At 69.4% G+C, this 226,305-nt stretch carries 218 protein-coding genes, 3 rRNA genes and 1 pseudogene (2 of these 222 cut by a window edge); 157 read left to right on the top strand and 65 right to left on the bottom strand.

Annotated elements, in window-relative coordinates; genetic code table 11:
- From infB to AOP72_RS08030, 13 genes are all read left to right on the top strand, one after another.
- A protein-coding gene (gene infB / locus AOP72_RS08090; protein WP_062134800.1) for a translation initiation factor IF-2 crosses the window boundary here: on the top strand, positions 1 to 1,537 show its 3' portion. Its footprint begins 1,175 nt before the window's first position; 1,537 of the gene's 2,712 nt are visible here — the last part of the coding sequence; the start codon falls outside the window, past its left edge; the stop codon is at positions 1,535 to 1,537.
- Positions 1,537 to 1,998, top strand: coding sequence for a 30S ribosome-binding factor RbfA (gene rbfA, locus AOP72_RS08085; RefSeq protein ID WP_062134797.1), 462 nt, complete (start codon positions 1,537 to 1,539; stop codon positions 1,996 to 1,998). The genes infB and rbfA overlap by 1 nt, the downstream gene beginning before the upstream one ends.
- Complete coding sequence (truB, locus tag AOP72_RS08080) at positions 1,982 to 2,956, top strand: tRNA pseudouridine(55) synthase TruB (protein ID WP_062137038.1); 975 nt, start codon at positions 1,982 to 1,984, stop codon at positions 2,954 to 2,956. The genes rbfA and truB overlap by 17 nt, the downstream gene beginning before the upstream one ends.
- A gap of 5 nt (positions 2,957 to 2,961) precedes the next feature.
- On the top strand, positions 2,962 to 3,936 hold the full coding sequence (locus AOP72_RS08075) for a bifunctional riboflavin kinase/FAD synthetase (RefSeq protein WP_062134794.1): 975 nt from the start codon (positions 2,962 to 2,964) through the stop codon (positions 3,934 to 3,936).
- Positions 3,937 to 3,975: 39 nt separating this feature from the next.
- Positions 3,976 to 4,749, top strand: coding sequence for an amino acid ABC transporter ATP-binding protein (locus AOP72_RS08070; RefSeq protein ID WP_062134791.1), 774 nt, complete (start codon positions 3,976 to 3,978; stop codon positions 4,747 to 4,749).
- 62 nt (positions 4,750 to 4,811) lie between these two features.
- A complete protein-coding gene (locus AOP72_RS08065) occupies positions 4,812 to 5,675 on the top strand; it encodes a glutamate ABC transporter substrate-binding protein (RefSeq protein ID WP_062134788.1) in 864 nt (287 codons plus the stop codon).
- 64 nt (positions 5,676 to 5,739) lie between these two features.
- Positions 5,740 to 6,393, top strand: a complete 654-nt coding sequence (locus AOP72_RS08060; protein ID WP_062134785.1) for an amino acid ABC transporter permease — start codon at positions 5,740 to 5,742, stop codon at positions 6,391 to 6,393.
- Positions 6,390 to 7,319, top strand: a complete 930-nt coding sequence (locus tag AOP72_RS08055) for an amino acid ABC transporter permease (protein WP_084631561.1) — start codon at positions 6,390 to 6,392, stop codon at positions 7,317 to 7,319. Before AOP72_RS08060 ends, AOP72_RS08055 begins: the two co-directional genes overlap by 4 nt.
- A 128-nt stretch (positions 7,320 to 7,447) precedes the next feature.
- The gene (gene rpsO, locus AOP72_RS08050) at positions 7,448 to 7,717 is read left to right on the top strand and encodes a 30S ribosomal protein S15 (RefSeq protein ID WP_062134782.1); all 270 of its coding nucleotides are present in this window, start codon (positions 7,448 to 7,450) and stop codon (positions 7,715 to 7,717) included.
- Positions 7,718 to 8,040: 323 nt separating this feature from the next.
- Positions 8,041 to 10,263 carry a polyribonucleotide nucleotidyltransferase gene (locus tag AOP72_RS08045; RefSeq protein WP_062134779.1) on the top strand — a complete coding sequence of 741 codons (2,223 nt, stop codon included), beginning with the start codon at positions 8,041 to 8,043 and terminating at the stop codon, positions 10,261 to 10,263.
- Positions 10,264 to 10,466: 203 nt separating this feature from the next.
- Positions 10,467 to 11,786, top strand: a complete 1,320-nt coding sequence (locus tag AOP72_RS08040; RefSeq protein ID WP_062134776.1) for a M16 family metallopeptidase — start codon at positions 10,467 to 10,469, stop codon at positions 11,784 to 11,786.
- Positions 11,787 to 11,905: 119 nt separating this feature from the next.
- Positions 11,906 to 12,649, top strand: coding sequence for a 4-hydroxy-tetrahydrodipicolinate reductase (dapB, locus tag AOP72_RS08035; protein ID WP_062134773.1), 744 nt, complete (start codon positions 11,906 to 11,908; stop codon positions 12,647 to 12,649).
- Positions 12,650 to 13,135, top strand: a complete 486-nt coding sequence (locus AOP72_RS08030; RefSeq protein ID WP_062134769.1) for a hypothetical protein — start codon at positions 12,650 to 12,652, stop codon at positions 13,133 to 13,135.
- Positions 13,136 to 13,144: 9 nt separating this feature from the next.
- On the opposite strand, the gene AOP72_RS08025 is transcribed toward AOP72_RS08030, so the two are convergent.
- The gene (locus AOP72_RS08025; RefSeq protein ID WP_062134766.1) at positions 13,145 to 13,639 is read right to left on the bottom strand and encodes a GNAT family N-acetyltransferase; all 495 of its coding nucleotides are present in this window, start codon (positions 13,637 to 13,639) and stop codon (positions 13,145 to 13,147) included.
- Positions 13,640 to 13,683: 44 nt separating this feature from the next.
- Between AOP72_RS08025 and AOP72_RS08020 the strand changes: the two genes are divergently transcribed.
- Entirely contained in the window at positions 13,684 to 14,451 is a 768-nt protein-coding gene (locus tag AOP72_RS08020; protein ID WP_062134763.1) for a ZIP family metal transporter, read from the top strand.
- A 4-nt stretch (positions 14,452 to 14,455) separates the two neighbouring features.
- Here AOP72_RS08020 and AOP72_RS08015 read toward each other — a convergent pair whose 3' ends face one another.
- The 6 genes from AOP72_RS08015 to AOP72_RS07990 form a co-directional block, all read right to left on the bottom strand.
- Positions 14,456 to 14,779, bottom strand: a complete 324-nt coding sequence (locus tag AOP72_RS08015) for an AzlD domain-containing protein (RefSeq protein WP_062134760.1) — start codon at positions 14,777 to 14,779, stop codon at positions 14,456 to 14,458.
- Positions 14,776 to 15,474, bottom strand: a complete 699-nt coding sequence (locus AOP72_RS08010) for an AzlC family ABC transporter permease (RefSeq protein ID WP_062134757.1) — start codon at positions 15,472 to 15,474, stop codon at positions 14,776 to 14,778. The genes AOP72_RS08015 and AOP72_RS08010 overlap by 4 nt, the downstream gene beginning before the upstream one ends.
- Positions 15,475 to 15,541: 67 nt before the next feature.
- Entirely contained in the window at positions 15,542 to 16,192 is a 651-nt protein-coding gene (locus AOP72_RS08005) for a GNAT family N-acetyltransferase (protein ID WP_062134755.1), read from the bottom strand.
- Positions 16,180 to 16,806 (bottom strand): GNAT family N-acetyltransferase, encoded by a 627-nt coding sequence (locus AOP72_RS08000; RefSeq protein WP_062134753.1) that lies wholly within the window; start codon positions 16,804 to 16,806, stop codon positions 16,180 to 16,182. Before AOP72_RS08000 ends, AOP72_RS08005 begins: the two co-directional genes overlap by 13 nt.
- Before the next feature lie 42 nt (positions 16,807 to 16,848).
- Positions 16,849 to 17,355, bottom strand: a complete 507-nt coding sequence (locus AOP72_RS07995) for a dihydrofolate reductase (protein WP_062134750.1) — start codon at positions 17,353 to 17,355, stop codon at positions 16,849 to 16,851.
- A 16-nt stretch (positions 17,356 to 17,371) separates the two neighbouring features.
- A complete protein-coding gene (locus tag AOP72_RS07990) occupies positions 17,372 to 18,175 on the bottom strand; it encodes a thymidylate synthase (protein WP_062134747.1) in 804 nt (267 codons plus the stop codon).
- A 174-nt stretch (positions 18,176 to 18,349) separates the two neighbouring features.
- Here AOP72_RS07990 and AOP72_RS07985 point away from each other — a divergent pair, with 174 nt between their 5' ends.
- The 5 genes from AOP72_RS07985 (at position 18,350) to AOP72_RS07965 (ending at position 26,440) form a co-directional block, all read left to right on the top strand.
- Positions 18,350 to 18,688 carry a cupin domain-containing protein gene (locus AOP72_RS07985; RefSeq protein ID WP_062134745.1) on the top strand — a complete coding sequence of 113 codons (339 nt, stop codon included), beginning with the start codon at positions 18,350 to 18,352 and terminating at the stop codon, positions 18,686 to 18,688.
- Positions 18,689 to 18,826: 138 nt separating this feature from the next.
- Entirely contained in the window at positions 18,827 to 19,723 is an 897-nt protein-coding gene (gene dapA / locus AOP72_RS07980; RefSeq protein WP_062134742.1) for a 4-hydroxy-tetrahydrodipicolinate synthase, read from the top strand.
- Positions 19,724 to 19,826: 103 nt separating this feature from the next.
- Positions 19,827 to 21,413: a ribonuclease J gene (locus AOP72_RS07975; protein WP_238581683.1), complete on the top strand. Its 1,587-nt coding sequence runs from the start codon at positions 19,827 to 19,829 to the stop codon at positions 21,411 to 21,413.
- A gap of 141 nt (positions 21,414 to 21,554) precedes the next feature.
- On the top strand, positions 21,555 to 24,182 hold the full coding sequence (locus AOP72_RS07970; RefSeq protein ID WP_084631556.1) for a DNA translocase FtsK 4TM domain-containing protein: 2,628 nt from the start codon (positions 21,555 to 21,557) through the stop codon (positions 24,180 to 24,182).
- Positions 24,167 to 26,440, top strand: coding sequence for a putative bifunctional diguanylate cyclase/phosphodiesterase (locus AOP72_RS07965; RefSeq protein WP_084631552.1), 2,274 nt, complete (start codon positions 24,167 to 24,169; stop codon positions 26,438 to 26,440). The genes AOP72_RS07970 and AOP72_RS07965 overlap by 16 nt, the downstream gene beginning before the upstream one ends.
- Before the next feature lie 19 nt (positions 26,441 to 26,459).
- Here AOP72_RS07965 and AOP72_RS07960 read toward each other — a convergent pair whose 3' ends face one another.
- Complete coding sequence (locus tag AOP72_RS07960) at positions 26,460 to 27,788, bottom strand: CapA family protein (RefSeq protein WP_062134736.1); 1,329 nt, start codon at positions 27,786 to 27,788, stop codon at positions 26,460 to 26,462.
- Positions 27,789 to 27,837: 49 nt separating this feature from the next.
- Here AOP72_RS07960 and pgsA point away from each other — a divergent pair, with 49 nt between their 5' ends.
- The 11 genes from pgsA to AOP72_RS07905 all read left to right on the top strand — a co-directional run bounded on the left by pgsA (position 27,838) and on the right by AOP72_RS07905 (position 36,991).
- Complete coding sequence (pgsA, locus tag AOP72_RS07955) at positions 27,838 to 28,452, top strand: CDP-diacylglycerol--glycerol-3-phosphate 3-phosphatidyltransferase (RefSeq protein ID WP_084631549.1); 615 nt, start codon at positions 27,838 to 27,840, stop codon at positions 28,450 to 28,452.
- Positions 28,439 to 28,927, top strand: coding sequence for a CinA family protein (locus AOP72_RS07950; RefSeq protein WP_062134733.1), 489 nt, complete (start codon positions 28,439 to 28,441; stop codon positions 28,925 to 28,927). The genes pgsA and AOP72_RS07950 overlap by 14 nt, the downstream gene beginning before the upstream one ends.
- 125 nt (positions 28,928 to 29,052) lie before the next feature.
- Entirely contained in the window at positions 29,053 to 29,364 is a 312-nt protein-coding gene (locus AOP72_RS07945; RefSeq protein ID WP_062134730.1) for a helix-turn-helix domain-containing protein, read from the top strand.
- The gene (locus AOP72_RS07940; protein WP_062134727.1) at positions 29,364 to 29,597 is read left to right on the top strand and encodes a DUF3046 domain-containing protein; all 234 of its coding nucleotides are present in this window, start codon (positions 29,364 to 29,366) and stop codon (positions 29,595 to 29,597) included. Before AOP72_RS07945 ends, AOP72_RS07940 begins: the two co-directional genes overlap by 1 nt.
- Positions 29,598 to 29,804: 207 nt before the next feature.
- Entirely contained in the window at positions 29,805 to 30,902 is a 1,098-nt protein-coding gene (gene recA, locus AOP72_RS07935; protein ID WP_062134724.1) for a recombinase RecA, read from the top strand.
- Positions 30,902 to 31,420 (top strand): regulatory protein RecX, encoded by a 519-nt coding sequence (locus AOP72_RS07930; protein WP_062134720.1) that lies wholly within the window; start codon positions 30,902 to 30,904, stop codon positions 31,418 to 31,420. Before recA ends, AOP72_RS07930 begins: the two co-directional genes overlap by 1 nt.
- A 27-nt stretch (positions 31,421 to 31,447) precedes the next feature.
- Positions 31,448 to 32,908, top strand: coding sequence for a ribonuclease Y (gene rny / locus AOP72_RS07925; protein WP_062134716.1), 1,461 nt, complete (start codon positions 31,448 to 31,450; stop codon positions 32,906 to 32,908).
- A 2-nt stretch (positions 32,909 to 32,910) separates the two neighbouring features.
- Positions 32,911 to 34,455, top strand: coding sequence for a tRNA (N6-isopentenyl adenosine(37)-C2)-methylthiotransferase MiaB (gene miaB, locus AOP72_RS07920; protein ID WP_062134713.1), 1,545 nt, complete (start codon positions 32,911 to 32,913; stop codon positions 34,453 to 34,455).
- Between the two features lie 7 nt (positions 34,456 to 34,462).
- Entirely contained in the window at positions 34,463 to 35,437 is a 975-nt protein-coding gene (gene miaA, locus AOP72_RS07915) for a tRNA (adenosine(37)-N6)-dimethylallyltransferase MiaA (RefSeq protein WP_439645539.1), read from the top strand.
- Between the two features lie 47 nt (positions 35,438 to 35,484).
- Positions 35,485 to 36,378 carry a diaminopimelate epimerase gene (gene dapF / locus AOP72_RS07910; RefSeq protein WP_062134710.1) on the top strand — a complete coding sequence of 298 codons (894 nt, stop codon included), beginning with the start codon at positions 35,485 to 35,487 and terminating at the stop codon, positions 36,376 to 36,378.
- 22 nt (positions 36,379 to 36,400) lie between these two features.
- Positions 36,401 to 36,991, top strand: coding sequence for a YdeI/OmpD-associated family protein (locus AOP72_RS07905; RefSeq protein ID WP_062134707.1), 591 nt, complete (start codon positions 36,401 to 36,403; stop codon positions 36,989 to 36,991).
- A 46-nt stretch (positions 36,992 to 37,037) separates the two neighbouring features.
- On the opposite strand, the gene AOP72_RS07900 is transcribed toward AOP72_RS07905, so the two are convergent.
- Positions 37,038 to 37,664 carry a class I SAM-dependent methyltransferase gene (locus tag AOP72_RS07900; protein WP_062137031.1) on the bottom strand — a complete coding sequence of 209 codons (627 nt, stop codon included), beginning with the start codon at positions 37,662 to 37,664 and terminating at the stop codon, positions 37,038 to 37,040.
- Positions 37,665 to 37,725: 61 nt separating this feature from the next.
- On the opposite strand from AOP72_RS07900, the gene hflX reads away from it, so the two are divergent.
- From hflX to AOP72_RS07885, 3 genes are all read left to right on the top strand, one after another.
- Positions 37,726 to 39,219: a GTPase HflX gene (hflX, locus tag AOP72_RS07895; RefSeq protein WP_062134704.1), complete on the top strand. Its 1,494-nt coding sequence runs from the start codon at positions 37,726 to 37,728 to the stop codon at positions 39,217 to 39,219.
- 25 nt (positions 39,220 to 39,244) lie between these two features.
- The gene (locus AOP72_RS07890; protein WP_084631541.1) at positions 39,245 to 41,290 is read left to right on the top strand and encodes an ATP-dependent DNA helicase; all 2,046 of its coding nucleotides are present in this window, start codon (positions 39,245 to 39,247) and stop codon (positions 41,288 to 41,290) included.
- Positions 41,291 to 41,367: 77 nt separating this feature from the next.
- A complete protein-coding gene (locus AOP72_RS07885; RefSeq protein WP_062134701.1) occupies positions 41,368 to 41,595 on the top strand; it encodes a hypothetical protein in 228 nt (75 codons plus the stop codon).
- Positions 41,596 to 41,658: 63 nt separating this feature from the next.
- On the opposite strand, the gene lexA is transcribed toward AOP72_RS07885, so the two are convergent.
- On the bottom strand, positions 41,659 to 42,372 hold the full coding sequence (gene lexA, locus AOP72_RS07880; protein ID WP_084631537.1) for a transcriptional repressor LexA: 714 nt from the start codon (positions 42,370 to 42,372) through the stop codon (positions 41,659 to 41,661).
- Positions 42,373 to 42,666: 294 nt separating this feature from the next.
- Between lexA and AOP72_RS13605 the strand changes: the two genes are divergently transcribed.
- Both AOP72_RS13605 and nrdR read left to right on the top strand, forming a co-directional pair.
- Positions 42,667 to 42,990 carry a LysM peptidoglycan-binding domain-containing protein gene (locus AOP72_RS13605; protein ID WP_062134698.1) on the top strand — a complete coding sequence of 108 codons (324 nt, stop codon included), beginning with the start codon at positions 42,667 to 42,669 and terminating at the stop codon, positions 42,988 to 42,990.
- Between the two features lie 79 nt (positions 42,991 to 43,069).
- The gene (gene nrdR, locus AOP72_RS07870) at positions 43,070 to 43,528 is read left to right on the top strand and encodes a transcriptional regulator NrdR (RefSeq protein ID WP_062134695.1); all 459 of its coding nucleotides are present in this window, start codon (positions 43,070 to 43,072) and stop codon (positions 43,526 to 43,528) included.
- Between the two features lie 115 nt (positions 43,529 to 43,643).
- Here the strand turns inward: nrdR and AOP72_RS07865 are convergent, their stop codons facing one another.
- On the bottom strand, positions 43,644 to 45,893 hold the full coding sequence (locus tag AOP72_RS07865) for a DEAD/DEAH box helicase (RefSeq protein ID WP_062134692.1): 2,250 nt from the start codon (positions 45,891 to 45,893) through the stop codon (positions 43,644 to 43,646).
- 71 nt (positions 45,894 to 45,964) lie between these two features.
- Entirely contained in the window at positions 45,965 to 47,161 is a 1,197-nt protein-coding gene (gene serA, locus AOP72_RS07860; RefSeq protein ID WP_062134689.1) for a phosphoglycerate dehydrogenase, read from the bottom strand.
- Positions 47,162 to 47,261: 100 nt separating this feature from the next.
- Here serA and AOP72_RS07855 point away from each other — a divergent pair, with 100 nt between their 5' ends.
- Complete coding sequence (locus AOP72_RS07855; RefSeq protein WP_152650300.1) at positions 47,262 to 48,059, top strand: matrixin family metalloprotease; 798 nt, start codon at positions 47,262 to 47,264, stop codon at positions 48,057 to 48,059.
- Between the two features lie 61 nt (positions 48,060 to 48,120).
- Here the strand turns inward: AOP72_RS07855 and AOP72_RS07850 are convergent, their stop codons facing one another.
- Entirely contained in the window at positions 48,121 to 50,331 is a 2,211-nt protein-coding gene (locus AOP72_RS07850) for a HelD family protein (RefSeq protein WP_062137023.1), read from the bottom strand.
- Positions 50,332 to 50,539: 208 nt separating this feature from the next.
- On the opposite strand from AOP72_RS07850, the gene AOP72_RS07845 reads away from it, so the two are divergent.
- Both AOP72_RS07845 and AOP72_RS07840 read left to right on the top strand, forming a co-directional pair.
- A complete protein-coding gene (locus AOP72_RS07845) occupies positions 50,540 to 51,463 on the top strand; it encodes a PAC2 family protein (RefSeq protein WP_062134683.1) in 924 nt (307 codons plus the stop codon).
- Between the two features lie 142 nt (positions 51,464 to 51,605).
- Positions 51,606 to 51,809 (top strand): cold-shock protein, encoded by a 204-nt coding sequence (locus tag AOP72_RS07840; RefSeq protein ID WP_062134680.1) that lies wholly within the window; start codon positions 51,606 to 51,608, stop codon positions 51,807 to 51,809.
- Positions 51,810 to 51,913: 104 nt separating this feature from the next.
- Here AOP72_RS07840 and AOP72_RS07835 read toward each other — a convergent pair whose 3' ends face one another.
- The gene (locus AOP72_RS07835; RefSeq protein WP_062134677.1) at positions 51,914 to 52,546 is read right to left on the bottom strand and encodes a spermidine synthase; all 633 of its coding nucleotides are present in this window, start codon (positions 52,544 to 52,546) and stop codon (positions 51,914 to 51,916) included.
- A gap of 233 nt (positions 52,547 to 52,779) precedes the next feature.
- Between AOP72_RS07835 and AOP72_RS07830 the strand changes: the two genes are divergently transcribed.
- Positions 52,780 to 53,169, top strand: a complete 390-nt coding sequence (locus AOP72_RS07830; RefSeq protein ID WP_062134674.1) for an SCO2097 family morphological protein — start codon at positions 52,780 to 52,782, stop codon at positions 53,167 to 53,169.
- 94 nt (positions 53,170 to 53,263) lie between these two features.
- Here the strand turns inward: AOP72_RS07830 and AOP72_RS07825 are convergent, their stop codons facing one another.
- Genes AOP72_RS07825 through AOP72_RS07815 form a run of 3 tightly spaced genes read right to left on the bottom strand, consistent with a single transcriptional unit; the run spans position 53,264 to position 57,797 of the window.
- Positions 53,264 to 55,447, bottom strand: coding sequence for a transglutaminase TgpA family protein (locus tag AOP72_RS07825; RefSeq protein ID WP_062134672.1), 2,184 nt, complete (start codon positions 55,445 to 55,447; stop codon positions 53,264 to 53,266).
- Between the two features lie 2 nt (positions 55,448 to 55,449).
- Complete coding sequence (locus AOP72_RS07820; protein WP_062134669.1) at positions 55,450 to 56,763, bottom strand: DUF58 domain-containing protein; 1,314 nt, start codon at positions 56,761 to 56,763, stop codon at positions 55,450 to 55,452.
- Entirely contained in the window at positions 56,760 to 57,797 is a 1,038-nt protein-coding gene (locus tag AOP72_RS07815) for an AAA family ATPase (RefSeq protein ID WP_062134666.1), read from the bottom strand. The genes AOP72_RS07820 and AOP72_RS07815 overlap by 4 nt, the downstream gene beginning before the upstream one ends.
- A 231-nt stretch (positions 57,798 to 58,028) precedes the next feature.
- Here AOP72_RS07815 and mraZ point away from each other — a divergent pair, with 231 nt between their 5' ends.
- The 21 genes from mraZ to AOP72_RS07710 all read left to right on the top strand — a co-directional run bounded on the left by mraZ (position 58,029) and on the right by AOP72_RS07710 (position 78,994).
- Positions 58,029 to 58,496 (top strand): division/cell wall cluster transcriptional repressor MraZ, encoded by a 468-nt coding sequence (gene mraZ / locus AOP72_RS07810; protein WP_062137020.1) that lies wholly within the window; start codon positions 58,029 to 58,031, stop codon positions 58,494 to 58,496.
- Between the two features lie 109 nt (positions 58,497 to 58,605).
- A complete protein-coding gene (gene rsmH, locus AOP72_RS07805) occupies positions 58,606 to 59,589 on the top strand; it encodes a 16S rRNA (cytosine(1402)-N(4))-methyltransferase RsmH (RefSeq protein ID WP_062134663.1) in 984 nt (327 codons plus the stop codon).
- Positions 59,586 to 60,047 (top strand): cell division protein FtsL, encoded by a 462-nt coding sequence (gene ftsL / locus AOP72_RS07800; protein ID WP_062134660.1) that lies wholly within the window; start codon positions 59,586 to 59,588, stop codon positions 60,045 to 60,047. The genes rsmH and ftsL overlap by 4 nt, the downstream gene beginning before the upstream one ends.
- Entirely contained in the window at positions 60,047 to 61,957 is a 1,911-nt protein-coding gene (locus tag AOP72_RS07795; protein ID WP_062134658.1) for a peptidoglycan D,D-transpeptidase FtsI family protein, read from the top strand. The genes ftsL and AOP72_RS07795 overlap by 1 nt, the downstream gene beginning before the upstream one ends.
- A 56-nt stretch (positions 61,958 to 62,013) precedes the next feature.
- Positions 62,014 to 63,672 (top strand): UDP-N-acetylmuramoyl-L-alanyl-D-glutamate--2,6-diaminopimelate ligase, encoded by a 1,659-nt coding sequence (locus tag AOP72_RS07790; protein ID WP_238581642.1) that lies wholly within the window; start codon positions 62,014 to 62,016, stop codon positions 63,670 to 63,672.
- A complete protein-coding gene (locus AOP72_RS07785; RefSeq protein ID WP_062134655.1) occupies positions 63,669 to 65,069 on the top strand; it encodes a UDP-N-acetylmuramoyl-tripeptide--D-alanyl-D-alanine ligase in 1,401 nt (466 codons plus the stop codon). The genes AOP72_RS07790 and AOP72_RS07785 overlap by 4 nt, the downstream gene beginning before the upstream one ends.
- Positions 65,066 to 66,163, top strand: coding sequence for a phospho-N-acetylmuramoyl-pentapeptide-transferase (mraY, locus tag AOP72_RS07780; RefSeq protein ID WP_062134653.1), 1,098 nt, complete (start codon positions 65,066 to 65,068; stop codon positions 66,161 to 66,163). Before AOP72_RS07785 ends, mraY begins: the two co-directional genes overlap by 4 nt.
- 3 nt (positions 66,164 to 66,166) lie before the next feature.
- A complete protein-coding gene (gene murD, locus AOP72_RS07775) occupies positions 66,167 to 67,615 on the top strand; it encodes a UDP-N-acetylmuramoyl-L-alanine--D-glutamate ligase (RefSeq protein ID WP_238581641.1) in 1,449 nt (482 codons plus the stop codon).
- Between the two features lie 9 nt (positions 67,616 to 67,624).
- Positions 67,625 to 68,839 carry an FtsW/RodA/SpoVE family cell cycle protein gene (locus tag AOP72_RS07770; protein ID WP_062134650.1) on the top strand — a complete coding sequence of 405 codons (1,215 nt, stop codon included), beginning with the start codon at positions 67,625 to 67,627 and terminating at the stop codon, positions 68,837 to 68,839.
- Entirely contained in the window at positions 68,832 to 69,947 is a 1,116-nt protein-coding gene (gene murG, locus AOP72_RS13820; RefSeq protein WP_238581640.1) for an undecaprenyldiphospho-muramoylpentapeptide beta-N-acetylglucosaminyltransferase, read from the top strand. Before AOP72_RS07770 ends, murG begins: the two co-directional genes overlap by 8 nt.
- On the top strand, positions 69,944 to 71,338 hold the full coding sequence (gene murC / locus AOP72_RS13815; RefSeq protein ID WP_062134648.1) for a UDP-N-acetylmuramate--L-alanine ligase: 1,395 nt from the start codon (positions 69,944 to 69,946) through the stop codon (positions 71,336 to 71,338). The genes murG and murC overlap by 4 nt, the downstream gene beginning before the upstream one ends.
- A 373-nt stretch (positions 71,339 to 71,711) precedes the next feature.
- Positions 71,712 to 72,446, top strand: coding sequence for a cell division protein FtsQ/DivIB (locus tag AOP72_RS07755; protein WP_152650299.1), 735 nt, complete (start codon positions 71,712 to 71,714; stop codon positions 72,444 to 72,446).
- A 129-nt stretch (positions 72,447 to 72,575) separates the two neighbouring features.
- On the top strand, positions 72,576 to 73,748 hold the full coding sequence (gene ftsZ, locus AOP72_RS07750) for a cell division protein FtsZ (RefSeq protein WP_062134643.1): 1,173 nt from the start codon (positions 72,576 to 72,578) through the stop codon (positions 73,746 to 73,748).
- 35 nt (positions 73,749 to 73,783) lie between these two features.
- Positions 73,784 to 74,497 carry a peptidoglycan editing factor PgeF gene (gene pgeF / locus AOP72_RS07745; protein ID WP_152650298.1) on the top strand — a complete coding sequence of 238 codons (714 nt, stop codon included), beginning with the start codon at positions 73,784 to 73,786 and terminating at the stop codon, positions 74,495 to 74,497.
- A gap of 85 nt (positions 74,498 to 74,582) precedes the next feature.
- Positions 74,583 to 75,062 (top strand): cell division protein SepF, encoded by a 480-nt coding sequence (locus AOP72_RS07740; protein WP_062134625.1) that lies wholly within the window; start codon positions 74,583 to 74,585, stop codon positions 75,060 to 75,062.
- A gap of 19 nt (positions 75,063 to 75,081) precedes the next feature.
- The gene (locus AOP72_RS07735) at positions 75,082 to 75,366 is read left to right on the top strand and encodes a YggT family protein (RefSeq protein ID WP_084631519.1); all 285 of its coding nucleotides are present in this window, start codon (positions 75,082 to 75,084) and stop codon (positions 75,364 to 75,366) included.
- Between the two features lie 137 nt (positions 75,367 to 75,503).
- Entirely contained in the window at positions 75,504 to 76,475 is a 972-nt protein-coding gene (locus AOP72_RS13940) for a DivIVA domain-containing protein (protein ID WP_084631516.1), read from the top strand.
- Positions 76,476 to 76,595: 120 nt separating this feature from the next.
- The gene (locus tag AOP72_RS07725; RefSeq protein ID WP_062134622.1) at positions 76,596 to 77,048 is read left to right on the top strand and encodes a TraR/DksA family transcriptional regulator; all 453 of its coding nucleotides are present in this window, start codon (positions 76,596 to 76,598) and stop codon (positions 77,046 to 77,048) included.
- Positions 77,045 to 77,584: a signal peptidase II gene (lspA, locus tag AOP72_RS07720; RefSeq protein WP_193746386.1), complete on the top strand. Its 540-nt coding sequence runs from the start codon at positions 77,045 to 77,047 to the stop codon at positions 77,582 to 77,584. The genes AOP72_RS07725 and lspA overlap by 4 nt, the downstream gene beginning before the upstream one ends.
- Positions 77,577 to 78,494, top strand: a complete 918-nt coding sequence (locus tag AOP72_RS07715; protein ID WP_062134619.1) for an RluA family pseudouridine synthase — start codon at positions 77,577 to 77,579, stop codon at positions 78,492 to 78,494. Before lspA ends, AOP72_RS07715 begins: the two co-directional genes overlap by 8 nt.
- Positions 78,491 to 78,994: a GNAT family N-acetyltransferase gene (locus AOP72_RS07710; protein ID WP_062134616.1), complete on the top strand. Its 504-nt coding sequence runs from the start codon at positions 78,491 to 78,493 to the stop codon at positions 78,992 to 78,994. The genes AOP72_RS07715 and AOP72_RS07710 overlap by 4 nt, the downstream gene beginning before the upstream one ends.
- Positions 78,995 to 79,016: 22 nt before the next feature.
- Here AOP72_RS07710 and hrpA read toward each other — a convergent pair whose 3' ends face one another.
- Positions 79,017 to 83,357, bottom strand: a complete 4,341-nt coding sequence (gene hrpA, locus AOP72_RS07705; protein WP_084631511.1) for an ATP-dependent RNA helicase HrpA — start codon at positions 83,355 to 83,357, stop codon at positions 79,017 to 79,019.
- A gap of 183 nt (positions 83,358 to 83,540) precedes the next feature.
- On the opposite strand from hrpA, the gene AOP72_RS07700 reads away from it, so the two are divergent.
- The 3 genes from AOP72_RS07700 to dnaE all read left to right on the top strand — a co-directional run bounded on the left by AOP72_RS07700 (position 83,541) and on the right by dnaE (position 87,762).
- A complete protein-coding gene (locus tag AOP72_RS07700) occupies positions 83,541 to 83,897 on the top strand; it encodes a hypothetical protein (protein WP_062134609.1) in 357 nt (118 codons plus the stop codon).
- Positions 83,857 to 84,135 carry a hypothetical protein gene (locus tag AOP72_RS07695; RefSeq protein WP_152650297.1) on the top strand — a complete coding sequence of 93 codons (279 nt, stop codon included), beginning with the start codon at positions 83,857 to 83,859 and terminating at the stop codon, positions 84,133 to 84,135. Before AOP72_RS07700 ends, AOP72_RS07695 begins: the two co-directional genes overlap by 41 nt.
- A gap of 63 nt (positions 84,136 to 84,198) precedes the next feature.
- A complete protein-coding gene (dnaE, locus tag AOP72_RS07690) occupies positions 84,199 to 87,762 on the top strand; it encodes a DNA polymerase III subunit alpha (protein ID WP_062134604.1) in 3,564 nt (1,187 codons plus the stop codon).
- Here dnaE and AOP72_RS07685 read toward each other — a convergent pair.
- Positions 87,749 to 88,618, bottom strand: coding sequence for an SDR family oxidoreductase (locus tag AOP72_RS07685; RefSeq protein ID WP_062134601.1), 870 nt, complete (start codon positions 88,616 to 88,618; stop codon positions 87,749 to 87,751). The two genes, dnaE and AOP72_RS07685, sit on opposite strands and share 14 nt — an antisense overlap.
- A 138-nt stretch (positions 88,619 to 88,756) precedes the next feature.
- Here AOP72_RS07685 and AOP72_RS07680 point away from each other — a divergent pair, with 138 nt between their 5' ends.
- From AOP72_RS07680 to hisD, 3 genes are read left to right on the top strand one after another with little or no spacing between them, the layout of a single operon-like run.
- Positions 88,757 to 89,143 carry a DUF4260 family protein gene (locus tag AOP72_RS07680; RefSeq protein WP_062134599.1) on the top strand — a complete coding sequence of 129 codons (387 nt, stop codon included), beginning with the start codon at positions 88,757 to 88,759 and terminating at the stop codon, positions 89,141 to 89,143.
- Positions 89,144 to 89,192: 49 nt separating this feature from the next.
- Positions 89,193 to 90,053 carry an SDR family oxidoreductase gene (locus AOP72_RS07675; RefSeq protein WP_062134595.1) on the top strand — a complete coding sequence of 287 codons (861 nt, stop codon included), beginning with the start codon at positions 89,193 to 89,195 and terminating at the stop codon, positions 90,051 to 90,053.
- A gap of 35 nt (positions 90,054 to 90,088) precedes the next feature.
- Positions 90,089 to 91,393: a histidinol dehydrogenase gene (gene hisD, locus AOP72_RS07670; RefSeq protein WP_062137006.1), complete on the top strand. Its 1,305-nt coding sequence runs from the start codon at positions 90,089 to 90,091 to the stop codon at positions 91,391 to 91,393.
- Positions 91,394 to 91,441: 48 nt separating this feature from the next.
- Here hisD and AOP72_RS07665 read toward each other — a convergent pair whose 3' ends face one another.
- A complete protein-coding gene (locus tag AOP72_RS07665) occupies positions 91,442 to 93,688 on the bottom strand; it encodes a RecQ family ATP-dependent DNA helicase (RefSeq protein WP_062134592.1) in 2,247 nt (748 codons plus the stop codon).
- 134 nt (positions 93,689 to 93,822) lie between these two features.
- Between AOP72_RS07665 and AOP72_RS07660 the strand changes: the two genes are divergently transcribed.
- The 7 genes from AOP72_RS07660 (at position 93,823) to AOP72_RS07630 (ending at position 98,967) form a co-directional block, all read left to right on the top strand.
- On the top strand, positions 93,823 to 94,917 hold the full coding sequence (locus AOP72_RS07660) for a histidinol-phosphate transaminase (protein ID WP_062134589.1): 1,095 nt from the start codon (positions 93,823 to 93,825) through the stop codon (positions 94,915 to 94,917).
- Positions 94,914 to 95,513, top strand: coding sequence for an imidazoleglycerol-phosphate dehydratase HisB (gene hisB, locus AOP72_RS07655; protein ID WP_062134585.1), 600 nt, complete (start codon positions 94,914 to 94,916; stop codon positions 95,511 to 95,513). The genes AOP72_RS07660 and hisB overlap by 4 nt, the downstream gene beginning before the upstream one ends.
- Positions 95,510 to 96,094: a hypothetical protein gene (locus tag AOP72_RS07650; RefSeq protein ID WP_062134582.1), complete on the top strand. Its 585-nt coding sequence runs from the start codon at positions 95,510 to 95,512 to the stop codon at positions 96,092 to 96,094. Before hisB ends, AOP72_RS07650 begins: the two co-directional genes overlap by 4 nt.
- Positions 96,095 to 96,134: 40 nt before the next feature.
- The gene (locus AOP72_RS13900; protein ID WP_062134575.1) at positions 96,135 to 96,740 is read left to right on the top strand and encodes a TetR/AcrR family transcriptional regulator; all 606 of its coding nucleotides are present in this window, start codon (positions 96,135 to 96,137) and stop codon (positions 96,738 to 96,740) included.
- 8 nt (positions 96,741 to 96,748) lie between these two features.
- Positions 96,749 to 97,417 carry a DUF1295 domain-containing protein gene (locus AOP72_RS07640; protein WP_062134573.1) on the top strand — a complete coding sequence of 223 codons (669 nt, stop codon included), beginning with the start codon at positions 96,749 to 96,751 and terminating at the stop codon, positions 97,415 to 97,417.
- Positions 97,418 to 97,482: 65 nt separating this feature from the next.
- Positions 97,483 to 98,142 (top strand): imidazole glycerol phosphate synthase subunit HisH, encoded by a 660-nt coding sequence (hisH, locus tag AOP72_RS07635; RefSeq protein WP_062134570.1) that lies wholly within the window; start codon positions 97,483 to 97,485, stop codon positions 98,140 to 98,142.
- Between the two features lie 36 nt (positions 98,143 to 98,178).
- On the top strand, positions 98,179 to 98,967 hold the full coding sequence (locus AOP72_RS07630) for a formylglycine-generating enzyme family protein (RefSeq protein WP_062134567.1): 789 nt from the start codon (positions 98,179 to 98,181) through the stop codon (positions 98,965 to 98,967).
- Here the strand turns inward: AOP72_RS07630 and AOP72_RS07625 are convergent.
- Positions 98,931 to 99,605, bottom strand: coding sequence for a cation efflux transmembrane domain-containing protein (locus AOP72_RS07625; RefSeq protein ID WP_062137003.1), 675 nt, complete (start codon positions 99,603 to 99,605; stop codon positions 98,931 to 98,933). The genes AOP72_RS07630 and AOP72_RS07625 overlap by 37 nt on opposite strands.
- Entirely contained in the window at positions 99,605 to 99,994 is a 390-nt protein-coding gene (locus AOP72_RS07620; RefSeq protein WP_084631508.1) for an ArsR/SmtB family transcription factor, read from the bottom strand. The genes AOP72_RS07625 and AOP72_RS07620 overlap by 1 nt, the downstream gene beginning before the upstream one ends.
- A gap of 140 nt (positions 99,995 to 100,134) precedes the next feature.
- On the opposite strand from AOP72_RS07620, the gene priA reads away from it, so the two are divergent.
- A complete protein-coding gene (gene priA, locus AOP72_RS07615) occupies positions 100,135 to 100,872 on the top strand; it encodes a bifunctional 1-(5-phosphoribosyl)-5-((5-phosphoribosylamino)methylideneamino)imidazole-4-carboxamide isomerase/phosphoribosylanthranilate isomerase PriA (RefSeq protein ID WP_062134565.1) in 738 nt (245 codons plus the stop codon).
- 43 nt (positions 100,873 to 100,915) lie between these two features.
- On the top strand, positions 100,916 to 101,650 hold the full coding sequence (locus AOP72_RS07610; protein ID WP_062134562.1) for an SseB family protein: 735 nt from the start codon (positions 100,916 to 100,918) through the stop codon (positions 101,648 to 101,650).
- 59 nt (positions 101,651 to 101,709) lie between these two features.
- Here AOP72_RS07610 and AOP72_RS07605 read toward each other — a convergent pair whose 3' ends face one another.
- From AOP72_RS07605 to AOP72_RS07585, 5 genes are read right to left on the bottom strand one after another with little or no spacing between them, the layout of a single operon-like run.
- The gene (locus tag AOP72_RS07605; protein WP_062134559.1) at positions 101,710 to 102,438 is read right to left on the bottom strand and encodes a S1 family peptidase; all 729 of its coding nucleotides are present in this window, start codon (positions 102,436 to 102,438) and stop codon (positions 101,710 to 101,712) included.
- Positions 102,435 to 102,992, bottom strand: a complete 558-nt coding sequence (locus AOP72_RS07600) for a hypothetical protein (protein WP_062134556.1) — start codon at positions 102,990 to 102,992, stop codon at positions 102,435 to 102,437. The genes AOP72_RS07605 and AOP72_RS07600 overlap by 4 nt, the downstream gene beginning before the upstream one ends.
- 56 nt (positions 102,993 to 103,048) lie before the next feature.
- The gene (locus AOP72_RS07595; RefSeq protein WP_062134553.1) at positions 103,049 to 103,804 is read right to left on the bottom strand and encodes a S1 family peptidase; all 756 of its coding nucleotides are present in this window, start codon (positions 103,802 to 103,804) and stop codon (positions 103,049 to 103,051) included.
- Complete coding sequence (locus AOP72_RS07590) at positions 103,801 to 104,754, bottom strand: hypothetical protein (RefSeq protein WP_062134550.1); 954 nt, start codon at positions 104,752 to 104,754, stop codon at positions 103,801 to 103,803. The genes AOP72_RS07595 and AOP72_RS07590 overlap by 4 nt, the downstream gene beginning before the upstream one ends.
- 3 nt (positions 104,755 to 104,757) lie before the next feature.
- Positions 104,758 to 105,129, bottom strand: coding sequence for a DUF1844 domain-containing protein (locus AOP72_RS07585; protein ID WP_062134548.1), 372 nt, complete (start codon positions 105,127 to 105,129; stop codon positions 104,758 to 104,760).
- Positions 105,130 to 105,384: 255 nt separating this feature from the next.
- On the opposite strand from AOP72_RS07585, the gene infC reads away from it, so the two are divergent.
- The 7 genes from infC (at position 105,385) to AOP72_RS07550 (ending at position 111,667) form a co-directional block, all read left to right on the top strand.
- Positions 105,385 to 106,179 (top strand): translation initiation factor IF-3, encoded by a 795-nt coding sequence (gene infC / locus AOP72_RS07580; protein WP_238581639.1) that lies wholly within the window; start codon positions 105,385 to 105,387, stop codon positions 106,177 to 106,179.
- Between the two features lie 57 nt (positions 106,180 to 106,236).
- Complete coding sequence (gene rpmI / locus AOP72_RS07575) at positions 106,237 to 106,431, top strand: 50S ribosomal protein L35 (protein ID WP_062134541.1); 195 nt, start codon at positions 106,237 to 106,239, stop codon at positions 106,429 to 106,431.
- A gap of 25 nt (positions 106,432 to 106,456) precedes the next feature.
- Positions 106,457 to 106,837 (top strand): 50S ribosomal protein L20, encoded by a 381-nt coding sequence (rplT, locus tag AOP72_RS07570; RefSeq protein WP_062134538.1) that lies wholly within the window; start codon positions 106,457 to 106,459, stop codon positions 106,835 to 106,837.
- Between the two features lie 11 nt (positions 106,838 to 106,848).
- Positions 106,849 to 107,691, top strand: a complete 843-nt coding sequence (locus AOP72_RS07565) for a TrmH family RNA methyltransferase (protein ID WP_062134535.1) — start codon at positions 106,849 to 106,851, stop codon at positions 107,689 to 107,691.
- A 56-nt stretch (positions 107,692 to 107,747) separates the two neighbouring features.
- Positions 107,748 to 109,406 carry a sensor domain-containing diguanylate cyclase gene (locus AOP72_RS07560; protein WP_062134533.1) on the top strand — a complete coding sequence of 553 codons (1,659 nt, stop codon included), beginning with the start codon at positions 107,748 to 107,750 and terminating at the stop codon, positions 109,404 to 109,406.
- Between the two features lie 111 nt (positions 109,407 to 109,517).
- Complete coding sequence (locus AOP72_RS07555) at positions 109,518 to 111,086, top strand: sensor domain-containing diguanylate cyclase (RefSeq protein ID WP_152650296.1); 1,569 nt, start codon at positions 109,518 to 109,520, stop codon at positions 111,084 to 111,086.
- 110 nt (positions 111,087 to 111,196) lie between these two features.
- Positions 111,197 to 111,667, top strand: coding sequence for a hypothetical protein (locus AOP72_RS07550; RefSeq protein WP_062134526.1), 471 nt, complete (start codon positions 111,197 to 111,199; stop codon positions 111,665 to 111,667).
- Here the strand turns inward: AOP72_RS07550 and AOP72_RS07545 are convergent.
- Entirely contained in the window at positions 111,664 to 112,161 is a 498-nt protein-coding gene (locus tag AOP72_RS07545; RefSeq protein ID WP_062134525.1) for an SRPBCC family protein, read from the bottom strand. The genes AOP72_RS07550 and AOP72_RS07545 overlap by 4 nt on opposite strands.
- A gap of 379 nt (positions 112,162 to 112,540) precedes the next feature.
- On the opposite strand from AOP72_RS07545, the gene pheS reads away from it, so the two are divergent.
- The 6 genes from pheS to AOP72_RS07515 all read left to right on the top strand — a co-directional run bounded on the left by pheS (position 112,541) and on the right by AOP72_RS07515 (position 121,347).
- Complete coding sequence (gene pheS, locus AOP72_RS07540) at positions 112,541 to 113,629, top strand: phenylalanine--tRNA ligase subunit alpha (protein WP_084631896.1); 1,089 nt, start codon at positions 112,541 to 112,543, stop codon at positions 113,627 to 113,629.
- Entirely contained in the window at positions 113,629 to 116,244 is a 2,616-nt protein-coding gene (pheT, locus tag AOP72_RS07535) for a phenylalanine--tRNA ligase subunit beta (protein ID WP_062134519.1), read from the top strand. The genes pheS and pheT overlap by 1 nt, the downstream gene beginning before the upstream one ends.
- Positions 116,245 to 116,422: 178 nt before the next feature.
- Complete coding sequence (locus AOP72_RS07530) at positions 116,423 to 117,607, top strand: DNA methyltransferase family protein (protein ID WP_152650295.1); 1,185 nt, start codon at positions 116,423 to 116,425, stop codon at positions 117,605 to 117,607.
- Positions 117,595 to 119,682 carry a sensor histidine kinase gene (locus tag AOP72_RS07525; protein ID WP_084631502.1) on the top strand — a complete coding sequence of 696 codons (2,088 nt, stop codon included), beginning with the start codon at positions 117,595 to 117,597 and terminating at the stop codon, positions 119,680 to 119,682. Before AOP72_RS07530 ends, AOP72_RS07525 begins: the two co-directional genes overlap by 13 nt.
- Positions 119,675 to 120,340, top strand: coding sequence for a hypothetical protein (locus tag AOP72_RS07520; RefSeq protein ID WP_152650294.1), 666 nt, complete (start codon positions 119,675 to 119,677; stop codon positions 120,338 to 120,340). Before AOP72_RS07525 ends, AOP72_RS07520 begins: the two co-directional genes overlap by 8 nt.
- Positions 120,337 to 121,347 (top strand): ComEC/Rec2 family competence protein, encoded by a 1,011-nt coding sequence (locus AOP72_RS07515; RefSeq protein ID WP_062134506.1) that lies wholly within the window; start codon positions 120,337 to 120,339, stop codon positions 121,345 to 121,347. Before AOP72_RS07520 ends, AOP72_RS07515 begins: the two co-directional genes overlap by 4 nt.
- Before the next feature lie 744 nt (positions 121,348 to 122,091).
- On the opposite strand, the gene AOP72_RS07510 is transcribed toward AOP72_RS07515, so the two are convergent.
- Together AOP72_RS07510 and AOP72_RS07505 are read right to left on the bottom strand one after the other, a co-directional pair.
- Entirely contained in the window at positions 122,092 to 122,697 is a 606-nt protein-coding gene (locus tag AOP72_RS07510; RefSeq protein WP_062134503.1) for a response regulator transcription factor, read from the bottom strand.
- Complete coding sequence (locus AOP72_RS07505) at positions 122,694 to 123,785, bottom strand: sensor histidine kinase (protein WP_062134500.1); 1,092 nt, start codon at positions 123,783 to 123,785, stop codon at positions 122,694 to 122,696. Before AOP72_RS07505 ends, AOP72_RS07510 begins: the two co-directional genes overlap by 4 nt.
- A gap of 219 nt (positions 123,786 to 124,004) precedes the next feature.
- Between AOP72_RS07505 and AOP72_RS07500 the strand changes: the two genes are divergently transcribed.
- On the top strand, positions 124,005 to 124,511 hold the full coding sequence (locus AOP72_RS07500) for a hypothetical protein (protein ID WP_062134497.1): 507 nt from the start codon (positions 124,005 to 124,007) through the stop codon (positions 124,509 to 124,511).
- Between the two features lie 69 nt (positions 124,512 to 124,580).
- On the opposite strand, the gene AOP72_RS07495 is transcribed toward AOP72_RS07500, so the two are convergent.
- The 5 genes from AOP72_RS07495 to AOP72_RS07480 form a co-directional block, all read right to left on the bottom strand.
- Positions 124,581 to 125,042, bottom strand: coding sequence for a hypothetical protein (locus AOP72_RS07495; RefSeq protein ID WP_193746385.1), 462 nt, complete (start codon positions 125,040 to 125,042; stop codon positions 124,581 to 124,583).
- 220 nt (positions 125,043 to 125,262) lie between these two features.
- Entirely contained in the window at positions 125,263 to 126,753 is a 1,491-nt protein-coding gene (locus AOP72_RS07490) for a purple acid phosphatase family protein (protein WP_193746384.1), read from the bottom strand.
- A 102-nt stretch (positions 126,754 to 126,855) separates the two neighbouring features.
- Positions 126,856 to 126,978, bottom strand: a complete 123-nt coding sequence (locus AOP72_RS13895) for a hypothetical protein (RefSeq protein WP_274519729.1) — start codon at positions 126,976 to 126,978, stop codon at positions 126,856 to 126,858.
- 185 nt (positions 126,979 to 127,163) lie between these two features.
- On the bottom strand, positions 127,164 to 129,050 hold the full coding sequence (locus tag AOP72_RS07485) for an FtsX-like permease family protein (protein WP_152650293.1): 1,887 nt from the start codon (positions 129,048 to 129,050) through the stop codon (positions 127,164 to 127,166).
- A 5-nt stretch (positions 129,051 to 129,055) separates the two neighbouring features.
- Complete coding sequence (locus AOP72_RS07480; RefSeq protein WP_062134486.1) at positions 129,056 to 129,811, bottom strand: ABC transporter ATP-binding protein; 756 nt, start codon at positions 129,809 to 129,811, stop codon at positions 129,056 to 129,058.
- Positions 129,812 to 130,060: 249 nt separating this feature from the next.
- Between AOP72_RS07480 and AOP72_RS13590 the strand changes: the two genes are divergently transcribed.
- Positions 130,061 to 130,216 carry a DUF6131 family protein gene (locus tag AOP72_RS13590; protein ID WP_193746383.1) on the top strand — a complete coding sequence of 52 codons (156 nt, stop codon included), beginning with the start codon at positions 130,061 to 130,063 and terminating at the stop codon, positions 130,214 to 130,216.
- Between the two features lie 425 nt (positions 130,217 to 130,641).
- Positions 130,642 to 132,204 carry an HNH endonuclease gene (locus tag AOP72_RS07475; protein WP_062134484.1) on the top strand — a complete coding sequence of 521 codons (1,563 nt, stop codon included), beginning with the start codon at positions 130,642 to 130,644 and terminating at the stop codon, positions 132,202 to 132,204.
- Between the two features lie 38 nt (positions 132,205 to 132,242).
- On the opposite strand, the gene AOP72_RS07470 is transcribed toward AOP72_RS07475, so the two are convergent.
- Complete coding sequence (locus AOP72_RS07470) at positions 132,243 to 132,911, bottom strand: hypothetical protein (RefSeq protein ID WP_062134481.1); 669 nt, start codon at positions 132,909 to 132,911, stop codon at positions 132,243 to 132,245.
- 149 nt (positions 132,912 to 133,060) lie between these two features.
- On the opposite strand from AOP72_RS07470, the gene AOP72_RS13585 reads away from it, so the two are divergent.
- From AOP72_RS13585 to AOP72_RS07450, 4 genes are read left to right on the top strand one after another with little or no spacing between them, the layout of a single operon-like run.
- Positions 133,061 to 133,372, top strand: coding sequence for a Dabb family protein (locus tag AOP72_RS13585; RefSeq protein ID WP_062134478.1), 312 nt, complete (start codon positions 133,061 to 133,063; stop codon positions 133,370 to 133,372).
- An 8-nt stretch (positions 133,373 to 133,380) separates the two neighbouring features.
- On the top strand, positions 133,381 to 133,827 hold the full coding sequence (locus AOP72_RS07460; protein WP_062134475.1) for a hypothetical protein: 447 nt from the start codon (positions 133,381 to 133,383) through the stop codon (positions 133,825 to 133,827).
- 47 nt (positions 133,828 to 133,874) lie between these two features.
- On the top strand, positions 133,875 to 134,162 hold the full coding sequence (locus AOP72_RS07455) for a hypothetical protein (protein WP_062134472.1): 288 nt from the start codon (positions 133,875 to 133,877) through the stop codon (positions 134,160 to 134,162).
- A gap of 22 nt (positions 134,163 to 134,184) precedes the next feature.
- A complete protein-coding gene (locus AOP72_RS07450; protein WP_062134470.1) occupies positions 134,185 to 134,472 on the top strand; it encodes a hypothetical protein in 288 nt (95 codons plus the stop codon).
- Between the two features lie 99 nt (positions 134,473 to 134,571).
- Here the strand turns inward: AOP72_RS07450 and AOP72_RS13890 are convergent, their stop codons facing one another.
- Positions 134,572 to 134,700, bottom strand: coding sequence for a hypothetical protein (locus AOP72_RS13890; RefSeq protein ID WP_274519728.1), 129 nt, complete (start codon positions 134,698 to 134,700; stop codon positions 134,572 to 134,574).
- A gap of 335 nt (positions 134,701 to 135,035) precedes the next feature.
- Here AOP72_RS13890 and AOP72_RS07440 point away from each other — a divergent pair, with 335 nt between their 5' ends.
- Positions 135,036 to 135,473, top strand: a complete 438-nt coding sequence (locus tag AOP72_RS07440) for an ArsR/SmtB family transcription factor (RefSeq protein WP_238581638.1) — start codon at positions 135,036 to 135,038, stop codon at positions 135,471 to 135,473.
- Positions 135,470 to 137,197, top strand: a complete 1,728-nt coding sequence (locus tag AOP72_RS07435) for a SulP family inorganic anion transporter (RefSeq protein WP_238581637.1) — start codon at positions 135,470 to 135,472, stop codon at positions 137,195 to 137,197. The genes AOP72_RS07440 and AOP72_RS07435 overlap by 4 nt, the downstream gene beginning before the upstream one ends.
- An 82-nt stretch (positions 137,198 to 137,279) precedes the next feature.
- On the opposite strand, the gene AOP72_RS07430 is transcribed toward AOP72_RS07435, so the two are convergent.
- The 4 genes from AOP72_RS07430 to AOP72_RS07415 form a co-directional block, all read right to left on the bottom strand.
- On the bottom strand, positions 137,280 to 138,596 hold the full coding sequence (locus AOP72_RS07430; protein ID WP_062134460.1) for a maltokinase N-terminal cap-like domain-containing protein: 1,317 nt from the start codon (positions 138,594 to 138,596) through the stop codon (positions 137,280 to 137,282).
- Complete coding sequence (gene treS, locus AOP72_RS07425) at positions 138,593 to 140,287, bottom strand: maltose alpha-D-glucosyltransferase (RefSeq protein WP_062134457.1); 1,695 nt, start codon at positions 140,285 to 140,287, stop codon at positions 138,593 to 138,595. Before treS ends, AOP72_RS07430 begins: the two co-directional genes overlap by 4 nt.
- Before the next feature lie 64 nt (positions 140,288 to 140,351).
- Positions 140,352 to 141,017, bottom strand: coding sequence for a response regulator (locus AOP72_RS07420; RefSeq protein ID WP_062134454.1), 666 nt, complete (start codon positions 141,015 to 141,017; stop codon positions 140,352 to 140,354).
- Positions 141,014 to 142,402 carry a sensor histidine kinase gene (locus tag AOP72_RS07415; RefSeq protein ID WP_062134451.1) on the bottom strand — a complete coding sequence of 463 codons (1,389 nt, stop codon included), beginning with the start codon at positions 142,400 to 142,402 and terminating at the stop codon, positions 141,014 to 141,016. The genes AOP72_RS07420 and AOP72_RS07415 overlap by 4 nt, the downstream gene beginning before the upstream one ends.
- 239 nt (positions 142,403 to 142,641) lie before the next feature.
- Between AOP72_RS07415 and AOP72_RS07410 the strand changes: the two genes are divergently transcribed.
- The 3 genes from AOP72_RS07410 to AOP72_RS07405 are packed head-to-tail and all read left to right on the top strand — an operon-like array spanning position 142,642 to position 144,676.
- Positions 142,642 to 144,300 carry a sodium-dependent transporter gene (locus AOP72_RS07410; protein WP_084631492.1) on the top strand — a complete coding sequence of 553 codons (1,659 nt, stop codon included), beginning with the start codon at positions 142,642 to 142,644 and terminating at the stop codon, positions 144,298 to 144,300.
- Complete coding sequence (locus tag AOP72_RS13400; RefSeq protein ID WP_152650291.1) at positions 144,297 to 144,428, top strand: MetS family NSS transporter small subunit; 132 nt, start codon at positions 144,297 to 144,299, stop codon at positions 144,426 to 144,428. The genes AOP72_RS07410 and AOP72_RS13400 overlap by 4 nt, the downstream gene beginning before the upstream one ends.
- Complete coding sequence (locus AOP72_RS07405; RefSeq protein ID WP_062134447.1) at positions 144,425 to 144,676, top strand: DUF8108 domain-containing protein; 252 nt, start codon at positions 144,425 to 144,427, stop codon at positions 144,674 to 144,676. The genes AOP72_RS13400 and AOP72_RS07405 overlap by 4 nt, the downstream gene beginning before the upstream one ends.
- 32 nt (positions 144,677 to 144,708) lie before the next feature.
- On the opposite strand, the gene AOP72_RS13580 is transcribed toward AOP72_RS07405, so the two are convergent.
- The 3 genes from AOP72_RS13580 to AOP72_RS07395 form a co-directional block, all read right to left on the bottom strand.
- On the bottom strand, positions 144,709 to 144,867 hold the full coding sequence (locus tag AOP72_RS13580; RefSeq protein WP_193746382.1) for a hypothetical protein: 159 nt from the start codon (positions 144,865 to 144,867) through the stop codon (positions 144,709 to 144,711).
- Between the two features lie 144 nt (positions 144,868 to 145,011).
- Positions 145,012 to 146,064, bottom strand: a complete 1,053-nt coding sequence (locus AOP72_RS07400; RefSeq protein WP_062134444.1) for a hemolysin family protein — start codon at positions 146,062 to 146,064, stop codon at positions 145,012 to 145,014.
- On the bottom strand, positions 146,057 to 147,571 hold the full coding sequence (locus AOP72_RS07395; RefSeq protein ID WP_084631489.1) for a hemolysin family protein: 1,515 nt from the start codon (positions 147,569 to 147,571) through the stop codon (positions 146,057 to 146,059). The genes AOP72_RS07400 and AOP72_RS07395 overlap by 8 nt, the downstream gene beginning before the upstream one ends.
- 386 nt (positions 147,572 to 147,957) lie before the next feature.
- Between AOP72_RS07395 and AOP72_RS07390 the strand changes: the two genes are divergently transcribed.
- Positions 147,958 to 148,986, top strand: coding sequence for a hypothetical protein (locus tag AOP72_RS07390; protein WP_152650290.1), 1,029 nt, complete (start codon positions 147,958 to 147,960; stop codon positions 148,984 to 148,986).
- Between the two features lie 18 nt (positions 148,987 to 149,004).
- Here the strand turns inward: AOP72_RS07390 and AOP72_RS07385 are convergent, their stop codons facing one another.
- Positions 149,005 to 149,619, bottom strand: coding sequence for a DapH/DapD/GlmU-related protein (locus tag AOP72_RS07385; RefSeq protein ID WP_238581636.1), 615 nt, complete (start codon positions 149,617 to 149,619; stop codon positions 149,005 to 149,007).
- Between the two features lie 131 nt (positions 149,620 to 149,750).
- Here AOP72_RS07385 and AOP72_RS07380 point away from each other — a divergent pair, with 131 nt between their 5' ends.
- The 4 genes from AOP72_RS07380 (at position 149,751) to AOP72_RS07365 (ending at position 154,210) form a co-directional block, all read left to right on the top strand.
- Complete coding sequence (locus AOP72_RS07380; RefSeq protein ID WP_062134438.1) at positions 149,751 to 150,179, top strand: ACT domain-containing protein; 429 nt, start codon at positions 149,751 to 149,753, stop codon at positions 150,177 to 150,179.
- A 200-nt stretch (positions 150,180 to 150,379) separates the two neighbouring features.
- Positions 150,380 to 150,808: a MerR family transcriptional regulator gene (locus AOP72_RS07375; RefSeq protein ID WP_062134435.1), complete on the top strand. Its 429-nt coding sequence runs from the start codon at positions 150,380 to 150,382 to the stop codon at positions 150,806 to 150,808.
- Positions 150,805 to 152,397, top strand: a complete 1,593-nt coding sequence (locus AOP72_RS07370) for a peptide chain release factor 3 (protein ID WP_062134432.1) — start codon at positions 150,805 to 150,807, stop codon at positions 152,395 to 152,397. The genes AOP72_RS07375 and AOP72_RS07370 overlap by 4 nt, the downstream gene beginning before the upstream one ends.
- A gap of 352 nt (positions 152,398 to 152,749) precedes the next feature.
- Positions 152,750 to 154,210: a SulP family inorganic anion transporter gene (locus tag AOP72_RS07365; protein WP_152650400.1), complete on the top strand. Its 1,461-nt coding sequence runs from the start codon at positions 152,750 to 152,752 to the stop codon at positions 154,208 to 154,210.
- Between the two features lie 51 nt (positions 154,211 to 154,261).
- Here AOP72_RS07365 and AOP72_RS07360 read toward each other — a convergent pair whose 3' ends face one another.
- Positions 154,262 to 154,756 carry a GNAT family N-acetyltransferase gene (locus AOP72_RS07360; RefSeq protein WP_062134428.1) on the bottom strand — a complete coding sequence of 165 codons (495 nt, stop codon included), beginning with the start codon at positions 154,754 to 154,756 and terminating at the stop codon, positions 154,262 to 154,264.
- 50 nt (positions 154,757 to 154,806) lie between these two features.
- Positions 154,807 to 156,720, bottom strand: a complete 1,914-nt coding sequence (locus tag AOP72_RS07355) for a DUF4914 family protein (protein ID WP_062134426.1) — start codon at positions 156,718 to 156,720, stop codon at positions 154,807 to 154,809.
- A 336-nt stretch (positions 156,721 to 157,056) separates the two neighbouring features.
- Here AOP72_RS07355 and AOP72_RS07350 point away from each other — a divergent pair, with 336 nt between their 5' ends.
- From AOP72_RS07350 to AOP72_RS07305, 11 genes are all read left to right on the top strand, one after another.
- On the top strand, positions 157,057 to 157,839 hold the full coding sequence (locus AOP72_RS07350; protein ID WP_152650289.1) for a hypothetical protein: 783 nt from the start codon (positions 157,057 to 157,059) through the stop codon (positions 157,837 to 157,839).
- A gap of 190 nt (positions 157,840 to 158,029) precedes the next feature.
- Positions 158,030 to 159,160 (top strand): Rv2578c family radical SAM protein, encoded by a 1,131-nt coding sequence (locus AOP72_RS07345; RefSeq protein WP_084631485.1) that lies wholly within the window; start codon positions 158,030 to 158,032, stop codon positions 159,158 to 159,160.
- A gap of 112 nt (positions 159,161 to 159,272) precedes the next feature.
- A complete protein-coding gene (locus AOP72_RS07340) occupies positions 159,273 to 161,012 on the top strand; it encodes a cation:proton antiporter (protein ID WP_062136984.1) in 1,740 nt (579 codons plus the stop codon).
- On the top strand, positions 161,009 to 161,902 hold the full coding sequence (locus AOP72_RS07335) for a phosphodiester glycosidase family protein (RefSeq protein WP_152650288.1): 894 nt from the start codon (positions 161,009 to 161,011) through the stop codon (positions 161,900 to 161,902). Before AOP72_RS07340 ends, AOP72_RS07335 begins: the two co-directional genes overlap by 4 nt.
- 51 nt (positions 161,903 to 161,953) lie before the next feature.
- Positions 161,954 to 162,460: an O-acetyl-ADP-ribose deacetylase gene (locus tag AOP72_RS07330; RefSeq protein WP_062134417.1), complete on the top strand. Its 507-nt coding sequence runs from the start codon at positions 161,954 to 161,956 to the stop codon at positions 162,458 to 162,460.
- A gap of 21 nt (positions 162,461 to 162,481) precedes the next feature.
- Positions 162,482 to 162,811: a YnfA family protein gene (locus tag AOP72_RS07325; protein WP_062134414.1), complete on the top strand. Its 330-nt coding sequence runs from the start codon at positions 162,482 to 162,484 to the stop codon at positions 162,809 to 162,811.
- 172 nt (positions 162,812 to 162,983) lie between these two features.
- The gene (locus AOP72_RS07320; protein ID WP_202965674.1) at positions 162,984 to 164,345 is read left to right on the top strand and encodes an Nramp family divalent metal transporter; all 1,362 of its coding nucleotides are present in this window, start codon (positions 162,984 to 162,986) and stop codon (positions 164,343 to 164,345) included.
- 40 nt (positions 164,346 to 164,385) lie between these two features.
- Complete coding sequence (locus tag AOP72_RS07315) at positions 164,386 to 164,997, top strand: ArsR/SmtB family transcription factor (protein WP_062134407.1); 612 nt, start codon at positions 164,386 to 164,388, stop codon at positions 164,995 to 164,997.
- Entirely contained in the window at positions 164,994 to 166,301 is a 1,308-nt protein-coding gene (locus AOP72_RS07310; RefSeq protein ID WP_062134404.1) for an MFS transporter, read from the top strand. Before AOP72_RS07315 ends, AOP72_RS07310 begins: the two co-directional genes overlap by 4 nt.
- Positions 166,302 to 166,368: 67 nt before the next feature.
- On the top strand, positions 166,369 to 166,506 hold the full coding sequence (locus tag AOP72_RS13575) for a hypothetical protein (protein WP_193746381.1): 138 nt from the start codon (positions 166,369 to 166,371) through the stop codon (positions 166,504 to 166,506).
- Between the two features lie 226 nt (positions 166,507 to 166,732).
- Positions 166,733 to 166,927 carry a hypothetical protein gene (locus AOP72_RS07305; protein WP_062134400.1) on the top strand — a complete coding sequence of 65 codons (195 nt, stop codon included), beginning with the start codon at positions 166,733 to 166,735 and terminating at the stop codon, positions 166,925 to 166,927.
- A gap of 31 nt (positions 166,928 to 166,958) precedes the next feature.
- Here AOP72_RS07305 and AOP72_RS07300 read toward each other — a convergent pair whose 3' ends face one another.
- On the bottom strand, positions 166,959 to 167,855 hold the full coding sequence (locus AOP72_RS07300) for a glucose 1-dehydrogenase (protein ID WP_062134397.1): 897 nt from the start codon (positions 167,853 to 167,855) through the stop codon (positions 166,959 to 166,961).
- Positions 167,856 to 167,991: 136 nt separating this feature from the next.
- On the opposite strand from AOP72_RS07300, the gene AOP72_RS07295 reads away from it, so the two are divergent.
- The gene (locus AOP72_RS07295; RefSeq protein ID WP_062134394.1) at positions 167,992 to 168,483 is read left to right on the top strand and encodes a hypothetical protein; all 492 of its coding nucleotides are present in this window, start codon (positions 167,992 to 167,994) and stop codon (positions 168,481 to 168,483) included.
- Positions 168,484 to 168,516: 33 nt separating this feature from the next.
- Here AOP72_RS07295 and gnd read toward each other — a convergent pair whose 3' ends face one another.
- Both gnd and zwf read right to left on the bottom strand, forming a co-directional pair.
- Positions 168,517 to 169,557, bottom strand: a complete 1,041-nt coding sequence (gene gnd / locus AOP72_RS07290; RefSeq protein WP_238581635.1) for a phosphogluconate dehydrogenase (NAD(+)-dependent, decarboxylating) — start codon at positions 169,555 to 169,557, stop codon at positions 168,517 to 168,519.
- Between the two features lie 49 nt (positions 169,558 to 169,606).
- A complete protein-coding gene (zwf, locus tag AOP72_RS07285; RefSeq protein ID WP_062134390.1) occupies positions 169,607 to 171,022 on the bottom strand; it encodes a glucose-6-phosphate dehydrogenase in 1,416 nt (471 codons plus the stop codon).
- Between the two features lie 150 nt (positions 171,023 to 171,172).
- On the opposite strand from zwf, the gene tal reads away from it, so the two are divergent.
- Positions 171,173 to 172,309: a transaldolase gene (gene tal / locus AOP72_RS07280; RefSeq protein WP_062134387.1), complete on the top strand. Its 1,137-nt coding sequence runs from the start codon at positions 171,173 to 171,175 to the stop codon at positions 172,307 to 172,309.
- A 24-nt stretch (positions 172,310 to 172,333) separates the two neighbouring features.
- Here the strand turns inward: tal and AOP72_RS07275 are convergent, their stop codons facing one another.
- The 7 genes from AOP72_RS07275 to AOP72_RS07245 all read right to left on the bottom strand — a co-directional run bounded on the left by AOP72_RS07275 (position 172,334) and on the right by AOP72_RS07245 (position 178,326).
- The gene (locus tag AOP72_RS07275; RefSeq protein WP_062134383.1) at positions 172,334 to 172,990 is read right to left on the bottom strand and encodes a hypothetical protein; all 657 of its coding nucleotides are present in this window, start codon (positions 172,988 to 172,990) and stop codon (positions 172,334 to 172,336) included.
- 49 nt (positions 172,991 to 173,039) lie between these two features.
- Entirely contained in the window at positions 173,040 to 174,029 is a 990-nt protein-coding gene (locus AOP72_RS07270; RefSeq protein ID WP_062134381.1) for a zinc-binding alcohol dehydrogenase family protein, read from the bottom strand.
- 58 nt (positions 174,030 to 174,087) lie between these two features.
- A complete protein-coding gene (locus AOP72_RS07265) occupies positions 174,088 to 174,714 on the bottom strand; it encodes a TetR/AcrR family transcriptional regulator (RefSeq protein WP_152650286.1) in 627 nt (208 codons plus the stop codon).
- A 92-nt stretch (positions 174,715 to 174,806) separates the two neighbouring features.
- On the bottom strand, positions 174,807 to 175,562 hold the full coding sequence (locus tag AOP72_RS07260; protein ID WP_062134375.1) for a hypothetical protein: 756 nt from the start codon (positions 175,560 to 175,562) through the stop codon (positions 174,807 to 174,809).
- 77 nt (positions 175,563 to 175,639) lie between these two features.
- Complete coding sequence (locus AOP72_RS07255) at positions 175,640 to 176,677, bottom strand: NAD-dependent epimerase/dehydratase family protein (RefSeq protein WP_062134371.1); 1,038 nt, start codon at positions 176,675 to 176,677, stop codon at positions 175,640 to 175,642.
- A 97-nt stretch (positions 176,678 to 176,774) separates the two neighbouring features.
- Positions 176,775 to 177,275, bottom strand: coding sequence for a GNAT family N-acetyltransferase (locus tag AOP72_RS07250; RefSeq protein WP_193746380.1), 501 nt, complete (start codon positions 177,273 to 177,275; stop codon positions 176,775 to 176,777).
- Between the two features lie 67 nt (positions 177,276 to 177,342).
- A complete protein-coding gene (locus AOP72_RS07245; RefSeq protein WP_062134368.1) occupies positions 177,343 to 178,326 on the bottom strand; it encodes a quinone oxidoreductase family protein in 984 nt (327 codons plus the stop codon).
- 69 nt (positions 178,327 to 178,395) lie between these two features.
- Here AOP72_RS07245 and argC point away from each other — a divergent pair, with 69 nt between their 5' ends.
- The 11 genes from argC (at position 178,396) to menC (ending at position 190,235) form a co-directional block, all read left to right on the top strand.
- A complete protein-coding gene (gene argC / locus AOP72_RS07240; RefSeq protein WP_202965644.1) occupies positions 178,396 to 179,439 on the top strand; it encodes an N-acetyl-gamma-glutamyl-phosphate reductase in 1,044 nt (347 codons plus the stop codon).
- Entirely contained in the window at positions 179,436 to 180,611 is a 1,176-nt protein-coding gene (gene argJ, locus AOP72_RS07235; RefSeq protein ID WP_062134362.1) for a bifunctional glutamate N-acetyltransferase/amino-acid acetyltransferase ArgJ, read from the top strand. Before argC ends, argJ begins: the two co-directional genes overlap by 4 nt.
- The gene (gene argB / locus AOP72_RS07230; RefSeq protein ID WP_062134359.1) at positions 180,608 to 181,525 is read left to right on the top strand and encodes an acetylglutamate kinase; all 918 of its coding nucleotides are present in this window, start codon (positions 180,608 to 180,610) and stop codon (positions 181,523 to 181,525) included. The genes argJ and argB overlap by 4 nt, the downstream gene beginning before the upstream one ends.
- Before the next feature lie 16 nt (positions 181,526 to 181,541).
- A complete protein-coding gene (locus AOP72_RS07225; RefSeq protein WP_193746423.1) occupies positions 181,542 to 182,783 on the top strand; it encodes an acetylornithine transaminase in 1,242 nt (413 codons plus the stop codon).
- The gene (argF, locus tag AOP72_RS07220) at positions 182,783 to 183,712 is read left to right on the top strand and encodes an ornithine carbamoyltransferase (protein WP_062134354.1); all 930 of its coding nucleotides are present in this window, start codon (positions 182,783 to 182,785) and stop codon (positions 183,710 to 183,712) included. The genes AOP72_RS07225 and argF overlap by 1 nt, the downstream gene beginning before the upstream one ends.
- On the top strand, positions 183,709 to 184,200 hold the full coding sequence (gene argR, locus AOP72_RS07215) for an arginine repressor (protein ID WP_062134352.1): 492 nt from the start codon (positions 183,709 to 183,711) through the stop codon (positions 184,198 to 184,200). The genes argF and argR overlap by 4 nt, the downstream gene beginning before the upstream one ends.
- Positions 184,201 to 184,291: 91 nt before the next feature.
- A complete protein-coding gene (locus AOP72_RS07210; protein ID WP_062134349.1) occupies positions 184,292 to 185,494 on the top strand; it encodes an argininosuccinate synthase in 1,203 nt (400 codons plus the stop codon).
- 2 nt (positions 185,495 to 185,496) lie between these two features.
- On the top strand, positions 185,497 to 186,957 hold the full coding sequence (gene argH, locus AOP72_RS07205) for an argininosuccinate lyase (RefSeq protein ID WP_062134345.1): 1,461 nt from the start codon (positions 185,497 to 185,499) through the stop codon (positions 186,955 to 186,957).
- 103 nt (positions 186,958 to 187,060) lie between these two features.
- Positions 187,061 to 188,230, top strand: a complete 1,170-nt coding sequence (locus AOP72_RS07200) for a M20/M25/M40 family metallo-hydrolase (RefSeq protein ID WP_084631895.1) — start codon at positions 187,061 to 187,063, stop codon at positions 188,228 to 188,230.
- On the top strand, positions 188,227 to 189,108 hold the full coding sequence (locus tag AOP72_RS07195; RefSeq protein WP_062134342.1) for a hypothetical protein: 882 nt from the start codon (positions 188,227 to 188,229) through the stop codon (positions 189,106 to 189,108). Before AOP72_RS07200 ends, AOP72_RS07195 begins: the two co-directional genes overlap by 4 nt.
- Positions 189,108 to 190,235, top strand: coding sequence for an o-succinylbenzoate synthase (gene menC, locus AOP72_RS07190; RefSeq protein ID WP_062134339.1), 1,128 nt, complete (start codon positions 189,108 to 189,110; stop codon positions 190,233 to 190,235). The genes AOP72_RS07195 and menC overlap by 1 nt, the downstream gene beginning before the upstream one ends.
- A 49-nt stretch (positions 190,236 to 190,284) precedes the next feature.
- Here menC and AOP72_RS07185 read toward each other — a convergent pair whose 3' ends face one another.
- The gene (locus AOP72_RS07185) at positions 190,285 to 190,749 is read right to left on the bottom strand and encodes a YbaK/EbsC family protein (protein WP_062134336.1); all 465 of its coding nucleotides are present in this window, start codon (positions 190,747 to 190,749) and stop codon (positions 190,285 to 190,287) included.
- 22 nt (positions 190,750 to 190,771) lie between these two features.
- Here AOP72_RS07185 and AOP72_RS07180 point away from each other — a divergent pair, with 22 nt between their 5' ends.
- The 15 genes from AOP72_RS07180 to AOP72_RS07110 all read left to right on the top strand — a co-directional run bounded on the left by AOP72_RS07180 (position 190,772) and on the right by AOP72_RS07110 (position 209,873).
- Positions 190,772 to 191,431 (top strand): uridine kinase family protein, encoded by a 660-nt coding sequence (locus AOP72_RS07180; RefSeq protein WP_202965643.1) that lies wholly within the window; start codon positions 190,772 to 190,774, stop codon positions 191,429 to 191,431.
- Between the two features lie 234 nt (positions 191,432 to 191,665).
- The gene (gene tyrS / locus AOP72_RS07175; protein ID WP_062134313.1) at positions 191,666 to 192,931 is read left to right on the top strand and encodes a tyrosine--tRNA ligase; all 1,266 of its coding nucleotides are present in this window, start codon (positions 191,666 to 191,668) and stop codon (positions 192,929 to 192,931) included.
- 811 nt (positions 192,932 to 193,742) lie between these two features.
- Positions 193,743 to 195,265, top strand: a 16S ribosomal RNA gene (locus AOP72_RS07170).
- Positions 195,266 to 195,611: 346 nt separating this feature from the next.
- Positions 195,612 to 198,709 (top strand): 23S ribosomal RNA (locus AOP72_RS07165).
- A 68-nt stretch (positions 198,710 to 198,777) separates the two neighbouring features.
- Positions 198,778 to 198,894 (top strand): 5S ribosomal RNA (rrf, locus tag AOP72_RS07160).
- Together the 16S, 23S and 5S rRNA genes form the textbook arrangement of a ribosomal RNA operon.
- A gap of 785 nt (positions 198,895 to 199,679) precedes the next feature.
- Positions 199,680 to 200,573 (top strand): tetratricopeptide repeat protein, encoded by an 894-nt coding sequence (locus AOP72_RS07150; RefSeq protein ID WP_152650285.1) that lies wholly within the window; start codon positions 199,680 to 199,682, stop codon positions 200,571 to 200,573.
- Positions 200,570 to 201,604 (top strand): HAD-IIA family hydrolase, encoded by a 1,035-nt coding sequence (locus tag AOP72_RS07145; RefSeq protein ID WP_062134306.1) that lies wholly within the window; start codon positions 200,570 to 200,572, stop codon positions 201,602 to 201,604. Before AOP72_RS07150 ends, AOP72_RS07145 begins: the two co-directional genes overlap by 4 nt.
- On the top strand, positions 201,597 to 201,767 hold the full coding sequence (locus tag AOP72_RS13570) for a hypothetical protein (RefSeq protein ID WP_193746379.1): 171 nt from the start codon (positions 201,597 to 201,599) through the stop codon (positions 201,765 to 201,767). The genes AOP72_RS07145 and AOP72_RS13570 overlap by 8 nt, the downstream gene beginning before the upstream one ends.
- A gap of 101 nt (positions 201,768 to 201,868) precedes the next feature.
- Positions 201,869 to 202,696 carry a TlyA family RNA methyltransferase gene (locus tag AOP72_RS07140; RefSeq protein ID WP_084631473.1) on the top strand — a complete coding sequence of 276 codons (828 nt, stop codon included), beginning with the start codon at positions 201,869 to 201,871 and terminating at the stop codon, positions 202,694 to 202,696.
- Positions 202,693 to 203,643, top strand: a complete 951-nt coding sequence (locus tag AOP72_RS07135; RefSeq protein ID WP_062134304.1) for an NAD kinase — start codon at positions 202,693 to 202,695, stop codon at positions 203,641 to 203,643. Before AOP72_RS07140 ends, AOP72_RS07135 begins: the two co-directional genes overlap by 4 nt.
- 3 nt (positions 203,644 to 203,646) lie before the next feature.
- A complete protein-coding gene (gene recN, locus AOP72_RS07130) occupies positions 203,647 to 205,347 on the top strand; it encodes a DNA repair protein RecN (protein ID WP_062134301.1) in 1,701 nt (566 codons plus the stop codon).
- 4 nt (positions 205,348 to 205,351) lie between these two features.
- The gene (gene steA, locus AOP72_RS07125) at positions 205,352 to 206,506 is read left to right on the top strand and encodes a putative cytokinetic ring protein SteA (protein ID WP_062134299.1); all 1,155 of its coding nucleotides are present in this window, start codon (positions 205,352 to 205,354) and stop codon (positions 206,504 to 206,506) included.
- A complete protein-coding gene (locus AOP72_RS07120) occupies positions 206,503 to 207,471 on the top strand; it encodes a copper transporter (protein ID WP_152650283.1) in 969 nt (322 codons plus the stop codon). Before steA ends, AOP72_RS07120 begins: the two co-directional genes overlap by 4 nt.
- 66 nt (positions 207,472 to 207,537) lie before the next feature.
- Positions 207,538 to 209,229: a CTP synthase gene (gene pyrG / locus AOP72_RS07115; protein WP_062134291.1), complete on the top strand. Its 1,692-nt coding sequence runs from the start codon at positions 207,538 to 207,540 to the stop codon at positions 209,227 to 209,229.
- Entirely contained in the window at positions 209,229 to 209,873 is a 645-nt protein-coding gene (locus AOP72_RS07110; RefSeq protein WP_062134288.1) for an NUDIX domain-containing protein, read from the top strand. The genes pyrG and AOP72_RS07110 overlap by 1 nt, the downstream gene beginning before the upstream one ends.
- 19 nt (positions 209,874 to 209,892) lie before the next feature.
- Here AOP72_RS07110 and AOP72_RS07105 read toward each other — a convergent pair whose 3' ends face one another.
- A complete protein-coding gene (locus AOP72_RS07105) occupies positions 209,893 to 210,828 on the bottom strand; it encodes a COX15/CtaA family protein (protein ID WP_062134285.1) in 936 nt (311 codons plus the stop codon).
- 151 nt (positions 210,829 to 210,979) lie between these two features.
- Between AOP72_RS07105 and AOP72_RS13885 the strand changes: the two are divergent.
- From AOP72_RS13885 to AOP72_RS07065, 9 genes and pseudogenes are all read left to right on the top strand, one after another.
- Positions 210,980 to 211,147: pseudogene (locus tag AOP72_RS13885) on the top strand (helix-turn-helix domain-containing protein); the annotation flags it as partial.
- Positions 211,148 to 211,249: 102 nt separating this feature from the next.
- On the top strand, positions 211,250 to 211,630 hold the full coding sequence (locus tag AOP72_RS13790; RefSeq protein ID WP_238581634.1) for a helix-turn-helix transcriptional regulator: 381 nt from the start codon (positions 211,250 to 211,252) through the stop codon (positions 211,628 to 211,630).
- A complete protein-coding gene (gene sufB, locus AOP72_RS07095) occupies positions 211,627 to 213,069 on the top strand; it encodes a Fe-S cluster assembly protein SufB (RefSeq protein ID WP_193746378.1) in 1,443 nt (480 codons plus the stop codon). The genes AOP72_RS13790 and sufB overlap by 4 nt, the downstream gene beginning before the upstream one ends.
- Positions 213,066 to 214,271: a Fe-S cluster assembly protein SufD gene (gene sufD, locus AOP72_RS07090; RefSeq protein WP_238581633.1), complete on the top strand. Its 1,206-nt coding sequence runs from the start codon at positions 213,066 to 213,068 to the stop codon at positions 214,269 to 214,271. Before sufB ends, sufD begins: the two co-directional genes overlap by 4 nt.
- Positions 214,264 to 214,605, top strand: coding sequence for a Rieske (2Fe-2S) protein (locus AOP72_RS07085; protein WP_062134274.1), 342 nt, complete (start codon positions 214,264 to 214,266; stop codon positions 214,603 to 214,605). The genes sufD and AOP72_RS07085 overlap by 8 nt, the downstream gene beginning before the upstream one ends.
- Before the next feature lie 16 nt (positions 214,606 to 214,621).
- A complete protein-coding gene (gene sufC, locus AOP72_RS07080; RefSeq protein WP_062134271.1) occupies positions 214,622 to 215,377 on the top strand; it encodes a Fe-S cluster assembly ATPase SufC in 756 nt (251 codons plus the stop codon).
- A gap of 8 nt (positions 215,378 to 215,385) precedes the next feature.
- Positions 215,386 to 216,660: a SufS family cysteine desulfurase gene (locus AOP72_RS07075; RefSeq protein ID WP_062134268.1), complete on the top strand. Its 1,275-nt coding sequence runs from the start codon at positions 215,386 to 215,388 to the stop codon at positions 216,658 to 216,660.
- On the top strand, positions 216,657 to 217,136 hold the full coding sequence (sufU, locus tag AOP72_RS07070) for a Fe-S cluster assembly sulfur transfer protein SufU (RefSeq protein WP_193746377.1): 480 nt from the start codon (positions 216,657 to 216,659) through the stop codon (positions 217,134 to 217,136). Before AOP72_RS07075 ends, sufU begins: the two co-directional genes overlap by 4 nt.
- Positions 217,133 to 217,459, top strand: coding sequence for a metal-sulfur cluster assembly factor (locus AOP72_RS07065; protein WP_062134265.1), 327 nt, complete (start codon positions 217,133 to 217,135; stop codon positions 217,457 to 217,459). Before sufU ends, AOP72_RS07065 begins: the two co-directional genes overlap by 4 nt.
- 29 nt (positions 217,460 to 217,488) lie before the next feature.
- On the opposite strand, the gene AOP72_RS07060 is transcribed toward AOP72_RS07065, so the two are convergent.
- Genes AOP72_RS07060 through AOP72_RS07045 form a run of 4 tightly spaced genes read right to left on the bottom strand, consistent with a single transcriptional unit; the run spans position 217,489 to position 220,356 of the window.
- Positions 217,489 to 218,112, bottom strand: a complete 624-nt coding sequence (locus AOP72_RS07060) for a DUF1349 domain-containing protein (protein ID WP_062134262.1) — start codon at positions 218,110 to 218,112, stop codon at positions 217,489 to 217,491.
- A gap of 34 nt (positions 218,113 to 218,146) precedes the next feature.
- Positions 218,147 to 218,956, bottom strand: coding sequence for an energy-coupling factor transporter transmembrane component T family protein (locus AOP72_RS07055; protein ID WP_062134259.1), 810 nt, complete (start codon positions 218,954 to 218,956; stop codon positions 218,147 to 218,149).
- The gene (locus tag AOP72_RS07050; protein ID WP_062134256.1) at positions 218,953 to 219,657 is read right to left on the bottom strand and encodes an energy-coupling factor ABC transporter ATP-binding protein; all 705 of its coding nucleotides are present in this window, start codon (positions 219,655 to 219,657) and stop codon (positions 218,953 to 218,955) included. The genes AOP72_RS07055 and AOP72_RS07050 overlap by 4 nt, the downstream gene beginning before the upstream one ends.
- Positions 219,658 to 219,666: 9 nt before the next feature.
- Positions 219,667 to 220,356, bottom strand: coding sequence for a biotin transporter BioY (locus AOP72_RS07045; RefSeq protein WP_152650282.1), 690 nt, complete (start codon positions 220,354 to 220,356; stop codon positions 219,667 to 219,669).
- 122 nt (positions 220,357 to 220,478) lie between these two features.
- Between AOP72_RS07045 and AOP72_RS07040 the strand changes: the two genes are divergently transcribed.
- The gene (locus tag AOP72_RS07040) at positions 220,479 to 222,053 is read left to right on the top strand and encodes an ABC-F family ATP-binding cassette domain-containing protein (protein WP_202965673.1); all 1,575 of its coding nucleotides are present in this window, start codon (positions 220,479 to 220,481) and stop codon (positions 222,051 to 222,053) included.
- 10 nt (positions 222,054 to 222,063) lie between these two features.
- Here AOP72_RS07040 and AOP72_RS07035 read toward each other — a convergent pair whose 3' ends face one another.
- Positions 222,064 to 222,957 (bottom strand): SURF1 family protein, encoded by an 894-nt coding sequence (locus AOP72_RS07035; protein WP_152650281.1) that lies wholly within the window; start codon positions 222,955 to 222,957, stop codon positions 222,064 to 222,066.
- A gap of 74 nt (positions 222,958 to 223,031) precedes the next feature.
- Here AOP72_RS07035 and fabG point away from each other — a divergent pair, with 74 nt between their 5' ends.
- On the top strand, positions 223,032 to 223,736 hold the full coding sequence (fabG, locus tag AOP72_RS07030; RefSeq protein WP_062134246.1) for a 3-oxoacyl-ACP reductase FabG: 705 nt from the start codon (positions 223,032 to 223,034) through the stop codon (positions 223,734 to 223,736).
- A 17-nt stretch (positions 223,737 to 223,753) separates the two neighbouring features.
- Here fabG and AOP72_RS07025 read toward each other — a convergent pair whose 3' ends face one another.
- Positions 223,754 to 225,088, bottom strand: coding sequence for a uracil-xanthine permease family protein (locus AOP72_RS07025; protein WP_062134245.1), 1,335 nt, complete (start codon positions 225,086 to 225,088; stop codon positions 223,754 to 223,756).
- A gap of 144 nt (positions 225,089 to 225,232) precedes the next feature.
- On the opposite strand from AOP72_RS07025, the gene fabI reads away from it, so the two are divergent.
- A complete protein-coding gene (gene fabI / locus AOP72_RS07020; protein WP_062134244.1) occupies positions 225,233 to 226,000 on the top strand; it encodes an enoyl-ACP reductase FabI in 768 nt (255 codons plus the stop codon).
- Positions 226,001 to 226,004: 4 nt separating this feature from the next.
- On the top strand, positions 226,005 to 226,305 hold the 5' portion of the coding sequence (locus AOP72_RS07015) for a SixA phosphatase family protein (protein WP_062134243.1). The gene runs 206 nt beyond the window's last position; the window shows 301 of its 507 coding nt (coding positions 1–301); its start codon is at positions 226,005 to 226,007; the stop codon falls past the right edge of the window.

The following is a 226,305-nucleotide window of genomic DNA, read 5'->3' as shown; positions in this document are numbered from 1 at the left end:
CGAGGACCTCGAGCAGCGTCCCCCGGTCGTCACCGTCATGGGTCACGTCGATCACGGTAAGACCCGTCTGCTGGACTCGATCCGCAAGGCCGACGTCATCTCTGGCGAGGCCGGCGGCATCACCCAGCACATTGGCGCCTACCAGGTGCACCACGAGCACGAAGGCATCACCCGTGCCATCACGTTCATCGACACCCCGGGTCACGAGGCGTTCACCGCCATGCGTGCCCGTGGTGCGAAGGTCACCGACATCGCGATCCTCGTGGTCGCGGCGGACGACGGCGTGATGCCTCAGACCATCGAGGCGCTCAACCACGCACAGGCGGCCAACGTGCCCATCGTGGTGGCGATCAACAAGATCGACTCCGAAGGGGCGAACCCGGAGAAGATCCGTCAGCAGCTCACCGAGTACAACCTGGTGGCTGAGGAGTGGGGCGGCGACACGATGTTCGTCGAGGTCTCTGCTCTCCAGAACAAGAACATCGATGCGCTTCTCGAGGCGGTGCTGCTCACGGCAGACGCCGGCCTCGACCTGCGCGCGAACCCCGACAAGGACGCTCGCGGTGTGGCCGTCGAGGCTCACCTCGACAAGGGCCGCGGCGCCGTGGCGACCGTCCTCGTCAACTCGGGAACGCTGCGTGTCGGCGACTCGATCGTGGCCGGAACGGCTCACGGCCGCGTCCGTGCGATGTTCGACGAGCACGACAACCCGGTGCAGGAGGCTCTTCCTGCCCGTCCCGTGCTGGTCATCGGTCTGACCTCGGTGCCAGGAGCGGGAGACACGTTCCTGGTGGCGGACGACGACCGCACTGCGCGTCAGATCGCCGAGAAGCGCGAGGCCGCCGAGCGGGCCGCGCAGCTCGCGAAGCGCCGCAAGCGCATCAGCCTCGAGGACTTCACGAAGGCCATCGAGGAGGGCAAGGTCGACACCCTCAACCTCATCATCAAGGGAGACGTGTCGGGTGCCGTCGAGGCGCTCGAGGACGCTCTGCTGCAGATCGATGTGGGCGAGCAGGTCGACCTGCGCATCATCCACCGCGGCGTGGGCGCCGTGACGCAGAACGACGTGAACCTGGCGACGGTCGACAACGCGATCATCCTGGGGTTCAATGTCCGTCCTGCCGAGCGCGTCCAGGACCTCGCGGACCGCGAGGGCGTGGACATGCGCTTCTACTCGGTGATCTACCGCGTGCTCGAGGACGTCGAGGCGTCGCTCACCGGCATGCTCAAGCCCGAGTACGAGGAGCGTCAGACCGGTGGTGCAGAGGTCATGGAGATCTTCCGCAGCTCCAAGTTCGGCAACATCGCCGGATGCCTGGTGCGCAACGGCGTGATCCGTCGCAACGCCAAGGCGAAGGTCGTGCGCGAGGGAGTGGTGATCGGCGAGCCGACCATCGATACCCTGCGTCGCTTCAAGGACGACGCCACCGAGGTCAAGGACGGCTTCGAGTGCGGTATCGGTCTGGGCAAGTTCAACGACATCCGTGTCGGGGACATGATCGAGACCTTCGAGATGGTCGAGATTCCGAGGTCCTGATGGCAGACAGTGCACGCGCTCTCCGGCTCGCGGGAACCATCAAGAAATTGATGGCCCGTGCGCTCGAGAAGGAGATCAAGGACCCTCGCCTGGGTTTCGTCACGGTGACCGATGTTCGCGTCACCGGCGACCTGCAGCAGGCGTCCGTCTTCTACACCGTGTACGGCGGGGACGAGGAGCGCGCGGCCACGGCCGCCGCCCTCGCCTCCGCCAAGGGGCGGCTGCGCTCCTTGATGGGCAAGGAGCTCGGCATCAGGCTGACGCCGTCGCTCGAATTCCACCTCGACGCGGTGCCGGAGACGGCGGCGACGCTGGACAAGGCTCTGCACGAGGCCGCACAGCGTGACGCCGAACTCGCCAAGCTGCGTGAGAACGCGGCGTATGCGGGTGACGAGGACCCTTATCGTCGTCCAGAAGACCGGGATGCTGACGGTCGCGACGCGGATGGCGAAGGCTCCTAAGCCCGAGCCCACTCCTGGGCTCGTGATCGTCGACAAGCCCGCCGGCTGGACGTCTCATGACGTCGTGGGCCGGATGCGCAGGCTCGCTGGCACGCGCAAGGTGGGCCACGCGGGCACGCTCGATCCCATGGCCACCGGCGTGCTGGTGGTGGGGATCGGGCGCGCTACACGCCTCCTCACCTACATCGTGGGGCACGACAAGGCGTACGACGCGACCATTCGGCTCGGCCAGTCCACCGTCACAGACGACGCCGAGGGCGAGGTCACGGCGTCGTGCGATGCCTCCGCGGTGACGGACTCCGCGATCGCCGATGCGGTCGCGGCGCTGACGGGCGACATCTCCCAGGTGCCCAGCACGGTCAGCGCGATCAAGATCGACGGACAGCGCGCCTACAAGCGCGCTCGTGACGGCGAGGCCGTCGAGATCCCCGCACGTCCGGTGACGGTGAGTGCGTTCGACGTCCTCGACATCCGACGGAACGGTGACGTCCTCGACCTCGACGTTCACGTCGAGGTGTCCTCCGGCACGTACGTGAGGGCGCTCGCCCGCGACCTCGGCACGGCCCTGACCGTGGATGGCAGGGGAGTCGGCGGCCACCTCACGGCGCTGAGGCGCACCCGCGTGGGCGGCCTGACGCTGTCCGACGCTCACACCCTTGACGACCTCTCCGCCCTCGTCGACACCGGCGCCGAGGTGCCGCGCGTGCCGCTTGGCGATGCCGCATCGGCCGTTCTTCCCACGCTTCGCCTGAGCGAGCCCGAGGCACGGGCGCTGGGCTATGGTCAGGCGATCCCGGCATCGGCGCTGGGCGACGTCGATGCTGGGGAGGGGCCCTTCGCGGGGCTTGCGCCGGACGGCGACCTCGTGGCGGTGCTCGAGCCGCGGGGTGATGTGCTCCGTCCTGCGGTGGTGTTCCGGCCGTCGGTGACCGAGCCGGCATCAGGCAAGGCACAATGAGCGCCATGCAGATCTGGCGCTCGCTCGACGACGTACCTGCTGACCTCGGGCCCACGGCTGTCACGCTGGGCAACTTCGACGGTGTGCACCGCGGTCACCAGGCCGTGCTCGCCCAGATGGTGGCCGATGCGCGCGAGCGCGGTCATCGCGCCGTCGCGATGACCTTCGAACCGCATCCCAAGGCCGTTCACGATCCCGAGCACCCTCCCGTGCTGATCACCGGTCTCGACGACAAGCTCGACCGGCTGGCGGAGACCGGCCTGGACGGCGTCCTCGTGGTGCCGTACACGCTGGAGTTCGCCAGCCAGACGCCGCAGGAGTTCGTGCGTCGCTGGCTCGTCGACGGTCTGGGCGCGGCGACCGTCGTCGTCGGCGCCGACACCAAGTTCGGTCGCGGCAATGCGGGCGATGTCGAGACCATGCGGGCGATCGGCGCGACCATGGGCTTCGAGACTGACGTCGTGGATGACGCGTGCGCGGTGTCGGATACCGGGCGCCGATGGTCGTCGACGTGGGTGCGGGAGCTGCTCGACGACGGTCGCATGCGGGAGGCAGCGGTGGTGCTCGGCAGGCCGCACCGCCTGCGGGGAGTCGTCGTCGACGGCGACAAGCTGGGCCGCGAGATCGGCTTCCCCACCGCGAACCTCGACGTCACCGGCGGTATGGTGCCGCGCCACGGCGTCTACGCGGGCTGGATGACGGTGCTCGACGGCCGGGACAACGAGCGCGCAGCGGCGCTGGTGGGGGAGCCGCTCGCGACCGCGATCAGCATCGGCATCAACTACACCGTCGGGGCCAAGGGGCTGCGCGTCGAGGGGTTCGCCTTCGACCGATCGGGGCTGGATCTCTACGGCGCGGACGTCGCCTTCGACCTCGTCGAGTGGCGACGGCCCATGCTCGACTTCGGTTCGCTCGAGGGGCTCAAGGACGCCCTTGCCGCCGACGTCGCGTGGAGCCGTCAAATGTTACAAGTCGATTAAACCAGGCCAAACACGGACATCTGGGGCTATGGTCGGTAGATGGACGAAGCCCCAGGGTCGGTCGAGGTCGGTAGCGGCGAGCCGCTGGTCGTGCTCGATCACGTCAACAAGCACTTCGGAGACCTGCACGTCCTGGAGGACATCAACCTGACGGTGCGGCGCGGCGAGGTCGTGGTCGTCATCGGCCCCTCCGGCGCAGGAAAGTCCACCCTGTGCCGGGCGATCAACCGCCTCGAGACCATCGACAGCGGCACCATCTCGGTCGACGGCGTGAAGCTGCCCGACGAGGGCAAGGCGCTCGCTCAGCTTCGCGCCGACGTGGGCATGGTCTTCCAGTCCTTCAACCTGTTCGCCCACAAGACAATTCTTGAGAACGTCACCCTCGGTCCCACTCAGGTGCGGCACACCCCTAAGCGACAAGCGCGCGAGCAGGCGATGGCGCTGCTCGAGCGAGTCGGGGTGGCCAACCAGTCGGACAAGCTGCCGGCGCAGCTCTCCGGCGGGCAGCAGCAGCGCGTGGCGATCGCGCGGTCGCTCGCGATGCAGCCCAAGGTGATGCTCTTCGACGAGCCCACCTCGGCACTGGACCCCGAGATGATCAATGAGGTTCTGGACGTCATGACCGACCTCGCCAAGGACGGCATGACGATGATCGTCGTGACTCACGAGATGGGTTTCGCACGGAAGGCAGCGAACCGGGTCGTGTTCATGGCCGACGGAAGAGTCATGGAGGAGGCTACTCCGGAGGAGTTCTTCACGAACCCCCAGACCAGTCGTGCGCAGGACTTCCTGTCGAAGATTCTCACGCATTGAACTTGACGCACGCGGTGCGTAAGGGCCCCGGGCCATCCTCGGGGCGGGAGAGAGGAGACACCATGTTCACACGAACCAAGATGGCCGCGCTCGGTGCGGTTGCAGTGCTCGCCCTCGCGGCGTGCGGGTCCGATGACGGAGAGGTCGCCGACGTTGAGCCAGGGGAGTTCCCCGAGGGGTCGACGATGGCGGCGCTGGCGGACGCCGGCGAGATCACCATCGGCACCAAGTTCGACCAGCCGCTGTTCGGCCTCGTTGCTCCGGACGGCACGCCAGAGGGCTTCGACGTCGAGATCGGCAGGATCATCGCCGCGGAACTAGGAATCCCCGAGGACGGCATTGAATGGACCGAGACGGTGTCCGCGAACCGAGAGCAGTTCGTGGAAGACGGCACCGTTGACATCGTGGTGGCGACGTACACCATCAACGACGAGCGCAAGGAACGCATCAGCTTCGCCGGCCCGTACTACAACGCTGGCCAGGCGCTGATGACGCTGGCGGACAACGACGAGATCCAGGGCCCCGACGACCTCGCGGGCAAGAGGGTCTGCTCCGTCGAAGGATCCACTCCTGCGGCGAACATCGAGGAGAACTACCCGGACGCTCAACTCGAGCTGTTCGCGTCCTACACGGACTGCCTCGAGCCGCTGCGCAACGGCCAGGTCGACGTGGTGACCACCGACAACGTGATCCTCGCGGGCTACGTCGCGGAGGATGACGCCTTCCAGGTGGTCGGCGAGCCGTTCACCGAGGAGCCCTATGGCATCGGCCTCGCGCGCGACGACACGGAGTTCCGCATGTGGATCAACGACCTGCTGGAGGAGGCATTCGACGACGGCCGCTGGCTCGACGCGTGGAACGAGACCGCGGGCACGGTGCTGCCCGAGCCTGAGGTGCCGATGGTCGACCGCTACGAAGTCGAGTAGTTGAACCGCAGCGTGGCCCCTCCTGCGGGGAGGGGCCACGCTCGCACACCTGAAGGGAGCGTCGGTGATCACCTTCATCGAGGAGTTTGGCCTCGTGTGGGGCGGCTTTCTCGCCACGCTGTCGCTGACGGCCGTCTCTGGCGCGATTGCACTGGTGTGGGGCACGGTCCTCGCTGCCTTCCGCGTGTCGCCCATCGGCCCGCTGCGCACCTTCGGTGCGCTGTACGTGGAGATCGTGCGCAACACGCCTCTGACGCTGATGTTCTTCTTCTGGGTGTTCGTGGCTCCATCTGTCGGGTTCGTGTTTCCCGATCTCGGGTTCTGGCCCGCAGTCGTCTCTCTCAGCCTGTACACCAGTTCTTTCGTGTGCGAGGCGCTGAGATCGGGGGTCAACTCGGTCGGCATCGGCCAGGCCGAGGCCTCCCGCTCGGTGGGAATGACGTTCTCGCAGACCCTGATGAGGGTCGTGCTGCCGCAGGCGTGGCGGTCGGCCATCCCTCCGCTCATCTCCGTGCTGATCGCCCTGACGAAGAACACGTCCGTCGCGGCCGGGTTCGCCTTCACCGAACTGGTCGCGGTCTCACAGAGGCTGGCGAATCGCTACCCCGGTGACGTGATCGAGGTGATCGTCGGAATCGGTCTGATGTACCTGCTGATCACGATCCCGCTCGGACTACTGGCCTCGCAGGTCGAGAAGAGGGTGGCGTTCGCGCGATGAGCTCACAAGCCTCCGTTCTCTATGACATCCCCGGGCCCAAGGCCAAGCGCCGGGACGTGGTCTACAACATCGTCTTCACGGCGTTCTTCGTGTCGCTGCTCGCCTACATCATCTACGCGTTCAACCAGCGGGGAATCTTCGACGACCGCTGGTCCGTGCTGTGGGACCCGCCCAAGGGGCAGACGGCGGCCGATGTATGGCACGCACTGCTCGTGCGCGGGCTGGGCGCGACGATGCTCGCGACGGTGATCGCGGCACCGCTCGCCCTCGCTCTCGGTGGCGCGCTGAGCGTGCTCCGTCGGGGACTGCGCAACCGGCTGGGCAGCGCATCCGCCACGGTCGTCACCGAGATCTTCCGCGGCCTGCCTGTGCTGCTGATGATGGTGCTCGCGAGGTTCGGCTTCGGGTGGTCGGGGCTGTGGTCGGTGGTGTTCGGGCTTGTGGTGTACAACATGGCGGTCGTGGCGGAGATCTTGCGCGCAGGCCTTGCGGCGCTCCCGGCGGGGCAGCGGGAGGCGGGCTTGTCCGTCGGCCTCTCGACCATGCGCACCACGGTGCTCATCGAGATGCCGCAGGCCGTCCGCATCATGCTTCCGGCGCTGGTGAGCCAGTTGGTGGTGCTGCTCAAGGACTCCTCGCTCGGCTACATCATCGCCTACTCTGAGCTCCTGCGGCAGATTCGAACGATGCGCGAGTACTTCGGAGACCGCTACACCATCCCGGTCTTCCTCGTCGGCGCCACGGTCTACATTCTCATCAACATCCTGGTCTCGCGCCTCGCGATCTGGCTCGAGGGACGCATGCGTAGTTCCGGCAACGTGGCGAAGGCCGACGAGGGGGAACCGCCGATGCCAGAGGGCGGCGCGGAGGCGGCCCGCTTGACGGCCACCCACGGGAGAGGCCCCGGCGACCTCCCGCGCACCTGAGGAGTGGCCGTCGCGGATCGGCCACGCGTCCGGTATGCTTGATCTTCGCCGTAGAACGGCCGCGGATTCCAGTGCCCCGGAGAACCAGCCCGGGTGCGCCGCGCAACGAGACCACAAGGAGCTAGTCGATGCCTCTCGATACCGCTGTGAAGAAGAAGATCATGACCGAGTACGCCACGACCGAGGGCGACACCGGCTCCCCCGAGGTCCAGGTCGCGCTGCTGACGCAGCGCATCACGGACCTGACCGAGCACCTCAAGATGCACAAGCACGACCACCACTCGCGTCGTGGCCTGCTTCTGCTCGTCGGTCAGCGCCGCAACCTGCTGAACTACCTCTCGCGCATCGACATCGAGCGTTACCGCTCGCTGATTGAGCGCCTGGGCCTGCGCCGCTAAGGCGCGCCCGGTGCGCTCGGCCCGGCTGCTCCTCTCTTCCGAGAGTCGAGCGGCCGGGCCTTTCATTTGTCCCGGTTACGACACGCCTCAACCCCAGGTGCGCATCGGCTGATAGCATGGACTCGGCCCGCCAGCAGTGGCGGCGCCCAATTTCATACACCTGGCAGGCCGGCTGAACGCTGATCCTCGGTGGAGATGGGCAGAATCCCCGCGTGTGACACCGCGGCTACGAGTCTGGGCATGTCGACTGACGATCAGTGAGGCACTTACCAAGCCCCTTTGAGTTCGCCTGGCCTGCTCCCACAGAATGGAGCGACTTCCCTATGGAAGGTCCCGAGATCCAATTCGCCGAGGCGACCATTGACAATGGTTCGTTCGGCACCCGCACCGTCCGCTTCGAGACTGGCCGTCTGGCCAAGCAGGCTGCGGGTTCCACCGCCGCCTACCTCGACGGCGACACGATGCTGCTCGCCGCCACCACGGCAGGCAAGCACCCCCGCGAGGGCTTCGATTTCTTCCCCCTGACGGTGGACGTCGAGGAGCGCTCGTATGCAGCCGGCAAGATCCCCGGCTCGTTCTTCCGTCGCGAGGGCCGTCCCTCGACCGACGCGATCCTCACCTGCCGCCTGATCGACAGGCCGCTGCGCCCCACCTTCGTGTCGGGACTGCGCAACGAGGTCCAGGTCGTCATCGACGTCCTCGCGATCAACCCTGACGACGCTTACGACACGCTCGCGATCAACGCCGCGTCCATGTCGACGCAGCTGTCCGGACTGCCGTTCTCCGGCCCCATCGGCGGCGTGCGCATCGCACTCATCGACGGCCAGTGGGTCGCCTTCCCGCGTCACTCCGAGAAGGAGCGCGCGGTGTTCGACATGGTCGTGGCCGGGCGCATCGTCGGTGACGACGTCGCGATCATGATGGTCGAGGCCGAGGCGACTCCGGACTCGTTCAACCTCATCTCCGAGGGTGCTCAGGCCCCGACGGAAGAGGTCGTGGCGCAGGGCCTCGAGGCTGCCAAGCCGTTCCTCAAGCTGCTGTGCGAGGCGCAGATCGACCTCGCCTCCAAGGCTGCCAAGGAGGTGCAGGAGTTCCCGCGCTTCCTGGACTACCAGGACGACGTGTTCTCGGCTGTCGAGGGCCACGTGTCCGGCGACCTCACCTCCGCGCTGCAGATCTCTGACAAGCAGGAGCGCGAGAACCGTCTCGACGAGATCAAGGCGAACACCCTTGAGCACTTCGCCGGTCAGTTCGAAGGCCGCGAGAAGGAGGTCTCCGCTGCGATTCGCTCGGTGACCAAGCAGACCATCCGTCAGCGCATCCTCAAGGACGGCGTCCGCATCGACGGCCGTGGACTTGCGGACATTCGCCCGCTGTCGGCCGAGGTCGGCCCCATCCCGCGCGTGCACGGCTCGGCTATCTTCGAGCGTGGCGAGACCCAGATCATGGGCATCACCACGCTGAACATGCTCAAGATGGAGCAGCAGATCGACTCGTTCAATCCCGAGACGAAGAAGCGCTACATGCACCACTACAACTTCCCGCCCTTCTCCACGGGCGAGACCGGTCGTGTGGGCAGCCCCAAGCGTCGCGAGATCGGCCACGGTGCGCTCGCTGAGCGTGCCCTCGTCCCGGTGCTGCCGAACCGCGAGGAGTTCCCGTACGCCATCCGCCAGGTCTCTGAGGCGCTGGGCTCGAACGGCTCCACGTCGATGGGTTCGGTGTGCGCCTCGACGCTCGCCATGCTCAACGCCGGCGTGCCGCTGAAGGCCCCCGTCGCGGGCATCGCGATGGGCCTCGTCTCCGACACCGTTGACGGCGAGACCCGCTACGCGGCGCTCACCGACATCCTCGGTGCCGAGGACGCGTTCGGCGACATGGACTTCAAGGTTGCCGGTACGTCCGAGTTCATCACCGCGATCCAGCTCGACACCAAGCTCGACGGCATCCCGTCCTCGGTGCTCGTAGGAGCGCTCAGCCAGGCCAAGGATGCGCGTCTGCACATCCTCGGCGTCATGAACTCCGCGATCTCCGAGCCCGACGAGATGAGCGAGTTCGCTCCCCGCATCATCACGGTGCGCGTGCCCGTCGACAAGATCGGCGAGGTCATCGGCCCGAAGGGCAAGATGATCAACCAGATCCAGGACGACACTGGTGCGGACATCTCGATCGAGGATGACGGCACCGTGTTCATCGGCGCTGTGGATGGTCCTTCGGCCGAGGCGGCGCGGTCCGCGATCAACGCGATCGCGAACCCGCACGTGCCAGAGGTCGGCGAGCGGTTCGTCGGCACCGTCGTGAAGACGGTCGCGTTCGGCGCGTTCATCTCGCTGTCCCCGGGCAAGGACGGACTGCTGCACATCTCGCAGATCCGCAAGCTCGTGGGTGGCAAGCGCGTCGAGAACGTCGAGGACGTGCTGTCCATCGGCCAGAAGATTCAGGTCCAGATCGCCGAGGTCGACCCGCGCGGCAAGCTGTCGCTGGGCGTCGTCGAAGACGGCTCCGAGGGTGACTCCAACGGTGACGACGAGGGCGACGACAACTAAGTCGCACTCGATCGAGACCACACGAGGGCGGTCCTGGCGAAAGCCGGGGCCGCCCTCGTGGCGTCTCCGGGGTTCCCGGCGCAGCGGCCCTGCATATGGCCTCCACGGCGGGAATGGGCAGGGTCTTCGAGCGCGCCGCCCCGCGGATCCCTACGGCCGATGCGGGGGAGAGCAGGTGCTCCCGCCGCGTTAGGCTCGCTCTCATGCCTCACGCACTTCCCCTGGTTCCCGCATCGTCCATCGGCGCCCATCTCACGGTCGAGCAGGACGCCGGCGCCATCATTCAGCGCAGCGTGCTGCCCGGCGGCGTGCGCGTGCTGACCGAACACATCCCGGGCATGCGCTCGGCGACCATGGGGGCGTGGGTCGGGGTGGGCTCCCGTGACGAGACCCCCGAGCACGCCGGTTCGACTCACTTCCTCGAGCACCTGCTGTTCAAGGGCACCGCGCGTCGCAGCGCCCTCGACATCGCCGAGGCCTTCGACCGGGTGGGCGGAGAGTCGAACGCCATGACGGGCAAGGAGTACACCTGCTACTACGCCCGCACCATCGACACGGACCTGCCGCTCGCGATCGACCTGATCCTCGACATGGTGACCTCGGCGCGGCTCGACGAGGCCGACTTCGAGATGGAGCGCGGCGTCATCCTCGAGGAGCTCGCGATGGCAGAGGACGACCCGGGCGATGTCGCGCACGAGCGCTTCACCGAGGCCGTGCTCTCGGGTCACCCGCTGGGTCGGCCCATCGGCGGCACGCCGGACATCATCAGGTCCGTGACCCGCGACGCGGTGTGGGAGCACTACCAGCAGCACTACGTGCCCTCGGGGCTCATCGTCACCGTGGCAGGCAACGTGCACCACGAGACGGTGTGCGCCCTCGTCGCCGATGCGCTGGCGGCGGGCGGCTGGGACCTCACCGGCGAGATCGCGCCGGGCGCGCGGCGCGACCCCCTCGCACCGCTCGACGCCGTGCTGGTGCCCGAGGTCTCCGTCACTCGCGACCTCGAGCAGTCGCACGTGCTGCTCGGCTCGCGCGGGTACCGCGCCACTGATGAGCGGCGCAGCACCCTGAGCGTGTTCAACGCGATCCTGGGGGGCGGGATGTCGTCGCGGCTGTTCCAGGAGATCCGCGAGAAGCGCGGCCTCACCTACGCGGTGTACTCGTTCGGCGCCCCTAACGCGGAGACCGGCATCTGGGGCATGTACGCCGCGTGCAACCCCAAGGCGGCGGACGAGGTCGAGCGATTGCTGGGCGGAGAGCTCGACCGCATGGCTGAGGGCGTCACTGCAGAGGAGCTAGAGAAGGCCAAGGGGCAGATCGCGGGCACCACGGTGCTCCGCCTCGAGGACTCGTACTCCCGGATGTCCCGCCTGGGCAAGTCCGAGCTCGTGTTCGGAGAGCTGTGGAGCATCGGCGAGGCGCTCGACGAGGTGCGCGCCATCACGGCGGATCAGGTCGTGGGGCTCGCAGCGGACCTCGCGTCCCGTCCCCGTACCCGCGTACGCGTGGGCCCCGCCGCCTGAGCCCTCTCCCGCATCGGGCGCGCGCTGGCAGTGCACGAGCGCACGGAACACGGTGCGATCGTGCCGCCATGCACTGCCAGGGCGCAGGGCAGCGCGAAGGCGGCCCGTAGAGTAGACGCATGATCAACGTCGCAGTGCTGGGCGCCGCAGGGCGCATGGGTTCTCACGTCGTGCAGGCGGTGGAAGGCGCGGAGGATCTGGAGTTGGTCGCGGCCCTCGACACCGACGATGACATCGCCGCAGTCGCCCGCGCGAAGGCCCACGTCGCCATCGACTTCACGGTGCCGGACGCGACCGAGGCCAACGTCCACGCGCTCATCGACGCCGGGATCCACGCGGTGGTGGGCACGACGGGGTGGACGAGCGACTCGTTGGCGCGCGTCGACGAGCACCTCAAGGAACGCCCCGACCTGGGCGTCCTGATCGCCCCCAACTTCGCGATCGGCGCGGTGCTCGCGATGCGCTTCGCCGCCGCCGCCGCGCCCTACTTCGAGTCCGCCGAGGTCGTGGAACTGCACCACCCCGACAAGGTCGATGCGCCCTCCGGGACCGCGATCCACACCGCCAGGGGAATCGCCGCGGCGCGGGCGGCGGCAGGCCTGGGAGCGAGCCCCGACGCCACCACGCACGACCCTGACGGCGCCCGAGGCGCGAGCGTCGACGGCGTTCACGTGCATGCGGTGCGGCTGCGCGGCATGGTCGCGCACGAGGAGGTGCTGTTCGGCAACGCGGGGGAGGCGTTCACGATTCGCACCGACAGCTTCGATCGCGTGTCCTTCATGCCGGGCGTGCTGCTGGGCGTCCGCGAGGTGGCGGCGCATCCAGGACTCACCGTCGGACTCGACGGGTACATGAGGCTCTAGATGGGGGTGTTCCGCAACCCCGCGTTCCTCGCGGCCGTGGCCATCACGGTCATCGTCGCGTTGTACTTCGCGTTCGTCGCCGACTTCGCGTTCGCGTTCGTGCGCGCCGATGAGCTCGCGGCACGTGGTCTGGGCGCCGCACTGCTCGTCCTGCCCCTCATCGGGGCGTGGTGGCTCTTCCACGAGTGGCGGCTCGGCATCACGGTGCAGCGCATGGCGAGCCAACTGGAGCGCGAGGGGCGGCTGCCGGTCCACGCGGGCGAGCGCGGATCCTCAGGCCGGCTCACGGAGCAGGCGGCGGAGGCGATCTACGAGACCGCCCGCCGGGACGCCGAGGAGCGACCGGAGGACTGGGCGGCGTGGTTCCACGTGGGGTACGCGTATGACGCGAACCGGGACCGGTCGATGGCCAGGAAGTCGTTGCTCCACGCCGCGGACCTGTACCGCGCGGAGCGCAAGGCCGCTCGACGCGGCGACGCCTCGTAGCTGCGGTCGCTACTCACCCAGTTCTGCTCGGAACATCCTCTCGGCCATCTCGCCGTCGGGTCCCTCCATGCCGCGCCGCACGCCGCCCTCGCCCAGCCCCGCACCCGTGAGGAACGCCTCCCGTGCGGTGTCGCCCTCCAACGCCCACGCCCGGACGCTGGTGCCCCCGGTGATGCGCAGGGTGTCGACGCACGCGGCCAGCAGGCGCGACGCGTGACCCAGGCGCCGGTGCTCGGGAGCCACCTCGAGGGCGATGATCTCGCCGGCGGAGGCGAGCGCCGCGAACCCCACCACGTGCGGGCCGTCCGTCGCGACGAAGACGCGGTGCTCGCGGGAGGGCGGGGATTCGATCGCGGCACCCCACGCGGCCAGCACCTCATCGCCGGGCAGGGCGTCGACCGCATCGGCGCCGATGCGCTCGCGCCACGTGGCGAGCTGGATGGCGGTGATGGCCTCCTCGTCTCCGGGGACGGCGGGGCGGGCGGAGACATCGGCGGTGGGCATGGACACCAGCCTACGCGGGGCTGCCGGACCGCTAGCCTGGCGACATGATCGTGGGGACAGCGGCACTCGGCTCGCTGATGGGCGTCGGCACTCTGCTGGCGGGTGCGGTGATCGCATGGCGCTGGAACGTGTCGCAGAGGGCGACCGCTGCGGTGATGGCGTTCGGCGCGGGAGTGCTGATCGCGACGCTCGCGCTCGAGCTCGTGACCGAGGCGCATGAGTCCGGTGGCGTGTGGCCCGTGGTGGCGGGCTTCGCGGGCGGCGCGCTGCTGTACGTGGGCGGTGACGCGCTCGTGACTCGGCTCGCGACGCGGCACCGCGACGCCTCGCATGCGGTGTCCGGGTCTCGCAACGCCACCGCGCAGCGTGGCGGGGACAGCCCGGGAGGCGGTACGGCCATCGCCGTGGGGGCGCTGCTGGACGGCATCCCGGAGGCGATCGTGATCGGCCTCGCTGCGGCGAGCGGCAGCTTCCCGGTGGCCATCGTCGCCGCGATCGGCCTCAGCAACGTTCCCGAAGGACTGGCGGGCACCGTGCCCCTCAAGCGCTCGGGGCGTGGCGCGGGCTTCGTCTTCGGGCTGTGGGGAGGCATCACGGCTCTGGCGGTGGTCGCGACCGTCATCGCGGTGCTCTTCCTCGAGGGTGCGTCCGGCGCGACCATCGCCGTCATCCAGTCCGTCGCTGCGGGTGCATTGCTGGCGATGGTCTGCAACGCGATGATCCCGGAGGCCTTCGACGAGGACCACTGGGCGACCGGGCTGATCGCCACAGCAGGCTTCCTGGTGGCGTTCGCACTCGGGGAACTCTTGTAGCGCGTCAGCCCCAGCCCAGCAGGCGAAGTCCCGCAGCGACCGCGGCGGCGGCGAACACCACCACGATGAACGGGGCGCGGCGCCAGAGCAACACGGCTGCCACGGCGACCGCCGCCACCCGTGCGTCGAGGACGATGGCCGAGCCGGACGTGAACGCCTGAACCCCGAACAGAGCGGCGAGCAGCGAAACCGTCACGAAGGCCGCGATGCGGTGCACGCGCGGGTTCTCGAGCCACTCCTCGGGGACCACGTGGCCCGCGTACTTGGTGGCCCACGCGAGCAGCCCGGCCGCGACGATGGCGACCCACATCAGGGTGTACTCGGTCATTCGGGAACCTCCTCCCGCGGTGCGCGCCAGCCCGCCGCGACGGCGACGAGGGCTGCCGCCAGGATGGGCAGCCCCGACGGCAGGAGCGGAGTGAGCAGGAGGGCGAGGACGGCCGATGCGGCGGCGACGGCCTGGGCGAAGCGCGTCGCCAGTCGCGGCCACAGCAGGCCGAGGAAGGCGGCCGCGGCCGCGGCGTCCAGCCCCCACTGGGCCGGGTCGCCGATGCGTGCTCCCAGGACGGCGCCTACGACCGTGATGGCGTTCCACGCGACGAAGACGCCGACGCCGGTCCACCAGAAGCCCGTGCGCCGTGCGCACACGTCGTGCGCGGGCTGCGCGAGCGCGACCGCAGTGGACTCATCGATGGTCACCTGGGCGGCCCCCGCGCGACGCCACCCTCGCATCGGCCGGAGCACCGGCGCCAGTCCCACGCCATAGAAGCCGTTGCGAAGCCCCAGGAACGTGCTGGTGGCGACCGCGGCCGCGGCGGTGCCGCCCGCGCCGATCACGCCCACGAAGGCGAACTGGGAGCCACCGGAGAACACCAGGAGGCTGAGCGCCATCGTCTGCCAGAGGTCGAGGCCGGCGGCCACGGAGAGCGCGCCGAAGCTGACCGCATACATGCCGGTCGCCACCGACACCGAGATCGCCTGCTGGCGTGCCGGGTCCAGCCGGGTCGGGGTGGCGCGGGGCATGGGGCAATCCTGACAGAGCGCGACGGGGCCACTGGCCGTGCGCGTGGCCCCGCTCCCGGTGGGTGCGCTACTGCGGGCCGACCAACTCCGTGCCGTCAGCGTCGAACATCCACAGCTGCGTGGGCAGCAGGATCTCCTCGTCGAGCAGATCGGGCTCGGCGACCCATACCCGCATCGGCGGAGATCCTTCTTGCGCGTACGACGGTTCCACGCTCACGAACGTGAAGCCCAGGCGCCGTGCGACAGCATTCGAGGCCTCGTTGTCGGCATTGGCCCACAACTCGACGCGAGGAAGCGCCATCGGACCCAGGGCCGCCTGGGTGAGCGCACCCGCCGCCTCGCTGGCGTAGCCGCGTCGCACGTGCGACGCCCCCACCCAGTAGCCGATCTCGACGCGCTCCGGCGTCTTGCCGGTGACCAGCGCCACGCTGCCGAGCAGCCGCCCGTCGTCACGCCTCACCATCGCGTAGTGTGCGGCCGCTCCGGTGGCGAACTGGGCGACGAGCGTGTCGATCGCTTCTCGACGCCGCTCGATCGACACTGGCTCGTCAGCAGCCCACGGCTGCCAGGGCGTGAGGTGATCGATGCTGGCGGTCACCAACGTCGTGAGCGCGTCGGCATCGGCCGCGTGGAAGGGGCGCAGCCGAAGGCGTGGCGTCTCGATCCGTGCCGGGGCGTTCCGCAGGGGAGCGCTCGGCGTGGGCGTCACGCCGTCCACGGCGCGCCCTCGCGCGGAGCGCCGACCATCGGTCGCGGCATCGAGGCGACGGCCGATGCGCTCAGGGCGTCTCGCGAGAGCTGCCAGATCTCCACGAACTCCCGGTGCTGGTCGGCGCCACACGCGTCGACCCGCGTATCCGCCAGAGTGAAGCCGAGCGAGTCCGGCACTCGCCGTGACCGCGCGTTGGCCGGATCGCAGCGAATCTCGACCCATGCCGCTCCGAGTGTCTCGAGGGCGACCCAGGTCTGAGCGGCGACCGCCTCGCGGATCAGCCCCGTGCCCTCCCGGTCGGCACGAATCCAATAGCCGATCTCGAAGGCGTCGGGGCCGAGCCTCGTGTGCATGCCGGTGCTGCCCACGTACTCGCCGCTCTGGCGGTCGAACATGCCGAACGTGAAGTTCTCGCGCTCGTCGAACTCGCGGATGAAGGTGGCCACGACCTCCGCGCGCTCACGAGGACTGATCGGCTCGGAGCGGGCCCACGGCATGAACACCGCGAGGCGATCGCGCTCGGCGGTGATGACGGCGCTCATGGAGTCGAGGTCCGCGGGCTCGTAGCAGCGCAGCGTCAGTCGCTCGGTGTCGATGCGGCGCGGCACGGGGTGGCCCATGAGGACATCCTGCCAGCGCCGCGACCAGGCCGCGGGGTGGCGTCAGCGGCGCACGTAGGTGAGGAAGCGGTATCGAAGGCCGGTCCGCGACGTGAGCCAGGGGTCCTCTGCCGCGATCTCCCACACCGCCGCATCGATCGCGGGGGCGAAGGTGTCGCCGTCGACCTCGAGATCGATCTCGGTGACCTCGAGCTGATCGACCATCGGCAGCGCCTCGCCGTAGACCCTGCCTCCTCCGATGACCCACGCGTCGGCCCCGTCTCCGCGCCGCGCCGCGACCTCGATCGCGGCGGCGAGCGAGCCGACCGTCGCATCGGCACCCTGCACGGTGCCACCGGAGGTGATCACGATGTTCACGCGGCCGGGAAGCGGTCGGAACTGCTCGGGGAAGGACTCCCACGTGCGCCTGCCCATGAGGACTGCTGCGCCCGAGGTGAGCTCCTTGAAGCGCCGCAGATCCTCGGGAAGGTGCCAGGGCATGTCGCCCTGCGAGCCGATCACCGGCGTGCCCGCAGCGTCGCGAGCCTGCGCCCAGATGGCCTTCAGCATCGGATGGCGCCCGGGGTCAGACGGCCACCGGGGCCTTGATGCCCGGGTGGTGCTGGTAGTCCTCGAACACGATGTCCTCGATGTCGTAGTCCGTCAACGAGTCCTTGGCGTCCAGGCGAAGGGTCGGATACGGATACGGGTCCCGCGCGAGCTGCGTCTGCACCTGGTCCAGGTGATTGGAGTAGATGTGGCAGTCGCCACCAGTCCAGACGAAGTCGCCGACGCCCAAGTCCGTCTGCGCCGCGATCATGTGAGTGAGCAGCGCGTACGAGGCGATGTTGAACGGCACGCCGAGGAACAGGTCGGCGCTGCGCTGGTACAGCTGGCAGCTCAACTTGCCGTCGGCGACGTAGAACTGGAACAGGGCGTGGCACGGAGGCAGCGCCATGTCGTCGATCAGCGCCGGGTTCCACGCGCTCACGATGTGGCGCCGTGAGTCGGGGTGGGTGCGGATGGACTCGACGACCCGCGCGATCTGGTCCACGTGCGAGCCGTCGGGCGCAGGCCATGACCGCCACTGGTAGCCGTAGACCGGTCCCAACTCGCCGCTCTCGTCCGCCCACTCGTCCCAGATGGAGATGCCGCGCTCCTGCAGCCACCGGACGTTCGTGTCGCCTCTCAGGAACCACAGCAGTTCTCCTACCACCGAGCGCACGTGGACGCGCTTGGTGGTGATGAGCGGAAAGCCGTGGGCGAGGTCGTAGCGCAGCTGACGGCCGAAGACGGACAGCGTGCCGGTTCCCGTGCGGTCGTCCTTGCGCGTCCCCGTCGCGAGCACGTCTCGCAGCAGGTCCTCGTACGGGGTCGGGATCGATTCCACGGCATCACCCTACGCCGGGTGTGGCGGGATGAGGAGGTGCCAGCCCCCGGCGTGCCGAGCCTGACCGTCGAGGCGCCGGACGACAGGGCTCGGGCACGCCTGCCCCCGCCACCGTCGAGCCATCACGGGCTACGGTGAACAGACCCGGGAATCAACGACGAGGGAGAGGCCGCCATGGAGATCGTCGATCTGGAGGCATTGGTGAGCGAGCAGCTGGCGCTCGCCTACGAGGAATCATCCGGTCGCCATGCCGTGACTCTCGTCGGGGATCACGATCACGACCTGCGGCAGACCCTGATCGCGATCGCGGGCGGCAATCGGCTCAACGAACACGACAGCCCGGGCGAGGCGACGCTGCACGTGTTGCGCGGCGAGGCCACGCTCACGGTGGGCGAGCACGAGCTGGCGATGAGCGCCGGCGATCATCTGGTGCTGCCACCGGCGCGCCACGGTCTCACCGCCGTCACGGACTGCGCCGTGCTGCTCACGGTGGCGACGCGGGGGGAGCGTTAGCGACATCCGTCGCGACCATGCGAACCAGGCGAGGCACGGAACGCTGCCGGATTCGCGCACGGAGGTCTGATGCATCGGCGTGCCTCGCGTCGCGTCGGTTCAGACTGTCGGCGCGCCGTGTCGCGGTAGGTTAGGCGCATGAACGATCCGCGTCCGCTGGGGACGGTGCTCACGGCGATGGTGACGCCGATGCACGCCGATGGCAGCATCGATATCGACAGCACCATCGTCCTCGCGAATCACCTTCTCGACCACGGCTCCGACGGCCTGGTCATCTCCGGCACGACCGGGGAGGCTCCGACGACCCACGCCCCGGAGAAGCTCGAGCTCACTCGGGCCCTGGTGGAGGCAGTGGGGCATCGCGCGACCCTCATCGCAGGGGCGGGCTCCAACGACACTGCCCACGCGGTCATGATGGCGGAGCAGGCCACCGAGGCGGGCGTCGACGGCGTGCTGGCGCTGGTGCCGTACTACTCGAAGCCCTCCCAGAAGGGCATCGTCGCGCACCTTCGCGCCATCGCGGGCGCCACTGACCTTCCGGTGATGCTCTACGACATCCCCGGCCGCACCGGCATCGCTCTGAGCGACGGCTCTCTCGATGAGCTCGCCGAGGTGGCGAACGTCGTGGCGAACAAGGACGCGACCGCGAACGTGCCCGCCGCGAAGGACCGCATCGCCCGTACCGGACTCGCCTGGTACTCGGGCGACGACCCGCTCACGCTGGAGTTCCTGCGCGCCGGTGCCGCCGGCGTCGTCTCCGTGAGCGCCCACGTCGCGGGCGAGCGCATCGCCGCCATGATCGCGGCGCACGACGCAGGCGATACCGCTCTCGCGGACACGCTCCACGACGAGCTGCTGCCCGTGCACGACGCCATCTTCAACGGCCCCGGCGCTTCGAACGCCAAGGCCGCCATGCAGTTGCTCGGGGTCATCCCGAGCCGCCATATGCGCTTGCCGCTGCTGCCGCTGGACGACGAGGAGCTCGCTGCTCTCGCCGCCGCGTTGCGTGCCGCCGGTGTGCCACTGACCACCTAGGAGAACCGTGAACTTCCATCCCGAACTGACCCCCCCGAAGCCTCTTCAGAACGGCACCCTGCGCATCGTCCCGCTGGGCGGCCTCGGGGAGGTGGGCCGAAACATGGCGGTGTTCGAGATCGATGGCCGGCTGCTCATCGTCGACTGCGGCGTGCTGTTCCCTGAAGACCACCAGCCCGGCGTGGACTTGATCCTGCCCGACTTCGGGTACATCGCGGATCGCGTGGACGACATCGAGGCGATCGTGCTCACCCACGGTCACGAGGATCACATCGGCGCGGTGCCCTACCTGTTGCGCCTGCGCCAGGACATCCCGGTCATCGGGTCGCAGCTCACCCTCGCGTTCATCGAGGCCAAGCTCAAGGAGCACCGCATCACCCCCATCACGCTCGCCGTGAAGGAGGGACAGTCGGAGCAGCTCGGCAAGTTCGGCCTCGAGTTCGTGGCCGTCAACCACTCGATCCCCGACGCGCTCGCGGTGTTCATCACCACCGAGGGCGGCACCGTGCTGCACACGGGCGACTTCAAGATGGACCAGCTCCCGCTCGACGGCCGCATCACCGACCTGCGCGGCTTCGCCAAGTTCGGCGAGCGCGGCGTTGACCTGTTCATGACCGACTCGACCAACGCTGAGGCTCCCGGCTTCACCACGTCCGAGGTCGAGATCACTCCGGTGCTCGACCAGATGTTCTCGAACGCCGAGGGCCGCGTTGTCGTCGCGAGCTTCTCGAGCCACGTGCACCGCGTCCAGCAGGTCATCAACGCCGCCCAGGCTCACGGCCGCCGGGTCGCCTTCGTGGGTCGGTCGATGGTGCGCAACATGACCATCGCCGCCGAGCTCGGCTACCTGAACGTGCCGCCGAACATCCTGGTGGACGCCAAGAAGGCCGACGACATGCCGTCGCACAAGGTCGTCTACATGTGCACGGGGTCCCAGGGCGAGCCGATGGCCGCGCTGAGCCGTATCGCGTCGCTCGACCACAAGCTCCGCGTGGGACCCGGCGACCTCGTGATCCTCGCCTCGTCGCTGATCCCCGGCAACGAGAACGCCGTCTACCGCGTCATCAACGGCCTCATGCGCCTGGGCGCGACCGTGGTGCACCAGGGCAGCGCGCGTGTACACGTGTCCGGCCACGCCAGCTCCGGAGAGCTGCTCTACTGCTACAACATCGTCAAGCCCAAGAACGTCATGCCCGTCCACGGCGAGGTGCGACACCTGCTCGCGAACGGCAAGCTCGCGATGAAGACCGGCGTGCCCGAGAAGAACGTCGTGTTCGCCGAGAACGGCGTGGTGGTGGACCTCAAGGATGGCCGCGCGAGGGTGGTCGGCGCCGTCGAGACGCACAACGTCTATGTGGACGGCTCGTCGGTGGGCGAGATCACCGACGCCGAACTGAAGGACCGTCGAATCCTGTCGGAGGAGGGCTTCGTGTCCGTGTTCGCGGTCATCGACTCGTCGAACGGCAAGGTCGTCTCGGGTCCCGAGGTTCACGCGCGCGGCATCGCGGAGGACGACAACGTGTTCGACGCCGTGCTGCCGAACATCAAGCAGGCGCTCGAGGAGGCCGCACGCAACGGCTCCACCGATCAGCGCCAGCTCGAGCAGGTCATGCGCCGCGTGTTGGGCCGCTATGTGGGCAACAAGCTCCGCCGTCGCCCCATGATCATCCCGATCGTCATCGAGTCCTGAGCGCCGACGCCTCCCGCAGCGTGCGCGGCGCACGGGGGAGCGGGCCAGGTCGATACGAACGGAGGAGCGTGAGCGTGGATAGGCCGCCCATGCGGGGTGGCAGCGCCCCCTGAGGCCGATGCGCGGGTAGCGTCTGGAGGCATGGCTCAGTCACGCTCCACGAGCACGCGCCCCAAGTCCCCGGCGTCGCGCGCCAAGGCGCCTCAGAAGAAGCGCCCACCCGCAGTCCTGCGCGGCGCGGCCGCGATCGGCCGCGGCACCTCGCACGCCGTCGGCGGTGGCGTGCGCCGCATCGGCCACGGCGCCCGTGAGGTGAGCCCCGAGGTGCGCCGCGACGGGCTCGCCATCGTGCTCATCATCGTCGCGATCCTGGTCGCCGCCCGTGAGTGGTGGGGGCTGTCCTCGTGGGCCGGCACCGCGATCCACTGGATCGTCGCAGGCACCTTCGGCATTCTCGCCGTTGCGATCCCCATCGTCCTCGTCGCGCTCGCAGTGCGTCTCATGCGCGCCCCCCAGGAGGAGTCGGCCAACCACCGCATCGGCCTCGGTGCGCTGATGCTGGTCCTGATGATCGATGGCCTCGTGCACATCGCCGAGGGGAGTCCCAGCCCGAGCGACGGGCTCGAGCCGGTGCAGGCCGCGGGCGGCGTCCTCGGCTTCCTCATCGGCACCCCGCTCGCCGCCGCGCTCACCCCGCCCTTGGCGGTGACGGTCCTGGTGCTGCTCGGACTGCTGGCGATCCTGATCATTCTGGGCATTCCGCTGCGCGAGGTCATCGCGCTCGTCGGCTCCGGCGTGCGCCGGCTGCTGGGCCGCGACCGCGCGGAGGACGACGAGCTGGACCTGCCCGAGCACGGCACTCTGGAACGTTCCGGGGGCCAGAAGAAGAACGGCGGCAGCCGTGCGACCCCGGGCCGCAAGAAGCTCGGCTTCGGCGCGCGCAAGGACAAGGCCCTCACGGATCAGGAACGGATCGACGCCTACGAGGCGGACGAGGCCTTCGCCGCCGCGGCCAGCGTGGACCGCACCGATTTCGACGACCTCCTCGACCCGCGCGCTGCCGGCGCGGACGCCACCGAGGTGCTCGACACGGTCTCGGCGACGCGCGTCCACGCGGGGCCGGTGTCGCCATACGCCCCGGAGGATGCGCCCGAGGAGCCGGCGCCCAGCGGCGAGCGCGAGGCGCCCCGCACCACCCGCATCGTCCCTCCGGGCGAGCAGGGGGAGCTCGAGAACTCCTCTCCCTATGTGCTGCCCGACCTCGACGTGCTCGTCAAGGGTGCACCTCACAAGACCCGCTCGGCGGCCAACGACCGCGTGGTCGAGGCGCTGACCGCGGTGCTCACCGACTTCGCCGTGAACGCGGAGGTCACCGGCTTCACGCGCGGCCCCACCGTGACCCGCTACGAGGTGGAGCTGGGCCAGGGCGTCAAGGTCGAGAAGATCACGCAGCTGTCCAAGAACATCGCGTACGCCGTCGCGAGCCCCGACATCCGCATCCTGTCGCCCATCCCGGGAAAGTCCGCGATCGGCATCGAGATCCCGAACGTGGACCGCGAGACGGTGTCGCTCGGAGACGTGCTGCGCTCACAGGCGGCCATCAAGAACGATCACCCCATGGCGATCGGCATCGGCAAGGACGTCGAGGGCGGGTTCGTGCTCGCGAACCTCGCGAAGATGCCGCACCTGCTCGTGGCGGGTGCCACGGGAGCCGGAAAGTCGTCGTTCGTCAACGCGATGATCACCTCGATCCTCATGCGTGCCACGCCGCAGGAGGTGCGCATGGTGCTCGTGGACCCCAAGCGGGTCGAGCTCACCATGTACGAGGGCATCCCGCACCTCATCACGCCCATCATCACCGACCCCAAGAAGGCCGCGCAGGCCCTCGAGTGGGTGGTGAAGGAGATGGACATGAGGTACGACGACCTCGCGCTGTTCGGCTACAAGCACATCGACGACTTCAACAAGGCCGTGCGTGCGGGCAAGGTCAAGCCGCTGCCAGGCTCCGAGCGGAAGATCCACACCTACCCGTACCTGTTGGTGATCGTCGACGAGCTCGCGGACCTGATGATGGTCGCGCCGCGCGATGTCGACGATTCGATCCAGCGCATCACTCAGCTCGCGCGTGCGGCGGGCATCCACCTCGTGCTCGCCACGCAGCGCCCGTCCGTCGACATCATCACGGGCACGATCAAGGCGAACGTGCCGAGCCGGCTCGCCTTCGCCACCTCGTCGCTCGCCGACTCGCGTGTGGTGCTGGACATGCCAGGCGCCGAGAAGCTGATCGGCCAGGGTGACGCGTTGTTCGTGCCCATGGGCGAGTCCAAGCCCATGCGCGTGCAGGGCGCGTGGGTGAGCGAGTCCGAGATCCATGCCGCCGTGGACCACGTCAAGAACCAGGCGAACCCCGAGTACCGCGAGGACGTCACCAAGCCGCAGGGTGGGGGAGCCACCGTGGCCGAGGACATCGGCGACGATCTCGATGATCTGCTGGCGGCCGCGGAACTGGTCATCACCACCCAGCTGGGGTCGACGTCGATGCTCCAGCGCAAGCTCAAGATGGGCTTCGCGAAGGCGGGCCGCCTGATGGACCTGCTCGAGACTCGCGAGGTCGTGGGCCCATCTCAGGGTTCGAAGGCTCGTGAGGTATTGGTCACTCCTGACGAGTTGGCGTCGACGCTCGCTATTCTCCGAGGGCACTCACCGGCTAGCGTGGAGGCTGCGGCGTTCGACGACGATGCTGAGGGAGATGAATGGGCGGGGCCATAGAGCTCTTCGAGCAGCCCGCCGTGGGCATCACGGTGACGGCGCTCTTACTCGCGCTCGCTGGCCTCGCGTTCTACTTCTTCTGGCGTTCGCACCGCGCACGCACCTCGCGAGACATCGCGCTCGCGCGGGAGCGGCACCTGCGGGGCCAGTTCGAGGCGGTGCTGTCCTCCGCCCGCGACGGCGTGCTGATCGTCACGCAGGCCGATGAGATCGCACTCATCTCCGATGTCGCCGCCACCATCCTCAATGTGACCCGTGCGGACGCCGTGGGTCTGCCGATCGCACGCCTCAATCTGCGCGCGTTCGACGAGCAGATGCACCCGATTCTCATGCGGGAGGCGTTCGGGATCGGGCGCACGGACACCAAGCCCCGCATCGTCGGCGTCCCCGGCAGGCGTGGCGCGGAGGACGTGCGCTGGATCCAGGTCCGCGCCAGGGTCGTCCCCGACGGTCTCGACGACGGTCCCGTGACCGTGGTCACCATGATGGACACCTCGGGCCTGCGCGAGGCCGCTGAGGCGCTCAACCGCTCCGACGCCCAGTTCCGCAAGGCGATGGAGAACGCGCCGGTGGGCATGGCGCTCGTGGATCTCGAGTGGCGCCTCATGGAGGTCAACCGGGCCTTCGCCGAGATGATGGGCTCCACTGTCGCGGCGCTGCGGGGGACGCCGTTCTCCGCCCTCAGCCACCCCCACGACCTCACCGCGGAGCGCGATCAGCTGCAGCGCCTCTACGACGGGCATCAGAGCCAGTTCACGTGCGAGAAGCGCTACGTGCGCGCCGACGGCAATGTGGTGTGGGCGGTGCTCGACGTCGGTCTGGTGCGGTACGCCGGCGGAGCGCCCGACCACTACGTGGTGCAGGTGCGCGACAGCACCGACGACCGCATGCACTCCGAGCTGATGGCCCACCGGGCGATGCACGACCCGTTGACGGGCCTCGCCAACCGGACGCTGCTTCAGGACGTCCTGCAGCAGGTGCTGGAGCAGCCCGATGCGCACACTCGGGTGGGTGTGATCGCGGTCGACCTCGATGGTTTCAAGGCACTCAACGACCGGTTCGGCCACGCGATCGGCGACAACGCCCTCGTGCACGTCGCGGGAGTGCTGCGCACGGCCACTGCCGGCCGTGGCACCGTGGCCCGCATCGGTGGCGACGAGTTCGTCATCGTGGTGCAGGACGCGGACTGCTCGAAGGCGCTGTTCGAGATCGCGGGCGCCATCCACCTGGGCCTGAAGCGTCCCGTCCAGGTCAAGCGCCACCAGATCACGTTGCAGGCTTCGCTCGGCATCGCGATGGCAGACGACGAGACCACCGCTGGCGGCGCGCCGAGCCTCATGAGCGCCGCCGATGCGGCCATGTACCGCGCGAAGTCGACGGGCAAGTCGCGCACCGAGGTGTTCGATCCGTCGATGCGCACCACGTCGGACGCGCACTCCGCGCTCGCCTCCGAGCTCTCCGCGGCGATCGAGAACGGCCAGCTGGTGCTCCATTACCAGCCGATCCTGGAGCTGTCGACGCGCACCGTGGTGGGCTACGAGGCGCTCGTGCGCTGGCAGCATCCGGTCCGCGGCCTGCTGCCCCCCGCTGCCTTCCTGCCGCTCATCGAGGACAAGAACCTGTCGGTGGCGCTCGGCACCGCGCTGGTGGACCAGGCCGCGCAGTTCCTCGCACAGAGCCCGTCGCCGTCCACCTGGGTCTCGCTCAACGTCTCCGCAGACCAATTGGGAGACTCCGAGTTCGCGGACCGGGTGCTGAGCGCGATCGGCCGCTATCACCTCAGCCCTCAGCGGCTGGTGGTGGAGCTCACCGAAGCCTCTCTCGTCGCCCCGAACACGCGGATTCGCCACGAGCTCACGGAGCTGCGCAACGCGGGCGTGCCGATCCTGCTCGACGACTTCGGCACCGGCGTCTCGCCCCTGTCGTATCTGCGTGACCTGCCGGTGTCGGGGGTGAAGCTCGACATGTCCTTCGTCGCGGGCATCCCCGAGGACCCGGCCGGCGCTCGTGTCTCCCGTGCGCTCGGTGCGCTCGCGCGCGAACTGGGCCTGGCGACCATCGCGGAGGGTATCGAGACGGAGGCGCAGGCTGAGTTCCTGTCGCGGTGCGGATGGCGCTACGGACAGGGATGGCTGTTCGGGGTGGCGCAGCCAGTGGGAGCGCTGCACGAGACCTCGTCGCAGTTCACCACCAGCCTCATCGACCCGCGTCCGCAGGAGCACGACAGCCCGCTGGAGATCGACGACCGCGCGTTCTGAGCGCTGACGACGCCACTGCTCAGGCGCTCGGCTCCCACCAACGGGTGACGCGGAATGCCGAGTCCGCCAACTGCTCGGGCGGCGTGGTGCGCTCTGCCGCCGCTGTCCCTGCCGCATCGGCCACGCGCTGGTGGCGTGCCTGGGCTTCGGACGCCGACAGGTCGCCGGCTCCCGTGTCGATGATGTCGTTCAACACATGCATCGTGTGGCGATCGGTGCGGTCCACGGTGGTCGCCACCCACTCGGCCGTGACCTCGACCGCTCCCTCTGGCGAGATGCTGAAGGTCGTCACGCCGAGGTACCCGGAGTTGGTGTCGGCGCGGCAGCACTGGGTGTCCTGGTTCGACAGGTAGTTGCCGTGGCCGAAGTACGTCCACATGCCAGCGCCGTCCACCCCGCCGTCCAACAGCTCCACCGGCTGCGGCACGTGCGCGTGGTGTCCCACATAGAGGTCGACGAGCCCGGAGTCAGCGATCTGCTGCGCGATGCCCCGCTGCGCCGCGTTGGGCTCGGTCTGATACTCGACGCAGCAGTGCGTCGAGGCGATCACGATGTCGGCGCCCTGGTCTCTTGCCTCCTGCGCCGCGGTCAGGACGGGGGTGACGTCCTGAGCATCCGCGTCGAATGTATCGACGGCCCACGGCATGCCCTCGGGCTTGGGGAGACCGTTGAGTCCGTACGTGAAGGAGATGCTGGCCACGCTGACCCGCCGATCCTCGACGCGCACGGAGTACATCTGGGTACTCGCGGACTCCTCCTCGGTGCGCGCCGTCCCGGAGTGGCCGAGGCCGGCGTCGTCAAGGGCGTCGAGAGTGGTCTCCAGCCCGGAGTAGCGGCGGTCCATCGAGTGGTTGGACGCGGTCGAGCAGCCGTCCCAGCCCTCAGCCGCCAGGGCCGGGACCAGTTCAGCGGGCGCCCCGAACGTGGGGTATCCCGACGGCTCTGTGCCCGCCGGCGCGATCGGCACCTCGAGGTGACACAGCGCAAGGTCGGCGCCCGCGACGTACGGACGCATGTTCTCCATGAGTGGGGCGAAATCGTACGCCCCGTCACCCGCAGCCCGTGCTGACGAGAGCACCGGACCGTGGGTGAGCACGTCCCCGCCCGTGACGAGGGTGAACTCGACGGTGGGGGCCGGTTCCGGCGGCATCGGCGACGGAGCGGCCGATGCGCTCGGTGCCGGGGTCGGCTCCGTTCCAGCTGGAGTGGGCGACGGCTCGGGGGCTGTGGAGGTCGCGCCGTCGAGGGGCCACGCGACGACGGCGCCGATGGCGAGGATCACCGCGGTCGCCGTCGCCACCGCGAGCGCAGGTAGGGGGGAGGTCGTGCGTCGCGAATGGGAGGGCATGCGGTCCATTATCGCGAAGCGCGGCCGGTGCCGGCGCTAGGGTGAGGGCGTGAACGCCACCGTCCCGAATCTGCTCACCGGAGCGCGCCTCGTCGCCGTTCCGGTGGTGCTGTGGCTGCTCGTGGCCGATGCGGGAGAGAACGGGTCGTTGCGCGTCTGGGCGCTTCTTGTCTTCCTCCTGGCCGCGGCCACGGACTACTGGGACGGCTACCTGGCGCGCCGCTGGGAGGTCGTGAGCCCTTTCGGCAAGCTGGCCGACCCGATCGCCGACAAGGCGCTGGTGCTGTTCACGCTCGCCGGCATCGTCGCCGTCGACGGCATCCCGTGGTGGCCCCTCGCCGTGCTGGCGGTGCGCGAGATCGGGGTGACGGTGGGGCGACTCGCGGTGGCCCGCGACGCGGTGATCCCCGCATCGAGAGGCGGCAAGCTCAAGACCGTCTTGCAGCTGCTGGCGCTCACCGCCTATCTGATCCCTCACCCCGCCGCCTGGATCGACGCGGTGGCGTGGTGGAGCCTGCTCGCCGCGGTTGCGGTCGCGGTGGCCACGGGGATCCACTACTCGATCACGATCGCGCGCGTGGCCCGCGCCCACGGCGCGAACCCGCCCCCGGCGACCCCTGCATCGGCCGCTGACGACCTGCCGCCGCACGATGGCCCTCGCTGACGCCGATGCGGTGCTGGCCCTCGCACGGTCGGCGCGCCTGACGCTCGCGACGGCGGAGTCGTTGACGGGCGGGGCGCTGTGCGCGGAGCTGGTCGCCGTTCCGGGCGCCTCGGAGTCCGTGCGCGGGGGAGTGATCGCCTACGACGTCGCCATGAAGCACCGTCTGCTGGACGTGGATGCCTCGATGCTGGAGGACCCCGGCCCCGTGTCGCAGGAGGTCGCGCAGGCAATGGCGACGGGCGCGCGGCGAGCGTTGGACGCCGACGTTGCTGTGGCGACCACGGGGGTGGCGGGACCGGATCCCCATGGCGGTCACGCCGCCGGAACGGTGTGGGTCGCGGTGGACTGCGGGGGCGTGCGGACCGCGCGACTGCTCCACCTCAGTGGGGACCGCGCGGACGTCGTGAGCGGTACGGTCAGAAGCGCCCTGGACCTCGCCCGCAACGCGCTGGAGGCGCGAGCGGCCGGGTCCTGAGACCCTCGAGCCACACCCGGCTCGACCGCACTGCCGCGCGGCTCGGCGACCAGGGGAACATCCGTGCGGTAATGTGCGTTGGGAGTGGCATGGAGACCGGAAACGCCACCGTGGGGAGACAACGCATGCCTGTGCTGCGCAACGAGATCGGCGACGTCCTTCGCAACGCCCGCCTCACGCAGGGGAAGACTCTGCGCGACATCTCGTCTGGAGCGCGCGTGTCGCTCGGCTATCTGTCCGAGGTCGAGCGCGGCCAGAAGGAGGCATCGTCTGAGCTCCTCGCCTCGATCAGCGAGGCTCTCGACGTGCCGATGTCCGCGATCCTGCGCGAGGTCTCGGACCGCTTCGAGACCGCAGAGGAGTTCGGCCGGGTGCACGTCATGCCCTCGATCCCCGACACCGTGCCGGAACTGCTGGGCGAGCTCCGCGCGCGGTAGTGCGACACAGCCAGTTCTGGGTTCTCCTCGACGACGTCTTCGGCGTCGACTACTCCCGCTCCCTTGCGCGCGATCTCGCGCTCGACGAACTGCAGTCCCGTACCTCCGTCGAGGCGCTTGAGGCAGGCGTCGCTCCCCGCGACGTGTGGCATGCGCTGTGCGACCAGATGGATGTGCCCCTCGACCGGCGCGACGGCGGTGCGCGCGAGCGGATGATTCCGCCGCGCCGCTGAGAGAGCGAGCAGTCTTTCCGCGACACGCCCACGGCGATCCGCTTCCTTTCGAACATGCGTTCGATTACGCTGGTCCACAGGACAGAGCGGGACCACATCCCTCCACAACGGAGGGAACGTGCGTTGCGCCAATGTCAGAGGCGCGTCATAGCGTCGTTCGTGGAATGGCAGACACGGCAGTAATGCCACTGACGATGGGATAGCGACATGGCACAGGCGGCAGACCGCTCGAAGGCACTCGAGGCGGCACTCGGACAGATCGACCGGCAGTACGGCAAGGGCTCGGCGATGCGCATGGGCGACCGCCAGGTGGTCGCCGTCCCGGCGATCCCCACGGGCTCCGTGGCGCTGGACATCGCCCTCGGCATCGGTGGTCTCCCGCGTGGACGCGTCGTGGAGATCTATGGACCCGAGTCCTCCGGAAAGACCACGGTCGCACTGCACGCGGTCGCGAACATGCAGAAGCAGGGCGGCACGGCCGCGTTCATCGACGCGGAGCACGCTCTCGATCCCGCCTACGCCAAGAAGCTCGGCGTCGACGTCGACAACCTCATCATCTCGCAGCCGGACACGGGCGAGCAGGCGCTGGAGATCGCGGACATCCTGATCCGCTCCGGCAGCGTCGACGTGCTGGTCATCGACTCCGTCGCGGCGCTCGTGCCAAAGGCCGAGATCGAGGGCGAGATGGGCGACAGCCACGTGGGTCTGCAGGCGCGCCTGATGTCGCAGGCGCTGCGCAAGATCACCGGCGCCATCGCGCAGACGGGCACCACGGCGATCTTCATCAACCAGCTGCGCGAGAAGATCGGCGTGTTCTTCGGTTCGCCCGAGACCACCACCGGTGGCAAGGCGCTGAAGTTCTATGCATCCGTGCGTCTCGACGTCCGCCGGATCGAGACCCTCAAGGAGGGCACCGAGCCCGTGGGCAACCGCACCCGCGTCAAGGTCGTCAAGAACAAGATGGCGCCCCCGTTCAAGCAGGCGGAGTTCGACATCCTGTACGGCCACGGCATCTCCAAGGAGGGCGGCATCATCGACCTCGGCGTCGAGCACGGCTTCGTGAAGAAGTCCGGCGCCTGGTACACGTACGAGGGCGACCAGCTCGGTCAGGGCAAGGAGAACTCCCGCAACTTCCTCAAGGACAACCCCGAGCTGGCGACGGAGATCGAGAAGAAGATCCTCACCAAGCTCGGAGTGGGAGCCGTGCCGGCCGCGGAGGGGGACCAGACCCCCGCGGTGGCCGCTGAGGACGAGCCGCAGGTGCCTGCAGCCAAGGCCGCGAAGAAAGAGCGCGCCACCTTCTGATGTCGGCGCGCGCTCGGCAAGACGGGGAACCCGCGACCTCGGAGGACCCCGCCGAGCGTGCGCGGGAGATTGCTTTGCGCCTGCTCACGCATTCGCCGCGCTCGGCGGCGCAACTGCGCGACGGGCTGACGTCACGTGACGTGGAGGCCCACGTCGCCGATGAGGTGATCTCGCGCTACCGCGAGGTCGGGCTGCTGGACGATGCATCCCTGTCGGCAGCGATCGTGCGCACTCGTCACCACGAGCGAGGCAAGTCACGCCGCGCGATCCTGGCGGAGCTCCGGCGCAAGGGCTTCGAGCAGGAGGACATCGACTCCGCTCTCGCTCAGGTCAGCGACGAGGATGAGCAGGACGCGGCACGCGCCCTCGCTCTCAAACGTTGGCATCAGTTGGAAGGCGTCGAGCGCGACAAGAAGGTGCGCCGCGTCGTCGGCATGCTGGGACGCAAGGGATACTCGCCCTCCGATGCTTTCGCCCTTGTGCGAGAGTTCGAAGATGCCGATAACTCGGGCACGTAGCATGTCGACAGTCAGGAAGGAGGGCGCGTGGCCCAGATCATCGCCACTGTGGCGACCCTCCTCCTGCTCCTGGCATCCGTGCTCGTCGTGCACTTCGCGCGACGCGAGGCAGCAGAGATCAGGCGCTCGACCAGCGACGAGACGCACGCGACGCGCGAAGAGGCACGCGACCTCCTGAGCGAGGCCCAGCGGCGCGAAGAGCGGGTGGCGCAACGCGAGAGAGACTTCGCCTCCGATCACCGCGCCGCGCAGATGTATGCGCGCGCCCTCGACGAACGCGCCGCAGTCATCGCCCGTGACGAGAAGCGACTTCACGTCGAACGGGGCGAGATCGATCGTGTTCGCGAGCGGCGCCTGGCCGAGATCGGCGGGCTGACTCCTGCCGAGGCGCGCGAAGAGCTCATGGCCCAGCAGGTCAAGCAGGCACGTGACGCCGCCAGCGGCGAACTGCGGCGCATTGAACGCGCGACCAAGGAGTCTGCGGAGCAGCGAGCGCGCGAGATCCTGGTCTCCGCGATGCAGCGCCAGGCGGCGCGCGTCGCGTCGGAGACCTCGACCACCTGGATCGACCTGCCGAGCGAAGAGATGAAGGGCCGGATCATCGGCCGCGAGGGCCGCAACATCCGAGCGTTCGAGTCGCTCACGGGCGTCAACGTCATGGTGGAGGACGGCGTGAATGCTGTTCAGCTCTCCTCGTTCGATGTCGAGCGGCGAGAGATTGCGGAGGTCACCCTGCGTGACCTCGTCGAGGACGGCCGCATTCAGCCGCAGCGCGTGGAGGCCGCCTATGCGCGGGCGGTGGCGGATACCGAGCAGCGTCACCTCGACGCTGGGCTCGACGCGATCGACGCGGCAGGCGTGCGCGGCATCCCCCACGAGATGGTGGCGGTGCTCGGGCGCCTGCGGCTCCGGAGCTCGTATGGACAGAACGTGCTGGCGCACCTGGTGGAGTCAGCGCAGATCGCCGCCGACATCGCGACCGCTCTGGGCGCCGATGTCGAGCTCGCGCGTCACGCGGCGTTCCTCCATGACATCGGCAAGGCCTTCACCCATGAACGCGAGGGAACCCATGCCGCGATCGGAGCGGCTCTTGCCGCCGAGCACGGGGAGCCGCCCAGCGTCGTGAACGCCATCGCTGCTCATCACGACGAGGTCCCGCAGACCACTCTCGAAGGCGTGATCGTGCAGGTGGCCGATGCGGTGTCCGCCTCCCGACCCGGTGCGAGGCGCGAGGATGTCGACGGGTACCTCGAGCGCATGGAGGGACTCGAGCGCTTGGTCGCCGAGCACGAGGGCGTCGTCAAGGTGCTCGCGATGGCGGCGGGTCGCGAGGTACGAGTCGTCGTCGAGCCCGACGCTGTCGACGACGACGGCACTCGAGAGCTGGCGCGTACAATTGCTCAGCACATCAGCCGCGACTTCAGCTTTGCTGGAGAGATCAAGGTGACCGTGATCCGCGAGCTTCGTGCGGACGCCGTCGCAGGGTAGGAATGTCAGACACCACGCTCGCCCCCACGTACGTCGTCCGGACCCTCGGGTGCCAGATGAACATTCACGACTCCGAGCACATGGCCGGACTCCTCGAGAACGCCGGATACACCGCCGCGCCGCAGGGAGACGACATCGCCGACGTCGTCGTGATCAACACGTGCGCCGTGCGCGAGAACGCCGCCAACAAGCTCTACGGCAATCTCGGTCAGCTCGCGTCCGTCAAGGCGGAGCGTCCCGGCATGCAGATCGCCGTCGGCGGCTGCCTGGCGCAGAAGGACCGCGGCACCATCGTGGAGAAGGCGCCGTGGGTCGACGTCGTCTTCGGGACGCACAACCTCGACGTGCTTCCGGCGCTGCTCGACCGTGCCCGTCACAACGCCGAGGCGCAGGTCGAGATCGAAGAGTCGCTGCAGGTGTTCCCGTCCACGCTGCCGAGCCGTCGCGACTCCGTCGCCTCCGCGTGGGTGTCGATCTCCGTGGGGTGCAACAACACCTGCACGTTCTGCATCGTCCCGAGCCTGCGCGGAAAGGAGCGCGACCGCCGTCCTGGCGAGGTGCTCGCAGAGATCCAGGCGTTGGTATCGCAGGGCGTGGTGGAGATCACCCTGCTCGGCCAGAACGTCAACTCCTATGGCATCGAGTTCGGCGACCGCGGCGCCTTCGCGAAGCTGCTGCGTGCATGCGGCGACATCGACGGTCTCGAGCGCGTGCGGTTCACGTCGCCCCACCCGGCGGCCTTCACGGATGACGTGATCGAGGCCATGGCGGAGACGCCGAACGTCATGCCGAGCCTCCACATGCCCCTGCAGTCGGGATCCGATTCGGTGCTGCGTGCGATGCGTCGGTCGTACCGCTCCGCCAAGTTCCTGGGGATCCTTGACAAGGTTCGCGACGCCATGCCCGATGCGGCCATCACGACCGACATCATCGTGGGCTTCCCCGGCGAGACCGACGAGGATTTCGAGGACACCCTGCGGGTGGTCGAGCAGTCACGGTTCTCGAGCGCCTTCACCTTCCAGTACTCACCGCGCCCCGGCACACCGGCCTTCGAACTCCCGGAACTCCCCAAGCCGGTGATCACGGAGCGGTTCGGCCGGCTCAAGGCGCTGCAGGAACGCGTCTCGCTCGCCGAGAACGAGGCCATGGTCGGCCGCACCGTGGAGCTCATGGTCCTCGACGGCGCGGGGCGCAAGGACGATGCCTCAGCGCGGCTCAGCGGCCGGGCGCCCGACAGTCGCCTGGTGCATTTCGCGGTGCCTGCGGTGGGGATGTCCAGAGCGGGCGTCGACACACCACGCCCCGGCGACATGGTGACCGTCGATGTGACGCACGCGGCGCCCCATCACCTGATCGCTGACAGCGCGCTGGAAGGCGGCACGTACGAGGTGCGTCGCACGCGCGCGGGCGATGCGTGGGACGTGGCCCACGCCGACGGCCACGACCACGGCGCCGGTGGATGCGGGTCCTCATGCGGCACGGGGGCAGGCGCACCTGCGGGGCCGGTCGTGCTCGGCATCCCCTCGCTGCGCCCGTCCCGGACCTGAGGCGCCGGTGACAGGTCGCCCCACCCCCGCATCGGCCACGTGGACGGACGATGCGGTGCTGTCGGACGCGCCAGCGGCCATCGCCGTGGTCGGATCCACGGCGACCGGGAAGTCGGCCGTGTCGCTCGCGCTTGCCGAACGCCTCGACGGAGAGATCGTCAATGCCGATGCGATGCAGTTCTACCGAGGCATGGACATCGGCACGGCGAAGCTGTCGGTGGCCGAGCGCCGAGGCGTGCCCCATCACCAGCTCGACACCCTCGACGTCCAGGAGGACGCCTCGGTCGCGGGCTTCCAGAGCGCCGCGCGGGCCGACATCGACGCGATCCATGCGCGGGGGCGCCGTGCCATCGTGACGGGCGGCTCGGGCCTGTATGTCCGCGCGCTTCTGGACACGTTCGAGTTCCCGCCCACGGACCCCTCGGTGAGGGCGCGTCTCGAGGCACGCGCTGATGCCGAGGGGCCAGGCATGCTGCATCGCGAGCTCGCGGTGGCCGATCCCGTGGCGGCCGCGCGCATCCCCGCCCAGAACGTCAAGCGCATCGTGCGCGCGCTCGAGGTGATCGAGCTCACCGGCCAGCCGTTCTCCGCGACGCTGCCGACCCATCAGTACCAGATTCCAGCGGTGCAGATCGGGCTCGACCTCGGCTACGACGTCCTTGACCCGCGCATCGATGAGCGCGTGGACCACATGTGGGACGCGGGCCTGGTCGATGAGGTGCGCGCGCTGGCCGCGCGAGGCCTGCGCGACGGAGTGACGGCGCGGCGTGCGGTGGGATACGCAGAGACCCTGCAGCACCTCGACGGCGAGATCGACGCAGATCAGGCGCGCGACCTCATCAAGGTGCACACGCGGCGACTGGCCCGCCGTCAGCGCAAGTGGTTCCGCCCCGACCCGCGAGTGCGGTGGGTGGCGGCGCCGGTCACTACGGCGGACGTGAGCCGCGCCGCAGACGACGTGCTGGCACTCCTGAACGACTGACCGTCAACCGCCGCTCGGCGTCGGACGGCGCGGGTAGCCTTGGGGGCATGGCCACGCTGCAGTTCACCAAAGGACACGGGACGGAGAACGACTTCGTGCTGCTGTTCGACGAGCACGGCGAGATCGACCTGACGCCAGCGCTGGTGCGCTACCTCTGCGACCGGCGCGCGGGCATCGGCGCGGACGGCGTGATTCGCGCGGTGCGCTCCGGGGCGGTGCCTGCGGGCGCGGGCCTCGACGCTCGCACCTGGTTCATGGACTATTGGAATGCGGACGGCTCGACGTCAGAGATGTGCGGCAACGGAGCGCGCGTATTCGCCGCGTTCCTGGAACGGGATGCCGGTGTCGACCTTGCGGGCGGCCTCACGATCGCCACCAGGGGCGGCACCCGCACTCTGAGTTCTCTGGGCGGCGGCCACTATGCCGTGGGCATGGGGGAGTTTCGGCTCGGTGACGCCAGCGGCGGCTTCGATGCCGAGGTGCAGGCGCACGGACTTGTCCCGGGGCGCCCAGCGCTGTCGGTGGACGTCGGCAACCCGCACCACGTGGTGGCGCTCGCCTCGACGTCAGAGCTCGCAGCGCTCGACCTCACGGAGGCTCCTCGTGTCACGCCCACGCCGACTGCCGGCTCCAATGTCGAGTTCGTGGTGACCCGCGGGGGCGAGGTTCGCGACGGCGTCGAACGCGGGCGCGTGCGCATGCGCGTGCACGAGCGCGGCTCCGGTGAGACTCGCTCGTGCGGCACCGGTGCGTGCGCCGTGGCCGTGGCGGTGCGCTCCTGGGCCGGGGACGGTGCTCCTGACATCTGGGACGTCGAGGTGCCGGGTGGCATGGTCACCGTGCGGATCGTGGGGTCGCGCACGGTGCTCGAGGGTCCCGCGCTGCTCGTCGCGGACGGAGTGGTCGACGTCTCCGCAGTGCCCGCGACCGCGACCGTCTGACTCTGCCCCGCCACGTCCGACCATGCATCCCGTTGAGCCCGATCCGGCCGGCAAGCTTCGCATCCACCCCGAGGACGCGGCCGAGTGGCGTGAGTGGCTCGCCGCTCACCACGCGACTGCGGACGGCGTCTGGGTGGTGCTGTGGCGACAAGCCTCCGGCCGTACGGGCCTCACGTATGACGAGCTGGTCCGGGAGGCGCTCTGCTTCGGCTGGATCGACGCGACGGCCCGCAGACTCGACGCGGATCGCACGCTGCAATACTGCTCCCCGCGCAAACGTGGCTCGGGCTGGGCGCGCACCAACAAGGCGCGCATCGCGGAACTCGAGGCGGAGGGCCGGATCACGGCGGCCGGCGCCGCAGTGATCGCCGCCGCGCAGGCGGACGGCTCCTGGACGCTGTGGGACGACGTCGAGGCGCTGGTCGTGCCCGAGGACCTGCGCGTCGCCCTGGAGGCCCGCGACGGAGCGGCGGAGCATTGGAACGGCTTTCCACCCTCGGCGCGCAAGCTCATGCTCGCGCAGCTGGTGCTGGCCAAGCGGGCACCGACGCGCGCGGATCGCGTGACGCGCATCGCCGATGCGGCGAGCAGGGGAGAGCGCGGGTACCCGTAGCCGCGCCTGAGCGCGTCGGCGCGCCCGCAGTGGTGTGCGGCGGTGCTCAGTCGACGGGGCGAGCGAGACGCAGCACCCGGAAGCCCTTGGCGCTGGCGACCTTCTCGATCCGGCCCCACGGCACGCCCGCATCGTCGCTCTGTTCCGCGATCCACCGCGCGAGAGAGTCGGCACCGAGGTTGCGCTGCACCACGAGCCACGCCTCCCCACCGGGCGCAAGTCGCGGCAGCCACGTGGTGAGCAGGTCGTGAAGCGCGGCCTTGCCGATGCGGATCGGCGGGTTCGACCAGATCGCCGCGTACGTCGCGCTCTCGTCGACGTCGCTCGGCTCGACGGCGCGCACGCGGTCCGCGACTCCCAGGCGAGCGGCGTTGCGCGTCACGAGGTCGAGCGCTCGCCGGTTCACGTCGACGGCGGTGACTCGCGCCTCGGGTGTGCCCAGTGCGGCGGCGAGAGCGAGGGGGCCCCACCCGCAGCCCAGGTCGAGCACCTCGCCCGCCGGAGCGGGGGGCAGGTGGCGCAGCAGCACCTGCGTTCCGGCGTCGACGTGGCCGGGGGAGAAGATGCCCGATGCGGTCTCGACGGTGACGTCCCGGCCCGCCAGGTGCACGGTGCGCTCGCGGCGTTCGTCGGCAGAGGCGGGCTCCGCGGTGAAGTAGTGGTCCTCGGTCACGCATGCGAGCGTACCGCCGCTGGTGGTGCCTGTCGGCGGCCGGTGCGACAATGGACCCAGCATGAGCGACCTTGATGAGAACCAGCCCACCGACCCCACTCCCTCCCGCGCCGATGCGGTGATCGAGCGGGTCCTGGCGCGCGCCAGCACGGTCCTCGGCAAGGGTGGCACGGCTCGCACTGATTACGACGGTGACCAGTTCGACCGTGAGGATCGTGCGGCGCTCCGGCGCGTGGGAAGCCTGTCGACCGAGCTCGAGGACGTCTCCGAGGTCGAGTACCGGCAGCTGCGCCTCGAGAAGGTCGTGCTCGTGGGGCAGTGGTCCCACGGCACCGCGGCCGATGCCGAGGTCAGCCTGCGTGAGCTCGCGGCGCTCGCCGAGACGGCAGGCTCCGAGGTGCTCGACGGCGTGCTGCAGCGCCGCCCGAACCCGGACCCCGCCACGTACATCGGCAAGGGCAAGGCGGTCGAGGTCAAGGAGATCGTCGCGTCGCTCGGCGCCGACACCGTGATCGTCAATGACGACCTCGCGCCCAGCCAGCGCCGCGCGCTCGAGGACGTGGTGAAGGTGAAGGTCATTGACCGCACCGCGCTCATCCTCGACATCTTCGCTCAGCACGCCAAGTCCAAGGAGGGCAAGGCGCAGGTCGAGTTGGCGCAGCTCGAGTACCTGCTGCCGCGTCTGCGTGGCTGGGGTGACTCGATGTCCCGGCAGGCCGGTGGACAGGTGGGCGGCGCCGCCGCGGGCATGGGCTCGCGCGGACCCGGTGAGACCAAGATCGAGCTGGATCGTCGCCGCATCCACACTCGCATGGCGCAGCTGCGACGCGAGATCAAGGCGATGGAGCCCGCACGCAACGTCCGGAGAGACCGCCGGCTCGCGCTGCCGAACGTGGCGATCGTCGGCTACACCAACGCGGGCAAGTCCTCTCTCCTCAACCGCATCACGGGCGCGGGCGCGCTCGTCGAGAACGCGCTGTTCGCGACACTCGACCCGACGGTGCGCCGGTCGCAGACCCCCGACGGCCGCGAGTACACCGTCTCGGACACCGTCGGGTTCGTCCGTGACCTCCCGCACCAGCTCGTCGCGGCGTTCTCGTCGACGCTCGAGGAGGTGGCGCATGCCGATCTGATGCTGCACGTGGTCGACGCCTCGCACCCCGACCCCGAGGGCCAGGTGAGCGCGGTGCGGACGGTGCTGTCCGACGTGCCCGGCGCAGACACCGTCAAGGAGGTGCTCGTGCTCAACAAGGCGGACATCGCCGAGCCCGAGACGCTGATGCGCCTGCGCGCCCGACCGGAGATCACCATCGAGGTCTCGGCGCTGACCGGAGCGGGGATGGCGGAGCTGCTGGACCTGATCTCTCGCGAGCTGCCGCGCCCCGAGGTGCGGATCGACATCGTGGTGCCGTACACCCGCGGCGACCTGATCCACGAGGCGCACCTGCACGGCGAGGTCATCGAGGAGTCGCACCAGCCGGAAGGCACGCGACTGATCGCGATGGTCGACGATTCTCTCGCGGCTCGGCTCCAGGCAGCCGCACAGGCCGCATGAGCCCGCGTCGTATGTGTGACGTCGCGTGACTGCGGCGACATCGCCCACGTCAGCGCCGGACGTCTCCACCGCCGCTGATCGCGAGTCCATCGAGGCTGGCGCCGCCGCACCCTCGGAGGCCACGCGGCTGCTCGGCACCGCCGTCGCCGCGCTGGGTGGCGTCGAGCGCGAGGGCCAGACAGCGATGGCCGCCGCGGTCGAGCGTGCGCTCGGACACGGCGAGCACGCGCTGATCCAGGCGGGCACCGGTACGGGAAAGTCGCTCGCCTACTTGGTGCCGGCGGTCGCTGAGGCGGTGAGGTCCAAGAAGCGCATCGTGGTCTCGACGGCGACTCTCGCCCTACAGAGGCAGGTCTTCACGAAGGACCTCCCGCTGGTGCTCGACGCCTTGGAGTCCGAGCTGGGGTCGCGACCGGAGGCCGCGCTGTTCAAGGGGCGCAGCAATTACCTGTGCGTGCACAAGATGGCCGGCGGCTACGGCGAGCCGGACGATGACATGCTGCCCGTCACCGCTGGGCCCACGAGCGACCTCGGCAAGGAGGTGGCTCGCCTCCACGCTTGGGCCGACGAGACGGAGACCGGCGATCGCGACGACCTCGTGCCGGGCGTGTCGCATCGGGCGTGGGCGCAGGTGAGCGTGAGCGGCCGCGAGTGCCTGGAGTCCAAGTGCCCGATGCTGAGCGAATGCTTCTCGCAAGCGGTGCGCGATCACGTCGCGCGGGCACCCATCGTGGTGACCAATCACGCGGTGCTCGGCGTGCAGGCCGCGAGCCACGACATGTTGGGCGACCACCACGCACTCATCGTGGATGAGGCACACGAGCTCGTGGGCCGCATCACGTCGGCGGCGACCCACGAGCTCACTCTCCAGCGCGTGGACCGCGCGGGACGGGCCGCGCGCCGATGCGGGGTGGCCTCGGAGGATCTCGACCGCGCCGCGCGGGCTCTCGACGGCGCCCTGGGGGACTGCGAGCCGGGCCGGCTGCGTCTGGGCCTGCCCGAGGAGCTCGCAGAGGCGGTGGATCTGCTGCGTGGAGCCGCTCGAGCGGCTCTCACGCAGGTGCAGAAGACCACCAAGGACTCCGCCGACGGGTCACGCTCCGGGGGCAGCGCCTCCGCGACCGCGAAGATGGCCACGGCCGCGCTCACCGAGGTGTTCGACGTGTGCGAGGAGCTGCTCGGCGAGCACGGCCGCTACGTGGTCTGGCTGGCGCCGCCCGACGGCGACTACGAGTCTCGCCAGGCGGTGCGCATCGTGGCGGCGCCTCTGGACGTGGCCGGGCTGATTCGCGACAAGCTGATCGCGGACAAGGCCTCCGTGTTCACCTCCGCCACCCTCGCGCTGGGCGGCAACTTCGAGGCCATGGCGCGCCATCTCGGCGTCGACGACCCGATCTCGATGGACGCCGGCAGCCCGTTCGACTACGGCCGCCAGGGGATTCTCTATGTGGCCTCGCACCTTCCGCGGCCGGGCCCGGGAGGGATCTCGGAAGAGGCGCTCGACGAACTCGCCGCGCTCATCGAGGCCGCGGGCGGACGCACCCTCGGGCTGTTCTCCTCGCATCGTGCCGGTCAGGCCGCCGCCGAGGCGATGCGAGCCCGTCTGGACGTGCCGATCATGTACCAGCTCGACGATCAGCTGCCCACCCTCGTGGAACGGTTCCGCGAGGATCCACGCGCGTGCCTGTTCGGGTCGACATCGCTGTGGCAGGGCATCGACGCGCCGGGGGAGACGGCATCGCTGGTCGTGATCGACCGCATCCCCTTCCCGCGGCCTGACGAACCGATCTCGCAGGCGCGCACCGAGGCCGTCGCACAGCGCGGCGGCAACGGCTTCATGGCGGTGTCCGCGACCCACGCGGCGCTGCTGTTGGCGCAGGGGGCGGGGCGACTCATTCGCTCGTCGGAGGACCGCGGCGTGGTAGCGGTGCTCGACTCCAGGCTCGCCACCGCGCGCTACGGCGGCTATCTCGCCCGGTCGATGCCGCCGCTGTGGGGCACCACGGATCGCGACACGGTGCTCGAGGCGCTCCGGCGCCTCGACGCGGCGGCGCGCGAGCGCGGCGTCTAGCGCCAGCGGCGCCGCCGGGGACCTCGCGGGGCCGTACGCTGGGTGCGCAGACTGCACGCACCGGAGGTGGACCCACGATGACCGATACGACGCCGTCCGAGGAGTTCGTTCGCGGCCAGGAGGCTGAGCGCGAACGCTTCGCGGAGTATCTCGCGCACTTCGAGGCAGGCTCTCGCCGCATGGCTGACGAGGCCGAGTCGGAGCAGTCCAGGGTCTACCAGACGACCATCGCCAACTCCATGAGCGCGATGCGTCGCGCCATCAAGGGTGGCTTCCACTGGCAGGAGGGCTGGCGCAGCCAGTAGCGAACGGCGCGTTGCGCAGCGATGCAGGTCCGACGCGTCGGGGGAGTGCGCGGACGAGCAGCGCTAGATGCGGCGCATCACCGACACGACCTTGCCCATGATGCGGGCGTGCGTGCCGTCGATCGGCGTGTAGCTCGGGTTGTGCGGCATGAGCCAGACTTGGCCGTCCCGGCGCCGGAACGTCTTGACGGTGGCCTCGTCGTCGAGCAGCGCCGCCACGATGTCGCCGTTGTCGGCGGTCTGCTGGCGGCGCACCACCACCCAGTCTCCGTCGCAGATGGCGGCGTCGATCATCGAGTCGCCCACGACATTGAGCATGAACAGCTCGCCGTCGCCCGTGAGCTGCCTGGGCAGCGCGAACACGTCCTCCACCGACTGATCGGCCAGCACGGGACCACCGGCGGCGATGCGTCCCACCAGCGGGACCATCGAGATGGTGTCGTCCTGCGGGGCCTCAGCGGGGACGCCGGTCGGCAGGGTGACGGACGAGTCTGCGGGGCCGGAGTCAGGAAGAACGACTTCGATGGCGCGCGGGCGATGGGGATCCCGCCGCAGGAAGCCCTTGGTCTCCAGCGCTGACAACTGATGCTTCACGGACGACGTCGACGTCAGGCCCACGGACTCGCCGATCTCACGCATCGACGGCGGGTAGCCGCGCGATTCGACCGACTCCTTGATGGTCTCGAGGATCCGGCGCTGCCGGTCAGTCAGGCCGCCGGACGCGGTGCCCGGGAACTGGTGGATGGTGGCGCCGCCCTCGCTGGTGCGCTCGTCCATGACTCCTCCTCGCGGGCCGGGCCCGTGTCGATGTCAGACCTCGGTGATGAGGTGACACCCATGACGCTAGGGCACGGAAGCACCGAAATCAAACATATGTTCGAGCGTGTCTTGCGTGACCTGCGCGCGAGTGCTACTAATAGAACAGGTGTTCGACGAACACATGTTCGAATGGAGGGTGACATGACTGCATATGCGATTTCCGCACCGGGATCTGTCCGAGTGCAAGGCCGTATCGGAGTGCAGGGCCGTACCCGTGTCCAGGAGCCTGTCCGACGCCGCGGAGGCGCCGACGTGACCGTGCGCCGGGTCGTCAGTGTCCGGCCGCTGCACAGCGCGGTCGGCCGTGCGCGTCGTGTCACGTTCGTTCTCGTGGTGCTCGCCCTGATCGCCCTCCTGGCGCCCCGCGCATTCGCGGGCTCGGAGGCCACCGACGTGATGGCCTTTGACACGTACACCGTGGCGCAGGGCGAGAGCCTGTGGTCGATCGCCGCCGCTCTCACGGGCCCGGGCGAGGATGTCCACGACACGATCTCCCAGCTGCAGACCCTCAACGCCATGGGGGACTCGTCACTGCGTGCCGGCGAGCAGATCTACATCCCCGCACTGGAGCGGTGACCAGCAGCTCGTGCCGTGCCTGAGGCGCATGCACGCGTGAGGCAAACCGCGGGTGGGGTGTTCGTGGGAGAGTAGTGCCATGCACTGCCCGTTCTGCCGCCACCCCGACTCGCGAGTGGTCGACTCCCGCACCTCAGATGATGGTTCGTCCATTCGGCGACGGCGCGAGTGCCCGAACTGTGGCAAGCGCTTCTCGACGCTCGAGATTGCGAGCCTCACGGTGCTGAAGCGCAGTGGCGTCGCGGAACCGTTCAGCCGGGAGAAGGTCGTCAACGGCGTGCGCAAGGCGTGCCAGGGCAGGCCCGTGAGCGACGACGACCTCGCACATCTCGCGCACAAGGTGGAAGAGGCCATCCGGGCCTCTGGCCAGGCCGAGATCGACGCGACTGACATCGGGCTCGCGATTCTCCCGCCGTTGCGCGAGCTCGACGAGATCGCGTACCTGCGCTTCGCCAGCGTGTACCAAGGCTTCGACAGCCTCGACGACTTCGAGAGTGCGATCGCCCGCCTGCGGGCCGAGGACGCCGCCGAGTCCTAGGGGCGTCGCTCACCCGTCGCAGAGACCACGCCCGTGGCCAGGGACGAGGCCCGCGTGCCGCTGAGCCGCTGAGCCGCTGAGCCACTGGCGCGCTCAGGGACCCTGAACGCGCCGGCTAGCCCTTCGTCTTGGGCCGGGGCTTGCCGCGCCGTCCCGCAGCAGGGGCTCCCTTGCCCTTCTTCTTCTTGTCGCCCTTGCCAGCCTTCTTGCCGCCAGTGGAGGCGCGCTCCGGCCTGTCACTGCGCTCGGGTCGCGTGGAGCGCGAGTCCGATGCCGCGGCGCCGCGCCCCGGTCGGTCGTCGCGGTTCGGGCGTGCGTCGCGCTCGGTCCGCTCACCCCGTGGGGCACCATCCGGACTGCGGCGTGCAGCGCGAGCGTCCGACGAGGAGTCGTCGCGACGCTGCGGGCCACGGCCCCGGGCCTCAGGAGCGCGTGAGGGCCGGTCACGGCTGTCACGCGCGAAGGGGGGACGTGCCCCGCGATCGCTGCCACTGCTGCGCGGCCCGCTGCTGCGGTCGCCGTCCCACTCGCGGCTCCCGCCACGCTCGCTACGATCCTGACGCGCGTCGCGCTCTCGCCCACGGGAGCGCGCGTCACGGCTGTCGCCGCCCGCGCGGTCGGTGCGGCGGTCGGCGGAGGGACGCTCGTCACGCCACCCGGTGGTGGGCCGCTCACTGCGCCCACGCGGGGAACGCGCGTCACGCGGACCACTGGCGGGACGCTCGTCACGCCCGCGTCCAGGGCGCTCGCCGCGTCCACGGCTGGGGCGCTCATCGCTCCAGCCGGTGGAGGGCCGCTCGCCGCGTCGGCCGGTGGCGTTGCGCTCGTCGCGCGCACGGCCCGGGCGTTCGTCGTCCCTGCGGTCGCGCTTGCCACCCGGCTTGCGCTTCCACGCGTCGCGCCCACTGGGCGACTTGGTCGCCCAACCCTCACGGCTGCGGGGTGTGCGGTCGTCGCGTGCGTTCGTCGTGCGTGCCTCAGAGGCAGGGGCCCCCTGATTGCCGAGGCGCTGCTCGCGCAACGCAATCTCGCGCTCCCGCGCCTGCAGTTCACGTTCGCGGCGTTCGAGCTCGCTGCGGGCCTTGGCGTGCTCGTGCTGCGGGGTCGGAGCGACCTCGGCGGCTCGGCCGTGCGCCGGCCGTCGGCCGCGGTCGCCCCGTGAGGGACGTGCGGACCGAGCCCCGCGATCTTGGCGACCGGATTCGCGGGTTCGGCGTCCAGCGCCGCCCATGTACGGTTCCGCGACCGGTTCGCCAGAAGGTTCCTCGGCACCCGTCAGCCCAGACAGCGTCATGAACGCAGCCTCGTCGGCTTGGCGGAGCACCGTGACCGTCGCGTCGATGCCGGCGCGGTCCATCAGACCTTCGACCGTGCGCCGCTGATGGGGGAGAGCGAGGGTGACGACCAGACCGTCCTCACCGGCCCGCGCGGTGCGTCCGGCGCGGTGGGTGTAGTCCTTGTGGTCGGCCGGCGGGTCCATCTGCATCACCAGGTCCACGTGGTCGACGTGGATGCCGCGGGCCGCGACGTCGGTCGCGACCAGTACGGGGATGGTGCCGGCGCGGAAGCCGGTGATCGCCGCATTGCGTTCGTTCTGCGACTTGTCGCCGTGCAGCGCGACGGCGAGCACGCCCGCATCGCGCATCTGCGCCGCGATCCGGTCGCACCCGAGCTTGGAGCGCACGAACACGATCGTGCGGCCCTTGCGCGCGGCGATCCGTGTGGCGAACTGGTACTTCGCGTGCGGCGGCACGTGCAGCACGACGTGGTTCATGGTCGAGGGGCCGTCGTCCCCACCGGTGACGTCGTGTCGCGCGGGGTCCGTCATGGACGTCGCCACCAGCTTGTCGACGTCGCCGTCGAGCGTCGCGGAGAACAGCAGGCGCTGGGCGCCGCCCGGCACACGCTCGAGGATCTCCTCGATCTCGTCCATGAAGCCCATCTGCGCCATGTGGTCCGCCTCGTCGAGTACGACGATGCGCGTCTCAGACAGGTCGGCCTCACCGCGACGCACCAGGTCGGCGAGCCGCCCAGGGGTCGCGATCACCAGGTGCACGCCACGCTCGAGCGAGCGGATCTGCTTGGACATCGACAGCCCGCCGGCGATCAGGCGAAGCGACACGTGCATGGAGTGCGCGAACGGCTCCAGAGCGTCGTTGACCTGCATGGCGAGCTCACGCGTCGGCACCAGCACGACCGCGCGCGGCCGATGCGGCGTGGGTCGACCGGTCTGCGCCAGCAGAGCGATGGCGGGGAGGCCGAAGCCGAGCGTCTTGCCGGAGCCCGTGCGGGCACGGCCCAGCACGTCGCGTCCAGCGAGCGCATCGGCGATCGTCGCCGACTGAATGGGGAAGGCCGTCTCCATGCCAGCGCTCTCGAGCGCGGCGACCAGGGCCTCGGGAAGCCCGAGGTCGCGGAAGGGGACGGCGCCGGCGGCTATGAGAGCACCCGCAGGCGCACCGTGCCGGGCATCGCGCCAAGCGCGGCGACCGCATCGTCCGTCAGTCCGGAGGCGACGTCGGTGACCACGTAGCCGAGGTCACCGCGCGTCGCGAGCAGCTGGCCCTCGATGTTGACGTCGTGCTCGGCGAGTTCACGGTTGACCGCGGCGAGCACACCAGGGATGTTGTCGTGGAGGTGCGCGATGCGGTGCGCGCCCTGCGGCAGCGCGAGCTGCAGGTTGGGGAGGTTGACGCTCAGCGACGTCGATCCCGTCTCGACGTAGTCGCGCAGGCGGGTCGACACGAAGATGCCGATGTCGCGCTGCGCCTCTTCCGTGGAGCCGCCGATGTGCGGCGTGAGGATGACGTTGGGGACGTTCTGGAGGGGCGACACGAACGGATCGCCCTTCTTCTTGGGCTCCTCGGGGAACACGTCGATCGCGGCGCCGCCGATGGCGCCCGATTCGAGTCCCTCGCGGAGCGCCTCGACGTCGACGATGAACCCGCGCGACAGGTTGAGGAACAGTGCGCCTGGCTTCATGGCCTCGAACTGGGCCCGTCCGAAGAAGCCCTGGTTCCCGGCACGGCCGTCCACGTGGAGCGTGACGATGTCCGCGGCCTGCAGCAGCGACTCGAGGGTGGGCATGCGGGTCGCGTTGCCCAGCGCCAGCTTCTCGGCGCTGTCGAAGAAGATCACGTTCATGCCGAGCGCCTCGGCGACGACGGACAGCTGCGAGCCGATGTTGCCGTAGCCGACGATGCCGAGTGTGCGGGTGCGGATCTCGTGAGCGCCGTCGGCACTCTTGTTCCACACGCCCTCGTGCATCAGGCGGTTGTGGACCGGCAGGCGCCGGGTGAGCGAGACCATCTCCGCGATGGCCATCTCGACCACGGACCGCGTGTTGGAGAACGGCGCGTTGAAGGCCGCGATGCCCCGGCGCGCGGCGGCGGCGAGGTCGATCTGGTTGGTGCCGATCGAGAACGCACCGACGGCGCACAGCGATGGGGACGCCGCGATCACCCGCTCGGTGAGCTGGGTCTTCGAGCGGATGCCGAGAAGCTCGACGCCGTCGAGGGCTTCGATGAGTTCGTCCTCGTCCATCGCGCCGCCGTGGTTCTCCACGGCGACGTCGGAGGCTTCGAGGATGGCAGTGGCCTGGGGGTGGAGGTTTTCCAAGAGAAGTGCGCGCACGTGCCGAAGTATCTCGCACTCGTGGGGGTGTTACCAACTCCACAGTCCCGAGCGGCCCGATACGGGGTCGCTCAACGGTGCGTCGTGGCACGCTGGTGGCATGAGAGCTCTCGGCCGGCTGGCCGTCATCATGGCGGTCGGCGCGGTCGCGGTCGTCGGGACCGCCTACGCCACGGGATTCGACCTGTCGGAGTGGCAACACCTCGGTAAGCCGCGCAACGTGCTGGTGGTCGAGGGCGAGCAGATCCGCATCCCGATTCCCGACGGCCCCTCGGAGCGCCGGGCCTCGAGCCTGCCCGTCACGACGGACGGCAGCCATGCCTTCATGTTCGAGGAGACCGCCCAGGGCCCCACGCGCTACGACCCGTGCCGCGCCGTCGAGTGGACCCACAACCCCACGGGCATGCCGGAGGGCGCCGACCAGCTGGTGCGCGACGCCGTCGCCGACGTAGCCCGGCACACGGGTCTGGTCTTCGAGTACGTGGGAGAGACCGACGAGGTCGCGGGCTTCGACCGCCCCCTGTTCCAGGAGCGTTACGGAGAGGGCTTCTCGCCGGTCATCGTGGGCTGGTCCACCGAGGAGCAGACCCCGGAGCTGGCGGGCTCGGTGACGGGCCTCGGCGGCTCGAGCTCCGTGAACGGGGCCTTCGGCGAGCAGCGCTTCCTGGCGGCCGGCGTGGTCGTGCTCGACACCCAGGACGTGACGGAGCTGATGGAGTCGCGCCGCGGCACCGCCCTCGCGACCGCCGTGATCATGCACGAGCTCGCCCACGTGATCGGACTCGCGCACGTGGACGACCCGACGGAGCTCATGAACGACGAGAACAGCATGCTCATCACCTGGGGCCCGGGTGACCGGGCCGGATTGGCGATCGCCGGCGCCGGCCCGTGCCAGTAGCCAGGACGCGTTCCGCGCCCGACGCCAGCAGGACGGCCGATGCGGGGAGGGCGACGGGGGGTCAGGCCAGACCGGACGGGAGCCCCTCCGCGTGCACGATCTCGAGACGGCGCGTGGGCCGAGTGAGAGCCACATACAGATCCCCCGGTCGAGCGGCGATCGCAGCGGGCTCGACCACGATGGCCACGTCGAACTCGAGGCCCTTCGTCTCGCGCGCCGTGTGAACCTCGACGGCGGTGTCGTCGACCTCCAACGCCGCGATGGACGCGCGTGCACTGGCCGCCATCGCGTCGGGAACGATCACGGCAACCAGCCCGCCCTCGCCATCCGCCATCTCGTTCGCGTGCTTCACCGCGATGCGTGCCGCCGTGGTCATCAGCGCATCGGCGCCGGCGACCGACGTCGTGGCGACCGCACTCTCCAACTCGCGTGCCGCGCGCAGCTCGCTGACGGGCAGCCGAGCGGCCGTCGCGAAGGCCTGAGCCACCTCGGCCACCGCAGCGGGGATGCGATACGAGATGGTGAGCTCGCGCATGTGCCACGAGTCGCCGAACAACGGATCCATCGTCTCTGGCCACCATCGAGAGCCCGCCGCGGAGGCCACCTGCGCCACGTCGCCCACGATCGTGAACGAGCGCGTGGGGCACCGCCGCAGCAGCATGCGCCAGGCCATGGGAGAGAGCTCCTGGGCCTCGTCGACCACCACGTGCCCATAGGTCCACGTGCGGTCGCGCATCGCGCGCTCCGCCACGGACATGCGCGCTTCGCTGCCCTTCATGCGGGCCGCGAGCGATTCCGCGCTCACCATGCCGTCGCCGCCGAAGGTGTCGAGGACGGAGCGCGCGTAGTCCAACTCCTCTTCGCTCGCCTCGGCGCTGGCGGCGCGTGGGGCATCCCCGGGCATGTCGCCTAGGAGCTCGGCGGCCTCATCGAGCAGCGGGATGTCGGCTTCCGTGAACGGCGCCGATGCGGGCCGCAGCAGCAGGTCGCGCTCGGCCTGGTCGAAGGAGCGAGCGGCGTAGTCGAGCAGGTGAGGCTTCGAGAACAGGTCACACAGCAGCTGTGCTGGGGACACGGGCAGCCAGCACAGGTTGAGCATCACGCGCACGGCCTTCGAGTCGCGCACGTCGCGCTCCAGCTCGATACGGTCGTCGGCGTCGAGGTGTGACTCGAGCTGCTCCATGAGCTGGTTCGTGAGCCGCGAGATCATGTCCTTCGCGAACGCCGCGCGCGCGTCGTTGTGAGGGCGGCCCTCGCGCCTGGCGCGCGACTGCGCCTCCTTGACGTCGGAGCGGCGGATCACCACAGTGCGCCCATCGATCCGCACCTCTTGGTCGGCCTTCGGCACCCGCTGGCGCTCGCGCACCGCGTTCTTCACGACGGCGGCCATCTCGGTGCGGCCCTTGAGTGCGGCGACCTGGTCCGACTCCACCCCGGTGATGGCGGCCCCCCGGACCAGACCGGCGAGGGTGGTCGAGACTGCTCCGGTCTCGCCGAGCGAGGGCAGCACGTGGTCGATGTAGCGCAGGAACTGGCGCGAGGGGCCGATCATCAGCACTCCTCGCCGCTCGAGCTGCTCTCGGTGGTGGTACATCAGGAAGGCCGCGCGGTGCAGGGCGACCGCGGTCTTTCCGGTGCCAGGCCCGCCCTGGACCACCAGCGCGCCGGTGAGAGGCGCCCGGATGACCTCATCCTGCTCGGTCTGGATGGTCGCGACGATGTCGCCCATGCGGCCGGTGCGGCGAGCGCCGAGCGCGGCCAGCAGCGCGCCCTCGCCGGCGAGCCCCTCGTCGAGTCCGGCCTCGTGCAGCCGCTCGACGTCGAGCACGTCGTCCTCGACTGCGACGACGGCGCGTCCGCGGGTGGTGAGGTGGCGGCGGTTGATGACGCCGCCGGGATTCGCGGCCGTCGCGGCGTAGAACGCCTGCGCCGCGGGAGCGCGCCAGTCGGTGAGAAGCGGCGCGTGGTCGGCGTCGGAGAGCCCGATGCGGCCCACGTAGAAGCGCTCCCCGTCGCTCATGTCCAGGCGCCCAAAGCACAGGCGGTCCTCGACCGCGTCGAGCTGCATGATGCGGTCCTCGTAGAGGGTCGCGAACGCGTCGCGTTCCGAGCGGTTCTGCGGTGAGCCGGAGGGGCCCTCGCGGCGAATGCCCGCGAGCCGGCGGCCCGCCTCGTCCCGCACATCGTCGAGCCGCGCGTAGAGCGCGTCCACCACGTGCTGCTCGGCCTCCAGTCCGCGGCGTTCTGCGGCAAGGGTGCGGTCGTCGTGCATCGGCATACCTCTCGCTGTCTCGGTGTTCCCTGGCCGAGGCAGTTATCCATTATCCCCGTCGCTGCCCGTGCTGGCTACCACGAGCCGCAGGTCGCCACCCGGGACCATGGCTGCTCGCGCATCGGCCGTACGAGGCAGTTTCGCGCTGAGCGTGATGGTGCTCTCGCGGCGGGGCGACACGGCGCTCGCATGAAAGAATGAGGACATCATGGATACCCCACTCGTCAGCTGGAACCCGGAAGGCGTCGACGCCTGGGCCACCACCGCGCCCAAGGAAGGCGCGGTGCTCGTGCACTCGCTGCGCGGCTTCATCGATGCCGGGCGCGCGGGAGCGCTCGTCGCTCAGCACATCCTGGCCGAGTGCGAGCCGGTGCGCGTGGCGAGCTTCGACATCGACCAGCTGCTCGACTACCGGTCGCGCCGGCCCGAGATGACGTTCTCGCTGAACCAGTGGACCGAGTACGACGAGCCTCACCTCGACGTGGATCTGGTTCACGACGCCGAAGGCCGGCCGTTCCTGCTCCTGCACGGCTTCGAGCCGGACATCCGGTGGGAGCACTACATCCGTGCCGTGCGCGAGATCGTGGAGCGGATGGGGATCGAGCTCACGCTCGGCACGCACGGGATTCCGATGGCGGTTCCGCACACGCGGCCGCTGACGGCGACCATCCACGGCACCCGCCAAGACCTGCTGCCCGGGACCCCGAGCGTGTTCGGCACGGTGACCGTGCCCGCAAGCGCGCAGAACCTCATGGAGTATCGATTCGGCCAGTGGGGCCTGTCGGCGATCAACGTCGCGGTGCACGTGCCGCACTACCTCTCGCAGTCCGCCTTCCCCCAGGCCGCCCAGAAGGCGATCGAGGAGATCGAGGGCATCTCGGGTCTTGCACTCGAATCGTCCGCGCTCGACGAGGGCGCGGCTCGCGCGGCCGAGGAGATCACGCGCCAGACCGCCGAGTCCGAGGAGGTGCAGGCGCTCGTCTCTCAGCTCGAGCAGCAGTACGACGCGTTCGTCGAACAGCGCGAGAGCGGCATCCAACTGGACGGCCCGCTGCCCTCAGCGGAGGAAATCGGGGCGGAATTCGAGAAATTTCTCGCCCAACACCGCCAAGACCCTCCCTCTGGCGCGTAATCCGTGTCATGCTAGGGGTGGTTGCAAGAACGTAGTGTGCAAGAACCGGTCTGTTCAGACCCGGGGCGAGACATTGCGGCGACGAGCTTGGACACAGTGTCCTGGCTTCCCGTCACCCGGGCAGTACAGATAGGAAATTCGCATGGCACAGGGATCTGTTAAGTGGTTCAACGCTGAAAAGGGCTACGGCTTCATTGCACAGGATGGCGGCGGCGCCGACGTCTTCGTGCACTACTCCGCGATTGAGACCGACGGCTACAAGTCGCTCGAAGAGGCGCAGCGCGTCGAGTTCGAGGTGACCGAGGGCCCCAAGGGCCCCCAGGCCGAGGCAGTTCGCGCGATCTAAGCATCCGCTGACTCTCTTCAGAAGGCCGTCGTCCCGCAAGGGGCGGCGGCCTTCTGTCATGTCCGGGTCCTGAGACGGCCGGAGGTCACGGACCAGCAGCGGCCTCAGCCGGTCCAGTCCGGGCTCACGCCCGTGGGCAGGGGAGCCGATGCGGCGTAGCGTCGCAGCGCATCGACGTCCACCTCGTGGGAGGCCACCAGCACCACGTTGCCGCGCCGACGCCCCTTGATCACGGCGGGCTCTCCGACCGCCACGACCGTCCTGAACGCCTGCCGTGCGGCGAGAGCGTCCTGGCGCTGCGTGGTTCCGCCCGGGACCGTGCCGACATTCGCGACCACGAGTCCGTCCGGGCGCATCGCGCGGGCGGCGTGGCCCCACCACGTGTCATCCGCCAGCGTGACCGGGGTGGTGTCGCCCGCGAAAGCATCGCGCAGCAGCAGGTCGAGGCTCTCGGGATGGCGGGTCGCGACCGCCTTCAGTCCCTCCTGCTGGCGTATTCGCAGCTGAGGCGATCGCGGCAGATCCCACCACTCGCGCGCGAGCTCCGGCAGTGCAGCGTCCACGTCGACGGCGATGTGGCGGGAGTCGGGATAGGCGGCGGCCAGATGGCGTGCCATCGTGCAGACGCCGGCGCCGACGTGGAGAGCGAGCATGCGCGGCGGCGGGCCCCACGCGCCGATCGCGGCGGCGAAGTGGCGCATGTACTCGAAGTCCAGCACGGCCGCGTCAGCTCGCATCGTCGAACTGGGAACTCCATTGACCCACACAGTCGTTGACCCATCAGAATCATCGGACAGACGGACGGATCCGGTGGAGATGGACAGCGACACATCACGGGGAACGCCTGGAGCGATGCTGGTGGCGCGTGTGCGCTTCGCCATCGTCGCCCCTCCCGTCTGTTTGACTAGTGATTGCCGTCTAGTGGAACTAGACTAGGGATATTCGCGGTCCGCGACGAAGGAGGTCAACCATGCCGCTGTCAGAATACGAGCAGCGCGTGCTCGAACAGCTCGAGCAAGACCTCGGGCAGGATGCGTCACTGCACCGCGCCATGAACCGAGGTCCGCGCACTCCCGTGAGGGTGATCGGGGCCGCCGTCGGAGTCCTCGTCGGACTCGGCATCGTCCTCGTCGGCGTGATGACTCAGGTGGCGTTGCTGGGCATCGCCGGGTTCATCCTGATGGCCGGAGTGGCGCTCTGGGCGCTTCTCGGCCCGCGAAAGTCCGCTGAGCCGGGGGCGAAGGCCACGGCTGGGCCCGCCGGTGCCAAGGGCAAGGCGGCTCCCCCCAAGGCCAGCAAGGACTTCATGCAGCGCATGGAGGAGCGGTTCGACCGCCGTCGCGAGCAGGGCGAGCTGTAACGCTGAGGTCCACTCCGTGGGGACACGGAACTGTGCTGCGGTGCGGCTGAGGCCACCTGCCTGCTCTGGCCGACCCGCCGCCCACGCGTCTCGACTACGTGCGAACTGACGTCCCCTTGTCGCGGGCGGACGTCTCCGCCTCGACCTCGGCAACCACCGCGTCCGCCCACTCGTGAAGGCGTTCCACGTCGACGTCGCTGCCAGCTGGCGCATAGCGGTGGTCGGCGACGGAATGCGCGAGCCGCGTCATCGCCTCGGTGGCCCCGCCGGTGAGACCCGGGCCCGTCGCCCTCATGGCCGACGCCACATGCTCGGCCGCCTCGTGCGGGGTCAGGGAAGCCTGCCAGCGCATGGGCTCAGGAAGTCTCCGGCGCAGTGACTCCCATGCCGCCTCGTGGCCACGACGGCGGGATCCTCGCCCAGGCCCGCGCCGCCCCCACCACCAGAGCGCGACGGCCATGGTCAGGGCTGCCGCGATGCCGATGGCGACCCACGCCCAGGCCGGCACCGCGGGGTCGGCGGAGCTGGACCCGCCCGGCGATCCCGGGTCCGTGGGGGTCTGGCCGTCGGGGGCCACCGGCTCGCCGGGAACGAAGCCAGGAATCTCGCCTGGCGTCAGGCCCTCCGGCGCCGTGGCGTTGCCCGAGTACGGATCGGCGTAGGCGGGCGGCACCCCGGACTGGATCGCGGGAGTCGGCTCGAATCGCACCCATCCCTCACCGGGGAACCACAGCTCTGGCCACGCGTGCGCGTCCCCGCCCTGGACCACGTACGTGTCCGAATCCGTCACGGAGCCGGACAGGAATCCCACGGCCATGCGAGCGGGGACGTCGAGCGCACGCGCCATCACCACCATGGTGGTCGCGAACTGGACGCAGTAGCCCTCGCGATCGTCGAGGAACGTGCTCACCGCGTCGCCACCCGTGGGGCTCACCGAGGTGTCGTAGGTGAACTCGGAACTGTCGCGCAGGAAGGACTGCAGTGCGAGAGCAACGTCGTAGCGAGTGGTGGCTCCCTCGGTGACCTCCTGTGCCAGGTCCAGCACCCGCGTCGAGTCGATGGCGGGGGAGATGGCGAGGTAGCGCGGGTCCGCCGGGCCGCCTCCCTCGGCGATGGCCGACTGCGCGGCCTCCAGGTCCTCCTGCTGGTGGAACTCGGTGTCGGTGACGATCGAGTACCGCATGTCGCGCGCCGTCACGCCGTCGCCCACCACCTCGTCACGCTCGGCGTCGTAGAACCACTGTCCGTCGATCTCGACGGAGCGGGGCGTCGGCGGAAGGGGAAGGTTGCGTTCAGGCAGGTCGAGCACCTGCATCTCGATGCGGGCGCGCTCGCGGTCGTCCCAGCCGTCGACGGGCTCTGGCCACAGCGGCCCGGCGCTCGCAGGTTCGACGGGGGTATCGGTGGCCTCGCGAGACCACTGCACGCCATCGAAGTCCGTCAGCGAGTAGAGCCGGAACGCGTCGGGTCGCCCGCCTGTCGTCGAATAGACCATGACGGGCGTCGTGGAGTTCGCCGTCAGCGACGTGCGCAGGTCGAGCGCAAGGTTGAGGCGCGTCGCGGTGTCGAGACCGGCGGGGGCATCGATGCGCGGGATCATTCCCCATCCGAGCCCGCCGAGCGCCGTGGGCGCGACGAGCAGCACGCCCGCGAGGGCCGCAGTCGTGGCGGCGACGGCCCCGCCGATGGCGGGCCTGCGTTCCACGGCGGACGGCCGACGGGTCAGCGCGATCGTCACCAGCCACGCCGCGATCGCGCCGATGAGCGCTGTGGTCGATACGCGGTGCTGGAAGATCACGGCCGGCAGCCACGGGATGAGCAGGAGCAGGCCTGCCGTCGCGGCGGCGCGCCACGATACGGCGAGGTGCTCCGCCACCAGGAAGAGCCCGACGACGCAGACGGCGACCAACGCGGTGAACGACGGGTCGGGGGCCGCCGGCGCGACGGTCGCGCTGGCGTAGTCCACGCCGGCGCGGATGGCTGACCCCAAGTCTCGCAGCGCCCCTGGGGTGGGCAGCGTTCGCGATTGTCCGTCCTCCGACACGGCGAACAGCGGCACCATGGTGAGGATTGCCGCGATGGCGCCCGTGAGAGTCGGGAGAGCGCGCGAGCGGCTCAGCAGCCGCGTCACCACGACGGTGAGGGTCGCGACCGCCAGCACGAACGCGACGGTGCGCAGCCACGACCCGAGCTCGATCATGACGCCGAGCCCGAACACTCCCAGGAATGTCGCCACGGCGACAAGGGGGGTGGCGAGCCACGGGGAGCGCGCAGCCATGGTCACTCAATCTCCCCGGCCGTGAGCATGCGAGTCCACAGCTCCGCGAGATCGTCCGTCGGCGAGATCGTGGTGGCCCGCCACCCGGCCCGGCGCAGTCCGCGCACGGTGCGGCGCGCATCGGCCTCCGTGGCCGGGCCGGTGCGAACGATCGCCCAGGCCCGTCCGGAGTCGCCGATGGGCACCAGCGCATCGAGCGCCTCTTGGGAGAGCGGTTCCAGCACTCCGACAGTCACCTCGCCCTGGCGCGCATCGTCAGCGGCGAGCGCCGCCGAGCGCACGAGCTGGTTCGTGGAGTCGGCGCGCGAGACTGGCGCGTGCAGGTCGACCGTCTGGTTGAGAAGCTCGTAGCGCGCGGCTTCGCCGCCCCTCTCGCCAAGGTGCCGGACGGCCTCGGCGTCCAGCCCCGCGCCGATCATCCGCACCGGGTGTCCCGAGTCGAGCACCGACAGCGCGATCGACGCGGCCGCGGAGATGGCCCACTCGAGAGCGAGCGGCTCCCGGGGCGCGTCCAGAATGACGGTCGCAGGCCTGCGACCTGCCCGCTCATCCGAGCGCACCAGCATGGTGCCCAGCCGTGCCGAACTGGCCCAGTGCACGCGCCTCAGGTCGTCGCCCTCGCGATAGTCGCGCAGCGACGCGTCGTCGGGGGAGGGGGTGCGCGCCCCGAGCACGACGCGGTCAGCGTGGCCCATCAGCGCACCTGCCGTGCCGGACAGGTCCACGACCGCGGGCCACACCGGAACCAGTTGCGGCTCGCCCACCGGGGTGTCGGCATGGAGCATCCCGAAGGGGTCGCCCGAGTGCACGAGCGCGGGCCCGAGGGGCCAGCGTCCGCGCCGAGTCGGGTGCAGCGAGTACCGGAGGGTCAGGATGCCGTCACGACGGGTCACGGTGGCCTTGGTGCCGGCTCCGCCCGTGAGCTCGGCGGCGGCCTGTTCGCGCAGATCGAGGTGCTCGGTCACGGAGCGCCGCATGCGGGGGTGGCGGCCACCCACGCGCGAGTCGATGGTGACGCTCACCGTGCCAGGCACTCCTGCAGTCAGCGGGTGCGGGGAGACCTCTCGCCTGGTGGCGGGAATCACCCGCAGGAAGGCGTCCACGGCGAGCACGAGCCAGATCCAGGCCACGGCGACGGCGCACGTCATCGCGACTCCGATGTACACGAGGATCGGCGTCGACAGGCCGACGCCCAGCACCGCGATCACGATGCCTGCGGCGAGCACGCCGACTCCCCGGCTGGTCATCTCGGTCTCGGAGCTCGCACGCCGCGTCAGCCGGGGCGGTGCCGCGCGGTCCGTCGCGGCGGTGCTCATGCCGTGGGAGCCGCCTGGTGCTGCGAGTGATCGACCGCGGCTTCGCGGCGGGGCATGGCGTCACGCGCGGAGATGGGCACATCGGTGCGCGAGACGATGTCGCGGGTGAGCTGCTGCGCAGTGCGTCCGGACAGCCGCGACTCTGTCGACGGAATCAGTCGGTGGGCGAGCACCGCCACCGCGAGCGCCTTGACGTCGTCGGGGAGCACATGGTTGCGGCCCGCCATCGCGGCGCGCGCCTTGGAGGCGGCGAGCAGCTGGAGCGCGGCCCGAGGGGAGGCGCCGAGCCGCAGCCCTGCCTCGTCGCGGGTCGCGCCCACGAGGTCGACGATGTACTGCTTGATCGCAGGGGCGACGTAGATGCGACGCGCAACGGCGATGGCGGCGGCGAGCGCGGCCGTGTTCGTCACGGGCTCGACGAAGGCAAGAGGGTCGACCCCGTCGTGGCTGTCGAGCATCGCTATCTCATCGCGGGGGTGCGGGTAGCCCACCGAGACCTGAGCCATGAAGCGGTCGCGCTGCGCCTCGGGCAGGGGATAGGTGCCCTCCATCTCGATGGGGTTCTGCGTCGCGACGACCAGGAACGGGTTCGGCAGCTCGCGGGTCAGCCCATCGACGGTCACGGCGCGCTCCTGCATGCTCTCGAGGAGCGCGGACTGGGTCTTGGGCGACGCCCGGTTGATCTCGTCCGCGATGACGACGTTGGCGAACACCGGGCCGGGGCGGAACTCGAAGCGGTGGTCGTCTGCGCGGTAGATGCTGACGCCGGTGACATCCGACGGCAAGAGATCCGGCGTGAACTGGATGCGTCCCACGGAGCAGTCGACGCTCTTGGCGAAGGCCCGGGCCAGGGTGGTCTTGCCGACGCCGGGAACATCCTCGATCAAGAGGTGGCCCTGCGCGAGCACGGTGGACAGCGTCCCGGTGATCGCCTGATCGAGGCCGGACAGCACGGTGGAGATCGAGGCGCGGATGCGCGAGGTGACGTCCGCCACCTCAGCAAGCTCGCTCTCGGTGGGCAGTGTCTGGGTCATGAACGCTCCTTTGCAGCCTGCGTTCGAGCCTAGGCGATTCGGGCCTCGGGCACATCCCTCGTGTCGCGCCCGACACTCAGGACGACGAAATCCCCCCACTCTCATCCACCGAGATATACCAGCGATAATGTGGTTCAGATGGAGGATTTCTCACAATCTCCGCATGAAGGTGGAGTGAAGTGGAGTAATGTGGGGCGCACTGGCGAGTCGTGGCGTGAGGAGGTGACCGACGTGTCCGAGCCTGTGGCGCACGGTCTCGGCCCTACTGGGGTCTTCCTCGGCACGTTCACGCCCCGCCTGGACGACAAAGGACGGCTCATCCTGCCGGCCAAGTTCAGGGGTCGGCTGGCCTCGGGACTGGTCGCCACACGGGGTTTGGACCGATGCGTGTTCCTGTTCCCGCTGGATGAGTTCGCTGTGGTGCACGACCGGCTGCGCAAGGCCCCGTTGGAGAACAAACGGGCGCGCGACTACCTGCGGAACTTCCTGGGCCACGCCCAGGATGACATCCCGGACAAGCAGGGACGGATCCTGCTCAGCGGTGCGCTGCGGGGGTACGCCGGTATCGACCGCGAGGTCGCCGTGGTCGGCATGGGATCGCGCGTGGAGATCTGGGATGCCGCCACGTGGGAGCAGTACCTGGTGGATGGAGAAGAGGATTACGCGGCCACCGCCGCTGAGGTGTTCGACGACATGTGACATCACCGTGGCCTGCGGTCTTCCGCCGAGCGACTCTGACGGACTTCCCCCCGTCAGAGAGCCGGAGGGAGACCACGGATCACGGCGATACGACGGAAGAGGAGGGGTGATGACTGATGCGGCCTCGCGGCACCAGCCGGTGCTGCTGCAGCGCTGCGTCGACCTGCTCGCGCCCGCTCTCGACCGGGACGGCGCCGTGGCGATCGACGGCACTCTGGGCATGGGCGGCCACACCGAGGCCCTGCTCGAGCAGTGCCCCGGGGTCACGGTGGTCGGCATCGATCGCGATCACGACGCCATCGACCTCGCCTCCGAGCGCCTGGCGCGGTTCGGCGATCGGTTCGTCGCCCACCATGCCGAATACGACGACATCAGCGGCGCTCTCGCGAGAGTGGGGGCGGAGCGCTGCGACGGCATCCTGCTCGACCTGGGCGTCAGCTCGCTGCAGATCGATGAGGACGATCGTGGCTTCTCGTACGCCCGCGACGCACCGCTGGACATGCGCATGAACCGCGAGGACCTCGTGACCGCCGCGGACATCCTGCGCGATGCCGACGAGCGCGAGCTCACCCGCATCCTGCGTGAGTACGGCGAGGAGCGCTTCGCCCCGCGTATCGCGGAGGCGATCGTGCGCCGTCGAGACACCAGTCCGGTGGTGCGCAGCGCCGATCTCGTCGACCTCGTGCGCGCGTGCATCCCCGCCGCCAAGCGAGTCCCGGGCAGCAACCCCGCCAAGCGGACGTTCCAGGCCCTGCGGATCGCGGTCAACCGCGAACTCGAGGTGCTCGAGCGCGCCATGCCGGCGGCCATCGAGGGCACGCGGGTGGGCGGACGCATCGTGGTGATGGCGTACCAGTCACTCGAGGACCGCATCGTGAAGACTGCGCTCGCGGCCGGTTCCACCAGTTCTGCACCCCACGGGATGCCCGTGGTCCCCGACGACGACCAGCCCTACCTCCGCCTCCTCACCCGCGGCGCCGAGAAGGCCACCGCCGAGGAGGCCGAGGACAACCCGCGCGCCACGTCCGTGCGTCTGCGCGCCGCCGAGCGCACCCGTCTCACGCCGCCCGCACGCCTGAGGAGGGCCGCATGAGCGCCGCTCAGCTCAGGCGCGTCCAGGACGCCCCGTCGCGCCCCGGCGTGCCCGGAACGACGCGAGCGTCGGCGGCCGCCCGCGCCACCGCCCGTCCCGCCCCCGCCTCACGGCCCACGACCGATCAGCGACCCCGGCTGCGCGCGGTGGGAGCACCGGAGCAGGCCCGCTCCCTGGCGCCGTTCGCTTGGGGCTGCATCCTCATCATCCTGAGCGCGCTCGCGGCCGTGCTGCTGCTGAACACGTCGATGGCGAAGGGCGCGTACGAGCGTCGCGACCTCAAGATCGAGATTGCGAGCCTGCACCAGGAGCGCTCCACGCTGGTGAGCGCTCTCGAGGCGAACTCGGCGCCGAACCTGCTGGCGGCCGCGGCCACCGACCTCGGCATGCGCCCACACGAGACCCTGCGGTCCGTGTCCCTCTCTGCCGGCGCAGTCCTCGAGCCGGGAGCCGGCTGATGTCGGACGACCGCCGCGCGCCCGGTGCGCGCCCCTCGGGGCAGCGGCGCCCATCGGCCCAATCGGCCCGTGCTCGCGCCGGCGGGCCCACGCGTCGGCCCGCCACGGTGCGGGTCACGTCCACGCACGCGCACACCCCGAAGGTGGGGGACCCCCGCACGCGCCAGCGGGTGGTCACGCTCGCGACGCTGGTGATCCTGGTGGTCTTCGCGGTGCGGCTCGTGATGATTCAGGGCGTCAACGCGTCCGAGCTGTCGGTCGCGGCACTCGAGAACCGCCTCGCGACGTCCACGATCGAACCGGTGCGGGCGGACATCGTGGACCGCAACGGCGACATCATGGCGACGTCGGCGCAGCGCTATCACGTGTTCGTCAACCAGGTCGCGCTCAAGGAGTTCCAACTCATCGAGAACCGCCAGGTGGTGGCCGAGGGGCCGCTCGACGCCGCCCGCATCCTCGCGCCGATCCTCGGGGTGTCTGAGTCGGAGCTCGCGGCAGATCTCGTGGGTGACAAGACGTTCCAGTACATCGCCAAGTACGTGACGCCCGAGACGTGGGGACTGATCAACGCCGAGGGCATCCCCGGCATCGACCGCGAGCCGGTGACGGAGCGCCAGTACCCGAACGGCAGCATCGGCGGCAATGTGGTGGGCTTCGTGGGCGGCCGCGAGGACAAGCAGGGCGTCAACTGGGGGCTCGCCGGAGTCGAGGCGGCGTTCGAGAACGAGCTGCTCGGCACGCCTGGCTCCCTCACCTACGAGTCCGACGCCAGGGGCGGCACCGTGATCCCCACTGGCGTACTCGAGGAGGAGGAGGCGGTGCCGGGGTCGACCGTCATGCTGACCCTCGATCGCGACATCCAGTTCTACGCGCAGCAGGCCGTCGAGGACGCGCTCAAGACCAACGGTGGCTCTCAGGCGATCGCGCTGGTCCAGGACGCCGTGTCCGGCGAGTTCCTGGCGATCGCGGATTCCGGTGCCGTGGACCCGAACGACCCGGGCGCGACTGCCGCAGACGCGCGGGGCTCTCGCGCGGTTCAAGACATCTTCGAGCCCGGCTCGACGGCGAAGGTCGTCACCATGGCCGCCGCTCTCGAGGAGGGCGTCGCGACCCCGACCAGTCGCTACATCGCCCCCTACCGCTACACCACGGACAACGGACAGGAGTTCAAGGACTCGCACGAGCACGAGGACCAGAAGCTCACGCTCTCGGGAGTGCTGGTGACCTCGTCCAACACCGGCACCATCCAGGTGGGCGAGGACCTCACCGAGGCGCAGCGCTACCACTACCTCGAGGCCTTCGGCTTCGGCTCGCCGACCGGCGTGGGACTGCCCACCGAGGTCGGCGGAATCCTGCGCCCCTGGCAGCAGTGGGACGGGCGCACCGAGTGGGCCGTGCTGTACGGCCAGGGCGTCGCGGGCACCGCACTGCAGACCAGCCAGGTGTACCAGACCATCGCGAACGGGGGCGTGCGCGTACAGCCGTCGGTGGTGAAGGGGTACGAGACTGCGGACGGCGAGTTCATCGCACGAGAGACCGACGAGCCCACGCGCGTGGTGTCCGAGGAGACTGCCGACCAGCTGATGCTGATGCTCGAGGACGTCACGGAGTCCGGCACGGGCGGGCTGGCGAAGATCGACGGCTACCGCGTCGCGGGCAAGACCGGGACGGCGCAGGCGGCCGACGAGGACGGCAAGCTGACGCGCATCGTGTCCTCGTTCGTGGGCGTCGCTCCCGCCGACGACCCGCGTATCGTCGTCTCGGTGATCGTGTGGGACCCGAAGTCCTCGATCTGGGGCGGCGAAGTCGCGGCTCCGGTCTTCAAGGACGTGGCAACATTTGCCTTGCAGGCCCTCCGCGTCCCGCCCTCGGGGCCGCGTGAAGAGTTGTATCCGACGACCTGGGAGTGAACGTGCAGGAGATGGCGCTGCGTCCTTCGAGAGCGGTGCCCCGCACGCTCGCCGAGGTGGCTGACCGTGCAGGAGCGCGCCTGCGGGCGCGTGCCGGGCAGACCGAGCCCGCGGAGGGCGACCACCCCGAGACGGTGCTCGTGACTGGGGCCACCGTCGACTCCCATGCGGTCGCGGCCGGCGATCTGTTCGGCGCCTTTCCCGGGCTGAAGGTTCACGGTGCGCGCTTCGCGGCCGATGCCGTCGCGGCGGGAGCGGTCGCGGTGCTCACCGACGCGGAGGGCGAGTCCCTGCTCGCGGAGTCTGGCGTCGACGTCCCGGTGCTGCTCGTGGAGGATGCTCGCGTCGCGATGGGCGAGGCGGCCGCGCTGGTCTACGGAGACCCGAGCCGCGAGCTCGTGTTCGTCGGCATCACGGGCACCAACGGCAAGACCACCACGGCGTACTTCGTCGACAACGCTCTCGCGCAGGTGCACGAGCGGCGCGGAATCATGGGCACCGTCGAGCTGCGGATCCTCGACGAGACCATCGAATCGCCGCGCACCACGGTCGAGTCGCCCGTGCTGCACGGGCTGCTGGCACGGATGCGCGAGCAGGGCGTGACGGCCGCCGTCACGGAGGTCAGCTCGCATGCGGCGGCCCTCGAACGCATCAGCGGCGTCGAGTTCTCCGTCACGGTCTTCACCAACCTGCAGTGGGACCACCTGGACTTCCACGGCACGATGGAGGAGTACCTCGACGCCAAGGCCAAGCTGTTCGCCCCTGGCCGGGCGGCGCGAGGCGTCATCAACGTCGACGACGAGTGGGGAAGGCGACTCGCGGCGCGCGTCGAGATCCCTGCCGAGACCGTGTCGACGCACGTCGACGACCCGCAGGACGCCGACTGGACCGTCACGTGGGCCGACGTGGGGCTCGACGGCGTGGGCTCGCGCTTCACCTTCACCGACCCGCGGGGCGCCGAGCACACGGCGGAGGCGCCGCTGCCGGGCCTCGTCAACGTCTCGAACGCCATGGTGGCGATCGCGACCGCTCACGCCGCGGGTGTGCCGCTGCCACAGGCGATCGCCGGCGTCGCGACCGCTCACGCCGTGCCGGGCCGCATGGAGCGCGTGGTCGAGCGCAGCGAGGTCGACCCTCTCGCGATCGTGGACTACGCCCACACGCCCGATGCGCTGACGCTCGCCCTTCAGGGCGTGCGGCCCATCACTCCAGGACGGCTCATCCTGATCTTCGGATCCGACGGGGACCGCGACCAGGGCAAGCGTCCCGTGATGGGGGGCATCGCGGCGGACCTCGCGGACGTCATCGTGCTCACCGACGAGAACCCGCGCTCCGAGGAGCCCGCGGCGATCCGCGCCGCCATCCGGGACGGGATCCAGCAGGCGCGCCCGGACCTGCACGACGTCCACGAGGTCGAGCCACGCGTCGCGGCCGTCGAGTATGCGCTGCGGCTCGGGCGCCCCGGCGACACGGTGATCGTGACCGGCAAGGGCCACGAGCCCACGCAGGAGATCGCCGGCGTCTTCCATCGCTACAACGATCGCGACGCCTACCTCGCGGCACAGGCGCGCATCGTCGCCGAGCGCGAAGGGACGACGCCCGATGCGGGGCCCATCCCGCACGTGACCATCCACGGTCCCGTCACCTCGCCACCGCCGGGGTCGTCGGCCCAGCCTGGCACCTCGGCACAGGCGGGCGCGGGGGAGAAAGCATGAGGCCGCTCACCGCTCAGTGGATCGCGAACGCCGTCGGCGGCGAGCTCGCAGCCGACGTCGACGCGGAGGTCACGTCGGTCGAGAAGGACTCGCGGGACGTCGCGCCGGGAGCCCTGTACGTCGCGTTCGTCGGCGAGCGCGTCGACGGTCACGAGTACGCCCCGCGCGCCTTCGAGGCCGGCGCGGCTCTCGCGCTCGTCTCGGAGCCAGTCGCGGGGCCGCACGTGCTGGTCGACGACGTCACGGACGCACTCGGCCGCCTCGCCCAGGCGTATCTGGCGCTGCTGCGCACCGAGGGTGACATCACCGTGATCGGCGTCACCGGCTCGAACGGCAAGACCACCACCAAGGACCTGCTGGCCCAGGTGCTTGACGACGCGGTGGCGCCGGTCGGCAGCTTCAACAACGAGATCGGTCTGCCTCTCACCGTGCTCAGGGCCGATGCAGGCACGCGCCACCTCGTGCTCGAGATGGGAGCGTCCGCCCCCGGCGATCTCGCCTACCTGACCCGGATCGCGCCGCTGGACATCGCGGTGGTGCTGACGGTCGGCACCGCGCACCTGGGCGGCTACGGCTCGGCGGAGGGCCTTGCGGCAGAGAAGGCCACGCTGCTCGACGGGCTGGTGCCCCGCGGCATCGCGCTGCTCAACGCGGATGACGACCGCGTCGCGGCGATGGCCGCGCGGCCATTCCTGAGCGCAGACGGCAGGCAGGTCCGGACCTTCGGCACGACGGCGGGCACGGACGTCGCCGCCTCGCGCATCACCCTCGACCGGGGTCGGGCGTCCTTCGCCGTCTCGACCCCGACAGCCGGAGCCCAGGACGAGGCGATGGTCTCGCTGCGGCTCGTCGGGGAGCACCACGTCACCAACGCGCTCGCGGCGGTGGCCACCGCACTCGAGTGCGGGCTCCCGCTCGACGAGGCCGCGACGCGCGTGGGCGACGCCGACCCGCTGAGCGCCCATCGCATGGCGCTGACCGAACGCACCGACGGCGTGTGGATCCTCGACGACAGCTACAACGCCTCTCCGGAGTCCATGCGCGCCGCGCTGCGCGCGCTCAAGGAGGTGGCGACCACGGGCCGCTCCTTCGCCGTCGTGGGCGAGATGCGGGAGATGGGCGACGCGTGGCGGTCAGGCCACGAGGAGATCGGGCTGGACGCGGTGAGGCTCCGCATCGACCACCTGCTCGTCGTGGGCGAGGGCGCCAAGCCCGCCCACGCATCGGCCGTCCGCGAGGGCTCCTGGGGCGACGAGGCCGCGTACGTGGCTACCATTGACGAGGCCCGCGCATTCCTCGACGGGCGCCTCATGCCCGGCGACACGGTGCTCATCAAGGCGTCTCACGGTTCCGGGCTGTGGAAACTTGCCGACGATCTGCTGGGAGTGCACGAATGAGAGCGGTGGTCTTTGCGGGAGGCATCTCGCTGTTCATCGCGCTTCTCGGCACCCCGTTGTTCATCCGGTTCCTGACTCGCCACCAGTACGGCCAGTTCATCCGGCACGACGGTCCGGCGACCCACCTCGTCAAGCGCGGCACCCCCACCATGGGCGGCGTGGTCATCATCCTCGCGACCGTGCTCGGATGGCTGGGCGCCAACCTTGCGACCGGTCGCACGCCGTACGCCTCGTCGATGCTGGTGGTGCTGCTCATCGTGGGGCTCGGCTTCGTGGGGTTCCTCGACGACTACATCAAGATTCGCCGCGAGCGCTCGCTGGGCCTCCGGGCGCGCTACAAGATCCTCGGCCAAGCGGTCGTCGGCATCTCCTTCGCGCTGCTCGCGCTGCAGTTCCCCAACCAGTACAGCGACTCGCCCGGATCGACGTCGATCTCGTTCCTGCGTGACACCGCGCTCGACCTCGCGTACTGGGGACCCGCGATCGGGATCATCCTGTTCATCGTCTGGGCGAACTTCCTCATCACCGCGTGGTCGAACGCCGTCAACCTCACCGACGGTCTCGACGGGCTCGCCACCGGTGCGGCGCTCATCTTCTTCGGCGCTTACACCGTGATCGGCATCTGGCAGTACAACCAGTGGTGCGGCTTCACCTCGTCGGACAGCCTCTGCTACGAAGTGCGCGACCCGCGCGACATCGCGATCCTGTGCGCCGCGATCGCAGGCGCGTGCTTCGGGTTCCTGTGGTGGAACGCCAGCCCCGCGAAGATCTTCATGGGGGACACCGGATCGCTGGCGCTCGGCGGAGCGATCGCGGGCGTCACCGTCGTCACGCGCACCGAGCTGCTGGGCGTGATCATCGGCGGGCTGTTCGTGCTCATCGTCGCGAGCTCGGTGATCCAGATCGGCTGGTTCAAGATCTCGGGGGGGAAACGCGTGTTCAAGATGGCGCCCCTGCATCACCACTTCGAACTGCTGGGGTGGGGAGAGGTGACGATCGTGATCCGGTTCTGGATACTCGCGGGTCTCGCCGCGGCCGCCGGCGTGGGTCTGTTCTACACCGAGTGGATCGCCGCTCTGCCCGCGGGGGAGTGAACCGTGGCCACCGCGCCCGATTCGACTACTGCGCCTGACTCGACTACTGCGCCTGACTCGACCGCTGCTCCCGATCACACGGCGCAGTCGCCGATCGCGGGTCTCACCGTCCTGATCCTGGGTCTGGGCGTGGCGGGACGCTCCGCGCTCGACGCGTGCCGCGCGCTCGGAGCGCGCGCCATCACGGTCGACCCCGGAGCGGCCGATGCGGACCATGCCGACATCGACGCGGTCCCCTTGAGCACGGTGGACGTCTGCATGTCCTCGCCCGGCTTCGCGCCGCACACCCGAGAGGTGCGCGCCGTGCAGGACGCGGGCGTCGAGATCTGGTCGGAGATGGAGTTCGCGTGGCGTGTGCGCCGCAAGGGCGTCCCGTGGGTGCTCGTGACGGGCACCAACGGCAAGACCACGACCACTCAGATGGTGGGCGCGATCGCGGCGGCGGGCGGAATCGACGTGGCCGTGTGCGGCAACATGGGCGTCCCCGTCATCGCCGCGGCGCAAGAGGACCGTGGCCTGGTCGCGGTGGAGATCGCGAGCCTGCAGCTGCACTTCACCTCCACGCTGTCGCCGCACGCCGCCGTGTGCCTCAACGCGGACGAGGACCACCTGGACTGGCACGGCTCCGTCGAGGCGTATCGCGCCGACAAGGCGCGCGTCTATCGGCACGTGCAGGTCGCGTGCGTGTACGGAGCCCACGACCCGCTGGTCGAGTCGATGGTGGCGGACGCGGAGGTGGTCGAGGGCGCGCGCGCCATCGGCGTGACCCGCGGCTCGCCCGCCGTCTCGCAGCTGGGCGTGGTCGACGGCGTGCTCGTGGACCGCGCCTTCCACGCCGGGCGCCACACGGAGGCCATCGAGCTCGGCCACGTGGACGACCTTGCCCACCTCGTCGCAGGTGAGGTGCCCCCGTACCTGGTCTTCAACGCTCTCGCCGCGTCCGCACTCGCCCGCGCCGTGGGCGTCGCCCCGGACGCGGTGGCGCGGGGTTTGCGGGACTTCTCGTTGGACGCGCACCGCACCGCTCATGTCGCGACGGTGGACGGCGTCCACTACGTCGATGATTCCAAGGCGACGAACGCCCACGCCGCGCTCGCGGCCTTCGGCGGTCGCGCGCCCGGCTCGGTGGTGTGGATCGCGGGCGGGCAGGCCAAGGGCCAGGAGTTCGACGGACTCGTCGTAGCGCTGCGCGACCGGCTCCGCGCGGTGGTGCTGATCGGCGCGGATCCTGAGCCCCTCGCATCGGCGCTGGCGGGACACGCGGCCGATATCCCCGTGACGCGCATCGCTCCGGGCGACACTGTGATGCAGCAGGCGGTGCGCGAGGCCCGTGCACTCGCTCAGCAGGGCGACACGGTGCTCTTGTCACCCGCCTGCGCGTCGTTCGATCAGTTCCGCAGCTATGCGGACAGGGGAGAAGCCTTCGCGGAAGCGGTGAAGGCGAGCGCTTAAGGAGGCGTCATGACGACCACAGCGTCGCGGCGCACCGAGCGAACTGCTCCCTCGGGCTCGCCCGTCACTACTTACTACCTGCTGGCCGTCGCGAGCGCGATGCTCGTGGTGGTCGGACTGGCGGTGGTGCTGTCGAGCACCGCCAACATCTCCCTGCAGAAGCCGAACGGCAACCCCTTCACGCTGTTCATGATCCAGGCCGCGGCACTCGTCATCGGGCTGACCGCGCTCGTGATCGGCTCCCGCATGCCGGTCACCTTCTGGAAGCGCACCGCCGTCCCCATCCTCGGCACGGCGATTGTGCTGCTCTTCGCGGTGGGGCTGGTAGGCGAGGCCTCGGGAGGAAACAAGAACTGGATCCGGCTCGGCTCCGTCACGTTTCAGCCGTCGGAGGTCGCCAAGCTCGGCCTCGCGCTGTTCCTCGGGGTCGCGCTTGCCGTCAGCCGGCGCGAGCTCACGTCGCTGCGCAGCCTGATCGCTCCCGCCGGACTCGCGGTGGCCATCGTGCTGTCGCTGGTGCTGTGGGGGCGTGACATGGGCACCGCGATGGTGATCGCACTGATGGTCGCCGCTGCGTACTGGGTGGCCGGGCTGCCACTACGGTACTTCGCGATGGGTGCCGTGGCCGCCGTGATCGGCGCGGCCGTGCTGCTGACCCAGGCCGATTCGCGCGGCTCGCGGATCGACGCCTGGCTGAACCCCGAGACCGCGGACCCGCAGGGTGCCGGCCTGCAGTCGCTGCACGGCGCCTGGGCCCTCGCGACCGGCGGCCTGTGGGGTCTCGGCCCCGGCATGAGCCGCGAGAAGTGGGGGTACCTGCCCGTCGCGGACTCGGACTTCATCTTCGCGATCATCGGAGAGGAGTACGGGCTCGTGGGCACGCTGCTGATGCTGGTGGCCTTCGGAATGGTCGCGGTCGCCGTGAACCGCCTGGTGCACCGCCACAAGGACCCCTTCGTACAGATCGCCGCCGCGGGCATCGGCGCGTGGATCGTCGGGCAGGCGTGCATCAACATCGCCGTCGTCATCGGCCTCGCCCCCGTGACCGGGGTGCCGCTCCCGCTGGTGTCCTCCGGCGGGTCCTCGCTGATCGTCTCGCTCGCCGCGATCGGCGTGCTGATGGCCTTCGCGCGCCGAGAACCCGGTGCGCCAGAAGCGTTCGCGGCACGCCCGTCCGTGGTCAAGAAGTCCATCGCCGTGATCGCCAGGGGGCGCCGTGGCTAACGTGCTGCTCGCCGGCGGAGGCACCGCCGGCCACGTCAACCCGCTGCTCGCGACCGCCGAGGAGCTGCGCGCTCGCGGTCACCGGGTCGAGGCGCTCGGCACCGCGGAGGGACTCGAGCAGGACCTCGTCCCGCGGGCGGGATTGACCCTTCACGTGGTGCCCAAGGCACCCATGCCGCGTCGTCCCTCCGGCGACCTGCTCCGCTTTCCTGGCAGGTTCGCGTCCGCTGTGCGTGCGGCCCGGCGCGCCATCGACGAGTCCAGGGCCGATGCGGTGGTGGGGTTCGGCGGCTATGTGTCGACGCCCGCGTATCTCGCGGCGCGCCGCGCACGCGTGCCGATCATCGTCCACGAGGCGAACGCGCGGCCCGGCATGGCCAACCGGCTCGGCTCCCGCATGACCGATCACGTGGCGGTGACCTTCCCGGAGACGCCGCTGCGCCACGCGCAGCTGACGGGGCTGCCGCTGAGGGCCGAGATTCGTGACCTCGCAGCGCTGTTGGCCGATCCGCGTGCCGCCGCCGACGCGCGCGAGGCCGCCCGCGCCGTGGCGGGGTGGCCCGCGGACGCACCGGTGCTCGTCATCACCGGCGGGTCGCTGGGGGCGGCGAGCCTCAACGCCGCCGCAGCGGGCGCGGTCCCGCGGCTCATCTCCCACGGCGTCCACGTGTGGCATCTCACCGGCGCGGGCAAGTCTGACGACGCCCAGCGCGTCTACGGCGACCTGACCGCCGCCGAACGTCCCCTGTACCGGGTCGAGGAGTATTCGCACGACATGGGCACTGTGCTCGCCGCGGCCGGCGCCGTCGTGTGCCGTGCCGGTGCCGCCACGGTCTCGGAGCTCACCGCGCTCGGGCTGCCCGCGATGTACGTCCCGTTGCCGCACGGCAACGGAGAGCAGGCCGACAACGCGCGCCCGGCGGTCGACGCGGGCGCCGCGATCATGCTCACGGACGCTGAACTCACCCCCGCGATGCTGGAGCAGCGCACCGAGCACATGCTCCTCGACGACCGCGCCGCGACGGCGATGCGCGAGGCGGCGCGCGACATCGGCATCCGCGACGGCGCCGATCGGGTGGCCGACATGATCGAGGGGGCACTCCGGTGACTCGTTTTCACTTCATCGGCGTGGGCGGCTCGGGAATGTCCGCGGTCGCGCGCCTGACGGCTGCGCGCGGCATCGACGTCTCGGGCTCCGATCGTGGCGAGAGCGCATACTTCCTCGCGCTGCGCGACGCAGGCATGGATGTGCGGGTCGGACACGACGCCAGCGCGGTGGACGGCGCGGACGCAGTGGTGATCTCCACCGCCGTTCGCGAGGCGAATCCCGAGCTCGCCCGAGCGCGGGAGCGGGGAATTCCGGTGCTGCACCGCTCCGAGGCCCTCGCAGAGGCGCTCGAAGGCAAGCGGCTCATCGCCGTCGCCGGCTCGCACGGCAAGACCACCACCTCGGCCATGGTCGCCCACGCCCTGCACGGCGCGGGGATCGACGCGTCGTTCGCGGTGGGCGCCCGCGTGTTCGGCGTCGATGGCGCCGTCGCAGGTGGCTACGCGGGCGCATCCGACGTCGCCGTGGTCGAGGCAGACGAGTCGGACGGCTCGTTCCTGCGCTACCACCCCGAAGTGGCGATCCTGCTCAACATCGAGCCCGATCACCTCGACCACTACGGCAGCGTCGAGGCGCTCGAGCAGGCCTTCACTGACTTTGCGCTCGACTGCCGCGTGCTGATCGCGTGCGCCGACGACGCGACCGTCATGCGGGTGGCACGGGGTGCGGCGGACGCCGGCGTCGAGGTCATCACGTACGGACGCCACACCGGGGACGAGACGGCCAGCGCTGACGTGGCGGTGACGGCCGATGCGGTCTCGCGTGACGGCGACGTCTACGCGCTGGACGTCCCCATCCCGGGAGAGCACCAGCGGCTCAACGCCGCCGCCGCATGGGCGGCCGCCGTCGCGGTCGGCGCCGACCCGGAACGTGCGGCCGATGCGCTCGCCACGTTCGCGGGCACGGGGCGCCGGTACCAGCTCCGCGGGGAGGTGGGGCAGGTACGCGTGGTCGACGACTATGCGCATCACCCCACCGAGGTCGCCGCGGTCCTCGCGGCCGCGCGCGCCGCCGGCGCCGGTCACCTCGTGGTGCTCTTCCAGCCCGCGCTCTTCACCCGCACTCAGCTGCATGCCCAGAACTTCGCCACGGCATTGTCGATCGCGGATGCGGACGTGGTGATCGCGGGCGTGCACGGCGACCGTGAAGACCCGATCCCTGGCGTCACGTCGGCCACGATTCTCGATCGCATGGCGGTCCCGGAGGGCTCGACCGCGCAGGTGGTCGAGGACCTCGAGGCCGCCGCCGCGGTCGCCGCGTCACTGGCGCGACCGGGAACTCAGGTGATGACGGTCGGGTCGGGCACGGTGACCTTGGCCGCCGACTGGATCCTCGACGCCCTCCGCGCGCGAGCCGCGGCGGATTCCGCGCGACCGGCCGATCATGGCTGAGCCGCGCCGCCCCCAGGCGCCGACACGGCAGGCACCCCCTCGGCCGGCATCGCCCCGGCGGACGGCGAACGCGGGAAGGTCCAGGGCGACAGCCGACGCGACCGGCCGGCGTTCGTCCGGCGCTGCCGCCTCCTTCGTCGAGCGTGCCCGCGAGGCCGGCCGCGCCGTGGCCCGGACCGCGGGGAAGGCCGGGAAGGCAGCGGAGAAGACATCGCAGTCGCGAGCCGGAGCCGCCTCACGCACCGACGTCCGCCGCGCGAGTCCGCGTGCGAGCTCCACGCTCGCCGCGCATCGGCCTGACCCGGGCACATCGCCCATCCCGACCCCATGGGCCAAGGTCGCCGCGACCTCCGCGTCGACCGTCACGACGCGCATGCAGGAGCGGCTGCGCGAGCGGCGCACGGCGCACACGCGGCTGCAGGCGATCCGCTGGGGCAAGAGGGCCGCGATCGCGCTTGGCGCGTTCGGCGCGGTGTGGCTGGTGCTGCTGTCGCCGCTGTTCTCCTTCGACGCGCAGAAGGTCGAGGCGTCGGGTTTCGGCAGCGTCGTCGACCCGGCGGAGGTCGACGCCGTGATCGCGGCGCACGACGGCACGTCGCTCGCCATGCTCGACACTGGCGGCATCGAGACCGCGATCGAGGGGCTGGTCGGGGTCAGTGACGCCACCGTCCTGCGCGTGTGGCCGACGGGCCTGCGCGTCGAGATCGAATCGTCCGAGCCCGTGGCCGCGATCCCGCGTGACGGCGGCGGCTTCGTGCTGGTGGATGACAGCGGCGAGCCCGTCGACTCCGCGAAGGAGCCGCCGGCGCAACTGCCCGTCGTGACGATCCCGATCACGTCCGGTGAGACCCGCATCCTGGACGGCGTGCTCGACGTGATCGACGAGCTTCCGGTGGCACTGCGGGACCGCGTGGAAGGCGTCGAGGCGCGGACGGAGGACTCGATCCACTTCGTGCTGCGTGACGGCCCCAGCATCGAATGGGGGAGCGGCGAGCAGTCGGCGCTGAAGGCCGAGGTGCTGAAGGTGCTGCTCGACTCTCCCGAAGCATCGAAGGCGGCGGTGATCGACGTGTCCGCGCCGTCGTTGCCGATCACGCGTGCGGAGTAGGTCGCCGCGATTATCTGCGCGACACGCGCCAGCCTGGAGCGATTTTCGGGCATCGGCACGTACCGTCATCGTGGACGAAGTTGACATAACTATAACCCTCAAGTAGAGGGTTAAGGTTGGGAGGGTCTCATGGCCGCACCGCAGAACTACATCACCGCCATCAAGGTCGTCGGCGTCGGCGGTGGTGGCGTCAACGCCGTCAACCGCATGATCGACGTGGGCCTCAAGGGCGCCGAATTCATCGCGATCAACACCGACGCGCAGGCGTTGCTGATGTCGGATGCCGACGTGAAGCTCGACATCGGGCGCGAGCTCACCCGTGGTCTCGGAGCGGGCGCCGACCCCGAGGTCGGCCGTCAGGCGGCGGACGACCACGAGGCGGAGATCGCGGAGGCTCTCAAGGGCGCGGACATGGTGTTCGTCACCGCAGGCGAGGGCGGTGGCACCGGCACCGGTGGAGCGCCGGTCGTCGCGAAGATCGCACGTGACCTGGGCGCCCTGACCGTGGGCGTGGTCACCCGGCCCTTCGGCTTCGAGGGGCGCCGCCGCGCCGATCAGGCGGATGCGGGCATCCAGCGCCTGCGCGAAGAGGTCGACACCCTCATCGTGATCCCCAACGACCGACTGCTCGACATCTCTGACAACGACCTGTCGGTGCTCGGCGCCTTCGCTGCCGCCGACCAGGTGCTGCAGGGCGGTGTGCAGGGCATCACGGATCTCATCACCACTCCCGGCCTCATCAACGTCGACTTCAACGACGTGAAGTCCGTGATGCAGGGCGCGGGCACCGCGCTCATGGGTGTGAGCTCCTCGCGTGGCGAGGGCCGCGCGCTGTCGGCCGCGGAGGGCGCGATCTCGTCGCCCCTGCTCGAGGCCTCCATCGAGGGTGCGCACGGCGTGCTGCTGTCGATCGCCGGTGGCTCGAACCTGGGCATCAAGGAGGTCGAGATCGCCGCCCGGCTGGTCCGCGAGGCGGCTCACCCCGAGGCGAACATCATCTTCGGCACCGTCATCGACGATTCGCTGGGCGACGAGCTCCGCATCACGGTCATCGCCGCCGGCTTCGACGGGGGCGCACCGACCGTGAGCCACGCGGCCGGTGCGCTGGGCATGGTGGACGGTGCTCGCGCGATGCGGTCCTCCGCCGAGACTGATCCCGTGGACGCTCCCGTCGAGCAGTCGTCGATCCCGCAGGCCATCGAGGCCGACGTCGACGAGCCGCCCGCCCAGACCGACACCATCGACGTCAAGCCCGTGCGCCGCGACGCCGAGGCACTCGACGTCCCCGAGTTCCTCCGGTAATCCCGGACTGGTCGGCCCGGCGTGATCGGCCTGCTGTGATCGATGCGGGTCTGCCGGTTCGCGCCTTCTTCACCACGCGCGACGGCGGGGTGAGCGTTCCTCCGTACGAGTCGCTCAACCTCGCCGTCCACGTGGGCGACGAGCCCCACGCCGTCGCCACCAATCGCGCGCGCGTCGCGGACCACGCGGGCGTGCCCGTCTCGTACCTGGTGGCGGAGCACGGCATCGCAGTGGCCCGGCTCACGGCGCCGGGGGAGTCCCCGCCGGCGGCCGATGCGCTCGTCACCACGGTGCCGGGGGTCGGCCTGGCCGCGATCGCCGCCGATTGCGTGCCCGTCCTGCTCCACGACTCAGCGTCCGGTGCAGTCGCGGCGGTCCATGCGGGTCGAGAGGGGCTGTTCGCGGGCGTCATCGACGCCACGGTCGCCGCTCTCCTCGACATCCGGGGCGGTCACCGAGCACGCGGCCAGATGCGTGCGAGCATCGGGCCCGCCATCTGCGGACGGTGCTACGAGGTTCCCGTGGCGATGCGCGCGCGCGTCGCTGCCCGCCACGCGTCGGCGTTCGCGACCACCCGCACCGGGACCGCTGCCCTCGATCTGCCGCGCGCGATCGAGACCCGCCTCGGCGAGCTGGGCCTCTCGGGCATCGTCCGGTCTCACGAGTGCACCGCGGAGTCGTCCCGGCTGTTCTCGCACCGGCGCGACGGCGTGACGGGTCGTTTCGCCGGGATCGTCGTCTGCGAATGACTGCGCGGCGTGTCGCTCCGCTCCTGGCCACCGGGCCCGGCCTACCGTTCTAGCAATAGCGAGTTCACTTCAGAAGGAGCCATCCATGAGCGCAATGCGCAAGGCGATTCAGTACCTCGGCTTCGACGTGAGCCAGCACGAGGAGTACGACTACGCCGATGAGGAGCTCGCACCCGTGACGAACCTGCACGACGTGTCAGAGGTCCGCGAGAAGCACGAGTCGCGCTCAGCGCGCGCGGAGCGTCAGCGCACCCCCGGAAGCCCCGTCGCCGCCACGGACCTGCGCCGCATCCAGACCATCAAGCCGCGCACCTACAACGACGCCCGGCTCATCGGCGAGGCGTTCCGTCAGGGCGTGCCGGTCATCATGAACCTCACCGAGATGTCGGACGCGGACGCGAAGCGCCTGGTCGACTTCTCTGCCGGCCTGTCCTTCGGTCTGCACGGCTCGATCGAGCGCGTCACGACCTCGGTGTTCCTGCTGTCTCCCGCGCACGTCGAGATCGGCATGGACGCCGAGCCCCCCGCGCCCAAGCAGGAGAGCGAGTTCTTCAACGAGCGCTGACGTCGGTTAGGCTCACCGGGTGGATTTCGTCGCATCAGCCCTTCGCTTCGCGCTGTTCCTCTTCATGCTGGTGCTGTTCGCCCGCATGATCCTGGGCTTCGTGATGTCCTTCTCGCGCGAGTGGCGCCCTCAGGGCGCGATGCTCGTCGTGACGGAGGCGGTGTTCACGGTGACCGACCCCCCACTCAGATTCCTGAGACGGTTCATCCCCCCGCTGCAGTTCGGCCAGGTGCGACTCGACATCGCCTTCCTTGTGCTGTTCTTCGGCTGCTCGATCCTGTACCAGGTCCTGTTGTTCGTCTGATGCGGTGATGGGCACGTCGCTTGTGTCCCGTTGATGGCGGGTTCAGGTGGGTGCCGATACCTATTGATGAGTACAGTGACGATTATCGACGCGCTGGCCGGTACCCCGGCTACGACTAGACACAAGGTGGTTTGCACATGGCACTGCTGACGGCAGAGGACGTGCTCAACAAGGCGTTCTCGAAGACGAAGTACCGCGAGGGCTTCGACCAGGATGAGGTCGACGACTTCCTCGACGAGGTGGCGCACACGGTTCAGTCGCTCACCGCCGAGCGCGATGACCTCGCCAAGCGCCTCGCGCAGGCCCAGGCGGGCGCACCGTCGTCGCCCGACACGAGTGCGGCGCCCGCATCGGAGCCGTCGACGGAGGGTGGCCTGCTGGCCGCCGCGACCGACCCGACGCCCCCGAGCGCCACCGGGATGCTCGCGATGGCACAGAAGCTTCACGACGAGTACGTCAACGCTGGCGAGGCCGAGCGCGACCGCATCATCGACGATGCCAAGACCAAGGCGGAGTCGATCGTCGAGCAGGCCGAGACGGACGCCAAGGCTCGCATGGACGAGCTGGTGTCGGAGCGCGGCGACCTGGAGCGCAAGATCGACGACCTGCGCCGTTTCGAGCGCGACTACCGGGCCCGGCTCAAGAGCTACCTCGAGAACCTGCTCGGCGACCTCGATCACGGCGGCAAGGCCGAGCCCGCGGGCGCGGCGCCGGCGTTCGGCGCGGGCTTCGGTGCGGGCGTGACGGCGACCGATGACGCCTCCCACGATGAGGGCGAGGGCGAGTCCCGCGACGAGTCCGAGTCCCACCCGTCGGTGCCGACGTTCGGACAGCCCTCCTCCGGCGGTGCCGTCGCGCCGTCGACAGATGACTCCGCGCCCTCGGCGGGTGACGACGACCAGGGCCCCTCGGCTCCTTCGAGCCCGTGGGCGCAGGTGCGTCCCCAGGAGGGCGACTCGTCCGCTCAGGCCGCTCGCAGCTTCGGTGACGAGCAGCCTGCCCCGTGGGGCGCATCGGCCTACCAGCCCCTGGCCGGCCCGCCTCAGGATGACGCCACCCCGACGTTCGGAGCCCCCTCCCCGCAGGACGGCGACGACAAGAACTCCTGATCCGAGCCGCTCCGGCGGCCACCACGCTCAGCGCCACGCCATCGTTCGATGGCGTGGCGCTTTGCGGTGGGGCGCAAAGCGGACTACTCTCACGACACTGACCAGATTCGAGGATGTGTGATGACCAGCACTGACGTGACGATCGTCGTCGTGGACCCGGCGGAGCTCAAGCCCGCCGACGCCAAGAAGCTTGCGGTCCGCGAGGGCGACGAACCGTGGAAGATCGCGGAGCTTCGCGGGATCGTCAAGACGCTCAACTCCGACGTGGAGCGGCTGGTCGCGGAGTATCGCGGCGCCGAGCACGAGCTCGACGACCTGCTCCACACCTCCGAGGGCGCGGGCGATGACCAGGCCGACGCCGGCTCGACGGCGCTCGAGCGCGAGCAGGAGATGTCGATCGTCAACAACACGCGCGACATGCTCGAGCAGAGCGTCGACGCTCTGCGCCGGGTCAAGAACGGAACGTACGGCGCATGCCAGGTGTGCGGCCAGGGGATCGGCAAGGCCCGCCTCGAAGCGTTCCCGCGTGCCACCCACTGCGTCACCTGCAAGCAGCGCGAGGAGCGTCGTTGACTTGGCGACCAGCCCTGTGGCTGGTCGCCCTCGTCGTCATCGCGCTGGATCAGTTCACCAAGCAGTGGGCGCTGTCCGCCCTCGAGCCGGGGGAGAAGCACGCCGTCCTCGGTGACCTGCTGTCCTTCCAGCTCGTGTTCAACTCGGGTGCCGCCTTCTCCTTGGGCGATGGCTATACCTGGGTGATGACCATCGTCGCCGTGATCGTGACCGTCGGCATCGTGTACTTCGCGCGCCGGGCGCAGTCCCGTCTCGCTGTCGCACTGTTCGGCATCGGTCTCGGGGGCGCCGTCGGCAACCTCATCGACCGGCTGCTGCGCGAGCCCAGCTTCGGCCAGGGTCACGTGGTCGACATGATCAACTACAACGGCTGGTTCGTGGGGAACGTCGCGGATCTGGCGATCGTGGGCGTCGCGGCAGTGGTGCTCGTGATGAGCCTGACCAACCGGCCCCTGCTCGCCGCGCCCGTCCCACCTGAGAGTGCCGACGAGCCGCAGTCAGCCGACGCGACTGTCGGCGAGGAGCCCCGTGACTGATACCCGCTACCTTCCCGTTCCCGATGCCCTCGTGGGGGAACGTGTCGACGCGGGCCTCGCGCGCATGCTGGGATTGAGCCGCACCAAGGCCGCCGAGCTGCTGGAGACCGGAGCCGTCGAACTGGACGGGCACACCCTCGGAAAGTCCGACCGGCTGTCCGAGGGCATCCTCGCGGTCGACATCCCCGACGAGCGCGAGCCGGTGGCCGAGCCGTCGGTTCCCGGCGGGCTGGTGCTGGTCTACGAAGACGACGACCTCGCGGTGGTCGACAAGCCCGTGGGCGTCGCCGCGCACCCGTCGCCGGGGTGGACGGGCCCCACCGTGGTGGGGGCCCTCGCATCGGCCGGCGTGCAGCTCGCGCAGTACGGGCCGGCGGAGCGTCAAGGGATCGTGCATCGGCTCGACGTCGGCACCTCCGGTCTCATGGTGGTCGCGAAGTCCGACACGGCGTATACGGCCCTCAAGCGCGCGTTCAAGGAGCGCGACGTCGAGAAGGTCTACCACGCGGTCGCGCAGGGACACATGGACCCGACCGAGGGCACGATCGACGCGCCCATTGGGCGCCACCCCACGGCGGACTACCGGTTCGCCGTGGTGCAGGGCGGCAAGCCCTCGATCACGCACTACGTGGTGCTGGAGATGTTCCCGGCCGCCTCGCTGGTGGAGGTCCACCTCGAGACGGGTCGCACGCACCAGATCCGCGTCCACATGGCCGCGATGCGTCACCCCCTCGCGGGCGACCTGACCTACGGCGCGGATCCGCGGCTCGCTGAGCGGCTCGGCATCGCACGCCAGTGGCTGCACGCGCGGGAGCTGGCGTTCGAGCACCCCACCCGGGGCGATGAGCTCCGGGTCGTCAGCGAGTACCCGGCGGACCTGTTGGCGGCGCTCGAGGTTCTGCGAGGATGACGGTGCGTGTCGAGGCCGTGACCACGGAGGCCCATTTCGCGGACGCGCTGGAGGTGCGGTTCGCGGTGTTCGTGCACGAGCAGGGGGTGTCTGCTGACAGCGAGCGCGATGCCCTTGATGACGATCCGCGCACGCTCCACGCCGTAGCCTACGACGCCCACGGCAGGCCGGTGGGGGCTGGGCGAGTGCTCGCTCCCCACACGGACACGGAACACGGCCAAGGCACCTCCCACGGAGCGATGGATCCCGCGAATCCGCACATCGGTCGCCTCGCGGTGATGGCGTCTGCGCGAGGCACGGGTGCGGGCCGGGCGTTGATGAAGTTCTTGGAGGCCGCCGCTCTCGAGCGCCACGGAGCCCACGGGGGCGTCCGGGTCGAGCTGTCCGCACAGGATCAGGCGATGCCGTTCTATCAGCGGCTCGGGTACACGGCGTACGGCGACGGCTATCTGGACGAGGGCATCGAGCATCACGACGCGTACAAGGACCTCACGGCCTGACCTCGGCCCGGCTCGCGGAGCCTCAGGTCAGCAGTGCGCGGATGCGCTTCTCGCTCACCGGCTCGCTCGTGCCGAGCGCTTGCGCGAACAGCGACACCCGCAGCTCCTCGAGCATCCAGCGCGCGTGCTCGAGCCGCTCCGCACGTCCCGGGTCCGGTCGCCCGGCGTCGTGAGCCTCCTGGACGCTCGTCACCTCGTTCGCCACCTCACGGACCTTCCACATCGTGGCCGCGTCGCGGTGAGGGTCCGACTGCGCCTTCTCCAGCCGCAGGGCCGCGGCCTTGAGGTAGCGCTCCAGGTGAGGCAGGCGCGCGGCCGGGGTGCGCGCCAGGAACCCGTCGCCCACGAGCGCATCGGCCTGTGCTCGGATGTCGGTGACCACGGCGAGCAGGGCCATGCTGGTGGCGGCCGTGAGCGCCGCGTCGAGGTCGCGGTAGGCGTCGAGGGCAGCAGCGGCCAGCGCCGCGACCCGGTGGGTCTCGTCCTCGAGCCCGGCGCGCACGTGGTCGCGTGCGCCGGCGTAGGACGCCGCATCGCGCACCAGCGCCACGTCGACGTCGGGTCCCGACGTGAGCGCCCGGACCGCGGCGTCCTGGAGCGCCGCCACGAGTGCCTCGGTGCTGCGGTAGGGCGACGCCGCGAGTGTCAGCGACAGCGCCGTCGTCCAGCGGGTGGTGATGCGCTTGGTGGGCAGCGCGCATTCGGTGAGGAGCAGTCGCCGCACGCCATCGGGATGGGCGGCCTGGCGTGACGCGGCGTCGGCCAGCACTCGCAGGGCAGGCTCGCCCTCGTCGATGATCGCGGGATAGCCGCGCACCGTCGCGCCGCCCACCTCGCCCGACACCTCGTCCGGGAGGGCGCCGCCCGGGAGGTCGGGCCAGCCGGTCAGGCCGGTCTGCTCGGGCAGGGCCGCGGCGCTCGGGCGGGCTCGCGACGAGGGAGGCCCAGCGCCGATGCGCGTATCGGCGCCGGCTGCGTCGTCTCCGCGGGAGCCTGCGGACGGCGCCCCTGCCGCGTCGGCCCTGCCCCCGCCTGGGGCGCCGGCCTGTCGGCCGCCCGCCGTCGTATCGGCCGCACGCTGGACGGTGCTGCTCGGGACGATGGTGCGTTGCATCGCCGCGCTGACGGCGGCCTGCGACTGCGGGGCCAACGAGCGCTGCAGACGCACGAGGTCGGTGGACTCGTCCACCACCGCGCCGGCCTCGTCCTCGACGCGAAAGGTGATCCGAAGGTGGGAGGGCAGGCGCTCGTCGAGACCTTCCCAGGCGTCGCCGGGGACGTCGATGCCGCGTGTGTCACGCACGGCGCGGGTGAAGGCGTCGCGGTAGGACTCGGCCATGTCGCCGGCGCGCGCCATGTCCTCCCACGCCGGAGTCTCGCGCGCGAGCCACGACGCGACGTCCCGAGCGGTGTCGGGCGCGGGAACCAGCAGCCGGCGCACGGGCTTGGGCAGCGCGCGGATGGTCGCGGTCGCGAGCTCGTCAGCGAGCCCGGGCACCATCCAGTCAAAGCCCTCAGGGGTCACGCGCGGCAGCACGGCGATGGGGATGTGCACGGTCACGCCGTCCGCGTCCGTCCCGGGCTCGAACTGATAGGTCAGCGGCAGTGCGAGGTCGCCCTGCGGCCACACCGTCGGGAACGCGTCGGTGTCCACGTCGCCGTGCTCAGGGGCCACGGTGTCGAGCGTGAGCGTGAGCAGTTCGGGGTGCTTGCGCCGAGCGTCTTTCCACCACCGATCGAAGTGCCGGGCCGAGACCACGGTGTCCGGCACGCGCTCGTCGTAGAAGTCGAACAGCGCCTCGTCGTCGACCAGCAGGCCGCGGGTGCGCGATCGCGCCTCGAGCTCCTCGGCCTCGGCAAGCAGCCGCTGGTTGTCCTTCCAGAAGCTGTGGTGCGTCTCCCACTCGCCCTGCACGAGCGCGTGACGAATGAACAGATCGCGAGCCTCGACGGGACGGATGCGACCCCACAGGACGTCACGATCGGCCACGATGGGCATCCCGTAGAGCAGCACCTTCTCGGTCGCGACCGCCGCGCCGCGCTTCTTGGACCAGTGCGGGTCGGCGTAGGTGCGTTTGGCCAGGTCGCCCGCGAGCTCCTCGGCCCACTCGGGCTTGATCGCCGCCACGTCCCGCGCCCACAGCCTGCTGGTCTCCACCAGCTCCGCGGCCATCACGAACGCGGGAGGCTTCTTGGACAGGGGAGAGCCAGGGAAGATCGCGAAGCGTGCGCCGCGGGCTCCCAGATAGTCGTTGCGCGCCTGCTTCTTGGCGCGCCTGACCGCGGCCTCGCGGGCCCCGCCGCGCAGGTGCGCGAACTGGGAGGCCTTGGGCTCTCCCGTCTCCTGCATCCCGAGCTGGGACAGCAGGCCCGCAAGGATCGAGCGGTGGATCTGGTCGGCGTTCCATGCATAGCGATGCGACTGGCTATCAGCGGATCCGGCGCCGCTATCGTCGCCCTTCGGCGCCAACAGCTTCGCCTCCTTGCGCGCCATCTCGATGCCGAGCGGCTTCGCGGTCTGGCGGATCTGTTCGACCACGTCCTGCCATTCACGCACGCGCAGGAAGTTCAGGTGCTCCGCGCGGCACATGCGCCGGAACGCGCTGCCGGAGAGCTCGTGGCGCTGCTCGCGCAGGTACTCCCACAGGTTGAGGTAGGACAACAGGTCGGACGCGGGCTCCGCGAACCTGCGGTGCAGCGCATCCGCCTTCTCGCGCTCCTCGCTGGGTCGCTCGCGGGGGTCCTGGATCGACAACGCGGCGGCGACGATCGCGACCTCGCGCGCGACGCCGTGCCGCTGCGCCTCGACGATCATGCGTGCCTGGCGCGGGTCCATCGGCAGCCGGGACAGGGTGCGGCCCACCTCGGTGAGCCGCGTGCGGCCGTCGCGCAGCTCCAGCGCGCCCAGTTCCGTGAGCAGGTTGACGCCGTCCCGAATGGCCCGCGTGTCCGGTGGCTCGACGAACGGGAAGGACGCCATCCCCTCGGGGCCCTCCACGACGCCCACGGAGATCATCTGCAGCAGCACCGAGGCCAGGGACGTGCGCAGGATCTCCGGCTCGGTGAACTCTGGCCGGCCGTCGAAGTCGTCGTCCGCATACAGCCGGATCGCGATGCCGTCCGCGAGTCGCCCCGCCCGCCCGGAGCGCTGGTTCGCACTCGCCTGCGAGATGGGCTCGATGGGCAGCCGCTGCACCTTGGTGGCCTTCGAGTACCGAGAGATGCGCGCGGTGCCCGGATCCACGACGTAATGGATGCCGGGAACGGTCAGCGATGTCTCCGCCACGTTGGTCGCCAGCACGATGCGCCGGGTCGCGTGGCGCTCGAACACCCGGTGCTGCTCGGCGGCGCTCAGGCGGCTGAACAGCGGCAGCAGCTCGACCGCCTGCGGGTGACGCGGATCGCGGGCGCGTGGGCCCAGGTCCGCCGCCAGTGCATCGGCCGCGTCCCGGATGTCCCGCTCTCCGGACAGGAACACGAGGATGTCGCCCGGCCCCTCGCGCATGAGCTCGTTGCAGGCGTCGACGATGCCCGTGGACTGGTCCTTCTCCTCGCCCTGCTTCTCGCCTGCCAGCGGCCGGTAGCGGATCTCGACGGGGTATGTGCGCCCGGTGACCTCGACCACCGGCGCCAGGTGCGCATCGGCCGTCTGCGTCTCGAGCGGAACCGGACCACCGGGGGCGAAGTGCCGCGCGAACCGGTCCGAGTCGATGGTCGCCGACGTGATGATGACCTTGAGGTCGGGGCGCCGCGGCAGCAGGTTCGTGAGATAGCCCAGCAGGAAGTCGATGTTGAGGCTGCGCTCATGCGCCTCGTCGATGATGAGGGTGTCGTAGGCGAGCAGCTCCGGGTCGCGCTGGATCTGCGCCAGCAGGATGCCGTCCGTCATGACCTTCACCAGGGTGCGCTCGCTCGACTGGTCGGTGAAGCGCACCTGGTAGCCGACGATCTCGCCGAGCGTGGTGCCGAGCTCCTCGGCGATGCGTTCCGCCACCGTGCGTGCCGCGATGCGCCGCGGCTGGGTGTGGCCGATCTGCCCGGCCCGGCCGCGTCCCAGATCCAGCACGATCTTGGGCAGCTGCGTGGTCTTGCCCGAGCCGGTCTCGCCCGCGACGATCACCACCTGGTGGTCGCGGATCGCCGCCGAGATCTCCTCACGACTCGCACTCACGGGCAGCTGCTCGGGATACTCGATCGGTGGGAGGTCCACGGCCTCGCGGGCGCGAGCGGCCGCCTCGAGCGCGCCTCGGCTCACCGGCCGATGCGGGTCGCGGTGGCCGCCCCCGCGTCGCCCGGGCCGGCGGTCGCCGCGGCGCGCGCGGGATCGCTCGGGACGGGGGGACGGGTCGCTCACATGAGCCATTGTCCCAAGGCTGCGGGGGTGCTCGTGCCTGCGCCTCCCCACCCGACAGTTCGAGCCAATCTGGACCCGACACGCCGAGCCCGCCCGCGCATCGGCCGTGGTCTCGCGGCATCGCCGAGTTCTTGCCAGGCGGAGGGTGCTGCGGTACTTTTCCGCGGAACCGTCGCGCCACGAGGGTGCGGTATGAGCGCTGACGGAGGCGAGCACATGGTGAGGCGACCTGGTGGGGCGGTCGTGATGACGGCGATGGTGGCTGCAGTACTGATGTCCGGGTGCGCCACGGGCACGGACCCCGAGACCACCAGCGCCGAGCCCTCGCCGACCCCCGCGGCCGGGGCCGATCCGGAGTTCGGCGACGTGGATGGCACCTGGTGCCCCGTGCCGGAATCGGGCTTGACCGCGTGCGTCGCGGTGTCGCTGCCCTCCGTCGCGTGGGACGGGTCCCCGGCCGACGAATACGTGTACCCGCGGGACACGCCGGCCGAGGATGGCGACCCGCGTGAGTTCACCGATGCGGCCTACGACCACGCCCCCAACTAGGGCGAGTGCTGGGGCCGCGACCGTCGACGTATACCCGTCGGCGAGCGGTGCCGCGTTCACGTACTGCCCGGCAGGCGCAGCATCCGGTGACCCCGACATCGACGATCCGGTCACGTTCTTCGCGGCGCCCGAGTTCGACGGCTGGTTCCCCGACGGCGTACCGGACCACTCGGATCAGGACCGCCTGTACATCACCCAGAAGCTCACGCCCTACCCGTACCTCCGCGCGGACGGCTGAGCCTGGCCACGGTCGCGGTGTGGCCGACCTCGGGTGTCACTTGCGCGGCCTACAATCGAGGCCATGCCCGGCAGCGATTTTGTTCACCTCCATGTGCACACCGAATACTCGATGCTGGACGGCGCGGCGCGGCTGGATGACCTCTTCTCGCACGCCAAGGAACTGGGCCAGACGGCCATCGCCACCACGGACCACGGGTACATCTTCGGGGCCTACGACTTCTGGGCCAAGGGCAAGGCGCACGGGGTCAAGCCCATCATCGGCGTCGAGGCATACCTGACCCCGGGCACGGCCCGGCAGGACCGCTCGCGAGTGAAGTGGGGCGAGCGCGGCCAGGAGTCTGACGACGTCTCGGCGGGCGGCGCCTACACCCACATGACGATGTGGGCGCAGAACACCGAGGGCATGCACAACCTGTTCCGGATGTCGTCCTACGCCTCGCTCGAAGGCAACTTCCACAAGCCCCGGATGGACCGCGACCTGCTGCAGCGGTACGGCAAGGGCATCATCGCCACCACCGGGTGCCCATCCGGAGAGGTGCAGACGCGGCTGCGGCTCGGCCAGTACGACGAGGCGCTGCGGGCGGCAGGAGAGTTCCAGGACATCTTCGGCGCCGAGAACTTCTACGTCGAGCTCATGGACCACAACCTCTCGCTCGAGAAGCGCGTGCGCGAGGACCTGCTGCGGCTCGCGCACCAGATCGGCGCACCGCTGGTCGCGACCAACGACTCGCACTACGTCAAGAAGGAGGACTCGACTGCTCACGAGGCGCTGCTGTGCGTCCAGTCGGGGTCCAACCTCAACGAGCCCACCTCCGACCAGGGTGGCAAGCGGTTCGCATTCAGCGGCGACGGGTACTACCTCAAGAGCTCCGCCGAGATGCGCCAGCTGTGGCACGAGCTGCCCGAGGCGTGCGACTCGACGGTCGCGATCGCCGAGCGGTGCGAGGTCGAGTTCAACACCAAGGCCGACTACATGCCGGTCTACGACGTGCCCGCCGGCGAGGACGAGAACTCCTGGTTCGTCAAGGAGGTCCAGCGCGGGCTCGTGGAGCGGTTCGGCGAGGCGGTGCCGACCGAGGTTCAGGAGCGCGCCAACACCGAGATCGAGGTCATCACCGACAAGGGCTACCCCGGGTACTTCCTGGTGGTCGCCGACTTCATCAAGTGGGCCAAGGAGCAGGGCATCCGGGTGGGCCCCGGGCGAGGCTCGGGCGCCGGCTCGATGGCCGCGTACGCGATGCGCATCACGGACATCGACCCGCTGGTGCATCAGCTGTACTTCGAGCGATTCCTCAACCCGGAGCGCGAGTCCAAGCCCGACTTCGACATCGACTTCGACGAGCGCAGGCGCGGCGAGGTGATCCGCTACGTCTCCGACAAGTACGGCGAGGACAAGGTCGCGATGATCGCGACCTACGGCACCATCAAGGCCAAGCAGGCGCTCAAGGACGCCTCGCGCGTGCTCGGCAAGCCCTTCAGCCTGGGCGAGCAGCTCACCAAGGCGTACCCCGAGCCGCAGCAGGGCCGCGACATGCCGCTGTCCGGGCTGTTCGACACCAAGCACCCGCGCTACAACGAAGGCGGCGACCTCCGGGCCATTCTGGAGGCGGACCCCGAGGCCCAGCAGGTGCTCGAGCTCGCGCAGGGCCTGGAGGGCCTCAAGCGCCAGTGGGGAGTGCACGCGGCCGGCGTGATCATGTCGAGCGACCCGCTCATCGACATCATCCCCATCATGCGCCGCGAGCAGGACGGCGCCGTCATCACCCAGTTCGACTACCCCACGTGCGAAGAGCTGGGGCTGGTCAAGATGGACTTCCTGGGGCTGCGCAACCTCACGATCCTGGACGACGCGCTCTACAACATCGAGCACAACGGCAAGGAGCCGTTGGTGCTCGAGGACCTCGAACTCGCGGACGAGGAGACGTTCGAGCTGCTGGGCCGGGGCGACACCCTGGGCGTGTTCCAGCTCGACGGCGTGGCCATGCGACAGCTTCTCCGGCAGATGCGCCCCGACACCTTCGAGGACATCTCCGCCGTGCTCGCGCTGTACCGGCCGGGCCCGATGGGCGTGAACTCGCACACCAACTACGCCGAGCGCAAGAACGGCCGGCAGGCGGTGGACTACATCCACCCGGAGCTCGAGGCGCCCCTCAAGGAGGTCCTCGAGGTCACCCACGGCCTGATCGTCTACCAGGAGCAGGTCCAGAAGATCGCGCAGATCGTCGCGGGCTACACGCTGGGCGCCGCCGACCTGCTGCGTCGCGCGATGGGCAAGAAGAAGCCCGAGGTTCTGGCCAAGGAGTTCGAGCCGTTCAGCGCGGGCATGCGCAAGAACGGGTTCTCCGAAGAGGCCATCAAGAAGCTCTGGGACACGATGGTCCCGTTCGCCGACTACGCCTTCAATAAGGCCCACACGGCCGCGTACGGCGTGCTGTCGTTCTGGACCGCCTACCTGAAGGCCCATTACCCGACCGAGTTCATGGCGGCGCTGCTCACCTCGGTGGGCACCGACAAGGACAAGTCCGCGATGTACCTGGGCGAGTGCCGCCGCATGGGCATCACTGTGCTGCCGCCGGATGTCAACGAGTCCATCGCGTACTTCTCCGCCGTGGGAACCGACGTGCGGTTCGGTCTCACGGCGGTGCGCAACGTGGGCTCCAACGTGGTGGCGGAGATCATCAAGGCGCGGGAGGCCAAGGGGGCCTTCGAGACCTTCCAGGACTTCCTCGACAAGGTGCCCGCGACCGTGTGCAACAAGCGCACCATCGACTCGCTCATCAAGGCCGGCGCGTTCGACTCCCTGGGGTACACGCGCCGCTCGCTCAACGCGGTCCACGAGCAGGCCATCGACTCGGTGGTGGGAGTCAAGCGCCAAGAGGCGACGGGCCAGTTCGACCTGTTCGGCGGGGATGCCGAGCTGGGCGGGGGAGTGACAGTGCTCGTTCCCGCTCTCGAGGAGTGGGACAAGAAGACGCTGCTCAACCTCGAGCGAGACATGCTGGGGCTCTACGTCTCCGACCATCCGCTGGCGGGGCTCGACCACATCATCCGTTCCGAGGCCACGCACCAGATCCTCGCGGCGACCCCTGCGAACGGCGTGGGCGACGGGCAGCAGGTGGTGTTCGCGGGCCTGGTCACGCGAGTCGACCGCCGCGTCGCGAAGTCAGGCAACGCCTACGCGATCGTCACCCTCGAGGACCTCACGGCCGAGACGGAGATCTCGTTCTTTGGGCGCACCTACGAGACCTACGCTCGCGATCTCGCGGACGATGCGGTGCTCACCATCAAGGCGCGCGCCCGGGAGCGAGGCGACGGTGGGCTGCAGTTCAGCGCCGTCGAGCTGCGCGTGCCCAACCTCACCGTGGTCGACAACTCTCCCGTCTCGATCACGCTGCCCGCCACCCGGGTGAACCCGGCCATGGTCGAGGAGATCAAGGCCATCCTGCGCTCGCACCCCGGCTCCGTCGAGGTGCGGATGGTGCTCACCGGCAGCGGCGAGTCGATCACGATGCGGCTGGGCGACGAGTTCCGCGTGGACCGATCCAGCGCGCTGTTCGGAGATCTCAAGGCCGCGTTCGGTCCGAGCTGCCTCGCTCCGGCTCCGGCCACCGTCAGTACAGGCTGAGCCCGCCGTCGGTCTTGATGACCTGACCGACCACCCACGCGCCGTCGGCTGTCGCGAGCCAGGCGATCAGGCGGGCAGGGTCGGCCGGTTCGCCGAACCGCCCGAACGGTGTGCGACGTCGCCACTCGTCGATCTCCGTGAGGTCGCGGTCCGTGCCGTCCGGGTCCAGGTAGCCGGTGTTCACCGGCCCGGGGTTGATGGTGTTGAGGATGATCCCGAGATCGAGCAGCTCGGCCGCGACGGTTGCGGTGATGCCGGACAGCGCCGCCTTGGACGCTGCGTACGCGACCTCCCCGCGCATCGGCCCGTCGCCCTGGCCGGACGTCATCCAGAACACGCGACCCACCGGCGCTGCGAAGGGCTCGCGGTCGGTGGCGCGGTCGCCGGGTCGAGCTGCGGCCTCGCCCGGGGTGCGATGGAGTGCCGCGAACTCCTTCGTGAGCAGGATGGTCGCGCGCGAGTTCGTCTCCCACATCGCGCTCAGCCGCTCCGCGGTCATGTCGAGGATCGCGCCGTCGTCGCCGCTCTTGGCGTGGTTGCACACCAGGATGTCGAGCCGTCCCGTGAGGGAGGCGGCGTCGCGCACCAGCCGGGCCGGCGCATCGGCCTCGCGCAGGTCGGCGTGCGTGCTCCCCAGCCGGGCGCCGTCCGTGCGTGCGCCGTCGAGGGCCGCGAGCACCGCATCGATGTCGTCACCGCCCCAGGGCTGGGCGACGTCGTTCGGGCGGTAGTGCTGGACATACACGCTGGCGCCGAGGTCGAGCAGGTGCGTGGCGACGGCGAAGCCGATGCCCTGGCGGCGAGAGACGCCGGTTACCAGAGCGGTCTGGCCGGCGAGGGGACGTACGTGAGTCATGTGAAGTCCTGGGGTCGTCGTGACGAGTGGATGCCCGGCGCAAGGGCGGCCCGGGCGAGGTCGCGGTTCTCGCCGCGATCACGAGTCACAGGGTCTTCATGCCCGCCAACCTACCAGCGCACGCGTTAGCGTCATCTCATGACCCCCGTCACCTGGCAACGCCTCGAGGGAGCAGCCCTCGCCCTCGCGGCGCTCGCGGCCGCCGCGATGCTCGATGGCTGGTGGTGGCCGCTGGCGCTGTTCCTCGTATTCGACCTCAGCGCGCTCGGATACGTGGCAGGCACCCGCATCGGCGCCGCGACCTACAACGCCGGACACGCGCTCGTAGGCCCGAGCGTGATGGCGGGGTGGGCGCTCGCGAGCGGGGGCTTCGGAGTGCCAGGCGGGCGCGTGGCGGCTCTCGTGGCGGCGGCGTGGGCGTTCCACGTCGGCGTGGACCGGGCGCTCGGCTACGGGCTCAAGCACGCGGACTCCTTCCAGCACACGCATCTGGGATGGATCGGCAGGTCGCGGACGGGGGAATGATGCGCCACGCGGCACGGTTTCTCCTGGCAGGACATCGAAGGAGATCTCCATGACCATCGCCGTCACCGCCGCATCCGGCAGCCTCGGACCCCTCGTCATCGACGAGCTGCTCGCGCACGGAGTGCGGCCCAGCCAGCTCATCGCGGTCGTCCGCGACCTGGGGAGGGCCGAGCGGATGGCCGCCCAGGGCGTCACCGTGCGTCAGGGCAACTACGACAACCCTCCGAGCCTCCTCGCTGCGCTGGAAGGAGTGAGCAGGGTGCTGGTGATCTCCGGTTCCGAACTGGGACGCCGCGTCGTGCAGCACGCCAACGCGATCGACGCCGCGCGGGACGCGGGGGTGAACCTGATCGCCTACACATCCGTGCTGCGCGCGGGCGAGGCGACGCTCAACCCGCTGCTCGAGGAGCACGTGGGGACCGAGCGGTACCTCGAGGCGAGCGGCGTCCCGTTCGTGATGCTCCGGAACGGCTTCTACACCGAGAACTACGCGGCCCAGGCTCGCCAGGTGCTGTCGTCCGGAGAACTGCTGACGAGCGCGGGGGAGGGACGCACCGCGTCTGCCGCGCGCCGGGACTTCGCCGCCGCCGCGGCCACCGTGCTCACCACTCCCGGCCACGAGGGCCAGCGATACGAGCTTGCCGGCGGGGCGGGCTGGACCATGCATGATCTCGCCGAGGTGATCGGGCGCATCGGGGCCAGGCAGGTGCATGTGCGCCAGGTGGATGAGGTCTCTCATCTCGAGGCGCTGCTGGGCGCGGGGGTGCCGCAGCCCGTGGCGGAGCTGACCGTCGCCATCGACCAGGCCGTGCGCGCGGGGGAGTTGGACACTGCCGGGGACGACCTCGAGCGATTGGCGGGCCGCGCCACGACCTCGCTCGAGGACGGGCTGCGTGCGGCGATGGCCTAGCACCACGGGCGCCCGGCGGGGATAGGCTGGTGCGCGTGCTGAGCCGAATCGACCTGCGTGACCGCGACCTGTCCGCCCGCGAGCTGCTCGCGATCGTTCCTCGAGCCGACGTCAACGTCGCGGACGCCCGCGCGGTCGTGGAGCCGATCCTTAACGCAGTCCGCGAGCGCGGTCTCGACGCGATTCGAGAGCTCGGCGAGCGCTTCGATGGCGTGGACCCCGAGTTCCTGCGCGTTCCTCCCGAGCGCATCGAGGCCGCGGTCGCGACTCAGGATGCCGCCGTGCTCGACGCGCTCCGCGAGGCGATCACGCGCGTGCGAACCTTCCACGAGGCGACCGTGCCGCCGCCGGTGTCGGTCGAGGTCGCTTCCGGTGCCACGGTGTCGCAGCGCTGGATCCCGGTGGGCCGCGTGGGGCTGTACGTCCCTGGCGGCCTCGCCGTGTACCCCAGCTCCGTCGTGATGAACGTCGTCGCCGCTCAGGCCGCGGGGGTCCAGTCGATCGCGGTCACCACGCCACCCCAGAAGGAGTTCGGCGGCGAGCCGCACCCCACGATTCTGGCCGCGTGCGCGCTGCTGGGCGTGGACGAGGTCTACGCCGTGGGCGGTGCGCAGGCGATCGGCATGCTCGCGTACGGCGTCGACGGCCTGTGCGACCCGGTGGACGTCATTACAGGGCCGGGGAACGTCTACGTCGCGGCCGCCAAGCGTGCGGTGAACGGCGTGGTCGGCATCGACTCCGAAGCCGGACCCACGGAGATCGCGATCATCGCCGACGACACCGCGGACCCCGACTTCGTGGCCTCCGACCTCCTCAGCCAGGCCGAGCACGACCCGATGGCCGGCTCCGTGCTCATCACCGACTCAGAGGAGCTCGCCGAGCGCGTCGAGACGGCGCTGCAGCGCCGGGCCGATGCGACCAAGCACCTGGCGCGGGCCAAGGAGGCCCTGACGGGTCGCCAGAGCGCGATCATCCTCACCTCCGGCATCGACCAGTCCGTGCAGGCCGCGGACGCCTATGGAGCCGAGCACCTGGAGATCCACACGCGAGCCGCCGCCGCGGTGGCGGCTCGCATCCGCAACGCCGGAGCGATCTTCGTCGGCCCTCACAGCCCCGTGTCGCTGGGCGACTACATCGCGGGCTCGAACCACGTGCTGCCCACCGGCGGCACCGCGCGCTTCGCGAGTGGCCTCAATACCGCGAGCTTCCTCAAGGCGGTCTCGACCATCCACTACACGGCCGATGCGCTCGCAGCGGTGGAGGACAGCGCAGTCGCGCTCGCGGAGGCCGAGGACCTGCCGGCTCACGGCGAGGCGATCCGCGCCCGCTTCGAGCGGTAGCGGGCCGCTGCCGGCACGAGCAGCGGCGCGCTCAGTGCACCCGCTGCGTCACCGAACCCCGAGCACGAACGGAGACACCGCCGCGGCGCCCGCGCGCAGCAGCAGCCGCGACGCGACGGTGAGCGTCCACCCCGAGTCGGTGTAGTCATCCACCAGCAGGACCGAGCGCCCGCGCAGTCCTTCGAGCGCAGCCTCGTCCAGTTCAAGTCCGAGGCGGCGCGACACCGACGCCAGCCGTTGCGCCGAGTTGACGTCGTGCCTGTCCGGCTCGGGCCGCGAGGACACGGGCCCCAGCGTGCCGACGAACGGCACCTTCAGGAATCGCGCGAGGCCCGGTCCGAGGTGGTCCATCAGCTGCGGCCGGGTCGCCGAGCGCACCGACACGACGCCATGCACCGCGAGCGACGGTGACGGCCCCTTGACCCCGCCCCAGAGCTCGTTCCAGTCCTCGAGAGCGCGCACGGCAGCCTCTCGCAGCGGCGGCGGCGTCTCGCCGTCGATCGGCGCGCCCGATTCGTCGCGCGACTCGAACAGGTCCCGCAGCGCGCCGGACCATCCCAGCCCGTCGAGCCGGGCGATCGCCCGGCCGGCACGGGCCTGCTCCTCTGCGGGGATGCGGCCGCGCAGATCCACACCGAGCGCGTCCATGCCGCTTGGCCACTGTCGGCGCGGCACGATCTCCACGCCCACGCGATCCATGCCGTCGCGCGCCGCCTCCACGGCCGAGCCGTCCGGCACTGAGGGAAGGTCCACCCCTCCGCACACGTCGCAGCGCCCGCAGCGCCAGCCCTCGGTCAGGTCCGGGTCGTCGAGCACTCGCCGGAGGAAGGCCATGCGGCACGTGTCGAGCCGCTCGTATTCGAGCATGGTGCCCTGCTCTGCGGCACGGGTCTGCGCCACCCGCGCATACCTCTCGGCGTCGTACGCCCAGGGCTCGCCGGTGGCCATCCATCCGCCTTTGACTCGGCGCACCGCTCCGTCGACGTCCAGCACCTTCAGCATCGACTCCAGCCGGCCCCGCCTCAGGTCGACCTGGGTCTCGAGTGCTGCCACGGAGGTCGCCTGCGCAGTGCCCAGCGCGCCCAGGGCCGCCCGCACCTGGTCCTCGGGCGGGAACGCCTGCGAGCCGAACCACTCCCAGATGGCGCGGTCCTCGGCCCCGGGCAGCAGTACCACCAGTGCTCGCGCGACGCCACGGCCAGCGCGCCCCACCTGCTGGTAGTACGCGATGGGGGACGACGGTGCGCCCAGGTGGATCACGAAGGCGAGGTCGGGCTTGTCGAAGCCCATCCCCAGAGCCGACGTCGCGACCAGCGCCTTGACGCGGTTGGCCTTGAGATCCTCCTCGAGCTGCTCGCGCTCGGCCGGGTCGGTGCGCCCGGTGTAGGCGCCCACCGTGTGCCCGGCGGACCTCAGCTGAGACGCGACCTCCTCGGCCGCGGAGACGGTCAAGCAGTAGACGATTCCCGAGCCATCGATCTCGCTCAGGGCCGAGGCGAGCCACGCCACGCGCGCCGCGGGGTCCGGCAGCTGCACCACGCCCAGGTGCAGCGATTCGCGGTCCAGCGCGCCGCGCAGCACCAGCACGTCGTCGTGCCGATCCAGGCCGCCTGGCTCGACATCGGCCCGGCGCACGCCCAGCTGCTCCGCCACGTCTGCGGTGACGCGCGAGTTCGCGGTGGCCGTGGTCGCGAGCACGGGGATGCCGTCCGGCAGCTCTGACAGCAGCGTGCGGATTCGCCGGTAGTCGGGCCGGAAGTCGTGACCCCAGTCCGAGATGCAATGCGCCTCATCGATCACGACGAGCCCCGCATCCGCCGCGAGACGGGGCAGCACCTCGTCGCGGAACTGCGGGTTGTTGAGCCGCTCGGGCGAGCACAGCAGCACGTCGATCTCTCCGGCAGCGATCGACGCATGCACCTGGTCCCACTCCGTCACATTCGCGGAGTTCACCGTGGCGGCACGGATTCCCGCTCGCGACGCCGCCTGGATCTGGTCGCGCATGAGCGCCAGCAGCGGCGACACGATGATGGTCGGCCCTGCCCCACGCGCTCGCAGCAGCATGGTCGCCACGAAGTACACCGCGGACTTGCCCCAGCCCGTGCGCTGCACGACGAGCGCCCGCGCGTGCCGCGCCACCAGCGCCTCGATCGCACGCCACTGGTCGTCGCGCAGGGCGACGTCGTCCCGGCCCACGAGCGCTCGCAGCGCGGCCTCACCCTCCGCCCTCAGTTCGGCCGATGCGTGGGCGGGGTCGGTCTCGGCAACGGGCACGGTCGTGGGGTCAGGAGACATGCCCCCACCGTAGGTGCGCGGGCCGACATCTCGGTCCCGGGGGATCTCGAGGGCGATCCAGGGCGCAGGGTGAGTGCAGCAGTGGGCAGGAGTGCTATCCGGGAGGGGATCGCCCGGCCACTAGACTTCCTGCCATGACTCTGCCCCTGCGCCCCGAACTGATCGGGCTGGAGCCATACGGAGCCCCTCAGCTCGACGTGACTGCGCGCCTCAACGTCAACGAGAATCCGTACGCGCCCCCGCCCAGCGTCGTCGACGCGATCGCCCAGGCCGTCCGGAAGGCCGCCGAGGGACTCAACCGGTACCCGGACCGCGACTTCACTGCGCTGCGTGCCGATCTCGCCCACTACCTGGAGGTCGAGAGCAACGTCGACTTCGTGGAGGTGCGCAACATCTGGGCCGCGAACGGCTCGAACGAGGTGATGCTGCACCTGCACCAGGCCTTCGGCGGGCCCGGTCGGCGCGTGCTGAGCTTCGCTCCCACGTACTCGATGTACCCGGAGTACGCGCGTGACACGGTCACGGACTACGTGACGCTGCCGCGCCGCGATGACTTCACGCTGGACATCGATGCCGCCCAGGCGGCGATCCGCGAGATCGAGCCCAGCCTCGTGCTGGTCGCGAGCCCCAACAACCCGACGGGCACGGCGCTGAGCCTCGACGACGTGCACGGTCTGATGGCCGCGGCGGATGGCGTCGAGGGTGGCTGCGTGGTGGTGATCGACGAGGCCTACGCCGAGTTCCGTCGCGCGGGCGTGCCGAGCGCCGCCACGATCATCCCGGAGCACCAGAACCTCGCGGTGAGCCGCACCATGTCCAAGGCCTTCGCGCTCGCGGGTGGTCGCCTGGGGTATCTGGTGGCCCACGAGCCCGTGATCGACGCCCTGCGCGTGGTGCGGCTGCCGTACCACCTGAGCGCCGTCACGCAGGCGACGGCCCGTGCCGCCCTCGCGCACCATCGCGAACTGCAGGCGCAGGTGGACGAGATCCGGGCCGAGCGCGACGACACCGTCGCGTGGCTCACCGATCAGGGATATACGGTGGCGGAGACGGACGCGAACTTCGCGCTCTTCGGCCCGTTCGAGGATCGGGAACGAGTGTTCGAGGGGCTGCTGGAGCGCGGGGTGCTGATCCGCGTCACGGGCCCCGAGGGATGGCTGCGGGTGTCGATCGGCACTCCGCAGGAGATGGCGCTGTTCCGCAGCGCGCTACTGGAGGTCACCGCATGAGCCGCACCGGACGCATCGAGCGCGCGACGAGCGAGTCGCAGGTGCTCGTGGAACTCGACCTGGATGGCTCGGGCACTACCGACATCGACACGGGCGTGCCGTTCTACGACCACATGCTGACCGCGCTGGGCAAGCACTCGCTGATGGACCTCACCGTGAAGGCGACGGGCGACGTGCACATCGACAGCCACCACACGGTCGAGGATGTCGCGATCTGCATTGGCGAGGCGCTCAAGGAGGCGCTGGGCGACAAGGCCGGCATCTCGCGGTTCGGCGACGCGATGGTGCCGCTCGACGAGGCCCTCGCGCAGTGCGTGGTCGACGTCTCGGGGCGCCCCTACTGCGTGCACATCGGTGAGCCAGTGGGTCAGGCCACGCACCTGATCGGCGGCAACTTCGCGGGGTCGCTGACGGGCCACGTGCTCGAGTCGATCGCGCACCACGCCGGCATCTGCGTGCACATGCGCGTGCTCGCCGGCCGCGATCCGCACCACATCGTCGAGGCGCAATTCAAGGCGCTGGCGCGTGCGCTGCGCGCTGCGGTGACGGCCGATGCGCGGGTGAAGGGCATTCCTTCGACCAAGGGCGCGCTGTGACGGACGACGGAGACGTCGACGTCCCCGACGATCTCTCGAGCCTCGCCGACGCGAAGCCGATGGGGGAGACCGGTCCTCACGTCGAGAGGGACACGGTCGCGCTGTTCACTCCCATCCAGAACGGCCGGGTGCTCGCTGCGGTGTGCGCGCTCAACGGCGTGCGGGGCCAGACCATCGAGACCTCGGCCGGTGCCTTCGCGGTGCTGGACGACACCAGCGCGGGCGCCGTCGACACCGCAGGCGAAGTGGTGAGCGCGTTCGTCAAGACGCAGCCGATTCTGGCGATGGAGCGCCGTGCGGGCCAGATCACGGTGCGCCGTTGGTTCGAAGGCGTGAAGGGCGACACGTTGCCGCCAGGGCTCGCGCTCGACGAGGCGCCGGGAGTCATCACCACCCTGATGACCGGTACCCAGACCATCGATGAGATCGCCCTCACGCACCCGGGCAAGGTCTTCCACGCGCGAATGTCGCGCATGAAGGCGTTCCGCGAGCTGCGTCGCGCCGCCAAGGACGCCAAGCGTCAACTGAAGGCGCGAGAACAGAACGCGCGCGATTCGAACCCGGACCCCGGCGGCTCCTGACGTGGCGCTCCGGGTGTAAACGATCGTTTACACTTGAGGAGTGGCCTCCTCCTCAGACACCCCCGCTCGCATCCGCGATGCCGCACTGTCGCTCTTCAGTGGGCCCCTGGGGCCCACGGCGAGCGTGCGGGACATCGCCGAGCACGCTGGCGTGTCACCTGCACTCATCATCCGCCACTTCGGGTCCAAGCAGGGCCTGAGGGAGGCCGTCGACGCGGAGGTCGCGGCGACCATCGACCGCCTGCTCGCCGAGATCGAGAGCAACCCCGAGCTCGGGGTCGACGGCAACCAGGCGAGCGCCCTCGCGGTGGCGATGGAGGCCCATCTGCCCCCCGGCTCGCCCATCCCGGGGTATCTGTCCTGGTGCGTGGGAGACGCGTCGGACGGCGCGCAGCGGCTTCTTGCGCAGATCATGGATGCGAGCCGGCGGGCGTTCGAGGCGGTGGCCGAGGCGGGTCTCGTGGACCGCGGTCCCGACCCGGCCGTGCGGGCTGCGGTGATCGCCGCGCTCGACCTGGCGGCGCTGACCTTGCACCGGCCCATTGGCCACGTCATGGGAACCACGCCGCTCACCCGACCCGGCACTGACGTGTGGGCGCGCGAAGTCGCGCACCTCATCGCTCGCGGCTACGGCCGTACACCCTAAGGAGAGACATGACCACCGCTCGTCACCCACGCGCCCCCAAGCTCACCGCGTTGGCCCTCCACGCCGTCGCCGTCGCGTTCGGCCTCGCCTTCCTGGCGGGAGCGTTCGAGCCGTGGGGCAGCGCCTTCGCTCCCGACGCCACGCCCGTCCGGCTCTGGCTGCTGGGCGGCGCGTCCGTCGTCTACCTCGTGCGTTTCACGATCACGCAGTTCGTCCTGCTCAAGCGCCCCTTCCCGTGGGAGGAGGCCCTGTTCGTGGGGCCGTGGGTCGCGATGCTGCAGGTGGGGCTCGTGATGCTCGGCGGGAACGTCGCCGGTCCCCTCGGCTGGGTGGCCGTGGCGGGTGCGGTGCTGTACGCGGTGGGCTCGTACCTCAACACGGCGTCCGAGGCGATGCGCCTCGTGTGGAAGCGCGATCCCGCTCATCAGGGGCGCATCTACGACAAGGGCCTGTTCGGGTACTCGATGCACATCAACTTCTTCGGTGACTCCCTGCTCTTCACGGGGTTCGCGATGATCGCCGGCACGTGGTGGGCGGCGATCTTCCCCGCGGTGATGACGGCGATGTTCGTGGGCTATCACATCCCCCGCCTCGATCAGCATCTCGCGGACCACTACGGCGAGCAGTTCCGCGACTACTCCGCGCGCGTGAAGAAGTTCGTGCCGTTCGTCTACTGACCCACGGTGCACGCGGCATGCCGCGGGCGCATCGGCCGTCTTCTCCCCGTCGATAGACTTCTCCAGTGACCTCCCCACTCGTCTGCGTCCTCGACTACGGCTTCGGCAACGTCCGCTCGGCGGTGCGTGCCGTCGAGCATGTGGGAGGCCGCGTGGTCCTGACGGATGACCGGGCGATCGCGGAGAACGCGGACGGGCTGATCGTGCCCGGGGTGGGTGCGTTCGACGCCGTCATGACGGGGCTCAAGGGCGTGCGCGGCGAGCAGATCATCGGGCGCCGGCTGTCCGGCGGGCGGCCCGTCCTGGGCATCTGCGTGGGGATGCAGGTGATGTTCGCCAAGGGCGTCGAGCACGGTGTCGCGTCTGAAGGCTTGGACCACTGGCCCGGCACCGTCGAGAAGCTGCAGGCGCCGGTGGTGCCCAACATGGGCTGGGCGCCGGTGGACGTGCCGGCAGACTCCGTGCTCTTCGAGGGGATCGCGGACGAACGCTTCTACTTCGTCCACTCGTACGGCGCGCGTGAGTTCCCGCTGGGCACTACGGAGGACACGGGGCGCTTCCGGGCTCCGCTGGTGACGTGGTCCGAGGCGGGCACGGCCGATGCGTCGGACCGGTTCGTCGCCGCCGTCGAGAACGGCCCCCTGAGCGCCACCCAGTTCCACCCGGAGAAGTCGGGTGAGGCGGGGCTGCAGTTGCTGCGCAACTGGGTGACGTCGCTCCGGTGACACTGCATCGTCGCGGTGTACGGTCGAGCGGTGACGATGGTGACCATTCCGCCCGGTGACGTGAGTCTTCGCGACGCGCGGCGCGATCGTGAGCGCATGGTCGTGCTCGAGTCCTTCGAGATCTCCGCTGTCCCGGTCTCGCGGCGCGCACTGGCAAAGAGAGAGGACCACTCTGCGCTGCCGGCGGCGGACGTGACGTGGTTCGAGGCCGTCGAGTGGTGCAACGCCGCCTCCGACGCGGAAGGGCTCGTTCGCGCGTACTCGTGGCGAGGCTCGTTGGTGGAGTGGGATCCCGCAGCGGATGGCTACCGGCTGCCGACGGTCGCGGAGTGGGAGTACGCCTGCCGGGCAGCCTCAGATGGTCCCACCTATGGGAGCCTCGCAGACATCGCGTGGACCGCGAGGGATGACGTCGACGGCCCCCAGCCAGCGGCCTTGAAGGAACCCAATGCATGGGGACTGTTCGACACTCTGGGCAACGTCTGGGAGTGGTGCTGGGACTACGCCGACCCGGCGCGCTACGCGGACTACCGCACCCTCAAGGGCGGCGGATGGTCCGACAAGGAGTGGGCCTGCCGCGTGGGGGTGCGCCGAGCCAGCGCGCCCGATGCGCGGATCGAGGACGTGGGCTTTCGAGTCGCACGAGGTGGGGTGTCGGGCATAGACGGGGTATTCCAGGGATGGTCACCGCAAGCTGACCACGAGCGGGCGGACATCCGTGGCGCACTGCCGCTGGGGTGGACGCCATTGCGGGAGTTGGCGCGCCGAGCGCTCGCGCAATACGAGGCCTACCCGCAGCCGTCCTGGCAGTCGCAGGACTCCTGACCGTGGAGCAGTGCGCCCGAGGTCGTCGCGCACCCGTCGCCCCGCCACGCTTCGAGCCCCTCGCGCACCGCGAAGCCGGCGATCACGAGCGCCGCGAGGGGATCCGCCCACCACCAGCCGAGCAGTGCATTGAGCGCGAGGCCCACCAGCAGCGCGGCCGAGAGGTACGAGCAGATGATGAGCTGGCGCGCGTCGGCGACGGCGGTGGCGGATCCGAGCTCGTGGCCTGTGCGGCGTTCGAACCACGCGAGGGTGGGCATGATGGCGAGCGACAGCGCTGCCAGGATGATCCCCACGCTCGAATGCCCCGGGGCGTCCCCTGAGATCAAGGCTCGTGACGCATCGGCCGTCACGACGAGCGCGAGAGCGAAGAAGGCGCCTGCGATGAGCCGCAGGGTGATCCGCTCGCGCTGCCGGGGGTCGGGTGCGGAGAACTGCCACGCCACGAAGGTCGCGGAGGCGACCTCGACCACCGAGTCGAGGCCGAACCCCACGAGCGCGCTCGAGGACGCCGCGGCCCCGGCGATGAGCGCGACGGCCGCCTCGACCACGTTGTAGGCGATCGTGAGACTCACGATGATGCGGATGCGCCGGCGCAGGGCGGCCGTGCGGGCGCCGGTGAGAAGAGGTGTGGCCATCAGCAGGTGCACCCCTCGGAGTCGCAGCAGGAGGGATCGAGCGTCACGGTCATCGCGAGCATCGCCTCAAGGGCGGTCGCGAGCGACGGGTGCGCGAGAGAGTAGTGCGCGTGGCGTCCACGACGCTCGGCGGTGACCAGCCCGCAGCCGCGCAGGCACGTGAGGTGGTTCGACATCGATTGGCGGCTCACGCTCAGCTCGGCTGCGAGGTCAGCGGGGCAGTGGGTGCCGTGCCGCAGCGCAAGGAGGATCGCGGCGCGCGTCGGGTCGGACAGCGCGTGAGCGACGTGCGCCACGGCGGCGGTGTGGGCGGGAGCTGCGCACGCGATGTGATCGCGAGGCTCCGACGGGCTGGTGGGCACGGTCGTCGTCGACGGTGCGGAAGTCATGCGGGCCACATTAGTACAGCCACAGATGTACTGTCGAGCGCGCGTCATGCTCCCGGTGCCGGTAGCCTGGTGCCCGCGCGCAGGCGCCCGGGCAACCGGGTCTTGCCCGCGCATCGGCTGTCCCACACGAAAGCGAGATCATGACTGACTCCCCGCGCCTCGAGCTGCTGCCCGCCGTCGACGTCGCCGACGGCCAGGCCGTCCGCCTCACCCAGGGCGAGGCAGGCACCGAGACCGGCTACGGCGACCCGCTGTCCGCGGCGCAGGACTGGGTGAAGGGTGGCGCCGAGTGGATCCACCTCGTGGACCTCGACGCGGCGTTCGGCCGTGGCTCCAATGCGGAACTGCTCGAGCGCGTGGTGAAGTCCGTCGACATCAAGGTCGAGATGAGCGGTGGCATTCGCGACGACGAGTCCCTCGAGCGCGCGCTCGCGACCGGGTGCGCACGCGTGAACATCGGCACCGCGGCGCTCGAGAACCCCGAGTGGACGGCCGCCGCGATCGCCAAGCACGGCGACCGCGTGGCCGTGGGGCTCGACGTGCGCGGTACCACGCTGTCCGGGCGGGGATGGACCCGTGACGGCGGCGATCTGTGGGACGTGCTCGCGCGACTGGACCGCGAGGGCTGCAGCCGCTATGTGGTGACGGACGTCAAGAAGGACGGCATGCTGTCGGGCCCCAACACGGGCCTGCTGATGGACGTGTGCGACGCGACCGATGCGGCCGTGGTGGCCTCCGGTGGCATCAGCTCTCTCGAGGACATCGCGGCGCTGAGGGCCATCGTGGACCGCGGCGTCGAGGGTGCCATCGTGGGCAAGGCGCTGTACAACCGCAACTTCACGCTGCCGCAGGCCCTGGACGTCGCCGGCCGTCCGTAGCGCCGCCCGGGCCGCGTCAGGGCCAGCGCGTAGCATCGTGACCATGAGCGACACCGGTGGGGCCGAGCCTTTCAAGGAGATCCCGGAGTCCGTCTTCGCCGACGACGACGGCAGCGCCGATGCGCGCCTCGCCCAGGCTCTGATCCGCTATTCCCACGCGAAGACTCCGCTCACGGAGGTGGTGGACGCGCTGGCGTACGCGCGCGTGCTGATCCCCGTGATGGCGAGCGGCGAACAGCGCGTGATGGGGGACTACGGCGTGGAGAAGGACGAGGTCGCGTCCACGGGCGTGGTCGCCGTCCAGATGCCCGATGGTCGCGCCGCGCTGCCCGTCTTCACGGACGTGGATGCGGTCAGGGCGTGGAACGATCGCGCACGTCCCATCCCTGCGGAGGGCCCGCGCGCAGCGCTGGCGGCCATCGCGGAGAGCTGGGCGAGCCTCGTCATCAACCCCGGCATGGAGACCGTCGTGATTCCGCGGCCGGCCGTGTGGGCCCTGGGCCAAGGGCTGACGTGGAGGCCCGCCGTCGTGGACGGCCAGGTGAGCGACGAGGTTCGCGAGGCCGTCACCAGCGCGGTGTCCACGGACGCGGCGCTGCGGACGGTCGAGGTGGTGGCAGGCAACGGGGCCGAGGTCGCCGTGGTGCTGCGGCTCACGCCAGGTCTCACGCAGCCCGAGGTCGACGACGTGGTGCAGCGTGTCCAGCGGGAGCTCGCCCACTCGGACGTGGTGGCGCAGCGCGTCGACAGCCTCGAGCTGCGGCTCGCGACTGCCTAGCCACCGATCGCCTCGGTGCATGCCCAAGGCGCGGCGGTCGCGCGGGCGACGTCAGTCGGCTACCGCTCGCATTCGGCCGTGTTCGGCACCTGAGCGGACTCCGTCGCGAGGAACTGCGTCAGCGAGTCGAGTGTGACCGCGTACGACCATCCCGCGGCGCCGGCGGCGTACGCCACGCCCACCACCTCGCCCACCTCATCGACCACGGGGGAGCCGGAGTTCCCCGGCTCGATGTGCGCGTAGAGCTCGTAGACGTCGTCCTGGCCGGTCTCGATGGTCTCCGGAGTCGTGTTCGTGAACTCACCGGCGGTGCTGGTGAGCCGGCCGCCCTCGGGGTAGCCCACCACATGGAGCACGTCACGGCGCTCCGGGCCGCGTGCAGCAATGGTGGCGGTCTCCGGGAAGGTTCCGTCGATGTGAACCAGTGCGAGGTCGGTGCTCTCGGACAGGACCGACGACGTGCCGGTGTAGTGGCGACCGTCGTAGCTGGTGAGTCCGATCTCGAGCGCACCTTCGACCACGTGCCTGTTCGTCACCGCGGTGTTCTCGTCGAGCACCCACGCCGAGCCATTGCCGTACTCGTCGCAGGTCATGACGGACACGCGCAGCGCGACACGCTCGACGGACGTGAAGCCGTCGTCGCCCACGGGGATCGCGGGCGCGGGAGTGGGAAGAGCGACGTCGGCGACGAAGGTGTCGGGGAGCGGCGGCGGGGCCGTGGGGAGCGAGGCGCAGGCGCTGAGCGTGAGGGCTGCGACGGCTGCCGCCGCAGCCAGGCGTGGGCTCACTCCTGCGCGTCCAGGTGCTCGGTCCACGCGCTGTCGATGTCGTCACAGAAGTCGTCGATGCTGCGCTCCGCGTCGCGCAGGCTGGACGCGGTGTATCGCGATGCCTGCTTGAGGTAGCCCACCAGCTCCGCGCGCTCGTCCGCGCAGATCCGGAACTGCTCGACCATGTCCTCCGCGTACGTCAGGTCGTCCGTCGCGTTGGCGTCTTGGTCCGCCAGCGTCGAGACCTTCTCCTTCGCGACCACCAGATGTGACTGGGTGGTGCTCAGTTCGGTCACGGTGGCCTCCAGCTCCGCCGTGGCGGTCGCGAGCTGGTCGCCCAGCTCGAGCGCCTCTGCCCGCAGCTCGTCGTTCTGGTCCTGCCATTGGGAGTGCGTGATCCAGAGGTAGCCGCTCAGGCCCGTCAGCGCCGCGACTCCGGCCGCGGCGGCGGTCCACCCGATCGCTCGCACAGCCCGACGGCCGCGGCGTGGTCGCTCGGAAGAGGCCGCAGGTGCTGCCGTGGAATCGGTGGTCTCGATCTCTCGCGAGTCCCACTGGTCCGGATGCTCCACCGTGCCTCCTCGTCGGACAGGGCCGGGTCTAGGCGGTGATACTAGCGCGAGCGCTGCTACGCATCACAGTCGACGGGCTCGGGTACCAGGAGCGCGGGCTGCGCCAGCAGGGTGTTGAGCACGGAGACCGGCACGATGAAGCTCTGGTTCGTGTCCGGGTTCTTGGCGTAGACCACCCCCACCACCTGGCCATCGTCGTTCAGCACCGGCGAGCCTGAGGATCCGGGTTCCACGATGGCGGTGGTCGCGAGAACCGTGTCGACGGCGGAGCCCACCGGGTCCTTCACCGGCCCGAGCACCACGCCCGAGACCGTGGTGAGCTTGCCGCCGTTGGGGTAGCCCACCACCGTGATGACGTCACCCTCCTCAGGGTCCTCCTCGGCGCGGGCGGCGAAGGCGCCGCCCAGCGGCTCTTGAGTGGTGATGATCGCGATGTCCGCGACGGTGGTGCTCGATGCGGCGGTGGCGTCGATGGACCGGCCGTCGTGCGTCGAGACCTGGATGTCCTGAGAATCGTCGATCACGTGGCGGTTGGTGACCAGTGTGAACGCGTCGAGGGCGAACCCGGTGCCGGTCTTCACGAAGCCGCACCCGATGTTGCGCACGCGTACGGTCATGCGCTGCGCGGCGGAGAACCCGTCGGGGGACAGTCCCACGCTCGAGGTGACGGGGGTCGCGGTGGGCGCAGGCACCCAGTCGGAGGGCATGGCCGCTGGCGTGTGGGGCAGCGTCGCACAGCCGCTCAGGGCGAGGACCGATGCGAGCGCAACGGCCAGTGCGCGGCGTGCCGCGGTGAGGGGTCGGGTCGTCATTCGTTCAGCGCTTCCTGGAGGCGGTCGTTCGCCCCTTCCGCCTCGGCGCACAGTTCCCGCACACTGTCGGAGAAGGCCGCGAGCTCTTCCGGGTCATAGTTCTCGGCGTCTCGCAGGTAGGTGACGAGCTCCTGCTGGCCGTCGACGCATCGGTGCAGCGCATTCGCCACCCCGGCCGCACTGGAGACGCTCGTCTCGAGCGCATCGATCTCCTGCTGGTAGACCGCAGACTCGTCGACGGCGCTGGCCTTCTCCGAGCTCAGGTCGGTCACCTTCTGGTTGGACGTCGCGAGCTGCTGCGTGAGCAGGTCGATCTCGGACGTCAGCTGCAGCGTGGTCTGCTGCTCCGACGACAGGCGCGCGCCCAGGTCGTAGTTGACGTCCGTGAGGACCCCGGCGCGCTCCTCCCACTCGTCGGAGGTGTTCCATAGGTACCAGTCGAGGGCGGCCGCGCCGCCGAACAGCAGCATGAACACGATCGTGGCGGCGATCCAGCCCCGCCTGCCGGGGGTGCGGCCTGGCGCGGGCTCGCGATCGACAAGCCCGTCGGAGCGCCTGCGGCGCTGGGCGATCGCGACTTCGCGGACGCCGCCGTCGACGCGTCTGCGGCCGCGGCTGCGGCTGCGCGTGGCTGGCGAGACCGGTGGGGGGATGGGCGTGCTCGCGGGATCGTCGATCTCGTCCGCCTCAGAGGCATCGGACTCGTCTTCGCCTTCCGGCGTGCCGTCGTCGGCATCACCAGCATCGCCGCGACCCGTGTGCGAGGGGGCCGATGCTGGGGCCGGGCCGTCGCTCCGGGTACGGATCTGCTCAGGCAGCAGGGGAGTCGACGCGTCGTCGACATGCGCGGGGTTCGCGTCGGGGCGGACGCCCTCGTCTACCGCAGGCTCCGCGCCCGCGCGATCGCTCCTGCGACGCCCGTGCCCGTAGTCATCGGTATCGGTGCTCATTCCCTACGTGACTGCCCCCGTGTACTTCTCACCCGGGCCCTCGCCGGGTGCGTCCGGGATGGCCGACGCCTCCCGGAAAGCCAACTGTACGCTCCGCAGCCCATCCCGCAACGCGCGCGCGTGGGTGTTGCCCAAGTCGGGAGCAGCCGCGGTGATGAGGCCGGCCAGCGCTTCGATCAGCTTGCGCGCCTCGTCGAGGTCCTGGTGCTCGTCGCCGTCCTCGGCGAGGCCGCATCGGAGAGCGGCCGCGCTCATCAGATGCACGCCTACAGTGGTGATCAGTTCGACCGCGCTGACGTCCGCCATGTCCCTGGCGGCCGCGGTCGACGCCAGCTCCAGCGGGTCAGCGCCCGTTCCTGCACGATTCTCGCTCATGGTGGTACCCTAGGTGACTGACCGGCTGGGGATCACTTCCCAGCGCACAAGTGGAGTCCACCTCCCACCCTAGGGCCAAAGAATTGGGCCGGGGTCAGGTCACGGCAGTCGCAGCGCGACGACCGTGGACCCGGTGGCCTCTGCTCGTGTTCGAGCAGGGGCTTTCTTCTTGCCCGGCGGCAGCACATTCGACAGAAGGAGCCACCCATCAACGAGCCCCGTATCAATGAGCGCATCCGCGTTCCTGAGGTCCGCTTGGTCGGGCCGAACGGTGAGCAGGTCGGAATCGTCCGGATCGAGGACGCGACCCGCCTCGCGCAGGAGTCGGACCTCGACCTCGTCGAGGTGGCGCCCAACTCGCGCCCGCCCGTCGTCAAGCTCATGGACTACGGCAAGTTCAAGTATGAGGCGGCGGTCAAGGCTCGCGAGTCGCGGCGCAACCAGGCGAACACTGAGATCAAGGAGATGCGGTTCCGTCTCAAGATCGATGAGCACGACTACGAGACCAAGAAGGGCCACATCATCCGCTTCCTCAAGGGCGGTGACAAGGTCAAGGTCACGATCATGTTCCGCGGTCGCGAGCAGTCGCGTCCCGAGATGGGTCGCCGTCTGCTGCTGAAGCTGGCGGACGAGCTGCAGGATCTCAGCGTGGTCGAGAACATGCCGTCCCAGGAGGGGCGCAACATGTCGCTCGTGCTCGGTCCTCTGAAGAAGAAGGCCGAGGCCATGGAGGAGCAGCGCAAGGTCCGCGAGGAGCGCAAGGCAGCCGACAAGGCTGAGCGTGCCGAGCGGGCGGCTGCCAAGGCCGAGAAGTCTCCTCAGGTCGACACGGCCGAGGCGACCACCGAGGTCGAGCAGCCAGAGGAGACCGCCACGGTCGAAGAGGCAGCCACGATCGAAGAGGCGGCGGAGCCGGAAGCGGCTGCGGAGCCCAAGGCGGCGCCCAAGCCGAAGGCGGCCCCGAAGCCCAAGGCGGCGGCCAAGCCCGCTGCGAAGCCCGCCAAGCCTGCGGCACCGAAGAAGACCGATACCGAGACGTCCGGCGAGTAGCCCGGGAACTATCCGTTCGCTCCGCGTGGAGCGAGCATCACGTAAGGAAGGGCAGTCATGCCGAAGAACAAGACCCACTCGGGCGCCAAGAAGCGCTTCAAGCTCACCGGCACCGGCAAGGTGAAGCACGCGCACGCCATGAACGTGCACAAGTTCGAGGAGAAGACGTCGTCGCGCAAGCGTCGTGTCGCCATCCCCGCAATCCTGTCGGATTCGGACTCGAAGAAGATCAAGAAGCTGCTGGGCAAGTAAGCGCCCGAGAATCAAGGAGTAGAACATGGCACGCGTCAAGCGGGCGGTCAACGCCCAGAAGAAGCGCCGCAGTACCCTCGAGAGGGCCCAGGGATACCGGGGTCAGCGCTCGCGCCTTTACCGTAAGGCGAAGGAGCAGGTCACCCACTCGATGGTCTACAGCTACAACGACCGTCGCAAGCGCAAGGGCGACTTCCGCAAGCTGTGGATCCAGCGCATCAACGCCGCGGCTCGCGCCAACGGCATGACCTACAACCGCCTCATCCAGGGCCTCAAGGCCGCTGGCGTCGAGGTGGACCGCCGCATGCTCGCTGAGCTCGCGGTGCACGACGGAGCCGCGTTCGCCGTTCTCGTGGAGACCGCCAAGAAGGCGCTCCCCGAGGACGTGAACGCGCCCGCCGCGTAAGCGCACGTCGCATGACAGGACGCCCCGTCGGCCCCGACGACCTGACCCTGACGCTCGAGAATCCTCGAGCGGAGCGGGTCAAGAAGGTCGCCGCGCTGGCGGGGCGTTCTGCGCGTTCCCGCGCCGGAGTGCTGCTGGTCGAGGGGCCGCAGTCCGTGCGCGAGGTGGTGCGCTTCGCGCCCGAACGCGTTCGTGATCTCTACGTGAGCGCCGATGCGCTCGAGCGCCACCGCGACATCGTCGCCGCCGCGCTTGCCGCGGAGCGGTGGGTCCACGTGGGCACGGAGGCCGTCCTCCACGCGATGAGCGGTGATGCCCAGGGGATCCTGGCCGTGGTCGACGAGACGGGCGTCGCACTCGACGACGTGCTCGTCCAGGGCCCCCGCCTGATCGCCGTGCTCGGCAACGTCCGCGACCCCGGCAACGCCGGCGCGGCGATCCGCGCCGCCGATGCCGCCGGCGCCGACGCCGTGATCCTCGCCGGAGAGTGCGTGGACCCGTCGAACCCCAAGGTGGTCCGCAGCGCCGCCGGGAGCCTCTTCCACCTCCCCGTGGTGCGCGCGCTGCCGCTGCTCGACGCGATCGTCGAACTGCAGGACGCGGGCCTCCGCGTGCTCGCGGCGGACGGCGCCGGCACTGTCACGCTCGGTGGCCCGGGCGCCGATGCCGAGGCGCTGGCGGCTCCCACCGCGTGGGTGCTGGGCAACGAGGCGTGGGGCCTGTCTGCGGACGAGCGCGACCTCGCTGATGAGGTGGTGCGCATCCCCATCTACGGCCGCGCGGAGAGCCTCAACCTGGCCACCGCAGCCTCCGTGTGCCTGTACGCCTCCGCCGCGGCGCATCGCCAATCGTGACCAAACGCACACCGGGGGACACGAGCAAGTCTCCTACTCTTCCGTAGCCTGAAGGAATGCTTCGACGGCCCAAGGACGTGCCCCTCACGCGTTCGCGCGCGTACATGTTCGCCTTCGGGCTCATCGTCGCCATCATCGTGCTGCAGATGGTCACGACGGTGACCGCTGCCATCATCGCGGGCCGGCAGTTCGAGCGCGTGGAGATCGACACGTTCGAGTACGTCGGCGAGCTCACCGCCGAGCGGGTGGCGCGCTTCGCCGAGGGGGCTCAGGAGGTCGCCGAGGGCACCGCGAGCGAGATCGAGACCCTTGGCGCCGATGTCGATCGCGCAACGCTGGAGTTCTCGCTGTACCAACGGCTCGTGAGAGAGCCATCAGTCCGGGCCGTCTACGCCGGATGGGTCGACGGCGAGTACATGGTGCTGCGACGCGAGGGAGACCTCTTCCGTTCGCAGCGTGGTGGCGGCGATCTGGGGCCGGAGATGACCACCCGGATCTACGACGGCTCCTTCGCCCTGCTGTCGAGTCAGACGATCGCCACGGAGTACGATCCCCGCACTCGGCCCTGGTACGTGACGGGCGCGACTGCTCCCCGGACCCGCTGGAGCCTGCCGTTCATCGACTACTTCAGCGGCGAGACCCTGGTCTCCGCGGCGCGCGCTGCTCGCGAGTCGGATGCGGTCACCGCAGTGGTGGGAGCGGACCTCGACCTCGACGGACTGTCGGTGGTGCTCGACGGGCTCCCGTACGGCGACGGTGCCGAGGCGTTCGTGCTCACTCAGCAGTTGCAGGTCATCGGAGCGCCGCGCGCGTATCGCGAGCAGATCGCCGATGTCGTCGAGACCAAGGGCACCGTGGCGCGCGCGCCGGATATCGGGCTCGGGATCGACCCAGTGCTCGTCGCCCCTGGCTCCGCCAGGTTCAGCCGTGTTCTCGACCAGATCGTGCTCGATCGGTCCTTCCCCACGGACGAGACCCTGCCGTGGCGGCTGCACATCCGCGCATCGGACGACGAGCTGTCGGCAGGGCTGGGGGCTCTCGGCACGATCGTGCTGTGGAGCACCGGGCTGTCACTCGCGATCGTGCTGATCGCCGCCGGTGTGGTGTGGAGGGTGAGGCGCCCGCTCGCCAGAATGCGCGAGCGCGCCATGACGGACTCGCTTACGGGCCTGTTGAACCGTCGAGAGTTCTTCCGCCGCGGCCAGCTGGTCTCCGAACGTGCTGTCGAACGAGGCGATGTCGTGATGGTCGCGGTGCTGGACCTCGACGAGTTCAAGGGCCTCAACGACGTGCACGGCCACGGTGTCGGGGACCAGGCACTCGCCGCCGTCGCGGTTGGTCTCACCGCGGCCGCCCGCGCGGGCGACCTCGCGGCCCGCACGGGCGGAGACGAGTTCGTGATGCTTCACGTCCTCCGCGAGGGCGACGACGCGCTGCGCGTGGCTCAGCGGGTGCGCGACGCGGTCGAGCATGAGATCCACACTCGCGTCGACGGCGCGGACGGCGTGGGCGTGACCGCCGGCTACACCACGAGTGGGACGGACGTGGCCGACGTCGAGCTGTTGGTGGCCTACGCAGACAGCGCACTGGTGGAGGGCAAGCGCACCCGGAAGGGCCGCGTGTACGCGGCCACGGAGTCCGGAGCAGAGGGGGAGAGGCGGCGTCGCGCGCAGGGCGACGAGGACGGCGCGGGTCCCGCGCGTCCCCTGTCGTGATCCCCTCGGTGCCGCTTCTGTGCGTCGCGCAGACGGGAATGACACGCGGATGTGCCACAAATCACAGGAAGTCCTCGTAAAAGGACCCATCAGTTCTCTAGAGTCAGCCCTGTGTCTTCACGTACCCGCGTTCCGCGCCATCTTGGCGCGCGCGGCTACACCGTTGCCTCGGGGCTCATCGTGGGCGTGGTGCTGATCCAGCTCACCGCGATCGTGGTGGCTGCCGGATTCGCCGGTCGGCAGGTCGACGAGGCTGCGGGCGACACGTACCGCTACGTGGGCGACCTCACCGCCGCACGCGTCGCGCACTATGCCGACTCCGGCCGCGACCTCGTGGACGACACGGCGCTGTTCCTGACGTACGCGAGCGACCTCGATCGCGAGGACCTGACGGCCTCGATGGTGGCTCGGCTCGACCGAGCGGACAGCGTGCGGACCCTTTACGTGGGATGGGAGGACGGCCGATTCCTCGCGGTCAGCCGCACCGAGGACGGCTACCGGTCGCAGTGGATCGACCAGGAGAGCGCGCTCGAGGTGGTGACGCGCTACGACGCTGGGATGGCGCTCATCGAACAATCGTCCTCGGCCAGCGACTACGACCCCCGCAACCGCCCCTGGTACGTCACGGCGACGTCCGCCAGCGCCGGCGCGTGGACCCAGCCGTACCTGGACTACGGGAAGCCCACCACGCTCGTGTCTCCCGTCGCCGCCGTGCGCACGGAGGGGGCGACGATGGGCGTGGTCGCTGCGGACCTGGACCTGCCGGCGCTGCGGTCCATCCTCGATGATCTCCCCTACGGCGCGGGCGCCGAGGCCTTCGTGCTGTCGCCCGGCCTCGAGGTGATCGGGGCGCCCTCGCGCTACACCGAACGTCTCCAGTCGCTCGCGGCGGAGTCCGGCGGCGTGCCGACGGCCGCCGACCTCGGCATCGAGGTGGGCTCCGTGGCGCTCGATGTCGGCGAATCGATCTTCACGCGGTCCGACAGCATGATGGTGCTGGATCAGTCCCTGCCCGCGAGCGCATCGCTGGAGTGGCGTATCCATCTCACCGCCGAGACGTCGCAGCTCTCTGCGGGTCTCAGTCGCGTGGGATCCGCCCTGTGGTGGGTGTCCGGACTCTCGCTCCTGCTCAGCGCCATCGCTGCCATCGTCGCGTGGAACGTCAACCACTCGATGAGGCGGATGCGCGTGCGCGCCAGCACGGACCAGCTCACCGGGCTCGCCAACCGTCACGAATACGAGCGCGCTGGCCGCAGCATGCTGCTGCAGTCGGCCATCCGGGGCGATCGCGTGCTCGCCGTCGTGCTCGACCTCGACGGCTTCAAAGGCATCAATGATGCGTTGGGTCATGACGTGGGCGACGCAGCGCTCGCGGCGACGGGCGAGGCCATCAAGTCCTGCGTGCGCGCCGACGACGTGGCAGCGCGCCTGGGTGGCGACGAGTTCGTCGTGCTCCAGCGGCTGGGGCCTCGCGACGATCCCCACGCGATCGTGGAGCGACTGCGCGAGACCGTCGCACGGGAGCTCGCGTGGCTTCCCGCGGAGGGCGTGAGCTCGGGCGTGACCGTCGGCTACGCGTTGAGCCGGCCCGGCATGGACCTCAAGGGAATGGTCGCGCGCGCGGATGCCGCGCTGGTGGAGGGCAAGCGCAGCGCGAAGGGGACCGTGCACCGGGGTTGAACCGGCAAGGTGGCTGAACGCGCATCGGCGGCACGCTGCTCGTGCCTCAGGGTTCACATGCCTGACATGCGTGCACTGGTACCCTCGCGCCAGACACCTGAAGGAGCATCATGAGCAACGGCAAGGCCCAGATCAATGATTCTGTGGCGCTGGACATCCCGGGCGCGCGCGGCAACGTCACCGTGACCGGCGCGGACCGCATCTTCTACAAAGTGCTGATCGACGGCGAGCCCCTCAAGCGCAGTCGCGGTGGCTGGGAGATCCCGCTGCGCAACGGCGACGCGATCAAGGTGCAGGCCCGGGGATTCATCCCCGGCTTCCAGACGCTCTACACCGGTGACCGCGAGCTGCTGCGCATGGGCGGCCACGTGGGGCTCGCGGAGCGCATGGCCATGTTCCTGCCGCTGCTGCTCGTGATCTTCCTGTTTCCTGGCCTGGTGCTGGGGCTCATCCTGTTCTTCATGAACGTGATGGCGGTCAAGAACCCGCTGATGCCCAAGGCCGCGCGCATCGGCCTGCCGATCGCGAACACGATCGCGGGCGCGTTCATCCTGCTGCTGCTGCCTTCCGTCGTCAGCTAGTCGACGGGGCCGTCAGCGCCGTCGCTGTCGATCACGGTGCCGTCGGTGACGGCGTCGGAGGCGTTGAGGTCCACGGGCTCTCCCTCGACCAGCGCGACCAGCGCAGCGATGTCCGCCTCGAGAGCGCGCTGGACGTTGGCGCGGAACTCCAGCTCCAGGTCGGCGGCGCGCGGGCCCTCGAGCCATGCGCGCAGCTCCACGCGGGAGCCGCCGTCGTGGGGCCGCGCCTCGTGGTGCACCGTGAGCTCGGCTCCGTCCAGCTCTGTGGTGTCGGCGTAGACGTAGGGGCGCTCGAACGCGGTGACGCGGAACGGCAGCGGCTCGCCGGCCTTGGACTTGAGCTTGCCGCGTGCGCCGATCGCCACGGGCTCGTCGAGCTGGAACCACTCCATGCTCTCCGCCCACTCGGGGTGTGTCTCGAGCTCGATCCAGCGCTCGAAGAAGGCCTCGGGGGGCGCGGAGGAGCTGACGACTACGTATCCGACGTCGATCATGCTCCCCACGCTAACCCAGCCGCCTCATCCACGGCTCCCACGGCTTGTAGGAACGTCACGACTCATTCTCGGCGCCGCGTGCTTCCTGTAGGAACGCCAGGACTCATCCGGAGTGCCGCCGATGCACGGGCTGGGTCCATCCGCACGCTCAGGGATACAGTGGTCACCATGAGCACGAGCGAGCGCACCGCCATCGCGGTCGATGCACGCCCGCCACGGGAGCCGGAGGCGCCAAAGCGCCCCGCACCTTCGCCGTTTATGTAGGCCCAGGGAGAACCCCTGGGCCGCGCCGCGCGGGCCCCACCACGCGCATCGGCCGCATGCAGGCGCGCCGGTAGACTTCCCGACGGAACCCCACCAATCCCTTGGAATGGCACTCATGACTGACCTGTCTCCCCTCGACGCCGCCGGCGTCGACGCGGCCGTTGCCGACGCGCTGAGCGCGATCGCCGCCGCCTCAACCCTCGATGAACTCAAGGAGGCACGGCTCGCCCACACGGGCGACAAGGCCGCGCTGAGCCTCGCGAACCGCGGCATCAAGGACCTGGAGCCCGCGGACAAGGCCACGGCCGGCAAGACCATGGGCCAGGCGCGCGGCCGCGTGCAGCAGGCCATCGCGCAGCGCCAGGAGGAGCTCGAGGCCGAGCGCGACGCACGCGTGCTGGTCGAGGAGACCGTGGACGTCACGCTCCCCGTCAACCGCGCGCTGACCGGCGCACGCCACCCCCTGGAGACCATGCAGGAGCGCATGTGCGACACGTTCGTCGCGATGGGCTGGGAGGTGGCCGAGGGGCCGGAGATGGAGGCGGAGTGGTTCAACTTCGACGCTCTCAACTTCGACCCGGACCACCCGGCGCGCGAGATGCAGGACACGTTCTTCATCGACCCGCCCGAATCCGGCCTGCTGCTGCGCACCCACACGTCGCCCGTCCAGGTGCGCGCCGCCCTCGAGCGCCGCGACGCCCTGGTGAATGAGGGCCGCGGCATCTTCGTGGTGTGCCCGGGCAAGACGTTCCGCACCGACGAGCTGGACGCCACCCACACTCCCGTGTTCCACCAGATCGAGGGCCTCGCGGTGGACAAGGGCCTCACGATGGCTCACCTCAAGGGCACACTCGACGCGTTCGCAAGGAGCCTGTTCGGGCCCGATGCGGTCACGCGCCTGCGGCCCAGCTTCTTCCCCTTCACGGAGCCGAGTGCGGAGATGGATCTGCGCTGCTTCGTGTGCGGAGGCGGCGACCCCAACTGCCGCACGTGCTCCGGCACCGGCTGGATCGAGTGGGGCGGCTGCGGCATGACGCACCCCAACGTGCTCATCGCAGCCGGGATCGACCCCGAGGAGTACACGGCGTTCGCGTTCGGCATGGGGATCGAGCGCACCCTGATGTTCCGCCACGGGGTCAAGGACATGCGCGACATGGTCGAGGGCGATGTGCGCTTCTCACAGCAGTTCGGGATGGAGTTGTAATGCCCAAGATTCCGCTCAATTGGCTCGCGGAGTCCGTGGACCTCGCCTCCGGACACACCGCCGAGGATGTGGCCGCCGCGCTCGCGAAGGTGGGTCTCGAGGAGGAGGGCATCGAGGGCGGTGGCGTCAGCGGTCCGCTCGTTGTTGGCCGCGTGATCTCGATGACCCCCGAGGTCGCCTCCAACGGCAAGACCATCAACTACTGCCGCGTGGATGTCGGGGAGCACAACGACCCCGCCGGGCCCGGCCACAAGCCCGACAACAAGGACGAGTACCCCGAGTCCAAGGGGATCGTCTGCGGTGCGCACAACTTCGCCGAGGGCGACTTCGTGGTGTGCATCCTGCCCGGCGGCGTGCTGCCCGGGCCGTTCCCCATCGGCGGGCGCAAGACGTACGGGCACTGGTCCGACGGCATGATCTGCTCGGCCAAGGAGCTGGGCCTGGGCGACGAGTCGGGCGGCATCGTGGTGCTCGCTTCGCCGTCGGGCGCCTCGGAGGTCACCTTGCCCGGCGTCGTGGCCGACGAGGACCTGGTCCCCGGTACGGACGCGATCCCGCTGCTGGGCCTCGACGAGCAGGTGCTCGAGATCAACGTCACGCCCGACCGCGGCTACAGCTTCTCCGTGCGCGGAGTCGCGCGTGAGTACAGCCACGCGACCGGGCAGCCGTTCTCCGACCCTGCGGCCATCGAGGTCACGGGATCGCGAGTGGCTGATGCGTTCACCAGCCCGGCCTTCGCCGTCGCCATCGAGGACAAGGCGCCCGTGCGCGGCACGGTGGGCTGCGACCGGTTCGCGGCGCGCGTGCTGCGCGGCTTCAACCCCGCAGCGGCGAGCCCGTCGTGGATGAAGCGCCGCCTGGAACAGTCGGGCATGCGCTCGATCTCGCTTGCGGTGGACGTCACCAACTACGTGATGCTCGAGCTGGGCCAGCCCCTGCACGCTTACGACCTCGACAAGGTCGTGGAGCCCATCGTGGTGCGCCGCGCGGTCAAGGGCGAACCTCTCCGGACGCTGGACGACGTGGAGCGCAAGCTCGACCCGGAGGACCTGCTCATCACGGACTCGGCCGGCGGCGAGGGCTTCCGGCCGATCGGCCTGGCCGGCGTCATGGGCGGTGCGCTGACGGAGGTGTCGGCGTCGACCGTCGACATTCTGCTCGAGGGCGCGCACTTCGACCCCATCACGGTCGCGCGCACTGCCCGGCGTCACAAGCTGGGGTCGGAGGCGTCGCGCCGCTTCGAGCGCGGCGTCGACACCACTCTCGCGCCCATTGCGGTGGAGCGCGCGCTGCGGCTCATGCAGGAGTTCGGCGGCGGCCAGCTGGACGAGCTCTGGACCGACCTGGACGTGACGGTCGCCCCCCTGCCGATCGCGATGGACGCGGGCTTCCCCTCGCGCATCGTGGGAGTCGAGTACACGGCCGATGCGGTCGTCGAGGCGCTCGAGACAGTGGGCTGTGCGGTGGAGCGAGACGGTGACCAGCTGTCGGTGACGCCGCCCACCTGGCGGCCTGATCTTGAGCTGCCCATCAACCTGGTCGAGGAGGTCGCGCGCCTGCAGGGCTACGACGACCTGCCGTCGGTGCTGCCGGTCGCGCCCCCCGGGCGCGGCTACACCCACGGCCAGCGCCTGCGCCGCTCGATCGCGCGGACGCTTGCGGAGTCGGGACTGACCGAGGTGCTGACGTACCCGTTCATGTCGGAGACGCGTCTGGACGAGATGCGCGTGCCGGAGGGCGACATCCGTCGCGACTCGGTGCGCCTGGCGAACCCGCTGAGCGCGGAGTACCCGCTGCTGCGCACCACGCTGATGGCCACCCTGGTGGACTCCGTCAAGGTGAACCTGGCGCGTGGCGCTCAGGACGTGGCCGTCTACGAGCTGGGCCGCGCCTACCGCGCCTCGCGTATGTCGGAGATCCCCCAGGGCTTCAGCGGCGACGCGATCACGCCCGACGACGTCTTGGCTTTGGACGCGGCGCTGGGCGAGCAGCCCAGGCGCGCGGCGGGGATCATGACGGGCAACCGGGTGCGTGCGGGCTGGAACGGTCACGCGACGGCCTGGGACTGGACCGATGCGCTGGCCGCGGTCGAGCGGATCATTGGCGTCGCCGGTGTCGAGGTGCGCGTGGTCGCCGATGCGGTCGAGCCTTGGCACCCTGGCCGATGCGCCACGTTCTACTTGGGCGACGACCTGCTCGGAGTAGCGGGGGAGATGCACCCCAAGGTGCTCGAAACGCTGGGCCTCCCGCCCCGCACGGTGGCGTTCGAGATCGTGCTCGACCCGCTGATCGAGGCGACCGAGGGCGCGATCTACGCCGCCGAGGCCGTGTCGCAGCAGGTTCTCGCGAAGGAGGACTTCGCGTTCGTGGTGGCCGATGACGTGGCTGCGGGTGACCTGGTGCGCGCGGTGCGCGACGCCGGGGGAGACCTCGTCGAGTCGGCGCGCGTCTTCGACGTCTACACCGGCGAGCAGGTGGGCGACGGCAAGAAGTCGCTGGCTGTGAACGTCGTCATGCGTGCCGCCGACCACACCCTGAGCGCTGACGAGGTGCTGGGCGTGCGCGAGGCGATCATCGCGGCGGCGGAGAAGGAGTTCCTTGCGGTGCTGCGGTGAACTGAGCGCGCTGTACAAAGTGTCACCGGCGTTGAGTCTGCTAGATCAGTAACCCGACCGCGCAAGAACGCCTGCGGAGGTGCGTTTGTGTGCCGACTGGCTGAAGTGTGCATCACGCCGTCAGCCCCTTACTGCAGTATGGTGACATTCAAGTTTGCGCGGGCACCAAGGAGGAGTGTTGACTACACCGGCCTTGACGTTCAGCGAGTACGCTGTCGCTTTGGAGTCAGGCGAGGGCTTGCCATATCAGATCGGCAAGGTGCTCGGCGTGGATCCGACGCCGTACCAGGTGCTCCGACATCTCGTACCCGAGTCCGAACGCAGAGACCGCGGTACGTTCTTCACTAGTAGCGCGATGGCAATCAACCTCTGGTCGGGAGCGATCGAGACCCTGGACGCCGGCTCCGTTGTCGTCGATCCGACGTGCGGTGCTGGTGACTTGCTAGTTCCAGCGATCAACCGGATAGTTCATGATGACATCTCTGACGTGGTCATTCGCGTCCGCGACATCGATGAGGACCTGACTCGCATCGCAACGGCACGGCTGCGGCGAGCCGGCAACTCTACTTCTACTGTTGTCGACAGCGCTGCTTGCGACTTCCTGGAAGACATTTCGGCGCTCCGCGACGCTACCCATGTTGTACTGAACCCCCCCTTCATCCCTATGGTTGTAGCCGAAAGTTGGGCCTCGGGCCGTGTAAACGCTGCCGGCGTGTTCACGCTCCGGGCACTGTCGGCGATGCGGCCCGGCGCTCGTCTTCTGGCGGTGCTGCCCGACGTCCTGCGCTCCGGAAGTCGCTACGCCGCTTGGCGCAGTCATGTGGAGCAATTAGGGCAGATCAACCGCCTTGAAGTGCTCGAAGTGTTCGACGAACACACTGACGTTCACGTGTTCTTGCTGGACGTTACTGTTGGCGAGAGTGAACACCAGGCCACGTGGCAGTGTGATGTGCAGCAGGGTCAGACCTTGGGCGATCATGCAGAGGTTCGCGTTGGACCCGTAGTTCCACATCGTGACGCCGAGTCGGGGCCGCTCTGCACCTACGTCACTGCACGCGCGCTAACGGCCGGCGTGACCCTCAAGCGGAGATTCGAGGGTCGCAAGGAGCGCGGCCCTCTGGTTCTTGTGAACCGAACCACGCGGCCTGGGGATCCGAAGCGACTGCGCGCACGTCTCTGGTCGGGCGCCGAAGAGCTGGCGGTTGAGAACCATCTATTGGTAGTGGTCCCGAAGGCGGGGACCACTTGTGATGACCTGCTGGCAGTCCTGGAAGGTCACCGCGCCGCGCAGTTCCTTGACGAGCGCATTCGCTGTCGCCACCTGACAGTCGCATCATTGAAGGAGATTCCGTGGAGCACCTAGGCGATAGCGCTAGGGGCGCGCGTATCCGGTTTGCCCCGAGTATCCTGCGTCGTCTAGGCGAAGAACTGAACCCCAGTATCGATCAGGGTCTCATCGAGCTGGTCAAGAACTCTTACGATGCTGACGCCACGGAATGCCATGTCTGGCTCGATGGCGACGGCGCACCCGGGACAGTCATCATCGAAGACAACGGCGCCGGCATGGATGCAGATCAAATCCGCTCGGGCTGGCTAGTACTCGGTGAGTCGTCCAAGGTCACTGCCAGCGCCACGAGCAGGCTGGGCCGAACTCCTGCGGGAAACAAAGGGCTGGGACGTCTCGCCGCACTTCGTCTAGGTCATGAAGCACACATGTACTCCCGTCCGGGAGACGGCGCCTTGTACGAGGTGGCCCTAGATTGGGATCAATTTGACGCCGCGCAAACAGTCGACGAGGTTGAAGTCGATATTACTCGCCGCGAGCTTGTATCAGCCGGCTCGGGGACGAGAATTGAGTTGCGCCGGCTACGGAGCGGTATAGGACGCGTGGCTGCGCGAAACCTTGCCCGAGCGCTGGTTCTGCTGGCAGACCCGTTTGCTGATCAGCCGGACGGCTTTACTCCCGTGTTGCACTCCACTGAGTTCGCAGATCTCGCCGAACAGGTGAAGAAGCGATACTTCGACCACGCCGAGTTTCACCTTCGCGCCAAGCTTACGGACGGAATCGCCTCGGCGGAGGTCTCCGACTGGCGTGGGAACGTCCTCTGGACTTCTGGCAAGGACCCCATTGTTCAGAAGGGCGCTTCAACCTATGCCGCGCCAGACGCAGCCCTGGATATTTGGGTATTCATACTAGATCAGAGCAAGTTTGTCGGAAGGAATGTCAACCTCACGGCGATACGCGAGTGGCTCGCGAACTTCGGCGGGATCCACGTATACACGAACGGTCTCCGGGTTGCCCCCTACGGGAACCCGGGGAATGATTGGCTTGACATCAATCTGAGACGTGCTCAGAGCCCCGAGAACCGTCCGAGCACGAATACTTCAATCGGTCGCCTACGGGTAGTCGATACTGAGGGAGTACTCGTTCAGAAGACCGACCGCTCAGGCTTCATCGAGACACCCGCGTTCAGCGAGCTCTCGAGGTTTGCCTCGGATGCCCTCGAGTGGATGGCTCGACGGCGCCAGTCAGTGGCCGAAGCGAGGAGGCAGAAGGATCGGGAGCGAACCAAGAGGTCCGCCGAAACAGGCAGTGACGCTGTCCAGGCCCAGATCGAAGCTGTCGCCGACGAGCCAACAAAACGAGACCTCGCGACTGCATTCAAGAAGTACGACCGAGCGCGTGAGCGAGAGGCTGAAGTGCTTCGGAAGGAGCTTCAGCTGTATCGCACGCTGAGCACCGCGGGGATCACTGCGGCTACCTTTGCCCATGATTCGACGGGAAGTCCGTTGAAGTCAATTAGGATCATCAACAATACCCTAAAAAGCGGTTTGGCTAAGGATCTCCCAGATACCTACGACGCTAAGTATCGCAAGGCGCTCGAGAAGATCGACACCGCCACCGTTGAGCTGGGAGTACTGTCGGCGGCGACACTAGACCTCGTAGGTGAAGATAAACGACGCGTTGGCAGGGTGCTACTCGACCAGGTTGTGCGAAACATCGCTGATGTGTTCCGACCGTTTCTGCGAGGGCGGAGGGTCGACCTTGAGCTGGCATTGTCGCAGGACGGAGACTCGTACCTTCATGGCTCGGAGGCGGCAGTCGAGTCTGTGGTTACGAACCTGGTGAACAACAGCATCTCGGTTTTTGAACGGAGCAATACTTCGCACCGTAGGATTCGAATAGCAACTCGAGTTGTCGATAACGCTTGGGAGTTGCAAGTCTCGGACAATGGCCCCGGTGTCGAGGGGATATCGTTGAAGGACATTTGGTTGCCCGGGCAGACGACACGACCGGGAGGCACTGGCCTAGGGCTCACGATCGTGCGTGATACGGCGATCGACCTGGGCGGCACGACTGAGGCATTGGCGCACGGCGAGCTCGGCGGCGCTACTTTCATCGTCAGGCTTGCGATCCTAGGGAGAGTAGATGTCTGAACAGAGTGAAATTCGCGATATTCTGGTGATCGACGATAATCCCGGAGTGCGAGATAGTTTGGCGTTTCCGATTGAGGCGGCATTGAGGCGTCCGGTGATTCAGACTGAACCGCTTGGCCGCCTAGAGGACTTCCTCAAGGTGCCGCTTCGAGCTGACGCGGCCATTAGCGATTATCAACTGTCGCCTGGCAATTTCGCATTCTTTGACGGCGCAACTCTAGTCGCGAAGTGGTACCAGCAAAAGTTCCCCGCGATCCTATGTACCCAATTCGACAAGGCCAACCTTGCTCAGTTTCGCGTGCTTCGGCGCTGGATACCGGTTCTGATGCCTCCGGGCGAGCTTGATCCCGACACATTGATGCAGGGGCTAGAGTTGGTCCAGCGCGAGTTCTCCGATGACTTTGCTCCGTCCAGACGGCCGTGGCGAGCTCTTGTTCGGTTTGTCGAGTACTCCGAGGAGACGAACACTGCCAATGCTCTCGTTCCCGGCTGGTCGCAGGAGGTTGTCGGGCTGCGTGCATTGGACCTTCCCGAACCGCTTCGTGCCGGGATTAGGGCTGCCCAGGCCAGTGGCGATCAGTATCGGTGTCACGCAGTTGCCAACCTGGGTGCCGAGCACAACGAGGACCTCTACCTCTCGGAGTGGGAGGTCCGATGAAGACGGAGAACGCTGAGCGCGGTCTTGAGTCTTTGGTGATCGACGTCTTGGACGTCGGTCATGGGAGTTGTGTCGTGGTGCGCTCGCAAGACGAGGTAGTCCTCATTGACGCGGGGCCCGGTGGGCAAGTGCTGGAGTATCTCCGTACAGAGGGCATCACGGCGATCGCCTCGGTTGTGGTGTCGCACGCAGATGCCGACCACATCGGAGGCATATCGGCAATTCTGAGCCAAGGTATAGATGTTGGCAAACTCGTCTGGAATGGCGATTCCATGAAGCGGTCCGCCTTGTGGCTTGATTTGGTTTATCAGATTGCCGAGTTGCAAAATGACGGAGTGGTTGTGGCGAGCCAGAACGCTCACGATGATACTCGACTCGAAGTTGGGTCAAGTAAGGTTGTCATCGATTTGCTGGCGCCTGGGCTGATATTGCGTCAGCTCGGAGCGGGCGGCTCGCTCAAGGATGGTCGAGGAATCGAGAGCAATACAGTGAGCGTAGTTGCCCAGATTGTTGTTGACGGTGAGCCGATTCTCCTAGTTCCCGGCGACCTAGATGCTATTGCTTTTGAGTTCTTGTCGAACGGTCCGCACAAGTCGAGGCTGAAGACTAAGTATTTGCTGCTGCCGCACCACGGCGGTCTGCTGGGGACGCCGCGCCAAACTGTGGAAGTCGTGACAGCGCTAATGGATGCTGTTGAGCCGGAGGTCGTTTTTGTGTCAAACGGCCGTGGCAAGTTCCACAATCCTCGAGCGGACGTACTCGACAGCGTCCGCAAGGCGAAGGCGAGAGTCGTCGTAGCTTGCACGCAGTTGTCCCGGGAGTGCGCGGTACTTGAGCTGATGCAAGGGCCTGGCCAGGCTCCCTACTCGGCTGGATGGTCTAGGGGTCACTCGTGTCAGGGTTCAAGTCGGATTTCGTTGGGCAATGGCATCGGAGCGCCTCTCGATCTGTCGCGGCATGCGGAGTTCTTGTCCGCTCAGGTACCCGCAAGCCTCTGTACACGGTAAGGGCCCAAATCCCTCCATTCCGAAGCTCGAGTGCCTAACGGACGCGCGGTCTGGGTGGCGAACGCGCGATCCACATGTGCTGTTCGGTCCGAGGTGCCCTGGTCGGTACGAGCCCTGGCGGGACGGACCTGATCCCGGCTTCCGGTGCCGCGGCTAGCGACGAGAAGCACTCGGCTCGCTGCCCAGCGCGGCTAGCCCGTCTGAGGGTGCAATCTCATGTCCACAGCCGCAACCGTCGAGCAACGGCGACTCCATCGGCAGCGAGGCGAGGGCGCGAGCGCTGACTGTGACCGGGGTGCGATGCTCCGCGCAAGTGCGCGAGCGACCCAGCCGGCCGTTGGCCCTGACCAGCCTGCGTGGCTGATTGCTGCCCACACGCTGTCCGGCGCCGCAGTGGCGGCAGCTCTCTTCGTCGCAGTCATCCGACTTCGTCCCGCACGCCACAGTGTGCCCTCGCCGCCGGGTTGACTGCGGTAGTGCTCGCCGCGATTGTCGCGTCTTGCATCGCTTTGTCGTTCGAGTCTGTCCCTCCTGTCGACGACGAGGGGCCTTCGGGCGGCGGGCGGTCCGGGCGGGTCGCGTGTCTAGGCCGCAACTCCGCGTTAGAGGTGGGGCGGCCCCGTCTCCAGAACTTCCGGTGCTGGGGAGTGTGTCTCGCCAGGCGGGGCTGCAGTTGAAGGCTAGCGCGGCGCGGTACATTTCCGATCGTCGTCGGCACAAAGCGATGCCCGAGTTGCGCGCGCCCTAGATCCACCCCTGTTCGCGCGCGTAGCGTGCGGCGTCGTGGCGAGTTGTCGTGTGCGTCTTGCCGATGGCACTCGACAAGTAGTTGCGGACGGTGCCGGGCGCAAGGTGCAGGATCTTCGAGATGTCCGTGACCGAGTAGCCGTCGCTCGCCACGCGCAGCACGTCCTTCTCGCGTTCGGTGAGTGGGGAGTCGTCGATCAGCGCCTGGGCTGAGACGGTCGGATCGACGTGACGCCCGCCGCCGGCGACGTGGGCGATGGCCTCCGCGATGGTGTCCGGTGCGGAGTGCTTACCGAGGAACCCGCGCACACCGAGCTTCAACGCGCTGCGCAGCATGCCCGGGCGGGCGTGCCTCGTGAGCATGAGGATCGACTGGTCGGGGTGCTCTGCGAGCACGGCGCCGGCGACGTCGAGCCCGTCCAGGCCGGGCATCTCGAGGTCGAGCACCAGGACATCGGGCAGGTGCTCCTTGAAGGCGGCGAGCGCCTGGTGCCCGTCCGCGGCCTCTGCGACCACTTCGATGTCTCCCTCGAGCGGGAGCAGGGTGGCGAGTGCGGTGCGGATCAATCCCTCGTCGTCGGCCAGCACCACGCGGATGGTCATACCGTCACCCGGCCGCACGTGAGGCTGAGCGTGAACACATCGGCCTCATGCGCAACGTCCAGTGCACCGCCGGACTGCGCGACGCGCTCGCGCAGGGCCGCGAGGCCCCGCTCGGGCCGAGACGGGCCGGTGGCGCCGTCGTTGTTGATGGTGAGCGCATCGGCCGCAATTGTGATGCTGACCCGGCGCGCAGCCGGGTGGCGCAGGATGTTGGTGGTGCCCTCGCGCAGCACGAGGGCGAAGAGTTCCTCGTCCGCGCCAATACGGGTGTCTCCGCCGGTGACGTCGACCTCCATCCCGGCCGCCGTCATGAGCGCGGTGGCGTTGACGAGCTCGGATGCGAAGGAGAGCTGCCGCGTCGAGTTCACGAGGTGCTGCGCCTGATCGATGGTCTCGCCGGTGAGGCGTTCGATCTCGGCGAGCTCGGCTGCCACGCGCTCGGGGTCAGTGTGCTGGAGCCGCGCCGCGACGGCTGCCTTGAGCTTGATGACGTGGAGGGTGTGGCCCTGGATGTCGTGGAGGTCGGCCGCGAAGCGCATGCGCTCCTTGACCACGGCGAGTTCGGCATCGGAGGCGCGCATCTCGTCGAGTTCAGTGAAGAGCTTCCAGGCAATGTCGTTGAGCCAGAACGTGGAGACGAACACCACTCCGTAGAGAAAGGAGCCCGCGACATAGGCGGCGGTGGACTCGGGGGAGCCTACGAGGCTCAGCAGAGCCGTGCCGACGATCATCGCCAACAGCGCGGCGGACGTGGCCAACCGCGACCGTGCCGATGTCGCGACGATGACTCCGGCGACCGTGGCGACCGGCACCGCTGCGGGGATGTCGGCGCCGACGAGCACCGCCACCGCCCACGTGCCCTCCGTGAACGCCAACGCGCTGGCGAGCACGGCGCGGCGAGGGTGCGCGTGCCACCGGCTCGCGACCCACACCGCCACCGTGAGGCTGGGCGCGACGAGAGCGACGTGCCACCATTCGTCTGCGGTGAGGATCAGCATGAGCCCGCCGACCACGCTCACTGTGCCGATCATGATGGCCGTGGTGAGGGTGCGCATGCGGGCGAGCGGGCGCGCTGCCGGGGCGGTCATGGGGGAGCGGGTGTCCTTCCGGGGCTGGCTGCTTGCTGGGTGGCGACACCCATCCTCGCGCGTCAAGCGGCCTTGCACTAGTGACGCTGTGTCACGTCCAGGTGGTGACGTGGCGACACTTCTGCGAAGACGCGAATCCAGGGACTCTGATGCCGTCCAGTTCCGCGAGGCCCTCAAGCGACGGCGTCGCGGCCCTCCCAGAAACCCTAAGGATCACTCATGTTGTTTGACGGCATCGGAGAGTTCTTCCTCGAACTCGTGGAGTTCGTGGGCGACCTCGAATCTTGGCAGCAGATCGGAGCGCTCATCCTGGTGAGCGCCATCCCCTTCATCGAGTCCTACCTGGGAAGCTTCCTGGGCATCATCGTGGGTCTCGACTCCTGGGTGGCTGTCGGATTGGCCTCTGTGGGCAACGCCATCGCCACATTCCTGCTGATTGCGGGCGCGGCACGGGCGCGGAGGGCAGTGGTCAACAGGCGCAATGGCGACGATGCGGCGATTCCCACGAAGCGCCGCCAGAAGGTCGCCAGGTACATGGACCGGTTCGGCGTGCCCGGCGTCTCACTGCTGGGCCCGCTCGCGCTGCCCAGCCAGTTCACGGGACCCACGATGGTGGCGCTCGGCGCCTCGGCGCGGAGCGTCTATGTGTGGATGGGGATCTCGATCATCGCGTGGGGAGTGCTGTTCGGGTTCTTCACCGAATCCGCGATCCGCTGGTTCCAGTAAGCGCGCGCGACGTGCGAGCGAGCGCAGCGGCCAGTCGCCGGGCGGCCGACGCGCTCGCGGCTCGGTGAGTCAGCCGGTTGGTTGGCTCGCAACGGCGACTGTTTGGCCATCGACGTCGGCCAAGGCGGCGGCGACGGTGGCGTCCAAGGCCTTCACGTCACCGATCAGGGTCTCCATGGCCGCCACAGTCTGCGCATTGGCGGCGAGGATCGCGAGGACGGAGTCGGGCCGGCCGTCCAGTTCGCCCACGTCTCCCAGGGCAGTCGCCGCGCAATCTTGAGGCACGGGGGGCTCGTCGAAGGATACGGGGGATGCTTGGCCCGAGTCCTCGCCGGGCGCTGCGGCCATGGCCGCCTCATAGGCGTCGATGTCTGCCGCAGCCGTCGACGACGACACCGCGGCCTCGCACGCGTCCATCGCAGCCCGCACCTCCGCGACAGAGATCGCGATGGCCTTGGTGGTGTCCAGCTCGGAGGCGCCCGGCTCGATGAGATTGGCGCTGACCTCGGTCTGCGTGGAGACGACGAGCATGAGGACGCCTACGCACAGCACAAAGAAGGCGAAGCGGCGCCTCACCCTCGTTCTCGCGGCACGGCGTCCGGTGCGCTGCTGGGCAACCGAATCGGACGCGTGCGGGCGGTTCATGGCTCGTGTTCCCTTCCATGGGCGTCGCGCCACCGCGGTGCGGACGGCGCCACTGGTCACAGGCCCGATCGGCTCGGAACCTGGGGTGGTGAACATTTCCGAGGCACTAGTGCGGGCCGCCCGTTTGCCTGCGCCAGAGCGCAGTGCCGCCGCCCGCAAGCGCGAGCGCCCCGACCGCAATGGCGGCGATCGCGCCGGCGGGCATTCCGTCGCCCTCGGCGGCGGCCGCATCGGGGCGTGCTTCAGACCTGGGGCTGGGACTGGGCGCGCTGCTCGACGGGCTCGCGCTGGGGGAGGCCGGCGGCGACGGCTCGGGTGCGCCCGCCCGGTGCAGCACCACTTCGTCGTAGGCCTCGCCGGTGTCGGTGCGGTAGGTCCCGATGGTCATGACGTCCGCGGAGACCTCGACGTGCGTGAAGTTGGGAGCCTCCTCCTGCCACGTGACCTGGGCGAAGTCGAAGCCCTGCGGGTCGGCGGCGTTGATGAAGTCCTCGGTGGCGAGCGGGTAGTACTTGGAGCCGGACGAGGAGTTGAGCGTCAGGTACAGCGTCTGGCCCTCGTCAGGATGCAGCGCGCCGGGGTCCTCGGACTCGACGGGCTCGCGGGCGTCCATGAGGGTAGAGCGCGCGTAGGTGTGGGCGTGGCCATTCAGCACGAGGTCGATGCCGTGCTCGCTGAGCACGGGCGAAATCGCCTCGCGGAACTCCACCATCTCCGCCGTATTGGAGTGCTCGGCGAGCCCAAAGGCCGGGTGGTGGAACGTGACGATGTGCCAGGCGGCGCTCTCGGCCTGCTCGGCCAGGACGTTCTCGATGAACGCGTCGTGCGCCTCGACGTCGAGTGCATTCGAGTCCAGCCCAATCACCAGCACGTCGCCGTGGCGGTACCAGTGGTAGCCCGCGGCCCCCTCAGCGCCGGGTAGGTGGAAGTGCGTGGCATAAGCGGTGGAGCCCGCATCGTGGTTGCCGAGGTTGAAGGCGAACGGCACCGACCGCAGCGCGTCAGGGTCCAGCAGCGCGCGGTACTCCGCCTCGTTTGAGGGCTCCTCGACCTGGTCACCCATGGAGTGCACCCACGCCGCGTCGGGGAACATCTCGAGTGCGGTGTCGAGAGTGGCGTTCCAGCCTTGCTGATCTGCGGCGACGTCACCCGAGCTGCCCATCTGCGGATCTCCCACCACCAGGAACTCGACCTCACGTGAGTCGAAGTCGCCCGTCGAGAACCGGTATGTAGTCGACCACTCGCCGCCGCCCACGCGGTAGACGTAGTCCGTGGAGTCCTCGAGGCCGTCCATGGTGGCGTGGTGGAAGTGGCGGCCATCGTGCGTCTCGCCGTTGCTGGTGGTCTCGGCCTCGTCGGCGTTCGCCGCCGGGAACTCGTCACCCTCGACGGCCGATGCGGGGGCCCACTGGACGCTTCCCGTCACCTCGTGCGGGGTGTACCAGGCGACGTTGCGCTGGGTCTCGTCGGCGCCGACGGTCAGAACGATGTCGGTGACGGCGGAGGCGTCGTCAACGCTCGCGGTTGCGGCCGTCGTGAGGGCGAGCGCCGCGAGCAATGCCGCGCCGAGCGAGGCGGAGGGTCGACGGACTGCCATGGCCATGCCTAGGCCAACGCACGCGCACCGCAGTCCTATGCCCGCGCATCGGCCGGTAGCGCGACCCTGGCGCCCTGCGGAACCCGTCGCTCCCGGTGGAACTCAGCGGGGCGTGGGCTGATGGCTTCTCCCAATGGACAGGCAGATCTCGTTGACGCCGATCAAGAAGACCCCGCACGCCGTGAGCGTCGCGCTCATGGAGTCCGCTGTCGTCTCCTGCGTCATGGGAACGCTCCTTGTCTCGGCTGAATACCTGGTGGCCGCCATCGAGAGGGCGATCTCCTCGGGGAAGGAGGCCTCTCCACTGGTATTTCTACACGACGCTCCGCCAGCGTCCTCGCCGCCGGGCGGCACCGCGACCGTGGTGATCGACGGCGAGGACGTCGCGACGCTCGAGCGCGCTGGCGAGTTCAGTCAGCCCGCACCCGTAGTCTCGCTCCCGCAGCCCCGGCGAAGGCGATCACGACCGCGGCCGCGGCGAGGCCCGCCCAGAACATGGGATCCACGCCCAGGCTGAACCCGCGCACCATCGCCAGCGACGCGCCCACCAACCCTGGCAGGGCGGTGAGCGTCCCAAGCGCGACGGCCGCGACAGCGACCAGGGCCGCCTCGATGCCGAGCATCGCCCGCATCTGCCGACGCGTCGCACCCAGGCGCCCCAGCAGCGCGAACTCTCCCGCACGCGAGCGGGTCGCGATCACGAGGGCGTTGCCGGCCGCGATCCCGATGAACGCGAGCAGCACCATCAGCAGCACATTGGACAGTCGACTGTCGGAGGAGCTCATCGCGGTCGCGGCCTCCACGTAGTCGTCAACGGGCGTGAGCGCGAGCCCGGCTGCCTCGGCCGCCTGCAGCACCGCATTCTGCTCGCCGGAGGCGGTCTCGACGATCACCGTCGGTGACTCCGTCGCTCCAGCGGCATCGAGACCATCCGGCCCCATGATCAGCCCTCCGAGCCCGAGTCCACGGTCAAAGACCGCGACAATCGTCGGCGTTGACTCCGACCCGTCCGGGTGGCGCAGGTCGATGCGGTCGCCCACGCCCTTGCCGGTCAGGGTCAGGTCATCGGACGCGACGGCGACGGCATCGGCGCCCTCCAGTGCCGCGAGGTCGCCCTCGGTCACGTCGGGGTCGATCAGGCCGGAGGGGTCGTCGAGCATCAGCACCGACCCCGCCTCCCACGAGAGGCGGTCCATGAACGGCGCATCCTCGTCGGTCGCCTCGACCTTGACCTGCACCATCGCCGTCTCCGTTGCAGTGACGGCAGCGACGCCGGTCAGGCCAGCGAGGGTCTCGCGCGCATCGGCCGCCTGCTCGGGTGCTCCCTGCCACACGAGGTCGCCCGAGATCGCGTCTCCCAGCTGCTGAGCCCCGGCCTCGGCGACCGTCCGGTTGACGCCCGTCTGGACCGAGCCGAGCGACACGAGCAGCGCGAGCGGCACCACCGCGGCCGTGAGGCGACGGGAGTAGCCGCGCGCGTTCGCCGTGGCCAGCACGCTGGCGGCGCGCGCCCGCATCATCCGCCGCTCAGCGAGCCACGTCGCCCCACGCAGCACGAGCGCAGGCCCAGCCAGCGCGACGGCCGTGATGAACAGCAGTGCCGATGAGGCCCCGGTCGCACCGCCCATGGCGCCTGGGACGAAGATCGGTGTCGTCGTGGCCGTCAGGCCACCCGCCAAGCAGACCCACGCGGCCGTGACGCGTCCGGGACTCAGCGTCCGCGCATCGGCCGCCGTGGTGCTCACCGCTGAGGTGGGGCTGAGCCGAGCCATCTCGCGTGCCGCCAGGCGACCCGCGAGCCACGCTGCCGGGAGGAGCAGGACCGCAGTGCCCAGCATCGGCAAGACGGACACGACGGGCGCGAAGCCCTCCTCCACGATGCCGCTCGCGCGCAGCAGCGGGACGAGGGCCCCGGCGCCGAAGGATCCTGCGACGCTGCCCACGACCAGTGCGGCGAGAGAGATTCCCATCACCTCGGTGGAGATGAGCGATCGCACCTGGCCGCCCGTGGCTCCGACCGCGCGCAGCAGTGCGAACTCGCGGCGACGGTCGCGCAGGGAGGCCGCGAAGGCCGAGGACACCACGAACAGCGCGAGCATGATCGCGACGCCGCCAAAGGAGCCCATGACGGCGGGGAGCATCGTGGCGGTGGGGGAGAAGGGGTCGCTCTCGCGCAGGCCCGATTCGATCAGCACGCCCGAGGCGAAGATCAGGGCCGAGGCGAGAACCATGGTGAGGAAGACGCCGGCCGCGCTGGGCCAGTGGGCGCGTAGGGCGCGCAGGGAGACCTGTCGCATGCCGGTCACCGCCCCAGCTCGAGCACGCGCTGGGAGATCTGGGCGGCCGATGCGCCGGCGGCCCGGTCGACCACGGCACCGTCGGCGAGGAAGACCACCTCGTCTGCGGCGGCGGCGACCTGGGGGTCGTGCGTGACCATCACGAGCGTCTGCCGGTAGGTGGCGACCGCATCGCGGAGGGTGGCGAGGATGCTGGCGCCCGTGTGGGAGTCGAGGGCGCCGGTGGGCTCGTCCGCGAAGATCACGTCGGGCTGCGTCGCGAGCGCGCGGGCGATCGCGACGCGCTGGGCCTGCCCGCCGGAGAGCTCGGTGGGGAGGCGGTGGGCCATGTCCTGCAGGCCGACTGCGCGCAGGAGCTCCTGCTCGCGCGCGGGGTCGGGCGTCTGATTGTCGAGCCACCACGGCAGGCGCAGGTTCTCGGAGACGCTGAGGTGGGGGAGCAGGTTGTAGGACTGGAAGATGAAGCCCACGCGGCGCCGGCGGAACGTGGTGAGCTTCTCGGGATTGAGGTGGCTGATGTCGGTGTCGCCGATGACGATGCGCCCCGAGGACGGCTGGTCGAGGCCGGCGGCGACGTTGAGCAGCGTGGACTTGCCGGAGCCCGAGGGGCCCATGACGGCGGTGAAGGATCCCTTGCTGACCGCGAGGCTGACGCCGCGCAGGGCGTGGACGGGCTGGGGCCCGGTCGCGTAGGTCTTCCGGACGTCCGTGAGGGCCACCGCTGTCGTCGGCGGTGCTTGGACGTTGGCTGGGATGCTCATGGTTCGCTCCTTGGCTGGTCCCGGCGCGGGGTGCGCCGGCTGATGCCACGGTAGGAATCCGGAGGGGTCCGCCTCTAGCGGCGAAAGTGCCTACTGGAGAGGTTCCATCTTTGGATGGAAAGGGACCGGCTCACGCGCGCCGGGGCCGGACGCATGGGCCACGAGGGACTTTACGTAGCCATTCACGCGTTGACCCTCACGGCAAGACCACACACGGCCCTGCACGGGCCGCCAACGATTGGACGTACCTTGATCATTCTCGGCCTCATTCTCCTCGTCATCGGCCTCGTGGCCTCGATCCCGATCCTGACGACCATCGGCGGAATCCTCGTGGTCGTCGGCCTCGTGCTCGTCCTCCTGGGCGCGCTCGGCAAGAGCGTCGGTGGCCGCAAGCACTTCTTCTGACACGCGAGGCGAGCTCTTCTCGCCCGGTCAGTAGTGGCATGGAACTGAAGGCGAGCGCGATGGCAATCACTGCATCGTGCTCGCCTTTGGCGTCTCTCGCGGCGGACGCCCGTGGCCAACGCAGTGATCAGCGACACCACGATGAGCGTCAGGAACGCGTGGAGCGTGAACGTGATGACCAGGACGAGGATCAGTGCCATCGCACCCGCCGCGATCCCGAGGAGAGGTCCCGCTGACAGGGTCTGGGTCCACTCGTCCATACGGAGTCGCCATTGATCTCGGTGGCGAACGTGCTCAGTCGTTCCACTACGGCTGTCCCTCGATCGTCGAATGATCCCGTGATGTCCGGATCATTCCCGGCGGGCCCATGTGCCGGGAGAGACGCTGGTGGCGTCGATGTCAGACCCCGGTGTTTGACTGAGGTCATGGCTGATGAGGCACCTGGTCTCGAGACGACTGTTCTTGAGGCGGCGGACGTGGAGCGGGTGAACGCGGTGGTGCGCGTGCTCGCATCTCGCGAGGTCTCGGGGCAGTCGAAGGACCAGCTGTTGGAGTTGAACGCGGCGGTCGCCACCCTGGAGCGGCTGGTGGGGGCGATGGGCGCCCGATGCGCGGGGGAGATCGCTCGGCTCTCGGCTCCGGAACTGCCCGGCGGCGGGCTCGCTCGGCGCGAAGGGCAGGGCAACGCCGCGACGCTGCTGTCGAAGGTGCGGGGAGGGTCCGTCAACGGGGCCAAGCAGGCGATCACTGCTGGCGACGCGTTCGCTCCACGCCCTCTCAAGGAGGGCGAGGGCGACGCGGCCGATGCGGGGGCTGGGTCGTCGGTTGGTGCTGGACAGGCGCGTGGGGCCAAGTATCCGGAGGTCGCCACGGCGTCGGCGGCCGGCGAACTGTCGGTCGACGCTGCCGCACTGATCGTGGGCGCGCTGAACAAGGTGAGGGAGCGCGTGGACCCCGCGTCGCTGGCGGCGGTGGAGAAGAGCCTGGTGTCCCGGGCCGTGTCCATGGCGGCGCACGATGTGCGGAAGATGGTCGCGCGGGCGATGGCACGGCTCGATCGTGTGGAGCACGAGCGGCGCGAGCGCGAGAACCATGAGGCCAGGTATCTGTGGTGGAAGCAGGACCACGAGGGAAACGTGCTCATCCACGGCGTGATGGACGCGGTCACTGCGGCGCCGATCATCAATGTCCTCGAGCAGATGACCACCCGCGACGTGCGGCGGCAAGGTCGTGGCACCGGTCGCAACGGCGCGAGCGAAAGCGACGACACCAGGACCGTGGGACAGATGCGAGTCGATGCGCTGCATGCGCTCGCGCGACACTCGTTGGGGTGCACGCGGACCGACCGTTCCGGGGTGCGGACCACGATGGTGGTGCGGATGAGTCTGTCGGACCTGATGAGCGGCGACGGACTGGGCAGCGTCGACGGGATCGACCAGCCGGTCTCGGTCGGTCAGTTGCGTCGCCTGTCGGGGGACGCAGAGATCATCCCGCAGGTCCTCGGAGGCGACAGTGAGATCCTCGATCAGGGTGTGCGGGAGAGGCTGTTCACCGATGCGCAACGGATCGCGCTGGTGCAGCGTGACGGAGGGTGCGCCAAGTGTCATGCCCCGCCGGAGCGCTGCGAGGCGCACCACATCAGGTGGTGGCAGCACGGCGGGACTACGAACCTGTCCAACGGAGTGATGCTCTGTACCAGGTGCCATCACGACATTCACCGCCAGGGCTGGGAGATCCACGCCACCGGGTCCTCGGTGGCCTTCATTCCGCCGCCACACCTTGACCCGGGGAGGACTCCGTCTGCTGGCGGCTCGGCGGCGCTCGACATCGACATCCCGCCGCCTCCGGAGCAGGTCTGGCCCTGCATCACGCCCGAGGACGAGGCGATGGTTCGCGCCTGGGCCGCCGCCGATCGTGCCCGCGAGCCTGAAGCCGAGTGGGATGCCTACGCGTCACATGCCGGCGAGCCGCACGAAGCGTGGGTGTAGTACGCCCATCGTCGGGTCATCGTGGCGTGTGTCCGTCACTACCGCCTGGGCTCGCTCAACAGCCTGGGGTTGATGGGAGCGGCGGGCTCGTCGGTGACGTCCGCATCGTCGAGAGTGACGCCGCACCGCTCGGATGCGGCGGCCTGTGCGGCCCGCGCTCCCTCGACGGTGAGGGCTTCCTGTTCCAGGGCGACCTGCATCTCGTAGAGCTCGACCCACTCGTCCATGAGTTCATCGGTGAGGCTGGCAAAGGCGTCGAGGTCGGGCTCGCCGCCGTCCTCGTCCCGCGAGTCGGCCTGGCCCAGGCTCACGGCGAACGCGCTGTAGCTGTCGCGGAACTCTTTGCTGGCTGAGGCGAGGACCGCGCCGTGCACGGCCTCTTGGGCCACGGCGCCAAAGTAGTACGACTCACTCATGCCACCGCCGGCGATCGATCCGCACAGAATGTCCAGCCCCGACTGCTCCAGCTCATCGGTGATGCGGACGGTGCCGAAGTCGCCGCCGAGCTCGATCATCTCGTGGGCCCATGGGTTGTACTCGAGCTCGCCGGGAGTCGCCGCGAACTGGACCGCAGTGCGCGTCACCGCGATGTCGTAGTCGAGCTCGCCGGGTTCGGGCTCGACGGACGCGGTCGAGGAGGAACATCCCGCTGCCACCAGCACCGCCGCGGTCCCTGCGATGGCGTATCGCCAGGAGCGTGCTCCCATATTCCCCCCAGATGTCGAAATCGAACGAGCGTCACGCTACCTCAGCAACCAGAGCCGGGCGGTCGGCGCCGATGAACCTGCGGCCAGCTGTCGGGGCCTCGGAGCGCGCCCGATCCACACGCGCCACCGCCATGTGCCAGGCTCGGACCATGGCTGACACCGGCTCCATCGTCCACGTGGTCCTCACCGAGTGGCGCGAGGGGATGCCCGCCGAGTCCCGTGCGGAGATGCGCCTCGCCATCGGGCGGTTTGCCGAGGAGATTCCGGGCGTCCTGAGCGTGGTCGAGGGACCGAGCGTGAGCACCGAGGGGCTTGAGTCCGGCTTCGAGTGGTGCCTCGTGGCGACCTTCGCCGACGCGGCGGCCCGCGACGGCTACCTCGACCATCCGACTCACCTGCCGGTTGCGGCGATCATCGGCGAGTGGGCCGCACGCCTCGTCGTGTTCGATCTCGACGGCTAGCGCCGGCCATGCCCCTGCGCGACGCGATCACGCGACGGTGGGCGCTGGCCCCGACCTCGATGGCCATCGCCGTGGCGATCGTCGGCTGCGGTGCGTCCCCCGCGGCCGCGGGGTCTGCCGAGACGCTCGATCACTCTGACTCGTCTGGCGCTTGCGCGGCCATCGAGGCCGACGTCGCGCCGGTGGCGAGTCCCGGCGCAACCCTGACCGTGCGACTCGAGAACCTTGTCGAGACGTGCCATGACCAAGGAGAGGGGCCCGATAGGGTCCTCGCCACCGTCGAGCTGACGCTTGTCTCGGTGGGAACGAGCGATGCCGTGCTCGCAACCGGGGAGGCCGATGTGGCCCCCGACGCGACCGCCGTCGTGGAGCTGGCGGTCCCCGCCGATGCGGAAGGAGCCCTGTCGATCGAGCACGACCGGGTCTCGCTCGCCGTCGTGACGGTCACCGGCTGACGGGGAGTCCCGGTGGGGTGGCGCCCCGGGGTGCTACTACTGATCGCATGAATGAGGTGCGTCACGGGCGTGAGGTGGTGGAAGACGTCGCCGTCGTCGTCGAGTGGGACCCCGCCGAAGGAGTCGGAGCCGCCCGGGCCAGGACCCATGGTCATGACGTGTGGCTCTTCTACCCCATGTGCTGCGACGGTCTCGATGCGTTCTCCCTGAGCACGGGGCAGGAGATCCGCCTCGCATACGAGTCGACTCCCGATCAGGACGGCTTCACCTGGGTGGGCGTCGCCGCCTCTCCTGTCGCCGGCGCGGTCGGCGGGCAGTCGGAGGTGCAAGCATGACCGTGACCGACGAAGGGGACGCATGCAGAAGCAGATGGTCGACGAGCGCAACGCCATCTCGGAGATCGAGGACGTGCCTCGGTACCGGCTCGAATTCTGGACGGGCGGGCCCGCGCTGGCGAACGCGATGGAAGCCTGGGACGTTCGCAGTCGTAACGCCATCGAGGTGCTGGACTGGGCTCGCGAGCATGCGGCCGAACTGAGGCCGTGCCGGGTGCTGATGTTCTTCGCGCGATCGCATCCGGGCGAGCCCTGGCTCGTCGACCCGATCGAGACCCAGCTGATCTACTCCGCGACGGTGCGGCCGTGACGACGGCGCCAGTCTGAATCGGAGCCTCTGACGCTCGCGCAAGTGCGCTCGGCTGGCGTGACACTGAGCCGACTGATGGCGCCCCCGGGTGGGCGTCGACTACCGGTGCCGCGCCGCAGTGCGTGGACGCAACGTGGTCGCGAACCCCCCGGTGAGGACGATCAGCGCGAGGGCCCACAGCCACACGGCATCGGGGGCGAACGGTGGGAGCTGCGATGCGACGATCATGCTTGCAGCGATCAGGCATGCAACGACTGCACTGCGGTGGTGCGTCTGCCGTGAAGGCGTCTGGCCTGGCATCAGCTGCCTCCTTGGTGTGAGCATCGGCGTCGGGCCGTTCCTCGACCGTACCGAAACCCTGGGTGAGGCTCCATCCGAATCGCGGTTCGCCGCCGCTTGAGCAAAGTGCGTCGCGAACCTCGGAACGGGTCTTGCTCAAGGGCGGACATCGGCACTTCGCCATGTGTGCACTTGAAGAAGTTGTCAATCAGTGAGATCATCGAACCTCGCCCGCCTCGCAGCCCTGCTCGACCTGTGGCAAGTGAACTGTGGCCCAGGAAGCCGTGATCAGGAAGCGGTGGACTGCGAACCCCGACGACCGCCCCGACCTGCACACCCGACGAAAGCGTGACGACACCATGGCTGTTCCGTTGCACCAGGCCAAAGCCGAGCTGTTCCGCACCCTGGGTCACCCCGTCCGCATCCGCGTGCTGGAACTCCTGCTCGAGGAGCCCAAGCAGGTCCGAGAACTCCTGGGCGAGATCGAGGTCGAAGCCTCGAACCTCTCGCAGCAGCTGGCCGTGCTGCGCAGGTCCGGCATCGTCAGCTCGTATCGCGAGGGCGCCACCGTGATGTACCGCCTGAGCACCCCCGACGTCGCCGAGCTGATGGGCTCCGCGCGCAGAATCCTCGCCTCAATGCTGACCAGTCAAGAGGACCTGCTGGCCGAGCTCCGCACCGAGATGCCCGCCGGAGCGTCCTCAGAGCCGAACCAGACGTGAGCGTCGCCTGGACAGGAGCCGCCCGTCCGGCGCGCACCGTGTGGGGCAAGGTGGTGTCCCTCTTGCCCGGCCGCGACGACTGGCGAGAGGTGCGCCGCGACCCCCGCCGGAACCTGATCGCCGGGGTGACGGTCGCCATCGTGGCCCTGCCGCTCGCGCTGGCCTTCGGCGTCGCGTCGGGCCTCGGAGCGCAGGCCGGTCTGGCCACCGCCGTGGTCGCCGGCGCCGTCGCCGCCATCTTCGGAGGCTCCAACCTCCAGGTCTCGGGTCCCACCGGTGCGATGACCGTGGTGCTGGTGCCCATCGTGGCCCAGTTCGGATCGTCCGGCGTGCTGATGGTGGGGCTGATGGCCGGCGTCGCGCTCATCGTGATGGCCGTCGCCGGCCTGGGCCGCTACGTGCGCTACCTGCCCGCCCCGGTGATCGAGGGCTTCACCGCAGGCATCGCCGTCGTGATCGCGCTGCAACAGGTGCCCGTCGCGCTCGGGGTCACGGGCCTCGAGGGTGAGAAGGTGTGGGCCCTCGCGGCCGAGGCCGTGGGGGAGTTCGCCACGAACCCGAACCCCGCACCACTCGTCATGTCGATCGCGGTCGCCGCGATGATCCTGGCTGGCGCCCGCTGGAAGCCCGCGCTGCCGTTCTCGCTGGTGGCGGTGGTCATCGCCACTCTCGTGGCTGTCGTCACGCCGGTGGACCTCGCGCCCCTGGGTGATCTGCCCGCCGGGCTGCCCTCCCCGTCGCTGGCCTTCCTGGACATCGGCGCGATGGGCACCTTGGCGACCGCGGCCGTGGCGGTCGCCGCGCTCGCGGCCCTCGAGAGCCTGCTCAGCGCAACCGTGGCCGACGGCATGAGCGTCAACGAACGCCACCACCCCGACAAGGAGCTGTTCGGCCAGGGACTGGCCAACATCGCCGCCCCGTTGTTCGGCGGGATTCCCGCGACGGCCGCGATCGCCCGCACCGCGGTCAACGTGCGCGCCGGCGCCAGCTCCAAGCTCGCCGCGCTCACCCACTCCGTGGTGCTGCTCATGGTGATCCTGGTGGCCTCGACGCTGGTGAGCCATATCCCGCTTGCGGCGTTGGCCGGGGTGCTGTTCGCCACAACCGTGCGGATGGTCGAGTTCGCGTCGCTCAGGGCCCTCGCCCGGGCCACCAAGGGCGACGCCGTCATCCTGGTCCTGACCTTTGCTGCGACCGTGGCGATCGACCTCGTGACCGCGGTCATCATCGGCATCGCGGTGGCCGGACTGCTCGCGCTGCGCGCTGTGGCTCGCAGCGCCCGCGTGGAGCAGGTGCCCCTCGAGGCGGGCGACTACACCGAGGAGGAGCACGCGCTCCTCAGCGAGCACATCGTCGCCTACCGCTTGGACGGGCCGCTGTTCTTCGCGGCGGCGCATCGGTTCCTGCTGGAGCTGTCCGAGATCGCCGATGTGCGGGTGGTCATCCTGCGCATGTCACGGGTGACGACGCTCGACGCGACCGGCGCTCAGGTGCTCGGTGACGCGATCACTCGGCTCGAGAAGCGGGGCATCGTGGTGATGCTCTCGGGCATCAAGCCTGGCCACGACGCGGTGATGGCCAGCCTGGGCGTGGCTGCTCACCTCGTCGCCGGCGACCACGTGTTCGCCGACACTCCCAGCGCGATCGAACGCGCCCGTCACCTGCTGCACACTGATCAGTCTCGCGACGCCGACGCCGACACCGACGGCGCGGTGCCGGCGTAGCGCCTGCTCGCTCGATACAGCGCACTGCCCGCCGGTCGGCGCATCGGTCGCCGGACCTGGCGTCTGGACGCAGCCGACCGACCTACAGCAGCCGCTCCAGCGCTCGCAGCGGAATCTGGACCCAATCCGGCCGATAGTTCGACTCGTAGACCACCTCGTAGAGGGCCTTGTCGATCTCATACGCGTGGAGCAGGGCCGCCGCAGTCTCGGAGTCCTCGTAGCCGTAGCCGCGCAGGAACGCGATGCGGTTGCGTCGCACCCAGTCGTCGACGTACTCGGTCTCCTCGACGCCGGTGACGATCGCGACGGAGTGCGCCGCGTAGTCCAGCGATCGCAGCTGGCCGGCCACGTCGCGCGCGACCGAGTCCAGCCGCACCCGGTCGGCCAGCGGCTGCGCCGGCTCGCCCTCGAAGTCGATGATCTTCCACCCAGACGTGGTGCGGAGCGTCTGTCCCAGGTGGAAATCGCCGTGCACGCGCTGCACCTCGACGGGTTCACCCGACGCGACCGCGGCGTAGGCCGCCCGAGCCCGGTCGGCGTAGGCGCCCACGGACTCGTGCATCGCCACCGCCTGGTCCAGGCGGGACGTGAGCCGTCCGACGAGCGCGGCGACCTCCTCAGAACCCCACGTCGCCGTGGGAAGCGTCTGCCGCATCTGCTCGTGCACGACGGCGAGCGTGTGGCCCAGCCGCTCGGACTCGCCGGCGAAGTCCCCGCCGGCCTCGCGGGCCCGCACCGCATCGTCCTGGAGGGCCCGCACGCTCGTCCGGGCGGTGTCCCAGCCATCCGTCGCGGACCTCTGGAACACGCCGATCATCGCGAGGTCGATGTCTCCGGCGGAGATCCACCCCTCGAGCGGAGAGATCTCCTCGGACCCGAGCTCCGTGAGCGCCGCCTGGATCTCGATGTCGGGGTTGCGACCCGGAGCCAGTTTGCGGAAGAACTTGATGAGGCTCTCGCCCACGATCACGGAGGTGTTGCTCTGCTCCGCGGAGAGCAGCACGTTGTCCTCGTGGGACTCGAGTGCGAAGCCGTCGATGCGCGAGTACTCGATGTCGCCGGGGCCCGACTGGCCCTCGGCGAATCCGCGCAGCAGGATGCCGCGCGCCTCGGGGTCGTGGAGGGCGTCGTAGACGTAGAACACCTCGCCGTCGAGCGACGCGGCGCCGACGAATCCGTAGGAGAGGTCCTCGCGGGGGTGCTGACGGTACGACAGCGGCACATTGAACATCGAGCCGGCGGTGACCAGTTCGAATCTCACGCCCAGGCCCTCCGCAGGGTCGCTCAGCCATGCGAGCTCGCGCACCTCGGTGATGGGGACCTCGACCTGGCCCTGGCCGAACCACCGCTGGCGCGCCAAGTAGGCGCTCAGTTCGGGGCGTTCTGTCCACTGACTCATGGCAAGGTTCCTTCCGAGAGAGCCGACCGGCTTATCCGGAACCAGTAGAAGCCGTATCCGGCGAGGGTCAGCAGGTACGGGAGCTCCCCGATGGCGGGGAACTCCACGCCGCCGAGCATCTCCACGGGCTGCGAACCGCTGAACTGGTGCAGGTCGAGTTCGACCGGCTGCGGGAAGCGAGAGAGGTTGTTGACGCACAGCATCACGTCGTCACCGTCCTCCCGCAGGTATGAGAAGACCGACGGGTTGGACCCGCCCAGGTCGAAGAAGCTGCCGCGGCCGAACGCGGAGTGCTGACGGCGCACATGGATCATCCGTCGGGTCCACTGCAGGAGCGATGAGCTGCTCTCCTGCTGCGCCTCGACATTGACCGACTGGTAGCCGAACACGGGGTCCATGACCGGAGGCAGCGACAGCTTGCCCGGGTTCGCTCGCGAGAAGCCGGCGTTGCGGTCGGGGGTCCACTGCATCGGCGTGCGCACGCCGTCGCGGTCTCCCAGCCAGATGTTGTCGCCCATGCCGATCTCGTCGCCGTAGTACAGCACCGGCGATCCCGGCAGGCTGAGCAGCAGGGCCGAGAACAGCTCCATCTGGTTGGTGTCATTGTCGAGCAGGGGAGCGAGCCGCCGTCGAATGCCGATGTTGGCCTTCATCCGTGGGTCGGTGGCGTACTCCTTCCACATGTAGTCGCGATCCTCGTCGGTCACCATCTCGAGGGTGAGCTCGTCGTGGTTGCGCAGGAAGATGCCCCACTGGCAGTGCTCGGGGATGGCAGGCGTCTGGTCGAGGATCTCGCTGATGGGGTAGCGCGACTCGCGCCGCACCGCCATGAAGATGCGCGGCATCACCGGGAAGTGGAAGCACATGTGGCATTCGTCGCCGCCTTTGGCGGGATCGCCGAAGTAGTCGACCACGTCCGCGGGCCACTGGTTCGCCTCGGCGAGCAGCACGCGGCCCGGGTAGTTCTCGTCCACGTAGGAGCGCACCGTCTTCAGGAAGTCGTGCGTGCGGGGCAGGTTCTCGCCGTTGGTGCCCTCCTCCTCGTAGAGGTAGGGGACCGCGTCCAGGCGGAACCCGTCGACGCCACGGTCGAGCCAGAACTTCAGCACGTCGATCATGGCCTGGTGCACGGCGGGGTTCTCGAAGTTGAGGTCCGGCTGGTGGCTGTAGAACCGGTGCCAGAAGTACTGCTGGCGCACTGGGTCCCACGTCCAGTTGGAGCTCTCGGTGTCCACGAAGATGATCCGGGCCTCGGAGTACGGCTCGTCCGAGTCGTTCCACACGTAGAAGTCGCCGTACGGCCCCTCGGGGTCGCTGCGCGACGCCTGGAACCACGGGTGCTGGTCCGAGGTGTGGTTCATGACCACGTCGATGATCACGCGGATGCCGCGCGAGTGCGCCTGGTCGAGGAACTCCTGGAAGTCCTCGATGGTCCCGATGTCCTCGGCGACTGCGGTGTAGTCCGCGACGTCGTAGCCGCCGTCCTTGAGGGGCGACGGGAAGAACGGGGGCAGCCACAGGCAGTCGACTCCCAGCCATTCGAGGTAGTCGAGTTTCTCGGTGAGGCCCTTCAGGTCGCCCACTCCGTCGCCGGACGAGTCCCGGAAGGAACGGATGAGCACCTCATAGAACACCGCCGACTTGAACCAGTCGAGGTCGGTGCGGTCAAGGCCCTGCTCGGCGAGATCCATGTCCCTACCGTAAGCATTGCGAGGGCAGATGGCCAGGTCGCGCCTGGGGCGAGGGGCTCGTGCCCTAGCCATCCACCTCGACGACGCGGTGCTGGTACGCCCACACCACCGCCTGCAGTCGGGATCGCACGCCGATCTTGGGGAGCATGCGCGACACGTGGGATTTCACCGTCGACACCTCGAGCACCAGCTCACGCGCGATGTCCTCGTTGGACATCCCCTGCGCGAGCAGCAGCAGGATGTCGAGCTCGCGGGGTGACAGCAGGTCGGAGCCGTTCGCGACGGTGACGGGCTGGGTCTGGCGGCGTCGGGAGAACTCCCGGATCACGGTGCGGGTCAGCGAGCCGTCGAGAGTGCCATTGCCGGCGGCGACCGAGCGCACCGCGGCCACGATCTCCTCGGGCTCCGAGTCCTTGAGCATGAATCCCGATGCGCCCGCCTCCAGCGCGGCGAAGACGGAGTCGTCGATGGCGAAGGTGGTGAGAATCAGGACGGGGATCGGGTGCTCGGCGTCCGGGGAGCACAGCTCGCGAGTGACGCTGATGCCGTCCCGGCCGGGCATGCGCACGTCCACGCAGGCCACGTCCGGCCGCAGCTCCTTGGCCATCGCGACCGCCTGGTCGCCGTCCACGGCGGCGCCCACCACCTCGATGCCCGATGCGGCGCCCAGCAGGGCAGTGAGTCCGGCGCGTACCAGCCCCTGGTCGTCGGCGATGAGCACGCGGATCATGGCAGCGCTCCCGGCTTCGTCGTAGGCGAAGGCGCTGTTGGAGAAGGCGTTGGTGGAGAAGGCACTGAGGAAGGAGGCGTTGAGGAAGGAGGCACTGAGGAAGAAGGCATTGAGGTCGGAAGCGTCGTGGGGGAAGACGCAGTGTCGTGGCCGGTCTCGCGCGGCACCCGCAGGGCCACGCGCCAACCGTCGTCCTCGGTGGGACCGTAGGTGAGACGCGACCGCGTCAGAGCGGCGCGCTCCTCCATTCCTCGCAGGCCGAACCCGCCCTCACCGTGGGTACCGGCCGCGACCGCCGCATCGGGCGTCGCCGGACCGTTGCTGACGACGATCTCGAGAGCGCCACCGGCGTCGCGAAGCTCGACGTCGCAGCGTCCGTCCGGTGCGTGACGCGCCGCGTTGGCAAGCGCCTCCTGGACGGTGCGGTACGCCGCGAACTGCCCCAGCGGGCCGATGCCCCGGGAGAGCGCGCGAATGGTGGTCCCGTCGGCGACCGTGAGAGTCACGTCGAGGCCGCGCGCCCGGGCGGCGGGGATCAGCGTCTCGAGCCCCGCGAGCGACTCGACGTCCACCGAGGCGCCGTCGTCCTGCCGCAGCAGCGCGACCAGCCCGCGCAGCTCGTCGAGCAGGGTGCGGGTCTGGGCGCGCACGTCCGCCAGCCCGGCCTTCGCGGTGGCGGGGTCGGTGTCGATCTGCTGCGCGATGGCCGAGGACATCAGCGCGATGCCGGACAGATGGTGCGCGGCGATGTCGTGCAGCTCGCGGGCGATCGCGGTGCGCTCGGCGGCGATGGCGGCCTGGGTGCGGGCCTCGAGCTCGCCGGCGCGCGCCGTGGCCTCGCGCTCGCGAGAGGCGGCCATCGCATGACGCGCCGACACCGCCGCCGCAATCGCGGTGGGAATGCCGATGACCACGATGGCCTGGCCGATCGCGGCGGCGAGAGGGATCCACAGGCCGCCGTCGAGGCGCACGTTGGCGATGGTCCCGGCGGCGGCGGTGAGGACCGTCGCGAGGATCCAGGGCGTCCAGGACTCGGCCGATGCGCGCTGCCGCGTCGCGACATAGGCGGCGGCGATCACCGCGACCAGTGTGATGCCCGATGCCTCACCGAGCGGGACGAGCGATGCCACCAGCGCGACGGCGGCCGTGGCAACGAGCACATGACGCGGGGCCGACGATATCCACGCCATCCTTGCGCCCTGCACGACGACTGCTGCCGCGACGGCCCACCACTGCCAGTCGCGGGGCCCCGGCATGTCGACGGCGGCCTCGGGGTCGACGCTGGCGAGCGCAGGAAGGATCGCGAGCATGGCGAGGGCGAGTGCCGCGACCACGATGCCGAGGATGAGGTCGCCGCGCTGCGGGGCGCGGGGGATCGGCGGCATGGAGCGAGTTTCTCACGCCCAGCCGTCCGCGGCGGCGGTGAGAGGAGGTGGTGAGACAAGGAGGCGAGAGAAGGCGGCGAGTCAAGGAGGCGAGACAAGGAGGCGAGAGAAGGCGGCGGGAGAAGAAGCGGAGAGGAGAGGGCCCCAGTCCGCGCATCGGCCCTGCTTCACGTATGTTGGTGCCAGTTCGGGCCCGTCTGGCCCGCACCAGCAGGACCCGCACCAGACCTGAGGTGAGCATGCCCGCAGACCCCACCCGCGCATCGGCCGCAAGCGCGCCTCCCGGCAGCGAACCCGCGGCGACCGCGGTGGGGAGCAGGCGCGAGCACTGGTCCGGCCAGACGGCGTTCATTCTGGCGGCGATCGGCTCTGCGGTGGGGCTGGGCAACATCTGGCGCTTCCCCGGCGAGGCCTATGACAACGGCGGGGGAGCCTTCATGATCCCCTACTTGGTGGCGCTCATCACGGCGGGCATCCCGATCCTGTTCCTCGAGAACGCGATCGGCCACCGCTTCCGCGGCTCCGCGCCGCTGGCATTCCGCCGCATCTCCCGCCGTGCCGAGGGCGTGGGGTGGTGGCACGTCGCCATCTGCTTCGTGATCGGGCTGTACTACACGGTGATCATCGCGTGGGCGCTGAGCTACTTCTTCTTCAGCTTCGACCTCGCATGGGCGGGGGACCCGGCCGGCTTCTTCAACGACGAGTTTCTGCAGCTCGGCGAGGTGGGCGTGGGACTGGACTTCGTCCCGGGCGTTCTGATCCCGCTTGCAGCGATCTGGGCGGTCGCGATCCTGGTGCTCGCGCTGGGAGTCGCGCACGGCGTCGAGAAGCTCAACGTGATCGGCATCCCGCTGTTGGTCGCCACCTTCGGCATCCTGGTGGTGCGGGCCTTGATGCTGGATGGAGCGGCCCAAGGGGTCGAGGCGCTGTTCACTCCCGACTTCTCCGCGCTCACCAACCCCGACGTGTGGATCGCCGCCTACGGCCAGGTGTTCTTCTCCCTGTCGCTTGCGTACGGCGTGATGCTCACCTACGCCTCGTACCGGGAGCGGCGATCGAACCTCGCCGGCCCCGCGCTCGTGGTGGCATTCGGCAACAGTTCGTTCTCGCTGCTCGCCGGGCTGGGCGTGTTCGCGACCCTGGGCTTCCTGGCGGCCCGCGAGGGCGTCGCGGTGGCGGATCTTGAGGGGATCGCCGGGGTGCAGCTGTCGTTCGTGACGTTCCCGGCGGTGATCGCGCAGATGCCCGGCGGCCAGTGGTTCGGCGCGCTGTTCTTCGCGTCCCTGGTGATCGCGGGGCTGACGTCGCTGATCTCCGTGCTGCAGTCCGTGAGCTCGGCGCTGCAGGACAAGTTCGGGTGGACGCCCCGGCGCGGGGCACTGACCGTGGGGCTCACCTCGGCGACGCTCTCGATGCTGCTGTTCGGCACCACGACCGCGCTGTATGTGCTGGACGTGGTGGACCAGTGGGCCAACCAGGTCGGCATCGTCGTGGGGGCCGTCGCGATGATCGCCGTGACGCTGTGGTGCGGTCGGCGCGGGCGTGAACTCGCGCGCCACCTCACCGTGCTGTCGAGCGTCAAGGTGGGGCGCGTCTGGCTGGTGGTCGTCAATGCGGTCGCCGTGCTGCTGGTGTACATGCTCATCGACACGACCGTGCGTCTCGCCACCGAGGGCTACGACGGCTACCCCGGGTGGTTCCTCGTGGTGTTCGGATGGGGAGCGGTCGCCGTGCTGCTGGTCGCGGCTCTCGTGATGCCGCTCGTGCGGTGGAGCCGCGGAGACGACCACGAGTTCGTCGCCTGGCCCACTCGCGCCCAGCTGGGGGTCCCGGACCGTGCCGCCGCCGCGAGGGCGCCGTCGGAGCATGATCCCGCGACGGACGGGGGAGCGTCATGAGCGCCGATGCGTGGGCACTGCTGATCGTCACGGCCGCCGTGATCTGGGGTGGGCTCGTGACGTCGGTAGTGTGGTTGGGACGGCATCGTGGCAACCCGATGCCCTTCGACGACGAGGAGGCATCATGACGAACAAGGCGATGGACGCCGAGGTTGCGAGCTATGTCTCACGCGGCTACGGCGTCGAGTCCCGCACACGGTCGCAGGTGGTGCTGGTGCGCACCCGCCGCATGGGGTGGTTCTGGAACTCGATCCTGGTGCTGCTCACGGGTGGGCTTTGGCTCATCTACGTGATCTACCGCCTGGCGAACCGCAAGGTGGACCGCATCGTGCTGACCTCGGCCGGCCGCGGCGCCTTCAGGCGTTCCAAGGGCTGACCGCCCGCTCGGCGCGGCCGGTGACCGCGGGCTCAGCCGCAGGGGATCCCGCAGTCGAGCTGACGACAGTCAGGGTCCACGTCGGGCTCCTCGAGCGTATCGACCATGATCTGCACCGCGAGGGCGGGGGCATCGGGCCCGATGACGACCATGGTGAACTGACCGAACGGCGACCGGCTCTGCCACCGCACGCTGTGGTCCTCGTGCGCAGCTCCGCCCCACTGCGGGGAGGCGATCCAGGGAACACGGGAATGCTCACGGGGCGACTGTTGGCCGTCCCACGGCCGCGCAGGGCCCGCAGGTCAGGAGGTCAGGAGGGCCGACCGGTCAGAGCGTCAGCTCTCGGCGACCACGACCTGGCCCGCGTCCACGACCTCGCCCACCAGACGCTCGATGACGTCCTCGAGCATCGCCGCTCCCACCACGTTCCCGTCGTCGTCACGCACCAGCGCGATGTGGGCGCCTCGCGCCTGCATCGCGGTCAGCGCCTCCTCGAGCGACGCGTCCGCAGGGATGAACGACAACGGCCTCACGGCATCGTCGGGGATCGGCTTGGTGGCGTGTCCCCGCTCGACGCTGACAAAGTCCTTGAGGTGCAGGTAACCGACGTATTCACCGTCGTCGCCCACCAGCGGGAAGCGTGAGAAACCCGTCTTCACGCACTCCTTCTGGGCGCGCTGCGGCGTGACGTCGACCGGCAGCGTCACGAGCTCGGAGCGCGGCGTCAGGACGTCGCGCACGGTCTCGAAGGACAACGAGATCGACCCCGTCATGACGCGGTGCGACTCCTCGTCCAGCAGTCCCTCCTGGCGGGACTGCGCCACGAAGGCGGCGACCTGGTCCGCATTGAATGCCGACGCGACCTCCTCCGTCGGATCCACCTTGAGCGCCCGCAGCACGGTGTTCGACACGGCGTTCAACAGCCAGATGAGCGGCTTGAGGATGGTCACGATGAGGTAGAGCGGGGGGCCGAGCAGGATGGCGGACCGCTCCGGTCCCGCGATTGCGATGTTCTTGGGCACCATCTCGCCGAGCACCATGTGGAGCGAGACCACGATGGCGAGCGCGATGGTGAACGCGATGCCGTGGAGCCACGGCCCCGTCACGCCGATCGCGTCCAGGGGCTTCTCGAGCTGGTGCGCCACCGCCGGCTCGCCGATGGCACCGAGGCCAAGCGAACACATGGTGATGCCCAACTGCGCGCCGGCCATCATGAGCGACACCTTCTCCATGGCGCGCACGGTGATGCGAGCGGGATAGGAGCCCTCGGCCGCGCGCGGCTCGATCTGCGTGCGCCGCGCCGAGATCAGCGCGAACTCGGCGCCGACGAAGAACGCGTTGCCCAGCAGCAGCGCGATGGCGATGAGAATCGCGAGATAGTCAGGCATGGGTGCCCTCCGAGCCAGTGGCCGAGGCGGCACGCGCTCCGTCGGCATCGGCCTCCGGGTGGCCGTCGTCGTCGTGGCGGCCCTCGCCGCGGCGGCCGCGCATGCTGTCGCGCAGGCCCTCGCGTCCACGCCCGCCGCCGTTGCCGTCCTCGTCGCCGTCCTCGGGTGGGAGCGCCTCGACGATGAGTCGGTCCACTCGATGGCCGTCGAGACGCGTGACCGTCATGCGCACGACCACCTGGGTGGGGATGTCGTCCTCGTCCCGGTGGTCCTCGTCGCGCGCCTCGACCTCGATCTCATCGCCCACGCGCGGGAACCGCTCGAGGTGCTCGGTGATGAGGCCGCCGAGGGTGTCGGACTCGCGCGCATCGGGCATGTCGAGGTGCATGATGTCGCCTGCCTCGTCGGGCCTCAGCAGTCCGGACAGGGACCAGCGGCGCTCACCGATGCGGCGAAAGCGCGACACCGGACGGTCCTGCTCGTCCTCGATCTCGCCCACGATCTCTTCGACCAGGTCCTCGAGCGTCACGACGCCGTCGGTGCCGCCGTACTCGTCGACCACGAGCGCCACCTGCGAGCCCTTGCGCAGCGCGTCGAGCACCGAGCTCAGCGGCATGGTGGACGGGACGGAGTCCACGGGCAGGCAGATGTCCCGCATGGTCGTCGACTTGCGCTGTCGCACCGGCACGGCGAGGCCGGCCTTGAAGTGGGCCACGCCGATGATGTCGTCCACGCTCTCGCCGATGACGGGGAACCGTGCGTGTCCCGTCTTGGACGCGAGCTGCAGCAGCTCGACCACGGTGTCGTCGGCGTCCAGGAACTGCACGCGCGTGCGCGGCGTCATGGCGTCGGAGGCGGTGGTGTCCTTCATCTCGGAGGCGCGGGCGAGCCTGCGGGCCACCCGGGGCTCGAGCGTGCCCTGCGCCGCCGAGCGCTCCGCGAGCGACTCGAGCTCCTGCGCCGACCTCGCTGAGGCGAGCTCCTCGCGCGGCTCGATGCCGAGGGCGCGCACGATGCGGTTGGCGCTGCCATTGAGCACGCGGATGAGTGGTCCCATGAACCAGGTGAACCCACGGTTGGCGCCGGCGACCGCGCGGCCGATGCGCATCGGTTCGGCGATGGCCCAGTTCTTGGGCACCAGCTCGCCGAAGATCATCTGGGTCGAGGTCGCAATGATGAATGCGACCGTGAACGACACCGCGAGGGCCGATCCCTCGGGCACGCCCAGGGTCTGGAGGGGTCCCCGCAGCAGCGTTGCGATGGATGGCTCCGCAATGAATCCCACGAGAAGGCTCGTCACCGTGATGCCCAGCTGGGCGCCGGAGAGTTCAGTCGAGAGCTTCTTCAGCGCCGCCTTGAGCGACGCGGCGTGCTTGTCGCCCGAGGCGGCGGCCTTGTCGACCGCGGGACGGTCGACCGTGACGAACGCGAACTCAGCGGCGACGAACAGTGCGTTGAGACCGATGAGCACGATCACGAGCAGCAGGAGCAGCCACGCTTCGATCATGACACCGGGCCGATGCGGTCGTGCCCTGCGGGTGCCTGGCTCGCCGAGGCGGGGGACACAGCGCGGGAATGGTCGGGAGTAGGCGCCGGGCCGCGAGTGCTCGCCAAGGGCGACACCGCGGGCCGGCGCTCAGGACTATGGCCGTCGGGCATGGAGGGATTGTACGTGAAATGGTCTCGCCCGCGCGGCATCGCCGCAGGCGGGCGGAGGCCGCCCGGCAGGCGTGACCTAAGTCCTGCGCGGCTCCGCTGGCGAGAGGCTAACGTCGAGAGCGAGTCGCAGTCCGAGGGAGCGCCGTGACCGCCAGGAGTGACCACGACAGCGTGGGTGAGCGCGAGAGTGCGCCCCCACCGCACGCCGCACCGGTGTGTCCCATGTCCCTCCGCATGAATGAGATGGCGGCGATGCTCAACGCCGAGCTCGCCGACCATCCTCTCTATGACGGCTTCGAGGTCCAGCGCTTCGACGATTCCGAGCACGGCACCGGCATGGTGGCGTTCCTCAGCCGCCGTGCTGATCGCACCATCGACTACTACGTCGAGCCCGGTCTTCGACTGGACCGCAGGATGTTCGGAATAGGCGGCGGACTGCGATCGTGGAACGAGACCAAGTTCGCGGCCGCGGCTCTCGAGGTGGCCGAGGACGGCGTCACCGCTCACGTGGCGTTCACGGACGTCGACGGACGCCCCGTCGAGATCGTGATCGACGACCGTGACGGTCGCCCCCGCCGGCGCGGGGCGCTGCTGGCGCCCGTGGGCGACGGCATCGACCAGCCCACGTCGCTGATGCTGGTGTGGATGCCGCAGTTCGACCTGGTGCGCGATGTCCGCGACCACGAGCCGGTGATCCGGATCGACGGCGACGACGCGTCCGTCGGCCGCCTTCCCGGAGCCGCACTTCACCACCGTCACCTCATCAAGTACGCCGCAGGCCTGCGCGTCATCGAGGTCAACCGCGACCTCGACGCTCCCGCGACGGCGGGAGGGCCCGGCTCCGTCGAACTGGCGCGTGACGGCACCGCAGTGAGCGCCATCACGGCGACGACGGGGGACACCGTGGCGCGCATCGCGTTCAGGCCGGCGTTTCCCGACCTGCGCCGCGTCGACGCGGGAGACGAGCACGCAGGCGAGTGGCGCATCGGCGTGGACGGGTGCACCCTCACGGGCGGAACCTGGACCGTGGCGGGTGCCGCCGACCGCGCCGAGGTCCACCTCGCCGTCACGCGCCGATGGCGGCCGCGCGGGCTGCCGTGGCTCATGCGCACGGTGACGACCGTGATCCCGGTGTTCCGGCGGTGGCCCACCAGCTACGCGTGGCGCGCGACGATGCCCTCAGTCGACGGTCCGATGCGTTCGCATTGGGAGCGCATCCGACGGGAGGATGGTGCCGGATATCGAAAGGCCACGGGCAGCTGACGCCCGAGCGGCCGGTGTCTACAGCTCGCGCACCACTCGGGCCGGGTTGCCGGCGACGAGCGTGCCCGGCGGCACATCCTTGGTGACCACGGCGCCCGCGGCCACGACGGCGCCGCGACCGATGGTGACGCCCGGGCACACCACCACGGAGCCGCCCAGCCAGACGTCGGGCTCGAGCGTGATCGGGAACGCACGCTCCCACCCCTCGCGTCGAAGCTCGACGTCGAAGGCGTGATTCACGGTGTAGAAGCGGGTCTCCGGGCCGATCAGCGCGTTGTCGCCGATGGTCACGATGCCGCTGCCGAGGATCATCAGGTTCGCGTTGATGAAGACGTTGGAGCCGAACCGCACCCGCTCCTTGTACTCAAGGTAGATCGGCGGACGGAAGTCGAGCCCCGGCCCGCATTCGCCCACGAGGTCCTCGAGCATGCGCGTCGCCGCCGCCGGGTCCTCGAAGTACAGGCCGCCGAGCTCGCGCAGCCGGGCGATCGTGGCGCGCTGCATGTCGGCGAGCTCCGGGCCGGCACGGTACCGGAACCACTCGTCGTCGGCGAGCTTCTCGTACTCGGTGCGTGCGGCATCCTCGACGGGAACCTCCGCCATCTTCGCTCGCATGTCGGCTCGGTCGGTCACAGTTCCTCCAGGTGGTCGCTCCCCACAACCTAGGCCCCCGCATCGGCGTGCGTATGGGACCTCCGGCGTGTCCGCCGCGTTCCGGCCCGGACCGATGGCCTCCCGGCCGTCGCGGTCGGTACGCTCGAGCCATGCCAGGCGAGCGCGACCTCGACACCCTCATCGCGACCATGCGTCCCGCACTCGATCCCGTGACGTACGTGTGGGCCTCCATGGAGGGGCTCGCCGCTGCCGGAGCGCTCATCGACGCGGTCGCGACCGTGCGCGAGGCCGAGGGCTGGAGCCTGGTGCTCCCGATCGACGCCGCATCGCGTCACGGCCTTGAGTTCACCTTCCCGAGCGCTCGCCTCACGCTGACCGTCGAGTCCGCGCTGGAGGCGGTGGGGCTCACCGCCGCCGTCGCAGGAGCGCTGGCCGACGCCGGGATCGCCGCCAATGTGGTGGCCGGCTTCCATCACGATCACGTGTTCGTGCCGCGCGAGCGGGCGGCCGATGCGGTGGCGGCGCTCGCGGATCTCGCCGACGGGGAGGGTTCGCTCGGCCCCTCCGAGGGGGAGTGAGTGCGCGGGCGAGGCTCGCGCTGGCCCCGGCCCGCGCATCGGCGCTGCTGCCAGGCGGTGCCGGCGCCGCAGATGACCGTGCGGCGCTCGGCGGCGACACCGTCTGTGCCCCGGGAGCGGCGAGCGAGGTGCGCCGTCTCGCGATGAGTGCGACGAGTCGGGGCGCCGGTCGCGGATAGGCTAGTGGGTCGACGACAGGGATGAGCATGGACGACCACAAGCAGATCGGCGAGGCGGCGGAGCGCACCGGGCTGTCGCTGCGCACCATCCGCTATTACGAAGAGGTGGGCCTGATCACGCCCTCCGCCCGCTCGCACGGCGGGTTCCGGCTCTACACCGATTCGGACATCGCGCGCCTGATGCTCGTCAAGCGGATGAAGCCGCTGGGCTTCAGCCTGGACGAGATGCGCGACCTGCTGGGCGTGCTCGACGAGTTGGATCGCGACGACCTCGCGCCCGCCGCCCGCGCCAGCGCCCACGAGCGACTCGGCATGTTCGAGGCCGCGGCCGACGAGCGCTGCGCGAGCCTGCGGTCGCAGCTCGAGACCGCTGAGGAGTTCGCGCACAGCCTGCGGCGCGAATCCCGTCAGCAGGCCCGACACCACGAGAGCGCGGGTCGGGACCGGTGACGGCGCCCGTCCTCCACGCGGGAAGCGTGGCCCAGGAGTCGGATCGCCGCCGCAGCATCGCCGTCATCTCCCACCCCGACGCCGGAAAGTCGACCCTGACCGAGGCCCTCGCGCTGCACGCGCACGCGATCGAATCGGCCGGCGCCGTCCACGGCAAGGGCGACCGCGCGGGCACGGTGTCGGACTGGATGGAGGTCGAGCAGAAGCGCGGCATCTCGATCACGTCCGCCGCGCTGCAGTTCGCCTACGGCGACCACATCGTGAATCTTGTCGACACCCCCGGCCACGCCGACTTCTCCGAGGACACCTACCGGGTGCTGACGGCCGTCGACGCGGCCGTGATGCTCCTCGATGCTGCCAAGGGTCTCGAGCCGCAGACGCTCAAGCTCTTCGACGTGTGCCGCCGCCGCGGCGTGCCCGTCATCACGTTCGTGAACAAGTGGGACCGCCCCGGCCGCGAGGTGCTGGACCTGTGCGATGAGCTGGAGCAGCGCATCGGCCTGCGCCCCGCGCCCGTGACGTGGCCCATCGGCGTCGCGGGCCAGTTCGCCGGCCTGCTGGACCCGACGGACGGCAGCGTGCGCACCTACCAGCGCGCCCCCGGCGGCGCAGCCGTCGCCGTCGAGACGGTGCTCGACGCCGACGAGGCCGCCCGTGAGCTCGGCGACGATTACGTGGCCGCCCACGAGGAGGCGCAGCTGCTCGAGCCCGTGGACCGCGAGGCGTTCCGCCGCGGAGAGTCGACCCCGCTCATGTTCGGCGCCGCGCTCAGCAACATCGGCGTCAAGCAGCTGCTCGACGTGGTGATCGACCTCGCCCCGTCCGCCCTGCCGCGCCCCGACGAGGCAGGCGAGGACCGCCCCGTCGACACCCCGTTCAGTGGCTTCGTGTTCAAGATGCAGGCCGGGATGGACAAGCAGCATCGCGACCATGTCGCGTTCATCCGTGTGTGCTCTGGAGTGTTCGAGCGGGGCATGGTCGTCACCCACGCGCGCACGAAGCGACCCTTCGCCACCAAGTACGCGCTGTCCGTCTTCGGCCGCGAGCGCTCGACGGTCGAGCGGGCCTACCCGGGCGACGTGGTCGGCCTGGTCAATGCCAGCTCTCTCGCGGTGGGGGACACGATCTACGACCCGTCCGGCAAGCACGTCGCGTACCCGCCGATGCCCGCCTTCGCGCCCGAGCACTTCGCCGTAGGCCGCGCCAAGGATCCCGGCCGCTCCAAGCAGTTCCGCAAAGGGATCGGCCAGCTCCAGCAGGAGGGCGTGGTCCAGGTGCTCATCTCGGAGGCACGGGGAGACGCGAACCCCGTGCTCGCGGCCGTGGGGCCGCTCCAATTCGAGGTCGCGGCGTTCCGCATGGAGCACGAGTTCTCGGCGCCGATGCACCTCGACACCATGGGGTTCTCTCTCGCTCGCCAGGTGGCACCAGACGACCTCCCCGTCGTGGCGCGGTACCCCGGCATCGAGATCGTGCGGCGCGCCGACGGCGTGATCCTCGCGCTCCTGCGCGACATCTGGCACGCGCGGTCCTTCGAGCGCGCCCACCCCGACGTCCCCCTGGCCTCGCTCGACGCCAGCAGCGAGTGAGCCTGCCAAGGTTCGACGAGGCCGCGCCGTGCGGCGTCCCACCAGCGCGGGGTCGCAGTCTCCCCTCACGTGAGGGTAGGGTGGGGCGCGGCTGGGAGGCGGCCTCGTTCGAGCCCCCGGTCCCGTCCCGGAAGCCGTAGCCCGGCATCGAGAATCGTCGCGCAGCGTTGCGCGCTCCAGTCCAGTCCCCACCAGGGTCCGCGCCGTCACGGCGACGCCCCTCGGGCGTGCTCGCCCGCAACAGACGAAGGAACGCCGCGTGTCCGATAACGCCCGCCCATACCTGTCCGATCCCGCCCCCACGCCGCAGCCCGTGAACGGCGCGCCCGAGGCCGACGAGTCCTTCTCCGTGATGGCGGCGCTCACGTCGCCGCGCCGCCTGCGCACCGAGGTGTTCGCCGGCCTGGTCGTCGCGCTCGCGCTCATCCCCGAGGCGATCGCGTTCTCGATCATCGCTGGCGTCGATCCACGCTTGGGACTGTTCGCCTCGTTCACCATGGCCGTCACCATCGCCTTCGTGGGAGGGCGGCCCGCGATGATCTCCGCGGCCACCGGCGCGGTCGCGCTGGTGATCGCCCCGGTCGCGCGCGAGTACGGGATGGACTACTTCATCGCCACCGTCATCCTGGCGGGCGTGCTCCAGGTGGTGCTGAGCCTGCTCGGCGTCGCCAAGATGATGCGGTTCATCCCGCGCTCCGTCATGGTGGGCTTCGTCAACGCCCTGGCGATCCTGATCTTCATGTCGCAGATCCCGCATCTCACGGACGTGCCGTGGGCCGTGTACCCCATGGTCGCGATCGGCATCGTGATCATGGTGCTGATGCCGCGCTGGACCAAGGTCGTCCCTGCCCCGCTCGTGGCGATCGTCTTCCTCACGGCCGCCGCCCTCATCGCGGTCATCAACGTCCCGACGGTGGGCGACGAGGGCGAACTGCCCGACTCGCTGCCGACGCTGTTCATCCCGGACGTTCCGCTCAATCTGGAGACGCTGAAGATCATCGCACCGTACGCGCTCGCGATGGCGCTGGTGGGCATCATCGAGTCGCTGCTGACAGCCAAGCTCGTGGACGACGTCACCGACACCCACTCGAACAAGACGCGCGAGACGTGGGGCCAGGGCACCGCGAACATCGTCACGGGCTTCTTCGGGGGCATGGGCGGCTGCGCGATGATCGGTCAGACCATGATCAACGTGAAAGTCTCCGGGGCCCGTACTCGCATCTCGACCTTCCTGGCCGGAGTGTTCCTGCTGATTCTGGTGGTGGGGCTGGGTGACACCGTCGCGACCATCCCCATGGCGGCGCTCGTGGCGGTGATGATCATGGTGGCCGTCGGCACCTTCGACTGGCACTCGGTTCACCCGGGCACGCTGAAGATGATGCCCAAGTCGGAGACCGCGGTGATGCTCGTCACCGTGGTCATCACGGTGTGGACCCACAACCTCGCGATCGGCGTGGGCGTGGGCGTGCTCACCGCGATGGTGCTGTTCGCTCGCCGCATCGCGCACCTCACGACGGTGACCCGGCTGGACGCCACGGACGAGGACGACCAGCGCGTGTACGCCGTCGAGGGCGAGCTGTTCTTCGCCTCGTCCAACGACCTGATCTACCAGTTCGAGTACTCGGGCGACCCGCAGAACATCGTGATCGACATCTCGGGCGCGCACGTCTGGGACGCCTCGACCGTGGCGGCCCTCGACGCCGTGCGCCACAAGTACGCCAAGAAGGGCAAATCCGTGACCATCGTGGGCGCGAACGAGGACACCCAGACCCGGCTCGATCGGCTCGCCGGGAACCTGGGCGGCGGCCACTAGGTCACGTATCGGGGCCGCGGGTGGTCCGCGCCGCGGTCCGTGCGGGCCGGGTCAGCCGCACTCGCGGTACAGGTAGAAGGCGCGGTCGCCCGTGTCGGGGTCGCGGTGCACGAACCCGTGACGCTCGTAGAAGCGCAGCGCACCGTCGTCGGGTTCGTCCACACCGATCTCGACCATGGCGATGCCGCGCCGCGATACCTCCTCGAGCAGCCGGCCCATCAGTGCGGAGCCGATGCCGCGCCCACGGAGATGGGGCACGACGGAGAAGTCCTCGAGGTAGGCGACCGGGCCCGCGCTGAGCGCCGACTCCCTCATCGCGAGCGTCACGAACCCCACCGCAGGGTCGCCCGCGAGCAGTGCCCAGAAGCGACGGCCCGCGAGCAGGCGCCGCAGCCGCGCGTCGAGCACCTCGATCGCGTCGATGGGCGCCTCGAACTCGGTGGTGAAGTCCCACAGCAGCCGGGCCAGCGCGGACGCGTCGTCGACCGACGCGACCCGCACGAAGACCCCCGCATCGGGTGGCCCCGGGGCGAGCGCATCGGCCATCCTTCGAGGTTACGACGACCCGGACGCGTGCGCGCGGCGTCGGCGTCCCGCTACAGGTACGTGGGCGTGAGCGCCTCGTAGTCCGAGACGTCGCCGTCGGCGAGGCACGTCTCGATGATGCGTCGACCCAGGTCGGACAGGTCCGGCGTCACGAACTGAGCGAGCTCGGACTTGAAGAATCCCGTGAGGATGCGGCAGCCCTCGTCGTACGCCTCGAACCCGACCTGCGACTGCATCTCGGGTCGCAGCAGCGTCCGACGCACCGGCTGGCCGTCCAGGGTGATCTCGTGAGGGGTGTAGCCGAACAGCGCGCACCGCGCGGGCTCGAGCTGTTCGGCACGCATGCGGCCCCCGCCCTTGCGAGCGAGCCACTCGCGAGTGAGCCATTCAGCGGAGAAGCCCACGTGGTACGCGCCGATGTGCTGGTTGGGGGTGAGCACGTACCGAGTGTGGTCGTAGGTGACGAGCTGCTCGAGCAGCAGGTTCGCGGCGGCGACCTTGGTGCCGGTCGAGAACGGCCAGTACGACCCCACGCCCTCCGAGACCATGCCGCCGTGCTCGAGAGTCGAGAGCGCATCGGCGGCCTCGCCGATCGACGGGTTCTTGTCGCCGCGCGGCGCCACCAGCCGCCACAGCCAGGCGATCGCCGGTGGGACGAAGTGAGCGAGGCCCATGATCCCGTAGCTGGGCTGGTCGCGCGTGCAGGCCGGCATCCGCACGCCGAACGTCCGCACGTCCACGGGCTGCGGCTCGTCGACGATGTCCTCGATCATGCGCCGTGGGATCACCACGCGAGGGTTGGGGCAGGGTGTGCCGGTCGAGTCGAGCGTGTGCTCCCACGGCAGCACGGTGGCGTCGGCGACGCCGTGGATGTTGAAGAACACGAGCGGCGTGTCCGGATGGATCACGGCGCGCTCGAGGTGCGGGTCCTCGCCATAGGTGCGGAGGTTGTCGACGCGCACGAACCAGCCATCCTCCGCGTCCGCGACCACCATGCGCCCGCTGCCGTCCTGGACCGCAGGGTGGCACAGCGTCATGTCATCGGTGACGGGGGACAGGTCCGAGGTCTCGGACAGCGTGATGTAGTACGGCTCCTCGGTGACGACGTTCGCGCCCAGCAGGATGCGGCCGTCGTCCTCGCGGCGCAGGTCCTGGCACATCTCGGACTTGCCGCCGCCGGAGGCGCCCTCGTGCATCACCACGGTCTCGTTGTCGTACGGGGTGGTGACGCGCACCGACGAGGCGTGCGCCGTGATCCACCCCTCGGCCTCGCCGATGTCGAGCAGCACCGAGAACACGCCCTTCTTGGCGCTCGGGCCCGGGTACAGGTTGTAGGCGAAGATCTCGTGCAGCGTCTCGGAGCGGTCGTGGACCACCACCTGGCGACCGTCGAAGTGGCTGTGGCGGAACGGGGGCGCGACGTACAGGATCGAGCGTGGGTCGAATGGGCCCAGCGCGTCGAGCGTCACCCACCCCTGCAGGTCGACGAGCGCGAGCGCGAAGAAGGCGGCGTTGACGGGCACGATCGCGAGCGACGGCGATCCGTGGACGGGTCCGCCGGCCTTGAAGGGCACCACCACCAGGTCCTGCCGCGCCAGCCACGCGAGGGTGTCCGCGCGCGTGTCGTCGAAGCCGTGCCCGAACCTGTCGGCGAAGCGCGTCTTGTCGGTGGGGCGCGAGTCCGCAATGACCATGCACTGCGGGTCGCGCCGGCGCATGTAGTCCTCGGGGTAGTTGACCGCGAGGCCGTTGCGGCACCGCGTCACGGTCGCCTCGGTGATCGACTCGCCGTCGACGTCGTAGTCGACCGAGAACTCCGGGCCGCCGTCGGGCCCGAGGGCGATCGCGTACAGCTCGGCCCGCGTGGCCGGGACCGTCACAGAGGGAGCAGTGGCGAGCACGTGCCTCACGTCGGGGGCGAGGGTGACATCCCTCAGGGCGGCTGCGGTGGGGGCAGTGGTCATGGTGGCTCCTCGCAAGGGTGGGTCGTGCAGCGGCGCGGTGTCACGGTCTCTGCGGTGAGGGTGTCGGCAGTCATGGTCCGGAGCGCGGGGTCGCCCTGCATCGAGTATGGCGTTCGTCAAGAAAGGGTCAAGGGACCTACGTCCCAGTGCTCATGGCGGAGGCCCGATGCGGGCGTGGGCTGGGGTGCGCTTGCCCGGCTGAGCGTCTCCGGATCGATGCAGGCGCGAGGTCGTGGCGACCGCCTCCTCCCTCCGTGGGTCTGGCGGCCCTATGCTCACGCCAGGCCATTCCGAGCCACGACCGCATCGGTGGTGACAGACCTGGAGGGAGGCGGCATGTTCGGCACCTCGGACAGCGCTGGGCGCGGCGGCGCGAGCGTCGGCTCCGCTCGCCGGGCCGCGAGGACTCCGTTACGTACGGGAGCGCTCGTGCTGGCCGCCCTGGCGTTGCTCGCCCTGTGGATGGTGCTGCGGGGAAACCTCGATGACGGGCCGCTGGAGGCTCCCCCCGGGGCTCAGGACATGCCGGTGGTGACGCCGGCCGTGGATGCGGGGCTCACGGGCCCCGTGCAGACGGTGTGTGCCGAGCCTCTCATCTGGGCGGCGACGGACCTGCGCCCGGAGTTCGCGGCCGCCGTGACCGCCAGCGGCCAGGCCGATGTGTGCGTCGACGTGTATCGCCTCCCGGACGAGGACGGTGCGAAGGACTACTACCGTGCCGTCGCGAGCGGGTGGTGGACCACGCAAGCGCGCGCGACGCAGTGGCCATGGCAGGCGAGCGGCGAGCCCGCAGGCGAGGTCTGGGTCCAGCTGACGTGGGATCCCGCGACCAGCGACCACTTCTGGGCGACCGAGTGGATGGCGCTGGGGCCGTGCCGTCCCGGCGGAGCGGGCGAGACTCGTCATCTGCAGGGTCTCGTGGCCTCAGGCACGGAAGAGATGTGTGGGCGCGAGAGTGCCGGCATCGGCCAGCCGGCGGCCGACGTGAGCCACGTGACCTGGAGTGTGTCGTCCCCGCAGCACCACGATGCGACGGCGATGACGCTCGACATTGCCGTGCCCGAGGGCGAGGTTCCGGAGTTCTCCCTCGCCGTGCGTCAGGTCGACATCGAGGGCTGACCCCGCCGCGGACCGGCCCTGGCGGGAACGGTCCCGAGCGCTGATGCACTGCCCGGATTGCCGCGCATCGGCAACCTGCCGCGGTCGGCGCGGGCGCTGGTGATGCTCGCCGACGTTCGCGCGGGCCGACGTGCAGTGGAGTTCAGCGAGGCTGATTGACCCGGCGTCGAACGCGTGTTCGAATGGGGCCATGCGATGGGAAGGTCAAGCGGTCACGGCTGAGAGCGCCGATGCGCTGCCCGGGTTGGCGCGGATGGGCAACCTCGTGCGTTCGGTGCGCACCCCAGAGTTCGAAGGGATCGTGTTCCACGAGGTCCTGGCCAAGAGCGCGCTCAATAAGGTGGGGCAGTCCAGCGCCGTCCCCTTCACGTGGACCATCAACCCGTACCGCGGCTGCTCGCATGCGTGCGTCTACTGCTTCGCGCGACCCAGCCACAAGTACCTCGAGCTCGACGAGGGCAAGGACTTCGACAGCCAGCTGATCGTCAAGATCAACATCGTCGAGGCCCTCAAGAAGGACCTCGCCAAGAAGTCCTGGACCCGGGAGCACGTGGCGCTCGGCACCAATACGGATCCGTACCAGCGGGCCGAGGGCCGCTACAAGCTGATGCCGGGAATCATCGACGCTCTCGCCGCCTCGGGCACCCCGCTGTCGATCCTCACCAAGGGATCGCTGCTGCGTCGTGACCTGCCTCGCCTCGCCGAGGCCGCGACGCAGGTGCCTGTCGACCTGGCGCTGTCGATCGCGATCGCCGACGACGAGCTGCAGCAGTCCATGGAGCCAGGCACCCCCACCACCCAGGCGCGTCTCGCGACCGTCACCGCGGCGGCGGAGGCAGGCTTCGACGTCGCTGTCTTCATGATGCCGATCCTGCCGTTCCTCACCGACTCCGAGGAGCACCTCGACAGCGCGCTCGCGCGCATCAAGGCCGCGGGCGCCACCTCCGTCACGTACACCGCTCTGCACCTGCGCCCCGGCGTGAAGGAGTGGTACGCGCGGTGGCTGAACACGCATCGGCCAGATCTCACCCCGCGCTACCGGGAGCTCTACGGCGAAGGCGCGTACGCGCCCAAGGAGTACCGCCGCTGGCTCGCCGCGCGCCTCAAGCCGCTGATCGAGGCCCACGGCCTCGAGCGCGCGCCGGAGGACCCGAACACCGGGTCCATGGGGTCGACGTCCGCGGGCAAGGAGCCGGCGCGGCGCGTCGACGCTCGTGACGACCAGGGCGAGTGGCGGCGCACGGCGAACTCTCCGGGCGGCGTCGGGAAGGGTGCAGGTGCCAATCTGGCCGAACTTCAGACTGAACCCACGCTGTTCTGACCGGCAGCGCCCGGGGTTCTGACGTGGCTCAGTGGGGACGGCGCGCTTCGGGTCCCGTTCGCATGTCAACCCCGAGCGTTTCGCCACCTCCCGCGTTGCCTACGATGGGCGCGTGGAACTCTTGGGTGTAGGCGTCATCGCGCTCGTCGCGATCGCTTTCGCCACCGTCCTCAGCCCCCGGCTCGGCATCGCCTCGCCCTTGGTTCTGGTGGCGCTGGGCGTGGGCGCGAGCCTGGTGCCGTTCGGCCCCGACCTCTCCGTGAATCCGGAGATGATCCTCGCGGGCGTGCTGCCTCCGCTGCTCTATGCCGCCGGCGTCTCGGTGCCTGCGACGGACTTCAGGCGCGACTTCCGGTCGATCGGCGCGCTCTCGGTAGCGCTCACCATCGTCAGCACGGTGCTCATGGGCGTCGTCTTCTATTGGATGTTCCCGGACCTGTCGTGGCCGTGGGCGTTTGCGCTCGGCGCCATCGTCAGCCCCACCGATGCGGTGGCGACCGCCATCGTCAAGCGCCAGGGCGTGTCGCCGCGGCTGGTCGCACTGCTCGAAGGGGAGAGCCTGTTCAACGACGCCGCGGCCCTGGTGCTGCTGCGCGCCGCGGTGGCCGCGACCGCATCGGCCGTCAGCCTCTGGGCGGTCGCCGCGAACTTCGTCGTGTCGATGGTGCTGGCGGTCGCGATCGGGTGGGTCGTCGGCCGGGTCAGCCTGTGGGTGCGCTCCTGGATGACCGACGTCACCGCGGCGACGGTGTTCTCGTTCGCCGTGCCGTTCCTGGCCTCGCTGCCGACCGATGCCATCGGCGCCTCCGGACTGGTCGCCGCCGTGGTGGCGGGTCTGGTCAGCGGCAACGGTGCCGCGCGCCGGCTGTCTCCCCAGGTGCGGCGCTCCCACCAGCAGAACTGGCACACCGCGGAGCTGATGCTCGAAGGTGCGATCTACCTGATCCTGGGACTCGAACTCCTGCGCACCATCGAGGACGTGCGCCAGGACGACCTCGGCATCCTCTTCGCCTTCGGCGCGGCCGCCGTGGTGCTCGTGGCGGTGCTGGCGACGCGCGCCGCCTTCGTGGCGCCGCTGCTGGCCATCCAGCGCCACGCCGCCCGGCGCTCGCCGCGGGTGAGGCCGCGCCTGCGCCGGGCGATCGGGCAATCCGATACGGCCACGGGTGCGGCGCGCAAGGCCGCCAGGGTGGTGCGGTGGGGCCAGCCCGATCTCACGCATCATTCCCGCGTCGAGGCGGTCAAGCAGCGGCTCGCCCGAGCCAACGCGGACCACGGCTACCTCCTGCGTTCGCCCCTGGGCCCGCGCGAAGGCGGAGTCATGGTGTGGGCCGGCATGCGAGGCGTCGTGACGGTCGCCGCGGCGCAGGCCCTGCCGAGCGACACTCCCGATCGTTCGCTGCTGGTGCTGATCGCCTACCTCGTCGCCATCAGTTCGCTGGTGATCCAGGGCGGCACGATGGCCTGGATGCTGCGCCTGCTCAAGCCGGCCCGCGCCGCGACCCCCGAGGAGCTCGCGGTCGAGTCGGTGGGACTGAAGGAGGTCCTCGACGCCGCCGTGGAGGATGAGCGCCAGCACCTCAGGGAGGAGCGTGAGCGGTCGCGGAGCCGCCGCGCCGCGGAAGCGGACGACCGTGCCGATCCTGGCACCCCCAGTCCCACCGACGCCCAAGGATTCCCCGTGTCCGCAGAGGTGTCCGCCGTGGACGAGGACCGCGATCACCGCATCGCGATCATCAAGGCTGAACGCGAAGCGCTCCTGGACGTGCGCGCGCTCGGCGCCTTCAGTTCCGCGTCGCTCGCCGCAGCGCTCGCGCAGCTGGACGCCGAGCAGATCCGGTTGGAGCTGTGAAGGGCGCGCACGAGCGGTCGCATGCTGCTGGCCGAGCGAGGGTGCGGGCGATCGCTGCTCTCGGCTGCGCCGTGCTGGCGGGCACCGTTCTCACCGCATGCACGACGGCCGATGCGCCCGCACCGCCGCGCGTCACCGTCACCGCCGGTGCCTCCCCGACTCCGACGCCCGCCGCGCCGCCTGAGCTGCCACCCGCGCCTGACTCCACCGGCGCATCGGCCGGCGATGACGGGAGGGTGGACGCCGAGATCGTGGCGCACGCCGACCGCAACTATCTGGTGGTGATGCTGCCTCTCGACCAGTGGGAGCTGAGGATCGACTGGGAGCCCGGCGGCACCATGCTGGCCGACGTGATCGAGGCGGATCCGACGATCGTGGCGGCCACCAATGCCGGCATCTTCACCCCCGAGGTGGTGCCAGGAGGACTGTTGGTGAGTGACGGCGACGAGCTCGTGGGGCTGAACCTCGCGGACGGGGCCGGCAACTTCCATCTGATGCCCAACGGGGTGTTCGCGCTCCACGAGGACGGCACCGCCTCGGTGGTGGACAGCACGGAGTATGTGGCGGAGGGCGTGGTCCACGCGACCCAGTCGGGGCCCGCGCTCGTGCTCGACGGGGAGGTGCATCCCGAGTTCCGCGAGGGGTCGGTCAACCTCGCGCTGCGCTCCGGCGTGGGGGTGAGCCCCGACGGCGGAACGGTGATGCTGGCGATGTCATGGGGAGTGACCAACCTGTGGGACTTCGCGACGCTCTTTCGCGACGAGCTCGGGGTGGATGACGCGTTGTATCTCGACGGTCAGATCTCGGATGTGTGGGTCACGGGCATGGGTGCCCCTGGCGCGCTGTCCGGACCATATGCCGGCGTGATCACCGCGCGTCCGGCCGGGTGACGCGGGCGCCCGGGTCTGCGGCCCGGCGCGATTCGGGCGACACTAGAGGGTATGACCGAGCTCTCTGTCCTTCGGGACGACATCACCACGCTCGCCGTGGATGCGATCGTCAACGCCGCCAACGAGACCCTGCTGGGTGGCGGCGGCGTCGACGGGGCGATTCATCGGGCCGCGGGCCGAGGGTTGCACGACGAATGCCGAGAACTCGGCGGGTGTGAGCCGGGCGAGGCGAAGATGACGGGCGGGTACAAGCTGCCTGCCACCCACGTGATCCACACCGTAGGGCCGTTCTGGCGGGGTGGCGGTCACGGCGAGGAGGAGGTGCTCGCCGCGTGCTATCGCAACTCGATTGCGCTGGCCGCGGGCCACGGGTTGTCGATCATCGCGTTCCCGTGCATCGCGACCGGCACGTACGGCTTCCCCCAGGACCGCGCGGCCGACGTCGCCATCGCCACGGTGCGCGAGGCGGTGCAGGAGCACCCCTCGATCGAGGCCGTGATCTTCTGCACCTACTCGGACTACGAGTACGAGCTGTATATGGAGCGACTGAGCGAGTGACGCGCTGATAGCGTCTCGCCCATGCATGTGGCGCGCGTCCTCCTCCTGTTCGTCGCCGCCGCGCTCGCGGAGATCGGCGGCGCGTGGCTGGTCTGGCAGGGGCTGCGCGAGCACCGCGGCGCCGTGTTCGTGGGGCTCGGCGTGCTGTCGCTGGCGCTCTATGGAGTGATCGCGACGTTCCAGCCCGACCCGCACTTCGGGCGCGTCCTCGCCGCCTACGGCGGCATCTTCGTCGCCGGGTCGCTGGCCTGGGGCATCGTGGTCGATCGCTTCACTCCCGATGTGTGGGACTGGACCGGTGCGACCCTGTGCCTGGTCGGCGCCGGCGTGATGATGCTCGCGCCCCGCTGACTGCTCGCGCCGCAGCCCGAGGAGCGGGCCTTCCGGCGCACCCGAGATTAGAAGTTCGGTGTCCCGAAATCTCAGTGATACGTTGAGGGGCATGCCCTCGACCCCGTCCGCCACGCCCCAGGAGAAGACCTCGACGGCGGCGCCCACGCGTCGTCCCGAGTGGCGGCTCTGGATGCTGCTGGGTCCCGCCTTCGTCGCCGCCGTCGCGTACGTCGACCCCGGCAACGTCGCGGCCAACCTCACCGCGGGCGCCGAGTACGGCTACCTGCTGGTCTGGGTGCTGGTGGTCTCGAACGCCATGGCGGTGCTGATCCAGTACCTGAGCGCCAAGCTGGGCCTCGTCACTGGGAGGTCGCTGCCGGAACTGCTGGGTGCACGGCTGCGGCGCGGCACGCGACTGACCTACTGGGGGCAGGCGGAGGTGGTCGCGGCCGCCACCGATCTCGCCGAGGTCATCGGTGGTGCGATCGCCCTGAACCTGCTGTTCGGGCTGCCGCTCGTGTGGGGTGGACTCATCACCGGCGCCGTGTCGATGGTGCTGCTCGCGGTCCACTCCCGCAAGGGGCAGCGCCCGTTCGAGTTCGTCATCATCGGCTTCCTGGCCGTCATCGCCGTCGGCTTCCTTGCGGGACTGTTCGTGTCGCCCGTGGACTGGGCAGAGACCGCGGGCGGTCTGGTGCCGCGGTTCGCCGACTCGGGCACGGTGCTGCTCGCCGCCTCGATGCTCGGCGCTACCGTCATGCCGCACGCGATCTATCTGCACTCGGCTCTCGCCCGCGATCGTCACCTGCCCGGCCAGGCGGGCGCGGACATCGCCGCCGTCAGGGTCGAGCCCCGGGAGATCTCCCCGGCGGCGGCACACGCGGTGTCGGCTGGGCATGGCGACGTCTCGACGTCCGCCCAGCCAGGCGACCCAGGCGTCCCCTGCAGCTCAGACGACCCTGCGGAGCCGGGCCCCGGGGGCGGGGCGTCGACGGCTCGCCTGCCACTGCTGCTGCGCGCCACCAAGGTCGACGTGCTGTGGTCGCTGGTGATCGCTGGCTCGGTCAACATTGCGATGCTGCTGCTCGCCGCGGCCTCACTGCGTGGCGTGGGAGGGACCGACACGATCGCCGGCGCACACGCCGCGATCGAAGCCAACTTGGGTCCGGTCATCGGCGTGGTGTTCGCGGTGGGCCTGCTCGCCTCAGGGCTGGCCGCGACGTCCGTGGGCGCCTACGCGGGCGCCGTGATCATGGGCGGCCTGCTGCACCGTCGCATTCCGCTGCTCACCCGCCGGCTCGTCACGCTCGTGCCGGCGCTCGTGGTGATCGCGCTCGGCGCGGACCCCACGTGGGCGCTCGTCCTGAGCCAAGTCGTGCTGAGCCTGGGCATCCCGTTCGCCCTGATACCGCTGGTGCGGCTCACCAACGATCCCGCGGTGATGGGCGAGCACGCCTCGGGACTGCCGCTGCGCGTGACGGGATGGGCCGTGGTGGCGGCGATCGTGGCACTGAACATCGCGCTCATCGTCATCACCGCGACGGGAGGGTGACGGGTCTCCCGGGCCGTCATCGCGGGGTATCGTATATTCCATGAATTCATGGAATAAGGAGGATCGCGCGGCCTCCGCCGATTCCCTGGACGCTGTCGCGCGCGTCGGCAAGTGCCTCGCCCACGGCACACGGGTCACGATGCTGGACCGGTTGGCGCAGGCGGACAGAAGCGTGGGCGAACTCGCCGAGCTTGCGGGCGTCAAGCTGACCACCGCATCGGCCCACCTCCAGATCCTCAAGGACGCCGGATTGGTGGTGACCCGGCGAGACGGGACCACCGTCGTCTATGCGCTTGCAGGTGATCATGTGACTGCGCTGCTGCTACGGCTCTACGACGTGGTGGCACCGTTGACCGAGCCGGGTGCGCAGGCACCCGCAGGGACGGGCCGCGACGTGGTGATCGATGTGCGCCCGCCCCAGGAGTTCGCTCACGGCCACTACGAGGGTGCGGTCAACGTTCCCCTCGACGAACTCGCGGCGCGGGCGCGCGAGCTTCCCGCAGACGTGTCATACGTCGTGTACTGCCGCGGCAGGTTCTGCTCGCTCTCGCACGATGCCGTCGAGATCCTGCGGGCGCACGGGCACACGGCGCGGGTCACGGACGTGGGCGTCCTCGAGTGGCGCGCGCTCGACTTGGTCTCGGTCTCGTGAGCGCCGCGCCAGAGGCGGCGCCCGCGGGAGGCCGCACCGAGCGCGAGGTCGCTCAGCGCGCCGTGCTGCGCACGCTGATCATCGCTCAGGTGCTGTCCGGGGCGGGTCTGGCGGCCGGCGTGACGGTCGGCGCCCTGCTTGCTGCCGAGATGCTCGAGTCGACCTCCGCAGCGGGCGTGCCGGCACTGCTCTTCGCGCTCGGCGCCGGGGGCTCCGCGGTCCTCATCGGCGCGATGTCGCAGCGCCGCGGACGCCGCGTCGGGCTCGCGTGGGGCTATGCGGCGGGCGCCGTCGGCGCACTCGGCGTGGTGATGGCGGCCGCCATCGACTCGGTGCCCGTCCTGTTCGCGTCGCTGCTCATCTACGGAGCGGGATCGGCCGCGAACCTGCAGGCGCGCTACGCCGGCGCCGACCTCGCCCCACCCGCCCGCCGGGCCCGCGCATCGGCCGTCGTGCTGGTCGCGACGACGGCGGGCGCCGTCCTGGGTCCGCAGCTGGCGGAGGCCTCTGGCGCTCTTGTCGAGCCATGGGGGCTGAGCGCGCTGACGGGTCCCTTCGCGGTCGCGGCGCTCGCGTACGGCGTGGGAGCGGCCGTCCTCGCGCTGTGGCTGCGTCCCGACCCGCTCCTGCTCGCGCTGCGGCTCGGCGCGCGACCGGCCGATGCACCGCCCGTCGACGCAGCCGCGGACGACGACCAGGGTGAGCCTCGGTGGCGGCCGCGGGTCGTGGGGGCGATCGTCGCCATGGTCGGCACGCAGGCCGTGATGGTGGGCGTCATGACGATGACGCCCGTGCACATGACCGGCCACGGACACACGCTCTCGGCGGCCGCGACCGTGATCTCACTGCACGTCGCCGCGATGTACCTGCCTGCGCCGTTGTCAGGGGTGGTGGTGGACCGATGGGGTGTCGTGCCGACCGTCCTGGCCGCGAGCGTGACGCTGGTCGCCGCGGCCGCCACGCTGGCGCTTGCGCCAGGGGAGTCGCTCATCCCCATCGCGATCGGGTTGGCGCTGCTGGGCCTGGGGTGGAGCCTCGGGATCGTGGCGGGCACCCAGGTGCTGTCGACCGCGCCGCCACTGGCCAATCGCGCCCGGCTCCAGGGCCGGGCGGACTTCTTCATCGCCGCCTCCAGCGCTGCGGGCGGGGGAGCATCGGGACTCGTCGTCGCCGGGTCGAGCTTCGCGGTGCTGGCGTGGGGAGGAGTGGCGATGGCCGTCGCCGTCGCGCTGGTGGCACCGTCGCTGCGCACCAATGTCACGAAACGGCAAAATGTCCTTCCCCTCGATCGTTTCGAGGGGTAACGTCTCCGGGGTTGCACCCGCGGAGGCGCCTGCCACCGGTCCGATCCACCCCAGGAAGGAGCACGACATGATGATGATCGTCGCCATCACGCCGCGCACCGTCGCGCGCGCTCGCGTGCTGCCCTTCCACGCCCGCGGTCAGGTCATGACCGCGGCTGCCGGCAACTCGCGAGGCCGCTCGCGCCTGCAGGCCGCCCTCGCCTGAGGGACGCGTCTGCGGCGTCGAGCCGCGCCGCCCGCGGTGACTGCCGCCTGTCCATCCGTCCGGATGTGACCCCTCCACGCCTCATCGCGTGATCACGCCCGTTCCGCCGCTCCCGCACGCGGCGTCACCGGGCGTCCCCTGACGTCCGCCCGCTCGCCCGTCGTCCCTCGACGCGTGCCTGTGGGCCGGCACTCCCTCGCTCGTCGAGCGCGAGGGGAGGTGAATCATGTATCTCCAGGATCCCGTCTCGCTGCTGGCCCTGCACCGCACGGACCACCGCGGGCTCGTCGCCGATGCGCAGTACGCGCGTCGCCGTCGTGCCCGCCGCACCGGTCTGGTGCGCCGCGCCTACGTCCGATCGGTGCGCCTCACGCGCACCGTCCGCAGCGTGCTGACCCTGTCCAGCCGCGTCGCCCCGTGAGGGGCGGCGCGGCCGGGCGCCGTCCTGCGGGTCACGGGACGGGCATGCCACCGTTGACGTTGATGGTCTCGCCCACGACGTAGCTGGACTCAGGCGAGGCGAGGAACACGTAGGCGGGAGCGAGCTCCACTGGCTGCCCCATGCGGCCCAGGGCGGTGACCTCGCCAAAGTTCTCAAGCTTCTCCTGAGGCTGGCCCTCCGTCACCTGCAGTGGGGTCCAGATCGGCCCCGGCGCCACCGTATTGACGCGGATGCCCTTCTCCGCGAGCTGCATCGCGAGCCCCTTCGTGAAGCCCACGATCGCGGCCTTGGTGGTGGCGTAGTCGATGATCACCGGCGATGGCTTGTACGACTGCACCGAGCTGGTGTTGATGATGGTCGACCCCGGGCCCATGTGCTGGAGTGCGTCCTGGGTGATCCAGAACATCGCGTAGACATTGGTCTTCATGGTCCGGTCCAGGTTCTCGTCGGTGAGGTCCTCGAAGTCCTCGTAGAACACCTGGTGGCCGGCATTGTTGACGAGGATGTCGAGCCCGCCGAGGGCGTCGACGGACTTCGCCACGAGCTCGCGGCAGAAGTCGCGGTGGCGGATGTCGCCCGCGATCAGCACCGCCTTGCCGCCCTCGTGCTCGATGAGTCCGCCGATGCGCTCGGCGTCCGCGCGCTCCGACTCGAGGTAGTTGATGACCACGTCGGCGCCTTCGCGAGCGTATGCGATGGCGACGGCCGCGCCGATCCCAGAGTCGCCGCCGGTGATGAGCGCCTTGCGCCCCTGCAGTCGCCCCGTGCCGCGGTAGGTCTCCTCGCCGTGGTCGGCCTGGGGATCGAGCTCGCTGTCGAGACCGGGGAGCGGCTGCTTCTGCTTCTTGGCCTTGAGGTGCGCGTAGCGCTCGGCCGGGTTGTCGAACGTGAGCTGGTCGAAAGACATGGTGCCTCCGGAGGTTGACGGGTGCGGTGCGGGCGCATCGCGGTGGCGTCGCGCCCCTGTCGTGTGCAACAACCCCGCCTCCGCGCGAGGGATTCCGTTTCGGCGACGAGCTCCGCCAGCCGATGAGCGTGACAGGGTGGGTGCCATGGTCGCCTTCCGCTCTCGTGAGTACCTGCACCAGAACCCCGTCGCTCGGTGGCTGCTCGTGGGCGCCGTGCTGCTCTGTGGGGTCGCCTTCGCGGCGGGCGGCATGGGGGAAGAGCCGGGGGAGTCCGCGGCGGCCTGGGCGACGGGCGCGGTCGTCGTCGCGGCCATGATCGCGCTGTTCTGGATGCCGCTCACCATCACGGTGGAGACGACTCATGTGCGCGTCTCGTTCGCGGGCGTGGTGAACAAGGTGATCGCCCTCGACGACATCACCGCAGTCGAGCAGCGCGCGTACCGGCCGCTCAAGGACTTCGGTGGATGGGGGTGGAGGTGGAGCCACCGCCTGCCGAATGCCGTCGCGTACACCACGCGCGGCACGACCGCCGTGGTGCTGACCGTCCGCGACGGCGGCCAGGTCTACCTGGGCGTGGACGACGAGGCCGCGCTGCTTGAGGCCCTCTCAGGGCGCATGGGCGCCTGACCGCGCACCCGCATCGGCCGTCGTCCGATGCGGCTACTCGCCGGTGGGCCGCTCGACGTGGCCGCCAAAGCCCTTGCGCATGGCGGACAGCACCTTCTCGGCGTACAGGTCCTGATCGCGCGACGCGAACCGCGAGTAGAGCGCCGTGGTGAGCACGGGCGTGGGCACGCCCTCGTCGATCGCAGCGATCGAGGTCCAGCGACCCTCGCCGGAATCGGAGACATGGCCCGAGAATTCGGCGAGGTCGGGATCCTTGTGGAGCGCCTCGGCCGTGAGGTCCAGCAGCCATGATCCGACCACGGATCCGCGTCGCCACACCTCGGACACCGCCGCAGTGTCGATGTCGTACTGGTAGAACTCGGGGTTGGCGAGTGGGGCGGCCTGCGCCTCGGCCTGGCGCTCCGGCGTGCCGACGTCCGCATTGCGCAGCAGGTTGAAGCCCTCCGCGTACGCGGCCATCATCCCGTACTCGATGCCGTTGTGGACCATCTTGACGAAGTGGCCCGCGCCGTTGGGGCCGCAGTGCAGCCAGCCGCGCTCTGCGCTGGTGGGGTCACCGTCCATGCCGGGCGTGCGGGGGGCCGCGTCGACGCCGGGGGCGATGGTGTCCCAGATGGGCAGCAGTCGTTCGACGGGTTCCGTGTCGCCGCCGATCATCAGGCAGAAGCCGCGGTCGAGGCCCCACACCCCGCCTGAGGTGCCGCAGTCCACGAGGTGGACGCCGGACTCGGCGAGCGTGGCCGCGTGAGCGATGTCGTCCCGGTAGTAGCTGTTGCCGCCGTCGATGACGGTGTCGCCGGGCTCGAGGACCGCAGCCAGCGCCGCGATCACGCCATGAGTGATGTCGCCCGCGGGCACCATCACCCACACCTGGCGGGGCGCCTCGAGCGCGGTCGCGAACTCGGCGATGTCGTGCACCGGCACCGCTCCGTCGGCGGCCAGCGCCTCGATCGCCGCGGGAGAGACGTCGTGGGCGGCGACGGTGTGGCCGTCCGCCATCAGTCGGCGGCTGAGCCCCGCGCCCATGCGTCCGAGTCCTACCATGCCGATCTGCATCGGGGTCGTGGTGGTCATGTCGTCTCCTCGTCGTGTCCGAGTCCTGCGAGTGCCGTGCGTGGGGTGGTCAAGGGTGCTGGGTTTCGACGCGCGGATTGAGCCACGGGCCGTCCTCGCCGATGAGGCGGCCCGCGGCCTCCTCCGGCCCCCAGCTGCCGGGCTCGTAGGGGATCGCCGGGGTGTGGTCGGTGAGAATCGCGTCGACGACGCGCCATGCGGCCTCGACGGAGTCCTCGTGGGTGAACAGGGCGCTGTCGCCCCGCAGCGCATCGGCGAGGAGCCGCTCGTAGGGCTCGACCTCGAGAGGGCTCTCGGTGGGAAGGCGCAGCTCCTGCTCGTGACCCACGAACTCCTCGCCGGGGCGCTTGACCCGGACCCCGAGGCCGATCTCGCTGACCGGCGACAGCCGGAACCGCAGGCGGTTGGGGTGCTGGTCGGGATCCAGGGCGTCCTCGAACAGTGCCTGCGGCGGTCGCCTGAAGTTGACCACGACCTCGCCGGCGGAGACCGCCAGTGACTTGCCGGTGCGGATGTAGATGGGCACGCCCGCCCACCGCCAGGAGTCGATGTGGATCTTGACGGCGGCATAGGTCTCGACGTCGGAGTTGGCGGCGACGTCGGGTTCGTCGCGATAGCCGCGGAACTGGCCTCTCACATAGTCGTGCCTGGTGAGGGGGCGCATGGCCTTGAAGACGTTGACCTTGGCGGACTGCACGGCGCCGTAGCCCTGATAGGCGGGGGCGTCCATGGTGAGCAGCGCGACCACCTGGAACAGGTGGTTCTGAATGACGTCCCGCAGCGCGCCCGCCGATTCGTAGAACCCACCGCGGCCACTGACCCCGAAGTCCTCGGCGAGCGTCACCTGGATCGACTCGATGTGGGTGCGGTTCCACAGCGGCTCGAACATCGCGTTGGCGAAGCGGAAGTAGAGGAGATTCATGATCTCCTCCTTGCCCAGAAAGTGGTCGATGCGGAAGATCGCCGGCTGATCGAACGCCTGGGTGATCACCGCGTCGAGCTCCTGCGCGCTCGCCAGGTCGCGGCCGAAGGGCTTCTCGACCACCACGCGCCCGTTCTCGTGCAGCCCCACCGACTGGAGCCCCTCGACCACCGTGCCGAACAGCACGGGAGGGATCGCCAGGTAGTGGGTGGGTGCCGCACACTCCGCGAGCTCGTCGCGCAGCAGCGCGAAGGTGGCCGGGTCGTTGTAGTCGCCGTCGACGTAGCGGAGCAGGCCGAGCAGGCGGTCCATCGCCTCCTCGTCGTCGACGCCGCCGTCGGAGGCGGCGACGGACTCGCGGGCGCGGGCCTTGAGATCGTCGACGTCCCACTGGGAGAACGCGACTCCCACCACGGGCACGTCGAGGTCGCCGGACTTCACCATCCGGTACAGCGACGGGAAGATCGACTTGCGGGCGAGGTCTCCGCTCGCGCCAAAGAAGACGAGCGAATCGGACCGGGTCTCGGGGGCGGCGCCGGGCATGGGGGCTCCTTTCAGGAGCAGGGACGATTCCACTGACCACCCTACGTGCGCGTGGACGCGCACACGCCACTCGTGTCCTTCACGGAATGCGCGGCACGGGGTGGCACGTTGACCACGGCAGACCACCCCCCGACGCGAAGGAGCCTCCCCATGACCGCGACCACTCACCCCTCCTCACTGGCCGCACTGTCCGAAGCGGGAGTGTCGATCTGGCTCGACGACCTGAGCCGTGAACGCCTGCGCTCCGGCACCCTGGAGCGCGACATCGACGTCAGTGCGATCGTGGGCGTCACCACCAACCCGTCGATCTTCGCCGCTGCGGTCGCTGGCTCTGACCAGTACGACGCGCAGATCGCCGACCTGGCCGCTCGTGGCGTGGGGGTCGACGAGGCCGTGCGGATGATCACCACCGCCGATGTCCGCGAGGCCTGCGACGTGCTGCGGCCCGTCTACGAGGCCACGGACGGCGTCGACGGCCGCGTGTCGATCGAGGTGGACCCGCGGTTCGCGCGCGACACCGACGCGACGATCGCGGAGGCCAAGCAGCTGTGGTGGCTTGTGGACCGTCCCAACGCGATGATCAAGATCCCGGCCACCGTCGAGGGCCTCCCTGCCATCACGCACGCGCTCGCGCTCGGCATCTCGGTCAACGTCACGCTCATCTTCTCGCTCGAGCGCTACCGCGACGTGGTTGACGCCTTCCTCGCCGGGCTCGAGCAGGCTCGGGAGAACGGCCATGACCTGTCGCGGATCGGGTCGGTGGCGTCGTTCTTCATCAGCCGCGTCGACGCCGAGGTCGACGGCCGACTCGACGCGATCGGTCCCGATTCTCCGGCGCGCGGCACCGCCGCGCTCGCGAACGCCCGGCTCGCGTTCGAGCACCACGAGCAGGTGCTGGCGTCCGACCGCTGGACCGCGCTCGCTGAGGCGGGCGCGCATCCTCAGCGCCCGCTGTGGGCGTCCACCTCGGTGAAGGACGATGCCTACGCCGACACGCTGTACGTCGACGAGCTCGTCACCCCTGGCACCGTCAACACCATGCCCCAGGCCACGATCGACGCCTTCGCCGACCACGGCGTCGTCCCTGCCGGTCGTGCAGAAGGCGCGGGGGAGTGGGACACCGTCCGGGGCTCATACGACAAGGCTCGCGCCGATTTCGCGCGCCTTGCCGATGCCGGCGTCGACATGGACGACGTGACGCAGCAGCTCGAGGTCGAGGGCATTCAGAAGTTCGTGGATTCGTGGCAGGACCTGCTCGCGACGGTCAAGAAGCAGAAGGGCGACTGACGGCTCGGCATCGACGCTTGCCTGTCAGTCCGAGGGCAGATCTCCGCAGCGCTCGAGGGTGTACTCCAGGATGGTGCCGATCGCGCCGGCGCCCTCGGCGGCGGTCTCCGCGACGCCCGGCGCACTCAGCAGTGCGACGGTGGCGTTCGTGTACTCCTCCATGGTCGCCGCAGACGCTGCGGCCTCGGCCTCGGGGCGTGCAAAGGCGTCGAGGTAGTCGAAGTACCGGGTGAACGATTCGGTCGCCTCGGTGCTCGTGACTGCGGCACCCGTGTCGTCCCACGGTGAGTCGTCGATGCGCTCCTGTGCGGCGGTCCACGCGGCGACCACACGGTCCATGGCCGCGATCATCTGGTCTCCGGCGCCATTCATCAGCCCGACGTCTCCGCCGTTGTCGTCGATGCCCGTCTGGGCGCTCTTGACGTCCGTCGCGTCGAGCAGATCGGTCATGGCGAGATAGCCGTCGTCCGCCTCCTCGCAGTACGGGTCCGCGCCCGGCGCCGTGGTGCTTCCGGACGAGTCGGGACCGCTGGCGCTCGGCTGAGGCGCCGTCGTCTGGCCCGCGCCACCGCTCGGAGATGCGCTGTCGGGCGACGGACCGGGGGAGGCGTCGTTGCTGCACGCGGTGAGGGCGAGAGCCGATGCCGAGGCGAGGACCGTCAGAACGTGTCTCAGTCGCATGGTGCCCGAGTATGGCCCAGATGCGGTCCGCACGGAACCCCTGGCGACGTCAGCGGTGCACCACGACCTTGCCGATCATCGCCTGGGACTCGACCAGGCGATGGGCCTCGCGGATCCCGTCCGCCGTGAAGTCATCGATGTAATGCGTGGCGGTCGGCATCACCTCGCCACGGTCCACCAGGTCAGCGACTGCGCTCAGGATCCGCGACTGCTCCGCGATGTCCCACGTGCCGTAGCGCGAACGCGTGAACATGTACTCCCAGTGCATGCTGGCCGACTTGGCGAACAGGGGCAGGAGCGACTCGTCGGTGCCGTCGATCGACACGGCGTGGCCGAACGGCTTCAGGATCTTCGCGAAGGCCTCGACGTTTCCGCAAGTGTACGAGGAGAAGACGTAGTCGACGCCGTCAGGTGCGAGGTCCGTCACCGTCGCCACCAGGTCGCGATGGTTCGCGACCGCATCGGCGCCCATGCGCAGCGCCCACGCCTCAGACTCGTGACGCGACGCGGTCGCGATCACTCGGAGTGCTGTCAGCCGCTTGGCGAGCTGTGTCAGGATCGACCCCACGCCACCAGCGCCCCCGACGATCACCATGGTGCCGTGGTCCTCACGGTTCAGGCGCAGGTGGTCGAAGAGGGACTCCCACGCCGTGATCGCGGTGAGCGGCAGCGAGGCGGCGTCGGCGAAGGTCGCAGACTCGGGCTTGCGGGCGACGATGCGGTGATCGACGGCCTGTCGCTCCGCATTGGACCCCGGCCGGGTCGCGTCGCCGGACCACCAGACCTCATCGCCCTCCTTCAGGCCGTGGACGTCGCGGCCCACGCCGATCACCACGCCGGCGCCGTCGTAGCCCGCGATGAGCGGACCGCGCCCGGCCTTGTGCGAGCGTCGCTTCTTGACGTCGACGGGGTTGACCGACACTGCCTCGACGCGCACCAGCACGTCGAGTGGACCGGGCTCCGGCTCGGGCACCTCCGCATCGCGCAGGGCCTGCGGGTCGTCGAGGGGAAGGCCCTCGTCGCTCGCGATCGCTCTCATCACGTCACTCCTGTCTGTGTGACCGTTCGGGCCACGTTCGTGGGACGGCTCCCTGTGCTCACGAGATCCGCTTTGTCACTGCGTCGGTCACCGCGGCGGCCTCCGTCCACCCCAGTCCCGCCGTGGCGAGAGCCTGCCGGATCACGAACGTGCGGCCGTCCTCGTCCTCCATCAGGCCGCGAGCGAGCGCCTCGAGGCAGTCCAGCACCGACTGCTCGATGAGCCACGCCACCGCGCGCGGGGACACGTCGGCACGCAGCGTGCCGTCCGCCGCGCCCCGGGCCACCGCATCGGCGAAGAGTGCGCGCGCCGGGGCGAGCGCCTCCTCGACGGGCACGCGCAGGTGGGCGCGCACGCCCAGGGTGATGAAGGGCGCCACGGGCTCCTGGTCATCCCACAGGCGAGCGACCAGCAGCGCGATCTGCTCCGCAGGCGATCCGTCCTCGAGCACCGCGCCGCGTGCGATCCGGCGAGCTCCCCGCATGATCACGCGATCGATCACCGCTTCGCGCGAGCCGAACCTCGCCGTCATCTCGCGCAGATCGACTCTCGCGTGGCGACCGACGTCGGCAAGCGACGCCTCCGGCGAGGCGACGAATACCCGTACAGCGGCCTCGAGGACGTCGTCGTCGGACACGACCACGGACGTCCCGGGACGGGCGCGACGCAAGCGGGGAAGTCTCACCCCTCCAGGGTACGACTCCGCCGCCACCGCCCACCGGGACCATCGGGCCGTCCCGCGATGCCCCCGGGCTCGCTGTGCTCGTGCGGGGACTCTCACCCGGTGCAGAGGTCGCCGGTCACGCCGTGGTCCAGGCCGATGCCCCAGGTCATCTCGCTGACGAGGCCGTCCGTCACGTCGAATACATAGGCGAGCCCGGCGCCTTGCGGTGCGATCATCTGATCCCGCGGCCCGCGTTCAGGATCCTCGACCGTCCGCTCCTCGGCTCCGGGGTACGCCGCCCTCACCGCCTCGCGTGTCGAGCCGATCCCGACGGCCTCTGCTGTGCGCGGAATCTCCCACGGGTCGAGCCCCGCAAGGTCCGCGAGGTAAGCCACTCGCAGCGCCAGGATCTGCTGGCCCGGCTCGTCCCTGCTGGTCACCGCAGAGATCACCAAGGGCGTCGCGCTCACGATGTCCGCGTGCCACGGACAGGAGGCGTCTCCCGCGATGTCGAGCCCCGGCATCGCGGCCGATGCCTCGGCGAAGGTCATCCCCAGGCACACGTGCGCGTACCGGTGTGGCTCGATGGCGACGTACTCCGCGTCGTGCCCATCGTCGAAGGTCGGGCACGAGCGTGGCAGCAGGTCGAGCACGGAGGGCTCGGGGGCAGGAAGGGCGTTCACCGGCCCTCTCGACGGCGACGATCCTGCGGACGATGCGCTCGGCGGGCCGGCCGGCGCAGCGGGCTCGGGCGCGACGGAGGTGATCGATGTCGCCGGATCGGGTGGCTGGGGAAGGCCCACGCCGCACGCGGTGAGAGCGAGCACGCACCCACCGAGAAGCGCCAACGATCCAGTCCAGGTCCCCATCACGCACCTCTCTCGGGACGGGCGAGCCTTGCCCCTTACTGTACGCGCGGGCGCGGCTGCGCCGCACTGATGTGCGGCTACACGCGTGCGTCCGCCAAGGCTCTTCGGTAGATCGCGCCGAGCCGGTCGAACATCGCGTTCGCGTTCTCGTCCACGGTCTGCCGGTCGGGTCGCGCCTCGAACCACGAGATCGCCTCGGCGACGCCCTCGTCGAAGGGGATCCGTGCGCTCCAGCCGGGCACCAGGGCCGCGATGCGTGACGTGTCGTAGACCGCGGAGTGCATCTTGTCGCCGTAGATCGAACCTGCCTGTGAAGGCGAGGCCGCCACGAGCGCATCGGAGGGCACGCAGACTGTCTGGGCTTCGAACTGCTCGTCGCTCAGACCGGCGGCGCGAGCGATCTCACGGTAGAGGCCGGTCCAGGTGAGCGCCTCGTCGGACGTGATGTGCACCGCGGCGCCGATCGCATCGGCGTTTCCGAGCAGCCCGAGGATTCCCGCCGCGACATCGCGCGCGTGCGTGACGGTCCAGAGCGATGTGCCGTCGCCGGGGATGACGATGTCGGCGCCGCGACGCATGCGATCGACGATCGTCCATGGGTGGCGGGAATTGCCGGTGTACGCGGGAATCTTCGACGGCCCGTAGGTATGCGCGGGCCGGACGATGGTCCACGGCAGCCCCGTCGAGTCGCGCAGCACCTGTTCGGCGGCCTGCTTGAGCCGCGCGTACTCCCAGTAGAGGTTCTCCTGTCCCGTCTGCTCGGTCAGCAGCTGGAAGCGCTCGGCCGTCCGGTAGGACGCGCCCGTAGCGACGAGGACGTACTGGTCAGTGAGGCGCGCGAACGTCTCGGCGTCCTCGGCGACGTGCTCCGGAGTGAAGGCGACGCACTGCACCACCGCGTCGAACCGCTCTCCGCGCAGCTGCCGCCCGCGCAGCGCCGCACGCATGGCGGCCGCGTCGGTCGCGTCGGCGTGGATGACCTCGGCGCCCTCAGGTGGCGGCGCGACGGGGGAGTTGCCGCGGTTGACGAGGGTGAGGGAGTCTCCTCGCTCGGACGCGAGGGCCGCGAGCTCCGATGAGATCAGTCCGGTGCCGCCGACGATGAGGATGCGCATGATCCCGATGGTACGGGCACGCGCATCGGACGCGGCGTCGCAGGCGAGGAGGGGCTCCGAGGAGAAGGTTCCCCGGGGGAGAGCCCTCAGAAGGCGGTCAGTCGACGGGGCGCGACAGCAGTGCCACGCGAATCGCTCCGCCCTTGGTGGTCTGCTCGCCGAGCTGACGGAAGCCCATGCGTTCGTGGAAGTCCATCGACCGCGGGTTGGGCGGGTCGAGGTTGACCTCGGCCGTGACCTCGGTGGCGCCGCGCTCGCGGGCGCGCTCGAACACTGACTCGTACAGCGCGTGGCCCACACCCGTGCCGCGCGCCGTCGCGGCGACGACGATCCTATCGATGTACTGGTGGCGCACGCCGCGGTCCTCGAACCACCGGTAGTTCTCCGAGGCGTAGGCGGTGCCGTGGCCGAGGCTCAGCAGGAACGCGATCACGTCGCCCGTGCGGTTGAGCGCGACAAGGCTGACGTCACAGAACTCGATGAGGGCGCGCATCTCGTCCTCCGTCAGGTCGGTGACGGCGGGGGCGGCGGCGGTGTTGAGCGCGAGGATCGCGGGCAGGTCGGACTCTCTCATCACACGCATGCGGAGGTTCTGCATGTCCACATTGTGCCGTGTGCATGTCACGGGCGTGTGTCGCGGCGGGGTCTCGGGCATGTCGCCCCCGCTACGGCAGCAGCAGGACCTTGCCGGTGGTGCCCCGTCCCTCGAGCACACGGTGAGCGGCGGGAGCATCGGAGAGTGCGTAGGTGGCGCCGATGCGTACCTCCAGCTCCCCGGCCGCCACCGCGGAGAATAGGTCCCCGGCCCGCCAGGAGCGCTCCTCGTCAGTGCGCAGGTAGTGCACCATCGAGGGCCGCGTCACGGAGAGCGACCCGCCGTGATTGAGGCGCTGCAGGTCGAACGGGGGCACCTGGCCGGAGGCGCCGCCGAACAGCACGAGGGTGCCGCGCACCGCCAGCGACGCGAGGGAGCCATCGAAGGTGGCCGCGCCCACGCCGTCGTACACGACGTCCACACCCGCGCCGTCCGTGAGGCCGCGCACTGCTCGCGGCAGTTCCTCGCTCATGTCGGTGAAGGCCTCGTAGCGGACCACCTCGGAAGCGCCGGCGGCTCGGGACAGCTCCTCCTTGTCGTCGCGCGACACGGTCGTGATCACCCGTGCACCGCGGGCCGCGGCGAGCTGGGTGAGCAGCAGGCCGACGCCCCCGGCCCCGGCGTGCACCAGCGCTGTATGCCCTGGCCCCAGCGGGAAGGCCGATGCGCTCAAGAAGTGCGCGGTCAGTCCTTGCAGCATGAGCGCCGCGGCGGTGTCCAGGCCCACCCCGTCGGGAACCCGGTAGGCGTCGTGGCGAGACAGCACCACCTGCTCGGCGTACGAGCCGAGGGTGCCCGCCCAGGCGAGGCGGTCGCCTGGCGCGGCCCAGTCGACGTCCTCTCCCACGGCGGCGACCACCCCGGCGCCTTCGAGGCCCGGCCGGAACGGACGCGCGACGTCGTAGACGCCCGAGCGCTGGTAGGTGTCGATGAAGTTGACGCCGCTCGCGGAGACGTCGACGAGCACCTGGTCGCTGCCGGGGACCGGCGTCGGAGCGTCGACGACGCGCATCGCGTCGGGGCCGCCGGGATGATCTGCCTGAATCGCCTTCATGCCCCCATCCTCGCATCGGCCGCGGTGGGGTCGACTCGCGACTATTCAGAGTCATGTATAGTTATGCGCATGGCAATTTCAGTGGCAGTCTCCGGCGCGTCCGGGTATGTGGGCGGTGAGGTGCTGCGCGTATTCAGCGAGCATCCCGATGTCGAGTTCGGCTCCCTCACAGCCCACTCCTCGGCGGGCGATCTGTTGGGAGTGCATCAGCCGCACCTGCGCACGCTCGCGGATCGCACCATCGTCGAGACCACTCCTGAGACCCTCGCGGGACACGACGTGGTCGTGCTCGCGCTGCCGCACGGAGCGTCCGGAGAGATCGCGGCTCAACTGCCCGCTGAGACGCTCGTGATCGACTGCGGAGCGGACCACCGCCTGGCCAGCGCTGAGGCGTGGGCCGAGTACTACGGCGGCGAGCACTCCGGCACCTGGCCCTATGGCATGCCCGAGCTCATCACGGCGAGCGGCCACCAGCGCGATTCCCTCGCGGGTGCGAAACGCATCGCCGTTCCCGGCTGCAACGTGACCGCGGTGACGCTCGCGCTCCAGCCCGGAGTCTCCGCAGGCGTCGTGGATCCGACGGACATCGTCGCGGTGCTGGCCAACGGCTACTCGGGCGCGGGCAAGAAGCTCGCCACGAACCTGCTCGCTTCGGAGGGGCTGGGAGCCGCCTCCGCGTACGGCGTGGGGGGAGTGCACCGCCACATCCCGGAGATCGTCCAGAACCTCGGCTCCGCAGGCGGTGAGGACGTCCGCATCAGCTTCACCCCCACGCTGGTCCCGATGGCGCGCGGCATCCTGGCGACGGTCACCGCGCCGCTCGCGCAGGGCGTCACTGCCGATGAGGTGCGCGCTGCGTGGGAGACCGCGTATGCGGACGAGCCGTTCGTGCACCTGCTTCCCGAGGGCCAGTGGCCCACGACCGCCGCGACGCTCGGCGCGAACACGTGCCTGGTGCAGGTCACGGTCGACGAGAAGGCCGGACGCGTGGTGGTGATCAGCGCGATCGACAACCTCGTGAAGGGCACGGCCGGCGCGGCGCTGCAGTCGATGAACGTCGCGCTGGGCCGGCCAGAGACCACAGGACTTCAGCTGAGGGGAGTGGCACCGTGAGCGTCACCGCTGCACAGGGCTTCGTCGCATCGGGCGTCGTGGCCGGAATCAAGTCGACGGGTGCCAAGGACGTGTCCGTCGTCGTCAACGAGGGGCCGTCCAAGGTCGCCGCGGGCGTCTTCACGACGAACCGCATCGAGGCCGCTCCCGTGACGTGGTCGCGGGAGGTCATCTCCGATGGCCGCGCCGATGCCGTGATCCTCAACTCCGGCGGCGCGAACGCGTGCACCGGGCCCGAAGGGTTCGCCGACACCCACCGCACGGCAGAGCACGTCGCCCAGGCGCTCCGTGCCACGGGCCGCGACGTCGGCCCCGGAGACGTCGCCGTCTGCTCGACCGGCCTGATCGGGCTGCGCCTTCCGATGGACACCCTCCTCGCGGGTGCCGATGCGGCGATCGCCGGCCTCGCGGCTGACGGTGGCGCCGACGCGGCCGAAGGCATCATGACCACGGACTCCCGCCCCAAGACCGCTGTCGCGACCCGCGACGCATGGACGGTCGGTGGCATGGCCAAGGGCGCCGGGATGCTGGCGCCCGGCATGGCGACGATGCTGTGCGTCGTCACGACGGACGCCGCGATCGATGCTGCGACAGCGAAGGCCGCGCTCGCCTCGGCCGTGGCCCGCACGCTCAACCGGGTCGACTCGGACGGCTGCATGTCCACCAACGACACCGTGCTGCTGATGGCGAGCGGCGCCTCGGATCAGAGCCCGGACCCGAGCCAGTTCGAGGCGGCCCTCACCGAGGTGCTGGCCGATCTGTCCCGCCAGCTGATCGCCGATGCCGAGGGCGCGAGCCACGACATCGCGGTCACCGTCACGCGTGCCACCACCGAGCACGCCGCAGAAGAGGTCGCGCGCGCCATCACGCGGTCGAACCTGTTCAAGGCCGCGATCTTCGGCAACGACCCCAACTGGGGCCGCGTCATCTCTGCCGCAGGCACGGTGCCCGAGGACGTCGCCCCCTTCGATCCCACACTCATCGACGTCTCGATCAACGGCGTCCAGGTGTGCCGGGCGGCGGGTGTCGGCGACGATCGCGACCTCGTCGATCTGACTGGCCGCGAAGTCACCGTTGACGTCGACCTGCACGCAGGCGACGCATCGGCGACCGTCTGGACCAACGACCTCACTCACGACTACGTCCACGAGAACAGCGCATACTCCTCATGAGCCACGACATCGATTACCCCGACCTCACGCCCCAGCAGAAGGTGGGCGTCCTCATCGACGGCATGCCGTGGATCGAGTCCTTCAAGGGCGCGACCGTGGTCATCAAGTACGGCGGCAACGCCATGATCGACGAGAACCTCAAGAGGGCCTTCGCCCAGGACGTGGTGCACCTGCGACTGCTCGGGCTGTACCCCGTCGTCGTCCACGGCGGCGGGCCCCAGATCTCCGAGATGCTGAACAAACTCGGCATCGAGTCGGAGTTCAAGGGCGGGCTGCGCGTCACCACTCCCGAGGCGATGGATGTGGTGCGTATGGTGCTCACTGGCTCGGTGTCGCGTGAGCTCGTGGGCCTCATCAACGACCACGGCCCGTTGGCCGTCGGCCTGTCCGGCGAGGACGCCGGACTGCTGCAGGCCAAGCGTCGCCACGCCGACATCGACGGCAGACAAGTCGACGTGGGCCAGGTGGGCGACGTCGTCAAGGTCAACCCGGCCGCGGTGGAGGACATCATCCACGCGGGACGGATCCCTGTGGTCAGCACCGTGGCACCCGACATCGACGACCCGACCACCGTCCTGAACGTGAACGCCGACACCGCGGCGGCGGCCATCGCCGTGGCACTGCGCGCGCGCAAGCTGATCATGCTCACCGACGTGGAGGGCCTGTACGCGAACTGGCCCGATCAGAGTTCCCTGGTGCGACGGATCCACGCCACCGACGTCGAGAAGCTGCTGCCGAGCCTCGCGTCCGGGATGGTGCCCAAGATGGAGGCGTGCCTGCGCGCGGTGCGCGGCGGCGTGCCCCAGGCGCACATCATCGATGGGCGCGAGCCTCACTCGATTCTCACCGAGATCTTCACCTCGCGCGGAATCGGCACCATGGTGCGTCCCGACGACGTGGATCTGTGGGCGTGACATGAGCGAACGCGACATGGGACAGCTGAGCAGCCACGGCGAGGCCGGACTCGAGAAGGGTCGGGTCGAGACCCAGCGCTACGAGCACGCGCTGATGGGCACCTACGGAACGCCGATGCGCGCGCTCGTGCGCGGCGAGGGCAGTTTCGTCTGGGACGCGGACGGCAACAAGTACCTGGACCTGTTGGGCGGCATCGCCGTCAACGCCCTGGGTCACGGCCACCCCGCGTGGGTGAACGCGCTCACGGCGCAGGCCAGCACTCTCGCTCACGTGTCGAACTTCTTCGCGACCGAGCCGCAGATCGCCCTCGCCGAACGCCTTCTCGACGTGGCACACGCGCCGTCCGGCTCACGGGTGTTCTTCTCGAACTCCGGTGCGGAGGCCAACGAGGCCGCCTTCAAGATGTCCCGCAAGACCGGCCGTGGCACCGTGATCGCCCTGGAGGGCGGGTTCCACGGCCGCACCATGGGCGCGCTCGCGATGACCCACAAGCCCGCGATCAGGGAGCAGTTCGCTCCCATGCCCGCTGGCGTGGTGTTCGTCCCGGTGAACGACGCGGAGGCGCTGCGCGCCGCCGTCACCGCCGCGGGGGACGATCTCGCCGCCATCATCGCGGAGCCCATTCTGGGTGAGGCGGGCATCCGTCCGCTCGACCACGAGTACCTGGCGCTCATCCGCAGTCTCACGCACCGCACGGGCGCGCTCATGATCCTCGACGAGGTCCAATGCGGCATCGCACGCACCGGCGCCTGGTTCGCCCACCAGTTGCACGGGATCCAGCCCGACGTCATGACGCTGGCGAAGGGACTCGGCGGCGGCTTCCCCATCGGAGCCGTCGTGGCTTTCGGTGAGCGTGCCGGCACGCTGCTGGGCAAGGGCGAGCACGGCACCACGTTCGGGGGCAACCCGATGGGCGCGGCCACCGCTCTCGCCACCCTGCAGGCCATCGAGGACGAGAACCTGCTCGCCAACGCCAAGGCCGTGGGGCAGTACCTGAGGGAGCGCCTCGAGTCGGTTCCCGGCGTCGTCGAGGTGCGCGGCGAGGGGCTCCTGCTCGGCATCGGTCTCGCGGCGCCGGTCGCACCGGATGTCGCCCAGGCGGCGCTGTCCGCGGGGTTCATCGTGAACCCGCCGTCACCGGACACGGTGCGGCTGGTGCCGGCGCTGAACCTCACCACCGCCGAGGCAGACACGTTCCTCGAGTGGTTCGCGAGCTACGCCGCGCGTCACCCGTTCGTCCCGGAAGGGGCCCGCTGATGGCACGCCACTTCCTGCGCGACGACGATCTCACGCCCTCCGAGCAGCGCGAGGTGCTCGAGCTCGCCCTCGAACTGCGCCGCGACCGCTACAAGGTGCAGCCGTTCGTGGGGCCCAAGGCCGTCGCCATCCTGTTCGACAAGCACTCGACTCGCACGAGAGTCTCCTTCTCCACGGGAGTGGCGGAGCTGGGTGGCTACCCCCTCGTCATCGATGCTCAGAACTCGCACATGGGACGCGGCGAGTCCGTGGCGGACACCGCTCGTGTCCTCGAGCGCCAGGTCAGCGCGATCGTGTGGCGCACGTACGGGCAGGACCGCATCGACGAGATGGCGGCGCACTCCTCCGTGCCCGTGGTGAACGCGCTCACGGACCAGTTCCACCCATGCCAGATCCTCGCCGACCTCGCAGCCATCGCGGACGAACGAGGGGGAGTCGGCGCGCTCGCTGGCCTCGACCTCGCGTATGTCGGTGACGGCGCAAACAACATGGCCCACTCGTACCTCCTTGGCGGCACGACGGCCGGCATGCACGTCCGCATCGGCACCCCCGACACCTACCTTCCCGACCGCGAGGTGGTGGCGCGTGCCGAGGAGATCGCCGCGTCCACCGGCGGTTCGGTGACCGTGACCTCCGACTGCGACACCGCCGTGACCGGCGCCGACGTGGTCGCGACCGACACGTGGGTGTCGATGGGCGACGAGGCGCAGAAGGCCGAGCGCATGGAGGTGTTCCTGCCCTACCAGGTGAACGATCGGACCCTCGAGCTCGCGGCCCCCGGCGCGCACGTGCTGCACTGCCTGCCGGCGTATCGCGGGCACGAGATCACTGCATCGGTCATCGATGGAGATCAGTCGCTCGTGTGGCTCGAAGCCGAGTACCGGCTGCACGCCCAGAAGGCATTGCTGAGCTGGTTGGCAGACCGGTGACTCCCTACACCATCCCGGCGACCAAGGCCGCGCGTCAGGCGCTCATCAGGCGCCTGATCGAGGCCGAGCCCATCCACTCGCAGGGCGAGCTGGCCGTGCGTCTCGAGGTCCAAGGGATCACGGTGACGCAGGCGACGCTGTCGCGCGACCTCGTGGACGTGGGCGCCGTGAAGGTGCGCGGCGTCGACGGGCAGCACGTGTATGCCACCGCCGAGACCATGTCCGCAGGCGAGGACACGAACCAGCGGCTCACCCGCCTGTGCGGCGAACTGCTGTTCAGCGCGGATGGGTCGGCGAACCTGGCAGTCATCCGTACCCCGTCCGGCGCCGCGCAGTACCTCGCAAGCGCCATCGACGGCCACGACGACCCCGAGATCGTCGGCACGGTGGCGGGGGACGACACCCTCATGGTGATCTCGCGAGAGCCGGACGGCGGGCTGCGACTGGCCCGACGATTCCTCGACCGAGCGGCAGGCGCCGTCCACTAGGCGGCATCGTCGATACGACCTGCGCGCCCCGGGGCCGCGCACCCAGCAGGATCTGACACATGCAATCGAGAAGTGAAGGAAACGAGCGAATATGAGCGACAGAGTGGTGCTTGCCTATTCAGGCGGGCTGGACACGTCGGTGGCGATCGGATGGATCGCCGATGCGACGGGGGCCGAGGTCATCGCCGTCGCGGTGGACGTCGGCCAGGGAGGCGAAGACCTGGAGGTCATCCGTCAGCGTGCACTCGACTGCGGCGCGGTCGAGGCCTACGTGGCCGACGCTCGCGACGAGTTCGCCGAGGAGTACTGCATGCCGGCGCTCCAGGCGAACGGTCTGTACCAGGACAAGTACCCCCTGGTGTCGGGCCTCTCGCGCCCCGTCATCGTGAAGCACCTCGTGGCTGCCGCGCAGGAGTTCGGCGCATCCACCGTGGCGCACGGCTGCACGGGCAAGGGCAACGACCAGGTGCGCTTCGAGGTGGGCATCACCTCGATCGCCCCTGATCTGAAGTGCATCGCTCCCGTGCGTGACCTCGCGCTGACCCGTGACAAGGCCATCGAGTACGCCGGTCGTCACCAGCTGCCCATCGAGACCACCAAGTCCAACCCGTTCTCGATCGACCAGAACGTGTGGGGCCGTGCCATCGAGACCGGCTTCCTGGAGGACATCTGGAACGCCCCCACGAAGGACGTCTACAACTACACCGACGACCCGGCCTTCCCGCCGGTGCCCGACGAACTGGTCATCAGCTTCGAGCGCGGCATCCCCGTGGCGATCGATGGCCAGGCCGTGACGCCGCTGCAGGCGATCGAGCAGCTCAACCGCCGCGCCGGAGCGCACGGCATCGGCCGGATCGACATCGTCGAGGACCGCCTGGTGGGCATCAAGTCCCGCGAGGTGTACGAGGCACCCGGCGCGATCGCGCTCATCGAGGCGCACCGCGAGCTCGAGAACGTGACGCTCGAGCGGGAGCAGGCACGCTTCAAGCGCGGCGTGGAGCAGAAGTGGGGCGAGCTGGTCTACGACGGCATGTGGTCGTCGCCGCTCAAGCGTTCGCTCGACGTGTTCATCGAGGACACCCAGGAGCACGTGAACGGCGACGTGCGGATGGTGCTGCACGGCGGGCGCGCGACCGTCACTGGGCGCCGATCGGACACCGGTCTGTATGACTTCAACATGGCCACCTACGATGAGGGCGACGCGTTCGACCAGTCGGCCGCACGCGGGTTCATCGAGATCTATGGTCTCGCCGCCAAGCAGGCCGCTGCGCGCGAGGCCCGCCTGAAGGGATAGTCATGTCCGATCAGCAGTCCGGTCCCGCTCCAAGAAGCGGCGAGCAGGGGACGAACGAGGGCGCCCTGTGGGGCGGCCGGTTCGCCGATGGCCCCGCCGATGCTCTCGCCAAGCTGTCGAAGTCCACGCACTTCGACTGGCGCTACGCGGACGACGACCTGCGCGGCTCGATCGCGCACGCCCACGCCCTGCAGCGGGCCGGGCTGCTGACGGATGACGAGACGGACCGGATGGTCGCTGGCCTGGATGCGCTGCGCCAGGACGTCGCCGCCGGCGGGGTCTCCGCCGCGGAGTCCGACGAGGACGTGCACGGCGCGCTCGAGCGCATCCTCATCGAGCGCATCGGCGCCGACCTGGGCGGCAAGCTCCGCGCGGGCCGGTCGCGCAACGACCAGATCGCGACCTTGTCGCGCATGTACCTGCGCCGCCATGCTCGCGTGGTGGCCTCCGGTGTGCTCGACGTGGTCGAGGCGCTCCTGGAGCAGGCGGACCGTCACCTCGACGCGCCCATGCCGGGCCGCACGCACTTCCAGCACGCGCAGCCCGTGACGTTGGGCCACCACCTGCTGGCTCACGCGTGGCCGCTGCTGCGCGATGTCGAGCGGCTCACGGACTGGGACGCTCGCGCGGCCTACTCCCCGTACGGCGCGGGCGCGCTCGCCGGCTCGACCCTCGGCCTCGACCCGCAGCACGTCGCCAACGAGCTGGGCTTCGTGGGCGCATGCGAGAACTCCATCGACGCGACCGCCTCGCGGGACGTCGTCGCGGAGTTCTCATGGGTGGCCACCATGATCGGCATCGACCTGTCTCGGCTGTCCGAGGAGGTCATCGCCTGGGCCACCGTCGAGTTCGGCTTCGCGGGCCTCGACGATGCGTATTCGACGGGCTCGAGCATCATGCCGCAGAAGAAGAACCCGGACATCGCCGAGCTCGCGCGCGGCAAGGCCGGCCGGCTGATCGGTGACTTGACGGGCCTGCTCGCGACCCTCAAGGGGCTGCCGCTGGCGTACAACCGCGACATCCAGGAGACGCACGAGCCTGCGTTCGACGCGGTCGAGACGCTCGAGACCCTGCTGCCGGCCTTCTCCGGGATGGTCCGCACCCTGGTGTTCCACGAGGACCGCCTGGCCGAGCTCGCCCCTGCCGGGTTCTCGCTCGCCACCGACATCGCCGAATGGATGGTCAAGGAGGGCGTGCCGTTCCGCGAGGCTCACGAGGTCGCGGGTGCGTGCGTGCGACTGTGCGAGAAGCGCGGCAAGGAGCTGCACGAACTCACCCCTGACGAGTTGACGGCCATCCACCCGAGGCTCAACGAGCGCGTGCTCGAGGTGCTGACGGTCGAGGGCTCTCTCGCGGCGCGCGACGGCGCGGGCGGCACCGCCCCGGCACGAGTGCTGGAGCAGGGGAAGGCGGCGCGGGCACGCGTCAAGCACTTCCGCCCCTGGGCCGCCGCCGCTCACTAGCCCCAGTTCCCCGCCTGAGCGCGCTGGCGCGCGCTCAGTGCCGGTATCTCACGGTCGCGGGATCCTGGAGGACGCTGAGTGTCGTTCTGGCAGGATGGGCACGATGACCGACCTGCTGACCGACGCCCACGCACGCCTGCCCGCGATGCTCGCTGACGCGGTGCGCCTGATCGAGTGCGAGTCGCCGTCCCACGACCACGCCGCCATCGCCCGCAGCGCGGACGTGGTCGCGGAGGTCCTGGGCGCCCGTCTCGCAGCGGCGGGATTGCCCGCCGATCCCGAGCGGATCGTCATCGACGGCGTCACCCACCTGCGGTGGCGGCTGGGCGAAGCGACCCGCGTGTTGCTCCTGGGCCACCACGACACGGTCTGGCCGCACGGCACCCTCGCGACTCACCCCGCGCGGATCACCGACGGCATCCTCACTGGTCCCGGCTGCTACGACATGGCGATCGGCCTCGTCCAGGCCGCACATGCGGTCGCGTCGCTCGCCACCGTCCACGGGGCCGATGCGCTCGCTGGGGTGACCATTCTGGTCACCGGAGACGAAGAGGTCGGCTCGACCACGTCGCGCGCGCTCCTGGAGGACGAGGCTCGCGGGGCCGATGCGGTCCTCGTGCTGGAGGCGTCCGGCCCAGGCGGCGCGCTGAAGACCGAGCGCAAGGGCGTCTCGCTGTACACGGTGACGGCCCACGGCCGCGCCGCGCACGCGGGCCTCGACCCCGAACGCGGCGTCAACGCGGGCCTCGAGCTCGCCCACCAGCTCCCCGCGATCGCCGCCATCGCCGCCGGCTCCACCACCGTCACCCCGACCCGCGGAAGCATCGGGACCACCGTCAACACCGTGCCGGCTCAGGCACGCGTCGACGTCGACGTGCGCGCCGCGACCGCTGCGGAGCAGCACCGCGTCGACGCGGAGATCCACGCGCTCGCGCCGGTCCTCGATGGCGCCCGGCTGACCGTGGATGGCGGGATCAATCGGCCGCCGCTCGAGCTGGCGCTCGCCGAAGGCCTGTTCTCCCGAGCACAGGCGCTCGCGACGGCAGCGGGTATCGACGACCTGCGGCAGTGCTCGGTCGGCGGTGCCTCCGACGGCAACCTCACCGCGGGACTCGGCGTCCCCACCCTTGACGGTCTCGGCGGCGTCGGTGGCGGCGCCCACGCGGTCGACGAACACGTCGAGGTCGCGCACGTGCCGCACCGGACCGCTCTGCTGGCGCTGCTCGTGCACGACGTCCTCGCCAGTCCACGCCCCGACGCAGGCACGCCGTGACCCCGGACCCCGCCAGCGCATCGGCCGTCCCGGGGCAGTCTGCTGCGACGCGCGACTGGTTGCCTCGTGCCGCTGAGGATGCCCGCGCGGCGACCGAACGCGCCGGCGTCACGGTCCGTCCACTCGCGACCGCGGAAGTGGGGGAGGCTGCACGTCTGCTGGAGTCGATCTGGGGCACCGCCGCCGTCGAGCCGCCGCTGATGGTGGCGCTCTCGCATGCCGGCGCCTACGTCGTCGGGGCGTTCGAGGGTGACCGGCTCCGTGGGGTATGCGTGGGTTACTTCTCGATCCCGTTGGGCGTCGCACTCCACTCTCACGTCACCGGGGTCGAGCCGGGCACCGGCCGTCGTGGCGTCGGGATGGCGCTCAAGCTGCATCAGCGCGCGTGGTGCCTGGAACGCGGCCTGACCCGGGTCACGTGGACGTTCGACCCCTTGGTGTCGCGCAACGCGGCGTTCAACCTCAACCGCCTGGGCGTCGAGATCGAGGAGTACCTGGTGGACTTCTACGGCGAGATGAGCGACGGCGTCAACGCGGGGCAGGGGAGCGACCGGCTGCTCGCGAGCTGGCCGCTCGACCGGGACCTGCCCGGCCCCTCGTCCCCCGAATCAGCGGAGCACTCCACCGACCGCGACCTCGAGGCATCGGCGCTGCTGACGACCACCGACGATGGCCGTCCTCATCCTCACGTGCCCGATCCCACCGCGCGCTTGCTCTCGGTGGCCGTTCCGCCCGATGTGGAGGCGCTGCGCCGCACCGATCCTCAGGCCGCCGCCCAGTGGCGCGGCTCCGTCCGCGGCGCGCTCGCCCCCATGATTCAGAGCGGCCGTCGCGTCGCCGGCTTCCACGACCACCGCTACCTCTTGGAGACCCGCTGATGCAGATCGATCACGTGACCCTGCGCACCCTGCGCATCCCGCTCGTCACGCCCTTCACGACGTCGTTCTCGACTCAGACTGCACGCACTGTGCTCACCGTCGAGGTGTCCGCCCGGGTGGAGGGACGCGAGGTCACCGGGTGGGGTGAGTGCGGTGCTCTCGCCGAGCCGGTGTACTCGGATGAGTACGCGGCGGGGGCCGCGGACGTCATGGAGAGGTTCCTCCTTCCGCGCCTCGCGACGGCCTCTGCGGATGCCGTCCTGACGGCGGAGACCGTCGGCGAGCTGGTCGAGCCCGTGGTCGGGCACCGGATGGCCAAGGCGGCGATCGAGGCCGCGATCCTCGACGCGCAGCTGAAGGCGGCCGGCGCCAGCTTCGCGACGTACCTGGGCGTGACCCGTGCCAGGGTCCCGTCCGGCGTCTCGGTGGGGATCCAAGACTCGATCCCTGCGCTTCTCGATGCTGTGGCGGGGTACCTGGACGAGGGCTACCAGCGCATCAAGCTCAAGATCCAGCCAGGGTGGGACGTCGAACCCGTGCGAGCGGTGCGCGAGGCGCACCCGGACGTGGCGCTGCAGGTCGATGCCAACGCCGCGTACACGCTGGTGGACGCCGCCCACCTGCGACGCCTCGACGAGTTCGACCTGCTGCTCATCGAGCAGCCCCTTGCGGAGGACGACCTCCGTCAGCACGCCGAGCTCGCCCGCGCCATGGCCACGCCGATGTGCCTCGACGAGTCGGTCGTGTCCGCAGCATCGGCGGCCGACGCGATCCACCTAGGGGCCGCCGCCGTCATCAACATCAAGCCGTCTCGCGTGGGCGGCTACCTCGAGGCGCGGCGCATCCACGACGTCGCGCGCGCATCGGGCGTCGCGGTGTGGTGCGGGGGCATGCTGGAGACCGGCCTGGCGCGCGGTGCCAACGCGGCCCTTGCCGGACTTCCCGGCTTCACGCTCCCGGGTGACATCTCGGCATCATCGCGCTTCTACGCCCGTGACCTCACGACGCCGTACGTCATCGAGGACGGACACATCGCGGTGCCCACGTTCCCTGGGCTGTGCGAGCAGCCTGAGGCCGATGCGCTGGCGGAGTTCAGCACCGAGGTGCGAGAGGTGTCGCTGACCTAGCGTCCCGGCTGTGCGGCGACGCCCTCATCCTGCGGTGGCGTGGGTGTCGCTACTCGACCGCGATCTCGATGGCGTCGGTCAGCGCCTTGAGGTCCGCGTAGGAGATCTCGAACACACTCGCCGGCACTCCCGCGGCCGCCCACAGCTCACCGTGCTCAGCGAGCTCGACGTCGAGATACGTGGGCAGCGGTGCCGGATGGCCGATCGGGGCGACGCCGCCGATGGGCTGGCCCGTCGCGGCCCGCACCTGATCCGGAGTGGCACGCCCCACGGCCTCCGCGCCGATCGCGGCGGCGACCACGTCCGTGTCGACGCGATGCGCTCCCGACGTCAGCACGAGGATGGGCCCCTTCTCCGTCATGAAGATGAGAGAGTTCGCGATCGCGCCCACCTCGCAGCCCAGCAGCGCGGCTGCCTGCGCGGCGGTATGGGTGCCCTCGGTGAGCTCACGCACGCGCCCGTGGAGCCCCGCGTCGTCGAGGAACGCCTTGACCTTCTGCACGTTCGGATGCATACCGCTACCGTAGCCTGGCTCGGTGACCCTGCACGAGACGAGAGCGGGACGAATGCTGACGGACGCGGCGAGCATCGGCGGCATCGCCACGCTGGTGCGCGCCCAGCCGCCCACCCTCGGAACCACCCGACTGGTGCTCGTCGACGGGCCCGGCGGCTCGGGCAAGACCACGCTCGCCGGCAGGCTGGCGGAGGCGCTGCGGGGCAGACCGGCCGGGGGTGCGCGCGCAGCCGACAGTGACGCGCCTGGCGCAGCCGGCACGTCGGTGCAGGTCCTCCATGCGGACGACATGTACGAGGGATGGGCCGGACTCCCCACGCTCGGCGACATCGTGATTGACCAGGTGCTGGCCCCCATGGCGCGGGGTGAGGCCGGACGGTTCCGGGTGTGGGACTGGCATCGCCATCAGCGCGGGCACGAGGTCGTGGTGACGGCGCGAGACGTCCTCATCATTGAGGGTGTGGGGGTGGCGATGCGCCGGGCACGCTCTCTCGCGAGCCTCGTGGTGTGGGTGGAGGCCGACCCATGCGAGAGGCTGCGACGCGGAATCGCACGCGACGGAGAGGACACCCGCGACGACTGGGAGCGCTGGCAGGTCAGCGAACGAGAAGAGTTCGAGCGCGAGGGCACTCGGGCGGCCGCCCATGTCTGGGTCGACGGGAACTGCTCCCTTCCGGACTGACCGGAGTCCGCGCGCCGGTGCCGCGGCCCGCACTCTGAGAGCCCTCTCAGACTGACGGGATTAGCGTCGATGGTGTCGCTGGGCATGCGACACTCGAGTCGGTAGGACCCCTCGCAAGACGTCCACCCCTCAGCGCCGATTCGTGCTTCCGCTCCGCGTGCCCAGCGGCACTTTCGTGTCCTGGGTCAACGGCGCCTCAGGACCGCACTCCCGGGCTGGCACAATGGCCCCATCATGACTGAGCACATTCTCGACGAACTCGCGTGGCGCGGGCTGATCGCACAGACGACCGGCCTCGACGACCTCCGCACCCACCTCGACCAGGGTCCCGTGACGCTCTACTGCGGGTTCGACCCCACCGCACCCAGCCTGCACCACGGCCACCTCGTGCAGTTGGTGGTCCTCCGGCATCTCCAGCGCGCAGGACACCGCGTGCTGCCGCTCGTCGGCGGCGCGACGGGCATGATCGGCGACCCGCGAATGTCGGGCGAGCGGGTGCTGAACACCAAGGAGACGGTCGCGGAGTGGGTGGACCGGCTCCAGTCCCAGATATCGCGGTTCCTCGACTTCGAGGGTGACAACCGTGCCCAGATGGTGAACAACCTCGACTGGACGGGGGAGCTTACCGCCATCGATCTGCTGCGCGAGGTCGGCAAGCACTTCCGGCTGGGCACGATGCTCGCGAAGGACACGGTGGCCAGGCGACTGAACTCTGACGAGGGCATCAGCTACACCGAGTTCAGCTACCAAGTACTGCAGGGCCACGACTTCCTCCAGCTGCATCGGCGCTACGGCTGCACGCTGCAGACCGGGGGCAACGACCAGTGGGGCAACCTTCTCAGCGGGGTCGAGCTGACGCGCAAGGCGGATGGCACCCAGGTGCATGCGATGACTACCCCCCTCATCACCAAGGCAGACGGCACCAAGTTCGGAAAGTCGGAAGGCGGAGCGGTCTGGCTCGCACCCGACCTCATGAGTCCCTACGCCTTCTACCAGTTCTGGTTGAACACGGACGATGCGGATGCGGTGAGGTTCCTCAAGATCTTCACCTTCCTCGACCGCACGGAGATCGACAGGCTCGAACGCGCTGTCGCGGAAGAGCCGTTTCGCCGGGAGGCCCAGCGCACCCTCGCATGGGAAGTGACAGCGCTCGTCCATGGGGCCGATGCGACCGATGCGGTCGTGGAGGCATCTCAGGCCATCTTCGGGAGGGGCGAGCTGGCAGGCCTCGATGAGGCGACGCTCGCCGGCTGCGCTTCCGCACTCGGAGGGGTCGACGTGGAGAGGGGCGCCACCGTGGTCGATGCACTGGTGGAATCGGGACTCGTGGGGTCCCGCTCGGATGCGCGCCGGGCGGTGCAGGATGGCGGTGCCTACGTCAACAACGTCAAGGTGGAGTCGATTGAGGCGATGATCGACGACTCATCGCCGCTCGCCGGCGGCTGGTTCGTACTGCGTCGAGGCAAGAAATCCGTGGGACTTGTACGGACACTCGCCTAGCGCAGCTGTCCTGGATGAGGTCCGTAGGCGATCTGCCAGGCAACATTCCCATGGCAGGCGTGCGACACGCCGCAGTCGCCCGGATTTGACTTGATGTTCACGGAGCCGTAATGTCTTCCTCGCTGCCAAAGACGGAAGCGCTTCTCGGAGGACTGAACAAGGCCACGAGAGGCCCCGCTTGACAGCCACTCACCACGTCACAGCCGCGGTCGCGAGAGCGACTGAGGTGATGTACGATGGAGAGCCCCCCACGGGATCGGAACTGAAAACCCGCCGACACGGCGAGTTGACAGAGCGAGAACGAGGGGGTAAGTTGGAAGGGTTGCCCGGACGGGCTCAGGGAAGTCAGCCGCTCGCAGAGCTGGATTTGACACACTGAATACGGCCGAGTAACTTAACCGAGTTGCCTGACAGATGTGAACTGCAAAACGCTGATAAGCGATTTGACAGACAAATGACAGGCAAGTAACTTAATCGAGTTGCCGCAACAGAATGAAGCATGGCAGTCGCTCGCAGAGCGATTTGACAGCGCCGAAACATGCGTGTAACTTATAAGGGTTGCCCCGATACCGGCTCAAAAGGCCGAGAGCGGTGCGCGTCCGAACCTTGAGAACTCAACAGTGTGCCACATAGTCGATGCCAAAAACCTCCGGCATCACGGCGTCAGAGCCTTGCTCTAGCAACGTGATGTTGGATTCCTTTGGTAGACAACGAAATGTCAGTGACATTTTGTTCGAAGCTAGAGATTAAACGGTTCTTCGGAACCACTTCGTTATGTAAGTAAACCGGCTTGCCGGATTGCTAATAAACATTCACGGAGAGTTTGATCCTGGCTCAGGACGAACGCTGGCGGCGTGCTTAACACATGCAAGTCGAACGGTGAAGTGAGAGCTTGCTCTCGCGGATCAGTGGCGAACGGGTGAGTAACACGTGAGTAACCTGCCCCAGACTCTGGGATAACCTCGGGAAACCGTGGCTAATACCGGATACGAGACGAGATCGCATGGTCATCGTCTGGAAAGAATTTCGGTCTGGGATGGACTCGCGGCCTATCAGCTAGTTGGTGAGGTAATGGCTCACCAAGGCGACGACGGGTAGCCGGCCTGAGAGGGCGACCGGCCACACTGGAACTGAGACACGGTCCAGACTCCTACGGGAGGCAGCAGTGGGGAATATTGCACAATGGGCGCAAGCCTGATGCAGCGACGCCGCGTGGGGGATGAAGGCCTTCGGGTTGTAAACCCCTTTCAGCAGGGAAGAAGCGAAAGTGACGGTACCTGCAGAAGAAGCGCCGGCTAACTACGTGCCAGCAGCCGCGGTAATACGTAGGGCGCAAGCGTTGTCCGGAATTATTGGGCGTAAAGAGCTCGTAGGCGGTTTGTCGCGTCTGCTGTGAAAACCCGAGGCTCAACCTCGGGCCTGCAGTGGGTACGGGCAGACTAGAGTGTGGTAGGGGAGACTGGAATTCCTGGTGTAGCGGTGGAATGCGCAGATATCAGGAGGAACACCAATGGCGAAGGCAGGTCTCTGGGCCACTACTGACGCTGAGGAGCGAAAGCATGGGGAGCGAACAGGATTAGATACCCTGGTAGTCCATGCCGTAAACGGTGGGCACTAGATGTGGGGCTCTTTCCATGAGTTCCGCGTCGCAGCTAACGCATTAAGTGCCCCGCCTGGGGAGTACGGCCGCAAGGCTAAAACTCAAAGGAATTGACGGGGGCCCGCACAAGCGGCGGAGCATGCGGATTAATTCGATGCAACGCGAAGAACCTTACCAAGGCTTGACATATACCCTTTATCCCTAGAGATAGGGAGTCCTTCGGGGGGGTATACAGGTGGTGCATGGTTGTCGTCAGCTCGTGTCGTGAGATGTTGGGTTAAGTCCCGCAACGAGCGCAACCCTCGTCCTATGTTGCCAGCACGTAATGGTGGGGACTCATAGGAGACTGCCGGGGTCAACTCGGAGGAAGGTGGGGATGACGTCAAATCATCATGCCCCTTATGTCTTGGGCTTCACGCATGCTACAATGGCCGGTACAATGGGCTGCGATACCGTAAGGTGGAGCGAATCCCAAAAAGCCGGTCTCAGTTCGGATTGAGGTCTGCAACTCGACCTCATGAAGTTGGAGTCGCTAGTAATCGCAGATCAGCAACGCTGCGGTGAATACGTTCCCGGGCCTTGTACACACCGCCCGTCAAGTCACGAAAGTCGGTAACACCCGAAGACGTCGGCCTAACCCTTTTGGGAGGGAGACGTCTAAGGTGGGATTGGCGATTGGGACTAAGTCGTAACAAGGTAGCCGTACCGGAAGGTGCGGCTGGATCACCTCCTTTCTAAGGAGCACTTGGCGCTCTTTGGAGCGTCCAAATCTCGTTTCGTTCTCATACGTAGAACGGCGAGAGCTCATGGATGGAACATCGACGTGGCAGCGAGAGACACCACACACACCTAGTACACCTTCGGGTTGGAACGCGTGAGTGTGCGTAGACACCGCTGCATGGCACACTGTTGGGTCCTGAGGGATCGGGCGAAAGCTCACCTCAGGCTGGCCATAGGCCGGCTGGACGGATCACCGGATCTGGATGAACCACCTCGCTATGCGGGGCAGGCGCCAGTGGTAGGTGAGACCGCCCGTACCTTGAGAACTGCATAGTGGACGCGAGCATCTTTGATTTCTGTAGTCAAGTTTTTAAGAGCACATGGTGGATGCCTTGGCAGTGGGAGCCGAAGAAGGACGTTGTAGCCTGCGATAAGCCTCGGGGAGCTGGCAAACAAGCTTCGATCCGAGGATGTCCGAATGGGGAAACCCCGCTGGAGTCATGTCCAGTGACCCTCGCCTGAACACATAGGGCGAGTGGAGGGAACGTCGGGAAGTGAAACATCTCAGTACCGACAGGAAGAGATATTCCGTGAGTAGTGGCGAGCGAAAGCGGAACAGGCCAAACCGTCAGCGTGTGATAGCCGGCAGGCGTTGCGTTGACGGGGTTGTGGGACCTTTTGGAGGGAACTGCCGTTCTCTCAAGGAGTCAGAAATCCGCGTAATAGTCGAAGGGCATTGAAAGGCCCGGCACAGAGGGTGTGACCCCCGTAGACGAAATTGCGCGGACTCCTAAGAGTCATCCCAAGTAGCACGGGGCCCGAGAAATCCCGTGTGAATCCGCAGAGACCACTCTGTAAGCCTAAATACTACCCACTGACCGATAGCGGAACAGTACCGTGAGGGAAAGGTGAAAAGTACCCCGAGAGGGGAGTGAAATAGTACCTGAAACCGTGTGCTTACAATCCGTCGGAGCCTCCCTAGCAGGGGTGACGGCGTGCCTTTTGAAGAATGAGCCTGCGAGTTAGTGGTACGTGGCAAGGTTAACCCGTGAGGGGCAGCCGTAGCGAAAGCGAGTCCGAATAGGGCGATTGAGTCGCGTGCTCTAGACCCGAAGCGAAGTGATCTATCCATGGCCAGGTTGAAGCGCGGGTAAGACCGCGTGGAGGACCGAACCCACTTGGGTTGAAAACCGAGGGGATGAGCTGTGGATAGGGGTGAAAGGCCAATCAAACTTCGTGATAGCTGGTTCTCCCCGAAATGCATTTAGGTGCAGCGTTGCGTGTTTCTTACCGGAGGTAGAGCTACTGGATGGCTAATGGGCCTCACCAGGTTACTGACGTCAGCCAAACTCCGAATGCCGGTAAGTCAGAGCGCAGCAGTGAGACTGTGGGGGATAAGCTTCATAGTCGAGAGGGAAACAGCCCAGAACACCAACTAAGGCCCCTAAGCGTGTGCTAAGTGGGAAAGGATGTGGAGTTGCACAGACAACCAGGAGGTTGGCTTAGAAGCAGCCACCCTTGAAAGAGTGCGTAATAGCTCACTGGTCAAGTGATTCCGCGCCGACAATGTAGCGGGGCTCAAGTACACCGCCGAAGTTGTGTCATTCACACATTGCCTGATCTTCGGATCCAAGCGTGTGGATGGGTAGGGGAGCGTCGTGTGGCGAGTGAAGTCGCGGGGTGACCCAGCGGTGGACGCCACACGAGTGAGAATGCAGGCATGAGTAGCGAAAGACGGGTGAGAAACCCGTCCGCCGAATGATCAAGGGTTCCAGGGCCAGGTTAATCCGCCCTGGGTAAGTCGGGACCTAAGGCGAGGCCGACAGGCGTAGTCGATGGACAACGGGTTGATATTCCCGTACCGGCGAAGAACCGCCCATGCAGAGGCAGATAATGCTAAGCGCCCAAAGTCACTGAACTCTTCGGAGGAACGTGATGGAGCGCGCGAACCAAGTCTGTAGTAAGCAAGCGTATTAACAGGGGTGACGCAGGAAGGTAGCCAGGCGTGGCGATGGTAGTCCACGTCCAAGGTTGTAGGGCGAGTCGTAGGCAAATCCGCGACTCACATAGCCTGAGAACTGATAGTGACCGCATTAGCGGGAATCTGGTGATCCTATGCTGCCAAGAAAAACCTCGGCGCGAGGTTCTAGCCGCCCGTACCCCAAACCGACTCAGGTGATCAGGTAGAGAATACTAAGGCGATCGAGTGAATCACGGTTAAGGAACTCGGCAAAATGCCCCCGTAACTTCGGGAGAAGGGGGGCCTGAGGCGTGAAGGAACTTGCTTCCGGAGCGTTCGAAGGCCGCAGAGACCAGGGAGAAGCGACTGTTTACTAAAAACACAGGTCCGTGCGAAGTCGCAAGACGATGTATACGGACTGACGCCTGCCCGGTGCTGGAAGGTTAAGAGGAAGGGTCAGCCGCAAGGCGAAGCTCTAAATTTAAGCCCCAGTAAACGGCGGTGGTAACTATAACCATCCTAAGGTAGCGAAATTCCTTGTCGGGTAAGTTCCGACCTGCACGAATGGCGTAACGACTTCTCCGCTGTCTCAACCGTGAACTCGGCGAAATTGCACTACGAGTAAAGATGCTCGTTACGCGCAGCAGGACGGAAAGACCCCGGGACCTTTACTATAGCTTGGTATTGGTATTCGGTGTGGTTTGTGTAGGATAGGTGGGAGACTTTGAAGCCGATACGCCAGTATTGGTGGAGTCATTGTTGAAATACCACTCTGATCACTCTGGATATCTAACTTCGGTCCGTAATCCGGATCAGGGACAGTGCCTGGTGGGTAGTTTAACTGGGGCGGTTGCCTCCCAAAGAGTAACGGAGGCGCCCAAAGGTTCCCTCAGCCTGGTTGGCAATCAGGTGGCGAGTGCAAGTGTACAAGGGAGCTTGACTGTGAGACTGACAGGTCGAGCAGGGACGAAAGTCGGGACTAGTGACCCGCTGGTGGCATGTGGAAGCGCCAGCGCTCAACGGATAAAAGGTACCCCGGGGATAACAGGCTGATCCTGCCCAAGAGTCCATATCGACGGCATGGTTTGGCACCTCGATGTCGGCTCGTCGCATCCTGGGGCTGGAGTTGGTCCCAAGGGTTGGGCTGTTCGCCCATTAAAGCGGTACGCGAGCTGGGTTTAGAACGTCGTGAGACAGTTCGGTCCCTATCCGCTGCGCGCGCAGGAAATTTGAGAGAATCTGACCCTAGTACGAGAGGACCGGGTTGGACGAACCTCTGGTGTGCCAGTTGTTCCGCCAGGAGCACGGCTGGTTGGCTACGTTCGGAACGGATAACCGCTGAAAGCATCTAAGCGGGAAGCCGGTCTCAAGATGAGATTTCCATGAGATTCGTCTCGAGAGGCCCCCAGTAGACCACTGGGTTGATAGGCCGGATGTGGAAGAGAGGACTAAAGACTCTTGAAGCTGACCGGTACTAATAGGCCGATAACTTGACTTTAATCAATGTGCTATGCGTCCACTATGCGGTTCCCGAGATACGGTCGGGTACCAACATCTCAATAGAGTTTCCGCTGTCATAGCGAGAGGGAAACGCCCGGCTCCATTCCGAACCCGGAAGCTAAGCCTCTCAGCGCCGATGGTACTGCACTCGTGAGGGTGTGGGAGAGTAGGTCGCAGCGGGACATTTTTCTACGAAGGGCCGCCCAATGCTGGGCGGCCCTTCGTCATTTCAGGGAGAATGTTCTCGAGCACCACCCCGTTGCAGGGATCGGAGAGCCATGTCGAATCAGCATGACGACAGCGGAGACAACACGAAGCGTCCACAGGACCGCGACGATGCGTCGTCGAGCGGCGACGGGAAGCCCCCACGCAAGAGCGGCCCCACCCGGCCGCCTGCGATCGGCGGGCCCCGTGGCAATGCCAACGACCGCGGACGCAGCCCGTTCGGTGGACGTGGGGCTGCGAGCTCGCGCAGCGAATCGGGTTCCCCACGTCCCGACAGCCCGCGACGTGAGTCTCGCCCCGACCGTGGATCCACTGCAGACCGTGGGGCTCGTCGCTCTGGCGCGGATGGCCGTGGTCGTGACGATCGTGGCCGACAGGATCGTCCTCGACGCGACGGTGCGGGCGACCGTCAGCAGCGTCCCGACCGGGGTGATCGGTACGGGTCGCGGGAGCGCAGTGGTGATCGTGACACCAGAGGCGGCGCCCCCCGCGGTGATGCGGGCACGGGCGGCCCGCGCAGCTACGGCCGTCCCGACTCTTCCCGTCAGGACGGTCGCTCTGGCGACCGCTTTTCGCGTGGTCGGCCCGATGGGTCGGGGCGACCCGACTCCCGGGGGCGTCCGGACAGAGCGGGACGGCCGCCGTCGGGTGGCTCCGGAGGCAGGCCGGGTGGCCGCGATGCGGTGCGACGTGACGATCGTCGCTCCGAGCGCGATGACGGTTCGCGTCGTGGCGACCGTTCGATGCAACGGCCCGCGGTGGATGCGCCGGAGATTCCCGATGAGATCCAGTTCGGGCAGCTCGATCGTGAGGTGCGCCAACGTCTGCGCACGCTGAGCAAGGACAACGCCGAGGACGTGGGCCGTCATCTGATCATGGCGGGCGCGCTGATCGAGCTCGACCCGGAACTCGCGTACCGGCACGCCCAGGTGGCGTTGCAGCGAGGAGGCCGTGTGGATGTGGTCCGTGAAGCGAACGCCCTGGCGGCGTACGCGACCGGCCGGTTCACCGAGGCGCTGCGCGAGTTCCGCACGGTGCGACGTCTCAACGGGTCGCACGAGTACCTGCCTCTCATGGCGGACTGCGAGCGTGGACTCGGGCGGCCAGAGCGCGCCATCGACCTCGCCCGCAGTGACGATGCCGCCTCGCTGCCGACAGCCGCACGGGCCGAACTTGAGATTGTCGCTGCAGGCGCACGGCTTGATCTGGGCGATGCCGAGGCTGCACTCGTGGCCCTGCGTCGCATCACCGTGACGGACGAGGCTCAGCGCATCCGCGTCGACGAGGCTTCGGTGCCAGTGCTCCGTGCACTTGGGCGTGACTCCGACGCTGATGAGCTCGAGAGCCGCCTGGAGATCGTGGACGACGACGGCGAGGTCGAGTTCGACGTCACCGTCTATGACGTCGCCGAGCTCTCCGTGCCCGTCGACGAGCCCGAGCCTGCACAGGAAGACGGTCTGTCCCCGGACGGCGCCGACGCATCGGAGGACGACGGCGACCCCCGCCACGTGACGGCCGTCGAAGAGGCCGGTCAGACCTCCCAGCGCGCCGAGCGCGCCGATGCGCCCGCTGCGCAACGCACGGGCGGTGACGAGACGTCTGAGCAGAGCGACGAGTCCAAGGAGGGCGACCGATGACCCCATGCGACCTTCTGGGAAGCGACGAGCCGCTGTCGCTCGCATACGACGCCGCGCTGGTGGACCTCGACGGTGTCGCGTATCGCGGGCCTCACGCCATTCCGTCTGCGCCGCCCGGCCTGGCGGCGGCGCGAGAGGCCGGCATGCGTGTGGTGTTCGTGACGAACAACGCGTCTCGTGAGCCGGAGACCGTGGCGGATCACCTCACCGAGCTGGGGATGCCTGCCAGCGTCGACGAGGTGATGACGGCGGCCCAGGCGGTCGCGGCGCTCATGCGCGAGTCTCTGGACACGGGCGCGAGCGTGTATGTGGTCGGAGGCGTGGGGCTGCGGACTGCCGTCGGCCAGGCGGGCTACCGCATCGTCGATTCCGCCGAGCCCACTCCCGATGCGGTGGTCCAGGGCTTCTCGCCCGACGTGTCATGGCGCGATATGGCGGAGGCGTCGTACGCGATCCGCGCGGGAGCGCGATACTTCGCGTCGAACAAGGACCTGACGATCCCGAACGAGCGCGGAGTGGCGCCCGGCAACGGTGCACTGGTCAACGTGGTGGTGACGGCGACAGGTGTGGAACCCCCCGGAGCAGGCAAGCCCGAGCCGGCGATGTTCCGCTTGGCGGCCGCCAAGGCCGACTCCGAGCGACCCCTCGTCGTGGGTGATCGTCTCGACACCGACCTCAAGGGAGGTCGCGCCGCAGGAATGCCGGGTCTCCACGTGCTGACCGGTGTCGATGGGGTGCGCGAGGCCATCGAGGCCCCGGCCTCGCATCGGCCGTCCTTCCTCGGCCGTGACCTCGGAGCGCTGGCCGTCGCGCACCCGCGCCCCGAGCGCGAGGGCGAGAAGTGGCGCGTTCGCGGCGCGACAGCCTGGATCGAGGGCGGAGTGCTCCACGTCGACGAGGACGACGCTGGGCCGGACGGTCTCGACGGCGCGCGCGCTGCGTGCGCGGCGGCGTGGGAGGCGGCCGATGCCGGTGCCACGGTGACGGTTGAGTCCACGCCCGGCCGGGAGGTACGCTCGAGCCATGGGTGAGATCAAGGATCAGCGCGAGCCGCTCGGTGAGGTGAAGTACCCCCCAGAGGTGCGAGAAGCGCTCAACGCCGTCACGGAGCTCCCGGATGACCTCGACCAGCAGGCCGAGTTCTTCGACAAGATCCAGGACTCGCTGTCGACGCGCTTGCGCGAAGAGCAGTAGATTCGCAGCGCAGTAGATTCGCAGCGCAGTCGAGACACCGCGCAGCAAAGACGACAGAGACCACGCAGAGCGTCAGCGACATCGATGCAGGAGGGGCTTCCATGCGCCTCGACCGCGCTCTCTACGCGCGCGGGCTCGCCCGGTCCCGCTCTCACGCCCAAGAGTTGATCACCGCAGGTGCGGTCACGGTCGACGGCACCATGGTGACGAAGCCCGCGCACCCGGTTTCGGACGACGCTGTGCTGGGCGTGGCTCCCGACGCGGGCCGCTATGTCTCGCGCGCCGCCCACAAGCTCATCGGCGCTCTCGAGGTGTGCGCCGCAGACGGCTTGTCGGTGGACGGACGCCGCGCTCTCGATGCGGGCGCCTCGACGGGCGGCTTCACGCAGGTGCTGCTCGAGCGGGGCGCGGCCCACGTGCTGGCCGTCGACGTGGGCCATGACCAGCTCGCACCCACGATCCGTGAGGACCCGCGAGTGACCGTGCGCGAGGGCGTCAACGTGCGCGATCTCGACGCGACCACGCCCGGCGCCGGGGTGGGCCTGGTGGTGGCCGACCTGTCGTTCATCGCCCTGCCGCTCGTCATCCCCGCGCTCGTGGCGTTTGCGGGACGCGGGGCCGACCTCCTGCTCATGGTGAAGCCGCAATTCGAGGTGGGCCGCGGCAAGCTGAGCGCGCGCGGCGTCGTCACCTCGTCCACTGCGCGCGCATCGGCCGTCCGAGGAGTGGCGCAGGCCATGTCCGATGCGGGCCTCGCGCTGCACCGGGTCGCACGCAGCGCGCTGCCTGGCCCCCAGGGCAATGTGGAGTTCTTCATCTGGGGCTCGTACGTCTGGCAGGCTAGGACCCGCGACGCGCACGCGCGTCCGGTGCTCGACGGCGAGACCCTCGAGCAGGCCATCGCACGCGAGGTGAAGGAAGACGCATGACCCGCAGGATCCTGATCGTCGCCAATCCGCACCGCCCCGAGACGCTCGAGGCGGGCGAGGAGGTCGCGCGCGTGCTGGCGCAGGCCGGCATCGAATGCTGCACGGACTTCACGCCGGGGGTGTCGCCGCCCATCGAGGCCGCGATCGTGCTCGGCGGTGACGGCACGATGCTGCACGCCGCACGCAAGACTCACGGAACCGACATCCCCTTGCTCGGCGTCAACCTGGGACGGGTGGGGTTCCTCGCGGAGCTCGAGCGAGACGACGTCGCGACCGCGGCTCAGCGCCTCGCGGATGGTGACTACACCGTCGAGGAACGCGGCACGCTGCGCGTGACCGTCACCAGCGCTGACGGCACCGCCGAGGAGGGGTGGGCGCTCAACGAGGCGACTCTCGAGCGTGCGAACCGGCTCCGCACTCTCGAGGTGACGCTCGCCGTCGACGGCGAGCCGCTGTCCAGCTTCGGCTGCGACGGCGTGGTGGTGTCGACGGCGACGGGGTCCACGGCCCACGCCTTCTCGGCCGGTGGGCCGGTGATGTGGCCGGACGTGGACGCGCTGCTGTGCGTCCCGCTCGCGGCGCACGCGCTGTTCGCTCGCCCTCTCGTGGTGGGGCCATCCTCCTCGTTCGCGATTCAGGTGGTCCCCAGCTCGGAGTCGTCCGGACAGGTGGTGCTCGATGGTGCGTCCAGCATCGAGGCAGGCCGCGGGTCAGTGGTCGACATTCGGCGTGGCGAGCACAGCGTGCGGCTCGCCCGCATGTCCGACGACCCCTTCACCGCTCGGCTGGTGCGCAAGTTCTCCCTCCCCACGGATGGGTGGCGGGGCGAGCGCGCCTATCCGACGCCGATCGGTCACGAGATCCACTCTCAGCAGCGGGCGAATGACCCTGACGCAGCGCCGGTGGCCGATCCCGTGCGCGCCGGCGGTCCCGATGAGGACGGGTGAACCGTGCTGCATGAGCTGACGATCGCCGACCTGGGCGTCATCGAGTCCGCGCGTCTCGAGTTCGGCCAGGGGCTGACCTGTGTGACTGGCGAGACCGGCGCGGGCAAGACCATGGTGCTGACGGGCCTGGGCCTCATCCTGGGCGCCAAGACCGTTCCCGCGACGGTGCGCACGGGCGCCGAGGCCGCGGTCGCGGAGGCGATCATCGACGTTCCGCCCAGCGGAGCGCTCGCCGAGCGCCTGGCCGAGGCCGGCGTCGCCGTCGAGGAGGACGGATCCGTGGTGGTGGCCCGGACCGTGGGTGCCACCACGCGGTCGAGGGCAATCATGGGCGGTCGTACCGTGCCGCAGACTCTGCTGGGCGAGGTCGCGGCGGAGCTGGTGACCGTCCACGGACAGTCGGATCAGGTGCGTCTGCGCTCGCCCGCCCGCCAGCGCGACACCCTCGACGCCTACGGCGGCGCCCTGATCGCCGAGGCGCGTCGCGACTACACGGCGGCGTGGGACGAGTGGCTCACGGCTGCTGAGCGCCTGCGACGGATGCAGGAGGGGGCCGACGCCGAGCGGGCGGAGGTCGCGCGCCTGCGCGACGACCTCGCCGCCATCGACGCGCTCGCCCCCGAGGCGGGCGAGGATGCGGCTCTCGTCGCCGAGGCGGGAGTCCTGGAGAACGCCGAGGCCGTCCGCACGGGCGCTGCGGCCGCCTACGAGGCGATCGCGGGTGAAGAGGAGATCACCGTGGTGGCGACCCTCGAGGCCGCGCGACGGGCTCTCGCAGACGCTGCCAGGCATGACGGCGCGCTCGCGGCGCTCGAGGAGCGGCTGGCCGACTATTCCTATGGGGCCACCGACGTGGGCGCCGAGCTCGCCTCCTACCTTGATCGCCTCGATGCGGATCCGGGCCGTCTCGACGAGATCAACCAGCGAAGGTCCGACCTCGCGACTCTGACGCGTCGCATCGGGGTGCCGGACGTCGACGGCGTGCTGGCGTATGCCGAGAGCGCGCGTCCTCGGGTCGAGGAGGATGACGCGTGGGACGAGACTCTCGCGGCTCGTCGCGACGCCGAGGCACGGTCGCGCGCGGCCCTCGAGTCCGCAGCCGCCACTCTCCACGACGCGCGCGCTGCGGCCAGCGATCGGCTCGCTCGCGCGGTGCGTGACGAGCTGGGGCGTCTCGCCATGCCCGATGCGGACATCGCCATTGCAGTCGAGCGCACGGAGCCGACCGCCCACGGCGCCGACGTCGTGACGATGACGCTGGCGTCTCACCCCGGTGCCCCTCACCGGCCGGTCGCGGACGCGGCAAGCGGCGGCGAACTGTCGCGCATCATGCTCGCGATCGAGGTGTCGCTCGCCGGCGCCGACCACGTGGCCGATGCGGCCGGCCGCACGTTCATCTTCGACGAGGTCGACGCGGGCGTGGGTGGCAAGGCGGCAGTGGCGGTGGGCAACCGGTTGGCCCAGCTGGCGCGCACGCACCAAGTCATCGTCGTCACTCACCTCGCCCAGGTGGCTGCCTTCGCCGACACCCACGTGGTGGTGGCGAAGTCCACCGACGGCGCCGTGACGCGCGCGCAGGTGGGCGCCGTCGCCGGAGAGGACCGAGTCCAGGAGATCGCACGGCTGCTGTCGGGCCAAGAGGACTCGACGACGGCACGCGCCCATGCGCTTGAGCTGTTGGAGGGCTCCGCCGTGGCACGATGACGGCATGAGCCGTTCCGACCGCACGACCAGCGGGGACGACGGCACCGTCACCGGCGCTCTGCGCATCGAACCGAGCGTGAGAACGCTGCTGCGCCGTCTGCGCCCCGGAGACGTGGCCGTCATCGACATCCTCGACCTCGACCAGCAATCCGCCGAAGCCCTCGCCGCACGGCGCCCTGCCGCCGTGGTCGACGTGCAGTCCGCCATCTCCGGCCGGTACCCCACGGGAGGCCCCCGCGTGCTCCTCGAGGCGGACATTCCGCTCATCGACGAGGTGGGCGGCGGCATCCTCGGCATGAAGGACGGCGCGCAGGCGGCCATCAGCGGATCTCAGGTCCTGGTGGGCGGCGAGGTCATTGCGGAGGGCAGGCGTGTCACGCTCGACGTGCTGACCGAGGCCATGGTCGGCGCCACGGAGGGCCTGCGTGTCCAGCTCGCGACGTTCACCGCCAACGCGATGGACCATGTCGAGCGCGAGGCGGACACGATCCTCGACGGCGCGGGTCTCCCGGAGGTCGGGCTCGACCTCGACGGTCGTCACGTGGTGATCATCGCGCCCGGTCTCCGTCACCGCGAGCAGCTCACCGCGATTCGCCGCTACGTCCGCGACCATCGCCCGATCCTCATCGCGGTCGGAGAGGCAGCCGATGCGACCCTCGCCTTGGCATCGGCCCCGCACCTGATCATCGGCGACGTCGACGGCGTAGGGGATGATGCGCTGCGGTCAGCCGACCGCGTGCTGCTGCACGAGCCTCGCGGGGGCGCGTCGGGGCAGGCGCGAGTCGACGCGCTCGGCCTCGCCCACAGCGTCTCCGACTCGGCACTGTCCTCCGTCGCGCTCGCGATCCTGATGGCTCACTCCGGCGGGGCCTCGGTGATCGTCACCGTCGGCGTCGAGTCTTCGCTTCAGGACTATCTCGACACGTCACAGGCGGACGCCTCTGGCACGTTCCTCGCGCGGCTTCAGGCCGGGACGAGCATCGTCGATGCGCCCGCCGTCGCGCAGGTGTACCGGCATCGCTACTCGGCCTGGACGCTGGCGCTGCTCGTCCTCTCGGGACTCCTTGCCTTGGCGGTCGCGATCGCCTCCACGCCCGCCGGGCGTGCGTGGGTCGCTGACCTGTGGACGGCGGCGACGTCGTGGATCGGTGGCACATGATGAAGGACTTCCGCTACCACGTCGTGTCGCTCGTCGCGGTATTCCTCGCGCTCGCGATCGGCGTCGTGCTCGGCTCGGGGCCCATGCGGGACGCGCTGGTGGGCGACCTGTCGGACCAGATCTCCGCTCTCGAGGAGGAGTCAGCGTCTGCTCGCGCCGATGCAGAGGCCGCGCAGGCGCAGACCACCACCGCACAGCAGTTCACCGACGAGGCGGCCCCCTCGCTGCTGTCGGAGACCTTGCTGGGGGTGTCCGTCGCCACCGTGGAGGTCGCGGAGCCGGAGTCGCAGGACGCGGCCGGCGTGCGCGACCGGCTGGTGCAGGCGGGAGCGACCGTGGCGGGCCAGATCGTCATCGAGGATGCCTGGACGGATCCCGACCAGACGGCCTTCCGTTCGTCGCTGGCGTCCACCATGGCACCCAACGTGGTCGGGGTGGATGACGCGTCGTCGCCGACGATGGTGCTGTCGCACGCCCTGGCCCAGGCCCTGATGCCAGGCCTGCTGCCGCCGGGCACCGGCGAGGCCGATCTGGCGGGCACCGACTTCCCGGACCCCGCGAACGCTGCCGAGCGCTCGGCTCTGCTCCTCGACCTGCTGGTCGAGGCGGGACTGGTGTCCGGCACCACCACCGCGCCCATCGAGTCCTTCGCCATCATCGCGGGCCCGGGCCCGGACGACGAGGCTGCCAGGGCGGAGCTGTCGAACACCCTCGCCGCAACCGCCGTCGTCCTCACGGAGTACACCCCCGGAGTCGCGGTGGCCACTGGGCCAGACGCGCCGGGAGACCTGGCGAGTGCCGTGCAGAACTCTCCGGACGCATCGGCCGTCGTGTCGACAGTCGTGGAGGGCACTGACAGGTATGGACAGATCTCCGTCCCACTCGCGATCTCCCAGGCCTTTTCCGGGTCGGTGGGTCACTATGGGCCAGGGGAGGGGCGCACCTTGGTGCCCCCGACGCCGTGATGAATCCGCGGTCGACGGGCGTTGTCGCGATGTCGGCGACCTGAATCGCTGTTAGTGTTGAAGCCCGTGGAGCGAACGCGATTCTCGTCCGGCACGGACCATGTCACCCGTCACATCTTTGTCACGGGAGGCGTTGTGTCCTCCCTCGGCAAGGGCCTTACTGCCTCGTCACTGGGACGCCTGCTGCGCTCGCGCGGACTGCGTGTCACGATGCAGAAGCTCGATCCCTATCTGAATGTGGATCCGGGCACCATGAACCCCTTCCAGCACGGCGAGGTCTTCGTCACCGATGACGGCGCCGAGACCGACCTGGACATCGGACACTACGAGCGCTTCCTGGACGTCAAACTGTCCGCGAGTTCCAACGTGACCACCGGCCAGGTGTACTCGCAGGTGATCGCCAAGGAGCGGCGCGGCGAGTACCTGGGCGACACGGTCCAGGTGATCCCGCACATCACCGACGAGATCAAGCGCCGCATGCGCGATCAGGCCGGTCCCGAGTGCGACGTCATCATCACCGAGGTGGGTGGCACTGTCGGCGACATCGAGTCGCAGCCGTTCCTCGAGGCCGCGCGCCAGATCCGGCACGACGTGGGCCGCGACAACGTGTTCTTCCTGCACGTCTCGCTGGTGCCGTACATCGGCCCTTCCGGTGAGTTGAAGACCAAGCCCACTCAGCACTCCGTGGCGGCGCTGCGCTCGATCGGCATCCAGCCCGACGCGATCGTGTGCCGCGCCGACCGCGACATCCCGCAGGCGATGAAGAACAAGATCGCGCTGATGTGCGACGTGGAGGGCGAGGCGGTCGTGACCGCCAAGGACGCCCCCAGCATCTACGACATCCCGCGCGTGCTGCACTCCGAGGGCCTTGACGCCTATGTGGTCCGGCGTCTCAACCTGCCGTTCCACGATGTCGAGTGGGGCGCCTGGCAGCAGGTGCTCGACCGCGTGCACCGCCCCCAGCACCAGGTCGAGGTGGCACTGGTCGGCAAGTACGTCGACCTGCCCGATGCGTACCTGTCCGTGGGCGAGGCGCTGCGTGCCGGCGGCTTCCACCACAGCGCGAAGGTGAGCATCCGCTGGGTGGCCTCCGACACCTGCCAGTCGCCCGAGGGCGCCGAGAAGGCGCTGGGCGGCGTGGACGCCGTGCTGGTGCCCGGCGGCTTCGGCGTGCGCGGGGTCGACGGCAAGATCGGAGCGCTGCGCTGGGCGCGCGAGAACGGCGTCCCCACCCTGGGTATCTGCCTGGGGCTCCAGACGATGGTGATGGAGTACGCGCGCAACGTGCTCGGCCTCGAGGGCGCGTCGAGCTCCGAGTTCGACCCCGGCACTGCGCACCCCGTGGTGGCGACCATGGAGGAGCAGCACAAGTTCATCGACGGTGAAGGCGACATGGGCGGCACGATGCGCCTGGGCGAGTACCAGGCCGTCCTCAAGGAGGGCTCGGTCGCGGCCGCCACGTACGGGGCGACCATCGTGGGCGAGCGTCACCGTCATCGCTACGAGGTGAACAACGCCTATCGCCAGCAGCTCGAGGACGCCGGTCTCGTGGTGTCGGGGGAGTCGCCCGACCGTGAGCTGGTCGAGTTCGTCGAGCTTCCGCGCGAGACGCACCCGTACTACATCTCGACCCAGGCGCACCCGGAGTTCCTGTCGCGGCCCACGAAGGCGCACCCGCTGTTCGCCGGACTCATCGGCGCGGCTCTCGAGGTGCGTGAGGCGGCAGCGGCTTCGTCGACAGCGCCCGCCACTGCGTGATGGCGGACCAGGCGCTCGCCGATCTCCGTGCCGAGCGTCCCGTGCTCGCGACCCACGAGCGGTTCGAGGGCAAGGTGTGGAACGTCGCCAGCGACGAGGTGGACCTTGGCGACGCCGGTGAGGTGACGCGGGACTACCTGCGTCACACCGGCGCCGTGGTCATCATCGCGATGGACGAGGCCGACCGCGTCTACCTGGTGCGTCAGTATCGTCACCCCGTCAGCGCCGAGTGCTGGGAGCCTCCGGCCGGACTGCTCGACCTCGCGGGAGAGGCGCCGGTCGACGCCGCGCGGCGCGAACTGCACGAGGAGGCCGATCTCACGGCGTCCGTGTGGCACACCCTCGTGGACTACTACCCGTCCGGCGGGTCGAGTTCCGAGGCGGTGCGCGTCTTCCTGGCACGGGGCATCGGCGAGGTGCCCGCAGATGAGCGTCACGAGCGCACCGACGAGGAGCAGGACATGCTCGGTGCGTGGGTCGCGCTCGACGACGCCGTGGACGCCGTCATGGACGGACGCATCCATGCCTCATCGGCCGTGGCGGGCTTCCTCGCCGCCGACCACGCGCGCCGCAGCGGCTATGCGACGCTGCGTGCACCCGATGCACCCTGGATGCGTCCGGAGGCCACTCGCCTCAGGCGGTGACTCGCCCGGTGAGCGGCTGCTAGGCGGCCGTGACGGACGAGCGCTGAGCGCTCAGCAGGTAGTGCATCGCGGAGTGAGCCGCGGTGAGCGCGCCCACACCGACCAGGTGAAGCCCCACGAGCGCCTCGGGCAGCCCAGTGAAGTACTGCGCGTAGCCGATGCCCCCCTGCGCGAGCGTGACGACCGCCAGCACCACCCACGCGCGGCGCACCTCGTCGCGGCCGTTGGCGGAGACGTCTCCACGGACACGCCAAGCGATCCACGCGAGGCATGCGACGAACGCCCACACCGCGAGAGCGTGAGCCCGAGCGATCATGGCAGGATCGAGCGCCAGCCGCTCGGTGGCGTCGGCATCTCCGGAGTGCGGGCCGGCGCCTGTGGTGAGCGCACCAAGGATGAGCAGCACCACGAGCAGGAACGAGGAGAGGCGAAGCGGCCACCGCATCGGTCGGCCCGCCCGCCGGGGCGCGCGGCGGTATCGCAGCGCGAGCCACACGGAGTACCAGACCAGCAGTGCGGAGAGCAGCAGGTGAGGGGCCACCACCAGCGGGTGCAGTTCGACGAGCACAGTGATGCCGCCCACGACCGCCTGCAGGATCACGCCGACGCCGGGCACCAGACCGAGCCACTTCATGTCAGGACGGTTGCGCCAGATCGCGATCGCGACGCCGAGAGCGACGATCACGAGCACGAACGTCAGCAGGCGATTGCCGAACTCGACGGCAGGATGGAGCCAGTTCTCGGTGTGGAACTCGGGAGTGAAGCTGCCGGGTTCGCACTGGGGCCACGTGGAGCACCCGAGGCCGGAACCGGTGAGCCGCACCACGCCGCCGGTCACGATGATGCCGGCTTGCGCCAGGATGTTCGCGATGGTGAAGCCACGCCCGTGTCGGGACACGAGGTCGAGTACCCACGTCAGGGCGGAGCGCAGGGCGTGAACGAGGCGGGACAGCACGCACCAATCCTAGATCGCGCGCCCCGCCATTCCCGCCACCGGGCGCCGCTCGGCGACGCGGATGCGGGCTCAGGTTAGGTCGTCCTTGCTTGCCGGGAACGAATTGAGCAACAAGACTGTTGTCTAAGCACGAGACCAGAAGGAGGGCACCATCGGCAACGACACCACGCGTGACCGCGTCCTCGGCCTGATCGCCTCCGCTGGGCCGATCACTGCATCGACCCTCGCGGACGAACTCGGCGTCACCCCGGCGGGGGTCCGCCGCCACCTCGCGGCGCTCGGTCTCGACGGGCTCATCACCGAGCACGAGCCAGCTGGCCACCATGCGCGAGGACGGGGTCGCCCGTCCAAGTCCTACGTCGCGACGACGGAAGGTCAGCAGTCGCTCGCGACGGCGTACACGTCCGTGGCGGTCGACGCCATGACGTTCATGCGTGAGAACGGCCAGCTCGAGCAGTTCGTGGAGGCCAGGATGGCCGATCTCGAGACAGCGCTCGAGGCGGCCGTACCTGCCGACGCCCCCATGTCGGAGCGGGTCGCCGCGCTGTCGGATGCGCTCGCGGACAAGGGCTTCGCCACGTCGGTGCGGCCCGGTCCCGGTGGCTACACCGTTCAGCTGTGTCAGGGGCACTGCCCCATCCAGTCCATCGCCGAGGAAGCCCCCGAGTGGTGCGAGGCGGAGACCCGGGTCTTCTCCCGCATCCTCGACGTCCACGTCCAGCGCCTGTCCACTCTGGCAGGCGGCGCCCATGTGTGCACCACGACCATCCCCGTCGCGACAGCGGCGGCCAAGGAAGGATGACTATGAGCACTCCCACCGATAAGGCTCCCGCGCAGACCGACGAGGAGATCATCGACTCGATCGGCTCTTACGAGTTCGGCTGGCACGATTCCGATAGTGCTGGTGCCATCGCGGCGCGGGGCATCTCCGACGACGTCGTGCGCAACATCTCGTCGCTGAAGGACGAGCCGGAGTGGATGCTGAATCAGCGTCTCAAGGGCTACAAGCTCTTCGGCAAGAAGCCGATGCCGCACTGGGGCTCCGACCTCTCCGGCATCCACTTCGACAACATCAAGTACTTCGTGCGCTCGACCGAGAAGCAGGCCACCAGCTGGGAGGACCTGCCCGAGGACATCAAGCGCACCTACGACAAGCTCGGCATCCCCGAGGCCGAGAAGCAGCGCCTGGTCTCCGGCGTCGCGGCGCAGTACGAGTCCGAGGTCGTCTACCACCAGATCCGTGAGGACCTGGAGGAGCAGGGCGTCATCTTCATGGACACCGACACTGCGCTCAAGGAGCACCCGGAACTGTTCGAGCAGTACTTCGGCACGGTGATCCCGGCCGGCGACAACAAGTTCGCCGCGCTCAACACGGCTGTGTGGTCGGGTGGCTCGTTCGTCTACGTCCCCCCGGGCGTGCACGTCGACATCCCGCTGCAGGCCTACTTCCGCATCAACACGGAGAACATGGGCCAGTTCGAGCGCACGCTGATCATCGCGGACGAGGGCTCGTACGTGCACTACGTCGAGGGCTGCACCGCGCCGATCTACACATCGGACTCGCTGCACTCGGCCGTGGTCGAGATCATCGTGAAGAAGAACGCCCGCGTGCGCTACACGACCATCCAGAACTGGTCGAACAACGTGTACAACCTCGTCACCAAGCGCGCCACGGCCGCCGAGGGCGCCACCATGGAGTGGGTCGACGGCAACATCGGCTCGAAGGTCACCATGAAGTACCCGGCTATCTGGCTGCTCGGCGAGCACGCTCGAGGCGAGACGCTGTCGATCGCGTTCGCAGGCGAGGGCCAGCACCAGGACGCTGGCGCCAAGATGGTGCACGCCGCGCCGAAGACGTCGAGTTCGATCGTCTCCAAGTCGGTCGCGCGCGGCGGCGGCCGCACGAGCTACCGCGGTCTCGTGCAGGTGCTTGAGGGCGCCAAGGGCTCCAAGTCCAACGTGCTGTGCGACGCGCTGCTCGTCGACCAGATCAGCCGGTCCGACACCTACCCGTATGTGGACGTGCGTGAGGACGACGTCAGCATGGGCCACGAGGCCTCCGTCTCGAAGGTGTCCGAGGACCAGCTGTTCTACCTGATGTCCCGAGGCATGACCGAGACCGAGGCCATGGCCATGATCGTGCGCGGGTTCGTCGAGCCCATCGCGCGCGAGCTGCCCATGGAGTACGCGCTCGAATTGAACCGCCTCATCGAACTGCAGATGGAAGGATCCGTCGGTTGACCGTCACTGATCACACCCGAGCCACGTCCGACGCCGCGCACTCGCACGGCCTGGCCGCTCCCACCCCCGACGCGTCGCGCGCCGACCGCCCCACGTCGTTCGACGTGGATGCGTTCGCGATGCCGACCGGGCGCGAGGAGGACTGGCGGTTCTCTGCCGTCCGCGACCTCGCGCCCGTCCTCGCGGACGTCGAAGCGGGGGGCACCCTCGACTGGAGCGTCCCCGACCTCCCCGAGGGCGTCACGCTGACCGACCTGGACGTGGCGAGCGCGCGTGAGCGCTCCGTCCGCGCCCCGGGCGACCGCGCATCGGCCGTCGCCGCCGCTCACTCCGGCGGAGCGAAGGTGCTGGCGATCGCGCCGGGCACCATCGTCGACGAGCCCATCACCATCACGGTGACCGGAAACGGCGCCGACGCACGCGGCCACCTCCTGGTCGAGGCAGGCACGAACTCTGAGGCTGCGGTCGTCATCGAGCGCAAGGGCTCCGCGACGTACTCCGAGTTCGTCTCGGTGGACCTCGGTGCGAACGCTGGCCTCAAGCTCGTCCTGCTCCAGATGTGGGACGCCGATGCGGTGCACGCGGGAGAGGTCGTCGCCCGCCTGGGCCGCGACTCGCGCCTGCGCGGCTCCGTCGTCACGCTGGGCGGCAAGGTGGTCCGTCTCAACACGTCCGTCGCCTTCGCCGGCGAAGGCGCCAGGGTCGACCTGTTCGGCCTGTACTTCGCCGACGCCGGTCAGCACCAGGAGCACCAGCTGTTCGTGGACCACGCGGTGCCGCGCTGCACCTCGCGCGTCACCTACAAGGGAGCGCTCGCGGGGGCCACGGCCCGCACCGTGTGGATCGGCGACGTGCTGATCCGCAAGGAGGCCGAGGGCACCGACACGTACGAACTCAACCGCAACCTGGTGCTCTCCGACGGCGCTCGCGCCGACTCGGTGCCGAACCTGGAGATCGAGACCGGAGAGATCGAGGGAGCGGGCCACGCGTCCGCGACCGGCCGGTTCGACGACGAGCAGATGTTCTACCTGCGCTCGCGCGGCATCTCCGAGGACCTCGCGCGCAAGCTCGTCGTCCGCGGCTTCTTCGCGGACCTGGTCCAGGAGATCGGCGTGCCCGAGGTCGAGCAGGGCCTCATGGATGCGATCGAGCTCGAGCTGGAGCACGTCAACGAGGAACTGTCCGAGGACGCCCATGGCTGAGCAGTTCGCGTGCGACGCGACGGCCCTGGAGCCGGGCACCGCGATGCAGACCGACCTCACGCTGGCGGACGGCACCGACACGCCGGTCGCGATCGTCCGAACCGATGACGGCGACTTCTACGCCATCGGCGGCATGTGCACGCACGGCGAGGTCCCGCTCGGCGAGGGCGACGTCGACGGCTGCCACCTCGAGTGCTGGGCGCACGGGAGCCGCTTCGATGTGCGCACCGGCGTCCCCGACGAGCTGCCCGCGATCGACCCCGTCGCCACCTACCCCGTCCGCATCGACGGCGAGCGCGTGCTCGTCGACGTCGACAACCCACTGACTTCTTAAGAGTTTGGAGCATCACATGAGCACCCTGGAAATCAAGAACCTCCACGTGAGCGTGGACACGCCCGAGGGCACCAAGGAGATCCTGAAGGGCGTGGACCTCACCATCAAGTCCGGTGAGACCCACGCGATCATGGGCCCCAACGGCTCGGGCAAGTCCACGCTGGCCTACTCGGTCGCCGGACACCCCAAGTACCAGATCACCGAGGGCGAGGTCCTGCTCGACGGCGAGGACGTGCTCGACATGAGCGTCGACGAGCGCGCCAAGGCGGGTCTGTTCCTCGCGATGCAGTACCCGGTCGAGGTCCCCGGCGTCTCCGTGTCGAACTTCCTGCGCACCGCGAAGACCGCGCTCGACGGTGAGGCCCCCAAGCTGCGCCACTGGGTGAAGGACATGAAGGCCTCGATGGAGCAGCTCCGGATGGACCCCGCGTTCGCCGAGCGCAACGTCAACGAGGGCTTCTCCGGTGGCGAGAAGAAGCGCCACGAGATCCTGCAGATGGAGCTCCTGCAGCCCAAGATCGCGATCCTCGACGAGACGGACTCCGGCCTCGACGTGGATGCGCTGCGGATCGTGTCCGAAGGCGTGAACCGCGTCAAGGAGACCACGGGCCTGGGCGTCATGATGATCACGCACTACACGCGGATCCTCCGTTACATCAAGCCTGACTTCGTGCACGTGTTCGTGGACGGACGCATCGCCGAGGAGGGTGGCCCCGAGCTCGCCGAGCAGCTCGAGGCCGAGGGCTACGACCGGTTCCTGGCGAGCGCGTAAGGATCCCGATGCTGCTCCCCGATCTGCGCGACGACTTCCCGCTCCTGGCCCGCACGGTCAGGAACGGGAAGCCGCTCGTGTACCTGGATTCGGGGGCGACGTCGCAGAAGCCACGCGTGGTGCTGGACGCGGAGCGGGAGTTCTATGAGCTCCACAATGCGGCCGTGCAGCGCGGCGCGCACCTGCTCGCGGAAGAGGCGACTGCGCTGTTCGAGGGAGCGCGCGCCGATGTCGCGACCCTGGTGGGCGCGTCCCAGGACGAGATCGTGTGGGCCGAGAACGCCACGGCCGCCCTCAACCTGGTCGCCAGCGGGATCGGCAACGCGTCCGCCGGCATCGGCGGAGCCGAGGCCGAGCGCTTCCGCATCGGCCCCGGCGACGAGATCTGCGTCACCGAGACCGAGCACCACGCCAACCTGGTGCCGTGGCAGGCGCTCGCGACCCGCACGGGCGCGACCCTGCGATGGATCCCGGTCGACGACGACGGCCGGATGGTCCTCGACTCTCTTGAGAGCCACGTGAACGAGCGCACCAAGGTGCTCGCGTTCACCCACGTCTCGAACATCACCGGACTGATCTCGCCCGTCGCCGCCCTGGTGGCACGCGCCAAGGCGGTCGGTGCCCTCACCGTGCTCGACGGGTGCCAGTCAGTGCCTCACCTGCCCGTGGACGTGGCCGCTCTCGACGTGGACTTCATGGCGCTGAGCGCGCACAAGATGCTCGGCCCCACCGGCATCGGCGCGCTGTATGGCCGCAAGGAGCTTCTCGACGCGCTGCCGCCCAGCATCTTCGGCGGCGGAGCGGTCAAGACCGTCACCATGGAGGAGACCTCGTGGCTCGAGGCGCCGATGCGCTTCGAGGCGGGCACACAGCCCGTCGCCCAGGCGATCGGCATGGGGGCGGCGGCCCGGTACCTGATGGAGATCGGCATGGACCGGGTCGAAGCTCATGAGCGCGAGATCGCCACGATCCTGCGCGGCGGCGTCGCCGAGATTCCTGGCGTGCGCCTGCTCGGCCCGGTCGGCGACGCCGACTCACGAGACGTCATCGCGATCGCGGCGGTGGCGGTCGACGGCGTGCACACGCACGACGTGGGCCAGGTGCTCGACGATGCGGGCGTGGCGGTGCGCGTGGGGCACCACTGCGGTCAGCCCTTGCACCGCCGGTTCGGACTCACTGGCTCGACCCGCGCCAGCGCCCACGTGTACACGACCCCGGACGACGCTCGCGCCTTCGTCGAGGCGCTCGCCACCGTCCCCGCATTCTTTGGAGTGAGAGCATGAGCAGCACGAGCGGCTCCAGTGGACTGGAGCAGATGTACCAGCAGGTCATCATGGACCACGCGCGGCTACCTCACGGCCGCGGCCTCGTGGACCTCGACCTGCCGGCGTCGGGGGAGTCCCACCAGGTCAACACCACGTGTGGCGACGAGATCCGCCTGCGGGTGGGCCTCGACGGCGACCGCATCTCCTCGTTGTCGTGGGAGGGCCAGGGATGTTCGATCTCTCAGGCGTCCGTGTCGGTGCTGCACGAGCTCGTTGAGGGCGAGCGCCTGGCCGAGGCCGACCGCACCATGGATGCCTTCCGTGAGCTGATGCAGTCCAAAGGTGAACCCCTGGACGACGACAAAGAAGACCTTCTCGGCGACGCGACAGCGTTCGTCGGGGTGGGCAAATACCCGGCGCGCATCAAGTGCGCCATGCTGGGGTGGATGGCGTTCAAGGACGCTGTGATCCAGGCACGAAAGGACGAATCATGACCGAGACCAAGACCCCTGCGAACGCGGCGGACGTCGAAGAGGCCATGCGCGACGTGATCGATCCCGAGCTGGGCATCAACGTCGTCGATCTGGGCCTCGTCTACGGCGTCTCGCTCGACGAGAACCAGCACGCCGTCATCGACATGACGCTCACCTCGGCGGCCTGCCCGCTGACGGACGTGCTCGAGGATCAGACCGGCCAGGCGCTGGAGGGCATCGTCGACGGCTTCCGCATCAACTGGGTGTGGATGCCGCCGTGGGGCCCCGACAAGATCACCGACGACGGCCGCGATCAGCTGCGGGCGCTCGGCTTCAACGTCTGACTTCGAGGCGGCCGCGCCAGACGCGTCCCCTACGAGCCGTCACGCAGGTCCGTGAGGCTCACGGTGTCGAAGGCGACCTCGTCGAACGTGACGCGGCAGCCTTCGCCCGTGGGGGACTGGGCTTCGAAGCCGACCCGCGGTGAGAGGCCCGCTGCGTCAACGACGAACACCCTGACGAACGACCACGTGGCGCCGTCGGTGGACGCGTGATATGCGAAGACGTCGCCGACCCGTGACACCCGCAGCCATACCTGGTCGCCGTCGACGGCGAACGAGTTCGCGTCGTCTGCCACCAGGCGGTTGACGACGGACACCACCATGGCGTCGCCGTCTGGCGAGTACTCGAAGCACAGCTTCGCCCAATACTGCTCGCTCCACCACAGCATCAACGTGCCGGCGTCGAAGGTCGAGCGGAAGTCGACAGTGACCCGTGCGCTGAGCCGGAAGTCACCCTCGGGTGGGGCTCCGAGTAGCGTGACGGCGTTCATGAGGGTGGCCGCGTTCGAGACGCCTGCGCCGGCGGGGTCGACGAAGATGTCCGAGTGGGGGAGAGCGTCGACCTTGATCTCGTGGCCGCTCGCGCCCACGGTCCACGTGGAGCCCGGCGACGGCGTGAGCTCGAAGGGGACGGCGTCGAATGGTGTCGTAGTCATGGTCGCTCCAGTGAAGACGCGTTCGGCAAGAGGGCTAGGCGCGGTCGCTCTGCGGGGCGTCACCCGGCGGGGCGGCGGACAGCAGGTCGAAGGCGTCCTCGCGCGACATCGGCTCCCCGGCCGATGCGGGTGCGCCTCCACGCGCGGCCGCCGCCGGGTCGTCCTTGGCAAGCTTCTTGGCCCTCTTCAGGACGCGCGCTTCGGCTGCCTTCGCAGCGCGTGACTGACGCTTCTCGCGCGCTTCCTCGGCGATGCCTCGCGCATGGAGCGCCTGCCCCAGCTGCAGGGAGAAGCCCACCGTCCGGGTCGTCGTGGGGAACACGATCGCGCGGATCGAGCGGTCCAGCCCTCGTGCTCGCGCCGCCTGACGCGATTCGAGGTACATCCGCGCCACCTCGGGCAGCGCGCGCAGCATGAGTGCGAACATCAGGCCGAGCGTCTCCGGGGGCAGCAGGAACCGGATGGGTCGTGCCGCCCACGATACGAAGTCGAGCATGGCCTCCATCGATGTCGAACACGTGACCGCCAGCGCCAGCGCGACGATGCCGATGAGGTCGGCGGAGATGTCGATCGCCCGCGCGTAGTCTCCGCGCCACAGGTGAAGGCCAGAGCTCAGCGCAGCGACGATGGCCGTGCCCAGCAGCGCGAGCAGGGTCGCTCGCGGCGGCGGCTCAGTGCTGATCAGCAGCAGCAGGCACGCGCACATGATGCCCACGGACGTGACGGGGTCGCCGATGGCGACGGTCACGATCGCGAGGGTCACGAGCATCAGCACCTTGAACCACGCCGGTGCGGAGTGCAGAGGCGTGCGGCGCGGCCGATAGAGGCCGAGCATCGAGATCACGCGGAGTCCCTCCGCACACGACCGAACATGAGGTCCCGGTAGTAGGCGACGGCCTCGACGGGGGAGCCGTCGAACGCGACGGACCCTTCGTCGATCACGAGAGTGCGCTCGGCCCTGGCTGCGGAGTCGAGGTCGTGCGTCACCTCGATGAGCTGGACCGGGAGCGAACGCAGCAGCGAGCCGATGTGCGCGCGCCACCGCAGGTCGAGCAGGGTCGTCGGCTCATCGGCCACGAGCACGCGCGGCGTCACCGCCAGCACCCCCGCCATCGCCAGCAGCTGACGCTGGCCTCCTGACAGCGCGCTCACGGAGACGTCGGCGCGGTCGCCCAGGCCGAACTCCTCGAGAGCAGCGAGGGCAGCGGCGGTGCGCTCATGCTTGTTCTTGATGGTGCGCCGCAACGACAGCATCACGTCCTCGATCGCCGTGGGCATGATGAGCTGCGCGGACGGGTCGGTGAACAGGAACCCGACCATGCGGCGCACGCGTGGCCCATGTTTGGCCACGTCGAGCCCTTCGACCTCGACGGAGCCCTCCGACGGCAACACCAGCCCGTTGATGAGTCGCACCAGCGTCGACTTGCCGCCGCCGTTGGCGCCGACGATGGAGATGTGACGTTCAGTGAGCGTGAGGCTGGTCGGTTCCAGGATCGGCACGCCGGAATCGGGCGCGACCACAGCCGCGTCCTTGAATTCGATCATGCGTCAAGGCTAAGCGGTCGCGGCGGTTTCGCGCTTCACCGCCTTGCCCTGGAGCGCGGGCGCTGGCATCAGTTGGGGGTAGGCGCGGTGGATGACGGCTGCGGCGAGCGCCGCGAGAGCCACCTTGACGAGGTCCCCGGGCAGGAACGGCACCACGCCCACCGTCAGCGCATTCGCGCACTGCTCGGACACGGTCCAGAGGTTGTCGCAGCCCGCGGGGGGCAGAACGGGCAGTCCGGTGCGCGCCGCGAGCCACGGGACGCCGATGGCGTAGATGACCGGTATCGACACGAGGCCGGGTCCGAGCAGTGAGAGGAACGTGAGAGGGCCGCGACGGCGGCGCCACGCCACCAGCGCGCCCACGATGACGGTGGCGGCCAGCATTCCCACCAGGTATCCACCCGTGGGGCCCGCGAACACGCTGGGGCCGCCGCGGAAGTTGGCGAAGATGGGTGCGCCGGCGGTCCCCACCACGAGGTACAGCGCCATCGCGGCCGCGGCGCGCCACGGGCCAAGCGCCAGCGCGGCGAGCACCACGGCGAACGTCTGCAGCGACAGCGGCACGCCGAACGCGAGAGTGACCTCGGGCACGGCGGTCGAGGCCGCGATGAACGCCGCGAAGACGGCGACGAGGGCGACGGTGGGCCCGTTCAGGTGGCGGTGCATGAGGTTCCCCTCCTCTGGGACAATGGTTTCCAAGCGCACACGCTACTGGCGGGGGACATCGGTATCCCGCCGTGTGCAGATTCTCTGTGGAGACCCCACAACATTCGCGTGACACCCCGGAAGGACATTCGTTGATTGCCGCCCAGGAACTCGAGATGCGCATCGGCGCCAGGGTGCTGCTGCACCCCACGTCGTTCCACGTGAACGCCGGCGACCGCATCGGCCTGGTGGGCCGCAACGGAGCGGGGAAGACCACGCTCACCAAGATCCTCGCCGGGGAGGGCCTTCCCTCCTCTGGCAAGGTCGTCACCAAGGGACTCCTGGGATACCTGCCGCAGGACCCGCGCACCGGTGACCTCGAGCAGCTCGCCATGGATCGCATTCTCGCGGCGCGCGACCTGGCAGGGCTCGCCTCCAAGATGCGCGAGGCCGAGCAGGCGATGGCCAGCGAGGACGACGCGGTGCGTGACAAGGCGATGGACCGGTACCCCAAGCTCGAGGAGCGGTTCCGTGCCGCGGGTGGCTATGCCGCTGAGGCCGAGGCGTCACGCATCGCTGCCAACCTGGGGCTGGATGAGCGGATCCTCGCCCAGGAGGTCGGGGTGCTGTCGGGAGGCCAGCGTCGCCGCGTCGAGCTGGCGCGCGTGCTGTTCTCCGGGGCCGAGACGCTGCTGCTCGACGAGCCGACGAACCACCTGGATGCGGACTCGATCGCGTGGCTGCGCGACTTCCTGGTCCAGTACGCGGGCGGATTGATCGTGATCTCCCACGACGTGACGCTGGTGCGCGCGACGGTGAACAAGGTCTTCCACCTGGATGCGAACCGGGGAGTCATGGACCAGTACGCGATGGGGTGGGACCTCTACCTTCAGCAGCGCGAGGACGATGAGAAGCGCCGTCACCGCGAGCGCCGCAACGCAGAGAAGAAGGCCGGAGAGCTGCTCGCGCAGGCCGACAAGATGCGCGCCAAGGCGTCCAAGGCCGTGGCCGCGCAGAACATGGCCAAGCGCGCCGAACGGCTGCTCGCGGAGACGGAGACCACGCGCCAGAGCGACAAGGTCGCCTCGCTGCGCTTCCCCACGCCCGCGCCGTGCGGCAAGACGCCGCTGCGCGCGTACGAGCTGTCCAAGTACTACGGCTCGCTCGAGGTCTTCACCGACGTCGAGCTCGCGATCGACCGTGGATCCAAGGTGGTGGTGCTCGGGCTCAACGGCGCAGGCAAGACCACGCTCCTGCGCCTGCTCAGCGGTGTCGAGACTCCCGACACCGGCTACATCGAGGCAGGTCACGGACTCAAGCTCGGGTACTACGCCCAGGAGCACGACATGCTCGACATGGACGCGACCGTCGGGGAGAACATGGCCCATGCCGCGCCCGACCTGGGTGAGACCGAGGTGCGCAAGGTGCTCGGATCGTTCCTGTTCAGCGGGGACGATGCGGATAAGCCCGCGCGCGTGCTGTCCGGCGGCGAGAAGACCCGTCTGGCGCTCGCGACGCTGGTCGTAAGCCAGGCGAACGTGCTGCTGCTCGACGAGCCCACCAACAACTTGGACCCGGCGTCTCGAGCCGAGATCCTGCACGCACTCAACTCCTACGAAGGCGCGGTGGTGCTTGTCACGCACGACGAGGGAGCCGCGGAGGCGCTCGAGCCCGAGCGCGTGCTGCTGCTGCCCGACGCCGATGAGGATCTGTGGAACGACGCGTACCGGGACCTCATCGCGCTCGCGTGATCGGCGCGCTCTACAGCGCGTCCTCGATCTCCTCGTCGGAGGGGCGTCTGCGGCGCTTCCGCGGTCCGGCCGATGCGCGAGCGGGCTCAGGCGGCATCCTCGTGTCGGTCCGCCCAGGCGGCTGCGCAGAGTCGCCGCCCCGCGGGGGCGGCACGGCCGCAGCCCGTCCGTCCGCCAGTTGACGATCCCTGCGAAGCAGCACCACGCCACCGGCGGGGGCCATCGCCGCGAACAGCCACCACTGCCATGCGTAGGACAGGTGAGGCCCCACGGACAGCTCCGGCAGGGGCACAGGGGCGCCCACCGGAGTCTCCGCGCAGCCGTCGACGCCGCAGATCTCGCGCAGCATCCCGTATCCCGGGATCGGATCGCCGTCGGGCTCGGGCAGCTGTGCGGGAGTGATGCGCGTGATGCTGTCGCCCGCGCCCTTGCCGTCATCGGGTTCCCACTCGCGCACCACCGCCGTGATGGTGACCGATGCGTGCGTGTCCAGGTCCGGCGCCGCGGGGTCCTCGGCGGGGCCCGGCTGGCGGATCCAGCCCAGGTCGACGAGGAACGATCGGCCGTCGTCCGTGTCGAGCCACGCCAGGTACTGCCACGCGGGAGTGCCGTCCACGGGACGCGTGCGCAGTACTGTCAGCGAGTCCGGGTCGAACGTGCCGGTGGCGCTGACCGTCCGCCATTCGGCGCCCTCAGGGAGAACCGTCGAGCCGTCGGTCACCACGTCGCCCACCTCAACAGGATCGAGGTGCGCGGCCGCCTCGAAGTCCGCGACCGCATCGGCCCTCACGACGTGACGCCCGTACTGCCAGAAGCCGAGCATCACGGCGACGGCCGAGACGGACAGCGCGATCGCCATCGTGAGGACGATGCGCATCACGCTGGGGTGGCGGGCGGAGGGCACCCCACGATGCTAGTCGGACCCGGCACGCGCCTGGGTGCGTCTCCGTCGCGGCCATTCGCGCTACCGTGTCGCCCATGACTCGACACGTCCTCGTCACCGGGGCGAACCGCGGCATCGGCCGCGCGATCGCCGAATCCTTCGTCTCCGCCGGGTACACGGTGAGCTCGATCCATCGCAGCGGCGAGCTGCCTGCGGGCGTTGACGGTGCCCTCGCCGACATCACCGACACCGATGCCGTCAATGCGGCGTTCGATGCGCTCGAGGAGCGTCACGGCCGCGTGGAGGTGCTCGTCGCCAATGCCGGCATCACTCGTGACGGGCTCCTCATGCGCATGTCGGACGAGGACTTCGAGACGGTGATGGACGTGAACCTCACGGGCACGTTCCGGTGCGTGCGGCGCGCGACCCAGTCCATGGTGCGCCAGCGATTCGGGCGCATCGTGCTGGTCGGCTCTGTCGTGGGCCTCTTGGGCAATCCCGGGCAGGTCAATTACTCCGCATCGAAGGCGGCGCTCGTGGGCATGGCGCGGTCGATCACCCGTGAGGTGGGCGCACGCGGCATCACTGCGAACGTGATCGCGCCCGGATTCATCACGACCGACATGACGGACGACCTGGGCGAGGAGCTCGTCACCCAGTACGAGGCGAACATCCCCGCCAAGCGGTTCGGCAGCACCGATGACGTCGCGGCGGCTGCGCTGTACCTTGCATCAGACGCCGCGGGCTACGTCTCCGGTGCCGTGATCCCGGTCGACGGCGGTCTGGGCATGGGGCACTGACGCACCCGAGTCGCGCGCTAGCGGCTCTGCTCCGCCGACGCGGCGTCCTCCGCCCCGAGGTCGCCCGCGACGTACGCGGGTGACGCGACCGCCTGGTCGGCGCCGCGCCACCGGGTGACGGCCGCCATGAGGTGATAGGTCACCAGGGCAGCCGCCGTACCCAGCACGATGCCGCCGAACGTCATGTCTCCCGCGGTCCAGGTGTAGTCCGCCGCGCCGATGACGAGCGCGATCCCCGCGGGCATCAGGTTCACGGGGTTGCCGAAGTCGACGGATCCCTGTGCCCAGATGCGCGCGCCGAGTACCGCGATCATGCCGAAGAGCACCGTCGCGAGGCCGCCCAGCACCCCGGGCGGCGTCGCGGCGATGAGCGCTCCGAACTTGGGGGACAGGCTCAGCAGCAGCGCGAACAGCGCCGCGAACCAGTACGCGGCGGTCGAGTACACCCGGGTCGCCGCCATGACGCCGATGTTCTCGGCGTACGTCGTCGTTCCCGAACCGCCGCCGAGTCCCGCGACCGTGGTGGCCACGCCATCCGCAAGCAGCGCTCGCCCGGTGATGGGGTCGAGGTCGTCGCCCGTCATGGCGGCGACCGACTTCACGTGGCCGATGTTCTCGGCGATCAGCACGAACAGCACCGGAACGAACATCGCAAGCACCGATAGGTCGAACTCGGGTGCATGGAAGTCGGGCAGCCCCACCCACGACGCCTGGGACACGCCCGTCAGGTCGTACTCGCCCCGCAGCGCGGCGACGACGCAGCCCACCGCTGTACCGAGCAGGATGGACAGCCGGCCGAGGATGCCCCGGAACAGCACGGTGATGAGCACCACGGCGGCCCCGGACACGAGCGCGGTGCCGAGGGATGCCTGCACCATCCCCCATGCGGCAGGCGCAAGGTTGAGTCCGATGAGCATCACGATCGCGCCCGTGACCACCGGGGGCATGGTGAGCTCGATCCAGCGGGTTCCCGAGACGTGCACGATCACGCCGACGAGGGCGAGGAGAAGCCCCGTCATGACGAGGCCCCCGAGCGCGACACCCATGCCGCCGGCCCCCATCGCCGCGGTGATGGGGGCGATGAACGCGAAGCTGGAGCCCACGTAAGAGGGGAGCCTGTTGCCGGTGATCAGCAGAAAGATCACGGTGCCCACCGCGGAGAAGAAGATCGTCGCGGTGGGAGGGAAGCCGGTGAGCACGGGCACGATGAATGTCGAGCCGAACATCGCAAGCACGTGCTGAGCGCCGATGCCGATGGTGCGAGGCCATGTCAGGCGCTCGCGCGGGCGCACGGCGCCGTCGGGGGCGATGGACTTGCCGTCGCGATGCAGGGTCCAGGACATCATGCTCATCGGTTCTCCTCCGGTGACGTGCCACGCCAGTGTGCGGCCCGCGCACAATCTAGCGACTCGCACCGCACCGGCGTGGGACCGTGGCCCCATGACACCCGCGCCGGTGCGCAGCCGCTAGGCTTCGGGCGAGGAGGAATGACATACATGGGCATGCTTGATGGCAAGAACATTCTGGTGACGGGCGTCCTCACGGAGGGGTCGATCGCGTTCGAGGTGGCACGGCTGTGCCAGGACCAAGGCGCCACTGTGGTCCTGACCGGCATGGGACGCACGCTCAAGATCACGCAGGCGATGGGACGCCGCCTGCCGGTGGCCGCGCCGGTGGTCGAACTCGACGTCACCAACCCGGACCACCTCGCAGCGCTCGCGGACCAGGTGCGCGAGCACGTGCTGCACCTCGACGGAGTGGTGCACTCGATCGGCTTCGCACCGCAGTCCGTCATGGGGGGCAACTTCATGTCCGGCGAGTGGGAGGACGTCGCCACGGCGATGCACATCTCCGCCTACTCCCTCAAGGCCCTCGCGCAGGCCGCGCTGCCGCTGATGACTCAGGGTGGCGCGATCGTGGGGCTGACGTTCGACGGCCGCTTCGCGTGGCCCGTCTATGACTGGATGGGCGTCGCCAAGGCGTCCTTCGAGGCCGTCAGCCGATACCTGGCACGCGACCTCGGCCCCCAGGGGATCCGCTGCAACCTGGTCTCCGCGGGTCCCATCAAGACCACCGCCGCCCGTCACATCCCCGGCTTCGACCAGATGGAGAGCGTGTGGGCGGAGCGTGCCCCGCTCGGCTGGGACTCCGAGGCGACCGCGCCCACCGCCCGAGCAGTCACTGCGCTGCTCAGCGACTGGTTCCCCGCGACCACCGGCGAGATGATCCACGTCGACGGCGGCGTCCACGCGATGGGACAGTAGAGACATGCCCACTCTGATCATCGCTCGTCACGCCAAGGCTGAGGCACCCGCTCCTGGACTGCAGGACATGGATCGCACTCTTGCCCTCATCGGCCGCAAGGCGTCCATGAAGCTCGGCGAGGAGATCGCTGCAGCGGGGTTGAAGCCCTCGCTCGCGCTGGTGTCTCCCGCCACGCGCACTCAGCAGACCTGGAAGCTGATGTCCTCGTCCCTCCCGGCCTGCGAGAGCCGCTCGGTCGACGGCCTGTATGAGACGGATGTCGAGGGTCTGGTGGAGATCGTGAACGGCATCGAGGACGTCGACA

It is taken from the genome of Demequina aestuarii (assembly GCF_000975095.1).
Lineage (GTDB): Bacteria > Actinomycetota > Actinomycetes > Actinomycetales > Demequinaceae > Demequina > Demequina aestuarii.
This window is presented reverse-complemented; position numbering and strand designations above follow the sequence as displayed.

Bases quoted from the DNA above. Each gene is read 5' to 3' on its own strand.
- rbfA (WP_062134797.1), top strand. From the start codon at position 1,537: ATGGCAGACAGTGCACGCGCTCTCCGGCTCGCGGGAACCATCAAGAAA.
- truB (WP_062137038.1), top strand. From the start codon at position 1,982: ATGGCGAAGGCTCCTAAGCCCGAGCCCACTCCTGGGCTCGTGATCGTC.
- AOP72_RS08075 (WP_062134794.1), top strand. From the start codon at position 2,962: ATGCAGATCTGGCGCTCGCTCGACGACGTACCTGCTGACCTCGGGCCC.
- AOP72_RS08070 (WP_062134791.1), top strand. From the start codon at position 3,976: ATGGACGAAGCCCCAGGGTCGGTCGAGGTCGGTAGCGGCGAGCCGCTG.
- AOP72_RS08065 (WP_062134788.1), top strand. From the start codon at position 4,812: ATGTTCACACGAACCAAGATGGCCGCGCTCGGTGCGGTTGCAGTGCTC.
- AOP72_RS08055 (WP_084631561.1), top strand. From the start codon at position 6,390: ATGAGCTCACAAGCCTCCGTTCTCTATGACATCCCCGGGCCCAAGGCC.
- rpsO (WP_062134782.1), top strand. From the start codon at position 7,448: ATGCCTCTCGATACCGCTGTGAAGAAGAAGATCATGACCGAGTACGCC.
- AOP72_RS08045 (WP_062134779.1), top strand. From the start codon at position 8,041: ATGGAAGGTCCCGAGATCCAATTCGCCGAGGCGACCATTGACAATGGT.
- AOP72_RS08040 (WP_062134776.1), top strand. From the start codon at position 10,467: ATGCCTCACGCACTTCCCCTGGTTCCCGCATCGTCCATCGGCGCCCAT.
- dapB (WP_062134773.1), top strand. From the start codon at position 11,906: ATGATCAACGTCGCAGTGCTGGGCGCCGCAGGGCGCATGGGTTCTCAC.
- AOP72_RS08030 (WP_062134769.1), top strand. From the start codon at position 12,650: ATGGGGGTGTTCCGCAACCCCGCGTTCCTCGCGGCCGTGGCCATCACG.
- AOP72_RS08025 (WP_062134766.1), bottom strand. From the start codon at position 13,639: ATGCCCACCGCCGATGTCTCCGCCCGCCCCGCCGTCCCCGGAGACGAG.
- AOP72_RS08020 (WP_062134763.1), top strand. From the start codon at position 13,684: ATGATCGTGGGGACAGCGGCACTCGGCTCGCTGATGGGCGTCGGCACT.
- AOP72_RS08015 (WP_062134760.1), bottom strand. From the start codon at position 14,779: ATGACCGAGTACACCCTGATGTGGGTCGCCATCGTCGCGGCCGGGCTG.
- AOP72_RS08010 (WP_062134757.1), bottom strand. From the start codon at position 15,474: ATGCCCCGCGCCACCCCGACCCGGCTGGACCCGGCACGCCAGCAGGCG.
- AOP72_RS08000 (WP_062134753.1), bottom strand. From the start codon at position 16,806: ATGGGCCACCCCGTGCCGCGCCGCATCGACACCGAGCGACTGACGCTG.
- AOP72_RS07995 (WP_062134750.1), bottom strand. From the start codon at position 17,355: ATGCTGAAGGCCATCTGGGCGCAGGCTCGCGACGCTGCGGGCACGCCG.
- AOP72_RS07985 (WP_062134745.1), top strand. From the start codon at position 18,350: ATGGAGATCGTCGATCTGGAGGCATTGGTGAGCGAGCAGCTGGCGCTC.
- dapA (WP_062134742.1), top strand. From the start codon at position 18,827: ATGAACGATCCGCGTCCGCTGGGGACGGTGCTCACGGCGATGGTGACG.
- AOP72_RS07975 (WP_238581683.1), top strand. From the start codon at position 19,827: ATGGCGGTGTTCGAGATCGATGGCCGGCTGCTCATCGTCGACTGCGGC.
- AOP72_RS07970 (WP_084631556.1), top strand. From the start codon at position 21,555: ATGGCTCAGTCACGCTCCACGAGCACGCGCCCCAAGTCCCCGGCGTCG.
- AOP72_RS07965 (WP_084631552.1), top strand. From the start codon at position 24,167: ATGGGCGGGGCCATAGAGCTCTTCGAGCAGCCCGCCGTGGGCATCACG.
- AOP72_RS07960 (WP_062134736.1), bottom strand. From the start codon at position 27,788: ATGCCCTCCCATTCGCGACGCACGACCTCCCCCCTACCTGCGCTCGCG.
- AOP72_RS07950 (WP_062134733.1), top strand. From the start codon at position 28,439: ATGGCCCTCGCTGACGCCGATGCGGTGCTGGCCCTCGCACGGTCGGCG.
- AOP72_RS07945 (WP_062134730.1), top strand. From the start codon at position 29,053: ATGCCTGTGCTGCGCAACGAGATCGGCGACGTCCTTCGCAACGCCCGC.
- recA (WP_062134724.1), top strand. From the start codon at position 29,805: ATGGCACAGGCGGCAGACCGCTCGAAGGCACTCGAGGCGGCACTCGGA.
- AOP72_RS07930 (WP_062134720.1), top strand. From the start codon at position 30,902: ATGTCGGCGCGCGCTCGGCAAGACGGGGAACCCGCGACCTCGGAGGAC.
- miaB (WP_062134713.1), top strand. From the start codon at position 32,911: ATGTCAGACACCACGCTCGCCCCCACGTACGTCGTCCGGACCCTCGGG.
- dapF (WP_062134710.1), top strand. From the start codon at position 35,485: ATGGCCACGCTGCAGTTCACCAAAGGACACGGGACGGAGAACGACTTC.
- AOP72_RS07905 (WP_062134707.1), top strand. From the start codon at position 36,401: ATGCATCCCGTTGAGCCCGATCCGGCCGGCAAGCTTCGCATCCACCCC.
- hflX (WP_062134704.1), top strand. From the start codon at position 37,726: ATGAGCGACCTTGATGAGAACCAGCCCACCGACCCCACTCCCTCCCGC.
- AOP72_RS07885 (WP_062134701.1), top strand. From the start codon at position 41,368: ATGACCGATACGACGCCGTCCGAGGAGTTCGTTCGCGGCCAGGAGGCT.
- lexA (WP_084631537.1), bottom strand. From the start codon at position 42,372: ATGGACGAGCGCACCAGCGAGGGCGGCGCCACCATCCACCAGTTCCCG.
- nrdR (WP_062134695.1), top strand. From the start codon at position 43,070: ATGCACTGCCCGTTCTGCCGCCACCCCGACTCGCGAGTGGTCGACTCC.
- AOP72_RS07865 (WP_062134692.1), bottom strand. From the start codon at position 45,893: ATGGAGACGGCCTTCCCCATTCAGTCGGCGACGATCGCCGATGCGCTC.
- AOP72_RS07855 (WP_152650300.1), top strand. From the start codon at position 47,262: ATGAGAGCTCTCGGCCGGCTGGCCGTCATCATGGCGGTCGGCGCGGTC.
- AOP72_RS07850 (WP_062137023.1), bottom strand. From the start codon at position 50,331: ATGCACGACGACCGCACCCTTGCCGCAGAACGCCGCGGACTGGAGGCC.
- AOP72_RS07845 (WP_062134683.1), top strand. From the start codon at position 50,540: ATGGATACCCCACTCGTCAGCTGGAACCCGGAAGGCGTCGACGCCTGG.
- AOP72_RS07840 (WP_062134680.1), top strand. From the start codon at position 51,606: ATGGCACAGGGATCTGTTAAGTGGTTCAACGCTGAAAAGGGCTACGGC.
- AOP72_RS07835 (WP_062134677.1), bottom strand. From the start codon at position 52,546: ATGCGAGCTGACGCGGCCGTGCTGGACTTCGAGTACATGCGCCACTTC.
- AOP72_RS07830 (WP_062134674.1), top strand. From the start codon at position 52,780: ATGCCGCTGTCAGAATACGAGCAGCGCGTGCTCGAACAGCTCGAGCAA.
- AOP72_RS07825 (WP_062134672.1), bottom strand. From the start codon at position 55,447: ATGGCTGCGCGCTCCCCGTGGCTCGCCACCCCCCTTGTCGCCGTGGCG.
- AOP72_RS07820 (WP_062134669.1), bottom strand. From the start codon at position 56,763: ATGAGCACCGCCGCGACGGACCGCGCGGCACCGCCCCGGCTGACGCGG.
- AOP72_RS07815 (WP_062134666.1), bottom strand. From the start codon at position 57,797: ATGACCCAGACACTGCCCACCGAGAGCGAGCTTGCTGAGGTGGCGGAC.
- rsmH (WP_062134663.1), top strand. From the start codon at position 58,606: ATGACTGATGCGGCCTCGCGGCACCAGCCGGTGCTGCTGCAGCGCTGC.
- ftsL (WP_062134660.1), top strand. From the start codon at position 59,586: ATGAGCGCCGCTCAGCTCAGGCGCGTCCAGGACGCCCCGTCGCGCCCC.
- AOP72_RS07795 (WP_062134658.1), top strand. From the start codon at position 60,047: ATGTCGGACGACCGCCGCGCGCCCGGTGCGCGCCCCTCGGGGCAGCGG.
- AOP72_RS07785 (WP_062134655.1), top strand. From the start codon at position 63,669: ATGAGGCCGCTCACCGCTCAGTGGATCGCGAACGCCGTCGGCGGCGAG.
- mraY (WP_062134653.1), top strand. From the start codon at position 65,066: ATGAGAGCGGTGGTCTTTGCGGGAGGCATCTCGCTGTTCATCGCGCTT.
- AOP72_RS07770 (WP_062134650.1), top strand. From the start codon at position 67,625: ATGACGACCACAGCGTCGCGGCGCACCGAGCGAACTGCTCCCTCGGGC.
- AOP72_RS07755 (WP_152650299.1), top strand. From the start codon at position 71,712: ATGCAGGAGCGGCTGCGCGAGCGGCGCACGGCGCACACGCGGCTGCAG.
- ftsZ (WP_062134643.1), top strand. From the start codon at position 72,576: ATGGCCGCACCGCAGAACTACATCACCGCCATCAAGGTCGTCGGCGTC.
- AOP72_RS07740 (WP_062134625.1), top strand. From the start codon at position 74,583: ATGAGCGCAATGCGCAAGGCGATTCAGTACCTCGGCTTCGACGTGAGC.
- AOP72_RS13940 (WP_084631516.1), top strand. From the start codon at position 75,504: ATGGCACTGCTGACGGCAGAGGACGTGCTCAACAAGGCGTTCTCGAAG.
- AOP72_RS07725 (WP_062134622.1), top strand. From the start codon at position 76,596: ATGACCAGCACTGACGTGACGATCGTCGTCGTGGACCCGGCGGAGCTC.
- AOP72_RS07710 (WP_062134616.1), top strand. From the start codon at position 78,491: ATGACGGTGCGTGTCGAGGCCGTGACCACGGAGGCCCATTTCGCGGAC.
- hrpA (WP_084631511.1), bottom strand. From the start codon at position 83,357: ATGGCTCATGTGAGCGACCCGTCCCCCCGTCCCGAGCGATCCCGCGCG.
- AOP72_RS07700 (WP_062134609.1), top strand. From the start codon at position 83,541: ATGAGCGCTGACGGAGGCGAGCACATGGTGAGGCGACCTGGTGGGGCG.
- dnaE (WP_062134604.1), top strand. From the start codon at position 84,199: ATGCCCGGCAGCGATTTTGTTCACCTCCATGTGCACACCGAATACTCG.
- AOP72_RS07685 (WP_062134601.1), bottom strand. From the start codon at position 88,618: ATGACTCACGTACGTCCCCTCGCCGGCCAGACCGCTCTGGTAACCGGC.
- AOP72_RS07680 (WP_062134599.1), top strand. From the start codon at position 88,757: ATGACCCCCGTCACCTGGCAACGCCTCGAGGGAGCAGCCCTCGCCCTC.
- AOP72_RS07675 (WP_062134595.1), top strand. From the start codon at position 89,193: ATGACCATCGCCGTCACCGCCGCATCCGGCAGCCTCGGACCCCTCGTC.
- AOP72_RS07665 (WP_062134592.1), bottom strand. From the start codon at position 93,688: ATGTCTCCTGACCCCACGACCGTGCCCGTTGCCGAGACCGACCCCGCC.
- AOP72_RS07660 (WP_062134589.1), top strand. From the start codon at position 93,823: ATGACTCTGCCCCTGCGCCCCGAACTGATCGGGCTGGAGCCATACGGA.
- hisB (WP_062134585.1), top strand. From the start codon at position 94,914: ATGAGCCGCACCGGACGCATCGAGCGCGCGACGAGCGAGTCGCAGGTG.
- AOP72_RS07640 (WP_062134573.1), top strand. From the start codon at position 96,749: ATGACCACCGCTCGTCACCCACGCGCCCCCAAGCTCACCGCGTTGGCC.
- AOP72_RS07630 (WP_062134567.1), top strand. From the start codon at position 98,179: ATGGTGACCATTCCGCCCGGTGACGTGAGTCTTCGCGACGCGCGGCGC.
- AOP72_RS07625 (WP_062137003.1), bottom strand. From the start codon at position 99,605: ATGGCCACACCTCTTCTCACCGGCGCCCGCACGGCCGCCCTGCGCCGG.
- AOP72_RS07620 (WP_084631508.1), bottom strand. From the start codon at position 99,994: ATGACTTCCGCACCGTCGACGACGACCGTGCCCACCAGCCCGTCGGAG.
- priA (WP_062134565.1), top strand. From the start codon at position 100,135: ATGACTGACTCCCCGCGCCTCGAGCTGCTGCCCGCCGTCGACGTCGCC.
- AOP72_RS07610 (WP_062134562.1), top strand. From the start codon at position 100,916: ATGAGCGACACCGGTGGGGCCGAGCCTTTCAAGGAGATCCCGGAGTCC.
- AOP72_RS07595 (WP_062134553.1), bottom strand. From the start codon at position 103,804: ATGACGACCCGACCCCTCACCGCGGCACGCCGCGCACTGGCCGTTGCG.
- AOP72_RS07590 (WP_062134550.1), bottom strand. From the start codon at position 104,754: ATGAGCACCGATACCGATGACTACGGGCACGGGCGTCGCAGGAGCGAT.
- AOP72_RS07585 (WP_062134548.1), bottom strand. From the start codon at position 105,129: ATGAGCGAGAATCGTGCAGGAACGGGCGCTGACCCGCTGGAGCTGGCG.
- rpmI (WP_062134541.1), top strand. From the start codon at position 106,237: ATGCCGAAGAACAAGACCCACTCGGGCGCCAAGAAGCGCTTCAAGCTC.
- rplT (WP_062134538.1), top strand. From the start codon at position 106,457: ATGGCACGCGTCAAGCGGGCGGTCAACGCCCAGAAGAAGCGCCGCAGT.
- AOP72_RS07565 (WP_062134535.1), top strand. From the start codon at position 106,849: ATGACAGGACGCCCCGTCGGCCCCGACGACCTGACCCTGACGCTCGAG.
- AOP72_RS07560 (WP_062134533.1), top strand. From the start codon at position 107,748: ATGCTTCGACGGCCCAAGGACGTGCCCCTCACGCGTTCGCGCGCGTAC.
- AOP72_RS07550 (WP_062134526.1), top strand. From the start codon at position 111,197: ATGAGCAACGGCAAGGCCCAGATCAATGATTCTGTGGCGCTGGACATC.
- AOP72_RS07545 (WP_062134525.1), bottom strand. From the start codon at position 112,161: ATGATCGACGTCGGATACGTAGTCGTCAGCTCCTCCGCGCCCCCCGAG.
- pheS (WP_084631896.1), top strand. From the start codon at position 112,541: ATGACTGACCTGTCTCCCCTCGACGCCGCCGGCGTCGACGCGGCCGTT.
- pheT (WP_062134519.1), top strand. From the start codon at position 113,629: ATGCCCAAGATTCCGCTCAATTGGCTCGCGGAGTCCGTGGACCTCGCC.
- AOP72_RS07520 (WP_152650294.1), top strand. From the start codon at position 119,675: ATGTCTGAACAGAGTGAAATTCGCGATATTCTGGTGATCGACGATAAT.
- AOP72_RS07515 (WP_062134506.1), top strand. From the start codon at position 120,337: ATGAAGACGGAGAACGCTGAGCGCGGTCTTGAGTCTTTGGTGATCGAC.
- AOP72_RS07510 (WP_062134503.1), bottom strand. From the start codon at position 122,697: ATGACCATCCGCGTGGTGCTGGCCGACGACGAGGGATTGATCCGCACC.
- AOP72_RS07505 (WP_062134500.1), bottom strand. From the start codon at position 123,785: ATGACCGCCCCGGCAGCGCGCCCGCTCGCCCGCATGCGCACCCTCACC.
- AOP72_RS07500 (WP_062134497.1), top strand. From the start codon at position 124,005: ATGTTGTTTGACGGCATCGGAGAGTTCTTCCTCGAACTCGTGGAGTTC.
- AOP72_RS07495 (WP_193746385.1), bottom strand. From the start codon at position 125,042: ATGCTCGTCGTCTCCACGCAGACCGAGGTCAGCGCCAATCTCATCGAG.
- AOP72_RS07490 (WP_193746384.1), bottom strand. From the start codon at position 126,753: ATGGCAGTCCGTCGACCCTCCGCCTCGCTCGGCGCGGCATTGCTCGCG.
- AOP72_RS13895 (WP_274519729.1), bottom strand. From the start codon at position 126,978: ATGACGCAGGAGACGACAGCGGACTCCATGAGCGCGACGCTCACGGCG.
- AOP72_RS07485 (WP_152650293.1), bottom strand. From the start codon at position 129,050: ATGCGACAGGTCTCCCTGCGCGCCCTACGCGCCCACTGGCCCAGCGCG.
- AOP72_RS07480 (WP_062134486.1), bottom strand. From the start codon at position 129,811: ATGAGCATCCCAGCCAACGTCCAAGCACCGCCGACGACAGCGGTGGCC.
- AOP72_RS07475 (WP_062134484.1), top strand. From the start codon at position 130,642: ATGGCTGATGAGGCACCTGGTCTCGAGACGACTGTTCTTGAGGCGGCG.
- AOP72_RS07470 (WP_062134481.1), bottom strand. From the start codon at position 132,911: ATGGGAGCACGCTCCTGGCGATACGCCATCGCAGGGACCGCGGCGGTG.
- AOP72_RS13585 (WP_062134478.1), top strand. From the start codon at position 133,061: ATGGCTGACACCGGCTCCATCGTCCACGTGGTCCTCACCGAGTGGCGC.
- AOP72_RS07460 (WP_062134475.1), top strand. From the start codon at position 133,381: ATGCCCCTGCGCGACGCGATCACGCGACGGTGGGCGCTGGCCCCGACC.
- AOP72_RS07455 (WP_062134472.1), top strand. From the start codon at position 133,875: ATGAATGAGGTGCGTCACGGGCGTGAGGTGGTGGAAGACGTCGCCGTC.
- AOP72_RS07450 (WP_062134470.1), top strand. From the start codon at position 134,185: ATGCAGAAGCAGATGGTCGACGAGCGCAACGCCATCTCGGAGATCGAG.
- AOP72_RS13890 (WP_274519728.1), bottom strand. From the start codon at position 134,700: ATGATCGTCGCATCGCAGCTCCCACCGTTCGCCCCCGATGCCGTGTGG.
- AOP72_RS07430 (WP_062134460.1), bottom strand. From the start codon at position 138,596: ATGAGTCAGTGGACAGAACGCCCCGAACTGAGCGCCTACTTGGCGCGC.
- treS (WP_062134457.1), bottom strand. From the start codon at position 140,287: ATGGATCTCGCCGAGCAGGGCCTTGACCGCACCGACCTCGACTGGTTC.
- AOP72_RS07420 (WP_062134454.1), bottom strand. From the start codon at position 141,017: ATGATCCGCGTGCTCATCGCCGACGACCAGGGGCTGGTACGCGCCGGA.
- AOP72_RS07415 (WP_062134451.1), bottom strand. From the start codon at position 142,402: ATGCCGCCGATCCCCCGCGCCCCGCAGCGCGGCGACCTCATCCTCGGC.
- AOP72_RS07410 (WP_084631492.1), top strand. From the start codon at position 142,642: ATGCCCGCAGACCCCACCCGCGCATCGGCCGCAAGCGCGCCTCCCGGC.
- AOP72_RS13400 (WP_152650291.1), top strand. From the start codon at position 144,297: ATGAGCGCCGATGCGTGGGCACTGCTGATCGTCACGGCCGCCGTGATC.
- AOP72_RS07405 (WP_062134447.1), top strand. From the start codon at position 144,425: ATGACGAACAAGGCGATGGACGCCGAGGTTGCGAGCTATGTCTCACGC.
- AOP72_RS07400 (WP_062134444.1), bottom strand. From the start codon at position 146,064: ATGCCTGACTATCTCGCGATTCTCATCGCCATCGCGCTGCTGCTGGGC.
- AOP72_RS07395 (WP_084631489.1), bottom strand. From the start codon at position 147,571: ATGATCGAAGCGTGGCTGCTCCTGCTGCTCGTGATCGTGCTCATCGGT.
- AOP72_RS07390 (WP_152650290.1), top strand. From the start codon at position 147,958: ATGAATGAGATGGCGGCGATGCTCAACGCCGAGCTCGCCGACCATCCT.
- AOP72_RS07380 (WP_062134438.1), top strand. From the start codon at position 149,751: ATGCCAGGCGAGCGCGACCTCGACACCCTCATCGCGACCATGCGTCCC.
- AOP72_RS07375 (WP_062134435.1), top strand. From the start codon at position 150,380: ATGAGCATGGACGACCACAAGCAGATCGGCGAGGCGGCGGAGCGCACC.
- AOP72_RS07365 (WP_152650400.1), top strand. From the start codon at position 152,750: ATGGCGGCGCTCACGTCGCCGCGCCGCCTGCGCACCGAGGTGTTCGCC.
- AOP72_RS07360 (WP_062134428.1), bottom strand. From the start codon at position 154,756: ATGGCCGATGCGCTCGCCCCGGGGCCACCCGATGCGGGGGTCTTCGTG.
- AOP72_RS07355 (WP_062134426.1), bottom strand. From the start codon at position 156,720: ATGACCACTGCCCCCACCGCAGCCGCCCTGAGGGATGTCACCCTCGCC.
- AOP72_RS07350 (WP_152650289.1), top strand. From the start codon at position 157,057: ATGTTCGGCACCTCGGACAGCGCTGGGCGCGGCGGCGCGAGCGTCGGC.
- AOP72_RS07345 (WP_084631485.1), top strand. From the start codon at position 158,030: ATGCGATGGGAAGGTCAAGCGGTCACGGCTGAGAGCGCCGATGCGCTG.
- AOP72_RS07330 (WP_062134417.1), top strand. From the start codon at position 161,954: ATGACCGAGCTCTCTGTCCTTCGGGACGACATCACCACGCTCGCCGTG.
- AOP72_RS07325 (WP_062134414.1), top strand. From the start codon at position 162,482: ATGCATGTGGCGCGCGTCCTCCTCCTGTTCGTCGCCGCCGCGCTCGCG.
- AOP72_RS07320 (WP_202965674.1), top strand. From the start codon at position 162,984: ATGCTGCTGGGTCCCGCCTTCGTCGCCGCCGTCGCGTACGTCGACCCC.
- AOP72_RS07315 (WP_062134407.1), top strand. From the start codon at position 164,386: ATGAATTCATGGAATAAGGAGGATCGCGCGGCCTCCGCCGATTCCCTG.
- AOP72_RS13575 (WP_193746381.1), top strand. From the start codon at position 166,369: ATGATGATGATCGTCGCCATCACGCCGCGCACCGTCGCGCGCGCTCGC.
- AOP72_RS07305 (WP_062134400.1), top strand. From the start codon at position 166,733: ATGTATCTCCAGGATCCCGTCTCGCTGCTGGCCCTGCACCGCACGGAC.
- AOP72_RS07300 (WP_062134397.1), bottom strand. From the start codon at position 167,855: ATGTCTTTCGACCAGCTCACGTTCGACAACCCGGCCGAGCGCTACGCG.
- gnd (WP_238581635.1), bottom strand. From the start codon at position 169,557: ATGACCACCACGACCCCGATGCAGATCGGCATGGTAGGACTCGGACGC.
- zwf (WP_062134390.1), bottom strand. From the start codon at position 171,022: ATGCCCGGCGCCGCCCCCGAGACCCGGTCCGATTCGCTCGTCTTCTTT.
- tal (WP_062134387.1), top strand. From the start codon at position 171,173: ATGACCGCGACCACTCACCCCTCCTCACTGGCCGCACTGTCCGAAGCG.
- AOP72_RS07275 (WP_062134383.1), bottom strand. From the start codon at position 172,990: ATGCGACTGAGACACGTTCTGACGGTCCTCGCCTCGGCATCGGCTCTC.
- AOP72_RS07270 (WP_062134381.1), bottom strand. From the start codon at position 174,029: ATGAGAGCGATCGCGAGCGACGAGGGCCTTCCCCTCGACGACCCGCAG.
- AOP72_RS07260 (WP_062134375.1), bottom strand. From the start codon at position 175,562: ATGGGGACCTGGACTGGATCGTTGGCGCTTCTCGGTGGGTGCGTGCTC.
- AOP72_RS07255 (WP_062134371.1), bottom strand. From the start codon at position 176,677: ATGCGCATCCTCATCGTCGGCGGCACCGGACTGATCTCATCGGAGCTC.
- AOP72_RS07250 (WP_193746380.1), bottom strand. From the start codon at position 177,275: ATGCAGAACCTCCGCATGCGTGTGATGAGAGAGTCCGACCTGCCCGCG.
- AOP72_RS07245 (WP_062134368.1), bottom strand. From the start codon at position 178,326: ATGAAGGCGATTCAGGCAGATCATCCCGGCGGCCCCGACGCGATGCGC.
- argC (WP_202965644.1), top strand. From the start codon at position 178,396: ATGGCAATTTCAGTGGCAGTCTCCGGCGCGTCCGGGTATGTGGGCGGT.
- argB (WP_062134359.1), top strand. From the start codon at position 180,608: ATGAGCCACGACATCGATTACCCCGACCTCACGCCCCAGCAGAAGGTG.
- AOP72_RS07225 (WP_193746423.1), top strand. From the start codon at position 181,542: ATGGGACAGCTGAGCAGCCACGGCGAGGCCGGACTCGAGAAGGGTCGG.
- argF (WP_062134354.1), top strand. From the start codon at position 182,783: ATGGCACGCCACTTCCTGCGCGACGACGATCTCACGCCCTCCGAGCAG.
- AOP72_RS07210 (WP_062134349.1), top strand. From the start codon at position 184,292: ATGAGCGACAGAGTGGTGCTTGCCTATTCAGGCGGGCTGGACACGTCG.
- argH (WP_062134345.1), top strand. From the start codon at position 185,497: ATGTCCGATCAGCAGTCCGGTCCCGCTCCAAGAAGCGGCGAGCAGGGG.
- AOP72_RS07200 (WP_084631895.1), top strand. From the start codon at position 187,061: ATGACCGACCTGCTGACCGACGCCCACGCACGCCTGCCCGCGATGCTC.
- menC (WP_062134339.1), top strand. From the start codon at position 189,108: ATGCAGATCGATCACGTGACCCTGCGCACCCTGCGCATCCCGCTCGTC.
- AOP72_RS07185 (WP_062134336.1), bottom strand. From the start codon at position 190,749: ATGCATCCGAACGTGCAGAAGGTCAAGGCGTTCCTCGACGACGCGGGG.
- tyrS (WP_062134313.1), top strand. From the start codon at position 191,666: ATGACTGAGCACATTCTCGACGAACTCGCGTGGCGCGGGCTGATCGCA.
- AOP72_RS07150 (WP_152650285.1), top strand. From the start codon at position 199,680: ATGCAACGGCCCGCGGTGGATGCGCCGGAGATTCCCGATGAGATCCAG.
- AOP72_RS07145 (WP_062134306.1), top strand. From the start codon at position 200,570: ATGACCCCATGCGACCTTCTGGGAAGCGACGAGCCGCTGTCGCTCGCA.
- AOP72_RS13570 (WP_193746379.1), top strand. From the start codon at position 201,597: ATGGGTGAGATCAAGGATCAGCGCGAGCCGCTCGGTGAGGTGAAGTAC.
- AOP72_RS07140 (WP_084631473.1), top strand. From the start codon at position 201,869: ATGCGCCTCGACCGCGCTCTCTACGCGCGCGGGCTCGCCCGGTCCCGC.
- AOP72_RS07135 (WP_062134304.1), top strand. From the start codon at position 202,693: ATGACCCGCAGGATCCTGATCGTCGCCAATCCGCACCGCCCCGAGACG.
- steA (WP_062134299.1), top strand. From the start codon at position 205,352: ATGAGCCGTTCCGACCGCACGACCAGCGGGGACGACGGCACCGTCACC.
- AOP72_RS07120 (WP_152650283.1), top strand. From the start codon at position 206,503: ATGATGAAGGACTTCCGCTACCACGTCGTGTCGCTCGTCGCGGTATTC.
- AOP72_RS07110 (WP_062134288.1), top strand. From the start codon at position 209,229: ATGGCGGACCAGGCGCTCGCCGATCTCCGTGCCGAGCGTCCCGTGCTC.
- AOP72_RS13790 (WP_238581634.1), top strand. From the start codon at position 211,250: ATGACGTTCATGCGTGAGAACGGCCAGCTCGAGCAGTTCGTGGAGGCC.
- sufB (WP_193746378.1), top strand. From the start codon at position 211,627: ATGACTATGAGCACTCCCACCGATAAGGCTCCCGCGCAGACCGACGAG.
- AOP72_RS07085 (WP_062134274.1), top strand. From the start codon at position 214,264: ATGGCTGAGCAGTTCGCGTGCGACGCGACGGCCCTGGAGCCGGGCACC.
- sufC (WP_062134271.1), top strand. From the start codon at position 214,622: ATGAGCACCCTGGAAATCAAGAACCTCCACGTGAGCGTGGACACGCCC.
- AOP72_RS07075 (WP_062134268.1), top strand. From the start codon at position 215,386: ATGCTGCTCCCCGATCTGCGCGACGACTTCCCGCTCCTGGCCCGCACG.
- sufU (WP_193746377.1), top strand. From the start codon at position 216,657: ATGAGCAGCACGAGCGGCTCCAGTGGACTGGAGCAGATGTACCAGCAG.
- AOP72_RS07065 (WP_062134265.1), top strand. From the start codon at position 217,133: ATGACCGAGACCAAGACCCCTGCGAACGCGGCGGACGTCGAAGAGGCC.
- AOP72_RS07060 (WP_062134262.1), bottom strand. From the start codon at position 218,112: ATGACTACGACACCATTCGACGCCGTCCCCTTCGAGCTCACGCCGTCG.
- AOP72_RS07050 (WP_062134256.1), bottom strand. From the start codon at position 219,657: ATGATCGAATTCAAGGACGCGGCTGTGGTCGCGCCCGATTCCGGCGTG.
- AOP72_RS07040 (WP_202965673.1), top strand. From the start codon at position 220,479: ATGCGCATCGGCGCCAGGGTGCTGCTGCACCCCACGTCGTTCCACGTG.
- fabG (WP_062134246.1), top strand. From the start codon at position 223,032: ATGACTCGACACGTCCTCGTCACCGGGGCGAACCGCGGCATCGGCCGC.
- AOP72_RS07025 (WP_062134245.1), bottom strand. From the start codon at position 225,088: ATGAGCATGATGTCCTGGACCCTGCATCGCGACGGCAAGTCCATCGCC.
- fabI (WP_062134244.1), top strand. From the start codon at position 225,233: ATGGGCATGCTTGATGGCAAGAACATTCTGGTGACGGGCGTCCTCACG.